Genomic DNA, 230,686 nt, shown 5'->3' with positions numbered 1-230,686 from the left:
CTGGGGGAGAGGCGTTCTCGCCACATCCCCGATCGTCGTCATGCCGAGCTTGGCAAAATGGGCCGTCATGCGCGAGCCCACTCCAAACATTTTATGGACCGGCTGCGGCCACAGATTCTTCTCGATGTCGGCTTTGGGCAGTATAAAAATGCCCTCCTTGTTCTTCTTCGCCCAAATGTCGGTGGCGATTTTAGCCAAAATTTTGTTCGAGCTGATGCCGACCCGCACCCAGACTCCCGTCTCCTCCATCACCTTCTGCTGGATCGACTTCGCAATGCTCACGGGGTCGCCGAAGAGAGCCAGGCTGCCGGTCACGTCCAGAAACTGCTCGTCGATGCTGAATATTTCGACCAGATCGGTATATTCCTCGTAAATCCGGGTAATCTGAAGCGAGACATCGATATAATGCTGCATTCTTGGACGCATAATGACGAGATCCGGGCACTTCTTGAGCGCCTCCCCCAGCCGTTCGGCGGTGGATACCCCGTAGCTCTTGGCGATCGGGCAGGCGGCCAGAATGATGCCCGATCTGCGCATCGGGTCTCCGGCAACGGCGAGCGGCCTGTCTTTATACTCCGGATGATCCGCTTTCTCTACGCTTGCATAAAAGCTCTGACAATCGGCCAAAAATATAATTCTCTCCTTTGATCTGCTCAAGCGCATACACCCTCCACATCCACTTTGGCATTTCGTTAAACCGGTTTGGGCCGGGCAGCTCCGAGAAGCTCTAGCTCCCTAAAGACCGCTCGTCGAAAAAAACGATCCGGGCCGCTTCCCTCTCCACGAAGCATGCTCACTCGGTAAGCGAACGTATAATCGTATTATATACCAAACACATGTTCTCTATGCAAATGTATTTTTTGACAGCCTTCCCTTGCTGCTGGCAGACAGGCTGGCGTAAACCGGCATCCCGCGGTACACTGTTTACAACGATCATTCCACAAAAGGGGGAGTGCCTGATGTGCGGCCGTTATACACTGACCGTGTCGATGGAAGAATTGATGCTGCGCTATGAGCTTGAGCTTGCGCTGAACTTTCATCCCCGTTATAATATCGCTCCGGCGCAGAACGTACTGGCGGTCATTCATGATGGAAGCAGCTTTCGCGCCGGTCAGCTTAAATGGGGGCTGGTCCCGTCCTGGGCCAAGGACAGCAGCATGGGGAGCAGGATGATCAACGCCAGAAGCGAAACGCTGGCGGACAAGCCGGCCTATAAGCTGCCTTTTGCGAGGAAGCGGTGCCTGATCCCAGCCGACGGATTTTATGAATGGATGAAAACCGACAGCGGCAAAGTCCCTTACCGGATTACCCTCCGGGGTGGGGGAATCTTCAGCATGGCCGGCCTTTACGACACCTGGCTGCAGGAGGACGGCAGCAAGCTGAGCACCTGCACAGTCATCACTTCCGGGCCCAATGCGCTGATGGCGCCGATCCATGACCGGATGCCCGTCATTTTGCGCCCGGAGGACGAAATGGCCTGGCTGGACCGCGGGCAAACAGACGTGAACGCCCTGCAGAAGCTGCTCGTGCCCTATCCTGCCGAGGAAATGGAAGCTTATCCGGTCGCAAGGACGGTCAATTCGGTTAAAAACGATACGCCCGATTGCATCGAACGGGTGCCGGAAGGCGCGTAACCGTATATATGCAAAAAAAAGCGCCGCCTTGCGCGAACCTTTACGGTCCGGCTGGGCGGCGCTTTCTCGATTCTGCCTCCTGTTTCGTCAGAAGGCAGTCCGGTGCTCTATCATCTGCTAAGCCAATTTATTCAACAATCAGGGTCCCCTTCATATCGCTGTGGCCGGCACCGCACATGACGGAGCAGTGGAACTCATGTTCACCTGCTTGATCGGCGGTAAATTCTGCCGAGCTTGGCTTCTGCAGGTCCACGTTGAAATCGGGAATGGCCAGACCGTGGTTTCCATCTTTGTTCTCCAGCGTAATTTTGACTTTTTCGCCCTTTTTGACCTTGATCTCGGATGGCTCAAACTTAAAGTTTGACGCCGTCACCTTAATTTCTTTCACGCCGTCCGAGCCGCCGGAAGACGAAGACTCGTCCGACGAGCCGCTCCCGCTTCCGCCGCTGCTTCCGCAGGCGCTAAGCACAAAAACCAGCAGCAGTGTAAGTCCCATCAGCATCCATTTTTTCATGTTAAATCCCTCCATTTGAAATAAATAAGTATGTTGTTCTGTTATCCTTCCTGGCGGCGCCCCGCATCTTGCTTCTCCTCATCCTCTTCCGTCAGTTGCCGCGCAGAGCTGCGGAATTCGTGAAGTGTCGTTCCCACCGCCTTGCCGAGCTGCGGCAGCTTGGACGGCCCGAACAGCAGCAGGACGAGCAGCAGCAACAGCAGCAGCCCCGGTATTCCGATCGTCGAAAGCATGGCCGATCCCTCCTTTTCCATTTTGAAGTTGCATGACCGTCACACAGTAGCCCGAAACCCGACAGCACTGCCAGTTCAGACAAGCATGCCTCCCTGTTTCAAATACTTCTGAATCCCTTCCGCCGCCCGGTAGGCAAGCGCGCCGACGGTATCGGTCGGATTGTAGCCGCTGTTATGCGGAAATGCCGAAGCACCTACCACAAACACGTTTTCCGCTTCCCACATCTGCAGGTAACTGTTCACCGCCGACGTTTCCGGGTCCGCGCCCATAATGACCCCGCCGGTATTGTGGGTGGATTGGTAAGGAACGATATTGTAAGGATCCAGCTTGTCCTTGACCTCCACATGGGAAGGACCCATCTCCTTCATGACCTCACCGGCCTTGTCTGCCAGAAACTTCGTCAGCTCACGGTCCTGATCTTCGAAATCAAACGTAATCCGCAGCAGCGGTTTGCCGTAAATGTCCTTATAGGTCGGATCGAGATCCAAATAGTGGTGCTTCCAGGGCAAGCTTGCCCCCTGCGTCGCTACGGTCAGCACGCGGTTAGCATATTTCAGTGTGGTCTTCTTCCACTCCTTGCCCCAGGTCGGCGTGCCCTTCGGCGCCGGATTGTTTTCGATCGGGCGCAGGCCGTTCTGGCTGATCCGGATGCCCGCCCCGTGCAAAAACTTCAAATCGGAATGGTCAAAGTTGTCCCCGTTGAAGTCGTCGAACTCCATCCCGAGCGCCCCGGCGCCCATGAACGTGCTGAATTCCTCATCATCGTAAAAGCCGACCGCGTGCCCGGAGTTGACCTGATACGCATAATTCCGGCCGATCGTTCCCCGGCCGGTTTTCCGGTCATAGGGCGTTCCGAGCTTGGAGCTCAGCAGCAGGCGCACGTTATTCAGCACGAAGCTGCCGAGAATGACCACGTCCGCCGGCTGGGTCACCTCTTCCCCGGTTACCGTGTTGATGTACACGACCCCGGTCGCCTTTTTGCCGTCATGGAGAATTTCGGTCACGTTCGAGAACGTGCGCACCTCCAGCTTGCCGGTGGCCATCGCCGTCGGGATCACCGTCACGACCGGATCCGCCTTGGCGCCGTACTCACAGCCAAACCGCTCGCAAAATCCGCAGTACTGGCAGGCCGCACGGGAGACGCCGTCCGGGTTTTTGTAGTTCTCGCTCAGGTTGGCCGAAGGGATCATGTACGGATGGTACCCGAGCTTTTTCGAAGCCTCCTCGAACCTTTGCAGGATCGGCGTTTTTTTCATCGGCGGCGTCGGAAACGGATGGGACCGTTTGCCAAGCATCGGGTTCGCTTCCGATTCCCCGGAAATGCCGGCCATCTGCTCGAACTTGTCGTAATACGGCTCGATTTCATCATACGTGATTCCCCAGTCCTGCAGCTGCATGCCGGCGGGAATTTTGCCTTTTCCGTACCGATCGACCGTCTGGCTGTAAATCTCAAAGTCATACGGCAGGAAGCGGTGCGTCTGCCCGTTCCAATGCGATCCGGCGCCGCCGAGCCCGTCCCCCAGCAGGAAGGAGCCATAGCTGCGCATCGGCAGCGCCCTCATCGATTCCGTATTGCGGAACGTGATCGTTTCCTTGGACAAGTCCTGCATCAGTTCAAAACGCCGCGCATACCGCAGCTCATCATGATCCATGAAATAATCTTCCGTACTCCGGCTTTTTCCGCGCTCCAGTCCGACGACCTGGACGCCCGCTTTGGTCAGCTCGGCCGCAATGATGCCGCCGACCCAGCCCATTCCAACAATAACCACTGGTACTTTAGGTAATTTGGCCACGTCTGATTCCCCTTATATCTATGAAATTTATTCGCTCATGTGAGCCTGCAGGCTTTTCGGCTGGATCTGGACCAGCCCTTCCTTCGTAATCTGCTGGGCGTAGCTCATCTGGTTGCCCGGAAAAGTCCGCATCTTCCATCCGTTCATATTCCGGTTGCCGCCATAGAGCGGATCGGCGTATACGCCCTCGATCGTCAAATTTTTCAGCATGTTGAAGAAGCTGCTGCTCGTCACCCCGCGCATGGGAAATTTGTCCCCTTTCTCCATGGCGGTCAGCACTTCGTCCTGCTGCTGGCCCTCAAGCTCCGTAAAAGCCTTTTGGTGCTTTTGCTGGCAGTAACTCTTCAGTCCCTCCAGGCCCAGCGTGAACATCTCGTTGCGCTTCAGCCGCGACTGCTCCCCCTGCGTTGCCTGGGCCTGGACAAAAGGACCCATCATATAGTCCCGCGCGTTATACCCCCATGGGCCTGCGAGCTGATGATCAATAAAAAAGGCGACGCCCAGCGCCTTGGCACCGGGACCGTTCTCATCTTCGGGATAAATCCTTTCGGCCGCCGCTTCGGTCATTTTAAACTGCTCCTGGTTAAAGAACATCAGCGCATCCTGCAGTGAAGCCTCAGGCTTGCTGTCGGCAGGCGCCGTCTTGGGGGCCTGATCTTTCTCCAGACTGTCCGTCAGGACGCCCCCGAACACACCGCCGACGACCAGACCGCCAAGCGTCATTCCCGAGGCTTTCAAAAATTTCCGCCGGGATTCATCCGGTTCTTTCGACCGGGCCGGCTTGCTGCTCTTCCCCAATTTCAGTCCTGGCAACATGATCCCTCCAATTATGAATATTGTGGATGCAATAAAGAAGACCACTTCGAATCAGTTACCCAAAATTTCTCTGTTTCAAACGCAATATCTGACATCAGACGTCATATTGTGACCAAATGACTAGGACGAACCTCGCGGTTTCTATCACCACCGCCGGCTTGATCTTCAAAAGAAGAGAGTCCGCAAATCGCCTGACAGCCTAATACGTCAAGAAGTTCGGGCAGGTCTCGCTGCTGCCTGCTTTGAATACAAAAAAAGCCCCCCGGGTTTCTCCCGGAGGGCTGCATTCTAAGCGCTTGTATGCTTTTTTAGCGAAACATTCCCCACAACTTGATCAGGTGGAACGTATTATTGGGATCGATTTTTTGGGCGATCACAAACCGGACGATTTGTCCTTCCTCGGCGCCGGTCAGCTTCTCGTTCAGGATGGACGATGCCGACTTGACCAGCCGCTGTACCCTGGCCGGATCCTGCAGGTCCTGTTTGTTTACGCCTTCGATCAATTTTTTAATGCGCTCCTTGGTGGCCGGATTTTTCATCTTCAGCTTGATCCGTGCGACCAATTGGGGGCTGATTCCGTACTGCTGATAACCCATATTGGCACCTCCCGTCTAATGCAGTCCAACTAAGTATATGACGGGAGGGGTTGTCCACTGACCTAATCGACCAAATCTCCTTGAAAAATCTGTTCCTGCTGCAAATAATCCCGCAGAGGCCCGTATGCCGGGGAGGTCCAAAACGCCGGATCCGCCACCAGCCGGGCAGCGTCATCCCTCGCCTGCTCCAGCACGGCAAAGTCGCTGACCATGTCCGCCAGGCGGAACTCGGGCAGACCGCTCTGCTTCGTGCCGAAGAAATCTCCCGGTCCGCGAAGATCCAGGTCGCGCCGGGATACTTCAAAGCCGTCATCGGTCTCGGTCATAACGTTCATGCGCTCCTGACCGACCTCCGACTTCGGATCGGCGATCAGCACGCAGTAGGAAGCGTGCTCACCGCGTCCAACACGGCCCCGAAGCTGATGCAGCTGCGACAGGCCGAAACGGTCCGCGTCCATAATGACCATCAGCGTCGCATTCGGCACGTCCACCCCGACCTCGACGACAGTGGTCGAGACGAGCAGCTGCACCTCGTTTTCGTAGAAGGCCCGCATCACTTCCTCCTTCTCCGCCGGCGTCATACGGCCGTGCAGCAGGCCCACCTTGTAGGAAGGGAACGCCTGCTGCATCTGGACATGCAGATCGATCGCGTTCTGCACGTCCAGCTTGTCCGACTCCTCGATCAGCGGACAGATCAGGTACGCCTGGCGCCCCTGGTCCACCTCGCGGGCGATGAAGCCCAGCACCCGGTCGAGCATATTGTGCTTGACCCAGTACGTCGTGATCGGGATCCGTCCTTTCGGGCGCTCCGACAGCGTGGACACGTCCATGTCGCCGAACGCTGTAATCGCCAGCGTCCGCGGGATCGGCGTCGCGGTCATCGTCAGCACGTCCGGATTATACCCCTTGCGCCGCAGAATGCCGCGCTGGTTGACACCGAACCGGTGCTGCTCGTCGGTAACCACCACGCCCAGCTTGCGGAAAAACACGTCCTCCTGGATCAGGGCGTGCGTTCCGACGACGATGTCGGTCAAGCCCATCTGCAGCGAGGCGAGCAGGTCCTTGCGCTTGCGCCCCGTAACGCTGCCGGTCAGCAGGCCGACGGTGATGCCGAACGGCTCAAACAGCTTCTGCAGCGAGCGCGTATGCTGCTCGGCCAAAATTTCGGTCGGCACCATCAGCGCGCCCTGATAGCCCGAACGCACCGACGCGTACAAGGCGATCGCCGCCAGCACCGTTTTGCCGGAGCCGACGTCTCCCTGCAGCAGCCGGTTCATGCAGTGCGGCGAGCGCATGTCCTGCAAAATTTCGAGCTCGACCTTCTTCTGCGCATCGGTGAGCTCGAACGGCAGGCTGCGCACGAACTCGCGCATCGTTTTGTTGTCCACCGTATGGACGACGCCGTCCATACGCTCCCGGTTCAGGGCGCGGAACGCCTGCATTTTCAGCTGAAACAGAAACAGCTCCTCATAGACCATCCGCTCGCGCCCCTGCTGCCCTTCCCCGGTATCCTGGGGCTGGTGGATCGTGGCGATCGCCTTTTTCCGCGGCATCAGATGGTACTTCCGCAGCAGTTCCTCCGGCAAAATTTCCGGGATCATTTCCCCGTACTGCTCGAGCGCCTGGGTCATCGTTTTGCGCATCCAGGTCTGCGTAATTTTGCCCCCGACCGAATAGACCGGCTGCACCGTACCGCTGCGCCATGCCCCCTGGTCCGGAAACTCCGATTCCGACACGGTCAGCTGCATACGGCGCTGGTCCCATTTGCCGACGAGCACGATTTCGCGCCCGGAGGTCAGCTGATCCTTCAGAAAATGCCGATTGAACCAGGTGGCGGTGAACATCCATTCCTCAGCCATCATTTTACAGCTGAGGCGGGACTTTCGCCCATACCGCTGCAGTACGGGAACGCCCATCACCTTCGCCTGGATCGTAATTTTGTCCCCGTCCTTCACGTCCTGCAGCGAACGGAGCCGGTAATCCTCGTACCGGAACGGATAATATTCCAGCAAATCCTTCACCGTAAAGATGCCAAAGGCGTGAAGCTCCCCTTCCTTGAGGGCGCTCACGCCGCGGACCTGCCGTACCGATATTTGTTCAAGACTCAGACTCATGGTTATCCCTCATTTAAGCGGGCCATATAAACACGGCCAGCGTCCCGGGCCCGACATGGGTTCCGACGACCGGTCCGATGTTTGTCAGAACGACCTCCTGCAGCCGGAAATCCCGCGACAGATCCTCAAGCACGGGCTCGGCTGAAGCCGGGTCGGCCGTATGGCCCACTGCCACATTGATGTTTTGAACGCCGCCCAAATCCTCCCGAAAACGCTCCAGGATCCGGGCCAGCGCCTTCTTGCGGCCTCTGACCTTCTCCACCGCATAAATAATGCCTTCTTCGTCAATGGACAGAATCGGCTTGATGTTCAGCAGGTTGCCGATCATAGCCGCCGCCTTGCCGATTCGTCCTCCCTTTTGCAAATATTCCAGCGTGTCCACGAGAAAATACAGCTTGCGCTGCCTGCGCACCTCTTCAACGGAACGCACGATCTCCTCTGCGGTTTTGCCTTCGGCAGCCAGTCTGGCTGCATGCACGACCAGCAGGCCGAATCCGTAGGACGCCGATTTGGAATCGACGATCGTAATATCCGGGTCGCCCTCCAGCATGGACTTGGCAATCGTGGCCGATTGATACGTGCCGCTCAGCCCGGAGGAAATATGAAAGGAAATAATCGGCGAGCCCGGATATTCATTCATAATTTCTTGATAAACCTGCATATAATCTGCTGGAGAAGCCTGCGACGTAGTCGGAAGCTGCTCGGACTGGACAAGCCGTTTGTAGAACACCTCGGCGGAAATATCCACGCCGTCTTCAAAGGTATCCTCGCCGAACATCAGCCGGAGCGGAACGACGTGAATGTCATGCTGCTTCGCGATATCCTCGGGTATGTCGGCCGTACTGTCCGTTACAATTACCGGTTGGGTCATCGAATGGGGCCTCCTTCATTTTCATTCAAACTTCGATTTTCGGTCCCAAGGCTGCTCTTCAAGATTCCACTGAAAAAATGTAATAGTACAGCGGCTGTCCGCCCTGATGCACTTCAATTTCCGCATCCGGGTACTGCTCTGCCAGCCACGCGGCCAACTCGCCCGTCATTTCCGGGTTCGCCTCTTCCCCGGCCAGAATGGTCACAATTTCGTCCCCGTTCTCCAGCATCTTGGTCAGAAGCTCCTGGCATGCAGGCAGAAGACCTTCGGCAGCCGTCACGATCTTCGAATTTTCGATACCGATAAACTGGCCGGCTTTAATATCCAGCTGATCGATTTGCGAGTCGCGCACGGCGTAGGTCACTTGACCCGACTTGATCCGGCCGATCGCTTCCAGCATGCTGCTCGTATTCGTCTCCTCGGAATCTTCCTCCGAAAAGGCGAATGCCGCAGCAATGCCCTGAGGCACCGTCTTGCTCGGAATGACCTTCACGCTGCGTTCGCCCTCAAGCAGTTCTCCCGCCTGCTGGGCAGCCAGCACGATATTGGAATTGTTCGGCAAAATGTAAATATGGTGCGCGGAAATGGACGCGATCGCGTTCACAAAGTCCTCCGTGCTCGGGTTCATCGTCTGGCCGCCCGAGAGGACGACATCGACGCCCAGGCTCTTGAAAATGTCCGCAATGCCCTGTCCGGAGGCCACAGCGATAAACCCGTAAGGTGCCAGTTCATCGGCCGGCGGCTCGGCGGGCGCCTCTTCCGGCGTATGGTCCATCGATTCGACCGGAATATCGGCAAAAACCTCCGGCATCGGCGCGATGTCCATCCCGGCCGACAGCAGATCCCGGTGCTGCTCGCGCATATTCAGAATATGAATCTGGGTAATTTCGCCGTAACGCAACGCCAAATTCAGCACCTCGCCCGGTGCTTTGGAATGCACGTGAACCTTGATGATCTCGTCATCGGCAATGACGATAATCGAATCCCCGTTCATTGACAACGCTTTCCTGAATTGATCCTCGTCGAAATGCGTACCTGCCGCATCCCCTAACTTCCGGTTAATGAAAAATTCCATATCATATAAAAATTCGATGTCTTCCGTTTCCAGGCGGGACTGCGCAATATCCGGTACTTCTGTCGCCACGGGCGCTGGCTTTACCTGGGTTCTTGCTGCCGCCGGTTGATCCTGGGCCGGCTGTACCGCACTCGGTGCCGCAAAGGACTGGTAGTCATAGCCGCCTTCGCTGACGCTGTGCAAATATTGCAAAAATCCCTCGTAAATATAAACCAGACCTTGTCCCCCCGAATCGACAACCCCCACCTGCTTCAGGACAGGGAGCATCTCCGGAGTCTGGGCTAACGTTTCTTTTGCTTTGGCGAGCACCTGTTCCATGAGCTCCGTAATATCCGGTGTGCGCCGAGCCAAAAATACCGCATGCTTCGCGGCTTCCTTCGCAACCGTCAGGATCGTGCCCTCCACCGGCTTGACCACCGCCTTGTAAGCTGCGTCAACTCCGGTCTGCAGCGCCTGCGCGAACTGAACCGCATTCAGTTCATCATAGGTTGCGGCGTAGCGTCCAAAACCCCGGAACAATTGGGAGGTAATCACGCCGGAGTTCCCCCGCGCGCCCATGAGCAGTCCCTTGGACAGCACGCCTGCGCTGTGCCCGATCGAATTCGAATTGTTTCTCTTCAGTTCAGCGACACCGGCACCCATCGTCAGATTCATGTTCGTGCCCGTATCACCATCAGGTACCGGAAACACATTCAATGAATTGACATGCTCGGCATGCTGCTGCAATTGTTCCGCCCCAGCCAGAACCATAGCGGTAAAATCAGTTCCATTCAAAGAACGCTTACTCAATGATAAATCCCCTTCCTAGCTTGATCCCTAAGCCATTGGCGTCCTTATAAATACGAATCAATGCACGTTTTCGTTTCGCCATTCGTCCAATTTTCGGATAATCCTATTCAAAAAAATAAATGTTAATTGATCCCATCTCAAAATAGTATGGGCTAATCAACATTGTACTATAAGACACCCCAGAAATAAATGTTTTTGCAGGCGGTTGACGAAGCATTTTTTGCTATGATAAAATATACAAGTATTGTTTTATGCAGGTGTTTGGAGCTAAGGAGGTGTAATCTATGTCTCGCAAATGTTATGTGACTGGCAAAAAACCAGGCAGCGGTAACCACGTATCCCACGCTAACAACCGTAACCGTCGTTCTTGGGGTGTAAACGTTCAAAAGGTTCGTATCCTCGTTGACGGCAAACCGAAGCGCGTTTATGTAAGCACTCGCGCGTTGAAAGCAGGTAAAGTTACCCGCGTTTAGTAATGACATATAAGCAAAAAGCACCTAGTTTCCAGCAGGTGCTTTTTTAATGCCTTTGGCCGGTATCAGTTGGCAGCCATGCCGCTGGCATCTGTCAGAGGTTTTTTTTGAAATATAAGGGTCAATCCGCCTGTGTTCTTATACCGGCCTTATATTTCATCCGCGAAACGTGAGCTCCGCCTGTAAGAAAAACGTCTATTGATGCGCTCTCATGGGAAGACAGACCGCGTGAAGCAGAAGTTTTTCTTGCGATCATAGAATCGTTCAGCTCCGCTGAACCTTGTATGTTCTATGATCTTCAATAAGGCGAAGCCGTTTACGGTTGTGCAAGCGGCATACCAAAGGGTATCAAGATCAGCTTTTGTGAAACGTGTTTAAAAGAGCCTTCACGAATCCTCCCAAAAACTTTGGCAGCTTAAACGTATAAAATTTCATATCTCACCCTCCCCATCATTCTCATGTCATCACGGTATGGTATGCCCTGAACCAGATCAATGTTAAGACGGAACAAAAAAAAGGTTACATGAGAACCTTGACTCATGTAACCATATGTATGCTCAAAGAGCACGCCCTATGCCTTAAGCCTCAAGCTGAAGCCGGAGACAATTGATAAAATTGGTAGACCGACAGCATAAAGATAAACAGCAGGTAGTACAGGATCGAAAAGATGACGTAGCCGATCCTTAATCCCTTGCGTTCGTTTTTCCGGAAATAATAAATGGCCAGCACCACCGCGATCAGCGAGGCGATGGCATTAAACGGCGATTTCAGAATGGAAAATATACCGAGTAACAGGCCTGTTCCGATACTGGCCAAAGTCAGATACAGCGCGTCTTTGAATTTCATGAAATTATTTTCCCCCGACGCTGCGGCGAATGGCCGAAATGGCAGCGGCTCTGTCGGGCTGTGCGTACACGGCGCTTCCCGCCACCAGCACGTCGGCACCCGCCTCGGTGACCAGCGGCGCCGTCTCGGACGTAATGCCGCCGTCCACTTCGATATGGACGTTAAACAGCGACAGTTCGTTGAGACGCTGGCGGATTTGGCGGATTTTGTGAACGGTGCGCGGAATGAACGCCTGTCCGCCGAAGCCCGGGTTAACGGTCATGACCAGCACCAGGTCCAGATCCTCCAGCACTTCGCTGATCGCAGACGCCGGTGTGCCCGGATTCAGGGCAACCCCCGCCTTTACGCCCAGCTCTTTAATCATATGCACAACGCGGTGCAAATGCGTGCAGGCTTCCGCATGCACCGTAATGAAAGCCGCTCCCGCCTTGGCGAAATCCGGGATGTACCGCTCCGGATTCTCGATCATCAGATGCACATCCAGCGGCAGGGTCGTGTGGGGGGCAATGGCGCTGACGATCGGCGCCCCCAGCGTAATATTCGGCACAAAGTGCCCGTCCATGACATCCACATGAATCCAGTCGGCTCCGGACTTCTCCGCTTCGGCAACCTCCTGACCCAGTTTGGCGAAGTCCGCCGACAATATCGATGGTGCGATTTTAATCATCGTGTTAATACCTCCGCTTCTTTTCTTTCATTTCCGTATAAAACTGCACATAATGCTCGTAGCGGCTTGATGCGATATCCCCGCTCTCCTTCGCCTCAATGACTTTGCAGCCCGGTTCGTGCGTATGGCTGCAGCCGCGGAATTTGCATAGCTCCGCATAAGGCCCAAATTCCCGGAAGCAGGTGGACAATTCCTCGACGCCCAGCTCAAGGAAATCGAGCTGGCTGAACCCCGGTGTATCGGCGACAAACCCGCCGTTATCGAGCTCGATCAGCTCCACGTGGCGCGTCGTATGCTTCCCGCGCCCTAGTCTCATGCTGATGGCGCTCGTCTCGAGGGAAAGTCCGGGAACGAGCCGGTTCAGAAGCGAGGACTTGCCGACGCCCGATTGGCCCGAAAACACGCTGATGACGCCCGTAAGGCGTTCCTTCAGCTCGCTGCTTCCCAGGCCGGAACGTGAACTCGTAACCAGAACCTCATAGCCGATCCGCTCATAGAGCTCCTTGACGGCCATTACCGGGTCCTGGGCATCCGTATCCGCGGCAAGCAGATCCTGTTTGGTGAGACAAATGATCGTCTCCAGGCCGGAATGCTCAATATGGACCAGAAATTTGTCAAGCAGGGACAGGTTGAGATCCGGTTCACGAACAGAAAACAGCAGGACCGCAAGCTCCGCATTGGCAACGGGCGGGCGGATCAGTTCGGATCGGCGGGGCTTGATCTCATCCACCATCCCCTCACCGTTCTCGGTAAGGGAGTACACCACATGATCCCCGACAAGCGGAGAGGTGCCTCTCTTCTTGAAGATCCCCCGCGCGCGGCACTGTACGGCTTCGGCGCTTCCTACGGCTTTTCCGTTCTCCAGCGGTTTGACATAGTAGTATCCGCTCAGAGCTTTCACGATTACTCCATCAGGCATACATTGCAAGGCCTCTCTTTCTTTCCGGCTTCTGCCGGTGAGGCAGGAGCCGGAGATAATATGATTGTTAAAAGTTAACTAACTTTGACATCTATTCAATATGTCCGAATGACACGTTGGTTATCTGTAAATGACGTTTTCGGTGTCGGGCCCCTTACCCTTGTCCTTGCCTTTGCCCTTCCCCGGGTGGTCGTTCAGAAATCCGGTCTCGTCTGCTCCTTGACCATCCCCGTTGCCGGAATCTCCCTGATCACCGGGATCACCCTCATGGCCCGGATCACCGGGATCCTCGCCCCCCATGGCCGGGAGCTCGATCTGCGGCACGGTACCGTTCTGTACATCGGTGTACCGCACCGAGTACGTATCGAACACCTGTCCGTCGCGAAGTACCGTGACGACAGCGTCCCTGTTCGGATCGACCACCAGATCGATCGGCAGCACCTGCGTCGTTTGGACGGTCTTCGTTCCCCAATCGACCGTTTTGCCTTCGGTATGGGCGTCGGAGTATTTGATCTGGATTTTCGTATTTTTGCCTTCCTCGACCGGAGCCACAGGCAGGTTCAGCGTATAGTTCAGGGCATCCACCGGGTAGCCTTTGCTTATCGTGAGCGTTATTTCGGCGTTCGGCGTGGCCTGGGTATTCGGGTCAAACGGGAACTGCTTGATGACCTTCCCTTTTTCCACCGTATAGCTGTCTTCTTCGACGACCCGCAGCAGCTTCAGCTTCTTCTGCGTTAGAAGATCCTGTGCCTCCTGCAGTGTCTTGCCGATCAAATCGGGCATTTTTACGGTTTCTGGGCCTTGGCTGACCGTCAGTGTAATCTCCTGGTTATCCACATCGATTTCATCGTTAGCTCCAGGGTCAGAACTGATAATCAGTCCCTTTTCAACATTGTCGCTGAATTCCTCTTTCTTCTTGATGTTATCGTCTTTAATGCCCTTGGCATTCAGTGCTTTTCTCGCATCGTCAAACGTATAACCCTTGACGTCAGGCATCGGTACCTTCGGCTTCTCCGTGCTCACCGTCAGCTGAATCGCCGCGCCTTCTTTGACGACCGTGCCCTCCGGCCTGCTCTGTTTATAGACGATGCCATCGCCAAAGTCCTTGTTGTACTTCCGGATGACCGGATCTTCCACCATCAGCCCCTTGTCGCTGAGCGCTTTGCGCGCCTGATCCTCGGTCATGTTAATGACGCTCGGCACGGTGACATTCGGCACGACCAGCTTCTGGTTGACGTACCACACCACACCGCCCAAAGCCAATAGAACGACCAGGGTCAAGCTGATCCACAGCGCCGCCCTGCCCGACTTTTTCTTCTTTGGCTTGCCTTTGCCGACCGCCGGCTCGTCCGCCTCGTCATCATCCTCCACGGCCTGCGCTTTCGCTCTCGAAATGGAGCGCGGCTGGGGCTTGATGGCCGGAATGACGCGGGTCCGATCCTCATCGTCCATATCGTCAAACTCGATCTTCGGCTCATTCCGGCGCTCCGGCAGCAGGCACGTCTCCAGGTCCTGAAGCATTTCCTTGGCCGACTGGTAACGCTCCTGCGGATTTTTGCGCATCGATTTCAGAATAATGTTCTCGACGCTCTGCGGAATGAGAGGATTCACCTCACGCGGCTCCTCAAACTCCTCTTGAAGATGCTTAAGCGCCACGCTGATCGGGCTCTCCCCCAAAAACGGCAGACGTGCGGTCAGCATCTGGTACAGTACGATACCAAGAGAATATAAATCCGACTTTTCCCCGGTCACCACGCCTTTGGCATGCTCCGGAGAAAAATAATGTACCGATCCGACCACCGAACCCGTCTGCGTAATTGTCGTCGACGTAACGGCACGGGCGATTCCGAAATCCGTTACCTTTACCCGGCCGTTGCGGCCGATCATAATGTTATGCGGCTTGATATCCCGGTGGATGATTTGATTCTGATGCGCATGATCCAGCGCGTCGCAAATCTGCGAGGCGATTCGCACCGCTTCGTCCACCTGCAGGGGAGCCCGCTCCTTGATGATCTCGTCGAGATTATGTCCCTCGACGTATTCCATAACGATATAATGAATGTCGTCTTCCTGGCCCACATCATAAATGCTGACCACGTTCGAATGCGATAGCGAAGCCGCTGACTGTGCCTCCCGGCGGAAACGGCGAATAAATTCCTCATCGTGCACAAACTGTTGGCGCAGCACCTTAATGGCTACGTTCCTGCCCAATAAAATATCATGAGCTTTGTAAACGAGTGCCATTCCGCCGCCACCGATCCGCTCGATCACCTCATAACGACCGCCCAATTCGTGTCCGATCATGAATCCCACTCCTTTATGCTTTGCCCGGCGACTTCGTCTTGAAGTTCGAACAGGGCGACGGTAATGTTGTCATCGCCTCCGGCGAGAAGTGCCAGTTGAAGTAAACGGTCCGCTCTTTCTTCCAGCGGCAGCTCGCGGTTTCCGGATATTTGCCCGATGTGCTCGGAGCTGACCAGATCGCTTAAGCCGTCGCTGCACAAGAGCAGCACCTCTCCGGGGGAGAGGCTGATGGGATACAGGTCCACGGACACGTCGGCGTCCGTTCCAAGCGCGCGCGTAATCGCATTGCGCATCGGATGGACTTTCATATTCTCCAGGCTGATTTGTCCGCGTTTGTACAATTCATACACCAGTTTATGGTCTTCCGTTAATTGGACGACCTCGCCGCCGGCAACCTTGTAGGCCCGGCTGTCTCCGATATGTCCAATGTAGCCGGATTCCCCGCTCAGGAGCAGGGCCACGACCGTCGTTCCCATATTGTAAAATTCCTCGTGTTTGGAGGCCTCGGTATAAATCACATCATTGGCGTGCAGGATGGCGTCGCTAAGCGCGGCCTTCAGGCCTTCCGGCGAAATGCCGGATTCTAGCGAGGACAGGTCGCCCGTCATGGTTTCGACGGCCAGCCGGCTGGCCGTATCGCCTGCCTGATGCCCTCCCATGCCGTCAGCGACGATTCCGAGGGTATAGCCCTGCGGCAGCTGGCCGACCCATACCGAGTCTTCATTGACCGAGCGAACCCGGCCAACGTTACTGACATGAACAGTTTTGATCAAATTCCTCTCACCTCAACTCCATGTGCTTGGCCCGCAGCTGTCCGCAGGCAGCCGCGATATCGTGGCCCTGCTCGCGGCGGATCGTCACGTTCACGCCGCTATCGGCGAGAACCCGTTGAAACTGGAATATATCGTTACGGGACGTTCTGACATACTTCCGCTCCGGTACGTGATTGACCGGAATCAGGTTGACGTGGCACAGCATATCCTTGAGCACGTTCGCCAGCTCCTGGGCATGCTCCGGACGGTCGTTAACGCCGCCGATCAGCGCGTACTCAAACGTAATCCGCCGGCCTGTTTTGGCCAGGTAATAGCGAAGGGATTCCATCACATCCTCGAACGGATAACGGCGGTTCACGGGCATCAGCTTCGAGCGGAGCACATCGTTTGGCGCATGAATGGAAATCGCCAGATTGATCTGGGTGTCCTCGTTCGCAAATTTATAAATGTTCGGCACGATGCCGCTCGTGGAGACGGTAATATGCCGCTGCCCGATGTTCAGTCCTTTTTCATGAATCATAATACGCAGGAACTTCATCGTCGCTTCATAGTTTTCAAAAGGCTCGCCCGAGCCCATGATGACGATGCTGCTGACGCGCTCCCCTTTCTCGTCCAGAATCTTCTGGGCCTGCACCACCTGGGCCACGATCTCCCCGGCCGTCAGGTTCCGCTTCAGACCGCCCAGTGTCGAGGCGCAAAAGGTGCAGCCGATACGGCAGCCGACCTGGGTCGTGACACAGATGCTGTTGCCGTAGCTATGCTTCATGATGACCGTTTCAATCGCATGGTCGTCATGCAGGCCGAACAGAAACTTGACGGTTCCGTCCTTGGATTCCAGCTTCGTAATTTCCTGCAGCGTCACAAACTGGAACTGGTCGTCCAGCTTTTTGCGGAGCTCCTTGGAGAGGTTCGTCATTTCGTCAAAGCTGTTGACCCGTTTGACGTAGAGCCAGTCAAAAATCTGGCCGGCGCGGAACGCGGGCTCGCCGTTTTCCTTCGCCCAATCTTGCAGGTCTTCCAAATTCAAATCATATATAAAAGGTTTCATCTTCACCACACCTGTCTTTTCATTCATATGCTTATTGTTTCTCATTCTTCCTATTTTAACACAAATAAAAGTAGCGGTAAAAGAGAAAACCCGCCAAGCTCGCGCCCGGCGGGTTACAGGAAGCAGCGGCTGCCCGTGCGGGCGGTCCGCTAGTTTAGGAGAGTCTCTGAATCCGTGCAATGTAAAATCCGTCGCTATGAAAATGCTGGGGCAAAATCTGTACGCCGCCGCCCCGCGGCAGCGCCGTCCCCAGCAGCCGTTCCCAGGCAGGGGGCACATCCGGTGCTATGGCGAACTCCGGGTGGTTCCGCAGGAACCGCTCGACGTTCTCTTCGTTCTCCCGCGGCTCGATCGTACACGTGCTGTATACGAGAATGCCGCCGGGCCGGAGCAGAGCCGACACCGATTCCAGCAGCCGGTACTGCAGGGCCGCGATCTCCTCGATGTCCCCCGGGGTCTTGGCCCATTTCAGGTCCGGCTTGCGCCGGATAACGCCAAGGCCGGAGCATGGGGCATCCAGCAGAATGCGGTCGAAGGACGCCGCCGGATACCGTCCGGCCAGTTCCAGCGCATCGCCGGTTACCGGCTCGATGGCGTCCAGCCCGAGCCGCTCGGCCTGCTCGCGGATCAGCTTCTGCTTATGCTCGTGCAGATCGTTGGCGATGATCTTCCCCTCGTCCCGCATGAGCTCGGCCATATGCGCCGACTTGCCTCCGGGGGCGGCACAGCAGTCGAGCACCCTCATGCCGGGCTCGGGACCTACCGCATCCCCGACCAGCATCGAGCTCTCGTCCTGCACGGACAGCTGGCCGTCCCGGTACCAGCCGGTCAGGGCCATGTTGCCCCCGCTGCGGACGAGAATGCCTTCCGGCGTAAGCGGAGAAGGCACGGCGTCCATGCCTTTCTCCTCCATCTCGCCAAGCAGGCCGTCGCGGCTGATCATCGTCGTGTTCACCCGGACGCTGACGGCCGGAGGCTCGTTGTTCGCCCGGCAGATCGCCTCGGCCGCCTCTTCCCCGTACTGCCCGATCCAGCGCTGAACCAGCCATTCGGGATGGGAATGCTCGAGCGCGATCCGTTCGGTCGGTCCGAGACTTTCCGGCAGAACCAGCTTGTCGGGACTGCGCAGCACGTTCCGGAGCACGCCGTTTACCATGCCGGAAATACCCTGGTGGCCGCGGCGCTTGGCCAAGTTCACAGCCTCATTAACTACGGCATGGGAAGGAATGCGGTCCAGGTACATGATCTGGTACAGACTGAGCCGCAGCAGGCTTCGCACCCAGGGCTGCAGCTTGTTCACGCCTTTGCTGACAAAGCGGTTCAGGAAATAATCCAGCGTGTTCATCCGGGAGATCGGACCGTACACGAGCTCGGTCGCAAGGCCGGCATCCTCGCGGGACAGGTTCGCGCGCTGCAGCGCGGCGTTCAGCTGCAGGTTGCTGTAGGCGCCTTCCTGCTCGACGCGCGTCAGGATATCCATCGCCAGCTCGCGCGCCGAGGGCTGGCGGCCCTTCCGTTCTTGGGTTCCGCGTCCGCTCACTTCAGCACCGTCCCGGGCGTCATGCTGGTTCCCCGGATAAACTGCCCGGCATCTATCGCCTTCTTGCCGCTCGGCTGAATATCGGTCAGCCACAGGGCCCCGTCGCCGGTTTTTACTTCAATACCTTCCGGCGTAAGCTGAAGCACCGTTCCCGGAGCCGCCTCCTTGGAGGCCTTCTCTCCTTTGCGGGAGCCCCAGACCTTGAACACGTCGTCGTTCCAGAACGTAAACGCCCCGGAAAAAGGCACCAGGCCGCGAATTTGATTGTAAATATCACGCGTGGACTTGCTCCAGTCGATTTTCTCGTCTTCACGCTTCAGGTTCGGGGCGTATGTAGCCTGCGAGTCATCCTGCACCGTCACCGGGACGCCGCCTTCCAGCAGCCGCGGCATCTGCTCCTTGAGCAGCGCCGCCCCGGCGGTGCTCAGCTTCTCGAACAGCGTTCCCGAGGTATCCTCGTCGGTGATGGGTACCTCCACTTGGGCGATCATGTCGCCCGTGTCCAGCCCTTCGGCCATGTACATAAGCGTAATGCCCGTCACCGTCTCGCCATTGATGATGCAGCGCTGAATCGGCGCGCCGCCTCTGTATTTCGGCAAAAGCGAGCCGTGAACGTTGACGCAGCCCTTGGCCGGCAGATCCAGCACCGCTTTCGGCAAAATTTGCCCGTAAGCGGCCGTAACGATCAAATCGGGCTTGTAAGCCGCGAGCTCGTTTACCGCTTCGGGATTGCGCATGCGCTGCGGCTGCAGCACCGGCAGACCGTGCTCAAGCGCCACTTCCTTGACGGGCGTCGGCATCAGCACCTTCTTCCGTCCCTGCGGACGGTCCGGCTGCGTGACGACGGCCACGACGTTGTAGCCCTCCGCAAGCAGCATGCGGAGACTGGGAACGGCAAACGCGGGCGTCCCCATAAAAACGATATTCATCAGGCATTACTCCTTTCCGGCGCGTTCCGGCGTATACTCATACACTCTTTCTGCAATGTCGGTAAACAGCACGCCGTCCAAATGATCGATTTCGTGCTGGAAGCAGCGGGCCAGCAGGCCGGTTCCCGTAATCGTCACTTCCTTGCCGTTCTCATCCAGCCCTTTCACCGTAACCTGCTCGGCACGGCGCACGTCTCCGTTTAATCCGGGAATGCTCAGGCAGCCCTCCGGGCCGAACTGCTCGCCGTCCTTGGCTACGATTTCCGGGTTGACCATCTTGATCAGGCCGTGCTCATCGCCGACATCGACGACGATCAGTCTCTTCAAAATGCCGACCTGCGGCGCGGCCAGACCAACGCCCTCCGCATCGTACATCGTGTCCGCCATGTCGTTCAGCAGCTTTTTGACATTAGGGGTAACTTCTTTCACTTCTTTAGCGGTTTTATGCAAAACCTCATCCGGTTCTTTCACAATAATTCGGATCGCCATGCTGACACCTTCCTTATCGGGTTCAAATATTCATTGTTGGTTATTCATCCATGATTCCATATGATGACGGTACGCCGCTTAGGGCTGCTACATCAGCATTTGCGGGTCTACATCGATACTGATTTGAAGCTTCGGATTCTGCGCGGTATCCTCGAGCTGCTCGGCGGCTTCTCTGACCAGGCCGACAGCATCGATGGTCCCACGCCATTTTATCATACATTGAAATCTGTATCTATTTTTTATCCGGGGCACAGGAGATGCCACCGGCCCCAGCACGTCAAAAGCGTCCGAGGTCAGCCGGTCCAGGCTGCCGTACCAGCCCTTCTGCCGGGCTTTGCCCTGGAGGACGGACACCATGTTCTCCGCCATCCGGACGAGAAACGGCAGCTGCTCATGCGACAGCGTGACCAGAATCAGCCGGCAGTACGGCGGATAGTGCAGGTTCCGCCGATGCTTCAGCTCCTCCCGGACAAACGAATCGTAATCGTGCCCGCTGGCGTGAATAATCGAATAATGATCCGGCGTATAGGACTGGATCATGACTTCCCCTGGCAGCTGGTGGCGGCCGGCGCGGCCGGCGACCTGGGTCAGCAGCTGGAACGTCTTCTCCGCAGCGCGGAAATCCGGCAGGTTGAGCGCCGAATCGGCCGTAATGACGCCGACCAGCGTTACGTCCGGAAAGTCGAGCCCTTTGGCCACCATCTGGGTGCCCAGCAGCACGTCCGCTTTTTTGTCCCGGAACTGCTTCAGCAGCTTCTCGTGCGATCCCTTCTCCGTCGTGGTATCCACGTCCATCCGGATCACCCGGATCCCCGGAAACAGCTTCGCAAGCTCTTCCTCAACGCGCTGTGTACCGGTGCCGAAATAGCGGATATGCTCGCTTCCGCATTCCGGGCACACGGACGGCGCCGGCTCGGCATAGCCGCAGTAATGGCAGCGGAGGTTGTTCGATTTCTGATGATACGTCAGCGAAATGTCGCATTCGGGGCAGCCGGCAACGTAGCCGCAGCTGCGGCACATGACGAACGTGGAGTAGCCGCGCCGGTTGAGCAGCAGCACGGTCTGCTCCTTGCGTTCCAGCCGGGCCGCAACCGCCTGATGCAGCGAACGGCTGAACATGGAGCGGTTGCCTTCTTTCAATTCTTCCCGCATGTCGATGATTTGTACTCCCGGCAGCTCATTGCCGAGCGCCCGGGCTTTCATCTCGAGCAGCATTGGCGCAAACTCGTCATTTGCCTGCGATCTGGCGGCATGGTAGCTCTCAAGCGAAGGCGTCGCCGAGCCCAGAATGACCGCCGCGCCGTGCTGCATCGCCCGCTGGACGGCCACGTCCCGGGCATGGTATTTCGGGCTTTCTTCCTGCTTGTACGACGTTTCATGTTCCTCGTCCATAATGATGAGCCCGATCTTGGCAAACGGCGCGAACACCGCCGATCTGGCGCCGATGGCGACGGCCGCCCGGCCTTCGCGGATTTTACGCCATTCGTCGTAGCGCTCCCCGCCCGACAGGCGGCTGTGCATGACGGCGACCTGATCGCCGAAGCGCCCTTTGAACCGTTCCACCATCTGCGGCGTCAGCGAAATTTCTGGCACGAGCACGATAGCCTGCCGGCCCTGCTCAATGCAGCGCTGGATGCTCTGAAGGTAGATTTCGGTCTTCCCGCTGCCTGTAACCCCATGCAGCAGAAACACCCCGTGCCGCTGCGCATCGAGCACCGAGACAATACGGTCATAAGCATTCTGCTGCTCCGCGGTCAGCGGCAGCGGATCGCTTGGCTTAAACCAGCGACCCCGGTAAGGATCCCTGAACGCTTCTTTGTCCTCAATCGTAATGTAACCTTTATCCGCCAACCCTTTCACGGTCGCGGCCGATACCTGCAGCGTCGCCAGGACATCCTTCAGCGCAAGCGGAAGCATCTCTTTCATTTCCACAATAAACTGCAGCACCTCACGCTGACGCTGCGCTTTCGGCGCGAACGACGCCAGCGCGGCCTCCGCTTCGTCCGGCGTTACCGCCAGATCGACGGCTTTCAGCGTCTTGATCTGCAGCTTGTCCTTGATGGATTGGTTTTCCTGCAGTACGCCCCGGCGCAGCAGCGATTTGATCACCGGTGCGCTGTCCGGAAACTGCCGGCTCAGCTGCTTGGAGGTGACCTCACCCTTTTTTTCGACGAAATCAAGAATCGCCCGCTCGCCACCGGAAGGCTCCAGTTCCAATTCGAACAAGCCGCCGGAATACAAATCCTCAGGCTCCTTCGGCTGCGGGGGTCCGAGCGAGATAAACCGCTCGGCCTTGCCCTTGAGGGCCGTAGGCACCATGACCTGAAGCGCCGTAATCATCCGGCAGGCATACCTGCGGCTCATCCACCCGGCCAGTTCAACCAGCTCTTCAGACAGTGGCGGAATGACGTCAAGCACTTCCTGGATGGCCTTAAGCTTCATGCCGGCAGCCGCCGGCTCCGGTTCAAGGCCGACCACAAATCCCTGGACCGTGCGGTGGCCGAACGGCACACCGACCCGGCTTCCCACCTCGATCCATGCCCGCATGGATTCGGGAATGAGATAGTCAAAGGGACGGTCGGTATCACGCACCGGGACGTCGACGATCACCTTTGCCACACGCATCTCCATCAGGACAAAGCCCCGTTCATCCGGGCCGCAGCGATCGTCAGCAGGCGCCGGGCCACTTCGTCCTTGGTCATTACGGGCATTTGTTCGACCAGTCCGCCGGCATCGTACACCTGAACGATGTTGGTATCGGATCTGAAGCCGGCTCCCTCCGCCGTTACGTCATTGGCCACGATCAGATCGGCGTTTTTCCGTTTCAGCTTATCCTGGGCATATTTCTCCACATCATTCGTCTCAGCTGCGAATCCGATCAAAAACTGCTTTGTCTTCGTCTTGCCGAGCTCCTCCAGAATATCCACCGTTTTGACGAGCTCGAGCGTCATCGTATCCCCCGACTTTTTCATTTTGCTTGCGGCCGTCACCTTCGGACGGTAATCCGCGACAGCCGCCGCCTTGATGACCAGGTCGCTGTCCTCCCAATGTTCCAGCACCGCCCGGTACATATCCTCGGCGGACTGGACTTTCACCGCGTCCACGTCCGGAGGGGGCTCAACGTCCGTATGGCCGTAAACGACATGCACCTCCGCGCCCATATCTTTGGCAGCCTTGGCAATGGCAAACCCCATTTTCCCGGAAGAATCATTGGTGATGTAACGCACCGGGTCGATCCGTTCAACCGTTCCGCCCGAGGTGACGATGACCTTTTTCCCGCGGAGCAGACCCTGCCCTTGTACGGATTCATTGCGAGACGCAAAAAAGCGCTCCACCACCTGGACGATCGTTTCCGGCTCCTCCAGCCGTCCCTTGCCCACATAGCCGCAGGCAAGCAGTCCTTCGCCGGGTTCGATCATCATCACGCCCCGGGACTCGAGCAGCCGCATGTTGGCCTGAACGGCCGGATGGGCATACATATGCACGTTCATGGCCGGTGCGATCATGACCGGCGCCTCGGTGGCGAGCAGCGTCGTCGACAGCATGTCGTCCGCCAGACCATGGGCCATTTTTGCGATCATATTGGCTGTAGCCGGTGCGATGAGAACGAGGTCGGCCTCATCGGCCAAATGGATATGGGAGACAACGGATGGATCGCGCTCATCGAACGTGTCGCTGTATACCGGATTTTTGGACAGACTCTGAAAGGTCAGCTCCGTAATAAACTGCTTCGCCGATTCCGTCATGATCACGTGGACATCTGCGCCTTTTTGCACCAGCTTGCTGCACAGACTGGCCGCCTTGAACGCCGCGATTCCACCCGTCACGCCGAGCACGATGGTTTTGCCGGTTAACATACGATTTCCCCGCTTTCCGTTTCATTTAGATAGAGAAAAAAATACAACCTTGCGGTTGTATCTGGAAGACGTCTATACGCTCTTGCTGCAAACTTAATATGAGTTCTTGTTAAGACCTGCCGCATAACAGCAGAAAAAGCCCCGTCCCGGGAAGAACAGGCTTACGCCTTATTCTCATCCCGTTCGGCGACCGGTTCCGGAATCACCCGAATCATATCCCCATAAATTTCCTCAAGCGCCACGCCCACGTATTTGTGGGATCTTGGATGCTTCAGGTCGGTCTTTGCGCCCTCGCGCAGCTGTCTCGCACGGCGGGAGGCCGCGACGACCAGCGAGTATTTACTGTCGACTTTATTCATCATTTCATCAATCGATGGGTACAACACTTGGCGACACCTCTTTTATTATTCTCAAATGGCTGCTGTCTTCGTTTATTTCTTGATTTTACAATGTTCGGCGATAATAATCGATTCTATTCGTTTGCAGGCGCAATCAATCTGATCGTTAACCACCGCATAGTCATAATGCTGCATCAAATTGATTTCGTCAACCGCCACCGTCATGCGGTGGTCGATCGTCGCCTGGTTCTCCGTACCGCGCCCGATGATCCGGTCCTTGAGTTCGTCCAAAGAAGGCGGCAGCAGGAAAATGAATACCCCCTCGGGAAACTTCTGTTTGACTTGAAGGGCACCCTGTACCTCAATTTCCAGAATAATATCGTTTCCGCTCTCCAGCGTCTTCTCTACGAAATCGCGCGGCGTTCCGTAATAGTTCCCCACGTACTCGGCATACTCCAGGAGCTGGTCATTCTGCATCATATCCAGAAACTCGTCACGGGTTTTGAAAAAATAATTGACCCCGTTCACTTCTCCCTGGCGCGGACTCCGTGTCGTCGCCGATACCGAATAGACCAAATCCGGCAGCTTCCCGCGCAGCGCGCTGCACACGGTTCCTTTACCGACCCCGGAAGGCCCTGACAATACAAACAATATTCCTTTTGACATATTACTCCCCATCTTGTTATTCGTCATTATCGTCATCTTTGCTGGACAGGCGATGAGCCACCGTCTCCGGCTGCACCGCCGACAGGATGACATGGTCGCTGTCCGTAATGATTACGGCGCGCGTCCTGCGCCCATAGGTCGCATCGATCAGCATGTGGCGATCTCTTGCTTCCTGAATAATCCGCTTAATAGGCGCTGATTCGGGGCTTACAATCGAAATGATACGGTTAGCCGATACAATATTCCCGAAGCCGATGTTAATGAGTTTGATTGCCATATTCAGGTTCTTCCCCCTATTCATTTGACTCTCTCCTGTTTTCTGTCGAAATTGTGCCTTACTCTATATTGGCCAGTTGCTCTCTAATTTTTTCCAGCTCCGCTTTCATTTCGACAACACGGTTTACCAGAGTCAGATGATTGGCCTTGGATCCAATCGTATTGACTTCCCTGTTCATTTCCTGAATCAGAAAATCGAGTTTTCTTCCGACCGGTTCATCCGCACGAAGTAATCCTTTGCATTGCTCAAAATGGCTGTGCAGACGTATCAATTCCTCATCGATATTGCAGCGGTCTGCAAAAATAGCAATTTCCATGCCAAATTTATGTTCATCAAAAGCAAACGAACCGTCATTCAGTTCAGCCAGCCTTTGTCTGAGCTTATTGCGGTATTCTTCGACTACGCTGGGTGCGAGCTGTACCATTTCTCCGTGAAGCTTCTCCAGCCGGTTCAGGCGCTGCTCCACATCACGGGCAAGGAAGCTTCCTTCGGAAGTCCTCATCGCGACGAGTCCTTCCATGGCCTTTACAAGACCTTCTTCAAGCACGCGTCCCCACTCTTCAGGCTCCGAATCCTGGTTTGTCCCGACTTCCTCGGGTGTGAGAAAGACGCCCGGCAGGGACAGCAGGTCTCTTACCGTCAGTTCGCCGTTCAGGCCATGCCTCTCGGATACCTCACGCGCCGCCTCCATATAAGTATTGACGGCTTTATGATTTAACAAAACAGGCGGAGCGGTATTCTCTTCCGCCTCCTTGTTAATAAAGACATCGATCCGGCCGCGCTTGACAAACCGCTGTACCGTTCTTCTCAAAGGGTCCTCAAAGCGTGTCCATTCACGCGGCAGGCGTATGACCACTTCGCAGTATCGGTGGTTCACGGATTTCACTTCAATTTCCACTTTATACCCTCCGAAATGAAGGGCGGATTGACCGTAACCGGTCATGCTGAAAGACATCGGCACCACATCCATTACACTATTGTAATTGATAACTATCTGTGAAACAAGGGGGACTGCCGGCGTCCGGATTTCTCCCACACATGGCTGATGAGCTGGGCGCTCATCTCATACAGCATAAACGGCGTCATTAAGTAAATTCCGTTAAAATGCTCCATCGCCACGTCGAGCAGCTCTTTGGCAATGGCAACCCCCATGGCTCTTCCTTCTTCGCCTTCCAGGCCGCTCATCCGGCGGCGCACATCGTCCGAGAGCTGAATTCCCGGCACCTCGTTGTGCAGGTATTCCGCGTTGCGCCCGCTCGCCAGCGGCATGATGCCGAGGAAGATCGGAATGTCGAGATGGCTCGTCGCTTCCTTCAGCGCGCGGATCAGCTCCGGATCGTACACCGGCTGGGTCATAATATAATCGGCGCCGGCAGCGATTTTGCGTTCCAATCGCAGCACGGCTTTATCGAGATGCTTCCCGTGAGGGTTAAACGCCGCGCCGACGACGAAGTTCGCCTTTTGCTTGAGCGGCTTGCCGGAGAAGGCGATTCCCTCATTTAACTGCTTGATCATTCGTATAATCTCAAAAGAAGTCAAATCGTATACGGAACTCGATCCCGGCAAATCCCCGAAGCGTGCGGGGTCGCCCGTGACAGCCAGCACGTGATCGATGCCAAGGGCGTCAAAGCCCATAAGGTGCGACTGCGTTCCGATCAGGTTGCGGTCCCGGCAGGCGATGTGCACCAGCGGGCGCAAACCGGTCTGCGCCTGCACCAGATGGCCGAGAGCCATATTGCTCATCCGCGTAACCGCAAGCGAGTTGTCGGCGAGGGTCAGCGCGTCCGCCCCGGCATCCTTCAGCACCTGCGCCCCCTTCATAAATTTGGCGATATCCAAATCGCGCGGAGGGTCCAGCTCCACGATGACGGTGTGACGCTCTTTGACGAGGTCGACCAGGTTCGGGCTGCCGCCTTTGCCTTCACCGCCGCCGTCTGGGGCGAGATGTTCATGAATTTCGATCGGGGCAGGGGCGATGTCAATCGGCCCGTACGTAATCGGCTGCGGCTCGTAGCCCTGAAGCGCGGACGAAATCGCCGCGATATGCGCGGGCGTCGTCCCGCAGCAGCCGCCGATGATCCGAGAGCCGAGATCGGCGAATTTCACCGCCATCTGGCCGAAATAATCCGGCTTGGCCCCGTACTGATATTCCCCATCCACATAATCGGCGACCCCGGCATTCGGATACACCGACATCGGCACGGACAAGTGGCCGCCGAGGGTCTTCATCGCGCTCATGATGCCGTTAGGGCCCGTGCGGCAGTTGAAGCCGATCACGTCCGCGCCCTGCTGCTGCATCATCCGGAACGCTTCCGGCATCGTATAGCCGTCCAAGGTCCGGGCTACGTCCTCAACCGCGAACTGGCAGATGACCGGCAGCGGGCTGAGCTTGCGCACGATAGACAAGGCCAGATACAGTTCTTCCACATCGTAGAAGGTTTCGAGCAGGATGCCGTCCACTCCTTCTTGCAGAAGGGCCTGAATCTGCTGCTCGAAATATTTCTTAAGCTCGGCCGTCGAGACGTTGGTCCGTTTGCCGCCGCGGATGGAACCGATGGCTCCGACCACATAGCCGGCGGTTCCCGCTACTTCCCGTGCAATCCGGACACCCGCCCGGTTGATATCCTCCACCTTCGACTCCAGCCCGTATTTGGACAGCTTGTCGAAGTTGGCCGAAAACGTATTGGTCTCAATGATTTGAGCCCCGGCTTCCACATAACGCCGGTGAACATCTTTGATGACCTCCGGTGAGGTCAGGTTCAGTTCTTCATAGGAAATTCCCACAGGAAAGCCCATTTGATATAGAAAAGTGCCCATCGCTCCGTCGCCGATCAGCACCTGTTGATCCCACGCTTGACGCAAATCCGGTTTCATGTTGGCTCCTCCACCCCGAAAAAGTAGTTTCACATTAATGTATCATAAATCGGCGCCCAAGATAAGTCATAGAATCCTCCAGTTATTTTACTAGAGTCGGATTTGGACGATCTGCACCCCCGAGAAGCAGGAAAGCCCGGCGGATCGTATCCGCCGATACGCTCCCCGGGCTATTAAGGTGTTAACGCAGGTTTTTCAAAAGTCCGGGCGATTAAACGTCCTGGACGCTTCCCGTATACACGACAGCCGCAGGGCCTGTCATATAGACGTGGTTGTCTTTCTCGCTCCACTCGATGAACAGGTCTCCGCCTTTCAGCCGGATCGATGCCGACCGGTCGGTCAAACCGTTCAGCACGGAGGATACGAGGGTTGCACACGCCCCGGTTCCGCAGGCCAGCGTCGGACCGGCGCCGCGCTCCCAGACGCGCATGTCCACGGTACCGCGGTCCTTCACGGTCGCGAACTCGACGTTCACCTTTTTCGGGAATACCGGGTGCACTTCCAGCTTTGGTCCCCAGGTGGCGAGGTCGAAGTTCACCGCGTCGTCCACGTAAATGACGCAGTGCGGATTGCCCATCGACACGGCCGTAAACCGGAACTGCCGGCCGTCAGCCTCGATCGGCGCATCCACGACCGGGTTCGCGTCAATCGTCGTCGGTACGCTCAATCCGTCGAGCACGGGCTCGCCCATATCCACCGTGACGGTGGCGGCCAGGCCGTTGTCCACGTGGATCGTTACCGGCTGCACGCCGGCTCCAAGCGTTTCGATCGTAATTTGCTCACTGCTGACATAGCCGTGGTCGTACACGTATTTTGCCACGCAGCGGATGGCGTTGCCGCACTGCTCCGCTTCCGAGCCGTCCGAGTTGATAATGCGCATGCGGAAATCCGCCTTCTCCGACGGCAAAATATATACCAGTCCGTCCGCTCCGATGCCGAAATAGCGGTCGCACCATTTCAAGGCGAGCTCTGCCGCGTTGTCCGGCAGAGCCTTCTCGCCGTAGATAACGATAAAGTCGTTCCCGAGTCCGTGCATTTTTGTAAATTCCATGGATGGTGCCACTCCTTTGTTATGCTAGCTTTTACTGTCCACTAGCATACCTCAAAGGAACGGGCCGTGCTATTGACTTTATGCAGAAATGTTTGTACTTTTCGCCACGAGGCGGCCGCTTCCCCGCCGCTTGTTGCGTCTTCCGCCCCATACGCTGCCGATGCCCATCAGGAAGGTCGGCACGCCGGCGCCGACGATCGTAATGCACCATTCGCGGAAGCCGAGCGGCACGGTTTTAAAGATCGGCTGCAGCGGCTCGATGTACATGACGCCGAGCATGAGCAGGACCGAGGACAGCACCGCCAGCACCAGGTACTTGTTTTGCAGCGGGTTGCGGTGGAAGATCGATCTGGAGCTCCGGCAGTCGAACACGTGGATGAGCTGGGCCATAACGAGCGTGGCGAAAGCTACCGATTGGGCTTTGGTGACCTGAGCGGCGTTGTGCGGATCCACGCGGAGAGTGAGCCAGAACGCGCCGAGCGTGCACAGACCGATCAGGAAGCCGCGGCTGATGATCTTCCATCCCAGCCGGCGGGCGAATATATTTTCTTTGGCCCCGCGCGGCTTGTGCTCCATGAGGTCCTTCTCCGGCTGATCCACGCCCAGAGCCATCGCCGGCAGGCCGTCGGTCACGAGGTTGACCCACAAAATCTGGATCGGCAGCAGCGGCAGCGGCAGGGCGAGCATCATCGCAAAGAACATCGTCAAGATTTCGCCGACGTTCGATGCAAGCAAATACCGGATGAATTTGCGGATATTCTCATAGATGCTCCGGCCTTCCTCGATTGCCGCCACGATCGTCGAGAAGTTGTCGTCGCTCAGGATGAGCGCCGATGCTTCCTTGGTGACGTCGGTACCGGTAATACCCATGGCAATGCCGATGTCGGCCGCCTTGATGGCTGGCGCATCGTTGACGCCGTCGCCGGTCATGGCGACGACATGGCCTTTGCGCTGCAGCGATTTGACGATGCGCAGCTTATGCTCAGGTGATACGCGCGAGTACACGTACACGTTGTCGACCTTCGCATCGAGCTCCTGGTCGTCGATCTGCGACAGCTCCTGGCCGGACATGGCTTCGCCTCCGCGCGGCATAATGCCGAGCTGCTGGGCGATCGCCTCAGCGGTCGTTCCGTGGTCGCCGGTGATCATCACCGTCTTGATGCCAGCGCGGCGGCAGGTGCTGATCGCATCGCGCACTTCGCGGCGCGGCGGATCGATCATGCCGGCGAGGCCGACGAAGACGAGCTGGCTCTCGGCGTCCGCTTCGCTGTCCAGAGAATCATGCGGGCGCAGGTCGCGGTATGCCGTCCCCAGCACGCGAAGCGCGGAGGAAGCCATCTCTTCGTTGGCGGCAAGCACCTTCTGCCGGAGCGTGCCGGTAAACGGCACGACGTTGCCTTCCCACAATATATAAGTGCACTGGTTCAACAGCACGTCAGGCGCGCCCTTAGTGCATAAAATTTTACCGCCCTGGTGGCTCACCACGACCGACATCAGCTTCCGTTCGGAATCAAACGGAAATTCCTTATCCCGCTGATACAGTGCCGACAAGGACTGCGTCGTCATCCCCATTTTGGAAGCGAGGGTAATGAGCGCCCCTTCGGTCGGATCCCCTTTCAGCTCCCATACCGGGCCTTGAGGCTCCTCCCTGCCTTTGCGCTTGCCGTGCGACTCCGGAGCCGCCGTTTCGTAAATTTCCGCGTTGTTGCACAGCGCGCTGATCTGGAGCAGCCTGCGCAGCCCCTGGTCGTTCTTCACGTCGACCGGCTTCTTCTCTTCGAGGATTTGTCCGGTTGGCGCATAACCGTCGCCGGTGACCTCCAGGCTTCTTCCCCCGACCCATACGCGAGTAACGGTCATTTTGTTCTGCGTCAGCGTTCCGGTTTTATCGGAGCAGATAACCGATGCGCAGCCCAGCGTTTCGACCGACGGCAGCTTGCGCACGATCGCTTTCCGCTTGATCATCCGCTGCACGCCGAGCGCCAGCGCCACGGTCACGATGGCAGGCAGTCCTTCGGGAATCGCCGCTACGGCCAGGCTGACGCCGGCCAGGAACATGCCGACGGCAGGCTGTCCATGCAAAATTCCGGCAACGACGACCATGACCGTAAGCCCCAGCGACAGGATGATGAGCATTTTGCCGAGCTGCTCCAAGCGGTGCTGAAGCGGCGTTTCCTGCGAGTCTGTATTCTGGATCAGATCGGCGATTTTCCCCATTTCCGTATCCATGCCGGTGCGTACGACAACGCCTTTGGCGGTCCCCCGCGTCATCATGGTTCCCATGAAGCCGGTGTTCTTCTGATCGCCAAGGGGCACGTCCGCTTCTTGAATAGGCTTGGCATGCTTGCCTACCGGCACCGATTCCCCGGTCAGCGCGGATTCTTCAATATAACAGCTGCTCGTTTCCAGCCAGCGGACATCGGCGGGCACACGGTCTCCGCTTTCCAGCAGAACGACGTCCCCGGGAACGAGCATTTTAGCCGGCACCTGAACTACCTTGCCTCCCCGAAGCACCTTCGCTCCCGGAGCGGACAGCTGCTTCAGCGCGCGCAGGGAGCGCTCCGCCTTGAACTCCTGGATGAAGCCGAGGACCCCGTTCAGCAAAATGATGGCGATAATGGTGATGGCGTCCAGGTATTCGCCGAGGAGGCCCGAAACCAGCGTTGCCCCCATCAGCACCAGCACCATGAAATCTTTAAATTGGTTCAAAAATAAGGCCAACGGAGAAATACGCTTTCCTTCCGAAAGCTCGTTCCATCCGTTTTTCTTCCGTCTTTCCTCCGCCTCTTCTTCCGAAAGGCCCTGATGCGGGTGAACGCCGAGGACATGCTGCAGTTCTTCCGCGTCCAACTGATGCCATTTTTTTTGTTCCATAGCTTCCCTTTCCCTCCCGGTCTTTGTGCGCTGCGGGTGTTCAACAGCTTTTCCACCTGTTCTATCGTAAATGTATTCGGACAGGGCCTAAAATATCACAAGCCTGGCCTCTTAAGTTTTTGGCCAAACTATGGCATCATAGTATGGAGGCAATCGTAACCAAGTACAGCGTAAAGATGGGAGATACACTATGGCATTAGATGGAATCGTAACGCGGGCCCTTGTCCATGAGCTGCAAGGCATTCAGGGCGCCCGGATCAGTAAAATATACCAGCCCAACGATCACGACCTGCTCTTTCACCTCCGGACCCGGGAGGGCAACGCCAAGCTGCTGCTGTCGGCCAACCCGACGTATCCACGGGTGCACTTCACCGAGCGAAGCTTTCTGAATCCGCAGGAGGCGCCGATGTTCTGCATGCTGCTGCGCAAGCACTGCGAAGGAGGCATCATCGAAGACATCCGGCAGGTTGGAATGGAGCGGATCATTCATATTACGGTCAGACAGCGGGATGAGCTGGGGGACATCTCTTCAAAGCAGCTCATCATCGAATTGATGGGCCGGCACAGCAACATTATTTTGTCAGACCCTTCGAGCGGGACGATCCTGGACGGCATCCACCATGTCACCCCGAGCATCAGCAGCTACCGGGTCGTCATGCCGGGCTTTTCCTATACGGAGCCTCCGCAGCAGCATAAGCTGAATCCGCTTGAGGTTACAGGAGAACTATTTGCACAAAAATATACCGAGGAAGCGGATGCCGAACCGATTTCGTGGATCGTGAATACGTTCAGCGGCGTAAGCCCGCTGGTTGCGCAGGAGATCGTGCACCGCGCCGGCCTTCAGTCCTATTCGGAAGAAGGGCCCGAAGCTGGCGAAGCACGCCGAAGCGCCCTATGGAACGCCTTTACCGGGCTGATGGACAGCGTCAGACAGCAGGCGTACCAGCCGATGTCAGGGGCGAACGCCAAGGGGAAAATGGTTTTTTCCGCCGTCGAGCTGACGATGATCCAGGAAGAGGTCAAACGCTATGAATCCATCAGCACATGCATGGAGGATTATTACGGTGAAAAAGCCGAGCGCGACACCGTCAAGCAAAAAACGAGCGATCTGCTGCGTTTCCTGCACAATGAGCGCGCCAAAAACATTAAAAAGCTGGACCACCTGCACGCCGATCTGGAGGAAGCCGCCGATGCGGACCAGTACCGGATTTACGGCGAGCTGCTGTTTGCCTCCCTGCACACGATTGCAAAGGGGGACAAGGAGGCGGTGCTGACCAATTTCTATGACGAGGACCAGAAGGACGTGACGATTCCGCTGGACCCGCTGCTCAGCCCTTCCGATAACGCCCAGCGGTATTTCAAGAAATATAATAAGTACAAAAACAGTCTGGCCGTCATCGACGAGCAGCTTGCTATAACAAAGGAAGAGATCCGCTACATGGACGACCTGCTCCAGCAGCTGGCCCATGCATCCATGAACGATATCGACGAAATCCGCGAGGAGCTCGTTCAGCAGGGATATCTCCGCGACCGCAGCAAAAAAACGCGCAAAAAGAAGAAAAACGACCGCCCTACGCTGCATGTGTTCACATCATCCGAGGGCATCGAAATTTACGTAGGCAAAAACAACCTGCAGAACGAATACGTGACCAACAAGCTGGCCAGCGGCAATGATACGTGGCTGCATACCAAGGATATCCCCGGGTCCCACGTCGTCATCCGCAGCAGCCAGTTCGGGGACCAGACCCTGGAGGAAGCCGCCCAACTGGCCGCCTACTTCAGCCAGGCCAAGGAATCCAGCAGCGTGCCGGTCGACTGCACCCTGATCCGCCATGTGCATAAGCCGAGCGGCTCCAAACCGGGCTTTGTCATTTATGATCACCAGCGGACACTGATCGTCACGCCTGACGAGGAATTGATCAAGTCGCTTCCGAGCGTCATTAAATAATCATACAAAGCTTTAGATTACTAAATATAGAAAGAAGACGGTTGAGCCGTGCTCAATGAACGTCCGTAAGCTTCAGCACCCATAATAGAAAAGGCTATATCCTCCGTTCCTAAGAGCGGGTGGGATACAGCCTTTTTTGATGTCTTCCTGATTTATTGTCCCGTTTATTTCTCCCGGATTTCCCGGTTTAAGCGCTCGATGATGTCCGGCAGCTGCTGCATGCCAAGATCCCCTTCGCCCCGTTTGCGGACCGCCGCTGCACCCGCCTCCTGCTCGCTCTTGCCGACGACGAGCACGTACGGCACTTTTTCCAGCTCGGCTTCGCGGATTTTATAGCCCAGCTTCTCGTTTTTGGCACTGACCTCAACCCGGAAGCCCTCTTTCGCAAGCGACTGCTTAACCTGATAAGCATAATCCAGATCGTGCTCGGATACCGGGACGACCTTGGCCTGGACCGGTGCCAGCCACAGCGGAAAAGCTCCCGAGTAATGCTCCGTCAGAATGCCGATGAAACGGTCGATGGAGCCGTAGACGGCGCGGTGAATGATGACCGGGCGATGCTTCTGGTTGTATTCACCGACATAGCTGAGACCAAACTTCTCCGGCATTTGAAAATCGAGCTGGATCGTCCCGCACTGCCAGCTGCGCTTCAGGGCATCGAGAATATGAAAATCGATTTTCGGACCGTAGAAAGCTCCGTCCCCCTCGTTCAGGCGGTAATCGATCCCCCGCCGCTCCAGCACGCTGCGCAGCGACTGCTCGGCCTGCTCCCACAGCTCATCCGAGCCCATGGAATCCTCCGGCCGAGTCGATAGTTCGATCCGGTATGAGAAGCCGAATATGGCGTACATGTGGTCGATCAGGTCGATGACGCCGGCGATTTCCTCCTCGATTTGGTCAGGTCTGACAAAGAGGTGTGCGTCATCCTGGCAAAACGTCCGCACACGCATCATGCCGCTCAGCGCGCCCGAATACTCGTGGCGGTGAACCTGTCCGAACTCGGCCAGCCGGATCGGCAGCTCGCGGTAGGAGCGAAGGCCGCTTTTGAAAATCAGCATATGCCCCGGGCAGTTCATCGGCTTCAGCGCATATTCCGTCTCGTCCACCTGGGTAAAATACATGTTGTCTTTGTAGTGATCCCAATGCCCGGATTCCTCCCACATCCGCTTGTTCATCATAAGCGGGGTGCGGACCTCTTCATATCCTCTAGCGGCGTTCAGCTCCCGCTCCAGCTTCTCCAGCTCGTTGCGGATGGTCATGCCTTTAGGGAGGTAAAACGGCATGCCCGGCGCTTCCTCCGAAAACAGGAACAATCCCTGCTCCTTGCCCAGCTTGCGATGGTCGCGCTTCTTCGCTTCCTCGAGCATGTGAAGATGCTCGTCAAGCTGCGCCTTCTTAGGGAAGGCGGTACCGTAAATCCGCTGCAGCATCTTGTTGTCCGAGCTCCCGCGCCAATAGGCTCCGGCTACGCTCAGCAGCTTGAACGCTTTGATTTTACCCGTGGAAGGAAGGTGCGGTCCTCGGCACAGGTCCACGAACTCTCCCTGCTCGTAAATCGAAATTTCGGCGTCCTCGGGCAGGTCCCGAATAAGCTCAAGCTTCAGCGGCTCCTGCAGCTGCTCGAACAGGTCCAGTGCTTCCTTCCGGCTCACCGCCTTCCGCCGGATCGGCAGATCCTCTTCCGCGATCCGCTTCATTTCCCGTTCGATCCGGGATAAATCATCGCTCGTCAGCGGGCTTGGAAGATCCATGTCGTAATAAAATCCGTCCTCGATGACCGGCCCGATCCCCAGCTTGACGGAAGATGCTCCGAATAAACGCTTCACAGCCTGCGCCAATAAATGCGCTGTGCTGTGCCGGTACACCTCGATCCCTTCCGGACTGTCCACCGTCACGATTTCAATGCTGCTGTCCTGCTCAACCGGCGTACTGAGATCCACCAGGATCCCGTCAATTTTGCCTGCTGCGGCATTTTTCACGAGGCTGCTGCTGATCGATTCAGCGATGCTCTCCAGCCGGACACCTTGCTCGAATGCTCTTACCGAGCCGTCCGGCAGCTTGACTTGTATTTCCTTGTTCATGTTCTTCCCTCCGTCAAATTCGGTCTATTTGGTGAACGCAAAAAAACGCATCTCATCCCAAGGGACGAGTGCGTTCAGCTCGTGGTTCCACCCTAATTCGACCTGCATCCGACGGTTCATCCGAACACGTACATATGCAAAGCCCTTATTAAGCATCCGATATCGGGGACTAACCGGTTCCTTCTACTGCCGCCGCTTGGACAGCGGGTTCAAAGGGACAGCTGCAAAGGGGTAATTTCTGAACCGGTGTCAGGAGAAGCTTGCACCACTCACTTCTCTCTCTGGGCAGTCCTGGATCGAAATCATGTCTTTGGTCATCGCCTTACTGTTTGTGCTTGTTGCTTGGTTCAACATTATAGTACGGCCGGCAAGCCCGGCGCAAGCCCCATTTTCCAATTTTGCAAAAAAAGGTTACGACTCGCCCGGGCCCCCATAACTATTTTGTTCCCCGCTGAAGCTGTTCCAATACGGTCACCGGGATCGTACGGCTGCCGATATCGCCATGGAAGACGACGCCCTGCCGTTCCCCGTGAAAATCGGAGCCCGCCGTGACGATCAGCCCATGCTCATCAGCCATTCTCAGGTACCGCTTCTCATCGGCCGGGCCGTGGTCGGAATGGTAGACTTCGATTCCGGCAGGTTTCGCTTCCCTAACAATCCGCTCCACCAGCGCGTCGTCGCCGTAGATCCCCGGATGGGCCAGCACAGGCGTTCCGCCAGCTTCCCGGATCCAGGCGCAGGCATCCGCGGGTGTGATCCGCGGAACGGATACGTAGGCAGGCGCATCCTCGCCCAAAAAGCGGTTAAAGGCGTCACGCATGTCAGAGGCATAGCCCTTCTTGACCAATACATCGGCCATATGCGGCCGCCCGACGCTTTCATCCGGCTTCAGCTCGCGCCCAAGCCCGGCAATGACCTCCTCGAGCGTGATGGAAATTCCAAGCTGCTGCAGCTTGGCGATCATTTGATCGTTACGCCGTTCCCGGGTCTGTCTCAGCTCGGCGAGACGGTTCAAAAACGGCTCATGTGTTATGTCGATGTAATAGCCCAGGACGTGTATATCCTTGCCGCCGGCACGGGTGCTGATTTCGACGCCGGGAACGACGGTGATGCCGAGCCGCTGCCCGGCTTCCAGTGCTTCCGGAATGCCTCCCACGGTGTCATGGTCGGTAATCGCCACGGCTGCTAGCCCTTTCTCATGAGCTATCCGAACGTTCTCTGCGGGTGGCTGCATACCGTCGGAAGCCGTCGTATGCGTATGCAGGTCACCGCATTTCTGATCTGTGGACATGTCCATTCCTCCTTCACTCAATCAGCGTCTTACGCTGCGAAATATTCCTTTAACTGTCGGCTTGGCCCTATTCCCCCTGCTGCTCCTGCTGCTGTTTGAGAAAATTCAGAAAGGTCACGGCAGACAGCGGAAGCAGGGTGGATTTCAAATGAATGGCATAAAACTGCCGCTTAAATTCGGCGTCCCGGATCGGAATGATGGTCACCAGGTTCAGTGCGGTTTCATGCTTAACCGAGGCCGGCGACAGCATCGTAATGCCGAAACCGGCCTCGACGGCGGATTTCACCGCTCCCGTGCTGCCAAGCTCCATCGCGGTCTGCAGGCTTTGCGGATCGATCCCCTTGTGGATCAGCACACTTTCCATCACCTGGCGCGTGCCCGACCCTTTTTCCCGCAGCACAAACGGATAGGCAAGCACTTCCTCCAGCTCAACCGATTCCCGTTCCGCCAAGGGATGGCCGATGGGGACGATCAGCTTCAGCTCGTCCTGCATGACGGGATCGATGACCATATCCGGATGGTGGATCGTCGCCTCGATCAGGCCGAAATTCAGCTGATGCTTCGTAATCTCTTCGATGATCTGTGTGGTGTTCATCACTTTCATCATAATGCTGATGTGCGGATACTGCTGTCCAAACGGACCGAGCAGCCGCGGCAGGAAGTATTCGCCGATCGTGAGGCTGGAGCCGAGCTGAAGCCGGTCCTGCAGCATATGGGTATGCGATGCCATCGCATTGTCCGTTTCCTTGACCAGGGCGATGCTCTTTGCCGCATACGGCAAAAGGGTGATCCCCGCTTCGGTCAGCTCGATCTTCTTGGTGGAGCGGATCAGCAGGCGCGTCCCGAAATATTCCTCCAGGGACTGAATCTGCATCGTAACGGCCGGCTGGGTCATGTGCAGCGCGCTCGCCGCCGCCGAGAAGCTCCCACGTTCCGCCACGGTATAAAAAATGTGGAGCTGGTGAAAATTCATGGCATGCTCTCCCCCTCGTCGTTCTTATATTGTATCCGATTCGGCCGTGAACCACCAACGCCGTTTAACATTTCAGCGGCAGATAAAGACGGCGAAACCCGGCACATGAATCAACAAAAATGAGCATGGCTTCCCGGAGGGGAATCCATGCTCACGCTTACAAAACGCGGTTATTTCCGCTTGCGAGTATTTTTAATCAACGTCATTCTCCGCGAATGGCGCAGCCAGGAATAATAAGACTTCAGGTCCCTCAGCTCGATCGTCTCCGACATTTTGCCAAGGAACGTCACGATAATCATTTTGTGCAGCGGATTTCCGCTGATGTCGGTTTCCCCTTCGATCTCCGCAAATTCCGCGACGACGACAAGATCCTCGTCAATCAGGTAAACGTCCTTCTCATTCCGGTAGTAGGGAGCGATCCGGCCCTGCTTCAGGCACTCCCACATCCATGCGGCTATATCATCTATACTATGGATATCACTATGAATCCGGTCGTTGTACCTTGTCTTCGCATGATGGGTAATGACGATGTCGGCCACCCGCTTATCCCCTAAGGTCACAAAAAAAGGTTCATAGGTGCTCCATCTTTCCATTCCTTTGTCGCGCATGGACTATCACTCTCCACTACATAGGACTTTGTATCTATGTATTTATGCCTATTATATTACATCATTACCACGTTCTTCACAAGCTCCAAACTACGTATCCCGGCATATTTTCATATACATAAAAGAGGACCGGCACATCTAGGCAGTCTGTATCCGTGCAAATCGGATATTTACTTGATGGATGCACAGGCTTTGCCGGCGCTGAAGCCGGAAGCCATGATCTAAAAAAAGAAGCAGCCGAATTCGGCTGCTTCCTGACCATACGATTACTTTCCAGGTGGGATTGAAACTGATGACAGGCAGATGAACCTCCTACTATAAGCCATAAAATCTGGTCTTATCCGTTACGTCGCTCGAATATTCCGTTTTGATCTCGTTGCGGTAGGAGCGTTCGATTTTACGCACATAGGAAAGGCGCCGGATATTTTTGGCTACTTCCTCAGCCCGGTCCGCATTCACGTACATGACGACATAGTGCATCCGGCGAGATATATAGTGAACGGTCCCGTACTTCTCCAAATTCCGCGCTGCCTTGATATCGCTAACCCAAATGATATACCCCGTCCGTTCTGCAAACATGATTTCCCACCTCACTTATACTGGCTCTCTATATTTTACCCGCCGCAGGAGCATTTGCCCCCGCCGCCGCATCCTTTCAGATGCGAATCGTTGCCCGGCACCTTGATCGTATCCGATACGGAATAAGCGATCATTTCGGACATTTGGTGCAGCATGTCATCCAAGTTCTGCTCGGCCAGCTTGAAGCGTCTCACTTCCTCGAACTGCTCCAGCTGCTGCTCTACTGCCTTGACCTCATCCTTGGCACTGTGGTAATTCGGATGGAAATGGCCGAAACGCTGGGTCTCTTCGAAAAGCTCCTTCTTCTTCGCCAGAAGCCGGACCAGCTCCTGTACGGCCGGATTGCTGCCAACCTGCTGCTTCCAATATAAATAATCGGACACCTCAACCGACTGATTGATCATATCGCCTAATTCATAGGCGTTCATCAGCACGGCTGCCATGTCGACCGTGTTGATCTCCGATACGCTCATGAACTTCATCCCAATTCTATAAGAATGTTCTCCTCCGTCTGGAGTAGACTCTTTTATCATATCATAACCTTTGGCCCATAAGAAGAGGTTTGAACGCACTTCCTGCTGATACCCTCAGGTGAAAGAAGGCACAATCAGCCGGATTTGCTCCCAATCCCCCGGCGAGAGCAGAGTCCCGTCCTCATACCCGTCCCGTTCCGGATCAAAGAGAGTTCCTTCCACCGCCCATGGGTGGCTCCGAATCGCCCGGGGGATGAATTCCAAACGGCTGCCTCCGCGGGATATGAGCACCCTGGTCTGCCATTCCAAGGCCTGTTCCATAATGTGCTGGGCCGTCGTTCCGTGATAATTCCGGAAATCCTGGGTCCACATTTTCGGAACCTGCCCGTAACCCGGGAACAGGGACTCCGGCTTCGGAATGTCGGAATCCGGCTCGAAATACTGGATATTCCGGCCGCTGTACACGAGACCGCCGGCGGCGGAAAGCCCGGTTTGGCGGAACTTTTCTTCATCGATCCGCTGCCCTGCCAGGTCCGGTGTGGAGTCATGGATCAGCGGATATGCGGAAACGGTCCGGCCGGGTTCAGCGATCGCCTTTAAAGGAGAGAGTCCAGACGAATCCAGAATTTTCCTCACTTCCGGCACCGCGCCAGGGTTCACGAGAAAATGCTTCGGACCGATCCGCTGCAAATGCCCCTTCAGCTTCGGATGCGCTTCGATCCGATCGCCGTCTTCTTCAGCCGAACACGACAGCAGCATAGCTTCCTCAAAGCGGGTCCGGCCGATTTCCCGGCCCCACTGCTCCAAAGCCAGCCTTACGTTCTCCGGAACGCCGCCGCTCGAGAAATTGTCCAGCAGCTGCGTCATTTCGGCCGCGCTCATGCCGTTCTCCACCGCCCGGGCCGTGCTGCTATGGGTCAAACGGTATATGGACATCCGTTCACTCTGTACCCGCTCCGAGCAGGCAAGCAGCTTCCATCGGATCCGGTACGGCACATCCGGTGGAACGATGACGTCAAAATCCGGCTGAACATAGAAGCGACCCTCTTCCGCCATCTCTCGATCTTCGTCGCCCGAAACCAGAACGAAGGCCGGATCCATGGCCCACCGGAAACAGTAGCGTCCGCTGCCGTCCTCACCGGTATCGCTCCAGCCAAACCCCGCCATCGCCGTCATCCATGCCCGGGCTCCCGCTTCCGAAACGGACCGGGTGAGCAGAACCTCCCGCTCCATCCAATCCAGCATTTTCGTCATATCGTACCAGACGCCGGGTTGGAAAGAAGGATGGCAAAGAAGGTAACGGAAATGCTGCAGCGCCGGGCTGCTCATGCCATATCGGTCCAACACCGCCGGGAGCAGCACCCGGTTCATCTCCTGTTCAGACAGCCCCAGCCACTCAGCGAGCTGCACCTCTTCCAGCAGAATCCCCTGGCTATCTTTCACCGCAAGGCCGAGACACAGCATCATATCGAGCAGCACCGCAGCCACCATCGGATAGGTTTCAGCATGCGCGTATTGGAGCTGCAGCGCTTCAAGGTCGGAATCTTTCAGGTGCACGGCTTCCAGCAGCTTCTGGATATTTTTCTTATGTACCGTTCCTTTCGCCGTTAAGGGAAGCCCGTGCTCGGCCGCAGCCGCAAGCGCATGCAGCAGATCCAAGGCGAGGCCCGGCTTGGCTTCGCTGATCCGATGCACATTTGAATCCGGGACAGCTTCTGCTTTGGGGGTGAAAAACTGCCGATACAATAGACCCAGGCTTTCCAAAGGAATGTAGTAGAGCTTTTCTCCCCAAGCCTTTTTCACCGCCTGGATCAGGCCGGCTCGTCTCAAGCGGATAAAGGACAGCTCGAGCTCCGCACCGCTCCGGCCGCTGCTCTTCACCGTGATCCGGGCATCGTCGCTGAACGGCTGCCCGGCAAAACGGACGATCAGCCGTTTAAGCAGCTCGGCATCCTCCGGAGCCAGCGTACGCAGGATGGACCGGATCGCGGATTCCTGCGGCCGGTCTTCGTTCATTTCAGTGCTCATGGTCGGAATGATGCCTCCTTTAGGTCTGGAATGGGACGGTCCTTCGCAGGACGGGAAGAAGCCCGCTCATGACTGGACCCCGAACGAAACGGCTCGGGATCCGAATCATATCGGACGGAATACTCGTACCCCTGTTCGACAAGGAACAGCTGACGGCGGATGGCAAAGTCCTCTTCTTTGCTTTCTTGGGACACCAGTGCGTAAAAATATGCCCGGTTGTTTCCGGTTTTCGGACGCAAAATCCGCCCCAGGCGCTGGGCTTCCTCCTGCCTGGAGCCGAAGCTGCCCGATATTTCAATCGCCACGGAAGCGTCCGGCAGGTCGACGGCGAAATTGGCTACCTTGGAAACGGCCAGCACTCTGATCTCTCCCCGTTTAAAAGACTCGTAGAGCCTTCCGCGTTCCTTGTGCGCCATTCGCCCTGAAATCAGCGGAATGCCCAGCGATTCGGACAGCTGCTTCAGCTGATCGATATACTGGCCGATAATAAGGATGCTCTCGTCAGGGTGCTTAGCGAGCAGCCTGCGGACGACCTCGAGCTTGCCGGGATTTTCGGCGGCGATGCGGAACTTCTCCTTGCCCTCTGCATACGCGTATGCTTCACGCAGCTCCGGCTCCATCGCCACCCGGACTTCCGTGCATTCGACCTTCGCAATCCAGCCCATGGACTCCAGCTCCTTCCATGGCATCTCGTAGCGTTTCGGCCCGATTAGCGAAAATACATCCTGCTCGCAGCCGTCCTCCCGTACGAGCGTAGCGGTCAGTCCCAGCCGGCGGGTCGCCTGGATATCGGCCGTCGCCCGGAACACCGGAGCCGGCAGCAGATGCACCTCATCGTAAATGATGAGCCCCCAATTCCGTTCGTTAAACAGACGCATATGCTCAAACTCGTCTTCTTTGGAACGGCGGTGCGTCAAAATTTGATAGGTGGCCACGGTGACCGGGCGCACCTCCTTTTTCTGCCCTGTATACTCCCCGATCTGGGAAGGATCGAGCGTCGTCTTGTCGGTCAGCTCCGCGATCCACTGTCCGACGGAGGTCGCGTTCGACGTCAGGATCAGGCACTCGCACTGCTGCTTCTGCAGCACGCCAAGGCCGATGACCGTTTTCCCGGCTCCGCAAGGGAGCACCAGCACCCCGCTGCCTCCGCTCCCGGCCACCCCCTCAAAAGCGTCGGCCGCCGCCTGCTGGTAGTCCCTCAGCGCAAATGAGCCGCCCTGCGCTTTCCAGCCCAACTGCAGCGGCTGTCCCTCATGATATCCGGCCAAGTCCAGGACCGGATATCCGAGCCGCGTCAGCTCCTGCTTGATCCGTCCGCGGCGGACCGCATCAAGCTCGGCCTGCTCCGGCGCGGCGCGCCGCAGCCCGCTGGCCTGCACGGCGGGGATCGCCAGCACTTCATCCAGCAGCTGCGGGTCGGATGCCGTCAGCCGGAGCTTCCCGGCTTCCGCCTTCCCCGCCTCGATCCGGAGCTTCCCGTATCTGCCCACCAGGCTGCGGATGTCCTGAATTAACGCGGATGGAACCTCCCATCTGGAAATCGAAGCCAGGGCGTCGACGATTTCCTCCGCGGTCCATCCCAGCGAAGCGGCATTCCACAGCGATAACGGAGTGATCCGGTACGTATGAAACGCAGAAGGACTCTTGACCAGCTCTGCAAAATGGGCCAGCTTCCCGCGGGCTTCCTCAAACCCCGGATGTCCGCATTCCAGCAGGACGGTCCGGTCCCGCTGCACGATGCACGCTTTTGTATCGCTCATCAAATCCCCTTCTTTCAATCCGAATGGTTCTTTCAGCCTTCAAACATATGAAAAAGTTCATCTCCTAGAGCGGAAATGAACTTTTCCTCTTCCATTTCAAGTTTTCCCATCGTCCGCCAAAACATTCGTGCCTTCAGGAACCCACTCCTGCAAGACCGGGGAGACTCGGCGGCCCGAGCCTGCCTATTCCCATCCCTGATAGGATTGGGTCATCGTCACCAGCAGCTTGGCGGCGCTCAGCATGGCCGATTCGTCAAAGTCAAACCTTGGATGATGGTGCGGGTAGACGGCCTGAAGCTCTTCGTTGCCTGCGCCCACAAACATAAAGCACCCGGGGATTTCCTGCAAATAATATGCGAAGTCCTCCGCAGGCATAATCTTCTCGCAGCGCTCCACCTTCGACTCCCCGAACACCTTCGGCGCTTCGCGGAAAAACCTTTCCGTCTCCGCTTCATCATTCACAAGCGGCGGGTAACCCATCAAATATTGAATTTTCGACTCCGCTCCATAAGTCTGCGCCGTAAGTCGGGTTATTTCTTCGATCCGTTCGCGGATAAATTGGCGCGTCTCCTCATCAAAAGTCCGTACGGTCCCGGTAATCCGGCACGATTCGGCGATGACGTTCTGTGCGCTTCCGCCCTGGATCGTTCCGATCGTAACGACCGCCGGCCGAAGCGGGTTGACCGAACGGCTGACGATGCTCTGCAGCTGCATGACCAGCGCCGATCCGGCCACCACGCTGTCCACCGTCACGTGCGGCATGCCACCGTGGCCGCCTTTACCGATGATATCGATAAAGAACTCATCCGCTGCCGCCATCATCGGCCCCGGCGTGCTGGCCGCGGTTCCTGCCGGGAACGGCGTCCATAAGTGCACGCCGTACACCGCGTCGGCCCCCTCCAGAACGCCGGCCTCGATCATCCCCTTGGCTCCGCCCGGACATACCTCCTCCGCCGGTTGAAATACGAAACGGATCTCTCCGGGAAGATCTTCCTTCCGGGCGCTGAAGTATGTCGCCACCGCCAGCAGGATCGACGTATGCCCGTCGTGACCGCAAGCATGCATGACGCCCGGAACTTCGGACGAATAATCGCACGACTTTTCATCCTGGATCGGAAGCGCGTCCATGTCCGCCCGCAGCACGACCGTTTTCCCCGGCTTGCTTCCTTTTAATACGCCGACTACCCCGTATCCGCCGCCAAACCGCGTCCGGACGTCGATCCCCAGCTCCCGCAGCCTGTCCGCCACGAACGCCGACGTCTTCTCCTCGTGGTAAGACAGCTCCGGATGCCGGTGCAGATACCGCCTCCACTCCACCATTTGCGGCTGCAGCTTGCTCAGCAATACTTCTTCTTTCATATGTATCCGTCCTCTCGCCATAGAATGGATGTTAAGTTGCCGATATGTCATCCCACATCGCGGTTGTGAACCCTTTTTTCTATTGTAGCAGAAACGCTTAAGATGGGGTATCGCCCCAATACTGCCAAGGCTTGCACAAGTGTTTAAAACATAATATCATGAGTAAAGAACTTTACAGGCAACCAATAGAGGAGGATTTAGTAACCATGATTTTTGAAAATACGGGACTGGACGGCATCAAAGCCGACCTGGCGTTTATGGACGAAGTAGCCGAGAAAGTAGGCTTTGTCCGCTGGCAGTGGGAATACTACCGCGCTACATATGACTATAAGATCGAAGATAAAAACACCAATTCGGAGTATTTCGTACGGATCAACACCCGTGCGGTGGAGGGCAAGCTGGAACACCCAAGCGCTGTGCTGCAAATTGAAGCTGTGTATATGGGCAAAGCGACCTTCCCTCACGGGCTGGAATACGAATCTCCGATTCCGTCGTCCATCATGGGGATTGCAACCAAGAAGCTTCAGCAGTTTAAAGCCGCTCTGGAAGCCTAAGCAGGTCTCTTATGAGAGAAGAAAAACCCCAACAAACCAAGAGAGGGACGCCGGATTTCCAACTGCTCATCCTCACCTTGCTGTTGGTTGGTTTTGGGCTGGTCATGGTATTCAGCGCCAGTTCGAGCTTGGCCATTGCTAGCAAGGATTTTCACTATGACTCGCTATACTTTACGAAAAGACAGTTCATGTGGGCCGCACTGGGAACCATCGCCATGTTCGTCGCGATGAACATCCCTTACACCAGGTACAAGAAGCTGTTTGCCCCGCTGTTTATCGTGACAGTCATCATGCTAGTGCTGGTTCTCCTGGTGGGCACCGTCAGAAACGGCGCCCGGAGCTGGTTCGGTGTCGGATCTCTTGGCATCCAGCCGACGGAAATCGCGAAGATCGCGATCATCCTGTACCTTTCCGCTTTGATCAGCAAAAAAGGGGAGCGCTTCCGTGACCTGCGGACAGGCTATATCCCGGTCATGGTTATTGTCGGCTTCGTCGCCGGGCTCATCATGATGCAGCCGGACCTCGGCTCCTGCCTCATTCTGGTAGCCACGAGCGCCCTGATCATCTATGCCGGCGGCGCGAGCCTCAAGCATATGATAGGGTCAGCCCTGCTGCTGATCCTCGGTGCAAGCCTCGTGCTCGGAGCTAACGCCCTGATCAAGTCGGTGTCCCATAGCGGGGAGCAGGCGGTGCAATCGAGCAACTATAAGCTCGGCCGGATCAACGCCTTCTTGGACCCGTTTAAGGATCCACAGGGAGAGGGCTACAACCTGCTGCAGTCGCTGACCGCTATCGGTGAAGGGCAGTTGACCGGAGCCGGATTCGGCAAAAGCGTCCAGAAGCTTCATTATTTACCTAACCCCTATAACGACTTTATCTTCTCCGTCATCGGCGAAGAGTTCGGGTTTATCGGAACGTCGATCTTCCTGATCGTCTATATTTACTTCATCTGGCGCGGAATCATCATCGCGCTGAGGTGCCCCGATCCGTTCGGAACGCTTGTCGGTATCGGGATTATGGGCTTGATTGCCATCCAGGCGTTCATCAACATCGGAGGCGTCACCCAAACGATCCCGCTGACCGGGGTAACCCTGCCGTTCATCAGTTACGGCGGAACTTCCCTGCTGATCATGATGGCGAGCATGGGGATCATGCTCAGCATCTCGCGGATCAGTACGCTGCCGTCGAAGCAGGAACAGGTGAAGTCGGTGACCGTCAAGAAACCGTCGGTCGCCGTCTCCGCCCGCAATCAGACGCGCCGCTTTAACTGAACCTTCAGGGGATACCCTGAAGCGACTCATACCAAAAAGACTAGAGGACGCCTAAGTCCCCTAGTCTTTTTTTCGTCTTATTCGTGTGTTCGTGTGCTTATTTGGTGCGCGTAGGTACCTCTTCAATCATGTCATCTTTAAAAGCGACGCCTTCCACTTTCACGTTCACTTCGACCACACGCAGACCGGTCATGCTTTCGACAGCTTCACGCACGTTTTGCTGAAGCATGCGGGATACTTCGTGAATCGGGGTTTCGTACAGCACGATGATTCGCAGGTCAATGGCCGCTTCCAGCTGGCCTACCTCCACCGTGACACCCTTCTGCACGTTTTTTCCGCTCAGGCGCTTGGCCCATCCTTCCGACAAACCACCCGACATAGCTGCGATCCCTGGTGTTTCGAGTGCGGCCAGTCCGGCGATTTTCGCTACGACATCATCTGCAATCCGTATGGTTCCATTCTCTAGTTGGAGTTGTTCCGACATGCTCCATCCTCCTTTACATCCATTATCCGTTATTGTAAATCCTAACAGGCCCAAAAAGCAAATCCCAAGCCCTGCCGATTTGTTTACAACCTTATGCAATTTGGGTATATTGAATAAGAATCGAACTTACATAAGGCAAGAGGTGTCAAAAATTGAAAAAATGGATCAGCCCCACCCTGCTCATCGCCTTCTTTATCCTTAGTGCTGTGGGACATTTCGCAGGCTGGGACGCAACGCTGCAGTTTATTCTGTCCGCGATTTCTGTCATTTTTGTGGCCGGATTTTTGGGCAAAGCGACGGAGAACGTATCGCATTATGCCGGACAGCGGCTCGGTGGATTCCTGAACGCCACCTTCGGTAACGCAGCGGAGCTGATTATCGCCATCTTCCTCGTGAAGGAAGGCTTGTTCGACATGGTCAAAGCCAGTCTGACCGGCTCGGTAATCGGAAACTTGCTGCTGGTACTGGGACTCAGCATTTTTGCCGGGGGACTGAAGTTTAAAGTTCAGAGCTTCAACGTATCATTGGCGGGTATGAACGGCTCGCTGATGCTCGTCGCCGTGATCGCTCTGATCGTGCCTGCGGTCTTCCTGCGCAGCCATTCCATTACCGGAAGCGATACCCAGCTGCTGAGCCTTATCGTAGCTTGTATCTTAATCGTGGCTTACCTTGCCTGGCTGGTCTTCTCGATGATTACGCACAAGAAATACTTGGCGGATGTCACCGACGAAGAAGATGAAGAGCTGCCTCATGAACGCGAGCCGGAATGGTCCAAGGGCAAATCGATCCTGTATCTCCTTCTGGCGACCGTTATGGTCGCTTTCGTGAGTGAATGGCTGGTAGATACGCTGGAGACCTTTACGACGCGATTTGGGCTTAGTGAGCTGTTCGTAGGTGCGTTCCTCGTGGCCATCATCGGCAATGCGGCAGAGCACAGTGCGGCCGTCATGCTGGCTATGAAGAACAAAATCGGCGCAGCGGTCGAAATCGCCGTAGGCAGCAGCCTGCAGATCGCTTTGTTCGTCGCCCCCGTGCTGGTGCTGGTCAGCTACTTCTTCGGGCCTACCACGATGGACCTGGTGTTTACAACTATTGAGCTGCTTGCGATTGGCGTGTCGGTATTTATCGCCAAGTCTATTATCCAGGATGGCAAAACGAACTGGTATGAAGGTCTGCTGCTGCTGGTCGTATACGTTATTTTGGGCGTATCGTTTTTCTTGGTGTAGCAAGGCAGCTTAAGCTCTTAACCCTGCATAGCAGGGGAACGCAAAAAAGGCATGCACTCCGCTGGAGCGCATGCCTTTTTATACGTATAAATTTATAAATCTCGGGACCTCCAATGTGAAGGCCAAGCTGCAACTACTCATCATCGTGTGATACAGAAACACAGGTGGTCTGTACTCTGCATCTTATGTAAGCCTGCTTGCGACAGGCTGATGATTTAGGCTTCCCTGTTGTTCAGGGCTTCATAGAGGTTGGCCAGATTCTTCTCCAGCTCACTGACCAGCTGTTTGCCTGTAAGTTCGGGCACAAGACCGGCACGTACGGCAAAATCAACCTCACGTGAAAATCCGTACATCTGGGTGTCCAGCACTTCCTCATAGAGAGGGCAATAGCGTGTGGCCAGATTCTCCATTTGTACTTCAATAAGCTTCTCTATTTTCTCTGCATCATCTTTCAGCAGATTAATCGCCTTAATATTCAACTGCTCCTGCAGCTCAGATGAAGTCATGCATCTTCCCCCCTATGTCCAAAATCCTACAATTACACCCTTGTATTCTATTCTTAATATTAGACGAAATTGAACACCAATACAAGAACCTGGCCCAGAAAAACGTCCCCGGGAAGCCGAAGGAACAGGAAAATCTGGCCCATCGTCCGCAAAGACCCCGGGTTTCAATGCCAAGCGCGGCGCAAAGGGACTCTAAGGGGAAGGCTGGCGGCGGTGCAAGGTTCTAGAATAACCCCGGTACATATCAAGGTTATGACTTTAAAAAAAGCGCCCTTACTGTTGCCAGCAGGTGCGCTCTTCTTCATCGCTTACTCAGAGACCACGTTGACGTTCAGGCCGTGTTTGGCAAACACTTCCTTCATCGCCGTTTTAGCCTCGTCCGCATCCGGTCCATGAACATGAAGCTCATAGCTTTGGCTGCTTACGAGTGTCGTAAACAGACCGAGGATACTTTTGACATCGATGTACTTGTTTTCCGCTTGAAGTACGATCGAAGAGGTAAATTGGCTTGCCGTTTGAGCGATTTCTACAACAGCTGCGTTGTTACTGGACATAGGATCCCTCCGTAGCTTTTGATATCAAGTATACTATGATTTTACCACTTTTATGATACATTGAATCCGCTTTCTCGCGCAAGGAATTTCTGAAAAGCGCTGAACCGTGGGCCTCACGGGCCGGGTTCCCTTCTTCAGCTATTCTTATTTCAAGTTTTCAGGATTCAGCCCCTGCAGTTCCGGAATGACGAAGATGCCGTCTTTGCGGATCAGCACGTCGTCGAAGTAGATCTCCCCGCCGCCGTAGTCTTCACGCTGAATCAGCACGATATCCCAGTGGATGGAGGAGCGGTTGCCGTTATCCGTTACTTCATAGGCTTGACCCGGGGTGAAGTGGATGCTGCCGGCAATTTTTTCGTCGAACAGAATGTCCTTCATCGGGTGCAAAATGTACGGATTAAACCCGATCGCGAATTCGCCGATATAACGTGCCCCTTCATCCGAGTCCAAAATGTTGTTCAGGCGCTCGGTATCGTTGCTGGTCGCTTCCACGATCTTTCCGTCCTTGAAAGTAAACTTGATATTTTCGAACGAAATGCCGTTGTATACCGTGCTGGTGTTGTAGCTGATCGTGCCGTTGACCGAATCACGTACCGGTGCGCTGTATACCTCGCCGTCCGGAATGTTCTTCTCGCCTGCGCATTTTTCGGCGCCGATTCCCTTAATGGAAAAGCTGAGATCGGTGCCCGGGCCGACGATACGGACCTTGTCCGTCTTTCTCATCAGCTCGGCAAGCGGATCCTGCGCTTTGTCCATCTTGGCGTAATCGAGGTTGCATACGTCAAAATAGAAGTCCTCAAAGGCTTCCGTGCTCATATTGGCCAACTGCGCCATGCTTGGGTTCGGATAACGCAGCACCACCCATTTGGTGTGGTTGACGCGCTGCCCGCTATGTACCGGATGATTATAGAGCGAATTGAACAGTTTTACCTTTTCGTCAGGAACGTCGGCCAGATCGTTGACGTTCTCTCCGGCGCGGATGCCGATATAGCAGTCCATCTGCTTCATCCGGTTCAGGTCGATGTCCGCCCATGTCTTGAGCATCTCTTCGCTCGCGTTCATCAGCATCGTACGCTGCACCGATTTGTCGGTAATTTGTACGAACGGACGTCCTCCCCGTTTGCCAACTTCATCAATGACGGCCTTCAGCAGGTCGCGCTCCGAGCCGATCATCTCGACAAGGACGTTCTCCCCCGGCTGTACGTTCACGGAATAACCGACGAGGTTTTCCGCCAGTTTTTGAATTCTAGGATCACGCATTACTTATTTCCTCCCCTTGACATAACCTGTAAGCTATTTATTTGAACAAAGGTTAATTCATTCAGACTTATTGTAGCACGCATGGCAAGTCCCGTCAGCATGAGCCCTCCGGATGCAGGCGGAAAGCCCCAAGTCTGCCTGTCGGATGATGACCAAATGAGCAGCCGCCCGATCGTCCGGTATGGAACTTGTCGTCACCGGGCGAGCCTAAGGCTGGAATGATACATCATTGACCATCGTCTCCCGCGTCTGCGCACCGTCCAGATTGATATAGTCGATCGCGCTCTCGGAGGTCAGACGAACCGGAAATCCGGACTTGCGGTTAATCGTCAAATGATAGACCGTGCTGACCTGAGCGTCGTTCAGCATCTGCCGCAGCTGCTTGTCCCCCTGATTCCAGAGCGTCTGCAGCTTTTGCTTTTGCCCGGACTGTGCATGGGTGTATCCCGGCTGCTTGCGGAGACCCTCCATTTCCGATTCAAGCTGCTTCGCCAAAAAGTCCTTTGCGCTGGAGCCTTCCAGTTCGATCCGCAGCACTTTGGTGCCGCGGCCCGCGCTGGACTCCACTTTGATGCTTTTGGGAAGCCCATGAATGCCGTCGAGCTGCTGCAGAGGGTTTAACCGGGTTAATGAAGGAGAGTTATCCTCAGGGTTCGCTTCGCTCGACAGCCTCACCCATCCCCCGTCCTGCCTGCGGAAATTCGTCACCTTCACGGTCTTCCCGGTGATTCCCCGTGCCTGGAGTCCCGTGGTCTGAACCGCCTCCCCAGTAGGGATCACGCTCTCCATGGTCAGCTGGTCGTGCCCCGTGAGCCTGCCGGTGTAAGCAAAGTTCTGCACCTGCCCCTGATCCTGGGCACGAACCGAAGCCAGGCCGCTAAATGAAAACGAATCGATGCCGGCAAGTCCGGTAATCGTCTGGGAAAACCACTCCTCCGGCGATTTCGAGTCCTGAAACATGCCGCAGCCTGTCAAACCGCCGCAAAGGCCGAGCAGCAGCAAGGCGGGAAGTACCATTTTTTTCATCATGGGAAAACTGCCTTTCCGGACAAAATGAACCAAGGTTCATTTTTCGATCATAGGTCCTTTTTGCTTTATAGGCTGTCCCCCGCCCGGCCAGTTCATGCAAAAATAAGGCGCCCCCACCCGAGAGTGAGGCCGCCTGCTACATATCGTTCATGTTTTCCATTTGGATTTGGTTGCGTCCGCTGTTCTTTGCCCTGTAGAGGGCCATATCCGCTCTGTAGAACAAGCTGTCTACACTCACCTGCGGGTCCGTCCAGCACCATTCCGCGATTCCGCTTGAAATCGTTACGGACGGGCTTGTCTCCCGGGCGACACGGCTTCGGATCACTTCAGCGACTTTGACCGCCTGGTGCACCCCTAGCTGCGGCATATACACAGCCAGCTCTTCCCCGCCCCAGCGTGCAGGCACGTCTTCCTCTCGGATGGAGGATTTCACGATATCGCTGACCTGCCTGAGGATGTCGTCCCCTTTCTGGTGGCCGTATGTATCGTTAACCTGTTTGAATTCATCAATGTCTACCACGATCAGAGACCCGCAAAAATCGCTCACTTGATACTGCTGGATCATCTTATCAAGGTAATGGCGGGCGTACATGTCGGTCAGCATGTCCCGGTTGGCCATCCGTCTCAGCTCGGCGTGGAGCAGCGCGTTGCTCACCGACAGGCCGATATGGCTGGACAAGGTCTGCAGAAGCCGGTAGTTGTCATAGGAAAAATAATGAGGGCTGCGATGCGTCAGCAGAATCGCCCCCATCACCTTGCCGTTTACGGTCAGCGGTGAAGCGATGAGGGATTGCGAATGCGTGATTTCCATCAGCTTTGAGGGGACTTTGCCGTTCAGCGAATAGTCTGACAGAATTACAGGTTCCTTTTTATGAAAGACAAGTCCGCCGAAGCCGTACTCTGCGTCAAAAGACGGGGCAAGACCGGGAACGTTGGATGCCATGACCTCCAGAACGTCCCGCTCCTCATTGTACTGCAGGAAGCAGCAGTAATCCGCCTGAAAAATATCCAGCATCTCCTCGCTGGCAAACTTGTAGATATCACCGAGCTTGAGGCTCTGATTCAGCCGCTGGGTCAATTCGTTAATGAGGCGCAGCTCATGAATCAGCAGGTTCGACTGCTCGTAGAGCTTCGCATTCTCGAACGCGTTCCCCGCCGTGTCGACCACCATGCTGATCAGCTGCAGATCTAAATCTTCCCTGAGCTCCCGGGACATCACCAGATGCAGCACCCCGTAGACGCCCTGCTTGCCGCCGAGCGGTATGGCGATTTCGGTCTGGCCTTCCATTCCTTCGCCGCTGCCATCCTGCATCATGAGCCTTCCATCCATAAAAGACCTGACGCAGATATCCTCGCCCCAGGGGTGAAACACGAGCGGTTCTACCCGCGGATTGCGGCTTTGATGGTCCTGGGACATGAGCAGCCTCGCCCGGATGGTGGGGTACAGTACTTCAAGGCTGTCCAGAACTTCCGTCAGCACGGTTTCGACGTCGATCTGATCATGCATCCGCTGCATGATTTGGAACAGGATGGACCGGCGGTTGGCTTCCCGTTCCGTGCTTTCCTGTACCTTCAGAATGTCCGATACGAGGGCGAACTTAAAGCTTTTGTACAGGCAGGAACGATAGTGAAGCGCCATCGCGGCAACGGTGTCCCGGATTCCTTCATCATATAAGCGTGCGGGGATTCCGCAGACCAGAAGGCACACCAGCGCATGGTCCCGGCGCGTAAAGACCGGAATAACCGTCGTGACCCAGGAGCTTCCGCGATCCGCCGGGTCATCAGGATGGACCCAGACTTGTTCCCCGGACTCCAGGCAGCGCCCGATCTCTCCCGTCAAACCGCAGAAAGGTTCCGCAAGGAGAGCTTCATCGCCTTCGATCCACCGCCCCTCGTAATCCGTCACGGCCCACAGGGCTTGTCCGCTTAACGTAAGCGCCTGCCCTTCGGTGCGCCATTGGAGAAAGGCTTCCTGAATCACGTGATCCACATAGGGCAAATCATGAATGGACAAGTCGATCTCCTGCAGCCAGGAAGTAGCCGACTCTGAGGGAAACGCCAGCTCGGTATTCGTCTGGAACAGGCTTTGATGCTTGGTTGTTTCTCGTTGGTGTTCTGACATAGACAGGCGCTCCTTTACACCGTGCCCAGAGGGTGTCTTTCAAGGCACCATAGAATCACAATCAATCATTGTCATCCTTGCAATATGAAAATCCCCTGACAAAGTCGGGTTATGTCGGATGTGTTATAATAATCATATTCTACTCTGTTCCAAGCAATTTTGCACTCATATTTCAGATATTCGTCCTACTTTTTTAGGACTATAGCCCTATCGACAAAATTAGACTTTTCCAGCACAATGTCAGGCCTTGACTTTTGCCTACTCTATAATATAAAATCTATTGTTGAAAAAGACTGCAATATAGTCTTGATTTGGGCGTAACGTTGTGTCACCCTCACGTCATTTGTTGCTGACAGGACAGCGGCTGAACTTTCCCGTCAGTTGTGCAGTTCGTACTAGGACGCACAGGTAAACAAATACGGCGCAAATAGAGCCCTACTGTAAATTATTCGAAAAATAAAGGAGTCTACTATAACATGGCACGTTACACAGGTCCAAAGTTCAAATTGAGCCGTCGTCTGGGAATTTCCCTGAGCGGTACTGGTAAAGAATTGAAACGCCCTTTTCCTCCGGGACAACACGGTCCTAACCAACGGAGAAAAATGAGCAACTACGGTATGCAGCTTCAAGAAAAACAAAAATTGCGCCACATGTACGGTTTGGGTGAAAAGCAATTCCGCACGCTGTTCGACAGAGCGCAAAAAATGCAAGGTATTGCCGGCGAAAACTTCATGTTCTTGCTGGAAAGCCGTTTGGACAACCTTGTTTACCGTCTTGGTTTCGCTAACTCCCGTGCAGGAGCGCGCCAATTGGTCGCTCACGGTCACGTGACTGTTAACGGCAAGAAAGTAAACGTTGCTTCCTACCAAGTAAGCACAGGCGACGTGATCGGTCTTCGCGAAAGAAGCCGCAGCCTCTCTTCTATTAAAGAAGCGCTGGAAAACCGTACGCATCTGCCAGGCTACCTGGAGTACAACGATGGAGCTTTGGAAGGTAAATACATCCGTTTCCCAGAGCGCGCCGAGCTTTCCCAAGACATCGACGAAAGACAAATCGTCGAATTCTACAACCGTTAATATTTGCTGCAACCAAGCCTGGAACTTTATGTTCCGGGCTTTTTTGTTTGTTCTGGATGAAAAACAGGGCCGACCGGCAGCCCTGTGTATCGTGGTAGTATCCCCCCGGCCTCTCCCAGCCTTCTCACGGCTTCTTACATCTTCTATAGCAGCCGGAGCTTGGCAAATTTGCGTCTTCCCGCTTGAACGATATCGCCGTCCCGGACCCCGATCTCCGCATGGGGATCCTCGATTTTCACTTCATTCAGCTTGACCGATCCTTGCTGAATGCTCCTTCTGGCCTCGCTGTTGGAAGAAGCAAATCCGATAAGGGTCAGCAGCCGGACCAGCCGGATGGCCCCTCCCTGCAGCTCGTTTTCGGGGATATCGCGCAGCTCGATATCCTCAGGAAGCGCACGCTGCTGAAAGACCGTGACGAAATGCTGCCTGGCCGCTTCGGCCGCCTCCTGCCCGTGGTACATCCGGACAAAGGCTGCCGCCAGGCTCATTTTGGCATCCCTTGGGTGGATACGGCCGCCTTCCAATCCTTCTCGCAGAATCTGAAGGTCTTCATTCGTTATATCCGTGGCCAGCTCGAAGTATTTCACCATCAGCCCATCCGGCACCGACATCGTTTTGCCGAACATTTCGTTCGGTGCGTCATCGATTCCGATGTAATTGCCGAGGCTTTTGCTCATCTTCTGCACGCCATCCAGCCCTTCCAGCAGCGGCAGCGTGACCGCCACCTGCGGCTCTGCCCCGTATTCCTTCTGCAAGGTGCGGCCCATCATGAGATTAAACGTCTGATCCGTACCGCCGATCTCGATATCCGTCTCCAGCGCCACCGAATCCATGCCCTGCATCAGCGGGTAGAAAAACTCGTGAATGCTGATCGGGAGACCGCCGGCATACCGTTTGGAAAAATCGTCTCGCTCCAGCATCCGGGCCACCGTCACTTTGGAACCGAGCCCGATCACGTCGGCAAAGGTCATCGGTCCGAGCCATTCGGAGTTGTAGTATACCTTCGCTTTGTCCGGACTTAATATTTTGAACGCCTGAGCCTGATACGTTTCCGCATTCCGCTTCACGTCTTCTTCCGTCAGCTGCCTGCGGGTTTCCGATTTCCCGGTCGGGTCGCCGATCCGGCCCGTGAAATCCCCAATGATCAGCTGCACCTCATGGCCCAGCTCCTGAAACTGCCGCAGCTTGTGCAGCACTACCGTGTGCCCCATATGAATGTCCGGAGCGGATGGATCAAGACCCAGCTTTACCTTGAGCGGCCGTCCTTGCACAACCGACCGGATCACCTTGCGTTCCAGCTCTTCGTTCGGCAGGATTTCGACCGTCCCCCTCCTGATGACAGCCAGTTGGCGTTCAACCTCTTCCTTCTGGGCCGGCATGAGTTGTTCCCAGTTCATCGTCATCAACCTCTCTCTGATCCGTTAGAATGTACAGCAAAAAGGCTCCTTCTCGTCCCAAGGGACGAGAAGGAGCCTGCTCGCGTTACCACCCTAATTAAAGCAGCCGTTTCGGGGACGATCCCCTTCCACCCACTGCTTTCACTTCATTACGATAACGGACTGCCAGGTCCGGTGCCAGACTACTTACGCTCCAGGTGACGCGCGTTCCTCCGGACGGCTCAAGACGGTAATTCAAAGGGAGAGGCTGCCGGTTTGCACCACCCACCGGCTCTCTGATCAGCCCAGGCTCCCTTCTACTGGAGTCTTTCTTTGCCTTTTGACGATATGTTCTTTTTGGATTAACCCTATTTATACCACACACCCGAAAAAAGTCAATGATTGCCATCCATTTGGCCACGATTCGATCTCTGCATTCAAAATACGCAATTTATGCTATAATAGTTCCGTCAAAAGGAGGATAGCCACGAATGGTTGAAGATAACAAACAAAAGCCGGAAGAGCAGACCGCTCCGAAAAAACGGTCCTACGGCCGCATCATCGGCCTTACCGCGATGTGGACGCTGGTCGTTATCGTTATGGGAGCGCTGTTCGCCGGCGGTACGGCAGCCGGGTACCTCACTTCCATCGTGAAGGATGATCCGGTCCGTTCCAGGGCATTGATTGACCAGAAGATGAGCGAGAACTCCATTACGGGATTCGCCTACTTCCGTGACGGCACCCCCATCGGACAGCTTCGGACCGATGAGGACAGACGCCCCGTGGAGTATAAGCAGATACCGCCCATCGTCATCGACGCCGTCGTATCGATTGAAGACAATAACTTTTTTACACATAAGGGTGTTGACATCAAGGGCACGCTCCGTGCCGTCAAACAGAAGCTTCTGCATGAATCCGTGCAGACCGGAGGAAGCACGCTCACCCAGCAGCTGGCCAGACGCGTTTTCCTGAACCTGGACAAAACGGAAGACCGGAAATTCAAGGAAATTTTGCTCGCGCTCCGGCTGGAGCGGTTTATGACGAAAGAAGAAATTTTAACGGCATACTTAAACAAGGTTCCGTTCGGCAACGGATCCAGCGGCTACAATCTGTACGGTATTCAGGCCGCAGCCAAAGGCATTTTTAATATTAGTGATCTCAGTAAATTGAACGTCGCCGAGGCGGCTTATTTGGCCGGTCTTCCTCAGCTGCCTTCAAGATATTCGGCCTTCAACGGCAAAGGCGAGTTTAACGAAGCCAACTTTAAACGCGCCATCGACCGGCAGCATCTGGTGCTCCGGCGGATGCTTGAGGAGAACAAAATCACGGAGGCGCAGTACCAGGAAGCGCTCGCTTTCGACATCCGTAAGCAGCTGGCTCCCCATGTGGAGAAGGCATACGCCACCTTCCCTTATCTGATGATGGAAACGGAGCGCCAAGGCGCCCAAATCATCATGCAGCTGAATGAGCAGGCGGAAGGCAAGGTTCCCGGGGACGATGCGAAGCAGGACGGCGACCTGCTTGAAGAAGCCCGACAGCAGCTCAGCACGGGCGGGTATCGGATCTATACCACCATTGATAAAAAGGTGTACAATACGATGCATAAAATCGCCGAGGATGACAGCAACTTCTCCCCTGACAGCAAAACCAAGGGGGCCGAGCAAACGGCGGCCATGATGATCAACAACAAGACCGGCGCCATTCTAGGCATGATCGAGGGCCGCGATTTTAACAAAGAACAGATGAACTATGCGACCCAGATGATCCGCCAGCCGGGATCGACGATGAAGCCGATTGCCGCTTATCTGCCGGCGATTGAATCAGGGGCCATTCAGCCGGCAAGCGTGGTTGACGATTCGCCGATCATTTTGCCGGACTGGCAAAAAGGGTATCATATTCCCAAAAACTCAACTTCGGGATATAAAGGATTGATGACGGCGCGCTCCGCACTCAACAATTCCGTGAATACGGTCGCGCTTAAACTATACAATAACGTTGTCGGAATCCAGAACGCCTGGAGCTTTGCCAAGAAGCTCGGGATCACGACCCTGCAACCGGATGATTATGGTGCAAAGACCGGCGTGCTGGGCGGCCTCGTTTACGGTGTGACGGTTGAAGAGCTGACCAATGCTTACAGCGCCATTGCGAACAACGGCCAGTTTAACGACGCCTACATGATCGAGAAAATCACCGACTCCAAAGGCAACATCGTGTATCAGCACGAAGCCAAGCCAGTGCAGGCTTTTTCCAAGCAGACGGCCTATCTGATGACCGACATGCTGCGGACCGTCATCACCGAAGGAACCGGCGATGTCGTCCGCAAAAATTACAAGCATTTTAAAACCGTGCCGATCGTCGGCAAAACGGGTACGACCCAGAATTACGGAGACGTCTGGTTTTTGGGCTATTCCCCTGACGTGACGCTCGGGGTCTGGGCTGGCTATAAGGAACAAAAGAACACCTTGACCACCAAGGCGGCGAAGAAACGCGCCCAGTCCATCTGGACCCTCGTGATGAACGAGGTGATCGACAGAGAACCGGAGCTGTTCAAGACTTCGAAGTTCGATAAACCGGACGGCATCGTAACCAAGACGGTGTCCGCCTACAGCGGCAAATTGCCGACATCGCTCACGGACCGGTTCGTGACCGACATTTTCAACAGCAAATACGTTCCGACGGAAAGCGACGACGGCATCGCCAAGGAGAAGTACATTACCTACAACGGCGTAAACTATATCCCGCAGGATGGTACGCCGGATGACATGCTCAAGGAGAAGGTCGTCGTCAAACGGGAAAAACCGATATCCGAGCTGATCAAAGAGCTGGAGAACGCGTTTGCCAAAATGAAGGGCGGCCACAATGCGCTGTCTTACTATATCCCGAGGGATGCCAACAGCGACATGCCGACCAAGATCGATCCGCGCGTAGACGACGGCGCCGCACCGGCTGCCCCATCGAACGCTTCGATCTCGTGGAACGGCAGCAAGGCCGTCATCTCCTTCAGTCCTACCGGACAATCCGATGTCGTCGGCTACCGGCTGTACCGCTCGGATAACAGCGGCTCCTACCGGAGACAGGCCAGCCTCCTCGTCGGAGAAGGGTCATCCTTCACCAGCGCTGCGAGCGGCGGATCCAGCTTCTATGTCACGGCCGTCGACGTGGCCGGCAAGGAGTCCGCACCAAGCATGACCGTCGGCCTGGGCGGCGGATTGACCAACATTATCGGAGGCACGGACAATCCGGACGGGGAACAAGGACAAAACGACGGGCAGGACAATCCGGACGGCGGTGTGGCATCCGGAGAGACACCGGGAACGGAACAGGCGCCTCAGACGGCTCCAGCCGCTCCTAGCGGGCTTCAAATGGCTGCTACGGAGACCGGAATCCAATTCCAGTGGACCGCCGCAGGAGCCCAGGAAATGGTCACAGAGTACGATGTTTATTACAGTACGAATCCGAACGGTCCGTATGTTAAATTAGGCACCAGCACGGAGCCTGGCTTATCGTACACCACATCGACTCCAATCAAAGGTTACTTCTTCGTATCTGCGGTAAATAGCGCAGGCGAATCGCCAAAATCGCCGGGCGCCTACTTTGAGAAAAAGTAATGGACCTGGCAAGCAGATATAGCATCACAAGAGGCAATCCCGGTATGGGATTGCCTCTTGTATTGTATAGAGCGGTTTATCCGAAAAATCGGGATAACGAAAACAGCCGGCTGTCAGGGTATAACCCTGAGCAACCGGCTGTTCTTTATTCTGTTTACGGCGTTATCCCTTACCGTTAGCAAAGGTAACGCTAGATTCAGTGCTTAGTCTTCAATTGTGGACAAATCGCCTGTCGGAAGGTTTAACTCCCACGCCTTCAGCACGCGCCGCATAATTTTACCGGAACGCGTCTTCGGCAGTTTATCCTTGAACTCAATTTCGCGCGGTGCAGCATGGGCCGATAATCCCTCTTTGACGAAGCGGTAGATCTCGTCCTTAAGCTCCTGCGACTCGGTGTAACCTTCGCGAAGCGAGATAAACGCCTTGATGATTTCGCCTCTCGTCGCATCCGGCTTGCCGATGACGCCGGCTTCTGCAACCGCCGGGTGCTCGACAAGCTTGCTCTCGACTTCGAACGGTCCGATCCGCTCGCCGGACGAGTTGATGACATCGTCGATCCGGCCTTGGAACCAGAAATAACCTTCTTCGTCCATGTATGCCGAGTCCCCGGAAATATACCAGCCGGGAATTCTGAAATACTCCTGATACTTGGCCGGGTTTTTCCAAATCTGGTTCATCATCGACGGCCAAGGGGCCTTAATGGCCAGATTGCCCATCGTATATGGCGCCACTTCCTTGCCATTATCGTCCAGGATAGCGGCCTCGATCCCTGGAAGCGGGCGTCCCATCGAGCCAGGCTTGATGGCCATGGAAGGATAGTTACAGATCAGCTGCCCGCCCGTTTCGGTCATCCACCATGTATCGTGAATGCGCTGCCCGTATACCTTCTCGCCCCAGCGGACGACTTCAGGGTTCAGCGGCTCGCCAACGGACAGAACGTGGCGGAGGCTGCTGAGGTCAAACTGGGAGATCACATCGGCCCCGGCCCCCATCAGCATCCGGAAAGCGGTCGGAGCGCTGTACCACACCGTGACTTTGTATTTATCAATCGTGCCGTACCAATCCTGCGGACTGAAGCGTCCGCCGCGGATGACATTGGTTACCCCGTTCAGCCATGGGGCAAAAATGCCGTACGATGTCCCTGTTACCCAGCCCGGGTCAGCCGTACACCAATAGGTATCGTCTTCCCGAAGATCAAGGACGATCCGCCCCGTATAGTAATGCTGAATCATCGCATTCTGAACGTGGTATACGCCCTTCGGCTTGCCGGTGGAACCGGAAGTATAATGAATAATCAATCCGTCGCTGCGGTCCAGCCATTCGATCTGCAGGTCCGCAGGCGCTTCGTTCATTTCCTGCTTATAATCAATAATGCTGTCGTCCGTCTGTACATTGTCGCCAACGACGAAAATATGCTTCAAGTCGGGAAGCTCATCCTTCTTGACGCGCCCAAGCAGCTGTGGCGTCGTAATCAGGGCGACGGCCCCGCTGTCTTCGAGCCGATCCTTGACGGCCGTCTCCATAAACGCTTCGAAGAGCGGTCCAACGACGGCTCCCACTTTCAAAATACCCATGAGGGAGAAATAAAGCTCCGGACTCCGCGGCATAAAAATAAACACCCGGTCTCCCTTACCGATACCGTATTTGCGCAGCACGTTACCAAATTTGTCGGACTGCTCCTTCATCTCCGCAAAGGTATATGACTCGTCACGGGAAGCATCGCTGTACAGGAGCGCCGTCTTCGATCCGCGTCCTTCCGCCACATGGCGGTCAATTGCCTCGTAAGCCATATTTACCTTGCCTGTGTCATACCAGGTGAAATGTTTCTCCACATCTTCCCATTGAAACTCGGAACGAGCCTGTTCATAATCGCCCATATTGGATGATGAAACCACGCTCGGCAAGATTTCATTGTGAATTTGATCCATACTTTCATCCTCCCTCTGTTCTCCCATGCTAGGGCAGCGCTTACAATCTTGTATGAGTTCATGCCAATAGATTGACACCATACACATCATGACTTGATTTACGAGAGTTTTGAATGATTGCTGAAAGGGTATAGCATACAGGTTAAGCACTTACGGAAACAGCAAAAAATGTGACTAATTTATGTCAGAGATATTATAGCACAGGATGTATGCCCCTGCCATTCCCTTTTCATTTATTTGTTTTTTTGCTATAAGTAGGTTAGAAGCAGAAAGGAGCGTCCAGATGGAACACCACAAACTGTATCATGTCCATCCGCTGTCCCGCGAGGACCGCTGCCTGATTGTCGAAGGTCCCGTACCGCCGGGAAGACTCGCGGAGCTTACGATGCATCCGGATCTCGACGCTTTCCGCAGGCCGGCCGAGCAGCACAAGGCGTTGATCGAAATCGCCGGCCTTCCGGAAGGGAGAATCATCATTACCCGGGATGAAAACGTGATCGTCGGCTATGTCACCTTCCATTACCCGGACGAGCAGGAACGCTGGTCGCAGGGCCATATGGCCGACCTGATCGAGCTGGGAGCGATTGAGGTGGCCAACAGCTACCGTTCGCTGGGACTCGGGCAGAAAATGATCACAACCGCTTTTGAAGGCGGCCAAATGGAACCCTATATTGTCTTTACGACCGAGTATTATTGGCATTGGGACCTCAAAACCAGCGGCCTCAGCGTATGGGACTATCGCAAAATGATGGAACGGCTGATGAAAGTCGTGGACATGGTATGGTACGCCACCGACGATCCGGAGATCTGTTCCCATCCGGCCAACTGCCTTATGGTCCGCATCGGTCGGGACGTTCCGCTATCCTCAAAGGAACAGTTTGACCGGATCCGTTTCCAGCAGCGATTTATGTATTAACCATATACACAATGTTTCGGAGATGGCCTTTGCCATATGCCGGACAAGCCGAAAAAATCCCCGGTCTCCCGGAAGAGAGACGAAGCGAGCCGATCATCGTGAGGCTCCATCCTCTCTTCAAGGGACTGGGGATTTTTAGTTAGATTCCAATCGTTTCGATGCTTGTCGAGCCGCCGACTACAACCGCTGCACCATGTAATCCAAAATCGCATGGGAGCGGCGTGACGACGCCACCGTAAATTCAGCAAAATTGGCATGTGCCGAACCGTCGGCCTTGTCGGACATCGACCGGATCACAACAAACGGCACGCCGTTCATATAGCAGACTTGGGCTACGGCAGAGCCTTCCATTTCGACGCAGGCTCCTTCCATATGCTCATAAAACCAGGATACCTGATCGACGTTCGCGATAAACTGGTCCCCCGAGAGAACACGTCCCACCTTGCAGTTGACCTCTCCGAGAGCCTGGCAAGCTTCCTGCGCCAAAGCGATGAGACTTGCGTCCGCCTTGAACTCCGATACTTCCTGGTAAGGGATTACGCCACGTGCATATCCGAGCGGGCTGACATCCATATCATGCTGCACGCAGTCCGACGAAATGACGATATCGCCGATGTTCAGTTCCGGATGAACGGCTCCGGCCACACCGGTAAACAGCACTTTGCCGACGCCAAACTGGTCGATCAAAATTTGCGTCGTTACCGCCGCATTGACTTTGCCCACGCCGGATTTGCAAACGATAACCGGCTTGCCTCTGTATGTACCCCGGGCATATTTGACGCCCGCTTTCGTAACCGTCTCCGCCCCTTCCATCCCGGCAAGGAGCAGTTCCACTTCCTCATCCATGGCTCCGATGATTCCTATCATTTCTGGCATGTCATCTCCAATCCTTTCAAGCGGTCAGTTCTCGATGATGCTATTTTTGTGCAAAAATATGATTTCAGACGATTAGGACTTAAATGGCTATGAAGACAAGCACATGGCCGCATCGTACCTGTTAATAGCCGCACATCCCAAAAAAAGCTCCCTGAAGGAGCTTTTTTCACGAGTATTCAACCTTTTTCATATTTGGATATGTCTATTTATTCCTCGTTCACATGACTTACGGAGAGCCGCAAAATCGTTTCGTGAGGAAGAATGACCCGAGGGTTGTCCACATTTTCTTTCTTCATCAGCTTGGTCAAGAGACGCATCGCTACCGCACCCAAATCGTACATCGGCTGCGCTACAGTCGTCAGTTGCGGACGAACCATCGAAGCCATGCGGATGTTATCCACACTGATGATCGAGAAGTCATCGGGGACCTTCAGACCTTCGTCTTGAATGCTGTGAATGGCGCCGATCGCCATCTCGTCGGTGGCCGCAAAGATCGCCGTAGGCTTCTTCTTCAGCCCGAGGAAATACTTCATCGCTTCCACACCGGACTCGTACCGGTAGTTGCCGATGCGAACCAGGTCTTCCTGATACTCGATGCCGGCAGCTTCCAGCGCTCTCTTGTAGCCTTGGAAACGGGCATAGCCGTTCGCCGGGTCCTGGAGCGTTCCGCTGATCATGGCGATGTCCCGGTGACCGTGACGAATCAGCGTATTTACCGCGTCAAAGGCGGCCGCCTCATGATCGATATCCACGGAAGGATAAATGCCGTTCTCGTCGCGCGTCGCACAGAGCACGATCGGCACAGCCGAAGTCTGGAAGGCCTGAATATGCTCGTCCGTTACGGTTCCGCCCATGAAGAGCAGCCCGTCCACCTGCTTCTCAAGCAGCGTGTTGATGACGCGAATTTCCTTGTCTTTTCTCTTGTCAGCGTTACACAAAATGATATTGTAGTGGTACATATTGGCGATATCTTCGATACCCCGGGCGATCTCCGCAAAAATGGAGTTGGATATGTCCGGAATCACGACACCCACGGTTGTCGTTTTCTTGCTGGCAAGTCCTCTTGCCACCGCGTTCGGACGATATCCTAAACGTTCAATTGCTTCATATACTTTCTTCCGGGTCTGAGGCTTCACGTTCGGATTGTTGTTGACAACCCGCGATACCGTGGCCATCGATACGCCTGCTTCACGCGCCACATCGTAAATGGTTACCGTCAAATTCCTTCTCTCCATTGCAAATAAATTTTCATTCGTCAACCCATTAAACTCAATGATACGACAAAATTTTGCATTGTGCAATGATTACACTTACAGCTGTTGCAAATGCTCTTTAATCACTTCAGAAGTAATATGAGAATGAGACGTATGCCAGATGGGCGCCTGATTTTGAACCAGAATAACCTGAGGCGATTCATGCTGCACCCCAAGACGATCCGCCGCTTCCATCGATACCGGACGGTCTTCGACAACATGGATCAGACCATACTGTACGGCTTCATTCGGCTGATCTTCCAAGTAAGACATCATTTCCCGATACGCACCGGCGCTGATCGGGCAGCGTGTACTGTGCTTAAACAGCAGCAGAGGCTTATCTGTGGAGGCTTCCAATGCGGATTGCAGCTGATCGCTAGTAGTCAGTTTAGTCATTGTCGCCATTTGATATACATCCCCTTTTTTCGATTCAAATCCTGAATCTATCGTATCAAAAAGCTCGTGAAAAATCCAACATACCTAGCGAAAAACCCGAAAAAATGCAGTAAAACGTAAATCAGGCGTAAAATTGGTTCAATTCAGGCAGCATCGCCGACAGCTGGGACAGCCGCTCCCGGATATTTTCCACCCACTCGTGGTCCTCAGTCTGTTCGGCAAAGCTGTATAAGTCCAGAAGCAGGTTGATACGGTCCCTGACCTCGGTTTCAATCTGCAGCTCCAAATCTTCGCGGGACAAGCTGTCGGGACGTAGGAACACCTCGCGAACCATTCCTGCCAGCTCATGGTGGTCTGCCAAAGAAAAGCTTCGACGGGAAGGACGCTCCCCGAGCGTCTCGACGCATTTCTTCAGCACCGGTCTCATGCATGGCAGCAGCTCATAATTCGAACAATCGTCACAAGCAAGCACCGGAACATGCCGTATGATTACATTACGGGTATACATCACCGTGCGGAGGTCAAGTCTAAGGACTTCCCCACATTTACATTTTGATCCCATATTTCCACCCCATATATCTTTTTACATCTTTATATAGTCATTGTAAAAATCATCGTTCCCCTTCGTATTCGCCCTGCCCGCGCTGGATTCCTTCCTCTCCAGCCCACCTGTTTTATTTACCAAACGGCCCATCCCTTTCTTGTAAAGCATGATTGTTCTATTCATTTTTGTTACACTGGAAACATAAGGACATTTACTCAGGAGGGAGCATGCTGAACATGAGATTAGCCGGAAAGAAGGTCATTGCGCTCGTCGATGACCAGTTTGAAGACTTGGAGCTGTGGTATCCCGTATACCGGGTGAGGGAGGAAGGCGCCGAGGTGCACCTGGTCGGGGACAAGAAGGGACATTCCTACATCGGCAAATATGGCGTTCCTGCCGTATCGGACTATTCGTTTGAAGAAGTGGACAGCCGGGATTACGACGGCATTTTGGTGCCCGGGGGCTGGGCGCCGGACAAGCTGCGCCGTTACGGAAAGGTGCTGCAGCTGGTGCAGGAAATGCACGAGGACCGCAAGCCTATTGGGCAAATCTGCCATGCAGGCTGGGTGCTGGTCTCGGCTAAAATTTTGCAGGGCGTTACCGTGACCTCCACTCCGGGCATCCGGGACGACATGGAGAACGCCGGCGCGATCTGGAAGGACGAGGCGGTTGTCACTGACGGACATATCGTGTCCGCTCGCCGTCCGCCGGATCTTCCGCCTTACGGCAAAGCCTTTTGCGATGCGCTTGCGGGGCAATAAGCAGCAGGCCAAAGGCAGTCAGCCGGGTCAAAAAAAAGAGCCTGACCGTCCACTTGGTGGATCGGCGGGCTCTTTTCTGTATTTAGACGGCAGGGGCAGGCAGGCGGTCAGGAAGCGTTGCTGCCCTTTTCGCCCCGAGGCTGATTTACGCTTTCGTTATTTGCGCAGGCAGGCTCGGCAAATTCGGTCAGCAGGCGTTCGATTTCGACGCTGCTCTTCAACTGGTAGCATGTCTGCGCCGTCCGCTTCGCATCGGAAGCCGTCGTGTTAAGTATCCGATGCTTCAGCTTCAGCAGGGACTGGATCGACATGCTCAGATGGTCCACGCCCAGCTCCAGCCAGATCGGTACCGAGCGTTCATCGCCGGCCATTTCGCCGCACACGCTGACGGGAATGCCCGCCCGGTGCGCGGCTTCCACCGTCGTGCGCAGCATCCGCAGAATCGCCGGATGGAACGGATGATACATATGGGCGATCTGCTCGTTCATCCGGTCAACAGCCAATACGTACTGCACCAGATCGTTCGTGCCGATGCTGAAAAAGTCGCATTCTTCCGCGAGCAGATCGGCGATGATGACCGCGGCGGGAATCTCGATCATGATACCGACCGGGATGTCCTTATCGTAAGCGATGCCCCTTGCGTCAAGATCGGCCATGGCCCGATGCAGCACTTCATTGGCTTGTCTGATTTCGTCGACCGATGAAATCATCGGGTACATAATTTTCACCCTGCCGAACGCGCTCGCCCGAAGAATAGCGGTCAGCTGCGTCTGAAAAAGCTCCTGGCGGTCAAGGCTGATCCGGATCGCCCGGTAGCCTAGAACCGGGTTATCCTCATCCGGCAGCGCAAAATAATCCAGCTGCTTATCGCCGCCGATGTCGAGCGTGCGGATCACCGCCCCAAGCTCACCCACTTGCTGGGCTACCTGGCGGTACACCTCAAACTGTTCTTCTTCGCTCGGAAACGTGCTGCGGTCCATGTACAAAAATTCCGTCCGGAACAGCCCTACGCCATTGGCGCCGTATTTCAAGGCCGATTCCACTTCTTTGGCGGAGCTGATGTTCGCGGCCAGGTGAAGCTCGCAGCCGTCCTTCGTGATCGCTTCGACGGCAGCCAGCAGCTCCAGCTGCTCCTTCTTCGCCAGCTGGCGCTCCCGGATCCGCACATATTCTTCCACGAGCGTATCGTCCGGATTGAGATACAGCGCCCCGGTGTCCCCGTCAATGACCAGCAAATCCCCGGTCTGGATCGGATCCTTCAGCTTGTTCTCCAGCCCCGCAACGAGCGGGATACCGAGAGCCCGTGCCATAATGGCCGAATGGGACGTCTTCCCGCCGACCATCGTCACGATGCCGAGTACGTGGGAAGGATTCAAATGCGCCAGCTGGGACGGGGACAGCTCCTTGGCCACGAGGATATACGGCTGGGTATCCGCAGGCAGCGTAATCTCCGGTGCGCCGAGCAGATGCTTGAGCAGGCGGTTGCCGACATCCTTGATGTCCATCGCCCGCTCCTTCATGTATTCGTCATCCAGCAGGTCGAACATCGTGACGAAATGATCGATCGCCTCTTTTACCGCGACCTCGGCCGCTTTATACTGGCGCTCAATAACGCCCTGGATTTCATTCATGAACACCGGATCGTCCAGGATGGCCAAATGGGCGTCAAAAATGCTCGACTCCTCTTCCCCGACCATATCCCTGAACTCGTTTTTAATAAACTCAATCTCATTTTTGGAGGTGCGTATCCCCTCATACAGCCGTTCAAATTCGTTGGCCAGATCTACTGCGTCGATCCCGGTCTCGGGCAGGTCCCATTCCCAGTTCGGCAGTACAAATGCTTTTCCAATCGCTACCCCGGCAGATGCACCGATGCCTTGTATCATGATTCCAAACCTCCAACATTTCTGTCGTGTAATACTACGGACATAACCGACGTCTGCCCCTTCTTGACGGCTTTGAACGGAGCGAAGCTCCATGACTTAACGCGGTCCGGGTTGGTGATCACCATCGGCGTGGCAAGCGATGAAGCATGACTTCGGATATAGTTGATATCAAATTTAACCAGCAGCTGGCCGGGCTCCACCGCGTCTCCTTCTTGTACGACCGCAGTAAAATGCCCGCCCTTGAGCTGGGACGTATCGATGCCGATGTGAAGCAGCACCTCGAGCCCTTCCGGTGTCGAGATCCCGATGGCATGCATCGTCGGGTACAGGTGCATGATCGTCCCGTATACCGGAGACACGAGCTCTCCTTTCTCCGGCATGAACGCCACCCCGTCTCCCACCAGCTTCGCGGCGAAAATATGATCGGGCACTTCTTCGATCGGGATCATTTTCCCTTGGACCGGCGCGCTGAACAGCACCTGCGGCAAATCCCGGTGCAGCAGCTTGTTCACTTCCTCGCGGATCAGCTCCGAATAGGTGCCGAATACGACCTGCACATTGCCGCCGCCGAGCTTGATCAGCCCCGCGGAGCCGAGCAGCTTCAGCGCATTGCTGTCGATCATGCGGTCGTTCTTGACCGTCAGCCGCAGCCGGGTGATGCAGGATTCCACCTGAACGATGTTGTCCTTGCCCCCGAGCGCTTCCAGAATGAGCGGCGCCTGATAAGGGATGTTGCCTGCCCAGTCCTCCAGCGTGGAGCCTTCCTCGCGTCCGGGAGTCGGAATCTGAAACCGCCGAATGGCCCAGCGGAACAGAAAATAGTACATAAGGCCGTATCCGAGCCCGATCGGAATTATCAGAAGCGCGTTATGCGACAGATGGAAGTTCAGCAGATAATCGATCGCCCCTGCGGAATAGGAAAACCCGTGATGAATATCGAGCGCATACGTAATCCACATCGCGATCCCCGACAGGATCGAATGCAGGATGAACAAATAAGGCGCTGCGAACAAGAAGGCAAACTCGATCTGTTCGGACACCCCGGTCAAAAAGCAGACCAAGGCCGCCGTCAAAAACGTCTTCTTGACCTTCGGCTTCAGGTCTTCCCGCGCTTCCTGGATGATCGCCAAGGCGATGCCCGGCAGTGCGAACATCATAATTGGGAAAAGTCCGGCCATGAATGTACCGGCGGTCGGATCCCCCGCAAAATAACGCGGCAAATCCCCCTGCACGATGCTGCCCGACGGGGTTTTGTAAGTTCCCAGCTGGAACCAGAAAACATTGTTGAGCAGATGATGAAGGCCGAACGCCGTCAGGATCCGGTACAAAATGCCGTATAAAAACAGACCGAATCCGCCCATATGCGCCATGAGCATGGTCAGCTCGTTCAGCGCCTTCTGCAGCAGCGGAGCGATGAAGACCATTACCCACGAAAACAAGGCGGAGAACAGCCCCATAAACAAAAGCACGAAGCGCGAGCCGCCAAAAAACTGGACAATCTCAGGCAGCTTGATATGTTTATACCGGTTATAGGCAGAGCCGGCGATCATGCCGAAAATGATGCCGATCAGCGTGGAAGGCTGAATGCCACCATTACCCAGATGCCTCGTAATTTGATCATAGATAAACATCCCGGCCAGAGCCCCAAGGCCAGCCGGTCCCGCCTGGTTCGCCAGTCCCCAGGCCACTCCTACCGCAAACAGATACGGGAGGAAATAAAAAATACCCTGTCCTGCCCAAGTGCACACCTCTGCGACGCCCGGCAGCCCCCAGGCTGCCCATGGCAGACTGCCGACACACAGCAGTATGGCGGCCGACGGCAGAACCATCGTAGGCAGCATCACTGCTCTGCCGAGCTGCTGCAGCGATCCAAGCCAGTTCAAGACATGCACTCTCCTCTCAACACACACACATATTTAAAATGGTACGCGTTGTTCAACTTTTTGTCAAAAAGAAAAAAGGACCTGCAGATTGCTCTGCACGGCCCTGTCTTGCCTCGTATTCAGTGAAGGTATTATCCGTTCTTTTGGCCGGGACGGTTCGGCCGGGTTACGGAGTCCTCCACCTTGATGCAGCGGTCCATAATGACCCGCATGCCGTTTTCTTCGCCGATGCTGGCGGCTTCATCGCTGACAACGCCGAGCTGCAGCCACAGTACCCGCGCGCCGATGTCGGCAGCCTCCCTGGCCACGTCCGCGCAGTATTCGCTGCGCCGGAACACATCGACAATATCAACGGGTTCGGGAATGTCTTTCAGCGAGGCGTAGACCGTTTCGCCAAGGATGGTTCCCTGAACGGTCGGGTTCACGGGAATGATTCGGTAGCCGCGCTGCTGCATCGCTTCCGCAATCATATAAGAAGTGCGGTCCGGCTTGTCGGACAGGCCGACGACCGCAATGTTGCCGGCCTGCTCCAGAATTTCCTTGATTTCTTCCCGGGTCGGATTTTCAAATGACATCGTTCATCCCGCCTTTGCTCTATTTTCTTCAAGAATCGGATTTACCTGAACTTATATAACTTATGAGTTACTTTACCCATTCCACCTGGGCGCCAAGCGCCTTCATATGGTCGAAGAACTGCGGATACGATTTGGCGACGTGGTGCGCGTCCTTGATCCGCAGCGGCTGCTTGGAGCGCAGGCCGACGATGGTCAGCGCCATAATGACCCGGTGGTCGTAATGGGCGTTGATCTCGACGCCCCCCTCGACCCCTTCCGGCCGCCCGTGGACGATGATCTCCGCCTGGCGCTCCTCCACGTTGGCCCCGGCTTTGCGCAGCTCAGCCAGGTAATCGGTGATGCGGTCGCATTCCTTGTAGCGCAAATTTTCCACGTTATAGAAGCGGGAGGTTCCTTCCGCAAACACGGCAGCCGCCACCATGGCCAGCACGGCATCCGTGGCTGCGTCCCCGTCAAACTCGACGGCTTTGAGCTTCCCGTTGCCGCGAACATGAACTTCGTCGTTCTCATGCGTCAGGGGAGTCTGCATCATCTGAAGCACGTCGACAACCGCGCGCTCTCCCTGCTTGCTCTGCACAGGCAGGCGCTTGATCAGCACGTCCGATTCCGTGACCGCTGCCGCGGCCAGCACCGCCGCCGATCCGGGGTAGTCGCCCTGAACGGTATAGGTTTTCGCCTGATAGGACTGGTTGCCGGGAACGCGGAAATGCGTGTAGTCGTCGCTGGCATGAATGACGATCCCTGCCTGCTCCAGCACTTCCAGCGTCTGACCGATGACGACTTTCGATTTCAGGTCGCCCGTCACCTCAATCTCGCTGTCCTCCGCCAGCAGCGGCGTCAGGAACAGCAGAGAGCTCAAGTACTGCGAGCTTACTTCGCCCGATACCGTAATTCGGCCGCCTTTCGCCTGCCCGCCTCGAATCGTGATCGGCAGGCGCCCGTTGTTGTGCTCCACCTGCACGCCGATTTGCTCAAGCGCGGTGATCAGGTCGTCGTGCGGGCGCTTGCCCAGCGAGTCCGGATACGTATTGACGAACGTCACCTCCGGGCAGAGGGCGGCGGTCCCCATCAGGAAGCGCAGCACCGCGCCGGCATTGCCGACGTTCAGCTCCTTGACGTCACGCGGATGCCTACCGAAGCCGGTAATGACGGCCTTCTCGTCGTCTTCGACGAGCCTGGCGCCGAGGTCCTGGATACAGCGGCGCATGGCGTCGCTATCCTCGCTGTGAGCCGGGAAGTATACCGTGCTTGTCCCTTCGGCCAGCGCCGCCACCAGCAGGTAGCGGGTCGTATAGTTTTTGGATGAGAGAGCTCCGATTTCCCCGCTCAGCCGGGGAGTCGGATGTACGATCATGTCCATGTGTAATCTCCTTTGCACTAGTCGGTAGTATGGCTCTTCCCGCGGGTCTGTCCGGATTGACAGCCGATTTACTGCTTGGTTATCATAGGTGATGAACAGTATGATTACAGTCGAAAAGAGGTTTTAACATTGTCAATGTTTCGTGAAATAGAGCCTTCTGAGGTGAGACGCCGCCTGCTTGCCGGCGAGTCCCTGCAGATGATCGACGTCCGTGAGGACGATGAAGTGGCCCAGGGCATGATCAGCGGCGCCAAGCATATCCCGCTGGGTGAAATCCCCGCCCGTCTGGACGAAATCCCGAGAGACGGCGAAGTCATCATGATCTGCCGCAGCGGCGGCCGCAGCATGCGCGCCTGCCAGTACCTGTCGCAGCACGGCATCGACTGCGTCAACATGGTCGGCGGCATGCTTCAATGGAACGAGGAAGAAGAAGAATAATCCCCACAAAGTGAAGCTTTTGCTTCGATGCCTATTCAGGTACTTTGCGGGGAGCACCCGGAAACCTCATCCCCACAAAGGGAAGTTATGGCTTGGATGCCCTTCCGCAACCTAAGCTACTGAAGCAGCAGCTTGACCCCGGTCAGGCTGCTGCTTTTTCACAGAGATAAGCTTAGACGCGGTAATGCGCTAAAATTGCACGCATGACTTCTTCCGCCGCAAGGCCCGATGTGTCCACCGTGCAGTGGGCAAAGCGATATGCGTCTCTCCGCTCCTCAAGCAGCGCTCTCACCCGCTCCTCCGCATTGCCCGCAAGCAGCGGCCGGTTCCGGTCCCCCTGGACCCTGGCAATAATATGCTCCGCATTCGCGGTAAGCGCCACGACAAGACCGCCCTGCAGCATCAGCTCGCAGTTGTCCGGGCGCAGCACCGCGCCGCCTCCCGTCGCGACGATCACTCCTTCTCCGGAGTCGAGCACCTGCCGCAGCGTCTCGTTCTCGAGCTCGCGGAAATGCGGCTCGCCATGCCGCTCGAAGATCTCCGGGATCGTCATGCCGGCCTTTTCCACGACGGCGGCATCCAGATCGATCAGCCGGTATCCGAGCTCCATAGCCAGCAGATCGCCGACGGTTGACTTGCCCGTGCCCATCATACCGATCAAGATAATATTTTGTTTAGTCCGGTTCAATAGAACACCCCTTTTTGCACTTGCTGCTGCCCATGCCGTTACTTGCTACATATCATAACACAGGCCAAAAACTTTCGACAATGCCGTCCTTCACCTGCAAGTCTATTTGCAGGAACTCTATCATATACATACATCAACTTGATAACCAGTAGAATATGAGGAGTGGTCGAGAGGAGCCATGCATGATTCCCATAGCCCTTTACTAGGAGGCCCCAAACGGATAGAGCAAATTTTCGATCCCCAGCACATTTTGTGCCGGGACGATCTGCTCTGGGTGCTTCATTACGTCCAAAAAAAAGTGGCCCAGAAAGATCCAGCCCTGCTGGAGCTTCCCAAGCCACGTCTAATGCGCAATTTTCAATATTTCGGCGAGGCCGCCGTCCTCCTGCTCAGCCGGTCATCTGCCCAGGGGCTCGACAACGAAAGAATCCGCGTCTGCCTGCTGGAGGCGATGCACGGTCTTTTCCAGAACGGAGAAAACGAAGCGGCTCCCCCAAGTAACGATTACTCCTGAATCCAGTTGTGATGGAAGACGCCTTCCTTGTCCACGCGCTTGAACGTGTGGGCCCCGAAGTAATCGCGCTGCGCCTGAAGCAGGTTCGCCGGCAGCCGCTCCGTGCGGTAGCTGTCGAAATAGGCCAGGGCGCTGGCAAAGCCGGGAACCGGAACGCCTTGAGCCACGGCCGTCGCTACCGTCGTACGCCATGCTTCCTGGTAGTTCTCGATGATGTCCTTGAAGAACGGATCCAGAAGCAGGTTTTTCAGGCCTGGATCTTTCTCGTAGGCGTCGGTGATGTTCTGCAGGAAGCGGGAGCGGATAATGCAGCCGCCGCGCCAGATTTTCGCCAGGTTGCCGTACTGCAGATCCCAGCCGTACTCGTCGGAAGCGACGCGCAGCTGCGCGAAGCCTTGGGCGTAGGATACGATTTTACTTGCAAACAGCGCCTTGCGGACGTTCTCGATAAACTCGGCTTTGTCTCCTTGGAACGGTGCTTTTTTCGGGCCGTTCAAAATTTTGCTCGCTTCTACGCGTTCTTCCTTCATGGCCGACAGGAAGCGGGAGAATACGGATTCCGTAATCATGGACAGCGGCACGCCCAAATCCAGGGAGCTTTGGCTTGTCCACTTGCCCGTGCCTTTTTGGCCGGCTGAGTCCAAAATAACGTCCACCATCGGTTTGCCCGTCTCCGGATCCTTTTGCGCGAAAATATCGGCCGTAATTTCGATCAGGTAGCTGTCGAGCTCGCCCTTGTTCCAGTCGGAGAAAATTTCATGCAGTTCTTCGGCGCTCAAATCCAGCGTATCCTTCAGAAGCTGGTAAGCTTCACAGATCAGCTGCATGTCGCCGTATTCGATGCCGTTATGCACCATTTTTACGTAATGTCCGGCACCGTCCGGTCCGATATATGTACAGCAAGGCTCCCCGTTCACTTTGGCGGAAATCGCCGTCAGAATCGGTTCCACCAGTTCGTAGGCGCTTCTTTGTCCCCCAGGCATAATGGAAGGTCCCTTCAGAGCTCCCTCTTCCCCGCCGGATACGCCTGTCCCGATAAAGCGCAGTCCTTTTGCTTCCAGCTCCGCGCTGCGGCGCTGTGTATCCGGGAAGTACGCGTTGCCTCCGTCGATGATGATGTCCCCTTCGTCCAAGTGAGGCACCAGCTGCTCGATCGTGGCGTCGGTCGCCTTGCCGGCTTGTACCATAATTAAAATTTTTCGCGGTGTTTCCAGCGAGTTCACAAATTCCTCAATCGAGAAAGTCCCCGTCAGATTTTTTCCTTCGGCTTCCTTCAAAAGATCATGCGTTTTTTCTGGAGAGCGGTTAAACACGGAAACGGTGAAGCCTCTGCTCTCAATGTTGAGTGCCAGATTTTTGCCCATGACAGCAAGGCCGATGACACCAATTTGTTGTTTCGACATATGTTTTTTCTCCATTCTTTGCGATTTTTTGATGAAAATTTTAGAACAAGCCTATTTTAACGTGTTTACGCGTGAAAGTGAAGTCCGGGTTCGGCAGTCAGCTGCCCGTGATAAAACACCCCGCAGCGCATCCGAGGTGTTTATGAACGATCTTCCATTCTATTGTCGTACAAAAGGTAAGTTACCATTCAAGCATCATTAAATCCTTGGACAAGGCGGCGAGCTTCTCCTTGCTTTTCTCCGCTTTTTCGGCATCTCCAGCCTGCATCGCCTCGTACAGGCGCTCCAGCTCGTCATCCAGCTCAAGCCTCAGGAGCTGCAGGCGCAGGTCGCCCTCTTTGGAGAAATACATTTTGGAAATCTCCTGCTCCGTCATAAAAGGACCCTTCTGATACAATACTTTTTGCTGATAGCCTGAAATTTCGACAAGCCGGATCACCTCGCCGAATAGAATGCTCTCGATCAGAATTTGGCGGTCCTTGAAACGTTTGACGATCGCATGACCGCGAGTATCCTCGATCAGCTTCTCCATCCATTCCGCCAGCTTGGCGTCCCGGATCGTGTAATCTCCAACCATCTTATAACCGTTTTTCGTCCGGTTAAACCGCAGCTTGACGAGTTTGCGCCCCGTTCGGACGGAGATGATGAACAGGGTTTCGTTTTCGCTCCAGTACAACGAATAGCCGTCTTGAATCAAATCCTTGATCAGGTCCTGAATATGCCGCCGGTTAAACCGAAGCTCCAAATTGCAGTATTCCACTTCATAGCTCTTATTCACGGCACTCCCTCCTTCAAAATTGGACCGCCTTTGGCTATTTCCTTCTCCCGCTTCTTAAGACCGGCGGGCTGGAATCGGCCGGTGATTCTTCAGCTTCGTTATCAAGCTGATGGCTAAACAGCTTTGCTATATTTTATACTTTATCCTATGTAACGGTAACTTGGTTTATTGACTATTTTTACCCGACAGGGCGCAGCATCAAACGGAAAAGACCGGCCGGAAGCCCTGCCAATTAAAGATCCGCCGCGGATTGTGGTATAATGGGACAAAAATTCAACACGCATTTGGATGGAGGAGGCAGCAAGAATGCCGTTTGCAGGATTTAACGCGCAGGATTTTGAAGTGTTTAATGTGGAGGGACTGGAGCCCCGGATGGAAGTGCTCATTGAGCGGGTTCGCCCCAAACTTGAAATATTAGGCAGCGAAATCGTACCCTTCCTGTCCGCGCTCTGCGGAGTGGAAATGTTCGTTCACGTGGCCAAGCATGCCCGCCGGACGGTAAACCCGCCGAACGATACCTGGGTGGCTTGGGCGGCCAACAAACGCGGCTACAAAGCCCTCCCCCATTTTCAGGTGGGCATGTTCGGCACGCATCTGTTCATCATCTTTGCGATCATTTACGAGAGCACGAACAAGTCGGTATTCGCCGATCATCTGGAAGGGAAGAAAGGAATCGCGGCTGTCAAAAAGCTCCCAAAAACGTTCTATTGGTCAATGGACCATATGGATCCCGGCTTTACCCCGCAGTCTGAAATGACGGCCGCAGACTTCGCCAAAATGGCGGACAAGCTGAAGAACGTCAAAAAATCCGAGGTGCTGTGCGGACTCCGGATTGAAAAAGGGGACCCCGTGTTGGAGGACAGAGACCAATTGATGTCCGTCATTCATTCCACCTTTGAACAGCTGCTGCCGCTGTATAAAATGGCGTTCTAACCGCCGCTTACGGTGCAGCCAAATATTAAAGGATAGAGCAGCCGGTACGCATAAGCGCGCTGGCACCCTATCCTTTTTTTTGTTTGTTACTGCGCCTCTGCCCGCTTCTTGCGCGACAAAACGAGGTGGATCACAAACAGCACGGCCATGACGATGCTGCTGGCGACAAAAGGCACCGAATGCCCGATACGGTCCCAGAGCTGACCTGAAACGATCGGCCCGACAACCATGCCCGAGCCCTGGAGGGTGAGGAAAAATCCCCAGACCGCTCCCCGCTCGCCTTTGGGCACATGTGTCGATACAAAGGTATTCCAGGCAGGCAGGATCATGGCATAGCTGATGCCCACCACGCCTACGGTGGCGAACACAACCGGCAGCGAGCGCACCGCCGAGAACATGATGAGGGAAATAGCCGCCAGCAGAAACCCGGCATTCAGGAAGGGGGCGGTTCCGAACCGGTCGACCAGCTTCCCGCATGGAATGATCGCCAGCACCGTAATGCCTCCGCCCGCGATCAGCAGCAGGCTGTACATATTTGGAGACAGGTGCAGCTCATTTTGAACGTACAGCGTGATCACCGGGCTGAGCAGCCCGATGACGAAGGATTGGAGAAACAGCGCCGGAAATACCAGCCAGCTGACCTTCAGGTTGTGCCTGATTTCGTACAGCGTCTTGCGGATGCTGGCAAAAAGATGATTCACCTTCCCGAGCAGTTGGGGAAGGACCCCCCTCGCAGATTCCGTCCTTCTTTCCATCCCCTGCCCATTGACCTTGACTCTTCCCGGGAGGAGCAATGCAACCAGAACTACGATGATGCAGCAGCCGATAAGGATAAAAAATAGCGTCTGATAGTTTTTGTTCGTACGGTCCATCAAAAAATTCATGACGATGGGTCCTGCGCCTGTTCCGCCCAGCGAAGCGATCTCAAGCATGCCGATCATTTGTCCGCTGTTGCCTCTCGGACCCGAAATGGCCGTCGTCCCGGTCATGGCGCATGGCCACAGCGGCGAAGTGCCTACCCCAAGAATAAAACAGGCAAGCGACAGCCAGCCTGCGCCGGATAAGAAGGCGATCATGCCAACCGCGACGATGGTCAGCACCAGCGCCCCTGTCAGCGTTCTGCGGTATCCCAGCCGCTCGGCGATCCAGCCCGACGGGCTGCGGAACAGGTTGTCTCCGATATATTGAAGGGAAAAGGCGAGACCGATCGTATGGGCGCCGAGACCGAGCGAGTTTTTCATATAAACCGGCAAAATGGCCACCAAAAGCGACCCTTTCATAAATTCCACGAGAAATAGAATCGTCAGCAGCCCGATGAAAAAGGGCGAAATCAGCCGGCGGGCTGCCGCCGCTTCCGTTATTTGCGACACGCGTTTCACCACTTCCCTATTTTGGTTTGTGCGAATCCTCCCGGCAGTATGGTCTATACTAATAGTGTACCCCATATGGGGACGAGATTTTCACAGGGTCAAAAAGCCGCTTGCATTCGCCCCCCGATTTGCTATACTGAGCTTTGTAATTTTAACAGATGAAAGGTTGTGACAGCATACATGGACCATAGCCGTACCCCTTTATTTACAGCACTCACACAGCACGCGGCAAAAAATCCCGTTCAGTTCCATATTCCCGGCCACAAGAAGGGAATGGGGACCGATACCGAATTCAGAGAATTTATCGGCGATAACGCCCTCTCTATAGATCTGATCAATATTGCCCCGCTGGACGACCTTCACCAGCCGACGGGCGTCATCGAGGAAGCCCAGATTCTGGCTGCTGACGCCTTCGGCGCCGATTACACGTATTTCAGCGTACAGGGGACCAGCGGCGCGATCATGACCATGATTCTGACGATGTGCTCTCCCGGCGACAAAATCATCGTTCCCCGGAATGTCCATAAGTCGGTCATGTCCGCGATTATTTTCTCCGGTGCCAAGCCCGTCTTCGTTTCGCCGGCCCGCGACGAAAATTTAGGGATCGACCACGGCATTACCGTCCGCTCCGTGCAGCGGGCCCTGGACCGTCATCCGGACACCAAGGCGGTTCTCGTCATTAATCCGACGTACTTCGGCGTCTCCGCCAATCTGAAGGAGATCGTGGACCTCGCCCACAGCCGGCATGTACCCGTCCTCGTGGACGAAGCCCACGGCGTGCTGACCCATTTCCATCCGGAACTGCCGATGTCCGCTATGGATGCCGGAGCGGATATGGCCGCGACGAGCGTGCATAAGCTGGGCGGCTCCATGACGCAGAGCTCCGTGCTGAATCTGAACACGAAGAACGGCTATGTCAATCCGCAGCGCGTGCAAACGATTATCAGTATGCTGACCACGACGTCGACTTCCTACATTTTGCTCGCTTCGCTGGATACCTCCAGACGGAACCTGGCGCTGAACGGATATGCCATGGCCCAAAGTGCCATCGACATGGCGCAGTCCGCCCGCAAGCAAATCAATGAAATTGAAGGTCTCTACTGCTTCGGCAAGGAAATTCTCGGCGGGGAAGCGACTTACGATTATGATCCGACCAAGCTGACCATCCATGTCCGCCATTTGGGCATCACCGGTTATGAGACCGAAAACTGGCTTCGCGAAAAGTATAATATCGAAGTCGAGCTGAGCGACATGTACAACATCCTGTGCCTGATTACGCCAGGGGATAACGAGGAGACCATCTCCATCCTGGTGAATGCACTCCGCGAGCTGGCACAGACCTACTATAATGTAAACACAGCCAACGAGCTGGTTGTTAAAATTCCGGAAATTCCGCAGCTGTCCCTCATTCCAAGGGATGCCTTCTACGGGGATACGGAAGTCATTCCGTTCAAGGAATCGGCCGGACGCATTATCGCCGAGTTTATTTATGTGTATCCGCCGGGCATTCCGATCCTTCTTCCGGGAGAGGTTATCTCCCAGGACAATATCGACTACATTGTCGACCATGTGGACGTCGGGCTGCCGGTAAAAGGACCGGAAGACCGGTATATCCAAAACGTCAAGGTCATTGTGGAAACCGATCCGATTTTTTAATACGCGCGGCTGTTTACCGCCTGCACCAAAAAAAGAAAACCCCTGTCCCGCTTTCGCTGCGGTTCGGGGGTTTCTTGGTGTAGGGCTTGTGGCGAAAAGGATTACTCCTGGTCCAACTGGGCAACCAGCTCGTTATAAGCGGCTTCCACCTTGTTCCATTCTTCTTCGTCTTCAATATTGTAAAGCATCATTTCCTCGTCCTCTTCCTCGACGCGAAGGATGATGCCGTCCGCTTCAGGATTCTCACGTTCCAGCAGCAGTGCATAAACGTTCTCGCCTACATCGAATGTTTCGACAAGAACCATTTCCACGTCTTTGCCGTTCTCATCTGTCAGCGTCAGAACAAATTCCTCATGCTCGTGATCATGGTCATGATCATGATTGCAGGCTTCGCCGTGTTCATGCTTGTGATCGCTCATTTTAACAAAAACCTCACTTATGGTTGGAATGGATCATACCACCGTATCGTATCACGTCCGCATGATCTGGTCAATTTATCCTCCTCGGGGGTTGTCAGTTCAGCGCAGTGATCACTTTTTGCGATACGAGGACGTAATCGCTGGTCTTGGTGGCTTTAATGTAGAACCCCACTTTATATTTGCCCGCGCTGCTGAAATCATACGTAAAATCGTAAGTCCGGAACCAGAAATTATCCTTCTGGCTGCCGCTCACGTCCTGAGACTGGATATCCTTGACCTTTCCCGAAGGATCTGTAATAGCCACCTTTACGCTCGCCACATCGTCCGATAGGCTGTCCACCTGGCAGAATACGTTAAACTTGAGCTTCCCTTTATTGACGTTACCGAAGACGGTATCTCCATTAAACAGAAATATATGTACGTTAGGCTTAATGAATTCAACCTTGTTCGTATCTGAATTAAACTTTACGACCCCGTCAAACTCCCGAATCGGGACATAGGTTTTGCCGTCGATGATATAACCGCCGTCCTGGATTTCCTTGCCGTTCATCCACACCCTGACTTTTTGGGTAATTGAATCTGCAAACACAGAACCCCCCATCAGGGAAAAGGCGAATACGCATACCATAACTTTCTTCCAATTCATCTTGTTCGTTTCCCTCCATTTCCATCGTGATGTTGTATGTATATACGAAAAGTACAAACGCAAGTTGCGCTGTCCATACGGGCAAAACTCACATTTTTTCTCAAAAGTGAAGGAATTTTGTTCCAGGAATACAAAAAAAGCCCCACCTTGTGGGACTATAGCTCCAAATTTTGGTTCAGTTCCTAATTTCTCTCCTTATTTCTTGGTTAAAATACAGGGCACCCCTTTGCCGATCGCACCCGGAACTCTCATCCGTGCCGCGTACGCCATTCCCCGGGCACAGGGCGTTTTACAGGCCTCGCATACGTCGGAGGTCACGAGCCTCATGCCTCGGATGACCTTTTCCCCTTTGGCTTGTGCCGGTTTTTTGCTTTTTCCCTTCGCCATGACAAAACCCCATTTCGCGCGTTTACAGCATATTATGGGGGTAGATGGAAATTGGGAACTGTGGTGTATAATGAAAGAAAAAAATACGAACGGCATGCTCGGCATGCCGCTCATTCACAGGAGGATCAACCGATGAGCTTGCAGCTTCAGATGCTGGGGACAGGCAGCGCTTTTGCCAAAAAGTATTTCAACAATAATGCCCTGCTCGGGGACGGGTCGTTCACTTTGCTGATCGATTGCGGAATTACGGCCCCCCTCGCCCTTCACCAACTGGGCAAAACGTTTAATGACTTGGATGCCGTGCTGATCACCCATATTCATGGCGATCATGTCGGCGGCCTGGAGGAGCTTGCCTTCCAGATGAAATACGCGTACCATCGCAAAATGAAGCTTTATATCGCGGAAGCTTTGCGTGATGTGCTGTGGGAGCACACGCTGAAGGGCGGTCTGTCCCAACCCGGCCAAATCACCTGCCTCGAGGACGCCTTCGATGTACATACGCTTCAACCGGGAGTTCCCTGCCGCCTGTCGGAGCAAATCGAGCTGGAGCTCATCCCGAACCGCCACATTCCGGGCAAAGACAGCTTCTCCCTCTATATTAACGGCCGGATTTTCTACAGCGCGGACATGACCTTCGACCCCGGGCTGCTGGACAAGCTCGTAGGGGAACGCGGCTGTGATACGATCCTGCACGAGGTCCAGCTGGAAGGACCGGGCGAGGTTCATACGACGCTCAGTGAGCTGCTATCGCTGGCGGAGCCGGTTCAGCGTATGATCCGATTGATGCATTATGCGGATAATAAAGACGAGTTTGTAGGAAAAACCGGAGAAATGACCTTCCTTGAGCAAGGGCACGTATATACGCTGTAACCCTTGCTGGTCGATGTGGATTACGGGTGAAAAAACACAGCCGGCTGCAGAAAGATGAACCTTCTCTGCAGCCGGCTGTTATTTTTGGAAACATGACGCTCGTCTTTTATTCAAAAGTAGGCAAGTTATCGAGATTATTCGACGGATCGCCGTCGGCGTCCCCGCGGATGTACATCTCGCCGTCACGGCCTTTAAAGACGTTTACTCCGGCAATGGCACCCGCTTTTACTTCCTGCAGCGCCTGCTCGTAATCGAGCACCCGGCCCGACGACGTTTGAAAGGCCGTCAAGTCGCCGTCACCGTTCTTCTGTACTGCGATAAATTGTTCTCTTCCCGGGTTTCCCATCGATATCCACTCCTTAAGTTGTCATGATATATCAAGGTGACATATGGATATCGTTCCCTGAGAACATGGATTTATACGAAGAAACGAAGCCTACAGTGTTTTCTTCATACGGACATGCGGAATGCCCGCGTCATCGAACGGCTCCTTGGAAATGACCTCGTAGCCTTGTTTTGCATAGAACTGTTCAGCTTGGCACTGTGCATCCAGGATGGAATAGGCCAGCCCCAGTTCCCTCGCCCGCTCTTCCATCGCCATCAGCAAAATGCGGCCGAACCCGTGGGTGCGGAACTCGCGGCGAACCGCGATTCGCTGCATCTTGGCGGTATCGCTGTTATAATAAATGATCCGGCCGGTGGCCACATACTGATCCTTGTCCTGAAGGAGGATATGATGAACATTGTCGCTGATCACATCGTATTCGTCGATCTCCAGGTCGGCGGGCACGTTTTGTTCCTTGACGAACACCTCCTGGCGGATGTCCAGCGCATGTTCCAGCTGCTCGGGGGTCGTCACGTATACTATTTCTGCAGGCATCGGTTACCCTCTCTTTCATGCAATCAATATAAAAAACACGATTGAATCATTATACAAAAAAATGATTTTCCTGTATAGTTGACTCATGAGAGCTCTATGGAAGGGAGACCATGGATCGTTATGGGCATGACCATTGCGCTGATCGTCATTTTATCAGCCATCTTAATCTATTCTTTCATTTATGTCATCCAAAAAGGGTATTCGCGCAAATGGGATGAGGAATAAGAAAAACGTTTATCGACGAACACTCACGGAAGATAGACCGCGTTTTGCGGAAGTTTTTCTTCAGTTATAAGGAAACCGAATCTCCGATGCAAATACTTTCTTATATCTTAAAAAAAGAGGGCCGGTGCAGTCGGAGCACGGGCCCTTGTCTTGTCCAAAGAATCAGGGCGGCGTAATAGGGCCCTTGGAATACACATCCTCGCTGACCGATTTGCCGTAAACGTCCAGCATAATCGGTGAATCGGCCATGGTTGAACCGGGCTTGATCGGCTCCTGCGCATCCGAAAACTCACCCGCGGGGGAGCATCCGGCAAGCAGCAGGCACATCCCTGCCGCGAGCAGCCCGCCTTTGTTCGGCATACCGTGCCACTCCTTCTGTTTCGAAATATACTTTAGTTTTCGCCCGTTTGGATAGCTTCTAATCATGAGCGGCAAACAAATTGTGCATGCCATTCACCGTGAGCAAAATAAAATGATTGACAGCTAACTATGGCGCTGTTATTATATTAAATGTATCTGACTTATACGATCTGCTAGCTCAGCTGGGAGAGCACCATCTTGACAGGGTGGGGGTCAGTGGTTCGAGCCCACTGCAGATCATCTATAGAAACTCTTGAAGCTTAAGGCTTCAAGAGTTTTTTTGTTCACAATTAGCCGCAGAGTTTTAACCCTGTCCCGTTAAGATAATCATCTATTTTGATCCCATATGGACCTCCGCCGTGTTTGCAAAGGAAAGCGTTACATACGATATCTCAGGTTTCACATTTTCCAACAAAGGTGGGGTAACCAAATGAGTAAATTCTTTTTCCACGAACATGATCACGGCCATCGCTGCCATGTCCGCAAACCAAAACCAGTCGTCCTCAAAAAAGAAATCAAGAAAACGATATTCGTCAAAGTGGACTGGGAACCTGTAATCAAAAAGGTTCACAAAGAAAAGCATGTTTCCTGCCATAAAATTCACAAACAGCACCACCACTTCAAAAAACGCCACCATAAAAGATGCCACTGTCGCGATCACTTCGGTGGAGACATGTATTAATTCCGGATTTTTCGGATGAAATCAGCATGACACCTCCCTGATCGCACGCCCGGGAACTTGGTTCCCGGGCGGCATCTATTTTATAAATCACACCGAAAATCCGATAACATAGATGTTACCCATTTTACATAGAGGAGGCTTATGATGGATATCCCTGCTTTATCGATGGCCATGAGCCAGTCCCGGCTGGCTCAAAATGTGAGCATCCAGGTGCTTAAAATCGCTAAGGATCAAGCCTCGCAGGACGGTCAATCCCTGGTCAAAATGCTGGATAGCAGCGCCGCACCCCATTTGGGAAACCGTCTAGACATCCGGATTTAACTGCTCGGCATTCTTTTCTGCCCCTCCAGACGGAGGGTTTTTTTATTTTTCAGCACAACCGTTCAAATTAAATTCATATTTTAGGTCCATATCCCCACCAATCAAACATTCGTTCTCTATCCAACAGACGAAAATTATCTTATGATAAAGATAGTTATTGATACAAAAGTCTTACCAGTATGTGGATACGGGAGAATAGTCTCATGGAAAAGGAAATTGAAATGGCGATCCGCCGCGGCCATCAATTATTCGTTCAAAATTTGGATGGTGAATCCATTACCGGCATCCCCGAGAAATCCGATGATCCGGGCACTTTAAAGATGCGGACGGTGTACGGCTCCATGTGGATTCCGCTGGATGAAGTCGGCCATCTGTCACGCCTCATTCATATTCGTTAATATTCGCTGCCCTGCCTGGGCGGCTTTATTTTTTTATATAACGATTAACCTTTCGTCTCGGAAGGTGCAGGAAAATGTGGTTCAGCAGCACTTGGAACGGTTTATCCTTACATATAAGGAACACACTATGGAAGTACCAACGATTCTATAGGAAGGACGTGTGGCGATGAATACACCGAATGAAGAGGATCGTTTCCCCGGGGTCGATCCCATTCCGGATCCCGATCATGAAACGCCGTCATCCACGGACATGATTGAAGACGTGCTGGAAGAAGGGGCGCGGGAATTGAAGAAAGGTAAACATCCGTCGAACGGGGATTCACCGGATCATCAAGGGTGACGCGTTCCCTCACTGTTCTGGAGACGTTTACGGGCACAAAATAACCCGATGCCGCCGTGGCATCGGGTTATCGGTGTTTAAGAGCGCACTGAAGCGCTCAGCAGCGCAGCCAGCTTATCCGGGTAGTCGGTGATGATCCCCGCTGCCCCTGCGTCGATAAGACGCCGCATTTCCTCTTCTTCGTTGACCGTCCATGGGTGGTATACCTTACCGGCCGCCTTCGCTCCCGCCACAAATTCAGACAGCACCGCAAAATGGTAGGCGTGCAGGGCGTCGGCTTCAACGCTGCGGGCATATTCCCACGGCTCATACAGTCCCTCCATGTACAAAATGCCGGTGCGGATTTCTGGCGCGAGCTGCTTGCAGAGCCGCAGGGAATAGTGATTGAAGCTTGAGATGACGATTCGCTCACTCAGGTTATAGCTTCTTACCATGTCGATGACCTTCTCCTCAAGCCCTGCATAAGGTACCTTCGTATTTTTCAACTCGATGTTGACGACGGTCCCGGTGTCCTGAACCAGCTCCAGCAGCTCTTCCAGCAGCGGAAGGCGCTCCTCCGCAAAATCGGGATGGAACCAGCTGCCGGCGTCCAGCTTGCGCAGCTCTTCCAGGTCATGGTCTTTGACCCACCCGCTCCCGTTTGTCGTACGGGACAACGTTTCGTCGTGAATCAGGACAAGCCGGCCGTCCCGGGTTAACTGAACATCGGTTTCAATCCCTGTGGCACCAAGCTCCAAACTGCGGGCAAAAGCGGCCATCGTATTTTCCGGACATACGGCAGATGCGCCCCGGTGGGCAAAATTAATAATCGAATCCAATTTCTCTCAACCTCCCGACTGGTATTCTCGCAAACCTTACCAACTTATCGTACCCGTCATATGTAATGCGAGTATAAACCGTAGAGTTTACAAACCGCTCCATCCAAATTGATTCCTCTCTGATGGTTGTATTTTATCATGGATTTATCCCGCATATAAGGAGGTATTCGATCATGATCGTGTTTGACGTCATCGTCCACGGAGAAGTCAAAGAAACCATCCGGCCGGCCACCCAGCGGCTGCAGCATATCCTCGCCTACGTCACCGAAGAGGCCAAGATCCTCAGCAAAAAATACGGAACGGCCGTTAACTTAAGCCGGAGAATCATTTATTGACCGGAAGGGGATCGGTACTCGATCGCCTTTTTTTTATGTCGATACACGCTTTTCTTTTCTCGTCTCTACGCACGGATGGGCCTCAAGAACATGCTGCGCCTCGATGCTTCGCTCCTTACTGCACTCCACTATGACCATAAAATGCCCCTGAATCAGCAGCTTCTCATAGTTTTCTGCATCCCCTTCGGGGACGCCAATCCCCACCAGACTGACAATCAGCCCGTCGTTCTTCCCGCCAACTTCCGCCCCCCCAAGTTTGGCCGCTGCCGGTCCCGATGCCCAGGTGACTTGATCCCGCAGCGTCAGGCTGGAGGTTAAATCCCGGATTTCGCCGAACAACCCGCTGGTACCATGCCTGGACACGGGTTCTTTCAAGCCGGTATCCCGGCATACGATAGATAACTGTCTCTTGTCAAGGGCAAGCAGCGACACGTCCTTTTTGTCAAAATGACGCTCCCAAAGCGCGCTGACCGCCAGCGCCGTATCCTGTCTCGTCCGGAACAATGCGATCACGAGTTGGTTCATCCTCAATCCCTCCCAGGTTAAATGACTGTATGTAATTAGGTAAACTAACGCGGGCATAAAAAAACATCCCGGCCGAATACCGCCAGGATGTGTTGTGTTACGCCTTAACAAAAACAGGAGCTCAAAATAATGACCAAAAGGATGAAAAGGACCAAGATCGCTCCCGTCGATTTGAAAACTCCGCCTGGATAACCAACGCCGCCTACGACTCCGCTCATAGGTTTGAACCTCCTTTTTCATGGGGTCAACCTATATTATGTAGTTCACCTGCGGTTTGACTGTACGAATACCCGGATTGCCTCAAACGGCTACCGCTTCCAGAAGCGATGGCAGGAGCTCCCTGAATCATCCTTATGACATTTGGTTAATGGGTTGTAAAAGAGGAAACAGACCGTTACATAGGCTGGTCCATGAAGGCTGGGGGGATTTGATTGCTGCAGAGCAAATATTTTCGTACATGTCTGGGTATCATCGCGGCACTTTTAATTATTTATTTGGGTGCCAAAGTAAAGTTTATTTTCAATCCGATCGTGCTGCTGTTCAAGCTGCTGCTGGTCCCTGTGATGCTGGCCGGTTTCATGTACTACTTGCTGAGGCCCATCGTAAATTACTTGGAAAAGCACCACTGGAAAAGGTCGCTTTCGATTCTGTCGATCTACCTCGTGTTCGTTGGTCTGATCGCCCTGTTTTCGGTGCTGGTATGGCCAACGCTGCGCGAGCAGGTGATCACTTTTGCCGAAAACGCGCCCTATTTCGTGGAAGATTTGCAGAAGCAGTTTGAGGCGCTTCAGAAAAACAGCTTTTTCGCCAGGGCGCTGCCAAGCGAGTCTGAAATTTATGCCCGCGTGAGTGAATATCTCAACGGTCTGATTATGGCCGTAACGGATTCGATCTCCAATTTTATATCCGTCGTATCCAATGTCGTGGTCATTATTGCTACCGTTCCGATCGTGCTGTATTACATGCTGAAAGAAAGCAGCAAGCTTCCCCCTAAAATTTTGCACATCCTTCCACGGAAATATCGGAAGGAAGGGAAAGAAGCGCTGCGGGAAATCGATACGGCGCTCAGCAACTTTATCGTCGGCAGGGTCGTGCTGAATCTCATTCTAGGCGTGCTGATGTACATCGGCTTCCTCATTATCGGGCTTCCATACTCTCTGCTGCTCGCGCTGATCTCGATCGTCCTGAACCTGATTCCATACGTAGGTGCGATCATCGCTGCCATTCCGGTCGTTATCATAGGTTTTATCGATTCGCCTTCCGTTGCCGTATGGTCGCTCGTCGTGATCATCATCTCCCAGCAGATCCAGGATAATCTGCTGACGCCGATTATTTACGGCAAGCAGCTGGACATTCATCCGATGACGGCGATCGTCCTGCTGCTGATCGGCGGAGACGTATCCGGGATCGTCGGCGTCATTTTGGCCATTCCCGTCTACATGATCGCCAAGATTATTATCGTCCGGGGGTATGGGCTGTTTTTGGCGGAAAAGGTAGATGACATGAAAGAGTGAGAAAAAAAGCATGCCGCAAGACCAATGTCTCACAGCATGCCCCGCAATGACCGGACAACGCAAGTGCACTCCGCTTTCCGAAAAGTCCGGCCGTCCGACAGGGTCACCGTCTCCGCATTATGCGAACTCAGGGTGGCCCTGTATGCTTCCAGACGGTCCTTCCGCCAGATCATGACCTCGGACCCGAACAACACGGCGTTATCGAACTGCCGTTTGTCCTTCATGATATATCCGACCGAATGAGGCGCGGCGTCAGGGGCATTTTTCCCTTCGGGAAGAAGCCGGATCGTACAAACCTCGCCAAACGGCAGCTTCAGGTCGTGCGGCCCGAGCACGAGCCATTCGTTATGTTCATCCCATTTGCGAAGCGTCCCCTTGACCCGGGAATGCAGCTTGTCGTTGCACAGGATGGTTACCCGCCTGCCGATCCAGTTCTTCATGGCCCTTTCGCCTCCTTTCGCATTAAAATGAGTTACCTGTCAGGAATCGCCCAATCGACCGGCTTGATCCCATGGGCTGCTAAAAACGCGTTGGCTTTGGAAAACGGCCTGCTTCCAAAAAAACCGCGGTGCACCGACAGCGGACTCGGGTGAACCGACTGGATCACCAGATGCTTTTTCCGATCGATAAAAGCTCCTTTTTTCAGGGCATGGCTTCCCCATAGAATGAACACGACCGGCTTATCCCGCTCATTCAGCTTCTCAATGACAGCATCGGTAAATCGCTCCCATCCTAATCCTTTATGCGAATTTGCCTCGCCATCCCGGACGGTCAGCACCGTATTGAGCAGCAGCACCCCTTGCTCGGCCCAATGCACCAGCGTTCCATGGTTTGGAATCGGTACGCCCAAATCGCTGTGCAGCTCTTTGTAAATGTTCACGAGGGAAGGTGGAATCCGCACACCGGGTTTGACCGAAAAGCTAAGGCCGTGGGCCTGTCCGGGTCCATGATAAGGATCCTGCCCCAAAATGACCACTTTGGTATCCTCGTATGGGGTCAGCTTGAGCGCTTTAAAGAGGTCCTCTTTCGGCGGGTACACTTTGTGAACCTTGTATTCCTTGGCCAGCTTATAACGGAGTTCCTGAAAATAGTCCTTTTCGGTTTCTTCCTTCAGCTGCTCGTCCCAATCGTTATTAAATATCATGAAGCATTTCTCCTCTCTCGTAAATATATAAACCTATTTTTATAGAAAAACGTCTTCCGACGCACAATCAATGAAAGTCAGACCGCATTGAACGGCAGCTAAAAAAATAAGCCGGCCCCGATCCGGACCAGCTTACCCTGTTCATCTTGTTCCAATCCAATGCCGAGAACCGGGCTCGAACCGGTACGGTAGTCACCTACCGCAGGATTTTAAGTCCTGTGCGTCTGCCAATTCCGCCATCCCGGCTTGTCTATCACTTTTGTGACGACAAAATTTAATATAACATGTTTTGCCTATACCGGCAATCCTTTAATTGCCATTCCTTTTACCGCCCATGAGCACAAAAAAACCGGCTCAGTCAAAGACTGAACCGGCTTCCTTCGAATGGTTTACCTGTATGCCGAGGACCGGGCTCGAACCGGTACGGTAGTCACCTACCGCAGGATTTTAAGTCCTGTGCGTCTGCCAATTCCGCCACCCCGGCATGCTGTTTCTTACATATTGCTATATGGTGGGCCCTGAGGGACTCGAACCCCCGACCAGTCGGTTATGAGCCGACCGCTCTAACCAACTGAGCTAAGGGCCCTGATCAAGTATATACCGTACAGATAATGGCTGTTAAATTGGTTGCGGGGGCAGGATTTGAACCTGCGGCCTTCGGGTTATGAGCCCGACGAGCTACCGGACTGCTCCACCCCGCGTCATTAACCATATCAAATAGCGACAAGAATTAATATACAGCATATGTACCCACTGCGTCAAGTATTTATTTATGGAATTGGTGTTAGGACACTGGAGCCTACCATGTCATGGCAAGAAGCGGACACCGTACCTGCCTCTCCTTGAACGGAAAATTTCAACGAGCCGCGGCTCTTCATAACCGTAAATCCAGCTGTCCTGCTCCAGCCTCTTCGCCAGGCACCCTGCCTGGAATTTCGTCCGGTAGAGCTTGCCGAAATACACCCACCGCATTACTGCTAACCCTCCTTTCATAGATGAGCTGTTTTGATGCCTATTGTTGCCGCAAACGCCATGGTTCATTCATAGCAGCAGAAATCTCGGCTAGTAAAATGTCGAAAACGTTCGAAAAAAAGCGAGATTGCTTTGTGCTGAGCGGAAAAATCGTTTATACTGATAACTAAGTTGTTTAACATTTTAATTTTCAGGAAAGCGGGGAATGTCCATGGCAAAAACACATAAAAAGCTGTCTTTTGCGGATCTGGTCAAAAAATTTGTATTTATTACGGTAGGGGCCGTGCTTATGGCCGTAGCGCTCGAGGTATTTCTGGTTCCCAATGAAATCATCGATGGCGGCATCACCGGGATTTCGATCGTCTTATCCAAAGTAACGACCTTTCCGCTCGGTATTTTTCTGTTTATTATCAACCTCCCCTTTTTATTTCTGGGATACAAGCAGATCGGAAAAACGTTCGCCTTTTCTACCCTTTACGGCATCGCCGTCATGTCTGTAACGACGCAGCTGCTGCATCATGTCAGTCCTTTTACCAATGAGAAAATATTAGCGGTCCTGTTCGGCGGCCTTATTCTCGGCCTTGGCGTCGGACTCGTCATCCGTTTCGGCGGCTCGCTCGACGGAACCGAAATTGTCGCGATTCTGCTGTCTAAAAAGCTCCGCATGCCGGTCGGCCAAATCATCATGATCATGAACGTCTTCATTTTCATTGTTGCCGGATTCGTTTTCGGTTGGGATTCCGCGATGTACTCCATATTTACATACTATATGGCCTCCAAAGTGATGGATATCGTGGTCGAGGGCTTGAACGAGTCCAAGTCGGTCACCATCATCTCGAACGAATACGAGGAAATTTCCCAAACGATTCAGGATCGGCTGGGACGCAGCACGACCTTCATGTACGCCAGAGGCGGCTACTCGAAGGAAGATACACAAGTCATCTATTGCGTCGTCACCCGGCTTGAGCTGGCCAAACTGAAGGCGCTCGTGCAGGAGATCGATCCCAAAGCCTTTATTGCCATTGAGCATGTGTCCGATGTGCTCGGCGGCAATTTTGAGAAAAATGCCATCCACTAAATCATTTGCAACCTCAAGCTTAAGGTAACAGCAAGATCGATCATCCGTGTAAACAACTTAAAAAGGCAGCCCTCAGGGGCTGCCTTTGCTGTATCATTTTATAAATCCATTTGAGGAAATTCACACAAGCGTCGTCCTCTTAGTTTCCGAACGATGACGGATCTTCTCTCCACGCTTTGAGCGCTTTGACGTCCTCCTGCTGAATGGCTCCCTTTTCCAGGGCCACTTCCATCAGCGCCGCATAGTTGGACAACGTCTGCAGCGGAATCCCCGCTTCGGCAAAGGCTTGTACCCCTTTATCGAGCTGATAGCTGAAGATGGCGAGCACGGCAAGCGGCTCGGCACCGGCTTCCTTCACGGCTACCGCCGCTTTGAGCGAGCTGCCGCCGGTCGAGATCAAGTCTTCGATGACGACGACTTTTTGCCCTGGCTTGATGATGCCCTCGATCAGGTTCTCCTTGCCGTGCCCCTTCGCTTTGTCGCGGATATAGGCCATCGGCAGATTCAGCTTCTGGGCAACCCACGCCGCATGAGGGATACCGGCCGTCGCCGTTCCCGCAATGACTTCCGCGTCCGGATACTGCGCCCGGATGATCGCAGCGAACGATTCGGCGATAAGCTCGCGGAGTTCAGGGTAAGACATCGTCAGACGGTTATCGCAGTAGATAGGCGACTTGATGCCCGAGGTCCAAGTGAACGGCTGTTTTGGCCGGAGCGCCACCGCTCCGATCTCAAGCAAATGGGATGCGATACGGGCTGGAATTTCTGCTAGGGTAGTCAAGCTTCGATCATCTCCTTGATAATGTGTTCGGCAGCTTCACGCGGGTTTTCCGCCGCCGTAATCGGACGCCCGACGACGATGTAATGGCTGCCTTGGCGAATGGCTTCGCCCGGCGTCAGGACGCGCGCCTGGTCGCCTGCTGCGGAGCCCGCAGGCCGGATACCCGGCGTGACCGTGATAAATTGCTGGCCGCAAGCCTCGCGGATCAGCGCCGATTCCTGGGCCGAGGCGACGACGCCGTCCAGTCCGGCCGACTGCGTCAGCTTGGCGTAGTGTACCACTGCGTCCTGCACGCTGCCTTGAATGCCGATCTCGCTGTTGAGCGTCTCCTGGCTGGTGCTGGTCAGCTGGGTGACCGCGATAATGACCGGCCTGCTCAGGCCGGGATCGGCCACAAGCGCGGATTCAGCTCCATCAAGCGCGGCTTTCATCATCACCGTACCTCCGGCAGCATGGACGTTAAACATGTCCACACCAAGACGGGTGATGCTCTCTGCGCCACCCCTTACGGTGTTGGGTATGTCATGCATTTTCAGATCAAGAAATACGCTGTAGCCTTTTGACTTCAATTCCCGCACAAAAGCAGGCCCTGCAGCATAGTACAGCTGCATGCCCACCTTCAAGTAGCAGGGAATCCCTTCAAGTTCGCGGACCAGCGCGGATGCCGCTTCGGCATCCGGGTAGTCCAGGGCCACGATCAAGCGGCCCGCCATTTCTGTATACTTATCATTCATACTTCTAGTATTTCCCCCTTCTCAGTTCGCAAAAGCCGGCATGGCCTGCGAAGAGAAGTTGAGGGTATCCAGCATATTCATCAATGCTCTGACCGTGTCCAGCGAGGTCATGCAGACTACGCCGTTCTCTACCGCTTCCCGGCGGATACGGAATCCGTCGCGTTGCGGCGTTTTCCCTTTGGTCAGGGTGTTGAACACGAACTGCGCTTCACCATTGCGGATCAGATCCAGGATGTTCGGTGTGCCGTCGCTGAGCTTCTGCACGGTCGTTACGTTGAGTCCGGCATCGTTCAGAGCTTGAGCCGTACCTTCCGTTGCATAGATCTTGTAACCAAGGCGCTTGTAGCCCTTCATGAGCTCCACAGCTTCTTCCTTATCCTTGTCGGCCACGGTGACGATGATTGCACCCGATGCCGGAATTTTCATGCCTGCGCCGATCAAGCCTTTGTACAGCGCTTTTGCATATTGCAGGTCGCGTCCCATAACTTCGCCGGTCGACTTCATTTCCGGTCCGAGTGTCGGCTCGACTCTGCGCAGCTTCGCGAAGGAGAACACCGGTACTTTGACGGAAACGTAGTCGCTTTCCGGCCAGAGGCCTTCTTTGTAGCCTGCGTCCTTCAGCTTGCGGCCGAGAATGGCCTGCGTGGCCAGGTTCGCCATCGGAATCGTCGTCACTTTGCTCAGGAACGGTACCGTCCGGGAAGAGCGCGGGTTTACCTCGATGACATACACTTCGTCGTTGTAAATGACGAACTGGATGTTGACCAGGCCGATCGTTTTCAGTTCCTTCGCAATCCGTGTCGTGATGGACACGATCTTCTCCTTGAGATGCTCCTCCAGGTGCTGCGGCGGATATACCGCGATCGAGTCGCCGGAGTGCACGCCTGCGCGCTCGATATGCTCCATGATGCCCGGGATGACCACGGTTTCGCCGTCGCAGATCGCGTCGACTTCCACCTCTTTACCCAGCATGTAGCGGTCGATCAAGACCGGATGCTCCGGATTGATCTTAACAGCCTGCTCCATATAGCTCAGCAGCTCGTCATCGGAGTAGACGATTTCCATCGCGCGTCCGCCAAGGACGTAGGATGGACGGACCAGCACCGGATAGCCGAGCGATTGGGCCGTGTCTACGGCTTCGTCGACCGATGTAACCGTGCTGCCTTTCGGCTGGGCGATTTGCAGTCTCGAGAGCAGCGCCTCAAACTTCTTGCGGTCCTCCGCCTCGTCGATACTTTCGAGGCTGGTGCCGAGAATGTTCACGCCCGCTCTGCTCAGCGGTCCGGCCAGGTTGATGGCCGTTTGGCCGCCGAACTGCACGATGACGCCGATCGGCTTCTCCTGCTCGATAACGTTCATGACGTCCTCGAAGAACAGCGGCTCGAAGTACAGGCGGTCTGACGTGTTGAAGTCCGTGGATACCGTTTCCGGGTTATTGTTGATGATAACCGCTTCGTATCCGGCCTTCTGAATTGCCCACACGGCGTGTACGGTCGAGTAGTCGAACTCGATGCCTTGGCCGATCCGGATCGGTCCGGAGCCCAGCACGACCACTTTCTCCTTGTTGGACGGCGTTACTTCGTTCTCCGTCTCGTAGGTCGAGTAGTAGTAAGGCGTTGTCGCTTCGAATTCTGCCGCGCAGGTGTCAACCATTTTGTAGACCGGACGCAGACCGTTCGAGAGGCGGAACTCGCGAACTTCCGTCTCCGTCGTCAGGCTTCCAGCCTGGCTCTGGCTGCGGATCTCGGCAATCGCCCGGTCGGTGAAACCGCGGCGTTTCGCCAGGTACAGCGTTTCATAAGAAAGCGTGTCTTCCTGAAGCTGCTCTTCGAACGCGATCAGCCCCTGGATTTTATCGAGGAACCACCAGTCGATCTTGGTCAGGTCCTGAACTTCCTGCAAGCCATAGCCGCGGCGGAACGCTTCCGCGATCAGGAAGATCCGCTCGTCGTCGGCTTTGATGAGGCGCTCGCGGAGCACTTCCTCGCTCAGCTCTTCCGTACCTTTCAGATAGAAGCGGTGCACTCCGATTTCCAGGGAGCGGATCGCTTTATGGATCGATTCCTCGAACGTGCGGCCGATAGCCATAACTTCGCCGGTCGCTTTCATTTGCGTGCCCAGCTTGCGGTTCGCCTGTACGAATTTATCGAACGGCCAGCGCGGAATTTTGCTGACGATGTAGTCCAGCGTTGGCTCGAAGCAAGCGTAAGTCTGCCCGGTTACCGGGTTGACGATTTCGTCCAGGGTGTAGCCGAGGGCGATCTTTGCCGCCATCTTGGCGATCGGGTACCCGGTCGCTTTGGAAGCGAGCGCCGAAGAGCGGCTGACGCGAGGGTTAACCTCGATGACATAGTATTGGTAGCTGTGCGGATCCAGGGCGAACTGCACGTTACATCCGCCTTCGATGTTCAGCGCGCGGATAATTTTCAGCGACGCCGATCTCAGCATTTGGTATTCACGATCCGAGAGCGTTTGGGACGGGGCTACGACGATACTGTCACCGGTGTGAACGCCAACCGGATCAAAGTTCTCCATGTTACATACGACGATGCAGTTGTCGTTGGCATCGCGCATGACTTCGTATTCGACTTCCTTCATACCCGCGATGCTCTTCTCGATCAGGCACTGGCCGATCGGGCTGTAACGGATACCGGAACTTACCGTCTCACGCAGTTCTTCTTCATTCGCGCAGATGCCGCCGCCGGTTCCGCCGAGCGTGTACGCCGGACGGACGATCAGCGGGTAGCCGATCTCTTCGGCGAAGTCGAGCGCTTCTTCCAGGGTAGTGACGATCGTGCTTTCCGGTACCGGCTGTTCCAGCTCGCGCATCAGTTCGCGGAACAGGTCGCGGTCTTCGGCTTTTTCGATCGAATGCAGCTGGGTGCCCAGCAGTTTAACGTTTTCCTGCTCCAGCACGCCTGCTCTCGCCAGTTCCACCGCCATGTTAAGGCCGGTCTGGCCGCCGAGCGTCGGCAGCAGTCCGTCCGGGCGTTCCTGACGGATGACCTGGGTTACAAAGTCCAGGGTGATCGGCTCGATGTATACTTTATCCGCCGTGTTCGTGTCGGTCATGATGGTCGCCGGGTTGCTGTTGATCAGGACAACCTCGACGCCTTCCTCTTTCAGCGCTTCGCATGCCTGCGTGCCCGCATAGTCGAACTCAGCCGCCTGGCCGATGACGATCGGTCCAGAACCGATAACGAGGATTTTCTTAAGCTGTTTATTGATAGGCATATTATCGTGCTCCTTTCACGGCTGCAGCCAGTTCAGCCTGGCGCGGTTTTGCAGGTTTTTGCTGTTTATGATCGGCAATCATTTTCAAGAACTCGTCAAACAGATAGCTGTTGTCGTAAGGGCCAGGGGCCGCTTCCGGGTGGTATTGCACGGTAAAGGCCGGGTATTTCTTATGTTTGAGCCCTTCCACCGTCTTGTCGTTGTTGTTGATATGCGTAACCTCGAGCTCTGTGCCGGCAATGGAGTCATCCTTAACCGTGTAGCCATGGTTCTGCGATGTGATATAGCAGCGGTTCGTCGCCAAATCCTTCACCGGATGGTTGCCGCCGCGATGGCCGAATTTCAGCTTCTCGGTGTCGGCGCCGCAAGCCAGGGCGAACAGCTGGTGACCCAGGCAGATGCCGAAGATCGGATATTCGCCGAGCAGTTCCTTGATCGTCTGGATCGCATGCGGCACATCTTTAGGATCCCCAGGGCCGTTGGACAGCTGAATGCCATCCGGATTCAGGCGGCGGATTTCCTCGGCCGTCGTATCATGCGGAACAACCACCACGTCGCAGCCGCGGGAAGTCAGTTCGCGCAAAATACCGCTCTTGGCGCCGTAGTCGATAAGTACGATCCGCTCTCTAGCGCCCGGGCTGCTGTAAGTATGCTTCGTGGACACGCGCGACACCTGATCGGTCATCAGGGTGCTCGCAGCAAGACGCTCTCTCAGCTCCTCGACGGACTGAGCGGATGTCGTCAGAATCCCCTTCATCGTGCCGTGGCTGCGGATAAGGCGGGTCAGCATGCGCGTATCAATGTCGCTGATGCCGACGATCCCGTATTCCTTCAGCAGCGTATCCACGCTGTACTCGGCGCGCCAGTTGCTCGGCACCGTTTCATGGCGGCGTACGACAAATCCGTGCACATATGGCGCAACCGACTCAAAATCGTCGCGCGTAATGCCGTAGTTGCCGATCAGCGGGAACGTCATCGTGACGATTTGCCCGCAGTACGACGGGTCTGACAGCACCTCTTGATATCCCGTAATCCCTGTATTAAACACGACTTCGCCCGTCGTTTCACCTTCTGCTCCGAAAGCACTGCCCGTAAACAGTGTTCCGTCCTCCAGCAGCAATCTTGCCTGCATCCCACTCACTCCTCTGTCAAATTACGTTAAGTTAGTATCTAGTAGTATCTATATCTGTTTCTTTTTTATCAACCGATCCGGCCCGGTTATATCCGGTTTTAGGCTTCAAACACGACTTTGCCGTCCATCCAGGTTTTAACCGGCCAGCCCTTCAGCTTCCACCCGGTAAACGGCGTGTTCCGTCCCTTTGAGGCAAACTCTTCCGGATTCACCGCTTTTTCGGTTTCCAGGTCAATCATCGTCAGGTCAGCAGGAGCGCCTTCCTCAAGCCGCCCGGTGTTCAAACCGAACACCCGCGCCGGATCGGAAGTCATCCGCTGAACCAGCATGGCCAGATCCCATTTGCCAGTCGCCACAAACTTGGTGTACAAGAGCGGGAAGGCCGTCTCGAAGCCAACGATGCCAAAAGGCGCCATTTCCATGCCTTTCGCTTTCTCTTCCGCCGCATGCGGCGCATGATCCGTCACGACGATGTCGAGCGTTCCGTCCAGCAGCCCTTCGATGCAGGCTTCCACGTCCCGCGGCGAGCGCAGCGGAGGATTCATTTTCCAGTTGGCGTCCAGCCCCGGAATGTCTTCATCCGACAGCAGCAGATGGTGCGGACACACCTCGGCGGTGACGTGAATGCCGACTTCCTTGGCCTGGCGGATCAGCCGGACTGATTGTTCCGTGCTGACGTGGCATACATGGTAGTGCACGCCCGTCGCTTCTGCCAGCAGGATGTCCCGCCCCACATGAATCGCTTCCGACTCGTTCGGAATACCGATCAGTCCGTGCTGCTCGGCAAACTTGCCTTCCGTCACGCTACCCCCTTCGACCAGGGAGTTCTCTTCACAGTGCGCAATCACCGGCATGTTCAGCTCTTTCGCCCGGCGCATGGCGTCTTTCATCATCTTGGCGTTCTGTACGCCAACGCCGTCGTCGGTGAAGCCGACCGCCCCCGCTGCTTTGAGCGCTTCAAAATCCGTCAGCTCCCGTCCGAGCTCCCGTACCGTTATCGCAGCATAAGGGAGCACCTTCACGATTCCCGCCTCGCGGGCCTTCTCCAGCACCAGCTGGACCGTTTCCGGGTTGTCGGTCACCGGTTTCGTGTTCGGCATGCAGGCGATGGTCGTGAAGCCGCCTTTGGCAGCCGAGCGGCTCCCGGTCTCGATCGTTTCCTTATGTTCAAATCCAGGTTCGCGCAGATGGACATGCATATCGATCAAGCCGGGCGTAACCAGCTTGCCGGCAGCGTCCGTCACTTCGGCCCCTTCGGGAGCACTCCAGCCGGCATCGGGTTCCACCAATGTTTTGATGATGCCGTCCTCGATGACGATATGCTTGCTTACCTGCTCCCCTTGTTCGTTCAGTACGCTGGCGTTCGTTATGATCTGTATCATGAGTACCTCCGGTCGTTGATTGGCACTGTGGCTTCCAATCTATTGTATAATAATAATTCATTTTTGTGTATATTTATTAATAAAATTTGTGTATGCCTATATATCCCTGATTATTTCATCGCCCGTTCCATGACAGCCATACGGATCGGAACGCCGTTGCTCATTTGCGGGAAGATCGCCGACTGTTCACTCTCGACAACCGCATCGTCGATCTCCACGTTCCGGTTCACCGGAGCAGGATGCATAATTAGTGTATGCTTGGACAATTTGGAAGCCCGCTCCTCCGTCAATCCGTACTGCGCTCTGTATTCCTCCGCCGATTTCAGCATGCCGGTCGCATGACGCTCAAGCTGAACCCGCAGCATCATGACCACATCCGAGCGGAGCGCCTCTTCCATCGTTACGTATCTGGCAAACGGCTCCAGCTCCGGTGCCGTCATATTATTCGGCGCGCAGAATTTGACTTCGGCCCCGAACTTGCGCAGCGCCCACAGGTCCGATCGGGCCACCCGGCTGTGCTTAATGTCGCCGATGATCGACACTGTCAGGCCTTGAAGGCTGCCGAACCGTTTCTTCATCGTGTACAGGTCGAGCAGCGCCTGCGTCGGATGCTCATTGTTTCCGTCCCCTGCATTGATGAGCGGAACCGAGATTTTGCTGGACAACTCCTCCAGTACCCCGGCCGGCTTCAGCCGAATGACGCCTGCGTCAATCCCCATCGATTCGAGCGTTCTTACCGTGTCGTAGATCGATTCGCCTTTCTCTACGCTCGAAGCAGCCGCCGTAAAGTTCAGCACCTGGGCGCCAAGGCGTTTCTCTGCCATTTCGAAGGAAAAGCGCGTCCGCGTGCTGTTCTCAAAAAACATGTTGGCTACGAATTTGGAGGCCAGCACCAGCACCAGCTTTTCGTGCTGTGCTTCCCAGTATGCGGCCCGGTTCAGGATCGATTCGATTTCGTCGCGGCCCAGATCCTTCAGTCCGAGCAGGCTCCGGTCCTTCAGCTGCGTCATCGTTAGCATGTTATTTCTCCTCCCGGTTTTGCATAATCGTCACTTCGTCCTTGCCGTCCGTTTCCGTGAGGGCTACTTCAATTTGCTCGGATCTTGCCGTCGGTACGTTCTTGCCGATGTAATCCGGCCGGATCGGCAGCTCCCGGTGTCCCCGGTCCGCCAGCACCGCCAGCTGGATCATCTGCGGCCGGCCGCAGTCCATCAGGGCGTCCATTGCGGCGCGGATCGTCCGTCCCGTGTACAGCACGTCGTCGAACAAAATCACTTTTTTTTCATGAATATCGAGCTTTTCCAGGGCTATGTTTGCTTCAGTCAAGGAAGCTGCGCTGTCTTTCTGGTCGTCCCGGTACCGGGTGACGTCAACAGCGCCCCATGGAACCGGTGTGCCTTCGATTTCGAGAATTTTGCCGGCGATGCGCTGGGCCAGAAATTCTCCCCGGGTTTTGATGCCGATGAACACGCAATTTTCAATCCCCTTGTTCCTCTCCAGTATTTCGTGTGCAATCCTTGTCAGTGCACGGCGGATTGCCGTTTCATCCATAATGACATGCACCTCGTTGCTCATGCTCCACACTCCTTCTTCCGTCTAAAAGGGATTTAAATAGCTGACCCGTGAAGGTTCCCCACAAAGCGAGGCTTTGATGCCTCTTCAGATGCTTGGAGGGGACCCAGATAACAAAAAACTCCCTGCCCGTAGGCAAGGAGTTAGAAGCCATCAGCATGCGCTGATAGACATAGAGATTCGCTGGGCGGCTTAAAGCAGACAGTATGCTGCCGCGAAGTGAACCTCGGTTCACGTTACCTTGCCAGTCTCACGGGACTGATTTAAAGGTGCTATTCAACTAAAGATGATTATGACAGACTGAACGTCTGCTGTCAACCGAGCTTAGCCTTCCCGATCCGTGGAATTTTATTCCGGCAGACGCGGGGATGCGGCGGATTCCGTCCGAGCCGCCTGAGGCTGCTGCCCCTGTTCCGTTACGGGCTCCTGGGCGGAGCTGCGCTTCTGGCGCGGCGAGTCGCCCATAATGTCGCTCATTTCGTTTTTAAATTCCCGCAGCATGCGTCCGGCCGAGCGGCCCAGTCCGGGCAGCTTGTTTGGTCCGAATAATAGCAGCGCAAGCACGGCCAGCAATATGAAACCCGGCAAACCGATATCGCTTAGCATAACGTAAATCGTCCTCCCTTAAAACCCAATTTATAAACCATCTTCTCCACTTGATTTCAGTACACTTTCAATGCCCACGGTCGAACCTGCATTAAGCAGATCCATAATTCATCCGGTCCTTGGTTCCCGCATCCATCTGCATTTGCTTGCGGTATACCAGCTTGGACATCAAAACGCTGATTTCGTACAGCAGAATAAACGGTACCGACACCGAAATATGCGAAAAAAACTCCGGCGGAGAAATCATACACGCGATGAAGACCAGCACCATGTACGAGACTTTACGCATTTTCCCCAGCAGTCCCGGGTTGATGACACGCAGCCTTGTCAGCAGCATTACCAGCACCGGCAGCTCAAAGGCAAGCGACACCGGAACCACGATATTGGTCAGAAACGTAAAGTACTGCGCAATACCGTACGTCTCCACCAATCCCAAGTTTTTGGTCATACTCGTCGTAAAGCGAAACGCCATCGGGAACACGACAAAATAGGCAAAAGCAAACCCGACAAGCAGCAGTACGAACGCAGCTGGCACATACTTTAGCGCCGCTTTCTGCTCGCTCTTGCGCAGTCCCTTTTTGGCAAAAGCCCAAATTTGCAGCATCGTAAAAGGTACCGCTACGACCAGCGACAAGGCTGCGGCAATGTACATATACATGCGAACGCCCTCCCACGGGCTGAACGCGTTCCATTCGACCAGTGAGGCCGGCGGCCTGCCCCTCAAGAAGTGAAGCACGTCGCCCACCACGAACAGCGCCGCGATCATTGACACCAAAAACGCTCCCAAAATCCAGAACAGGCGCTTCCGCAATTCGCCCAAATGTTCGACATACAAATCCCATTTCCAATGTTTAAACAGAGCTGCTCAACTCCCACTTCAGGCCTTGTTCTCAAAAACAAGCGCCCGTATTGCTATGTCCACTTTACCATGTTTGGCCGCAAAAATCATGGGCTTGTTTCCAGTTCCTTCAGCCGCTCCAGCAGGCTGTATAACGCTGCGGCCAAAAAAAAGATCCGCCCTGCATGTCAGGGACGGATCTTGCTGCACATTGAATTAAAACTCGAATTCCACGTCGCTCAGGCGGCGTTTAATTTCGGCAATGACGCGCTTCTCGTCTTCTTGGCCCTTCGCTTCGAAAGTGACGGAGAAACGGACAAAGCTGCCGGCATCATCCCAAGGCACGGTGGAGATCAGCTTCTCGCGGATCAAGAACTGGGAGAAGTCCTCGCCGGAATTGAAGCGGACTCCGCCTTTAATGCCTTTAGGCGCTTCCACATAGAGGAAGAAGGAGCCTTTCGGTTTCTCGGCCTGGAAGCCCAGCTCGTTCAGCACGGCTACCAGCATATCGTGGCGGCGGGAATATTTCTCCGCAATTTTCTCCGTAATTTCCGGATGGGCGAGACCGTAAGCGGCCGCTTTCTGAATGGCAATAAACTGGCCGGAGTCGTTGTTGTCCTTCACGTCGCCGAAGGCTTTCACGACGAGCGGGTTACCGGCGATAAAGCCGATCCGCCAGCCGGTCATGTTGTAGGATTTGGACAGCGAGTGCAGCTCGACACCTACGTCCTTCGCACCTGGAATCGACAGGAAGCTCAGCGGCTTCAGCCCGTCATAAGTCAGGGCTGCGTAAGGAGCGTCATGAACGACGACGATGTCGTACTTCTTCGCCCATTCCACCACTTCGGTGAAGAACTCGACCGTGGCGCTTGCGCCCGTCGGGTTGTTCGGATAGTTCAGGTAGATCAGCTTGGCGCGCTGAGCGATGTCTTCCGGAATGCTCTTCAGATCCGGCAGGAAGTTGTTTTCCTTCTTCAGCTCAACGGTGTATACTTCCCCGCCGAGGTATTTCGTGTGGGTTCCTAGAACCGGATAACCCGGCACGGTGATGATGGTCACGTCACCAGGGTTGATGAACACCGATGGAAGCATCGCCAGGGCCGGCTTGGAGCCGATGGAGTGGAGCACTTCCGTCTGCGGATCGATGCCGTCCACGTTGAAGACTTCCTTCAAGTATGTGGCCGCCGCTTCCTTGAATTCAGGAATTCCGTTATCTGCATAGCCGCGGTTCTCCGGCTTGGCCGCTTCTTCCGCAAGCTTGGCCACGATGCCGGCGTCAGCCATTTCATCCGGTTCGCCTACGCCAAGGTCGATCAGTTCTACGTCCGGGAAGTCCTTTTTAGCCTGGGCTTTGGCCCGCTTGATTTTTTCAAATTTATAGATGGCTGTGTCTTTACCATAATTGGAACCGCCGATCCGGTCCGCAAAGCTGTTCTGAATGTACGTTTGTTGGTACTGTTCGATGCTCATGTATTCTTTCATCTCCTACTTCAATTTCTACACCCCTAAATATGAAGGAATCCATGGCGGAATGCCATGGACTAATTATCGTATGATTTGTACTTTCAACGGCTGCGCAGCGATGTCAGCAGATCCTCCATATCGCCGGGAATCGGCGCTGAGAACTCCATATATTCGCCGCTTGCCGGATGGATGAACCCAAGCACGCCGGCGTGCAGCGCTTGTCCGTTCATTTTGATGCCTTTGCTCCGTCCGTACACCGGATCTCCGACGAGCGGATGGCCGATGAACTTCATGTGCACCCGGATCTGGTGAGTCCGCCCGGTTTCGAGCTGAAGCTCCAGCAGGGTGTAGTCGCCAAAGCGCTCCTTGACCGTAAAATGGGTGACGGCGTGCTTGCTGTTCTTCTCCGTCACGGTATACATTTTGCGGTCGATTGGATCGCGCCCGATCGGAGCGTCTATCGTTCCTTGATCATGGCTGACATTGCCGTGGACCAGGGCATAATAGCGCCGGGTCACGCTGTGGTCTTTGAGCTGGGCGGCCAAAGAGGCGTGGGCCATATCGTTCTTTGCGGCCATGATCAAGCCGGAAGTGTCCTTATCGATCCGGTGAACGATGCCTGGACGCAGCTCCCCGTTAATGCCGGACAAATCCTTACAGTGGTACATCAGCGCATTCACCAGAGTCCCCGAGGCATGCCCGGGCGCAGGATGAACGACCATCCCCCGCGGCTTGTTGACCACGATGACATCCTTGTCCTCGAAAGCGACATTCAGTGGAATGTCCTCCGGTACGATCTCGACGGCGGCCGGCTCCGGGACGGTCACTTCCAAGCGGTCGCCCGCCGCCAGCTTATAATTGGCTTTGACCGGCTGACCGTTCACAAGCACATGGCCTGCGCTGATCCAGAGCTGGACCTGGGACCGGGAAATGTCCTCCTCCCAGGATTCCGTAATATATTTATCGATGCGTTCTTTGGCATGGACAGGGTCAACGACCCACTCCCTGATATCCGCACTCTCCGGGTTTTCCCCCGCTCCGGATGTTTGTTCTTCGATCAAACCGGTTCATTCCCTTCATTGCTCTTGTTGTTCGATTCGGTTCGGTTCATGTCCATCAGCGAATCCAGTATAATGAGCGCCACCCCGATCACGATGCAGGAGTCGGCCACATTAAAAATCGGAAACGTATAGCTGCCGAAATTGAATTGTAAAAAGTCCACCACTTCGCCGTTCAGCGCACGGTCGAGAAAGTTGCCGATCGCCCCTCCCAGGACGAGGCTAAGCGCTACCGGAAGCAGCTTGCGCGAAGACGATTTTCTCACCCGGTTCATATACCAGATAATCGCCACCACCACGACGATGGTAATCACGATAAAAAACCAGCGCTGGTTGGGAAGAATACCGAAGGCTGCACCCGTGTTCCGGTGGGAGGTAATCAGAAAAAAGTTGCCAATCACCGGAATTTCCTCTGCTAATTCCAATCTGGTGGCAATTAAATACTTGGCGCCCTGATCCACCAAAAACACGATTAAAGCGATTAAGTAGTACACCACAGCCATTTGTCACTCCGTTCTTATTCATTAGGCCCGTCCGCTCGGACACAGCCTTTCACGTCATGTAAAGACTTGTTTATTGTAGCATAGGGCGCCGGAAACCGTCCATAAACGGGGAATGGCGAAAACAATTTCCTTCTGTAAAACAGGCTTCATCCGCACATTCTAGATATGAAAAGAAATCGTCTTTATCGTTTTGTTGATCCGAAGCGGAAAGGGGCTTTGTCATGCAGCATCTCACACAATCACAGCTGGATCATTTGCACAGCATGCTTAAGGAACAGCAGGAATCCATCCGCCAAAAGGATGACAGCAACGAGCATTACGGCCTGGAAGACTCCATGCGCGACCAGACCGGCGAGCTGTCGAACATCGACAACCATCCCGGCGATGTGGCTACCGAGCTTTACTCCAGGGAAGTCGATTTAACGCTGCAGGACCATGATGACCATCACATGGACCGCATTGAAATGGCGCTGGACCGATTCCAGCAGGGAACCTATGGCGTCTGCGAGGAATGCGGAAAGCCAATCCCGTACGAGCGGTTGGAAGCCGTTCCGACGACGTCTTTTTGCAAAGAGCATTCGCCTAAAGTGCATGTCGAGAATTACCGCCCGGTTGAAGAGGAATTTCTGATGCCTCCTTTTGGCCGGACGAGCCTGGACGAACGCGATGACCAGAACGGTTTCGACGGCGAAGACGCGTGGCAAATCGTAGAAAACTTCGGCAGCTCCACCAGCCCGGCTTATGCTGAAGACCGTGAGGTCCACAGCTACAACGAGCTCGAAATCGAAGCCTCCGACGAGCTGGAAGGCTGCGTAGAGCCGTATGAAGCTTTTGTCGCCACCGATATTTACGGGAATCAGATCGAATTTGTCCGTAACCAAGAGTACCGAAAATATATGGACCAAGGCGAAGGGGTCAGTATGGACCAGCTCGGCGAAGAGGATGAAGGGTTCATTTAATACGTTTTCAGCTCAAGCTGCCGCTGGACGATCCGGACGATATCGGCAATATAGTCTCCGATAATCGGAAGATTGAGCGCTCCCAGCACCTGCAGCAAATATATAATTGTAGCGGCAAAAAAGGTGAACCCGATGGCGACCCCGACGCCGCGCGCCGCACCGGACAGCAGGTTTAACATAATCAACCGGAAAGGTCTGTGCAAAAGCTGGGTATATTCCGCAATCCGGGCCTGCTCCAATTCTTCGGCAATCCGCACGGTCAAGCGGTACACAACGTTCAACTTCTCCTCTTCCGATTCGGGAATGATGCTCTTCTTATTCGCCATCTCTGCATTCTCCTCTCGGATCAGCGCGGTATCCATCGTTCCGATGAACAACAAACGAGCCGAAGCCGGCGCGAAAATGGTTTTTCATTTCCGCACGGGCCAGAAGGCTCGTTTGTTCGTTTGTTGTGCTATTATGCGCCAAAGCGGCGATTGCCATTCAATGGCGGTGAAAAGGCAGATTATCCGGCAATGCGGATACCCAGCGTTTTGCCGGCGAGATCAACGCGCTCCATTTCGGCTTCTTGCCCGAACGCAAGCTCGTTCACCAGCACGTTTTCCCGGAGCACATGCTCAAATGCCTGGATGGCAGCCGTCAATTCTTCATCCGCATCAAGAACCAGGGTGACACGTTTTTCGATCGGCAGGTCGAGTTTTTTGCGGTAGTCCTGTACGGCACGCACCACTTCGCGGACCCAGCCTTCCTGTTCCAGTTCAGGCGTGATTTCCGTATTGAGGGCAACGGTGATGCCATAGCCCGAGGCCGATGCAAATCCGGCTTTCGCCTGCTTCTCGACGAGCAGCTCGTCGGCTGTAATCTGAAGCTCATCACCATCCGGCGAAGTGACGTTCAGGCTGCCGGTATTGACGACGTTCCGCGTATCCTCCGGACTCATCGCTTTCAGGAAGCCCTGGAGGAACCCGATGTTTTTACCGTATTTCTTGCCGGCCACCTTCAGGTTCATCTTCAGCGTAAAGTCGACGAATCCGCTGTCGCTCGTCTCCACGACGATCTTCTTCACGTTGATTTCTTCCTTGATGATCTCCTCGTATCCGGCCACATCAAAATCGCGGTCCAGCGACACAATCAGCTCGGACAACGGCTGGCGGGTCTTGATTCCCGTTTCGTTCCGCACGTTGCGGGCGAGCTCGACGACCTGGCGGGCGGTTTCCATATCTTCCTCGAGCTCCTTGTCGATCCGAGCCTCATCGGCAACCGGATAATCGGTCAGATGAACGCTTTCCCCGCCGGTCAGGTTCGTGTAGATATCTTCCGACAGCAGCGGTGTGTACGGCGCCATCAGCTGGGCCAGCGTGACCAGCACATGCGTCAGCGTGCCGTATGCGGCCAGTTTGTCTTCTCCGAGTCCGCTGCCCCAGAAGCGGTCGCGCGAACGGCGGATATACCAGTTGCTCAGCTCGTCGACGAATCCTTCGATGGCCTTGGCCGAGTTGAGGAAGTCGTTGCTTTCCAGCGCTTTGTCCACCAACAGGATCAGGCTGTTCAGACGGGACAGGATCCAGCGGTCGAGTTTGTTTTCCGACGGTTGGTACGGATGCTCCGCCGGGTTGTAGCCGTCGATGTTCGCATACAGCGTCAGGAACGCGTGCGTGTTGACCAGCGTGTCGATCACTTTGGATTTGGCTTCACCGACGATGCCTTTGGAGAAGCGTTTGCTGTTCCAAGGCGCACTGTCCGAAAGGAGCGCCCAGCGGAACGCGTCCGTGCCGTATTCGTTGATGATGTCCCAAGGGTCGATGACGTTGCCCTTCGATTTGGACATTTTTTGGCCGTTTTCGTCCAGGATATGCCCCGTAGCGATGACCGATTTGTAAGGCGCAACGCCTTTGAACAGGGTGGAGACGGCCAGCAGGCTGTAGAACCAGCCGCGGGTCTGGTCGATCCCTTCGCAGATCATATCCGCCGGGAACTGCTCCTCGAACGTGTCCACGTTCTCAAACGGATAATGGTGCTGCGCGAACGGCATCGAGCCGCTGTCGAACCAAACGTCGATCACTTCGGACGTCCGCTCCATCACGCCGCCTTCGCAGTGCGGACAGCGCACTTTGACCTCATCGACGTAAGGCTTATGCAGCTCCAGATCGTCGCTGATTTCGCCGACCGCCTGCGCCTTCAGCTCCGCAAAGCTGTGCGGCGAAAATTCGCCTTTACACGATTCGCAGACCCAAACGTTCAGCGGCGTGCCCCAATAGCGGTTACGGCTGATATTCCAATCCACCAGCTCTTCCAGGAACTTGCCGAAGCGTCCTTCACGGACATGGCCCGGATACCAGGTAACGCCATTGTTGTTGGCGATCAGCTGATCCTTGACGGCCGTCGTTTCGATAAACCAGCTCTCCATCGCATAATAGAGAAGCGGAGACTTACAGCGCCAGCAGAACGGATAGCTGTGCTCATATTTTTCCTTGCTGTACAACGTTCCTTTTTCCGACATCATCTTCACGATGTCCAGATCGCAATCTTTTACAAAGCGTCCGGCGAAGTCGGTAACCTCATCGGTATAGCGCCCTTGGGCGTTCACTACGCTCACGAAGCTGATGCCGTTTTCCCGGCAGGTTTTGTAGTCGTCTTCCCCGTGGGCCGGCGCCATATGCACGATCCCCGTACCACTCGAATCCGTAACAAAGGATGCGCCGACGATGATGTTGCCTTTTTCCGGCTTGAAGTAAGTAAACGGCGGAGTATAGCTCTGTCCGACAAATTCGGAGCCTTTGTGTGTGGACAAAACCGTATAGTCGCCTTTCATCACGTCTTCAACCAGGTTTTTGGCGACGATGTAGACGCCGTCTTCCTGCTGGACGCGGGCATATTCCATATCCGGGTTCATGGCCAGCGCCACGTGGGACGGCAGCGTCCAAGGCGTGGTCGTCCAGGCCAGCACATAATCGCCGCTGTCATGCAGCTTGAATTTGGCCGTAGCACTCAAATCCTTGACGTCTTCGTAGCCCTGCGCCACTTCGTGGGAGCTGAGCGTCGTCTGGCAGCAAGGGCAGTACGGGCTGACGCGGTGTCCGCGGTACAGCAGCCCTTTGCCGTGAATCGTGGACAGGATGTTCCATACGCTCTCGATGTAATTGTTCTCCAGCGTGATGTACGGATGGTCGAGATCCGTCCAGTACCCGATCGCTTCGGTCAGCTCTCTCCACTGCTTCTCGTACTCAAACACGCTGTCCTTACATTTCTTCACAAACTCTTCCACGCCGTATTTCTCGATATCCTGCTTACCGGAGATGCCGAGCTGCTTCTCTACGCCGAGCTCCACCGGCAGACCGTGGGTGTCCCAGCCGGCTTTACGCACGACGCGGTAGCCCTTCATCGTTTTGTAACGCGGCACAAAATCCTTGATCACGCGCCCCAGCACGTGCCCGATATGCGGAGCCCCGTTGGCTGTCGGCGGGCCTTCGAAAAATACGAAGTTCGGCTTGCCCGAACGGTTTTCGATGGATTTTTTGAAGGTGCCTTCTTCGTTCCATTTTTTCAGGATGCGCTGATCTCTCGTGCGCGCTTTTTCTTTGACATCGACCTTATGCATGATTATCCAACCTTTCGTAATCTTTAAAAGATTTCCCATCTCCCTAAATCAAAAGCCTTCCCATCTCCCTAAATCCCTCTTCGTAAGAGGGACCCCGAGGGCGCTGCCCTCTGGACACCCGGAAACCTCCGTGGCGCATCATTTAGAGCGGACTTATTTGTCTTTGAGCGTATCCCCGCTTGCCGCCCATCTTCCTTTGCCCCGCAAAGTGAAGATGGGCACGCTTGACGTTGGTGTTACCTTGTTACTAATTAAGAAACGCTCCTCCAATTTCCAGCCTGATCACCACTCAGTACGCCAAATGGTTCTCACAAGCCCGGCACACAGTCTGCGCATGTGCCCCAGGTCGAGCGGGTGCGGAGCCGCGTAAGACCCATCTCGTATGAGAGGTTCCGAAGGCGGTCCCCCAAAGGGGGCGGCCTGAGAAGAACCGGGCACCTCACCAACCGTCGCATCAAAACTCCAAACTAGATCCGTCCTCAGAGGCTTTCGGGTGTCCAGAGGGTAGAACCCTCTGGAGTCCCCCTTAGGATAAGGGGGATTTAGGGGGATCGGAACCGGCATCAATACTCCAAACCAGCTCCGTCCTCGGAGACTTTCGGGTGTCCAGAGGGTAGAACCCTCTGGGGTCCCCCTTAGGATAAGGGGGATTTAGGGGGATCCGAAACAAAACAAATAAGCCTCATCCCCTAAGGGACGAGGCTTCTGCTCGCGTGACCACCCTAATTCCATTCTTTCAACAATCGTCCTTGAACCGCAAGGTCAAGCACATTGATCAAAGAATGACTCCTCAGTCCATGCCAAGCTTCCGGCATGGAGCCGATATAACGTTCGGCGGCCCGGTTCGGCTTACGCACGCAAACCTGCGTTTCAGCTTCACTTCTCAGGGAGGATCTTCGGCTTCGGTTTGAACATTGGCTTTCAGCATACGCCAACTCTCTGGGGAACAAATCCCAAGCTTACTTATCCCGTCATCGAATTCATATTACGTTTCAAGTCTAACCCAATTACTTGCAAAAAAACCGATATGAATATATTTATATTCCTTTTTCCCGCAAAAGTCAACCAAGCAGAAGCCTAGTATACTTCGTTCGCTTCACGCGTCTCCCGGGTTTCCAGCGCTTCCCATCCATCCTGGCTGAGCAGCTCGAGCTGGGCTTCCACCAGCGTCCGGAAACGGGTACGGTAAATCGATGCTTGCTTCTTCAGCTCTTCGACTTCCATCGCGATCTTGCGGGCCTTCGACAAGGATTCGTTAATGATGCGGTCAGCATTCTTCTCCGATTCCTTGATGATGAGCTGCGCTTCCTTCTTCGCGTTGTTCTTCACTTCATCCGCAGCTTCCTGCGCAACGATGATGGTCTTGGACAGCGTCTCCTCGATGTTCACGAAATGGTCAAGTCTTTCCTGCAATGAGGCCAGCTGACCTTGAAGTTCCTTGTTCTCGCGGATCACGCTCTCATAATCCTTAATGACTTGGTCGAGAAACTCGTTCACTTCATCTTCGTCATAACCCCGGATTCGGCGGGCAAACTCCTTGTTATGTATATCCAGTGGTGTTAATGGCATTGATGCGCACCTCCTAAAATGTTCAGGTTTCCCTGTCGACGAGCGGTCCTGATGGGCCTCACCCAAATGTATCGGTCAAAAGTTACGATATCTTTAATATTCTTGGATAATTCATTTCGACAGCAAAAAGACAATTCCTGCTGTAGGTCTACACAAATTTCCCTATTTTTACGCGCTGGCGTCCTTTTTTCGTCATGCCGCCCGCTTCGATCACTTTAAACCGCCCAAACCCCTGCATTGAAACGAGATCCCCTTCTTTCAGCAGATAGGAAGGATCCTCGACGACTTTCCAATTGACGCGGCAGCGGCCGGCGCGGATGGGAACGACCACTTTGGTCCGGCTGATGCGGTAAGCATCAGAAGCAATTCCATCTAAACGCAAAGAAGCGACCGTAATATCCTGCAGCTCCAGCTCAACCTGGCTTGTCCGCAGTTGTTCGATCGGCAAAATTTCGCGCAGCACGTGAATCCGGTGCACCTGTGTTAAGTTCATGTCGAGAAACGTACTGATCTCTTCGCAAACCACGGTGTGGCATCCATCCTCAAGGACATGGATATCCCCGATTTTGCTTCGTTTTACGCCGAGTCCCAGAATGGAGCCCATATAATCGCCGTGCTCCAGCGATAAAAATTTCTGATCCCCGGAGTAGATGCTAAGCACCTTCAGTCCCATATCCTCTTGGCTTAAATCCCGGTAATCGGGAGCCACCAGCGCCCGGCAGCGCTCCGCTCCCTCATATCCGCCGTCCAGGCGCACCTGAACGTCGGGGTGTCGGTTCACCAGCGACTGCAAAATAAAAGCCTGCCGCGGGTCCAAAAAATCGGTAAGCTTGACTTCGTGATATTCCCCGGCGTGAACGACCCATTCCCATGCCCGATCCACAAACTCGCGTTCATCCGGGTGAAAGTGATCATAGATGTCTAATTTCATCTCAGTCACCTAAAACAATAGTGAAAAAATAATGAACCGCAATCCCTGCATAGCGAACTGGAGCACGAACAGAGCGACGATCGGGGAAATATCCAGCATGCCGAAGATTGGCGGGATAATTTTGCGGAAAGGGGACAGGTATGGCTCCACGAGCTTGCCGAGCAGCTCACCGATAAAGCTCTCGCGAATGTTCGGAAGCCATGACATGAGAACATAGATGATGATCATGTAGAAGTAGATATTAAAGAGCAGCGTTAAAATCGTATCAATGTTTTGGGCCAAACTTGGCTCACCTCATTCTGTTGTAATCATGTTCCTCGGATAATAATTCCGAAATGGCACCCTGAATCTCGACCGTATCCGGTGTGCACAAAAAGATGTTATGGCCGATCTTGGAAATACCGCCGTTCAGGGCATAAACCGTCCCACTGAGAAAATCGATAATGCGGAGCGCCTGATCCGAACGGACCCGCTGCAGATTGACAACCACCGTGCGGTGCGCACGCAGATGGTCGGCAATGGCCTGTGCTTCGTCATACGAATGCGGCTCATGCAAAATGACCTTTACATTTTTCTGGGAGTGAATGCTGACCACATTGTTGGTTCTAGTATTTCTACGTGTCTCAATGCTCGGGGTTTCAACTTCTTCTTCCTCCACCGGCAGCTGCTCCCGTTCTACGACTTCCTCCTGCTCTTGTAATCCCAAAAAAGACATAAACTTGTTCATCACGCTCATCATTCCCCTTCCTGTTTACCTACTAGAATCGAGCCCAAACGGATCCAGGTGGCTCCCTCTTCAATGGCCACTTCGAAATCGTTGGACATTCCCATGGAAAGATCGATTAATGGCTCCCGCGTAATTGCCTGCCGGTTTATGTCGTCTCTTAGCTCCCGCAGCCCGCGAAAAACGGGCCGGGTATCCTCCGCCTCCCCTTCAAAGGGGGCCATGGTCATCAAGCCGGCGACCTTGATATGAGGAAATTGATGAAGTTCTTTCAAAAAAGGGACGGCCTGCTCCGGCTCCAAACCGTATTTGGTATCTTCTCCAGAAATGTTAACCTGAACAAAGGTTTTAATTTCCAGATTTCGGGCTGACGCCACCTTCTCCAGCTCTTTGGCTAATGAAAGCCGGTCCAGCGAATGTATATATTCGAATTTGCCTGCCACGTCTTTGACTTTGTTGGTCTGCAGATGTCCAATAAAATGCCAGATCCCGCGGGAACCAAGCGTATTCCATTTCTCCTCGGCGTTCTGCCAGCGATTCTCGCCGATATGCGTCAAACCGCTATCCAGCACTCGTTCTGTCATGGATGTCGACACGTACTTGGTTACAGCGATCACATTGACGTCTTCCCTGGATCTTCCGCTGCGAAGGCAGGCTTCCTCGATGCGCGCGTTGACTTCTCTTATCCGTTCTTCCAATGTCAAGGAAGATTCACCCCTTCTCTAAGCCCGATCCAACTCGCCATACGCCCTGTCGTTCCACCGTCTTTTCTGTAGGAAAAGAACAAATCGTTGCGACAGCTCGTACACCATGATGTACATTCGATATGAGTCGGCAATATTCCTGCTTTCATCATAATCTGTCGATTTAATTCTTTCAAGTTCAGCATGCTTTTGTCGTCGGGTTTGGCAACGTAAAAATCGGCAGGGGAGTACTGTTCATTACCCAGGAAATGACTTGCCAAATCGTGCACATGACTCATCACTTTGTCATCTACCTCGTAACAGCAGGAGCCGATGGACGGACCGATTGCGGCGCGTATCTCCTCAGGCCGGCTCCCATAAGCCTTCCCCAGCTTCTCCACCATAGCCGCAGCGATCCGGGCCACAGTCCCTTTCCAGCCGGCATGGGCCAGTCCGACAGCCTGGTGAACGGGATCGTAAAAATATAGCGGTACGCAGTCCGCATAAAACGACGTCAGCAGCACCCCGGGCACGTTCGTCAGAAGCCCGTCTGTATCCTGAAATCCCGACTCTCTGTTCCGGCTGCCGCGTCCACGGCCTTCATTCGTCACCACCGCGATGTCCGCCCGGTGAACCTGTTCCCCGCACGTCCAGTCATCCAACGTAAAGCCCAGCTCTTCCGCAACCTTCAAGCGGTTGGCTACCACCGTCTCCGGCTGGTCTCCCACATGAAAGGCGGTGTTAAGCGTATCGTAAGGCGCGCTTCCCGCGCCGCCATGCCGTCCGGTAAATCCGGCGCTGATGCCGTTCCATTCATGAACCCACGGCTCCAGCATAAATAACGAAGGGCGCGAATCGCCCTCTTTTAACTTGAACGGTTCCAATTTCAATCACCTCAACCTCCAGTGTACCACATGGACACGGCTTGCATAAAACCAAAATGGTTGGTTTGACAAGGCGGTCCTTTCCTTACACATCCCGGTAGCCGCGGCGGTCCGCCTGCTCCGTTCTCTCTCTGTAGGAGGCGGCTTCCTTCTCGTCCTGGAGCGTCCGCAGTTCCTCCATCTTGACGAGGACGACATCCGATCCGATTTTGACGATATTGCTCCAAGGAATGATCAGGTCGCTGCCGCCTCCGAACAGCCCCCTGAACTTGCTGTAGCTTGGGACAACGATCGCTTCGATCCGCCCCTGGCGGAGGTCGAGCTCCAGATCGCTGATCTGCCCCAGCCTTTTGCCGTCCACGATGTTGATGACATCCTTCGTTTGAAAATCGGATATTTTCATGTTTCTGTCCACCGCCCAACGTTCTGGATTCACATGTTCCTCTCCTTTAGCAGTCTATTCATCAGACTCGTTCAATATATATGATTAATATATGCCGGCGCCGGGCAAAATGCCCATGTTTTGAAGCGAAATGCTCCGCAATACTCAGCCTCTCCGTGTTGGTTTGAAGGGTCTTTGTGTACGGTTTCTCGGAACTTTAAGTTGACGACCCATGATAGAAGCCGAGCAGCAGTCAGCATCTCATCCATAAAAAAAAGACGGCCCGTAGCGCGGACCGCCTTGCTTTACTTCATCTATTCACGATTTCACGTGCTTTTGCATTTGCTGGATGGCCGATTTTTCAAGACGTGATACCTGAGCTTGGGAAATGCCGATTTCGTCGGCGACCTCCATCTGGGTTTTACCTTCGAAGAAGCGCATGGACAAAATCATTTTTTCCCGCTGTCCCAGTCTCTGCATCGCTTCACGCAGCGCGATCTCCTCAATCCAGGAGACGTCCTTGTTTTTGTCGTCGCTGATCTGGTCCATCACGTAGATCGGGTCGCCGCCGTCATGGTAGATCGGTTCGAACAGCGACACCGGGTCCTGGATGGCATCCAGTGCGAAGACGACGTCCTCTTTGGGGACGTTCAGCACTTCCGAAATTTCGAAAATCGTCGGTTCCCTTGAGTTTTGATTCGTTAAGGAATCACGAACCTGCAGCGCTTTGTACGCAATATCCCGCAGCGATCGGGATACCCGGATCGGGTTGTTGTCCCGCAAATACCTGCGAATTTCCCCGATGATCATCGGCACCGCATAGGTTGAGAATTTCACATTTTGAGACAAATCAAAATTATCAATGGCTTTCATTAGTCCGATACAGCCCACCTGAAACAAATCGTCGACAAACTCCCCCCGATTGTTGAACCGCTGGATGACGCTGAGCACCAGTCTCAGGTTGCCGTTCACCAGCTTTTCTCTGGCTGTACGTTCGTTGTTTTGCTGTAAGTCATGGAACAGCTCCCGCATTTCCACATTGGTCAGGACGGGCAGCTTCGAAGTATCCACACCGCAGATCTCGACTTTGTTTCGGGTCATGATGATATACCTCCCAAGGAGAAACTAATGTACATTATCTCCCTGGAGGGTCATTTTATTCCTGATAAAAATTTTGCCTAGACCATTTTGTTGAACTCCTTGCGCAGCCGCTTGATGATGCGTTTTTCAAGTCGGGAAATGTAGGATTGGGAAATGCCGAGCATATCCGCCACGTCCTTTTGCGTCTTCTCCTCCCCGTCCTGAAGGCCAAAACGCAGCTCCATAATGGTTCGCTCCCGGTCGGTCAGCTTGTCGAGCGCCTTGTGCAAAAGCTTACGGTCGACCTGCTCTTCAATGTTCCGGTAAATCGTATCATTTTCGGTTCCGAGCACATCGGAAAGCAGCAGCTCGTTTCCATCCCAGTCGATATTGAGCGGCTCATCGAAGGATACCTCGCTCCGGATTTTGCTGTTCCGCCGCAGATACATCAAAATTTCGTTTTCGATGCAGCGGGAGGCATACGTGGCCAGTTTGATTTTTTTCTCCGGGTCAAACGTGTTGACCGCCTTAATCAGACCGATCGCTCCGATGGACACCAGGTCCTCGATGTTGATGCCCGTATTCTCGAACTTGCGCGCGATGTATACGACGAGCCGCAGGTTGCGCTCGATCAGCATCGCCCGGATGGCCGCATCCCCGGTGGACAGCCGCTGAAGCAAATATTCTTCCTCTTCGCGTGTCAGGGGAGGAGGGAGAGCCTCGCTGCCGCCTATGTAATAGATTTCTTCGCTTTTGAGTCCTAAGAGAAACAGGAATCTGTAGTACTGCAGCTGCGCCACCAATCTCCATTTCACACGCATAATTGATCCTCCTATACGTTTTCCGCAGGAAAACGATCTTCGTAAGCATAGCCATTAGTTTTCCGCAGGAAAACTCTTATCGTTAGCATAAGCATTAGTTTTCCATAGGAAAACGATCTTCGTAAGCGTCTGTTTCGTCTTCCGCAGGCAAACAGGTCTTCGACCTTTCCCTGCGATCACAGGTTACCCGCCGTTTCCAATGGCTCCGCTGCTGGACTCTGGACATCATCCTCAACCAACTTCGGATGGATAATGGCCTGATACGACCGGTCGCCCGACAGCTGCCCGCCGTCCAGGCCGATTAGCACCTTGCTGGAACGATGAACGCCGTCGCCGATCCGAACCTCAACGGTGTCCGGCTTGATAGCCAGCATGAATGAGGCGCTGCGGTTCACCCCCCGATAGGGAACGAGACGAAGCCGGTCCTGCCACGCAAAATCCATATGTTCCAGCTCCATTACCAGTTTGTCCGGCTCTCCGTCGGCCAGCCTTTCGCACCATCCCGAAGGCAGGCGATCCGCCCACAGCGATGCTTCCATGACCATCACCGGCGTTCTCGTCAGCGGATCGCTCAGCTGATTGCCCGTATCCAGCAGCCCTCTGCAGGTCACCCGGTGACCGCCGATCTCGACGGCGACCTCGCCCATAAATACGGAACGGCTTTCCAGCTGCTTCCGGGTCGAGTGAACCATTTTGAACCACAGCAGCATGCCAAACACCCCGATGAAGGTAAACCAGAACCCGATCTTCAGCTCAAACGACATGCCGCCGGAAGCCGTGAACCAAATCCCGTTAAAAATTTCTCCCGAATTTTGCAGCAAATAATGTATCCCGATAATCCCCCCGGCCACCGCAAAATTGATAATATAAAAGGCCCCCATATTCCGGATATAGTTTTGAAGACTTCCAAAACCGAAGGTTATCCATAACATCAGCAGGGATAAACCCAGCTTGACTAAAAAGGTATACATAAACGAGAGCTGCGGCACAAACATCATGACGACATACAGGGCACCCACCACAGCCGCCACAATCAATCTCCACCACGGGGGCTTCAGCTTCCGCATCCAGGCTGTAAGCCAGAGCAGTGCACCGTCGATCAGCAGATTCGTGATGAATATCAAATCAATATACACAACCAGTGCTTATCACCTGCCTGACGCCTTTCATGTTTATGGAATGATTGGATCCATAACGCATACACGGTACCGCCGATATTCTCTTAAGCATTTTTGGGAGATGTGATTAGTATAAAAACAATACGGTTCAAAGTCTGTCTAAAATTGGAAGGGACTCCTGAACTTTTTTTGTCGAGTTCCGTTCTTTTATAGAGGAAGTTTCGGGGAAAAAGAAGCGTAAGCCGCCGTTGTAATGGGATTCGACACTCCCATATCTATCATCAAATTGTTATAAGTATTACATCCGGCTTTAATGACATATGATGAACTCTGTAAAGAGGAACGCCTTCAGGCACTGGCACGGATGACAGAAATGACCGAGCCCGCTCACACAAAAGTTTTTTGAGCAGCGTTGTTTCGTTTCCTACGGATTCCCGTTTCCACAAAAAAACACCCGCATTTCCGAAGAAATGCGGGTGTTTGACGGATGGAATGACATCCTTAGTCGTTATTGTTCTGACGGGAACGATTCCGCAGGAACGTTGGAATGTCCAATTGATCGCTGCTTGTCTGGTTCCCGAACGGACGCAGATTGTTCGTGTTGTTGCTGCGCGATTCCGCAGGTTCCGACGGCGCCGGTGTTCCCTGCTTGCGCACCTGAGGCTGCTGCACAGGACGGTTCTCAAACCCGGTCGCGATGACCGTTACTTTGATTTCATCCTTCATGCTCTCTTCAATAATAGCACCGAAGATCATATTGACCTCCGGATCCGATGCCGAGGTAACGATTTCCGCTGCTTCATTGACTTCATACAGCGACAAATTCGCGCCTCCCGTAATGTTCATGATGACGCCGAGTGCGCCTTCGATCGAAGTTTCGAGCAGCGGGCTCATAATCGCTTTACGTGCAGCTTCGGCTGCACGGTTTTCGCCTGTCGCTATGCCGATCCCCATCAAAGCCGAACCGCGTTCGGTCATGATCGTTTTGACGTCGGCGAAGTCAAGGTTGATCAGGCCGGGCACTTTGATCAAGTCCGAAATGCCCTGTACCGCTTGACGCAGCACGTTGTCCGCCTCGCGGAATGCCTCCATCATCGGTGTTTTTTTATCAACGATTTCTAATAGGCGATCATTCGGAATAACGATAAGTGTATCGACTTTTTCCTTTAAGGCTTCGATACCGAGCACAGCCTGGGTGGAACGCTTGCGTCCTTCAAATGTAAACGGCCGTGTTACCACACCGACCGTCAGTGCGCCGCATTCCTTGGCGATTTCCGCGATGACAGGAGCGGCACCCGTTCCGGTACCTCCGCCCATCCCCGCAGTAACGAAGACCATATCTGCACCCTTCAGCGTATTCATAATCAAATCGCGGGATTCTTCGGCTGCTTTCTTGCCGACCTCCGGATTTGCGCCTGCGCCCAATCCGCGGGTCAGTTTGTCCCCGATTTGCAGTTTGTGTTCCGATTTGGCCATATGCAATGCTTGGGCGTCTGTGTTCACCGTAATGAATTCTACGCCTTGCACGCCATTCTCGATCATCCGGTTTACAGCGTTGCTGCCGCCGCCGCCCACACCGATCACTTTAATTTGAGCCAAGCTCTCCATTTCAAAATCAAATTCCAACATATTTCCCCATCTCCCCCTCATTGTGCATGGATGGCCCGTCCACGTTATATGGAAAACCTGCTTAGATGAATTCGCTGAACATTTTCTTCAACCGTTCGATAATACCCGGATTCTGGGCTGACTCCGAGTTGGTAGCAGGATTCGCTTTCGGTCGGTTCACTGTTTTCTTCACATTGCTGGTATTGGCACTCGCCGTGTTGTTGGTGCTGCGCACGCGAATGTTGCGGATCACGTTGTGCAGGACCCCCACACCGCTCGTATAGCCGGGATCTCTGACCCCGATATAATCAGGCACGGCGATTCGGACCGAAGCCGCCAGCTCGCCCTGTGCCACCTGAAGCACACCAGGCATGGAAACAGTTCCGCCTGTAAGAATATAACCTCCAGGCAGCTCGCTGTAACCAAGCCGCTTCACTTCTTCGCGGATCAGGTGGAAAATTTCCTGTACCCGGGGCTCAACGATAGCCGCCAAGTCCTCCTGGGTAAACTCCTTCTCCACATTGCTTCCGATGCGGACCACCTTGAAGGTGACGTCCGGAGCGGCATCGGCCATTAACGCACAGCCGTATTTCAGTTTCACTTTCTCGGCCTGGTCGGTCAGCGTCCGCAACCCGTAAGCAATATCGTTGGTTACGAATTCCCCGCCGATCGGCAAAGAGGATGTCGCTGCGATCGTTCCCGCTTCAAACACGGCAATCGTCGTTGAGCCCGCTCCGATGTCGACCAGAACGGATCCCATCGTCTTCTCATCCTTGGACAAAGCCAGCTGGCCCGCTCCCAAAGACATCAGGACCAAATCCTTGATCTTGAGTCCTGCCTTCTCCACACAGCGCAAAAGATTATGTATGGCTGTCTTAGCGCCGGTAATAATGATGGCCTCCACTTCCAAGCGGACACCGATCATGCCGCGCGGGTCATGAATTCCCTCCAGCCCGTCTACAACATATTGTTTGGCAACTACATCAATAATTTCCCGGTCCGGCGGTAGAGCGACAACTTCAGCGGCCTTAAGCACGCGTTCGATGTCTTCTTCGCCGATTTCCCGATCCTCATTCGATACCGCCACAACGCCGTGGCTTGATTGAAGTCCGATAGTATTCCCCGAAATGCCGACATAGACCTCCGATATTTGAATACCGACCATACGCTCCGCGTGGTCAACGGCACTGCGGATGGATTGTACAGTCTGGTCAATATCTACGATTGCACCCTTGCGAATTCCTTCCGAGTCGGCAGATCCAACTCCAATAATATTAAAGGTTCCATTATTAACTTCCCCAATAATAGCACGAACTTTGGATGTACCGATGTCCAAACTAACAATGATGTCATTGTTGCTCAACCGTGGCACCTCCTGTTTTTATAAAATAACTGCGTAAAAAGACACTCAACTTTACATATTCAACATACATGATTCTTTCCCTCTTTTTTCTACAAATTTTTCAATTGCCAATCTTTGTTACGAATCTCTTCAAAATCAGAAGAAAAAAGAGGGAGATTTCATACTTGTCCGTAATTTTAATTGTAGCATTTTTTACTATTCATGAGTAGTGGCATTTTGGTCGCCGTTTTCCTCGCCGGAAGGCTCGAAAGGAACGTAGGAATCAGCCTCCAGCATTGTGATGATACCCGGCTCTTCCGTCTCTATGACTTGGTTAAGATATTCAACCTTGTCTTTTAATAGCGAGATGGCCGTAATGACCTCAAACCGCGAGCGGGTGTACAGCTTGATCCGGTCCGGGAAGGACTCCGTCGGCGACGGGATGATCTCCGAGATGTCGGAGGTCAGTTCATTCGGAATTTGCCCCAGCACTTTGCAGAGCGCGGCTTTGTTCGGATCGGAGGCATTCCATTTCGTCAGGATCGGCTTCTCTACCGCGATTCCGGTGTTGTTCACCGACACCGTCGCACCGCTGGAAAGGATCGCCTGCAGATCCCCCTCCGCGGCAAGCTCGTACGCAACGGTAGGATACTCCTCGATCGTGACGTTAATGACGCCCGGAAACTGCTTGTCCACCGTCGCCTTTTGGATCGATTTCACCTTAAGCAGGCTGCTCTCCACCTTGGACGGAGATACGCCGAAGAACTGGCTGCCAACCTGAATACCGCTGGCCTTCAGCAGCTCGTCCCTTGTCGTAAATGTATTGCCTTTGAAATGAACCTCCGTGACCTGGCTCATCGTCGAACGAAAGAACAGAACGGATAGGATCACGATAAATAGCAGCAGCAGGATCCAAATAATACGTTTGCTGGCTTTTCTTTTAGGCTTGTCTTCTTTTAAAACAGGAATTTGGGCGTTAGGCATAGGATACTCTCCATAAAATGCCTCTTATCCCCTTCAACTGACGAAGGGGATAAGCGTGGCGTTAATTAGCTAAATCAAGCGGTTTGGGTACCGGCGTAAACCGATGTATATCCGCTCCGAGTTTTTGGAACAGCATTTCGATATGATCATAACCGCGGTCGATATGATGCACCTGCTCCACAACCGTTTTGCCCTGCGCAGCCAGACCGGCAATGACCAGCGCCGCGCCGGCCCGCAAGTCCGTGGCTTCAACCGTGGCCCCGTATAGGCGCTGCACCCCGCGGATAAAAGCGCTGTTCAGGTCGATTGTAATATCCGCGCCCATACGGGTCAGCTCGTCGACATGCTTGAACCGGCCTTCAAATACCGTCTCCTTCATGACGCTGAAACCGTCGGCTAACGACAGCAGCACCATGACCTGGGACTGCAAGTCGGTGGGAAACGACGGATACGGTGATGTTACGATCCGTTCCACCGCTTTGGGGCGGCTCATGCAGCTTACGCTCATTATATCATTGAGAATACTGATTTGAACACCAGCGCGCTTCAGCACGTGGATAAGCGAAGACAAGTGCGCGGGATTGCAGTGCGTCAAAGTGACGTTCCCCCGCGTCGCCGCCGCGGCAATCATGACGGTTCCGGCTACGATCCGGTCAGGAATAATTTCATAAGTGCACGGGGTCAGCTGCTGAACCCCTTGGATCGTGATCGTATCGGTACCCGCGCCGATAATGCTGGCTCCCATCCTGTTCAAGAAGTTGGCCAAGTCCTGGATTTCCGGTTCGCGCGCAGCGTTCGAAATCGTCGTCGTTCCGCTGGCGGTGGCCGCCGCCATCATAATGTTTTCGGTAGCCCCTACGCTGGGAAAATCCAAATGGATGTCGGCACCGGTTAATTTGCGCGCCCTGCAAATAATTTGCTGATCTCTCTCCTCAATTTCCGCACCAAGCTCCTGAAGCCCCCGCAGATGAAGGTCGATTTTCCGTTCGCCAATCGCACATCCGCCCGGCTGATAAACGGCAACCTCGCCGAACCTGGCCAGAAGGGGACCCATCAGAAATATGGAGGAACGCATTTGCCCCATTAAGTCTTCCGGCACATGAAACGAATTGGCGGACGATGTATCCACGGTGACCGTCTCCTGCTCATGCAGCGTCTTGCAGCCGATCCTTTCGAGAATGCCCAGCATCACATCAATGTCCAGCAGCCGGGGGACATTATTCAGCCGAACTTCGCCTGCGGCCAGCAAGCTTGCTGCCAAAATCGGCAATGCGGCATTTTTTGCTCCATGGATACGTATGGTTCCTGATAGGGCTTTGCCACCCTCAATCACCAATTTGTCCAATGTATCACCTCCGAGTTTACCGCTCACCAACCGCATACACTTCCGGCATCAGTTCGATGCCGTATTCAGTTTGAATCGTCTCCTGAATGTGATGCATTAATGTGAGCACGTCCTCTGCTGTCGCTTGACCGGTGTTTACAATGAAATTGGCGTGCTGCATGGACACTTCTGCCCCTCCGATCCGTTTGCCCTTCAAACCGGCATGCTCCACCAGCCTGGCGGCATGATCGCCTGGAGGATTGCGGAACACGCTCCCCGCGCAGGCCATCTGCAGCGGCTGGGTGCAGCGCCGGTATTCTTTGAAGCGGGCCATCGCATCCGCAATTTGCTTGCGGTCTCCAGGCCGCAGCTCAAACACGGCTCTTGCCACGATCCCTTTGCGCTCATGAAGGATGGAGTGACGATAGGCAAAGGCCATCTCTTCTGCAGTGTAAGTCACCAATTCTCCTGTATCCAGTACAATCTCAGCGGACTTGAATATGCGTGACACATCAGACCCGTGGGCTCCGGCGTTCATATACACAGCACCGCCTGCGCTTCCGGGTATCCCTCCCGCAAACTCGAGGCCTGTTAAACCTTCTTTTCCGGCCAGGACACTAAGCTTTACGAGGGAGAAGCCTCCTCCGGCGGTAACCCGGTTTCCCTGAAAATGGGCATGATCGAGCTCCCCGCCCAGTTTAATCACGACGCCGCGAAAGCCTTTGTCGGCAACGAGCAGGTTGGAGCCGCGGCCGATCTGCAGCCAGGGGATTTGATTCGCATGCAGCAGGGAAATCAGGCTTACCAGCTGCTCCACGCTGCCCGGGATGACAAGCGCGTCGGCAGGACCGCCGATTTTCCAGGTGGTATAGCTCTCCAGAGGTTCATTCCAGCGAATCGTTCCGACATGGGCTTCGGACAGTAGGGACTTCCACTGCTGCATCGCAAAGCATCCTCCTTTATCGTTAAGCGGGAAAGAAGCGGTATGGACCGGTATACTGCGGCCGATCGTAGAACCGTGCCGGTATTCCATGGGTGATTGTCACGATTATAGAGTATCTTATGTAGTACATACCGCGTGTGTGACAATCGCCCACGGCTTTCAGCGGCTCCGCGACAGGCGGCGCATTTCTTCCACGATCACTTTGGCCGAATCCGGTTTGCCCAAGCTCCGGGAGCTTGCGGACATTTCCTGCTGCAGATTGTAATTCATCATGATATCTTCAATGGACTCATAGAGCCGCTTGCCCGTCAGTTCTTTCTCCAGGATGACTTTGGCCGCGCCGGCCTTCTCCAGCTGTCTTGCGTTGGCCACCTGATGGTTGTTGGTCACATTCGGGGAAGGAATGAGAACGGATGGAATCCCGAGCGATGTGATCTCCGCCAGGAATGAAGCCCCTGCACGGTTGACAATCAGGGAAGTCGCCGCAAGCACTTCCGGCATGTTATGAATATACGGCAAAACGTGAAGATGATTAGGAAGGCTTCCAAGCCGGCTCCTGATATCCTCACGCGTTTGGTCAAAATAAGTTTCTCCGGTCACGTAAACGAAATGGATATGCTTCAGCTTCTCAAGCCGCGGCGCCATTTCGATCATGGCGTCGTTAATCGCCTTGGCACCTCTGCTGCCGCCCACAATCAGAACGACGGAGCTGTTCATCGGAATGCCCAGGGTGGCAAAACCTCTTTCCCGGTTCGCCGTCTGAACCGTCGTCGCCCGCGGATTCCCGGTGTAAATCACCCGTTTGGCTTTGGGAAAGGCGCCTTCGGAACCTTCAAAGCTTACGGCGACCGTGCTGACGTACCGGCTCAGAAACTGATTCGTCAGCCCGGGGATGGCGTTCTGTTCATGAATGATGCTCGGAATGCCGAGCTTCGCAGCCGCGTACACCACAGGACCGCAGACATAGCCGCCGGTGCCGATGACAACGTCCGGCTTAAATTCCTTCAGCAGCTTCTTGGATGTTTGGACTCCTTTTAGAAAACGCATAACCGTTTTCACATTGTCCATCGATAGCTTACGGCGAAACCCCGTAATGTCAATGGCTTTGAAAGGGAGATTTTCTTGGGGGACGAGCTTGCTCTCCAGCCCCCGGGTACCGCCAATATATAAAAATTCGGAATCAGGATCTTCCGCTTCACATTGTCTCGCGACAGCGACGGCCGGGTAAATATGTCCTCCCGTTCCGCCGCCGGATAATACGACGCGCAATGTATTCACCTCGCATAACGTGATAGATTAAGTAAAATGCCGAGCGCGGTCAGCATCAGAGTTAACGACGAGCCTCCGTAACTGATCAGCGGGAGCGTAATTCCGGTGACCGGCATCATGCCGATAACCACGCCGATGTTAATGACGACCTGGACGGCAACCATGCCGATGATGCCCACGGCCAACAGGCTTCCGAACCGGTCGGGGATCGTCATGGCCACCCGCATCCCCCGCCATACGAGCACGAGGAACAGCAGCAGTACGATCAGACCGCCGATAAATCCGAGCTCCTCCGCCAGGATGGAGAAAATAAAGTCGGTCTGGGGCTCCGGCACGTAGCTGTATTTCTGCCGGCTCATCCCGAGTCCGAGCCCCCCGAGTCCGCCGGGGCCGATCGCATACAGCGACTGGATGATCTGGTAGCCGGCGCCGAGCGGATCCGACCATGGGTCAAGAAAAGCGGTAATACGCTTCAGCCGGTAGGGTGCGGCAATGATCAGGCCCGCAAAGCCGGCTACCCCGCCGAGCCCGAGAAAGCCCAGATGGCTCAGCTTGGCCCCTGCCGTAAAAACGATCATCATCGCCGCGCCAAGCATCACCGTACCGGTTCCCAAATCCGGCTGCATCATGATCAGCCCGAAGGCCAGTCCAATCAGACCGAGAGGCGGGAGCAGGCCTTTGCCAAACGCCGTAATGTTGAAGTTCTCGCTGCTCAGCCACTTGGACAGGAACAGAATCATCCCGAGCTTCATAAATTCCGAGGGCTGAATGCCGAAGGAGCTGATCCCGAGCCAGCTCCGTGCACCCCCGCGCACAACGCCGATGCCCGGAATCAGGACGATGACGAGCAGCCCGAAGCAGATGATCAGTCCCGCCTTGGCGTATTTTTTCCATACATGGTAGTCCAAATTTGCGGTAAAAAACATCGCGACCAGTCCGAGTCCGGCAAACAGCATCTGTCGCTTGACGAAATAGAATGAGTCGCCGTAATCGTGAAAGCCCAATACGGAGCCTGCACTGTATACCATGATCATGCCGATCGTCAGCAGGCCCAAAATACAAAGAAGGAGCCACAGATCCGGCGCCGGTCGTGTCTTGTTCATGAGGAGGCCACCTTTTGCCAGGAAGTAGGGGCTTATCCACCCCCCTACTTAAAGATTATGCACCGCCTCTTTAAAAATGCGTCCGCGCTCCTCATATGAGGTAAACATGTCCCAGCTCGCGCAGGCCGGCGAGAGCAAAACGACATCCCCGGCTTCGGCGAGAGCTGCGGCCTCTTGTACCGCGGAACGCAGCACAGCGGCGGCGTCCTCACCAGTATCGGCCTTGCGGATATGCTTTAATCCGGCCATTTCGGCAACTTTCGCGATTTTATCCGCCGTTTCGCCGAGCACTACAACCGCCTTGACGTGCTCGCTCAGCAGCGGCATCAGTTCCATGTAATCCGAGCCGCGGTCCAGACCGCCGGCAATCAGCACGACCGGCTGATGGAACGAGGCGAGCGCCATTCCTGTCGCTTTGGCGTTCGTCGCTTTGGAATTGTTGTAATAGGCAGCACCGCCGACGTCTCTGACATACTCCAAGCGGTGCTCCACCCCGTGGAACGAAGCCAGAGGTTCGGCCAACCGGTCAGGTGCGGCGCCGGCTGCAATCGCGATCGCGCAGGCCGCTGCGGCATTTGCGACATTAAACCGGCCGGGAATACCAATTTCCTTCACGGGGATGATTACCTGGGACCGCCCGTCCGAATCGCGGTATACGATGCTGCGCTCTAGGTCGTCTTCCGTGTCCGGAATATAAGGCGGGCTCACATACACGCCGACTTGCAGTTCTTCCGTCACCGAGAACGGAAGCAGCTTGGCCTTTATATAAGGTACCAGGCTGCGGCAGTAAGAATCATCCCAATTGAGGACCGCGGTATCATCCTCTTTCTGGTTGGCAAACATTTTCGCTTTGGAAGAAGCATAGTCTTCCATGCTGCCATGATAATCAAGATGGGTTTCCGTCAGGTTCAGCAGGCAGCCGATACGCGGACGGAAATCCGTCGTCCCTTTCAGCTGGAAGCTGCTGAGCTCGGTCACCATCCAGTTACCCGCATCGGCATGCTGCGCCGCTTCACACAGCGGCGTGCCGATGTTGCCGGCGACGATCGGACGCATACCGGCCGCTTCCAGCATGTTGCCCACCCACGTCGTGGTGGTCGTTTTGCCGTTGGAGCCGGTGATCCCGATAATCGGCGCCTCGCAGATGTGATAGGCGACTTCCACCTCGGTCACCACTTCGATCCCGAGCTTCAGCGCCTCCTGCACCGGCGGAGCTGTGTACGGAATCCCCGGATTTTTGACGAGCAGAGAAATACCGGGATGAACCAGCCCCTCGGGATGACCACCGCAAATAACGGTGATTCCCAAGGGCTCCAGTTCCCCGGCTTCGGGACATTGATCCTTTTCCTTTCGATCATTCACAGTAACAATCGCTCCGGCCTGGTGCAGTACTTTGGCGACCTGCACGCCGCTTCGGGCAAGCCCGAGCACTACGATTTCTTTACCCCTGTACGAATCTGGATGCTTCATCTTCTACAACCCCTTGTTCAAGTAAAGTCCAAGTCCCGCGAGCACGATGCCTACCGCCCAGAAGGTCATGACAACCCGCCATTCGGACCATCCGGTCAGCTCGAAGTGATGGTGAATCGGACTCATTTTAAAGATGCGTTTGCCCCGGGTCTTGAATGATGCGACCTGAAGAACGACGGACAGCATTTCGATGACGAACACGCCGCCGATCACGATAAACAGCAGCTCGGTTTTGGTGACGATGGCGATGCCGCCGATGGCTCCGCCAATGCCGAGCGAACCTGTATCCCCCATGAATACTTTGGCCGGGTGGGCGTTAAATACAAGAAACCCGAGCACCGCCCCGATCATGGCAGCGGCACAAACGGCGGCCGACAGCGAGGTCGCCTGCATGGCGACGATGGCGAATGCGGCAAAAGCGATGGCGCTGACGCCGGACAGCAGTCCGTCGACCCCGTCCGTGAAATTGACCGCGTTGGTCACGGCCATCATCATAATGACGATGAACGGATAATAGAACCATCCGCCCCAGTCAAACGACCACGACGTTCCCGGCACGCTGATCGCCGTACTGTGGCCGTTCTTGATGAGCAGGTAACACATGATCGCGGCGAAGAGCAGCTGCAGGATAAGCTTCTGTTTCGCCGTCAGTCCGAGCGAACGCTTGAACACGATTTTAATATAATCATCAAGAAATCCGATCAGGCCGAAGCCAAGTGTGGCTACGAGCAGCACGTAAAAATCCGTATTAATGACGGAAAATTTCAGAAAAGCAAGCGTAAAAGCCAAAATAATGACGATTCCGCCCATTGTCGGCGTTCCCGCCTTCTTCAAATGGGTTTGCGGCCCGTCGTCGCGGACCTGCTGGCCGAACTTCATACGCCTGAGCAGCGGAATAAGCAGCGGAGCGGCAATCACCGCGAGAATAAAAGATACACCGATCGTTAACAGCAATAGTTGATAGTCCATGGATTCACCCCCTCGTGCGCTATTTCTGCAAGTTTTCCTTAACTAGAGCATCCACAATTTCCTCGAGCTTCATACCCCGCGACGCCTTGACAAGCACCACATCTTTGGCATGAACGCGCTTGATGAGATGAGGGATCAGCTCAGCTTTATCCGTAAAAGAAAATACGCTCAGGTCCGGACGAATCTTCCGGGCCGCTTCAGCGGTCTCCTCCGACAACGGTCCGTATGTGTACAGCACATCCACCCGGTCCGCCGCGGCATACTGCCCGATCTCGGCATGGAACTCCTTCTCCTGCGGCCCAAGCTCCAGCATGTCCCCCAGCACGGCTACCTTGTGATGATAGCCTTTGAGACTATGAAGCGCGTCGATCGCAGCCTTCATGGAGGTCGGGCTGGCGTTGTAGGCGTCGTTCAGAATGGTCAGCCCGCTCGGCGCCACGATTTGCTCGATTCGCATCCCGGTCAAATGCAGTCCGGTCAGTCCCGTGCGGATGTTCTCCTCGGTAATGCCGAAATGGCGGGCCACCGCGAGAGCTGCAAGGCAGTTAATGACGTTATGCTGGCCGAGGAGCGGCAGATCCAGCCCTTCCTCCGGATGCAGCAGTGACGTAAAAATAATCCCCTTGCTGTGGAACATCATCCCTGTGGGGTAATCATCGTTGCTCTGATCCAACCCGAACGTAAAGGTCCGGAGCCCTTCGGGTTTCACCGTCTCGGCTTCGCCGAGCACCGTAGGAATCAGCGGCTCGTCGCCATGGTAGATCAGCAGGCCGCCGGGCTTCATGCCGCTGATAATTTCCACCTTGGCCCGGGCGATTTCATGTCTTGAACCGAGCTGAAGCAGATGCGCTTCCCCGATATTTGTAATGACCGCCACATCAGGACGGGCGATTTGGGAGAGACGCTCGATCTCATGCCGGCCGCTCATTCCCATCTCCAATACGGCGATTTCCGTATCCGCCGGCATCTCTAAAATGGTTAAGGGCAGTCCAATATGATTATTGAAATTGCCCCCGGTTTTATGAACTTTATAGGTCGTAGACAGAAGGGTATACACCATATCCTTCGTCGTCGTTTTGCCGTTGCTGCCCGTAATGCCGACTACGCGGCAGCCTACTTCCGCCAAATAGGCCTCAGCCAGGGTCTGCAGCGCCGCAAGCGTATCATCGACAAGAATGACAGCTCCCGCCGGCGCCTCGCCCCGGTCGCGCTGCCACAGCGTCGCGCCCGCTCCGTCCTTCAGTACGGATTCGGCATAAGCGTGTCCGTCAAAACGTTCCCCGACGAGCGGGACGAACAGGCTTCCTTGCTTTATTTGTCGGGAGTCCGTAAACACGCCTTGAATCGGCAGCTCCCGGTGTTGTTCCTGCGAGAGTGTTCCTCCGCACATGGCGGCCATTTGGCCTAAAGTCGTCGTAATCACTTATCCAATCCCCTTATCGCTTCCTTGGCAACTTCACGGTCGTCGAAGTCATAATTCGTCGTACCAATGGTTTGATAGGTCTCATGACCTTTCCCCGCAATCAATACTACATCCTGAGGGCTTGCCATTTCAATAGCCTTTTGTATAGCCGTCCGCCGGTCCACGATCATCTCGTAGCGCTCCTGCGGAACGCTGTCATCCTTCAGACCCTGCTCGATGTCCTTCAGAATCAGCTCCGGATCTTCCGTTCTCGGGTTGTCGGATGTGACAAAAATGAAGTCGCTGTACTTGGCCGCGATTTTGCCCATGATCGGACGTTTGGTCCGGTCCCGGTCTCCGCCGCAGCCAAACACGGTGATGACCCGGCCTTCAGCGAATTCGTTGACCGTCTTCAGCACGTTCTCCAGACCGTCAGGCGTATGCGCGTAATCGACGATAACGGCAAAAGGCTGTCCGGCATCCACCGATTCGACCCGTCCGTCCACGCCCGGTACCGATTCAAGGCTGCGCTTGATATTGTCCAGTTCAATGCCTTCCAGCAAGCCGGCGGTGATGGCGGCCAGCGCATTGTAGACGTTGAACTTGCCGACCATTCTCAGCTGGATATCGGCACTGCCCCGGAAGGTGTCCACATGGAAGGAAGTTCCCTGCGCCGTTACCTTGACGCCGGTTGCCCGGACGTCCGCGCTGTTCTCAACACCGTATGTAATGACTTCGGCTGCCGTAATTTTGGCGAAGTAGGAGGATGCTTCATCATCCGCATTCAGCACGGCAAACTTGCGCTGCTCCGGCTGATGGGCGAATTTGTTGCCCAGGCGGGCGAAAAACAAGCCTTTGGCCGCGCGGTATTCCTCCATCGTTTTATGATAATCGAGGTGGTCCTGAGTCAGGTTGGTGAAAATGGCGGTACGGAAGTCGGTGCCCTTTACCCGTCCCTGCTCCAGCGCATGGGAGGAAACCTCCATCACGCAGCACTCTACGCCGTTCGCCGTCATGTCATCCAGGGAACGCTGAAGCTCCAGCGCTTCCGGCGTCGTGCCCGACATCGGGAAGGTCCGTCCGCCGTAGCGCATCTGGATCGTGCCGATCAGACCGGTGTTGACCCCTTGGTCGCTCATCAATTTTTCGATGAGGTAGGTTGTGGTCGTCTTGCCGTTGGTTCCCGTCACGCCAATCATTTTCATATGGGAGCTCGGCGACCCGAAAAACGCATCGGCCAGAACGGCCATGGCAAACCGGCAGTCCTTGACCACGATCTGCGGGAGGTCAATGTCCAGCTTCCGCTCGACAACGAGCGCCACCGCCCCTTGTTCCGCAGCCTGGCCGGCATAGTCATGACCGTCGACCGTGTGGCCCGGGAGGCAGATAAACAGGTCTCCCGGCGCCACTTTACGCGAATCCACCTGGATGTTCGTAATCGTAATGTCGCCGTCTCCGATAATTTGTGCCGTCGTTAATGCTGATGCCAGTTCATTTAGTTTCATCTCTTGATCCCTCACTCTAGTTCTATTAGTCTCGAATATCGCCGCAATCAATTATGGGTTGAGGCATCATTCTGCTGTGTGCCGGTTCCGTCCTGAGGCGCTTCCGGATCATCCTGCGCTTCGTCCGCATCGCTATGATCCTTCACGTCCGCGTTCGTTCCCATATAAATCCGGATCGTCGACCCCCGCTCGACCCGGCTGCCCGGTTTGGGCGCCTGGCTGATGACCGTGTTCCCGGTACCGGACTTAGCCAGCGTAAAATTCATGTTCAGATCCTCATATAAATCTTGAACCGTTGCCCCTACCAGGTCAGGAACGGTGTCGATCGGCGTATCCCCGTATTTATAAGTTTTCGGCAGCTGATCCTTGCGCTCCGGCACCTTCAGCACATGCAGCGAATCCTCGAGAATGTGCTGGACAATCGGCGCCGCCACGACGCCGCCGAATTGAATACCGGCCGGATTATCCACCGCGGTGTAAACAACGATTTGCGGGTCGTCCGCAGGTGCAAAGCCGATGAACGAAACGATATGCTCCGTGGAGGAGTAGCGGCCGTTGACGACGATCTGGGCGGTACCCGTCTTGCCGCCGACTCGGTATCCGTCGATAAAAGCGGGTCTGCCCGTCCCTTTGGCCACTACGCTCTCCAGCGCTTCGCGCACCTGCTTGGACGTATCCTCCGATATAACTTGTCTGACCAGCGTCGGCTTCGTTTCGCTCACCGTTTCGCCGGTCTCCGGATTAATCCAGGCTTTGGCAACGTAAGGCTTAAACAGCTTGCCCCCGTTGACGGCAGCCGACACGGCGGCCACCTGCTGGATCGGCGTCACGGACACCCCTTGTCCGAAAGCCGTCGTGGCCAGTTCGACCGGGCCCACCTGGGACGGCTTGAACAGGATGCCGTTTTCTTCCCCGTTCAGATCGATGCCCGTTTTGGAGCCGAATCCGAAATTGCGGATATAGTTAAACAGCGAATCTTTGCCCAACCGCTGGCCCAGAACGACAAAACCCGGGTTACAGGAGTTTTCAACGACCTGCAGGAACGTTTCGCTGCCGTGGCCGCCCCGCTTCCAGCACCTCAGGCTGGCTCCCCCGACCTTGATATATCCCGGATCAAAAAACTGCTCATTCTTGAGGTCCACCTTCTTCTCCTGAAGGGCGGCCGCCAGCGTAATAATCTTGAAGGTCGAACCGGGCTCGTACGTCATCCAGATCGGCAGGTTCCGGTTGTACACTTCGGATGGGTATTCCTGATAGTTCGCCGGCTCAAATCCCGGACGGCTGGCCATTCCCAGAATCTCTCCGGTTTTCGGGTTCATGGCGATCGACCAGGCGCCGCGGGCCTGATACTGAACCATAGCCTGATCTAGCTCCCTCTCCATAATCGACTGAATCGATTTGTCGATCGTCAGCTGGAGGTTAAGGCCGTCTCTGGGCTCCTCGTATTTCTCGGAAGATCCCGGCATGAGCCTGCCCCCCGCATCGGACAAGTAGGAGACGCTGCCGTTAATCCCCTGCAGCTTGGTGTCATATCTCTGCTCGATTCCGGTCAAGCCCTGGTTGTCGATGCCCGTAAAGCCCAGAATGTGCCCGGCCAGGTCGCCGTAGGGGTAAAATCGCTTATTGTCCTCAGCAACGACGATACCCGGCAGCTCTAAATCACGAATTTTCTGAGCAAGCTCCATCGTAATTTTGCGTCCACCGGGTTGCAGTCGTTCAATCCTTGATTTCTTCGTAATAGACTTCATAATCTTGTCTTCGCTCATACCCAGCAGAGGAGCCAGCGTCTTCGCCGTTTTCTCGGGCTCCTTGATCTGAACAGGGATCGCCATGATCGTCGGCGTGCTTATATTATAAGCCAAGGGCGTCCCATTGCGGTCCTGAATCTCGCCCCTCTTGGCCGTTGACGGAATTTCCCGGCGCCAGTTCTCCTCGGCCTTGGCGGATAATTCGCTGCTCTTTCCTAGCTGCACATAGGCTAGCCTAACGATCAGAGCAGCGAACAACAGGCACAGGATCAGCAAGCTCCACAGCAGCCTCCGCCTCATGGTGACGTTTGAAACCTTCATTTGTTATCCCTCCCCGCTTCCCTACAGCTTCATGACTGTTCATATCATGAATATTCGGGACAACCAGGGGATAGAACAAGCTGTTGCCGCTTATCAGTTATCGCTGGCTTCTTCGCCGGACTTGCCGTCGCCCGAATCGCCGGCCGACGTATCCTTCGAACCGGAATCGTCCTCCGTGGAGGAGGATGAGGTATCCTGCGATGCCTCTTCATCCTTGACCGGCTTCAGCGTCAGCTGGACGGAACGCTTGCCGTTCTTGTCCGTGACCAGCTGCTCGCTGACGTATCCTTGGCCTTCGACGGTAACCGAGCATTTCAGCAAGGTCAAAATATCCAGCGCATCACGCAGCGATTCGCCTTTTAGGTCCGGCACGGTCATCTTGTCGGTCTCCTCGGTGAGCAGATAGATACGCTGCCCCGGGCTCATCGGCGTTCCCGCTGCCGGATACTGCCGGATGACCGAGGTACCCTTGCCGATCGTCTCGAAGTCAATGCCTGCGTTCAGCAGCTTTTGCTTCGCGTCCTTCACGGCCAGCTTCGTGAGCGTCGGAGCGGCTGGGCGATCCACTGTCGTTTTGCCGTCCGACGTCTTCTTCGTGGTGGCCTTCGGCACGCCCATGTACGGCAAAGCCTGGGACACGATTTTCTTAAAGATCGGCGCCGCCACCGTTCCCCCGCCGACATCAGGGTCATTCGGCTGGTCCACAATGACAATAAGGGCGATCTTCGGATCGTTCACCGGAGCAAAGCCGATAAAGGAGACGACGGATTTCGAATAATCCGGTTTGCCGTCGGCGCCGTATTTGACCGCGGTTCCGGTTTTACCGGCAACGCGGTACCCGTCGATGTAGGCGTTGCGTCCGGTACCTTTTACCTGGTCCGCGACGACCTGTTCCAGGTAGCTGCTCGTTTCCTTGGCGGCTTCCGGTGAGATAACCTGACGGACGACCTTGCTCGTATCCGGAGCTAATACAACTTTGCCTGTATCCGGATCGGTAATCTCTTTGATGATATGCGGTGTTTTCAATTTGCCGCCGTTCGCCACCGCGCTGATCGCCGCCAGCTGCTGGATCGGCGTCACGGACACACCGTGTCCGTAGGAAGCGGTCGCCACTTCGACCGGACCTGGCAGATTGATCGTCGTGGTAACTTCGCCGGGAAGCTCGATGCCCGTCTTCTTACCGAAACCGAAGTCGTTGATATATTTCAGCAGGCGCTCTTTCCCGAGCATTTCCGAGCCCAGCTTGACGAAGGCAACGTTACTGGAACGCTTGACACCTTCCAGAAACGTGATCGGTCCCCATCCGGAACGGTTGATATCATGAAGGTACGTATGAGTCCCTTTAACCTGGATCTGCCCTGACTGGTAAATCGCATTTGGATTAAACAGCTTTTCCTGCACCGCCCCTGCCAGCGTTACGATTTTGAACGTGGAACCCGGCTCGTACGTAGCTTTTACGGCATAGTTGAAGAAGTCCTTCTGGTCCTTCGTGTTCCAGTACGTATTCGGGTTGAATGTCGGCAGGTTGGCCATCCCGAGTATTTCCATCGTCTTCGGATCGGCCGCAATGACCGTCATGCTGATCGGTTGGTACTTTTCGTACGTCTCTTTCATCGCGTCTTCGATATAATACTGGATCGTGTCGTCGATCGTCAGCTTTAAATTTTTACCATTGACAGCCGGCTTGTACACCATATTCGCTTCGGGAAGCTGGTCCCCTTGCCGGTCGCTTTCGTATTTCATGAGTCCTGAGGTGCCTTTGAGGTAATCATCTAGACTTGCCTCAAGTCCGGCGACAGCCTCACCATCCCGGTTCGTGTAACCCAAAATATGAGCCGCAAGCGTCCCCTTCGGATAATAGCGCTTCTGCTCCTTGATCATGTCCAGCCCGGTTTCAAGCACCTTTTTTTCTTTTTTAAGCTGTGCCTTCAACTCTTTGTTGAGATCTTCGATCTGGGCCTTCTTCGTTTCGTCAATTTTCCACCCTTCGTTCCGGACCTCCCGGTTGGTAAGGTACTCCCCGTCCTTGTCTTTGGCGTTTACAAGTTCCTTAAGCTCGCTTTCATCCTTGCCTAAAATCTTGTGCAGCCCTTCGATGATTTCGTTCTCCAGCCCGTTCTCGTGGATAACGGCCGGATTGACGATAACGGTATAGGCCGGGACGTCGGATGCGAGAATATCGCCATTGCGGTCCGTAATCGTGCCGCGGGATGCCGGAATCGGGACTTTTTTCGTCCACTGGGCGACCGCCCGATCATGCCAGTCATCCCCGTTAACCACCTGCAGTGCAAATACCCGAATTAACAGAACAACAAAAAGGAGGGTGATGAATCCTCCTAGGAGCAGTGTGCGAAGTTTTATTCTTTTTACCATGCTCAACCCTCACAAGCTCTATTTTTTTGCCGTTTCCGACCCTGTTCCGGCGTTATCCGTACTTGTCGTATTGGAACGCGGAACGGTAAGCGCCTCCTTGCCCGGTTCTTGGTAACCAAGCTGGATCGCTTTCTCACGGATTCCGACCTCAAGGCGCTGCTTCTCTGCCTTAAGCTCTTTAATAGTCACGTTCATGTTCTTAATGTTCTTGTCGACCTTCTGCCCCTGCTTGTTCAGGTCGTAAATGTTGGCGTTCTGCCAGATGATCAGGCTCGCCACCATGACGCATATTCCAACCGTCAGCAAATAGAGCAGCTTTTCCTTGATCGGCAGATATGTACGGTGAGTAACGACTTTCGTCTTCTCCCGGTACCCGGGAGAAGTTCGTTCAGCGACCTTCTCCTTAACTGCCAGGTTACCACGCGTATAGGCCATGTCTGATTCCCCTTTGTCTTAGTCTCTACGCCCTGAACATGAGTCCTTGCCTTCAAAAATATGAATCGTGTGTCAGATGCGTTAGGTTATATTTTCTCAGCAACTCTCAGCTTGGCTGAACGCGCACGCGGGTTCTGTGCAAGTTCATCTTCACCCGGCACGATCGGCTTGCGGTTGACCAGTTTCATTTCACCCTTCCCGCCGCACACGCACATCGGAAAGTCCGGCGGGCAGGTGCATTTGCCTACGTAGCTGTTCAAAATTTGCTTGCATATCCGGTCCTCCAGCGAATGGAACGTAATCACCGATACCCTTCCGCCGGGAGCAAGACAGCGCACCGCTTGATGCAGCGCTTCTTCAAAAGCGCCAAGCTCGTCGTTCACCGCGATCCGAAGGGCCTGGAAGCTTCGTTTGGCCGGATGACCGCCTGTTCTCCGCGCTGCCGCCGGAATGCCTTCTTTAATAATATCGACCAACTCGCCCGTTGTTTGAATGGCTTTCTGCGCTCTGCGCTCGCTGATCACTCTGGCAATCCGTCTTGAGAACTTTTCCTCCCCGTATTGGAACAAAATCCGGGCAATTTCCTGCTCAGGCCATTCGTTTACAATTTCGGCAGCCGTCAAGGACGCCGACTGATCCATCCGCATATCGAGCGGCGCATCGTAATTGTAGCTGAATCCCCGGTCCCCTTCGTCAAACTGGGGAGAGGACACGCCCAGATCGAACAAAATGCCGTCCACCTGCGGAATGCCGTCCTTGCTCGGAACAGCCAGCTCCCGGAGGGTTTCCTCCAGATGCCGGAAATTCGTCTTGACCAGGGATACGCGGTCTGCGTACGGGGCCAGCCTTTCCTTTGCGTTATCGAGCGCCCAGTCATCCTGGTCCAACGCGATCAGCCTGCCGTATTCCCCCAGCTTGGACGCGATCAGGGAACTGTGCCCCGCCCCCCCAAGCGTGCAATCGACATATATGCCGTCTCTCTTCACGCGCAGCCCTTCTGTCGCTTCTTCTTTAAGCACCGTGATGTGATGAAACAAGCTGCAGCCCTCCAAACTCTCTACAAATCAAAATTCAAATCAACCAGCTTCTCAGCAATATCGTTAAACGTCTCTTCGGATTGCTGGAAGTATTCCTCCCAAGTATCCTTGCTCCAAATCTCCACCCGGTTCGATACGCCGAGCACCACGCATTCTTTCTCCAGCTTTGCGTATTGGCGGAGATTCCCCGGTAAATTTACCCTTCCCTGTTTATCCCATTCGCATTCCGTTGCACCCGAGAAAAAAAACCGGGTAAACGCACGCGCGTCGGATTTCATCAGGGACAGTGACTTCAGCTTTTGTTCCAAAATTTGCCATTCGTTCATAGGATATACAAATAGGCATTGGTCCAAGCCCCGGGTGACCACAAAGGAGGAGCCAAGCAGCTCGCGGAATTTGGCAGGGATGGTGACGCGGCCTTTATCGTCTAAGCTGTGTTGATATTCCCCCATAAACACCGTTCACTCACCCCTTTAACCCCAAATCCCCACTTTGCACCACTTTCCACCACTTAAGGATACTAGATTCGCCGGATAAAATCAAAATCCTGCCTTATCCACATGTTTTTTTGTGGATAATTCCATTACCGTCCTGCGCGGAAAAACAGCAAAAACCCCCTGATTCGCGAAGAATCAAGGGGGTTTTCCACATGTGGATAACCACAATTTACCGATTATTCGTGGGTGGACCAGCTTTCCAAATACCGGATCTGCTCCTGGCTCAGCCGGTCGATCTGAATCCCCAGGCTTGCCAATTTATGGCGTGCGACCTGCTCGTCGATTTCGAGCGGCACATTCAGCACCTGAGCACCCAGGTTTTGATAGTTGTCATTCACGTATTTCAGAGACATCGCCTGGAGGGCGAACGTCATATCCATAATTTCCGCCGGATGCCCGTCTCCCGCCCCAAGATTGACAAGGCGGCCTTCGGCCAGAAGGTAAATTTTGCGGCCGTCCGTCAGCTTGTATTCTTCGATGTTACGGCGCACGGTGCGTACCGACTCGGCTCGTGCCGCCAGCTCCGGTTTGTTGACTTCGACATCGAAGTGGCCGGCATTCGACAGGATCGCCCCGTCCTTCATCACGTCGTAATGCTCACCGGTGATGACGTCCCGGTTGCCCGTCACGGTCACGAAGAAATCGCCGTGCTTCGCGGCTTCCAGCATCGGCATGACTTCAAAGCCGTCCATATGTGCTTCCACCGCGCGGATTGCATTGACTTCCGTCACGATAACTTTGGCGCCGAGTCCTTTGGCCCGCATCGCTACGCCTTTGCCGCACCATCCGTAGCCTACAACGACAACGGTTTTGCCGGCTACGACGAGGTTTGTCGTACGGTTGATCGCATCGAATACCGATTGTCCCGTACCGTAACGGTTATCGAATAAATACTTGCAGTAAGCGTCATTAACGGCCACCATCGGAAACTTCAGCAGCCCGTCTTTTTCCAAGGCCTTCAAGCGAATAATACCGGTCGTCGTCTCTTCCGCGCCCCCGCGGATCGTCTCCAGCAGGTCCGGCCGTTCCGAGTGAAGGATCGTCACCAGGTCTCCACCGTCATCGATAATGAGGTCGGGTTTGGTCTCCAGCGCCCGGATCAGAAATTCCTTGTACTCCACCGGATCCGGATTGTATTTGGCCAGCACGGTCACACCTTCTTCCACGAGCGCCGCACAAACATCATCCTGTGTGGACAACGGGTTGCTGCCTGTGATCGTTACTTCCGCACCGCCGGCCTTTACCACTTTAGCCAGGTATGCCGTCTTGGCCTCCAAATGCAGCGAAATGGTGACCTTCAGCCCCTTAAACGGCTGCTCCGCTTCAAACTGCTTGCGGATTTCGTTTAACACCGGCATATGGGCCTCCACCCAATCGATTTTCAAATGGCCTTCCGGTGCCAGCGCCATATCCTTGACCACGCTGTTTTGCAGTGAAGATGAACTCATCTCATTGCCTCCCTATCCTCTTATTGATTAACATTCGATAATGCGGTGCTCCGCCGTAAAATGATCCGAGGTGCGGATCAAATCATGAATCCATTCGAGGCCGTAGCGGTTTAAATAGTAGAAAATATTAAACACCCGTTCCTGCGGCTTGCCCAGCGGAAACAGGGAGACACCGATCCGGTCCCACTGCCGCAGCTCGGCTTCATGCTTCTTCTCCACCGCTTCGCGTGTTTTGCGTTCCAGATAAGAAATTTGCTCCAAAATTTTGCCCTTGTTTTTCTCGCTGAGCGGGATCAAACCGGACTGAATCGTACCCAGCTCGCGGATCAGCGGTTCGTACAGCTGCTCAAAAGCCCGGCGCGTCTCGGCGAATTTCGGCTCGATATGGAATTCCTCCTGGCTGGAAAGCCACTGCTGGCGGGCTTCTGCAAACCGGTGCTGAACATCCTGGAAGGTCACGCCGAACTTATCCATGTATTTCTGCAAGGCGCCTTCGATCAAGGTAAAGGACATTCGCGGCAGCAGGATCGGCATCCGGAGCCCAAGGATTTCGAAAGCCTGCTTCGTAATAGCCCAATAGGAAATTTCTCCTTGCCCAAGCACGGTACAGAGTACCGGGAACAGCGATTCCTGCATCATCGGGCGCGTCAGCACATTGTTGCTGAACCGCTCCGGATGAGTGCGAAGCTGCTCCAGCAGCTCACTCTGGCTTAAGCTGACGATCCCTTTGCGATCAGTGAACTTGCCATCCTGTTTATATAGCAGCAGACGGTTTCCTTCATATATATAGAACAAATTGGCCCCGCCGGCCGCAACTTCCGCCTGAAGCGAGTAGCCTTTGCCGGTAATACACGCCGCCGCCTGCTGATAAGCCTGTTCCAGCCCGTCGTTGCGCTCGATCATTTTTTCAAACACCGGAACTTCCAGCTTGCGCAGTTCAGGATCCGCCGAATCGAGCAGAATCAAGCCGTACTCGCCAAACAACCGGCCCAGCAGCTTGGCAAAAGCGTCGCTGAGATTATCCGACTGCTCCGACGCCTCATGGATCCATTTCAAAATCTCCGGCTTGTTTTCACTATCCGGAAGCCATCTGCCCAACTGGTCGAAGGACTGCTTCCATTCGTTTGGACCGATCGGAATCGCACTCACCGACGAGCGGGGTCCCGGCTTCGCTTCCATCTTGATTTTGGCGACCTTCAGCTCCGGTGTCATGACGTACGTATGGTTCACTTCATCGAAGTCATGGTCCTCACCCGCGATCCAGAAGACGGGCACCACCGGCCGGTTGAATTTCTTGGCCGCTTCTTGCGCCGACTGGATTATGGTCATGGCTTTATAGATCACCAGCAGCGAACCGGTAAACAATCCGCTCTGCTGCCCCCCACCACGGCCAGCGTTCCTTCCTTCGCCAGCAAATCCAGTGCATTATGTACCGCCTGATGGTTATTGTGCCGGCTGTTATACCGCCGTAAAACTTCTGCCAATTCGCCCCGGTTTACCCGGACGGACTCCGATTGGTCAAGCCATTCCACACGTTTCAGCCAGCTTGCTTCATCGCGAAAATCTTCACCGTATAAAGGCTGTACTTCGCTAAAACGGTTTATATAATCATCTGCAAGAGCCGAACCGCTCTTGAGTGAGTCGGAAACCACATTCATGGGTATGCCTCCTATTCTGTGCCCAATCACTTCCGTGCTTACTTTATACTACCGCAATCTTTCTTGATTGTAACCAATGTTGTTGTATCCGTCAAAGCAAACAAAAAACCGCCGGGATCACCCGGCGGTAAAGCTGTCATAGCTTAGGCATATGGAGCAGCGACCCAATGGCCTTTGGAAACTTCCACAAGTCTCGTGTCTTCCTGATCCGCTGCATCTCCGCCTTTAGCGGAGTGAATCGGACCCGACTTTTCGTCATTCATCAAGATCCGCTTCTTGTTCTCCTCCACTTCGGGATCCGGGATCGGAATCGCCGAGAGGAGCGTTTTTGTATACGGGTGAATCGGATTGGCGTACAGTTCCTCACTGTCGGCCAGCTCTACCATTTTGCCCAGGTACATCACCGCTACGCGGTCACTGATATGCTTGACCATCGACAGGTCATGGGCAATGAACAGATAGGTCAGCCCAAGCCGGTCCTGCAAATCCTTCAGCAGGTTGACGACCTGTGCCTGAATGGACACGTCCAGCGCCGAGATCGGCTCGTCGCAAATAATGAACTTCGGATTGACGGCAAGCGCACGGGCAATCCCGATCCGCTGCCGCTGACCGCCGGAGAACTCATGTGGATAACGGGTGGCATGGTCCGGATTCAGACCGACCATATCCAGCAATTCCTCCACGCGCTTCTTCCGCTCTTTGCGGCTGCCGGCCAGGTTGTGGATATCCAGCGCTTCGCCGATAATGTCCGACACGGTAAACCGCGGGTTCAAGGAAGCGTATGGATCCTGGAAAATCATCTGCATGTCGCGGCGCATCGCTTTCATCTTGGAAGGCGACAGCTTGTAAATATCCGTTCCGTTAAACTTGACGCTGCCGGCAGTCGGCTCGTACAGGCGGAGAATCGTACGGCCCGCGGTCGACTTGCCGCAGCCCGATTCGCCCACCATGCCGAGCGTTTCGCCTTCGCGGATGAAAAAGTTAATGTTGTCCACGGCTTTGACGATCTTGCCGCCGCCGACGTTAAAGTATTTCTTGAGGCCTTCGACTTCGATCAAATGGTTCTCTTTCATGACGATTGAACCTCCTTGGCCATCGGATGAAGATTCCAGCAGCGCGCCATTTGGGTGTCGCTGAATACCGTCGCTCCCGGATTGATCCGTTCGCATACTTTCATCGCTTCATCGCAGCGGGCGCAGAACGCGCAGCCGACCGGCGGTTTAATCAGGTCCGGCGGCGTACCGATAATCGGAATCAGCGGCTCGCCCTTCTTCTGGTCAAGACGCGGCATCGAACGCAGCAGGCCTTTCGTATACGGGTGCTGCGGGTTTTTGAAAATCTCCCACTTCGTCCCCGTCTCTACCACTTCACCGGCGTACATGACGATAACACGGTCACACATGCCGGCAACGACGCCGAGGTCATGCGTAATCAGGATAATGGAAGTTCCGAGCTTCTGCTGCATTTCCTTCATGACGTCCATGATTTGCGCCTGGATCGTCACATCCAGCGCTGTTGTCGGTTCGTCGGCGATCAGGAGCGCCGGGCGGCACGCCAAAGCGATTGCAATCATGACGCGCTGGCGCATCCCGCCGGAGAATTCGTGAGGGTATTGATTGAAGCGTTCTTCTGGGTTCTTGATGCCGACAAGTCTCAGCATTTCCAAACCGCGCTCTTTCGCTTCCGCGGAGGACAGCTTTTGATGCTTGATCAGAACCTCGGTAATTTGCTTGCCGACCTTAATCGTCGGATTCAGGGAAGTCATCGGATCCTGGAAAATCATGCCGATGTCTTTCCCGCGGATCGCTTCCATTTCTTTATTGGTTTTCTTCAGAATATCTTCGCCCTGGAAAATAATCTGACCGCTCTTGATGTCAGAAGGAGGAGACGGGATCAAGCGCATGATCGTCTGCGCGGTCACACTCTTACCACTGCCGGACTCACCGACGATCGCCACCGTTTCTCCTCTGCCTATTTCAAAATTCATGCCGCGGACGGCTTTGACTTCGCCGCCTTTGACGTGAAAGGATACATGCAGGTCTTTTACTTGTAAAATCGGCTCCATGATCTCACCTCCTGTTATTTCAATTTCGGATCGAGCGCATCGCGGAGGCCATCACCGAAAATGTTAAATGCGAGCATTGTCAAACTGATCAGAATGGCCGGGAACAGCATCCGCCAAGGATAGTACATCCAGCCAGTCAGTGCGTCGTTGACCATCGAACCGAGCGAAGCGATCGGTGCCCGGACACCGAGACCGAGGAAGCTAAGGAAGGCTTCCGAGAAAATCGCGTTCGGTACCGACAGCGTCAAGGTGACGATGATCGGACCAACCGCATTCGGCAGCAGGTGGCGGAACAGCAGCCGGCCGGAGCCTGCTCCCATGGAGCGGGATGCCAGAACGTATTCCCTGTTCTTCAGCTGCATGATTTCACCGCGGACGATCCACGACATGTTAATCCAGCCGGTAATGGTCAGCGCCAGAATAATCGTTCCGATACTCGGCTCAAAGACGACGAGCAGCAGAATCGTAACCAGCATATAAGGAATGGAATACAAAATTTCGGAAAACTTGTTCATGATGGCGTCGACGCGTCCACCAAAATACCCCATGATGCCGCCGTAAATGACACCGATCAAGAGGTCAATGAGTGCGGCAGCCAGGCCGACGACCAAGGAAATACGGGCGCCCATCCACGTCCGGACGAACATATCGCGGCCCAAGTCGTCGGTGCCGAACCAGTGCTCCTTGGAAGGAGGCTGATTCGTGGCCAGCAAATCGTTGGTTGCCGAATCGAATTTTGAAATGATTGGCCCGATAATCGCAGCCAGAATGATCAAGATGAGAACGACCAAGCTCGCCATGGCGAGTTTATTTTTACGTAGACGCTGCCACGCGTCTCTCCACGCCGAAATACTTTCCCGCTGAATAATTTCAGCCTCTTTCTCATCGGTACCGATTTTCCGGAAGTCTTCAGGCGTCAGCTCTACGTTGTTATTCATCAAGGTTGGATCCTGTACAGCCATCGTTAGCCCTCCTTCCCGCCGGTTAATTTAATGCGCGGATCAACCAGCACGTATACGATATCGGTGATGAAACGGGCCAGCATCAGCAGTACGCCGTAGAAAATCGTCACACCCATAATCATCGTGTAATCCCGGTTGGTAATACATTCGACGAACACTTTACCAATCCCGCCGATGCCGAAAATCTGCTCGATAACGACGGAACCCGTAATGACGTTGGCGGTCATCGGTCCGATATAAGTGACCACCGGCAAAATGCCGTTACGGATCACGTGCTTGAACATAATGGTCATCCAGTTGAGGCCTTTGGCCTTGGCTGTCTTGATATAATCCGCATGCAGCACTTCGAGCATGCTCGAGCGCGTCAAGCGGGCGATAAAGGCAATCGGCTGCGCCGACAACGCGGCGACCGGCAGAACGTAGTCAAGCGGGCCGTCAAAGCCCATGACGTTGAACCAGCCCAGCTTCTGCGCAAACAGATACTGGATCAGCGATGCCAGCACGAAGCTCGGAACGGCGATGCCCAGCACCGCCAGCACCATGGCGATATTATCAATTAGCTTTCGGTGGTACAGCGCGGCGAGCATGCCGAGGAGCACACCGACAATTACGGAAATAACGATGGCGAAGATACCCAGTTTCAGGGATGCAGAGAAGGTCTGCAGAATAATGCCCCCTACCTCCTGGTTCTGATGCTTCATGGAAATCCCAAGGTCACCTGTTGCAATATCCCCCAAGTATTTGAAGTATTGCTGATATACCGGCTTGTCCAATCCATACTGTTCCATCAGCCGGGCTTGGATTTCAGGCGGTACATTTTTCTCGGACATAAAAGGGTTACCAGGAATGGCCTTCATCAGAAAAAATGTAGCCGATATCAAAATAAAGAGCGATACCAGCATATAGAAAAACTTGCTCAGTACGTAACGTACCATGTCCGATTTACCCTCCCCGCTAAACTTCATATAACATGGCACCAACCATCGCGGACCATATTTTAATTTTAAAGAATGCCGAATCTATTTGTCCATGCTATATATTTCAAATTGAAGAAATCCTTGGTAAAGATATATACTAAGCAAAAAAAACGGGATATATATGGAAGCTCCACACATATATCCCGAACAGTATTTATCAAGCTAAGCTGCTTTTGTTAGACCATTCGAAATTTATTCGAAATAAGCTCTTGTAAAGTCTACTTGACCGGCATAGTCAATAACAACGCCTTTAAGATTCGGTTTGATCAAGGCAACGTTTGTATAGTAGTAAATTGGCAGCACGACCTGCTGATCTTTAATAATCATCGTTTCAGCCTTTTTAAAATCTTCCATACGTTTTGCTGTGTCAGGTGTAGAGAATGCGTCTTTGATCAAAGCATCATACTCTTTGTTTTTGAAGCCGGAATCGTTGTTGCCGCTGGTCGAAGTCCACAGATCGAAGAAAGTCATCGGATCGTTGTAGTCCGGGCTCCAGCCGGCACGTGCGATTTGGTAGTTCAGGTTTTGACGGTTCTTGAGGAACACGCCCCATTCTTGGTTTTCGGTTTTCACTTCAACGCCAAGATTTTTCTTCCACATATCTGCAATGGCAAGCGCAATTTTCTTATGCTTGTCATCGGAGTTGTAGATCAAAGTGATCGGAGGAAGCGTCGTGTATCCTTCTTCCTGCATGCCTTCAGCAAGCAGCTTCTTGGCTTCTTCCATATCTTCGGTGAAGAAATCGTCCTTGAACTCGGTACGGTATTCACCCTTGTCACCGGAAATGCCTGGCGGCACGAATCCGAACGCAGGGGTTTCTTCACTCATCGTTACTTTATCGACGATATCCTGACGGCTGATGGCCATCGAGAACGCCTTACGGATTTTTACGTTGTCAAACGGTTTCGCTGTTGTGTTGAACACGTAGTAGTAAATGCTGCCGATCGGTTTCAAATCGAGCTCGTCCTTCAGCTCGTTCTTCACTGCAGGCATTTGGTCCGTAGGAATCGTTCCGTTCGGGTTACCTGCGTAGTCAAGCTGGCCTGCCTTATAGCTGGACAGTTCCGTTGCGCTGCTGTTGGACAGCGACATCGTAACCTTGGTCAGCTTGATGTTCTGGTTATCCCAGTAGTTTGCGTTTTTGGTCACTTCGATCTTCTGACCGGTTGTCCAAGTTGTGAGCGTGAATGGTCCGTTCGTTACCATCAGCTTCGGATCGGTTGCCCATTTGGCGTTGTCTTTCACCGATTGATGCACCGGATAGAACGTGTAGAACGAAGTCAGACCCAGGAAATAAGGAGTCGGATTGTTCAGGGTTACTTCCAGTGTGTTGTCATCTGTCGCTTTTACGCCAACTTGGTTAAAGTCGGTAATTTTTTTGCTGTTATAGTCTTCTGCGCCTTTAATGTAATAAAGCTGATATGCATAAGGCGGTGCTGGGCTTGTAGCCGGATTCAAAACCCGCTCCCAAGCGAAGACGAAGTCTTTTGCCGTTACAGGGTCGCCGTTGCTCCACTTCGCGTCTTTACGCAGATGGAACACGTACTTCAGACCGTCGGAGGAAACATCCCACTTCTCGGCAACACCCGGAATCGGGTTGTTATCCTTGTCAATACGCACAAGGCCTTCGTACATCATTTTCAGTACGGTGTTAGCTTGAGTGTCCTGGGCTTGCGCCGGGTCAAACGTTGGCGGCTCAGCGCTCAGGTTAATGTGAAGTACTTGTTCTTTAGCAGCCGACGAACTTCCTTTGTCGCCGCCGCTAGCCGTGCTTCCGCCATTGTCATTCTTGGAACCGCACCCAGCAAGTACAGTGCCAACAACGAGGATCAGCGTCAGAAGCATGAGCAGGCTTTTCCTTTTCATTAACTGTTCCCCCTAAAGGTAAATTAATTATGTGTATGGTAAGAAATTATACAACCAGTGGTCAAAAAAATCTACACAGAAAAACATGAAAATTTTACTTTCTTGTGACAAACGGCCAAAAACAAGGGTTTTTCCAGTCATTTTGTTGATTAAAATTGTAAAATATTAGGCCCCAGTCTGTATTATGTATTTAAAAATACCGATTAATGTAAAGATGATGTAGCTTGCACTCATGAGCATAAAGGACATTCTCCATACGACTTTGGCGATTTTCCTGGCATCAATCCTGCCTTTGAGCCGGTTCTGCGCCCCGCCGATCAACCCCACCGCGATGAGCATGAACAAGAGGATCAAATAAAAGCCGAACCGGGTATGGAACGTATTGTTGAACAGCGCCGCAACGGAAAAGATCAAAAACAATGTAGTGACGTCCATGGCCAGCAGCAGCGCGCGGTTTCTGCTGTTTTTCCGCCAGTAATATCCTCCTAAATACACGAGCAAAAACGGGAAAAACGGAAGGATGCTCAAAAAAATAAATGAATTTCTCAAGAAATCCAAGATTCCTCACTCCTCCTCTGCGATTAATCCTTCGATGAGCCGGGTCACCAGCTCGTTGACAGGAGCCTGAACCCCCGCCTTCAGCGCCATGTCCGCGATGCTTCCATTAATCCAGCCGATTTCCGTCGGCGAACCGGCAAGCACATCCTTCAGCATGGACGAGGTATTCCCGGAAGTCGCTCTGCACACATTCAATATTTGATCCCACATGTCTTCTTCATACCGGATTCCGCATGCGTCGTAAACGGTCAGCGTCTCTTCATACAATTCCTTCATCAGCTTCAACCTCGCCGGACTTTTCAACAGCTCTCCGTTCGGAATCCTCCAGAGTGCGGTCAGCGGATTGATCACCGCGTTGATCAGCAATTTACGAAACATCATGTTATCGATGTCATTCGACAATACCGGGTAAAATCCTGCTTGTTTTAGGGCCTGAACAAGATTTAACCATCGGCCGCCAATCTTGTTGGAGACATGCCCTATACCGCTCTCGCCGATCACCGTATCCCCGGATCCCGCATGAAACACTTCTGTATACGATGTTCTCTTTGCACCTTCAGTCGTCACCGCAGCCAGCATAGTCCATCCGGGCAGTATCGCCTTCAGCCTGTCCATATGCCCGTAGCCGTTTTGAAAACAAACGACGACCGGCCGGCTGGATCCTTGCGGAAGCCTGACTTGTGATAAATAGCGGCATACCGCCTCCGTATCCTTTTGTTTGGTCATCACAAGCACATAATCTCCCGGCTTCGTCTCCCAAGCTTGTCCGAGCTGTTCGACCGTACCGGATTGAAAATGCGCGGGGTCCACCTTTAATCCGCTCTCACCGTCTTTGGCGATATGAATACCGGAATGACGGAGCTCCTCCGCCTGCCCAGCGCTGCGGCTCCAGATCCGCACCCGGCTGCCGGACCCGGCCAATTTTCCCCCAAACAGCAGTCCGAGCGATCCCGCGCCCACAATATCGATCAGCATTAGCCTGCCCTCCGTGTCTAATGGTTACTATCCGTGCCCCTATTATAGCGCATCCGGCATCACATAAGGCTTACACGCACGAAAAAACCCGTTCGGTCTGCGCAAACTTCACGCATCCGCACGGGATCTGTATTGCATCGTTGCGTATGACTTTTACTCAATCCGCTCCAGATTGCCGTTGGCATCCATCTTGAACCGCGACTTCAGTTCCTCGTCCTCTTCGTTCAAAAAGGCAAGCCTCCGTGCCCGGTCCATAATTTGAATAAGCGCTTTGTAGTCGTCATTAACGACCCTGTAATCGGTTTGGACTTCACTGACTTCCCTGGAGAGCCGCTCGTTGATCCTTCTCAAATTGTTCAGCTCTTCTTCCTTTTCACGGAGCTCCTTCTCCAGCATTTTCAGCTGGCGTCCGTTTTCCTGGAGGCTTCCTTTCCACTGCTTCAAAAAGCGGATGACCGCATCGATGGAGAGTGTCTCTTCACTGGCTCCCTCCATTTTGTAATAACCCGCCTCAGCTTCGGACAGACCTAAACCGGCCACCTGGATCCCCGAATTTGCCGGCTGCTTCTTATAGTAGCTCCGTTTCTGGCGCTGCGTCTTGGCCAGGCTGATTGCTTCCTCATACTTTTTACGGACACAGCTGTTCCATCGGAATCCGCAGGCTGCCGCCGTCCTTCCGATTTTTTCGCCTACTTCCTCAAAAGCGGCCAGCTGAGTGCTTCCTTCACGGATATGCCTTAAGGTTACTTCCGCCAAAATAAGGTCATCCTCGCTGCTCCATGCATCTTGTCTAACTGCTGTCATGCAACAAAACCCTCCTAACAACATCCTAAAATAACCCGTCTCCATAACCGGATTGTTCACCGGGTACTGAATAAGGTATAACAGCTGCTTATTTTCATTTCTATGCTTCTCATAGAGTTCATAGAATCTATTTGATACTAAATTGTATTGCCAATTTGCAAAGTGCTCATACCCTCATATTGGAAATTTGCCGATGCATGGCGATGTATACTTTGTCATCATGGGACCACAATAATAAAAAGCAACTTTTTCGTTTACACAATTTTGGGTTAACGATATAATGATACGTAGCTTAGCTATGACCGTACATAAGGAGAGGGGGATATAACGTGGCACGCATGTTTCGAGTACTCGGGTTCTTTACGCTCGCAATCGGGCTTATGGCATATGCCGGCAACATGGTCGAGATGGCTCTGTTGTTCTTCGTACAGACCGCATTTTTCGTCATCTTGGGGTATCTGAAATTTACGGAGAGAACTTACATTCTTCTCTTCTGGGGCTATATGATCGTGACGTTTACCGGTTTCAGCTATTGGACAGTATTCAAAATGGGCTTACCGCTTTAATCCGATCATTAGAGAACCCAAAGGAAAGCGATCCGACATCCAATGCCGGGTCGCTTTTTTCGCTTTTGCCGACTTTTATCGGGGGCACTTGCATAAATCTGTATCTGCCTGCTGGGGTTATTTGGCTTGCCAAATCTGACAGGCTCCAAGAGAGATGATATTTTTTACCGTTGAATCATATATTTACAATGGACAACCATGGGGGAGGGATCAAATCCATTGAAGCCTTACAATCGACGCCTGCGAATCCTCTGCCTGCTTCTGCCGATGCTCTGCCTGTCGCTGCTCCGCCCCATACCTGAACTTCGGGCCGACCCGTCCGCCGGCGCCAGCACAGACGACCGAGAAATATTGCAGAACAGCCTGTCTGTTGTGGAAATCGACCGAGAGATTGAGCGGATTACTGCGCAGCAGGAGACCATCCAGCAGGAGCTGAACAAGCTGTCCGGGCAGCTGGAAGACAAGCTGCTTCAGATCCAGGATCAGCAGAGCCGCGCGGGAGCCGTCATTCGTTCTTATTACATGGGGGAAAGGGAAGGCCTGCTCGTTGCCGTGCTGTCCGCTAAAGATCTGGGCAGCCTCATTCATATGTATGATGTCTACGATATGATTATGGAGCATGACCGCACGGTTCTTGATGCGTATCAATCGGAGTACAAGGAGATTAAAAACACGAAGCTGGCCATGGAGAAAAAGACGGCCGATTTGGAAGAAATGAAGTCCAATCTCATTGAGCAGCGGGCACGGGTATCGGCCCTGCAGCAAAAGGTCGATCAGGGAATCGCCTCCAGCAGCGATCCGGAAGCGCTCAAGAACATGATTGAGGAATTTACGCTTTATTGGGAAAATGTCGGGCTTAACGAGGTAAAAACCTATTTTAACGCGCTCGCCTCAGCCATGAACGACCTCCCGGAGTTTATCCAGAATCAGGACGGAGCGATCCGCACCAACGGAACGACCTATAATATCGACATCAAGGAGGACGATCTGAACGCTTTCCTCCGCTCCAAAAACGATCTGTTCAAACAGTTTGCCTTCCACTTTGGCGAAGACGAGATTACGGCCTCCGGCCAAAGCGGCACGCTGTCCCTCGAAGTTCAGGGCCACTACAGCGTCGAGGAGCAGCCGCAGAACTCCATCATGTTCCATGTGGATAAGCTCGTATTTAACGGCTATGAACTGCCCGATACGACATGCCGCCAAATGGAGGAAGAGTTCGATTTGGGATTTTATCCGCAGCAAATCGTCTCCTTCGTGAAGGCGACCGAGGTGAAAAGTACGGATAAAAACCTCCATGTCACCCTTAAGCTGTCCATGTAACACAAAAAAGCCGGAGACGAACTGCCCGCGAGTATCGGATCAGCTTCCTCCGGCTTCCCCTCTTACAGCCTCAACGTAATCTGCGGCCGCAGATTTGCCTGTAATATAATCGCCTGATGCTTTGACAAACACATCCCATTTCGCCTGCAGCCTGCCTGTGTCCTTATCGGTACCTGCCGTCTGAAGCAGGGAGTTGAGATGGAACGGCAGCCCGGCCGGATTGAATACCGTATCGTCGTACAGGCTCTTCAGCGCCGGAAGTTTACCTGTAGCCTGATACCATTCCTGTTGAACGACTGCCGAGCTCATATACGCGATCCATTCGGCCGCTTCTTTGGCATGCTGCGATCCCGCCGATACGGCGTAGCTTCGGCTGCGCAGGAGCGACGGATAGATGGCGTACAGCTGCTCGGGCATCCGCAGTTCCGTATTTACTGTCTGAGACTTTGCCGCTTCCGAAACGGCGGAAATGGTTAGCGGAAGCTGGGCTCCGTCAGTGCCTTGCTCGGTCTGATCGATTTGCATGAATACGCGGGCCTTGTCGATCCATTCCAGGGATGCCTGGCTCGGGCTTAACGGATCGGTGCCCAGTGCTCCCATCAAAGCTGCAGCATCATAGCCGTCCCCGGACGAAATCTCAAGCAGCTGCTGATGTCCTCGGTTCTTCGCTTTGCTCAGCAGCTCTTTCCAACTGCTTATACCGCCTGGAATATCCGTCACTCCAAGCGAATTCAGCGCTTTCATATTCCATGCCAGCACATAAGGATCCATGTCGGCGGGCGTTCCCCACTGGTAGCCGTTCCATTCCACCTCTTGCAGCAGCGGGTTGATGGTATCACTATCCGCACGATTGCTTGTATAGAATTCGACTGGCAGCAGGTAGCCTCGGGAAGCCATCGGGCGGACCCACGAGCTGTTGATGAGCATGACATCGGGGCCTTCCCCTACGGCCAAAGCGGACGTCAGCTGAAGGTACGCATCGGCATCCGGGATGTTGTTCAATTCCACCGTGGCCCCGGTATCGGTGACATATGTATGATTCAGCTCCTCGAGCTGCTTAAAATCCTCATCGCTCAGGTGCACGGTGACCCGGATGGGGGATTGGGACGTTCGCTCTTGTGTGGAAGGCTGCGGAAACAGAGACGCGTCATCTTCCTCTTCATGACCCGATGGGGTCTGCGATAAATCCTGCCCCTGGGATAAAGCGGTTAAAGAGAGCAGCAAAATGGCAAACAGAAGCCAGTAATTTTTCCGCCTCAAGTCTCTAGGCCTCCCTTCACAATACTTATACAATATTTTAGCAAATTCATAGGGCGCTTGTCCTATTTTTTTCTGGAAATGTTTAACGGACGGGCAAGAAATAAGCCGATGAGCCACACCATGAGGCTAACTACGAATCTACGCCTGCGAATGTCCTTATTGTAATTCGAGTATATTTGATCCGGTGCCTGAAATTGTTAAAACTAAAGAAAGACGTCTATCGACATATCTTCTAAGAAGACTGACCGCTTTAAGTGGAAATTTCCTTGCGAGATCAAGAAGTGGAGGCTCTGAAACTGATACGTTCTGATCCCCTCTAAAAAAGCCCCCAGCCGGTTCCAATGAACCGGACAAGGGGGGTTCTTTTTTATGTGCTGGCAGGTGGTGGCATCATTTCTCGGGAAATAGTACCCGCTTATGAAATCACAGCAGATCGGCTGCGAGCTGGGCCAGCTTGGAGCGCTCGCCCTTTTCCAAGGTAATGTGCCCGCTGATCCCTTCCTGCTTGAATTTCTCCACGATATATGACAGGCCGTTGCTCGATGCATCCAGATACGGGTGATCGATTTGCTCGGGGTCCCCCATCAGAATAATCTTGCTTCCCTCCCCTACCCTGGAGACGATCGTTTTTACTTCGTGGCGGGACAGGTTCTGGGCTTCGTCCACGATGATAAACTGGCCGGGGATGGAGCGTCCGCGGATATACGTAAGCGCCTCGACCTGAATGCTGCCCAGACCCATTAAAATTTTATCGATATCGCCCGACTTTTTCGTATCAAACAAAAACTCCAGGTTGTCGTAAATCGGCTGCATCCACGGACGGAGCTTCTCTTCTTTCTCACCGGGCAGATAACCGATATCCTTGCCCATCGGAACGACCGGCCTTGCGATCAGCAGCTTTTTGTACTTATGCTCATCTTCGACCTTCATCAGCCCGGCTGCCAAGGCAAGCAGCGTTTTGCCCGTACCGGCCTTTCCGGTAATCGTTACGATCGGAATATCGTCGTTCAGCAGCAGCTCCAGCGCCATGCGCTGTTGTGCATTGCGTGCGCTGATTCCCCATACGGACTCATTGCTCAAAAAGAGCGGTTCCAGCCGGAGCGCATCCGTATTCACCTTCAGCAAGGCCGATTTCGTGCTCCCCATCTCGTCCTTTAGGATGACGAATTCATGCGGATACAGCGGATATGGCAGCTGCAGCGGCTTGATGGACAAAAAACGGTACGAATAAAACTCGTCGATGATGGAAGGATGCACCTTAAGCGTAGAATATCCGGTATACAGATCTCCGGGACCTACGGTGCGGTCGGATAAGTAATCCTGGGTCACCAGACCAAGCACGTCCGCCTTGATGCGAACGAGCACGTCCTTGCTTACCAGCACTACCGACGTCGGGTCCTCCTTGCCCTGCTCCTCCAGATGATAATTTAAGGCGACTGCCAAAATGCGGTTATCATTGGACATTTCGCCGAACATTTCTTGTACTTTCACAAAACTGCGGTGATTCAGCTCCACTTTCAGGCTGCCTTTGTTTTCCAGAAGCACCCCGCTGTGCAAATGGCCGCCGTTTTCCCTCAATCCGTCCAGCAGGCGGGACACCGTCCGCGCATTTCTCCCGATTTCGTCGGCATTCCGTTTCTTGGAGTCTATTTCTTCCAGTACGACGGCCGGAATCACGACTTCATGTTCATCAAACGCAAATATTGCCCGGGGATCATGCAGCAGCACATTGGTATCCAGTACAAATATCTTTCTCATACTTTCTCCCTCCACTGAACTCATAATAAACACATAAATTATTTCGTCATGGACATCCTAAGTTACAACCCGTCATGCCAATTTATGACCTGGAAAGGACGATCACATATGAGAATGTTTTTGCTCGTTGTGTTAACTATGGCTCTACTGAGCGGTTGTAATCATCAGAACACTGCATCACCCTCTCCTCAAAGTCAACAGGGGCCGACAGCCGCATCAACCGGCGACCATCACCGCCTTTCACTCCGGTCTGCAGGAAACACAGCCGTGCGTTCCGCAGAAGATACAACGGACCTGGCTTTAAAAGACCATTTGGAAAACATCGCCGAAAAGGTGAACGGTGTGAAAAAAGCGCATGCAGTCGTGTTAGGCAATACTGCCGTAGTGGGCATCGACGTAGACGGCAATTTGACGCGTTCCCGAGTCGGAACCATCAAATATACCGTTGCCGAAGCACTCAAAAAGGATCCTCGGGGCAAAAACGCCCTCGTGACGGCCGATATGGATTTATCCAGCCGGATTGCCGAAATCGGTCAGCATATTCAAAAAGGGGAACCCGTATCGGGATTCGCTTCCGAACTGGCGGATATTGTCGGCCGGATTGTGCCGCAGCTCCCGCGCGATGTCAAATCGCGTCAGAACAGCCCTTCTTCGCCAAGCCCAACCCGCTAAAGTATAGGACAGGCGAAATACCAGCCGAATCAACAAATTTTGCAAAAAAAGAAAAAAGCCCAGTGATCAGATCACTAGGCTTTTTTGCATGGCGCGTCAAAACATACACCGGATTCAGCAGAAGTCGGCACAGAGAGATGAACAGCTGGTTGACGTTGTATTTCATATATTGGAGTCCACTTCGTAACCGTCTCGGACATCGCACTGACCTCCTGTACAGTTTCCATTGTACTCTAGTATATTATATGTCGTCCCAAAACTTGCACCCAACTTTACGGATTCGAGCTTTCATCCGCTGAAGTACCGGCTTCCACGGCAGCCTTGCCGGCAAGCTCGTCCTTCAATGCCTGCTTTGCTTTATCCAGCTCGTCATCGTCTACATACACATAAGGACTTTTCCAGTTGCCGGTAATCGGCATGAATTTGACGTCTTCTTTTTTAATTTTCCAATAGGTTGCAATCATGTTCTTCAATTGATCCTTCTCGATGTCGGTTTCCATGTTGTTATTCATGGCATCCAGCACTCCGCCCAGGCTCGTAACGCCCTTGAACGTCTGCATCTTGTCGATCAGGGAGTGAAGAACTTCGTTCTGTCTGCGGTTGCGGTCAAAATCGTCGGAAGCGTCCGTTCTCGGACGGCAGTTGGACTTCCGGTAGCGCACAAAATCGAGCGCCTGCTTCCCGTTCAGTTCCTGCTCACCCTTCTTCAGGTTGATGTCCGTTCCGTCAGCTTTATCCCGGTAGCACATGTTCTTGTCGACTGTCACGTCAACGCCGCCCAGTGCATCTACCGCATCACGGAAGGCCTGGAAATTCAGCACCGTCACGTAATCGATATCGATGTCCAAATACTTGGAGAACATCGTCTTCATCTCATCGGTCGCCTTGATCCCGGATTGCTTCTCATCGGCCAGGAAATTCGGATAATAGGCATTGGCCTTGTTCTCCCGGTAGCCCTTCAGCTCGATCTTGGTATCGCGCGGAACCGACACTAACGTTGCCGATTTCGTATCCGGATTAAAGGCGGCGATCATGATGACGTCAGACAGGTGTGTCTTCGTCTCCGGACGATAGTCCGTTCCAAGCAGCAGCATTGTGATCGGTTTGACCTTGGCGGATTGGGAAGGAGCGACCGGTGCATCTACACCTGTGTCCAGAACGCCATGATCCGCTTTATAGTACAAATATCCCGCGTATCCCGCTACGGCGAGTACAGCTAATATAATCAGAATCAATACGAATTTCAAAAACGTTTTGAACCCGCTTTTCTTCTTTTTCTTCTTTGGAGGCACTTTCCCTTTCGGGGTGCCGCCATGAGATCTTGGAGGTAGACTCGTATTGCTGGGACTCATCTCAAACACCTTTTTCATTTATTTTGAGGTAATCTCTCTATAAACGATGACGACCTTCGTAATGTTGCAAAGAGCCGGGCCACAGCGGGCGCGTTACACCCGCTTGGCAGCCGCTTCGGCTTTCTTCTTCTGCCGCGCTTCCACGAAATAGCGGATGCGCACCGTGAACATCAGAGCTACCGCGACAAGCAGACATTGGATGATCGGAAGCTTGTCGTGCTGAAAAATCAGCAGCATCCCGGAGCCGATGGCCATCAGAATATACAGCAGAATCTCTTTGAGAAGCGGAAGCTTCTGTTTGACCCGAAACACCTTGTTGTATACATAGGTGATCAGCACAAAGATGATGATGTAGGAGATAATCGGATGCGCTGCTAACCAAGCTTGCACGGACAGTTCACTCCTTCCAGAAATGAGGTGAGGACCTTACCCGGATTACATGTTGGCTTCGGCCATCTTGCGGTGCTTCTCGGCACGTTCGCGCTCACTCTTGTTCAGAATCTTCTTGCGCAGACGGACTGATTTCGGCGTGATTTCACAGTACTCGTCGTCATTCAAATATTCAAGCGCCTGTTCAAGTGAGAATAGACGAGGCGTCTTCATTTTTACTGTATCATCTTTTGTGGCGGAACGCACGTTTGTCAGCTGCTTCTCTTTGCAGATATTTACGACGATGTCGTTATCGCGCGTATGCTCGCCAACGATCATGCCTTCATAAATTTCAGTTCCGGGCTCCAGGAACAGGATACCCCGGTCTTCGACGCCCATCATGCCGTAGAAGGTGCTCGTTCCGGTCTCGCTGGAAACCAGCACGCCCTGATGGCGTCCGCCGACTTGGCCGCTGTGCAGCGGACCGTAGCTGTCAAACGCATGGTTCATGACGCCATAACCACGGGTCAGCGTCAGGAAGTGCGTACGATAACCGATCAGACCACGTGCCGGAATCAGGAACTCCAGACGTACCTGACCGTTGCCGGTGTTGACCATGTTCACCATTTCGGCCTTACGGGAACCGAGGCTTTCCATAACCGCGCCCATACTCTCTTCAGGGACATCGATCAGAAGACGCTCGATCGGCTCCATCTTGGCTCCGTCGATTTCCTTGACGATAACTTCAGGCTTGGAAACCTGCATTTCGTACCCTTCGCGGCGCATGTTCTCGATCAGGATGCCGAGGTGAAGCTCACCGCGTCCCGACACGATAAACGCATCCGGACTGTCCGTCTCTTCAACGCGCAGGCTGACGTCTGTCTCCAGTTCCTTCATCAGACGCTCACGCAGCTTGCGGGACGTAACCCACTTGCCCTCGCGTCCGGCAAACGGACTGTTGTTGACCAGGAAGGTCATTTGCAGGGTCGGCTCGTCAATCTTAAGAACCGGCAGTGCTTCAGGATGGTTCGGATCGGCGATCGTCTCCCCGATATTGATGTCCTTGATCCCGGCGATCGCGATGATGTCGCCTGCTCCGGCTTCTTCCTGCTCCACACGCTTCAGTCCTTGGAAGCCGAACAGCTTCTCGATCCGGGCGGATTTGCTCTTGCCGTCGCGCATGATGACCGTAACGGCTTGGCCTTGCTTGATCACGCCGCGGTTAACCCGTCCGATCGCAATCCGGCCAAGGTACTCATTGTAGTCCATCAGTGTAACGAGGAACTGGAGCGGCTCATCAACCTTCTCTGTCGGAGAAGGAATGTGCTCGGTAATCGTTTCATACAGGGCAAGCATGTTGTCGTCCTGCTTGTCCGGATCCAGGCTCGAGGTTCCGTTCAGCGCCGAAGCGTAAACGACCGGGAAGTTCAGCTGGTCGTCGTTTGCTTCAAGCTCGATAAAGAGGTCGAGCACTTCGTCAATAACTTCGGCCGGACGTGCTGCCGGACGGTCGATCTTGTTGACGACGACGATCGGCGTCAGATTCGCCTCAAGCGCTTTGCGGAGCACGAATTTGGTCTGAGGCATGCAGCCTTCATATGCGTCAACGACGAGCAGTACGCCGTCGACCATCTTCATAATCCGTTCCACCTCGCCGCCGAAGTCGGCGTGTCCCGGGGTGTCCACAATGTTAATCAGAAAATCTTTATACGTAATGGCCGTGTTCTTGGCCAGGATGGTAATGCCGCGTTCGCGCTCCAAATCGTTGGAGTCCATGGCGCGTTCCTGCAGGTGTTCGTGCTTGGCGAATATCCCCGATTGCTGCAGCAACTGGTCAACCAGGGTCGTCTTGCCGTGGTCAACGTGCGCAATAATCGCAATGTTGCGAATTTTATCTCTTGAATGCATGGCTTTTATCCAGATCCTTTCCCTTTCAAATCGTAACGAAGTCTTTCAACAAATGAAGCGTCAGGCGGTAGCGCCGACGCTTCTACATCCCTTATATTATAATGAAGTTTCAGAAAAAAACAAGTGTTTTACAGAAAATAGAAGGCCAGATTTACCAGCCGCTCTTCCACTTCCGGTTTCTGGATTTCCCCCTTCCGGCAATCAGCCAAATGCCCAAGGCAATCAGAAGCACGGCGAGGATATAGATCACCGCGGTATGAAGAAGGCTGATGAAAAACAGTACCAGCGAAGCCAGTCCCAAAATGACAGAGGCAGGAAGCAAGGAGGACGGACGCGGCTTTTCAAACAGGTAGTACTCGTACATCCCGACCGCGATCCCGAGCAGAAGGGCGGGCCACAAGTAGGACATCAGCCCCCAGCTGATCGTGCTGCACAGTAAAAAGAGCAGCCCGTACACCGTCAAAACACCGCCGAGTACAAGCACCGTTGCACGCGCCCGGTTGCCGAAAAACAGCATATGCAGAACCAGTCCGGGAATCAAAAGGACCAGCGGCCACAGCGTGCGGCCCAAAAAACCGAAAACTCCAAGCTTGCCAAGCAAAATGACGATCCCAGCAATGACAATGAACAGGCCCAGCTTCAAGTCGTTCCTTGAGGACATTCTCCCACCCTCTTCTCTATAGCCGTCCCTTACGACATACGCAAAAAACGACATATTTTCATATTTAGTTTATCTGAAACCTGTGAAAAAAACCAGATTGCGCCTGTAATTTTTTAGGCACTGCAGGCCAAAATAACCCCACAAAGGAAAGGTTCTGCCGCAAGCCCGAATGGTTCCAATACTTTGCGATTTTTATGTCCATAACAAGAAAAAAACCGGGTTCAGCCCGGTTTTTAACGAGATTGTCTTGCTTATGAGCGCGGCCGCAGCAGCAGCTGCTTGATACCGCCGGAGACGATCACCAAGCCGGCCAATACGCCGGGAATGAGATGGTGGAGTTCCGGCAGAGATGCGGAGAGGAGAGCCCCAAGCCTGTGGTCCTGGAGGAGCATCTCACCGGCTGTATAAGCTAAAATGCCCGCCCCGATGTACACGAGCACCGGGAAACGGTGAAGCCAGGTGACGATCAAATTGCTGCCCCAGACGACGATCGGTATGCTGATCGCAATGCCGATCACGATCAGTGCGAGATCGCCGTTGGCGAGTCCGGCAATGGCCAGTACGTTGTCGAGGCTCATAATGAAATCCGCCGCAAGAATAGTCCTGACCGCTTTCCAGATGGTGGAGGATTCCTGCAGCCGGAGCTCATCCTTGTTTTCGATCAGCAGATTTAAGGCGATCCAGATGAGCATGAACCCGCCGACCGCCTGAACATAAGGGATTTTCAGCAGAATGACCGCAATAAAAGTCAACAAGCACCTCAGGATAACAGCGCCGAGCGCTCCCCACCATACCGCCTGTTTACGCTGCTTCTCCGGCAGGTCCTTGCTCGCCAGAGCAATCACGACGGCATTGTCGCCGCTTAGGACCAAATTGATCATCAGGATCTGAATGAGCAGCCAAATCGATTCCAAAGGTCAACACCCCCACTCTACGTCTATGTGGGAGTTGGCCAGGCTATGCTTGACTTCACATGAAAAATTAGCCTATAATGAATCGATTTGCTATTGAACTCCGTATACAGTCATAATAAGGAGTGACCTGACTTGGACAGTGTAACAGAATTTTTAGTTAATTTGATCAAAATCGTCTTTTTGGATTTAATATTGGCTGGCGATAACGCCATCGTAATTGGCCTTGCTGCGAGGAATCTTGCCCCCTCGACTCAGAAAAAGGCTATTTTTTATGGAACCGGAGGCGCAGTCCTGCTTCGGATCATTGCGACGATCGTCGTCGTCTGGCTGCTGAAAGTGCCGTGGCTGCTTGCCGCGGGCGGTATCATGCTCGTATGGATCGCCTACAAGCTGCTGGCCGATAACGACGATCATACGGACATCAAGGCAGGCCAAACCTTATGGGGAGCTGTAAGGACTATCATTGTAGCGGATGCCGCGATGGGCCTGGACAATGTGATCGCCGTGGCCGGCGCAGCCGAGCAAAATATCATCCTCGTCATTCTCGGACTGCTTATCAGCGTTCCGATTGTCGTTTGGGGAAGCACCCTGTTTATTAAGCTGATTAACAAGTTTCCATGGATTATTTACCTTGGTTCGGCGGTACTTGGTTACACGGCATCCAACATGATTACGGAAGAAAAGCGGTTTGCTCCGTTTTTTGAACAATATCCGGTTCTCCGGGTGCTGTTTATCGTGATCATCGTCATAGCCATTCTTGCCCTCGGATACCTGAAACGCGCGTCGATGAAGAAACGGAAAGACGAACATTCGTATAGTTAGAACACACATATCCGCCTTGTTGTCATACAAAAGGAGGCTCTTCAATGAAGAGCCTCCTTTTTTTGTTTCCTAATCCTCTGAGTTTTAGAACCAATCCTCGTTAACGCCGCCTGCTTCTTCTTCCTCTCCAATCACATAATCCTTGGTGAGCACCAAAGTTTCGGTCCGCTCAAAGGCGTCTTGGATCAGCTCAGGGAGCTTCTCGATCGACGCCTCTACGTTCTCGACAACCCGCAAATTCGGATTCGTCGTCGGTGACTTGGGCACGAACAGCGTGCAGCAGTCTTCATAAGGAAGAATCGAGGTTTCGTATGTGCCGATCTCTTTGGAAATCCGGATGATCTCGTTTTTGTCCATCATGATCAGCGGCCGCAGAAGCGGCAGCTCGGTCGCCCGGCCGATCACGTTCATGCTTGGCAGGGTTTGGCTGGCGACCTGCCCGAGGCTGTCTCCGGTAACGATCGCAAGTGCCCCTTCACGCTTGGCCAGCAGTTCGGCAATTCTGAGCATCGAACGCCGCATCAGGGTAATGATCAAATTGTCCTGTCCAATGCCCGTAAAGGACGTCTGCACTTCGGTAAACGGCACCAGATGAATCTTGATCTCCCCTGCATATCCTGAGAGTACCTTCGCCAGCTCGATGACCTTCTCTTTGGCGAGCCGGCTTGTAAACGGGTAGCTGTAGAAGTGAACGCACTCCACTTCCAGCCCTCTGCGCATGGAGGACCACCCTGCAACCGGGCTGTCGATTCCGCCGGAGAGGAGCAGCATGGCCTTGCCGTTGCTTCCCCGCGGAAATCCGCCGACGGCGGGAATCGTCTGACAGAATATATAGGTTCCCTGCTCGCGGATCTCCACTTGCAAAGTGAGCTCGGGATCCTTCATGCTCACTTTTAACAGGGGATACTTCTTCAGCAGCGGCGCACCCACCAGATGGTTCATCTCATGGGACGAGTGCGGGAAAGCCTTCCACACTCTGCGGGCATGAACCTTAAAGGTGACCTCTTCATCCATGTCCATCTGCCCGATAAATGCTGATGAAGCTTCCAAAATAGAATCCAGCTCCGTAGAGCTGACAACTACCGGGCTGATCGACGTCAGCCCGAATATTTTTTGGAGCGAGGCGATCAGTGGTTCCGCCTCTTCCCCGTTCAGTTCAACGTACAGTCTTCCGTATTCCTTGCGAATTTTCGCTTTGGGAAAATCCTTAAGAACGGACCGGATATGCGAGATCACCGCATTTTCGAAGCGCCCCCGGTTTTTTCCCTTGAGTGTAATTTCTCCATAACGGAGCAGAAGCATATCATATTTCAATGGATTTCATTCCTTCCTGTCATTAAAGGCGTCAGCCGTTCGACCGCATCCTGAAGCGCGTTCTTCAACCGCTCTACATCATTCTTGGTGTTGGTAAGCCCCATGCTGATCCGGATTGCGCTGGAGGCCTCATCCTCGCTCCGTCCCATGGCAAGCAGGACACGGCTTGGCTCCGCCGTCTTGGAAGAGCAGGCCGATTTGGTGGACACGAGCATGCCGTGCTCCTCAAGCGAATGCAGAAGGACCTCGGCTTTCATTCCGGAAAAGGACACGTTAACGATATGCGGCGCCCCGTCTTCGTCGCTGTTCAGCGCAAGGGCCGGTATCGTTCGGATAAATGCGAGCAATTCGTCCCGCAGCGCCCCGACCTGCTCACTGAAAGTCCCTAACTGCTCTTTAGCCATCCGCATGGCTTTGGCCATGGCGACGATCCCCGGATAATTTTCCGTCCCCGAGCGCATGCCGGACTCCTGCTTGCCTCCCGACAGCAGCGGATGAAGCTGAACGCCTTCCCTGCGAAATAATACGCCGGCTCCTTTGGGTCCGCGGAGTTTGTGTGCGGATAACGTATATAAGTCTGCCTGCCACACCTGCAGGTCGACAGGCAGCTTGCCGAAGCCCTGAACACCGTCCACATGGAACAGCGTCAGCGGGTTGCACTGTTTAATGATACGCCCCGCCGCCTCCAGCGGCTGCACGGCTCCGGTCTCATTGTTGACATGCATGATGCTGACCAGGATGGTGTCCTTTCTAATGAGGCTGCGCAGCTGGTCAGGATTGATCCGGCCTTTCTGGTCCACATCAAGAAAGGTTACCTCGAATCCGTGTTCCCGAAGATATAAACAGCTGTCGTAGACGGACGGATGCTCCGTTGCAGTTGTTATGATGTGCTTGCCCCTGCCGGCATATTGAAAGGCTGTGCCTTTAATGGCCATATTGTTGCCTTCCGTTGCGCCTGAGGTCAAGATGATCTCGGCCGGTTTAACACCAAGGGCGGCGGCGCATACTTCCCGGGAACGCTTGATTAGCTTGGCAGCGTCCTCGCCCATCCGGTGAATGGATGAAGGATTGCCGTAATGCTGTCTCATCACTTCCGCCATCGTCTGGATCACTTCTTCGTAGGGTGGCGTACTTGCCGCATGGTCCCAATAAATCATCACGTTTCCTCCTTTACACGGATCACCCGAAGCAATATAAAGAGATCAAACATCGGAAGAAGCGCTTCATATCGAGCCGCTTCCCGTTCTCCCGAGTTTGATCCCGTAACTTAAAACGCTATGAGATTGGTATTAACCTTCATATTTTGCCCTGGCATCCGCAATTTTACGGATATAGTTCCTTGTTTCTGCAGGAAGCCGGTCCAATTGCTGCATCAATTCGGCATCGGTCGATACTCCGAGTTTGAGCACCCGGTTAGGCCCCGCATTGTATGCCGCCAGCGCCATATTTTCCTGCCCACCGAAACGGCTCAGCTGATACGAAAGGTATTTCGTGCCGGCATCGATGTTCTGCGCCGGGTCGAACGGATCGCTGACCCCGAGTCCCTGAGCCGTGCCGTCCATCAGCTGCATCAGGCCTTTGGCCCCCGCAGAAGATACGACATTCGGATTAAAAGTGGACTCCGTCTCGATGACGGCCTTGATTAGCGATTCGGACACTCCGTACTTACGGCTTGCCTGTTCAATCAAGTCGTTGTAAGCAGTCGATTTGCCGGAGCCGGAATCGGAATGCGCCGGCTTGGACACTTCGTCAACGTGTTCCACCGGCGAGGTATTCGCCTCTCCCAGCTGCTGCCACAGCAGACCGTCACTCCACGATACGCCGGGCACCGTCGGTTGTACGGAAGCATCGATTTCTGCAGCTGCCGCGCAGGAGTCATCCAGCAGCTGGTTCAGAATAACACCAAAATCAGAGGTGCTGCCATTCTCGATAATGTCCTGGAGAAGCTCGTCTCTATTTTGAATACGGCTGTTGTCCTGCATTGCCATCAACTGCTGCGCTGCAGCCGGATCGATTTGCATCATCTCAAACCTCATTTTCCCTCATAATCTCGTCCATGCGGATTGGATTTATTTTACCATGATTCCGCCGTCTTGCGCCAGACCTGTTCCAAAAAACGCTGACATGAAAAAAGCGCCCTCAGCCGCTTCATCAGCGGCCAAAGACGCTTTATGCCCGTTTGATTTACCGTGCGAATGGAACCAGCACAAAGTAGCTGATCGTCGCCAAAATGCCGAGTCCCATCGCCCATCCGCCCCATACCTTGCTGCCTTGGCTGTACGCATAAAAGCCGATGACCGCAGCCAGCGGGCCCAGGATAATGGACCACATAAACAAGGACAGGACGCCGAAGCCTACACCGACATAACCGGCTGTACGTCCATAGTTTTGAACGGCGTTCCGGTTTTCGGCATCATCCGAGGTACGGACCTCGTCCCTGCGGACCGATGGTGCTGGAGCTACTTCTGCCGCGTACTCCTCGCGGTCTTTTTTGTACAAATCCGTTCTCTTCACAGCGGCATCCGCCTTCCGGTCGTCCCGGACCGAATATCCGGCCTCACGGCTTGTGACTTCAGGGGATGTTACCTCTGAGGCATACTCCTCTTTATGGGCGTCCCTGCGCGGGTAATCGGTACGGATCCGTGTGGCGATCGCCTGCCGGAACTCGTTATCCCGGGTTGCAGAGGGAGTAGTACCCGCTTCAGCTGCATATTCTTCTCGGTGATTCGTGCGGGAAACGTTATTCGTTGAAACGGGAGTGATTCCTTGTCCTGCGAATGGGCTGTCCGTCTTGTGTTCCTGCTCTCGTTTGTTGAATTCATCCATGATTAGAAGCCTCCTCACGACAAATGGATAAGTGCATAAATGAAGTCGGGCGCTTGAATTAAGAAGTTTTGGGCTTGAAGGTCAGACAGCAGGTAGCCGAAGAATTTACAGCCCGGTCTTTGTGCTCTCCAAGCTCGCTGCCGTACTCCTCGCTGTACTTGGCGGAGGCGTGCTTGTCGATTTCGATCAGGATTTGCTCGGCTTTGCAGACGTTCTCTTCACCCCAGTAGCTGCAGTTGCTGACGCTGCATTTTACGTAGGTTCTTGGATCCTTCATTATTTATCACCTCAAGCTTCATTGTCCCCTGCTCCATATCGGCGTATCCCTGCTGCATCTTGTCAGTTGATGGTCGTCATGAGGAAAATAAAAAAAGATGCCATCATCAGGCATCTTTGGTGTAATCGTATAAGGTTTAAGCGTGCGAACGCTGGTTGTGCATCCGGCGCTCCGTTAAATAATCGCTTTCGTAATAAGTCAGATCGTCCCGAAGCTCTTCATATACTTTGGTGATATCGAGAATGATGTCTCTTACCGGCCGAACCGGTTTTACCCGGAAACGGATAGCGTCCTGTCCCGTGTATGCATAACGCCCATCTTCGGAATAGCTTTCGCTTTTCGGATAAAAGAAGTTGTTAACGCAATGATGATACACATTATAGAGAGCTTTTTCAGCAAAATCAGTGTCAAAATTGGCACGGCGCAACGCAATTCCCAGTTTCTCGGCTGATACTTCGGAGAAAACCAGAAGATGCCGCAGGTCAGACAAAAATCCTTTGTAAAATTGCAGCGTTTCCTCATTATTGTCTGGCGCAAGCTGCGGAATCGAATTCTCATTGAGGAATTGTTCCAGTTTCTCGATCGCGGATTTCAGCTTCTCTTTCGTGGTCTCACACAATTTTTGAACATTACCTGCTGACATAGCTAATTAGCTCCCCCTTAATTTGTTCCTTTCGGTCCTGGAGAGGATCCGAAATTTCATCACCATCGTTTGAAACAAGGATCAATTTTCATGTACTATCCTAACATAAAACAAACTGGAACGGTATCCCTTTCTGGTCACGATTTGGACGAATTGAGCAGGTTTTTGCCTGAGTCGGCCGCCGGGGTATAAAATAGCTTCCCATTTCTCACGCTAAAGGTACTTATCATTCTCAAGGAGGTACTTTTTATGTCGAAAGGAAAATGGGTGGGCATCGGAACGGCAACCGTTTGCGGCGCGCTCGCGTTATTTTTGCTGCTCCCGCGCTCGGACAGCCGGCAGCAGGCCGCCGAATCCCCTCCGGTTCCGGCTCCGCATCAGGAGCATCGTTTAAAGAACAGCATGATGGCGCAGGATATCGCTTCAACCGACCATTTGACCCGGCTGGATGCGAGACAGCATCTGACGGCGATGATGAACAATCTGGGCAGCGCAAAGCCAAAGCAGATTACCGATTATGTACGGAATTTGCAGAAAACTCATGACCATTTTTCCATGCTGGTGTGGCAGGATCCTAAGCTGAATCAACCGCTTAAATTTGCCAAAAAAGAAGACTCTTGGACCTCCCAGGACAGGAAAAGGCTGGATCATTATTTAAGTATAGCCAAGCAGCAGGTAAAGAATCACCAGTCGTACCAGTCCCCCTCCTTCAAAATGGCGGGCAAGCAGTACTTCGTCATCGCAGAACCGTCGGCCAAAAGCAATCAGAGCGTCATCGCCTTAATGAATCAAAAAATACTGCTCGACGTGGAAAATCATCAGAAGAAAAACCTGCGGCTGATCCCTTACCCGAGAGAGGGCAAATTTAAAGTCGAATCGGTTCACGCCGACACGCTGCGCGATTTGACCGTCAAGACGGGACATGATAACGAAAACGCAAGCCACTTCTACGAGAACGAAATCGTCGTCCGCTTCCGCCAGGACCCGTCTCCGGACGAGATGAACCGGATCAAAGGTGACGTCAAAGCGGAATCCGCCCGAAAACTCGGATATGCTTACGTCTTCCGTTCCAGTACGATGGATTACAGCCAGTTGAAGGTATATTTCTTAAACCACTGGAATCCGCATTATGTAGAACCGCATTATTTATATTTAACCAACGATACCGTGCCGGAAACAGGCAGCCTTCCGAACGTGCCGAATGACCTGCTGTTTGCGAAGTACCAGTGGAACCTCCCAGCGATCGAAACGAACCAGGGCTGGGATTTATCCAAAGGAAGCAACGATGTTATTGTCGGTATCGTGGACACCGGTGCAGACATTAACCATCCGGATCTTCAAGGCCAGCTGCTGTCCGGCTACAACGTCGTGGATCCCGGCAGCGACCCGCTGGACGATGTAGGTCACGGCACGCATGTGGCCGGCATCATCGGGGCCGTCGTCAACAATAATGAAGGCGTGGCCGGCATCAGCTGGTATAACAAAATATTGCCGGTGAAGGCGCTCGATAAATCCGGATCGGGCACGACCTATTCGGTGTCGGAAGGCATCATCTGGGCGGCGGATCATGGAGCCAAAGTCATTAATCTGAGCTTGGGCAACTACGCCGATTCCCAGTTCCTGCACGATGCGGTGAGATACGCCTACGACAAGGACGTCGTGCTCGTTTCCGCGGCAGGGAACGACAACACCGAGCGGCCGGGCTTCCCTGCGGCCTATCCCGAAGTACTCGCCGTTGCTGCGACCGATGCGAACATGAAGAAAGCCTCCTATTCCAATTACGGGGATTATATCGACGTAGCCGCGCCAGGGACGAGCATTGCCAGCACCTATCCGGGTAACCAGTACGCCGCCCTGTCCGGTACGTCGATGGCCAGTCCGCATGTCGCTGCCATGGCCGCGCTGATCCGCTCGCGGAACCCGGACTTGACCAATAAACAAGTGATGGACATTATGTGCCAAAGCACCATTGATCTTGGGCCGAAAGGACATGACAAATATTACGGCAACGGTCAAATTGATATCTATAGAGCGCTGCAGGCAGCAGGTGGCGGCAATTCTCCGCTTCAGTTGTGGCCTCAGCATGTACAGAACCAGATGAATTCGATCATGGGCAGTGAGAGCATGAAAACCAAATAAATTCCGGCAAAAAAAGGTAATCCGCCCCTATCAGGAGCGGGTTGCCTTTTTTAGAGCACGAGTTACCGTGTACGTTTGGCTCTCGACTTGCGGGCTGCGCGTTTCGGACCTCTGTAAGCGGAAACGGTACCTATAATGTTTTCGTCGCGAACGACATAGTTATAGCAGTGTTTAGGGACGGGGACACAGTGATGTCTTTTTACAATTTCAACCGTGTGGACAATCGGAACGACCTGCGGATAGTAATAATCTTGATAAACCACAGTCGGATCGGTATAAACCGGATCTGCAGGAGGACAATTAAAGCAGTGGCTCATTCGATAAGCATCTCCCTTCATAAATTTAATATAGTCTATTATGGAGATCCTAATCGGGATTGTACGTTTGTCCTTAGCTGAAAGGTATCCGTCTAAAACAGGCTTGGCCCGGTGATCGGACGGCAAAAAGGCGGTATCCCGTAAAATTACGGGATACCGCCTTGATTACGTCATCCTAATAAGAACTGTTGGCAGTTAGGAAAGTTTTACGTAAGCCGGGTTCTGTGCTCGTCGTGGTGCATTCGGGAACTACCCTCCCACGGATAAGCGACAATCATCTATCTAGGCCAACCATTACTGATTGGCTCCAGCGACCAACCCGAACGCGCCTCGGGCAAAGGCTGCTTCTCGAAGAAGCTGCGTTCCATTAGGTCTTGCTCCAGGTGGGGTTTACCAGGAACGAAGTCACCAACGCTCCTCGGGGTCTCTTACACCTCGGTTCCATCCTTGCCTGTGCTGCTGCAAGCAGCAGCCATCGGCGGTCCATTTCTGTGGCACTATCCTTCAACTCGCGCTGACTGGACGTTATCCAGCACCCTGCCCTACGGAGCCCGGACTTTCCTCTCGCGGCGCCTTACGCGCCGCCAGCGATTGTCTGTCAAACTTTCCGGACAACAAAAAATATTATACTAGGAATTGCCGTCGGACACAATGGCAAATGCCTATTAATTTAACGAAAATTACCGTTTTTACATAAAGCGGAACGGCTCGGTGTCGATTTGGGACGCGGCAACTTGCGTATCATAGCGGCCGTCCGACAGCTTGGCCTGCAGCCATTCGGCTGTTTTGGCCTTCATGATTTTCTCGGCATTGTGCCCCGGATCGATCAGGGCAATCCCGGCCATCAGCGCATCCTGCGCGGTGTGATAATCGATGTCTCCGGTCACGAGCACGTCAGCCCCCCGGAATATCGCGGAATTCACGTAGCGGCTGCCAGATCCGCCAAGAACGGCGGCCTTGCCGATCTTACGGTTCAAGTCGCCAACGACCCGGACATGCGGCACATCCAGCTTTTCCTTGACCACGTCGACGAATTCGGCCAGCGTCACCGGTTCCCGAAGCTTCCCTACCCGGCCAAGCCCGTAACTGCGCCCTTTCAAGTCAACCGGATACAGATCGTAAGCCACCTCTTCATAAGGATGCGCCTTGATCATCGCCTGAACGATCTTGTTTCGGATCCCCTGGGGGACAATGGTCTCGATCCGAACCTCTTCCACCTGCTCCAGCTTCCCTGGCTTGCCGATATAAGGTTCCGTTCCTTCCTGTGGCAAAAAGGTGCCCGTGCCCTGCACGTTAAAGCTGCAGTGGCTGTAATTACCGATAGCACCCGCTCCTGCGTCCAGCATGGCGGTCCGGACCTTCTCTGCATTGGCGGCCGGAACAAACGCGACGAGCTTGTACAGCTTCTCAGCATGCACCTCATCCAGCGGTACGCCGTCGGCAATGCCAAGCGCTTCAGCCATCCAGTCGTTCATGCCTCCCTCGGCAATATCGAGATTGGTGTGGCTGATATAGACGGCGATGTCATGCTTGATCAGCTTCTCATACATTTTTCCCATCGGGGTGTCGGTCTGAAGCTGTTTGAGCGGACGGAAAATGATGGCGTGATGCGCTACGATCAAATCCGCGCCCATCGCAATAGCCTCCTCGACCACCTCGTCATTGACATCCAGCGCCACCAGCACGCTCCGGATCTCCTTCTGCAGGCTGCCCAGCTGCAGCCCGATCCGGTCGTCCGGCACCGCCAAGTGCTTGGGGGCCAGCTGCTCCATATATTGAATTACCGTTTGTCCTTTTGCAAACATGCAAGCACCTCCCTGATTTGTTTCATTTCCTCGGTCAGTTCTCTGGCCTTGGCTGCAGCAGAAGGTAGCTTGGAGGACGACACGGACTTCAGGATGCCTTCCATCTTTACCAGTTCGCCCTGCCATTTGGCCACAAACACTTCATTTGGCTGCTCCAGCAGCCAAGGACCCATGCGGATCAACAGCTCCCTCGAAAGGATTACGTCCCCGCTGGCTTCCCCGGCTTTCCATGAGCGCTCCCGGTACAACTCCTCATTCGACCGTAGGGGTGATGAATGCTCCGGTACAGCTGTCAAAATCTCATATATTTTGCCGTCTTCCTCGATAATCATCTCGGACACCAGCACCCAGGCATGATCGAGCAGCCACCGGCGCAGCAAATCTTCGCCGACGTTCGGCTGCAGGATGAGCCGCTTCACCCCGGACAGTTTGTCCTGCCCCTCGTTTAAAATGCTCGCGATCAGGCTCCCGCCCATGCCGGCGATCGTAATCACATCCACTTCCCCCGGCGAAATGACCGCCAGACCGTCTCCGAGCCGCACCGAAATGTCCTCGCCCCGTCCAGCTTCGGCTACCTGCTTGGCCGCCGCCTGTAGCGGGCCTTGATTGACTTCTCCCGCCACAGCCTTTATAGCTCGCCCCGCCTCAACGGCTGCTACCGGCAGAAGCGCGTGGTCCGAGCCAATATCCGCGAGGCGGCTTCCATCGGGAATCTGCTCCATAATAAGCTGTAATCTTCTTGATAATTTCATATGTCCACCGTCACCATCAGTTATTTTTATCCCTTCCTTTACCCTACCAAACGGCAGGTCCTTTCTGCAAATCGGCAGCGGCAGAAGCGGAAGCGGCCCCCTGAAAAACACACTTCCAATCTTTGGATAAATGTCCAGATCATTTGCATTGGCTCGTTAAAAGCGCTAAAATAAAAACAAATTAAGGAAATAATTCTAAAAGAAAACAGAACTTACAAGCAGGCTGTCCGGCCGAAGCCTAAGAAATACATAGCCTGCTCGCTGCGATATAAGAAAGCCCAACCTCCAATGCTTATATCCAATCTTATATCTAAAAAAAGGACCTTGCTGGCGGCACGCCGCAGAAGGTCCAAGTTGGTTTCGCTATTCGAGAAAATCCTTAAGCCGTTTGCTGCGGCTTGGATGGCGAAGCTTCCGGAGCGCTTTGGCTTCGATTTGGCGAATCCGTTCACGGGTAACGCCAAACACTTTGCCCACTTCCTCAAGCGTCCGGGTCCGGCCGTCATCCAGACCGAAACGAAGCCGGAGCACATTCTCCTCACGTTCAGTCAGCGTATCGAGCACGTCTTCCAGCTGTTCCTTCAGCAGCTCGTAGGCCGCCGCATCCGCAGGAGCAAGCGCCTCCTGATCCTCGATAAAATCCCCCAGGTGGGAATCATCCTCTTCCCCGATCGGCGTCTCAAGCGACACCGGCTCTTGGGCAATCTTCATGATTTCCCGAACCTTCTCCACACTGAGTTCCATCTCGGCCGCGATTTCCTCCGGCGTTGGTTCGCGCCCCAATTCCTGCAGCAGCTGACGGGATACCCGGATCAGCTTGTTGATCGTTTCCACCATATGAACCGGAATCCGGATCGTTCTCGCTTGGTCCGCGATCGCGCGCGTAATGGCCTGGCGAATCCACCAAGTGGCATACGTACTGAATTTGAACCCTTTATTATGGTCAAATTTCTCAACGGCCTTGATCAGGCCCATGTTGCCTTCCTGAATCAAATCAAGGAAGAGCATCCCGCGGCCGACGTAGCGTTTGGCGATACTGACAACGAGACGCAGGTTCGCTTCAGCCAGCCGGCGCTTCGCTTCCTCGTCCCCGTTCATAATCCGCTTAGCCAGTTCCACCTCATCGTCAGCGGACAAGAGAGGCACCCGGCCGATTTCCTTGAGATACATCCGTACGGGATCGTTGATCTTAATGCCTGGCGGCAAAGACAGGTCATCGTCAAAATTAAAGTCGTCGTTGTCGCTACCTTCATGGTCGTCGCCTTGACGCAAATTGCTGACTTCCTCGTCATTCTCATTGACCACTTCAATACCCAAATCGCCCAGATGCTCATAGAACTCATCCATCTGTTCAGGGTCTTGGTCGAACGGCGATAGTTTTTCCATAATATCTTTGTAATTCAGTGACGATCTCTTTTTACCCTGCTCAATCAGCTGATCCTTTACCTGATCAAGCGTAAATTCTGTCTCTAGTTCAGTATGCTGATCATTCGCCATATTTCGACTCCCTCCTCCCTAGAAACCATCGAAGCCAACGATTACTGTCTCTCTAGGGCTATAATCTCACTTGCAATTTGTGCAGCACGCAAAAAGTCTCCGGACCGTTCGGCAGATATCATTTCTTCTTTCTTCTGCTCTATTTTCCGTTGTTGCGGGACCTTTTGTACCTCCCGAATGCAATCATCCAGCTCTTGCACGCTCCACTCCCGCGGCATATCCATCATGGAGATGGAGCTGACGGTTTTCTCGAGGCGATCGTCGTGGAGCGACGACATAAACCGGCTGATATCCGGTGATTTGCCCTGTGCATAATAGGCATATAGATAAGCAGCAATCGCTGCATGATCATCAATGTTAAACGCGTCCCCAAGCCGTTCTTCCACGTAGCGGGCGGCCTCGGCATCCTGCAGCATCATGGCTAAAAGGCGACGTTCTCCGGTATGATAAGCCGGCAGTAATGTCGGGGCGGGAACATGCCCTTTTTTATGCCTACCATTATTCCACCTTTTGTCGTTATTATCCCCATCCGGCATGTTTTTTTGCATCGACTGGCGGATCTCGTTGCAATCCTGCTTCAAGCTGTCAAAGGAAAGCTGCAATTCTGAAGATAATTCCCTTAAATATACTTCCCGTTCGGTGGAAGAAGGCAGCACCGCGATGATGGGCAGGACTTCCTTCGTGTAGGCGATTTTTCCATCTTCTTCTAGGAGTATATGGTTTTTTTTCAGATATATAAGCTTAAATTTTGTAGTTGAAACGGCGCCCTCGATAATCTGCCGCATGAACCGTTCCGCCCCGTATTTACGGATGAATTCGTCAGGATCCAGCCCATCGCTGAGCACCGCGATCCTGATGTTCAGCCCTACGTTTTCAAGCAGCGGAATCACCTTCATTGCCGCAGCTTGTCCGGCCCGGTCTCCGTCGTAACACACCAGCACTTCGTCCGCCATCGTCTTCATCAGAGAGGCGTGATTCTCCGTTAAGGACGTCCCCATCGTGGCTACGCCGTTCTGAACCCCTGCCTCCCATGCCGAGATCACGTCCCCGTATCCTTCAAAAAGAACGATCTGCCGCGATTTGCGAATGGACGGTCTGGCCTGATGCAGGTTGTACAGCGTCCGGCTTTTGTTAAAGAGCTTGCTTTCAGGCGAATTCAAATACTTCGGCTGCCCTTCGCCGAGAATCCTGCCGGCGAAAGCGATCACCTTGCCGCTGCGGTCATGGATCGGAAACATGATCCGGTCCCGGAAACGGTCCAAGTAATCCCCGCCGTCACTGCGCTTGGTCAGCAATCCGCCCTTCTCCGCCTCTTCGAGATCAAAGGAGCGCCTGGACAGAAACTGGACCAGCGTATTCCACGTATCCGGAGCGTATCCGATCTGGAACAAATCGATCATCTTGTCAGTGAAGCCCCGCTGCCGCAAATAATCCATGGCTGCCTTGCCATGCTCCGTATTTTTCAGTAAATAGTGATAAAACTTCGCTGTCCATTCGTAGGCCTGAAGCAGGCGGTCTCTCTCGGGATTCGGCTGATGCGCCGGTCCCCCCAGCCCTTCCGGTACCGCGATGTGGCTCTCTTCCGCCATGACTTTAACGGCTTCGGGAAAAGATAATCCTTCGATTTCCATCCTGAATTTGATGGCATTTCCACCCTTGCCGCAGCCGTAGCAGTAAAAGATTTGCCGCTCAGGCGTGACCGTGAAAGACGGTGTTTTCTCCGAATGAAACGGGCAGAGGCCTTTCATGTATTTCCCCTGCTTGGTCAGATGAACGTACCTGCTTACCGTATCGACGATATCATGCTGCTCCAGCACCGCGTCGATGACCTTCTCCGGAATGCTTCCATGTCCGGCACTCATCATAACCACCTTCATCTCTTTTTGCACGTAAAATATAATTCGCTATCGTTATACGTTCTCCTGCAAATCCCGCAAAAGTTTTGTCAGTTTCTGTTGAAAAATTCTTTTATCCTCCGCCGTGATCGGTTTCGGACCTTTGGAATGCTTGCCGCTCCTACGCGCTTTGGCCTGATGGTGCCTGCGGTCGAGCATAAACTCGATGTCCTCGTTATGAAACTGCATGCCCCGAAAGGAGAGCACATAGCAATGTTTCGACAAGGCCAAGGCGGCCAGTCCGTAGTCCTGGGTAATCACAACGTCCCCCCGGCGGATATGATTGGCGATGTATAGGTCGGCGCTCTGATCGCTCCGGTCCACCTGAACGGTCCGCACACCCTCCCCGGCCTGGATCAAGTGATCGAACGAAGAGACCATCAGCACGGGAACGCCCAAAGCCTTAGCTGCTGCGGCAATCTCCTGTTTCACCGGACAGGCATCGCCGTCCACAACGATTTGTCTGTCATCCATAGCCGATTCGAGCCCACCTGTCATTCTTGGTATTCCGTACTATTATATACGAGCCTGTCCTATAAAAATCCTTCCGGGACGGACATTACAACTTCTGACAGTGGTGCAGGAAACTTTTGGGTGCATAGAATGAACTAAAGAAAAATAAAACAGGAAGCTGAATGAAAAACTTCAGTTCAATCTATATACATGAAAAAGATACGAAAACGGGACCGATTTGTTTCGTCCCGCTTCCGTATTCTTTTACCCGAAACCTTTACAGGTTTACCATACCAGCTTGTTAAAATCGGCAAACTGCTTCAAATCGCGGTCGATCGATGCCAATAGACCCAGACGGTTAGCCCGGACCCGCTCATCCTCGGCCATGACCATGACGGAATCGAAAAACTTCGTAACGGCTTCCTTAATGTCGGCAAGAAGCGCAAGGGCTTTGGCGCCATCCCGCTCCGACAGCGCTGCATGGTAATCGGCGGTGATGGACTGCCATGCGCGGAACAGATTAGACTCGGCCTCTTCCACGAAGAGCGGCTCCTGAACTTCTGCCTTTTCCGCTTTGGCTGCCAGATTGCTGACCCGGTTGAAGGATTCAACCGTCGTCTTGAAGTCGTCTCCGCTGTTAACCGCCTGCATCAGCGCTTCCCCGCGGGATACAACGGAGATGACATCGTCGAATCCGGCGGAAATGACCGCGTCCACCACGTCGTAGCGGAGCGTCTCGGAGAGCAGTTTCTTCACGCGGAGGCTGAAGAACTCGGCCAGATCCTTGCGGATGTCGTCCGGCTGGCGGTCCAAGCTGCGAAGCTCTGCATGCACGCCGAGCGCGATGTCGAACAGCTGGGACAGCGTGAGCGGCATCTGCTTAGCCAGCAAAATCTGCACGATGCCCTGGGACTGGCGTCTCAGCGCATAAGGGTCCTGGGAGCCGGTCGGGATGATGCCGATCGAGAAGCAGCCGACGATCGTGTCGATTTTGTCCGCAATACTGACGATGGAACCCACCAGGCTGGACGGAACGTCGTCCGATGCCGAACGCGGCTGGTAATGCTCGAATACCGCCTTGGCCACGTCTTCCCTTTCGCCGGCTTTGCGGGCATAGTCTTCGCCCATGACCCCTTGCAGTTCAGGGAATTCATACACCATTTGCGTAACGAGGTCGAACTTGCAGATGTCCGCAGCGCGGCTTACCGATTCGCTGTCCGTGCCGGAAATTTGCAGCGCTTCTCCGATCTGGTCGGCGATACGGCGGATCCGGCGGACCTTATCGCCAACCGTGCCGATTTCCTCGTGGAAGACGATGCTTTCCAGCTTGGAGAGCGCGTCCTTGATCTCCAGCTTTTGGTCTTCCTCATAGAAGAACTTGGCGTCCGACAGGCGGGCGCGAAGCACCTTTTCGTTCCCTTTGGCGATCACGTCAAGCGACCGCTTGTCGCCGTTGCGCACCGTTACGAAGAACGGCAGCAGCTGCCCCTGGCCGTCCAGAACAGGGAAGTAACGCTGATGCTCCCGCATCGACGTGATCAGTACTTCCTGTGGAATGTTCAGGAAGGACGGATCGAATGTTCCGAAGAGCACCGTCGGGGTTTCCACCAGAAACAGCACTTCCTCCAGCAGATCGTCCTTGACCGCAATGGTCCAGTTTTTCTCTGCAGCAAGCGACTCGATCTGCTCCAGAATCATGCCTTCGCGTTCCTTCACGTCTACGATGACGTGCTGGCCGCGCAATACTTCCTGGTAAGCGCCGGCTTCCGGCACGACGGCTTCCGTTCCGAGGAAACGGTGGCCGCGGGTCACGTTGCCCGACTTCACGCCGGTCACTTCCAAATCAATGACGTCTGTGCCGAACAGGGCTGTAATCCAGCGGATCGGACGGATAAATTTATATTCATAGCTGCCCCAGCGCATATGCTTAGGGAATGTCATCGAAGAGAGAATGCCGAGCAGTGCCTCAGACAGCAGCGCAGAAGTTTCAACACCGTTGCTGCTCTTCGTGACGTAAATGTATTCCACGCCGTTCAGCTCTTTGAACGTAAACTGCTCGGGATCTACGCCTTGTCCGCGGGCGAAGCCAAGCGCGGCTTTGCTCCAGTTGCCGTTCTCGTCGAGGGCGATTTTGCGGGACGGGCCCTTCACTTCCTCCTGCACGTCCTCCTGCTTCTCCGCTACCGATTTAACAAGCACGGCCAAGCGGCGGGGGGTTGCGTAGGAGTGAACTTCGCCGTAGGCGATCCGGGACTGCTCCAGCCATTTCACCATGCGTTCTTCCAATTGCTCCATCGCTGCGCGTAAAAACCGTGCCGGCACTTCCTCCAGGCCGATTTCAAACAACAGGTCCTTAGACATTCAGGTCGCCTCCTTTCTTCAGCAGCGGGAAGCCGAGCTTCTCGCGCTCCTCCATGTAGGTTGCCGCCACCTGGCGGGCCAGATTGCGCACCCGCGTAATATAGCCGGTACGCTCCGTAACGCTGATGGCTCCCCTTGCGTCGAGAAGGTTGAACGTGTGCGAGCATTTCAGGACGTAGTCGTATGCCGGAAATACGAGATTCCGCTCCATCGCCTTGCCTGCTTCCTGCTCGTACATGTTGAACAGCGTAAACAGCATTTTCACGTCGGACACTTCAAACGTATACGTGGAATGCTCCACTTCCGCTTGATGGAACACATCACCGTAAGAAATGCCGTCAACCCACTCCAGGTCAAATACGTTTTCCTTCTCCTGAATGTAGGAAGCCAGGCGCTCCATCCCGTAGGTAATTTCCACGGCGACCGGGTTCGTTTCGATACCGCCCACCTGCTGGAAGTATGTGAACTGGGTAATTTCCATACCGTCCAGCCATACTTCCCAGCCGAGACCCGCGCATCCTAGCGAAGGGTTCTCCCAGTTGTCCTCGACAAAACGGATATCGTGGTCGAGCGCATCCACTCCGAGCGCCTTCAGGCTGTCGAGATACAGCTCCTGAATGTTGTCCGGGCTCGGCTTGATGATCACCTGGAACTGGTGGTGCTGATAGAGCCGGTTCGGGTTCTCCCCGTAACGGCCGTCCGATGGCCGGCGGGAAGGTTCTACATAGGCTACCTTCCAGGGTTCCGGTCCGAGAGAACGCAAAAACGTCATCGGGTTCATCGTGCCGGCCCCTTTTTCCGTATCATAGGGATTCACGATAATGCAATTCTGATTGGCCCAGAACTGCTGCAGCGTCAGAATCATCTGCTGAAAGTTCATATACGACTCTCCTTCATTGAAAATTGGGGGGAATGGACGGATACCCGTCAATAATGATCACATTTCTGTACAACAAAAAGCTCCCGCCCTATGCCTGTTGTACAGACATAGGGACGAGAGCTGATCCCGCGGTTCCACCCTACTTGGCTGCCCCTCGCTTGAGCCAGGAACAACCCACTTTTCCGATTTCATTTCACACTCCCGAAGTGCCGGTTCATGGATTCCTTCCGCCAGGCTTGCACCCTCCCCGGCTCGCTAACAGGAATGGAAGACCCACTACTTCTTCGATCATTGCGTGTCAGACAATTTAATTAGAAACTTAATATATACTACAGGAAATGATTCCGATAGTCAAGATCTCCTGCAACAGATCCTACAGCCCGTACTTCTCCATCTGATCGAGGAAACCCCGCGACTTCAAATTCAGCCCCAGCTGCATATCCATAAATGCCCGCATGACGGCTTTCAGCTCCGCCTTGGTCTCTTCCTTCACATCGACGTGGCCGAGGCGCCGCAAATCCAGCTGGGCAAACAGACGCAGCAGCTTCATCGTCCGGGGCGAAATCCCCATGGCCTGAGAATCCAGGTGCTTGCACGCCCGGCACAGTACGCCTCCGAGCCGCGGACTTACCCAATACCGTTCCTCCTGTGGTGAAATATCCCTTCCACAAGAAATGCAGGATGACAGTTCGGGACCGTATCCTGCAGTCTGCAATATTTTCATCTCATACAAGTTGATAATGACGGCGGGGTCTTTGCCATCTTCCAGCGCGTCTAGACACGCCTTAAGCTGCTGGAACCAGAAGCTCCCCGTCTCCTCATCCTGCAGCACGCGGTCAAGCAGCTCGCAGGCGTAGGAGGCATAAGCGGCAAGAACGATGTCCTCGCGCAGCACATGATGGGACTGCATAATTTCCCCTGCATTCAGCGTGCCGAGTCCCGTGCCGTTTCTGAAAAATACGTATTCCGCTGTCGTAAACAGCTGTGTCAGTGCAGCATGGCGGCTTTTCACCTTTTTGGCGCCACGGACAAGTACGCCTACTTTACCCGCGTTTTCGGTGCAAATCGTAATGATTTTGTTCCCTTCGCCGTAGTCCATGCTGCGGATGACGATCCCTTCCACCCTGTATAGCATGCTTCTTCCCCCAGCCATTCCCGGAGCAGCCAAAGATCATTCGTTCTCTTCATAGGTATCCGTCTCATCCAGCAGCTGCGTCGCAGCCGCCGTCTCCGCTTCATCCGCCGTCATGCCGGCGGCCTGTTTATAGAGCAAGTAAGCATCCACATCTCCAGTCATCGCAAAATACTTCCACGAAAAATCTCGCATTCGTATTCATCCTTTCTTCGGAAATGGAGTCTGCATCTTCAAAAAATAGGATGTTACGAAAGCCGTGAAACTATGTGTTGCAATTCCTGCCAAGCCGGGATTCCCCCGCCTGGCATCGGATGCTCACTAGTCGCGGTTAAAGCCCAGATCGCGAAGAATCCGCTCTTGGTTGCGCCAGTCTTTTTTCACTTTTACCCACAGCTCGAGGAAAATTTTCGAGCCAAGCAGGTTTTGGATATCCTGCCGCGCCTGCTTGCCGACTTCCTTCAGCAGCGAGCCCTGCTTACCGATAATGATACCCTTCTGCGAATCCCGTTCCACGAAAATCACCGCCGAAATATACACGACGCCGTTGTCCTGCACGCGCATATCTTCGATCGTGACCGCGATGGAATGCGGAACCTCTTCGCGGGTCATATGCAAAATTTTCTCCCGGATCAGCTCCGCGCAGACGAACTGCTCGGGATGGTCCGTGACCTGATCTTCCGGATAGTACTGCGGCCCTTCGGGCAAATACTTCTCCACCTGCTCGAGCAAGGTGTTCACGTTATTGCCCAGCATGGCCGAAATCGGCACGATTTCGGCGAAATCATGCAGCTTGCGGTACTCCTCGATAATCGGAAGCAGCGCCGGAGGTTCGATTTTGTCAATCTTGTTGAGCACGAGAATGACCGGCGTCTTCACCTTCTTCAGCTGCTCGATGATATAGCGGTCGCCGCCCCCGAATCCTTCGGACGTATCGGCCAGGAACAGTACGGCCTCCACCTCCTGCAGTGTATTCAGTGCGGTATTGTTCATGAAATCGCCAAGCTTGGATTGGCGCTTGTGAATACCCGGCGTATCAAGAAACACGATTTGGGAGTGATCCGTCGTATATACGCCGTGAATTTTGTTGCGCGTCGTTTGCGGTTTATCCGACATGATGGCGATTTTCTGGCCGATGACTTGATTCATCAGCGTCGATTTCCCCACGTTCGGTCTGCCAATAATGGCTACAAAGCCTGATTTGAATGACGGTTTCGCCATGTAAGTCATTACCCTCCTATAATGCTTCCTTAAGCAGGAAGACCATCAGGGCCCGCATTCTTCGTACCGCGGCGAAGCATTGATGCTCACCGGCTGCCAAAGATGGGGCCCCAGGTTTTATATGTGTGTATTCCAATAGATCGTGCAGCTTATTCGTTGTCACTGTGTTTCAAGTCGGAAGGTCCAAACGCACCCGGCAGCAGATCCCGCACCGTGGTTTCCTGGATGTCCCCCTTCAAATTGCCCATGATGACTTTCATGTCGGGAGCACACAGCTCCACCAGGACCTGGCGGCACACGCCGCACGGCGAGATCGGACCTTCGGTATCTCCAACAACGGCAATCGCCTGGAAGCTGCCCGGCTGATGTCCGTCTGCGACAGCGCGAAACAGCGCGGTCCGTTCCGCGCAGTTGGTCGGCCCGTATGCCGCGTTCTCCACGTTGCAGCCGTGATGGATATGGCCCTCGGCGTCAAGCAGGGCCGCTCCTACGCCGAAGTGGGAATAAGGGGTGTAGGCCTTGGTCCGTGCCTTGATCGCTTCTTGCATTAATTGAGCTGTGTCCATAGTATGATTCCTCCTGTAACTTCTAATGTTGACTTCCCAGCCATGCTGCGACAGGCTGATAGAACACAATTATGGCGACGACGACGGCAAAGATGGCCGTCAGTAGCACTGCGCCGGCCGCGGTATCTTTCGCCGCCTTCGCCATAGGATGCGGCTCCGGTGAAACCATATCCACAACGACCTCGACGGCGGTGTTCAGCAGCTCGGCGGCCATCACCAACGTGATCGCGACGAGCAGGAACAGCCACCTCTGCCACGTCAGCTGCAGCAGGGCGGCAGCGGCAATGACCACAACCGCCGCCACGGCATGAAACCGCATGTTCCGCTGGGTTTTCAATGCGTATCCGATTCCTTCCGCGGCATAACTGAATGAAGCAAGGAAGGAGCGCTTGGCCATTACCGGGTCAACCCCACCTGGGCCAGGACAGCCTCCTGTTTGCCCATCATCTCCGCTTCGCTTTCCGCATCCTGATGGTCGTACCCGAGCAAGTGCAGAAATCCGTGAACGAACAGGAAGCCGATTTCACGCTCCACGGAGTGCCCGTATTCTTCACTTTGCGCCTTGGCCCGGTCGAGGGAGATAATGATGTCGCCGAGCACCTCCGGCATATCGTGCAGCTCCTCGTCCTCTTCCAGCTCATACACGATGTCCAGCTCTTCGTCCAGGCTCTCGTTCATTGCGAAGGACAAGACGTCCGTCGGACGGTCGATGCCTCGGTACTCGAGGTTCAGCTCATGAATCTGCTTATCGTCGACGAATGTGAGCGCCACTTCGCCGTCCTCCACGCCTTCCGCTTCTCCCGCCTTCTGCAGGATGACCTCCAGCGTGGCAATCAGCTCATCGCTGACCGGATGCTCATTTTGTTCATTGTTCCAAGCCAGATGCAGACCCATCTTTCAACCGCTCCTTCTATTCTCTTCATCCATCTTCGTTTTCTTAATCTCTTCCGGATACTCGATCCGGGAGTGGAAAATCCCCATGACGCTTTCTTTCAGCGTCTTTGCGATAATATCCAATTCCTTCATCGTCAGATCGCACTCGTTAAACTGGTGATCGTCCAGCCGGCTCTTGATGATTTTCTCGATCACCGATTCCACCTGAGTGACGGTCGGATTACGGAGGGACCGCACGGCAGCTTCGACGCTGTCCGCGATACCGATGACGGCCGACTCTTTGGACTGAGCCTTCGGACCGGGGTAACGGAAATCCTCTTCCGTGAAATCCGGCTCTTTGCCCTGCTCCTCCGCCAGACGAAGCGCCTTGTGGTAGAAGAAATGCAGGAAGGTGGTGCCATGGTGCTGCTCGGCGATATCACGAATCGGCTTCGGCAGCTTATAATCCTTGAGCATTTCGACCCCGTCCCTCGCATGCGCAATAATGATCGACTTGCTCAGCTTCGGATCGATCGAGTCGTGGGGGTTCTCCATATTGTTCTGGTTTTCTATAAAATAGCTTGGCCGTTTCGTCTTCCCAATATCATGGTAATACGATCCGACCCGGCACAGCAGCCCGTTGGCGCCGATCGCTTCGGCCGCCGCCTCCGACAAATTGCCAACCATGACGCTGTGGTGGTACGTTCCCGGCGTTTCGGTAAGCAGCTTACGCAGGAGCGGGTGATTCGGATTCGACAGCTCCACCAACTTCAGGGCTGACAGAATGCCGAACGTGACCTCAAAAAACGGCATGAGGCCGATGACCAGAATCGCAGTCAGCAGTCCGCCTGCAAAGGCAAACCCCAGCGCGTACAGCGTCGACATTTGCTGCCAGTCATCATTGTCGATCAAATTAATCAAAAATACAGTCAACGAGCCGAACAAGCAAACCATGATCCCGCCCTTCAGCAGGGTCGACCGCTGGCTTGCCTTATGGATCGTAAAAATCGCCACGTAGGATACGATCAGCGAGAACAAGCCGAACTTAAAATCAAACATTTGCCCCTGATGCACATTCAGGATGACGCTGGATAGAATACTGAAGATCATGGCGCAGAAAAACGCGAGCGACATGTCCAGCAGCAGCGTGACCAGCATCGAACCGATGGCAACCGGCGCCAAATAGCCCAGATAGGGGCGCTCGCTGCTCTGCAAAATGCCGGCGACATGCATGGAAACGATCGTAATAATAAAAATAAGAACAAGCATCAGCAGCTGGGAATTGTTATACCCAAACTTGCCCCCGTTAAGCTGCCGGATAAACATCATGAGTCCTAAGGCCAGCAGAAGAGACAAAAGCAGCAGCCCAAACTGCGGCCAATAGTTGACGTCATTTTTGAGCAGGCCGTTATCATCCAGCAGGTTGTACAGCTCTTCCGTAATCAGCTCGCCTTTGGCGACAAGCACGCCGCCCTGCTTGATATATACCGTAGGGGTATTTTCCCGGGCCTGAACTTTGGCTTCCTTCGTCGCCTCTTCGTCATAGAACTTGTTGGCCGTAATCGCGATCTTCGACAGCTCCTGCACTACCTCGCGCGCGGTGCGCTGGCTCAGAGAGCTCGTGCTGACCAGCTCGGCCACCTTGGCCCTTGCGGTCTGGGCGTCCACGATCTGGTCGTTGGTCAGCCGCGATACGATTTCACGCGCCACCGGCTTCATCTCGGTAATATCGGCAGAGGTCAGACGCGGGATTTTGATGAAGGTCTCTTCCGGAATTTTATAGACCTGCTGGTTGGTCACCCTCAGCATTTCGTTCAGCAGCGCTTCGGAATAGGTACCCGAACTCCGCGTATTATTAACGTAGTTCTGCACAAAGTCCTGGGCGCGCTGCGGAATCTCCTGACGGTAGATCGCCACCTTGTCCTCCCGGGAAACCTGGTCGTCCTGATTGAGCTTGTCGATCCGGTCAAGCAGCGAGGCGATCAGGCTGTCGTTCCGGATCGGAACGATGGTATAAATCGGCTGCACGCGTTCAGCAGCTTCCTCCTGCGCCTTCAGGGTCGCTTTGTTGTTCGGAATCTGCATCGGCGCCGTAATTTCCTTCTCGCTGTGCGTGCCGACCTGAATATTGTATTTTTCCGGAAGCAGATCCGGCGCCAGGCTCACGTAGAACAGAATGGCCAGACATAAAAAGAGAACATAGCGGGTTGCCGCGCTATGTTTCCATCCGATATTTTTAGTTGAGAAAGATTTGCCTGATGACGCTTCTTTCGAAGTCATAAAGATAATCCCCTCTAATCTTGGTTTTCTGCAGCTTTGTCGTAAGCAACAATGATTTTCTGCACTAGGGAGTGACGCACGACATCCTGCTCGGCGAACTGCACAAACCCGATCTCTTCAATGCCGCTCAAGATCGACTTGGCTTCAACCAGCCCGGACTTCTTGCCTCTCGGCAGGTCAATCTGGGTTACGTCGCCCGTGATGACCATCTTCGAGCCGAACCCAAGACGGGTAAGAAACATTTTCATTTGTTCAGGTGTCGTGTTCTGGGCCTCGTCCAATATGATAAAAGAATCATCCAGCGTCCGTCCCCGCATATAGGCGAGCGGAGCGATCTCAATCAATCCCCGTTCCAGCGACTTTGCAGTCTGTTCAGGTCCCATAACGTCATAGAGCGCATCGTACAGCGGACGCAAATACGGGTCTACCTTCTCCTGAAGGTCACCCGGCAGAAAGCCCAGGCTTTCCCCCGCTTCGACAGCCGGACGCGTCAGCACGATCCGCTTGACGGAGCCCTCCTTCAAGGCCGCAACCGCCAAAACAACCGCTAGATAGGTCTTGCCTGTTCCCGCAGGCCCGATGCCGAATACAATGTCACGCTTGCGGATCGTGGTGACGTAGTGCTTCTGGCCGATCGTCTTGACCCGGATCGGTTTGCCCCGGAACGTGGTCGTGATTTCACCCTTGAACAGGTCGAGCAGCTGATCCGCCCGGAAGTCCTTCGCCAAGTCGATCGCATAGGATACGTCGCGTTCGGTCAGAATGTAACCGTTGCGGACAAGCTGGAGAAGCACCTCAAACAGCTCGGTCAGCACCTGTACGTCGCGGTCGCTGCCGCGGACGGTAATTTCCGCTTCCCTCGACACGATCTGGGCGGGAATCTCCGCTTCGATCATCTTCAGAAAGGTGTCTTGCGGTCCGAAAATGGACATCCCTTCGCTTGCACTTTGAAGTAAGATTTGTGCGCTGTGATTTTTTTCTGACAAATAGCCTCATTCTCCTTGGTTGTGAACTATGGGAAGCTCTTCGGCAATCTTCTCTTCCACCTCGAAAAGCACTTTCATATAAACTTTACCATTCTCTTTCTTCTCATGCAAAATTTTTTGGCTGATGATCTGCGAATCCGTCCCATATTTCGCCAAAATATCCCGCACGGCTCCGTCCAATCCCTGTTTTTTGGCCTCTTCGACGGTCAGTGTTTCTTGGCTTTCCCGCACTTCCATGACTTTTTCCGTCATCCATCCGACGGGGAGCTTGAAGGAGCGCCAGGTTAGAGGATCATGCTCCGTTAGCGTTTCGGAAGCCTTGTACGGATCCTTTCCGTAGCCCCACAGCTGCACCGCGCGGTCACCGATCACAAAATAAGACTTGGTCTTTCGTTCCCCGGTATACACTTTATGCTTCTGGACCAGCGGAACCGTAAGGCTGTATTCGTGCCAAACCAGCCCTTTGACCTCCCCTTTGGCCACGACGACCTCGGTGTTTCCGCCATCAACGCCAAGAATGCCCGATATGAGCACCTGTCCCTTTTTCACACGGGAGTTCTTCTCGACGAGCGGCCGACCCTGCTCCGCATAGATGCTCGTGACGACCGCGTCCGTCCGGCTGACCAGATGGCGCGGGTCGGTCAGCGGCTGCTTCGGCGGTTCGGCCGCCTCCACGATCTGGATCGTAATGGTGGTGCCCTTGCGCTCCACCCCGATCCAGGACGTGCCCGGAAGCCGGATGCTCAGCTCACGCGACAGCTTGTCCGGCGAATCTAAGCGAAAAATCCACTGGAACGGGCGGACCCCCTCCTTCTTCGCCGCTTCGAGCACGTCTTCGGTCGCGATCTTTTCGTTGCCAGTTACCCTGACGTTCCACACCATCGACGACAGCAGAAAGAGCAGAACGAAAAACAGCACGATGCCCACCATAAAAAACTTGCGCTTATACAGCTTGACCAGCGTAAAGGGCAAACCGATCCGGCCCTGTACATGCACCCGGCAGCCTGTCCGTTTCAACAAGGGACGAAGAGCATGAAAATCCCTCAGCAGCACCTTCATCTCTGCCAAATTTCCGTTTTTGGGCTCGATGTCCCATACCGGTACACCGTTCTCCGCCAATGCATTGATGAAATACTCCACATGCTCCCCCCGGACAGCAATCCGCACGCAGCCGCGAACCCGGGTTAACGTCGGGATTTTCATGGACTCTCCTCCGTTCCTGTATATTTAATGTTCGTTACCGATCCTTCGATCATCACTTCTTCCGGCAGAATCGACCGGATCATAAGCCCGGAGCCTTCGATCTCGAGCAGTCCCTGGGACAGGGAAAGGACCATTTTATCGGGTGAAAAATGCCGGACGCCCCGATGATTTTCGATATAGAGTTCTTTGTTTCCCACCATAGTGATGCGCGGCAGATCGAACAAAACGTCCTGCGGAACATCCAGCATTTCGTTCGTCCACTTCCGCAGCCTGCGGCTGATCCCGGCCATACGAAGGTCTTCCCCCTTCCTGTACTCTACACCTTATGCGCGCAAAGCCCGGTTTATGAAGCTTTTCAGGGAAGTTCAAGCCATAAGATCACACGCCTTGCGCAGCACGAAAAAAACGCCTCTCGGCGTTAGATCACAGCGGACAGGCTGTGCGATCCAAAATGAAAAGCCTCTTCCGCTGCCCGAAAAGATATCATGATCTTCCCGGGCCGAAAGAGGCCTCACTTCTAAATTATCGTTATTTTCGCGGATTCAACGGGCGTTTGGAGCGGGGCGGGCCGAGAATTTCAGCCCAGATGATCCCTTGTCTGGCCTGCTCGGCCAAAGGGGATACCGGGACAGCTGCCTCACGGTCAGCCGCCCTGTCAGCCCCCATATCCATTTGCGTCGATATTTTGTCCAGAGAAGCGTTCACCCTGTTGATCTCCTGCTGCATGGTACGGGTTCGATCCTCCAGCGTAGCCTGTACCGGGGACGGCTTCTCCTCCGCCCACATCGAGGATACTCCTTCGCCGGTATCATAGTCCGGAGCCGGACGGTAGTCTTGGGAATATACTGGCGGTTCAGGGGCTGACGAATCATACGATCCGAACGGAGAGCTCCTTCTGCCGGCAGGTTCCTGGGGCCGTGGCCGGGAGCCGTATGCCGGATCTGGACGGCCCTCATCGTATTCCTCATCCTCGTCCTCATCGTAATCGTCCGCTTCGTCCCGTCGCTGATACGGGCGGCCTTCTCCCCCGAACGTGGGCATGCCCCGGGGCTGCTGCCTCTGCTTCGATTTATTTCCTCTTTTGCTCAGCGCAGAGATGACCGCAAATCCAATGATCAGGATCCAGTAAAAGTGTTCAATGATCCACATGGATGCTCATTCCCTACTTGTTATTTTTCGGACTGCCGCCGCCATCTCCGCTATCCCCCATTTTGCCCAGCGAGCCGCGCATTTGGGTATCGGCTTCAATGTTCTTCAGGTTCATGTAATCCATGACGCCAATCTTTCCTGAGCGAAGGGCTTCCGCCATGGCGAGCGGCACTTCGGATTCGGATTCCACAACCCGCGCTCTCATCTCGACGACGCGAGCCTTCATTTCCTGTTCTTGAGCTACAGCCATCGCGCGGCGTTCCTCGGCTTTCGCCTGGGCGATCCGCTTATCGGCTTCGGCCTGCTCGGTCTGCAGGTAAGCCCCGATGTTCTTGCCTACATCCACGTCGGCGATATCGATCGACAGAATTTCAAAAGCGGTTCCCGCATCCAGCCCCTTGGCCAATACGGTCCGGGAAATGGAGTCCGGGTTCTCCAGTACGTCCTTGTGCATGTCACTGGAACCGACGGTCGTTACGATCCCTTCGCCTACGCGGGCAATAATCGTTTCTTCACCCGCACCGCCGACGAGACGGTCGATATTGGCACGGACCGTAACCCGGGCCTTAACCTTCACTTCAATCCCGTTCTTCGCAACGGCGGCTACGACCGGAGTCTCAATGACTCTCGGGTTGACGCTCATCTGAACGGCCTGCAGTACGTCGCGGCCAGCCAGGTCGATGGCGGCGGCGCGCGTAAATTCGAGCGGAATGTTGGCGCGCTGGGCCGCAATGAGGGCGTTAACTACCCGGTCCACGTTACCACCGGCCAAATAGTGACTTTCCAGCTGATTGATGTTAAGACCCAGCCCCGCCTTCGTCGCCTTGATGAGCGGATTGACGATCCGGCTCGGCGTGACGCGCCGCAGTCTCATGGCCACCAGCGTAATAATTCCGATCCGGACGCCGGACGCCAAAGCCGAGATCCAGAGCATGACCGGGAAAAAGCTGAAAAATACGCTGAGCACAATAATGATGACAACCGCAATCAGTAATACCGTGATAAGAGAAGTTCCATCCATACTGCCTATCAACCTCCAGGTAATCAATTGGTTTCATGTGACATTCTTTCCAGGTTCTTTACAACATGTTACACGAATCTCGCTAAAAAGCCAGTATTATTCCGGCTTTACGACAATTCTCGCACCTTCGACGCGAACGACCTTGACCGGTGTGCCTGCCGCGACAAACTCTCCGTCCGTTACGACGTCGATCCGCTCGCCTTCCACGTCCACGGTACCGGCCGGACGGAGCGGAGTCACGCTAACGCCTGATTTTCCAAGCAAATCCTCCTTCGCATCAGTCGGAACGAAGCCCTGCTCCTTGGTCAGCGATTCTTTCAGGATGAAGCGGTTCCAGATGCCCTTCTCCTTAAATATGATCGCGACGATCACCACGACCACGACGGCCGCCGCAAATGCGATCCCGAGCGAGAACAAGGCGTGCGTCGTATCGTAAGCTGCCCGGACAACGCCCGCAATCAGGCTGACTGCACCCAGAATACCTAGGATGCCGAAGCTCGGGACAAACATTTCTAGAATCATAAGAATGAGCCCGATAATAAAGAGCAGCCACGTCTCGGATCCTGCGAAGCCCGCCACATAGTTACCGAAGAAATACAGTACAAAGGCCACTACGCCCACGATCCCCGGAACGCCAAAGCCAGGAATCATCAGCTCGATGACGACACCGGCTATCCCCAGGAACAGCAAAATGATCATTACGGTTGGATGTGTCAGAAAGGCTGCCACCTTCTCCGCACCGGTATGCTCGACCCGGAAAACGTCATCCGCCGAGTACCCCATCCATTGAATCGCTTCTTCAGGCGTTGATGCGATATGATCGGCATATCCGACTTTCAAAGCCTGTTCGCTCGACAAGGCGATAATATCGCCTTTCTCTTTCTTCTCACCGATCGCCGGCATGTCGACGACCATGTTGATATCCGCCATACCCTCGGCGATTTTGCTGTCCCGTCCGCTGGACTCAGCCGCTGCGCTCATTTTCGACTTCCAGTACGCGACCAGCTTGGCATCATCCACGCGTTTTCCCGTACGGTCCACCATGGCGGCGGCACCGATCATGCTGCCTGGCTTCATGGCGATTTTATCCGCATTCAGCGCGATATAGCTGCCGGCCGAAGCGGCATTGCCTTGAATGTAAGCAAGCGTAGGGATCTTGCTGTCACGGATCATCTGCCCGATTTTGTCGGCGGTATCGACAAGCCCGCCCGGCGTGTTGATCTCGAGCACAACGAGCCCGGCATTCATCTTGGCCGCTTCGTTAAAACCGCGGCGCATGAACTTCTCAAGCCCCGTCTCAATTTCCTGGTCTACCGGTATAATATAGACCGGGCCGCTCTTCTCACCGGTTTCGGCGGATGCCCGCCCGGGAAGCCAGCTGCCGGCAACCAAAAATATGAGCATCAGCATCATTACGAGAGACTTAAGCCCCTTTTTGGCCAAATTCACCTTACCCCTCCTTTCCACATTCCCGTTATATTGTCCATCATATGGTAGTTATTACGCATCATAGAAGGGAATCGTTTCAGAAAATGAAAAAACACCCCTGAAATCAGGGGTGTTTCACTTATGTTTATTGCAGAAATTGTTGAACCACTTGGTTCACAAGTTTGCCGTCTGAGCGTCCCTTTACCTTCGGCATGAGCGCGCTCATCACTTTCCCCATGTCGGCTTTCGAAGAAGCACCGGTTTCCTGGATGGTCTGCTGTACAATAACTTTAATTTCTTCTTCGGAAAGCTGTGCGGGAAGATACTGACCGATAATCTCGATTTCTGCTTTTGCATGTTCCGCAAGGTCCTCGCGGTCTGCTTTTTGAAATTCTTGGAGGGCATCTTTGCGCTGTTTGATTTCACGACTGAGGATATCAAGCACTTCGTTGTCATCCAAAGTTCTTTTCAAATCTATTTCAAGATTCTTGATCGTCGAACGAACCATTCGAATCGTGGAGAGTTTGAACTTGTCTTTACTCTTCATCGCCTGCTTCATATCTTCGTTCAATCGTTCGCTAAGATTCATGCTAGTTCAAATCCTCCTAAAACTTTCTCTTACGAGCAGCCTCGGACTTTTTCTTGCGCTTTACGCTTGGCTTTTCATAATGCTTACGTTTCTTCACCTCAGCCAATACGCCATCCTTAGCGATGGAGCGCTTAAAGCGGCGAAGTGCAGCATCAATAGTCTCGTTTTTGCGAACTTTAGTTTCAGACACCAGTTTTCCCTCCCTCCGACCAGACCGTCCAAGAGCAATAACACGGTTCATCAAACTTAATTATAGGTGAAAGAGAAATAGGGTGTCAACCTCAGGGCCTATTTTTTCACCAAAGGCCGGATTTGCCGGGGTACAAGCTTATGCGTGAGAGTCGGAAATTCCGGTCAGGGCGCCCAGTTTGGCCCCTCCGAGCAGGTGATAGTGGATATGATGGACCGCTTGTCCGCTATCCGGTCCGCAATTGTTGATGAGCCGGTATCCCGACTCATTGACGCCCAGATCCTTGGCGACCTGCTGGGCCACCTGATGCATTTCGGCGATCAGCGGGAGATCCTCCTCCTGAACCTCGTTCATTGAGGCGATATGTTTTTTCGGGATGATCAGCACGTGAACCGGCGCGGCCGGCTGAATGTCACGAAATACCAGGATCCGTTCGTTTTCAAAGACTTTCTGGGAAGGGATGCTCCCTTCAACGATTTTGCAAAACAGGCAATCCATCGGATTGTTGCCTCCTTTAATATGTAAGAGATTTTCTTTTCTTATCATACCGGATATAAAATGACCCGTCCAATGTCCCCGATGTATCCGGCTAAGAAATAGTTCAGCTGGCGCGCAACGAAACCAAAAGAAGAGGGACACCGGTTCTCCCGGTATCCCTCTTCAGATTCGTACGTTATATCAGATATTAAAAAAATGGCAGCAGCGACAGCGCCGTCAATCCGGCCAGAGGCAGAATCAAACGGTTAAAGCGGCGTCCGTAGAACGGGTACCCAAAGCCGTAGCCGTATCCAAACGGAGGATAGAAGCCTGGGAAAAATGCTCGGTAGTCATATCCCGGGAAACCTCCGCAAGGGTGGTAGCAGCCATGATGGACCGGCATCACCGCTGGCGCCACGTTGGCCGGAGCTACATGAGCCGGAGCCACGTTTGGTGACACGTTAGCAGGCGACACATACGTCGGAGCTACGTTTGCGTTCGGTGACACGTTTGCAGGCGACACATACGTCGGAGCTACGTTCGCGTTCGGCGACACATGTGCAGGTGACACATACGTCGGAGCTACGTTCGCGTTCGGCGACACATGTGCAGGTGACACATACGTCGGAGCTACGTTCGCATTCGGCGACACATGTGCAGGCGACACGTTTTCATGGCCGACCGGTACTGCCAGATACAGCTTCTCCTCATCAACACTTTCCACAAATCCGTCATGTACGCTTCCGTCCGCCATTGTCGCGCGGACATAGCGGTACATATGTTTTTTGCATAACTCTATGGCCTCAAACTTTTCCATTGCCCTTCACAGCCTCCCAATTTCAGAAGATTTACATCAACATCGTATTCAAGGCTGGGCGAATGGCTACTGTCTTTTTCAAAAAATTATGGATGATGGCCTACAGCGTTTCAGGAACGATCCGCGAGCCGCCTCCGGCCTGCTCGGCAGGCATCACGATCAGCTTGCGCGGAAGACGGGCCCGCAGCTCGGGCACATGGCTGATGATGCCGACCGACAAATGATCGTTATGCAGCTTCTCCAAAGAAGTGATTACCGTATCGAGCAGCTCGGGATCCAGCGTCCCGAAACCTTCGTCAAGGAAGAAAAACTGCAAAGGATATTGGCCCCGGAGCTGAATTTGCGCAGACAGGGCCAGCGCAAGGGACAGGGAGGTCAAGAAGGTCTCGCCTCCGGACAGGGTAGACACCGGACGGCGCACCCCGCCGTTGGCGTCATCCCGAATCAGGAAGCCTCCCCCGGAATCGACCTCCAGCGCATAGCGCTGCTTGGTCAAGAAGCGCAGACGCTGCGAAGCAGCCTGGCTGACCTGCATCAGCTGCTCCTCGGCAATGTATTCGACGAAGGCATTGCCCCGGAGACAGGACTGCAGCTTGGAGAGCTTCTCGGCTTCCTGCTGCCGCTGCTTGCGTACTAGCTCCAGCTGCGACCAGCGGACATGACGCTTCTCCACGTCGTCCAGGTCTCGCTCCGCCCTTGCCCGCTGCTGAAGCGCCGTCTCATCGCGCTCCCGGCAGGCAGCCAGCTCCGCGGAGATCCGCTGCCACTCTTCTTCGGTCACGCCGCGGCCGTCCAGCTGCTCTGCCAAATGGCGGAGCTGCACCTTAATCTCCTGCTCCCGTTCGCGGTGCAGCCGGACCCGCTCCGCGCTGTGCACTTCTTCGTCAGGCGGCATGCAGGCGTCTGCCACTTCCTCCGACGTGGCGAACGGAGAAGCCGCCAACTGCTCGTCCCAGCGGGCCTGCGCTTTTCGGCAGTGCTCCTCCGCGGATTCCGCCGCCTGGGCTGCCATCGCCGCCGCTTTGGCTGCTTCATGCTTAAGCTGCTCGGCTGCCTGACGCTTCTCTTTGGAGCGCGCCGCAGCTTCCCGAAGGGAGAGCAGGCGCTGCTTGCAGCCTTCCAGCAGCCGGTCGGCGGACTCGCTGCCGACCCAGGCCTGAAGGCGCCGCTCCTTCTCGGCCAGCAAATCCTGCTTGCCCTGCAGCTGGGCATCCCATTGAATGAGCGACTTGTCGAGATCGTTGATCTGCCGCTCCAGCGATTGGACCGAGGCCGTTTTCTCCTCGATAAAAGGGATGCTGATCTGCAGCCGCTCGCGGATCTCTTCGGCCTGCGCATCCTTCTGCTGGATTTCCGCGGACAAACGGTCCGCCTGCTCCGGCTGAAGGTCCGGAAGCTCCCGGCGCCACTCCTCCTGAAGCCTTAGGTATTCCCGCTTCTCCGTTTCAAATCGGTCGCCCAGCTTGGTGAACGTTTCCCGAAGCGACTCGATTTCAGCCGTCCGCTTCACCTGCAGCGCGCTCAGCGCTTCCCCCCGCTCCTTCAGCGCGGCATGCTCGCGCTGAAGCTGTCTCGTGGAGGATGCCAACGCTTCGGCGTCCTCCTCCATTTTCCGGATCCGGGATTCCCACGCGGGCCTGGAAAATGACTCCACTTGCTCCGGATCCGAGACCAGTTCGAGAGCAGCGGCCGCTTCGCCTGCGCCTTCCAGCGGGCCAGAACCGGCCTTGAAGGGAGCCCCTGCCCCCACCTGGACCCCGGGCTCGTACGATTCCAGCAAGCTCCGGGTCTCATGTACAAGCTGGCGCCCGCTCAGCCGCAGCTCCTGCAGCTGCTGGCGGAGAAGCCGCAGCAGTTCCAGCAGACCGTCATCCGCAACAGGCGCATCCTGATCCGGAGATACCGGTGCCGGATGATGGGATGAACCGCATACCGGACACGGTTCTCCCGGGCGCAGCTCGGCGGCCAGCGCCAGCGAAAGCGCGTGGAGCTCCCGCTCTTTGGAGGAAGAACGGACCAGCGCCTCTTCCTGGTCGAGGCGGGACAACGCCGCCTCCATCCGGCTGTCATGGCCCAGAACCTGCTCCATATGGGCCGAAACCGCGAGCGCGAACCGCTTCTGCTCCTGCAGATGCTGCTCCCGCTCCTGCGCAGCCTGCTGCAACAGCGCTTCGGCTCTGCTTTGCTTCTCGCCATGCTCTTTAAATTCAGCCTCAGCGCTCCGCAGCCGCTGCTCGCTTGCTCCCAGCTGCTGAACGTGCCGCATCGCCTTATGCAGCCGTTCACGGTCTTTCGCTTTCACTTCCAGCCCCTTCAGGCTTTCCTGCAGCTCAGACTGCCGCTTGAGCCCTTTGGCGAGCAGCTCCTGCTCCTTGGCCAGAGCTTCAGTCCGTTCCTTGCTTTCATGGGCCGTCTTTGACCGCTGCTCAGCCAGCTGCTGCAGCACAGTCTTCAGCTCGTCCCGCTCCCGCTGCAGCAGTACCGCCTGCTCCAGCTGCTCCTGGCGCTGCAGCAGCTTCGGCTCCTCAGCGGCAAGCTCCCGGTGCGACGCATCGTCGGCGGCAGCGGCCTCCCGGGCCGCCGTATCCGCGGCCTCAGCCTTCGTCTGAAGCTGCTCCGCCTCCCGGGTGCGTTTGTCCCATTCCTGCCTGCTGTCCGTCCACTGCGTATACAAAGGCATGATTGCCCGGGCCGCAGCGGACTGTCCCAGCCGGCGCTCCAGCCGGACAATCGCTTCTTCTTCGGCGGAAAGCCGGTGGAGCTCCTGTTCACGCCGCTCCTTCTCCAGCTGCATCTCCCTGAATTTGCCGGCCTTCTCGGCCTCCTCGGTCATTTTCCGCAGCTTCAGCCGCGAAGCCTCCGCCTCCAAGGCGGCTTCCTTGAGTCTGTTCCTCGCTTCGTCCACCGCTTCCGCGCCTGCGCTGCCGAGGCCTTGCTGCTCCGCCTCCACTTCCTTCAGCGCAGCATCGTTGTCCTTCACCCGCCGGCTGAGCTTCTGCGCGAGCAGGTCGCCGTATTTTTCCAAATGGAACAGGCGCTGCAGCATCTGCCTGCGCTCACTGCCCTTCAGCGACAGAAACTCGGCGAACTTCCCCTGGGGAAGGACGACGGCCCGCGTAAAGTCTTCCATTTTCAGACCGATTTTGTCTTCCACGCAGCGGGTGACTTCAGCCAGCTTGTCTGCCATAACCGTTTCACCTTCCGCGGTGACCTCGATAAACCGGCTAACCGTATTGCTGACTGACAGCTCGTTGGTTCTTTTAAAACGGCGCTCCACTCTGTACCGCTTCGGTCCGTCCGCGGAACTGAGTTCAAAGGTAAAGGAGACGTACAGTGCATCTTCCGAATGGTTCATGATGCCCTGCGTGCCGTTCACCGCACGTTCGACTTTGCCGTACAGAGCCAGGGTCATTGCGTCCAGAAGCGTCGATTTGCCGCTGCCTGTCGGTCCAAAAATACCGAACAGCCCCATCTGGCACAGCTCGTCAAAATCGATCTGCTGCATTTCGCGATAGCTCTGCAGACCCGACAACTTCAGTGTGATCGGCTTCATGTTACGCTTCCTCCTTTACCTCTGCGTCTTCCGAAGTGAGCGCAAGGAACAATTCAACGAGCGCATCATCCGGCTCGGCTCCTCCGGTCTGGCGCTGGTAGAACTTCCGGAAGAGCTCCGGCACCGGCAGGCTCGACCGGCTGTACTCCACCTCGACCTGTTCCATCTCGGGATACACGGGACGGATATGTACGAACCCTTCGTGACTTTTGCGCAGCCTGTGAATATCCCCAAGAGACATCGCTTCGGTCAGCGAAATCTCCAGATCGATAAAACCGTTCGCATCCCTGCCTTCATCCAGCCAGCGATGAACTTCCTCCAGTCCACCCTTTGCTTTCCACCGGATTAACGGCCGGCCGCAGGACAAATAAACCTCCTCCATTACGGGCTGCTGCCCCGGGGCCACATCGATGATGGAAACGGACTTCGCTTGACCGGCCTCGGAAAAGCTGTAGGCGAGCGGGGACCCGCTGTAGCGGATCATTCCATCACCCTTGACCGCCTGAGGCCGGTGCAGGTGGCCAAGCGCCGTATACTGGGCTCCAACCGCAAGCGCCGATGGGTCCACCGTATACGCGCCTCCGACCTGTATCGGCCGTTCCGAGTCGCTTTCCACGCCGCCAAGCACGTAAATGTGGCTCATGGCCAAATTGACGGTCTCGGGCGTAAAGCTTGACGCCAATTTCCGCATCAGCATGCCTACGCGGGCGCTGTATGCCCGGCGGAGCTCCTCTTCGTCGCCTTCGGCGGCGAGCAGCTCATTTAAGCGGGCTTCGGACGGATAAGGGAGCGCCGCAATCTTGGCGATCTCCCCGGTCCGGACCGCTTGAACCGTGACGGCTTCGGTCACGGGAAGCCCGACCAACGTGATTCCCTGCCGGGCGACCAGCGGCGTTACCGACGAAACCCGCTCGGGCTGATCATGATTGCCCGCAATGACCACGAGCGGCGTCCCTCCTTCCGTCAGCCGGGCCGCCGCCTCATAAAACAGCTGTTCCGCTGCCGCCGGCGGATTGACCGAATCATAGACATCCCCGGCCATCATGACCACATCAATCTTCTGATCGTGTACGATCCGGACCAGTTCCTCAACGAAATCTTCCTGCTCTTTCATCCGGCTCCGGCCCTCGAGCGTCCGTCCAAAGTGCCAGTCACCCGTGTGAAGTATGCGCATCCTGCTTCTCCCTCCTGAACTTGCTTTCGCGCAAGCCGTGAACCCAGACGGATTCATGCCGTGTATGGGTCACACCTAAAAATGAAAACACTCAGCCAACGATCCATTCCTAAACCCGATCGCGTCTAAGAATACATTCAAATTCTACTAAACAATCGATTCTATTAAACTATCGACTCTATAAATTATCGATTCAAAAAACGATCAAACTGCCATTTAAAAAACAATCAGATCAAGAAATCTATCAACCGAAGAACCTGTCCAATCGAAAATACTACCAAATCAAAAAGCACTGAACACCCCACTACAGCAACACGGACTGCTTGGCATCCACAAAGTACAGCCATTTCTCCTGGACCGCCTCACCTAATATATCTTCCAGCGCCCGGGCATACAGTTCCAGCTGGAACCGATAGCTCTCCGCCAGAGCGGCTATTCCGCCGCGGTGTTCCAGCACCCGGTCGGTTTTATAGTCGACGATGACATATTTACCGTCCTGACGGAACAGGCAGTCGACGATCCCTTGAATGAGCACCACTTCGTCCGAAGTCCGGGTTCCTGCATCCGATGCCTTCATCGGTATGATGTTCCCTTCGTTAAAACGCTCGGTCGCAAGCAGCGCTTGATGCGCCTCATGAGCCGGAAGACCGTAGCTGAAAGGCATTTCCCTCGACACCCACTCCGCCGACTGCAGTCTCTTTCCGATGTCGCTGTCAAAAAAGGAGGCGATTTGCTCCGGCTCCACGATCTCCGCCTGCGAGCTTGTAAGGATCGCCAGTTCGACCAATCGCTGCAGCGTCGCTTCCACGACCCGCAAATCTACCAATCCCGCATCCAGAGGGATGTGCTGCATGACGGTATGGTACACCGTTCCCCGTTCCGTAGGACTCATCCGGCTCTGCTCCATAAATTTGGGCCGGCGCAGGGCAAGCGTACCCGTCTGCTGGGAGGCAGGCAAACTGTGCTCCCGCCGGACCCGGGTCTCCTCGACCCAGTCCAGGGTGGGCCCGTCCTGCAGGGCAAGCAGCTTTTTCATTTCGGTCACGGACGTTTTGGCCGAGAGCCGGCTGGCGGCAGCATGCGGATACTGCCAGTTCAGCCGGGCGGATATTTGGTCAGGTGACAAAAAAGAACCTCCATCCGGCGCATCGCTGCCCGGGAGTACCGTCTCTCTGCGAAGAAGCGAATTCAGCTTGCGCCGGCGCTCCGGCGTCGATTCTTCCGCTTCCTCCCAGCCCCCAAGCGCCGCCAGCGTGAGATCCTCTGTGGAGAGGATCGAAATGCGCCAATCCGCCGGATCGCTCTCCAGCGCGGAGGCCGTCTCGCCTTCCAAACCGCCGAGCTCGCGCAGCTTGGCGGCCGCCGGGTGGCGGATCAGCGCAGGCCCGACCCAGTCGAGGTAGCTTCTGCCCCTGGCCAAGAGGTAATCGGGGAGCATCAGCTCCGGCCGGCTCTGCACCTGGGCCCAGGAGGACACCTTTTTCTCCAGATCCTTCACCGTCCCGATCAAGATCATCTTTTCTTTCGGCCGGGTCAGGCCGACGTAGAGCACACGCATTTCCTCGGCAAGCAGCTCAAGCTGGGATCGGCGGCGGATGGCCAGGTTCGGGAGTGTCGGATAGCTGACCCTCTTCTCGGTATCCACAAATTTCGGTCCGAAGCCAAGCTCTTTATGCATCAGGAACGATGCGTTCAAATCCTGCTGGTTGAACATTTTGGACATGCCTGCCAAAAACACGACCGGAAATTCGAGGCCCTTACTCTTATGGATTGTCATAATCCGCACTGCGTTGTCCCGGCTTTCAGCCGTGCCTGGTCCGCCCAAATCTGATCCGTTGTCACGCAGTCTGGAAATAAACGTCAAAAAGCGGAACAGTCCGCGGGAAGATGTCGTCTGTTCAAACTGGACCGCCCGGTCGTGCAGCGCCTTCAGATTGTCCTGCCGCTGCATTCCTCCGGGAAGGCCGCCTACCCAATCCAAATATCCCGTTTCCCGGTACAGCAGCCAGATCAGATCCCCCAGGCCGCCTTGACGGGCAATATTTCGCCAGCGTTCCAGCGAAGCCAGGAACCCTGCCAGCTTCCGCTGCAGTTCTGGAGAGAGGCTGAATTCCTCATCCACTGCTTCCGTTTGTTCCGCCCACTCCAGGGCGGCGGCACTTTCAGCGTATGCAGGGAGCATCCCTTCCTCGTCCGGAATCGAAATTGAATCTCCAGGCTCCGCAGACGCGGGAACCGTCCCTCCTGCAGCCGCCATGACGGCCTCATAGAACGTCCCCTTCCCGCATAACCGGACCTGTGCCAGATCTTCTTCGGTCAGGCCGACGATCGGCGAGCGCAGCACGCCTGCAAGCGGAATGTCCTGCCGGGGGTTATCGATAATCTGGAGCAGGGACAGCATAATTTCCACTTCGGTCGCCTGGAAATACCCCTGATTCTGCTCCCCGTCGGCAGGGATGCCGAGCTGGCGCAGCTCCTCCATGATCAGCGGCCCCCAAATATAGGCGGACCGAAGCAGGATGACCATGTCGCCGTAACGGACAGGCCGCATCGCTTTGGTCTCCTTGTCGAACACCTGCATCGGCCTAGGCGATGTGTCACCCAAGATAGCGCGTATTTTTTTGGCAATCGCTCTGGCCTCAAGCTGAGCCGTCTCCATTTCGGCGGCCTCGCTCTCCTGGATCAGACCTCCGTTGTCGCTGTCCTGAGGCTCTTCCTCAGACGCCTCCCCGCCTCTGGCCTTGTCAATCAGCACCAGCTCCGGCACGTACGGAGACGGCCCTGAAGCCCCTTCAGGCTGGGCTTCCGGATAAGAAGCTCCGTAAACGAGCTCCGCCCGCTCATCGTAGCTGATCTCCGCCACCGTCTCATTCATCAGCTGGCGGAACACCATGTTCACGGCATGCACCACTTCCAGCCGGCTGCGGAAGTTACGGGCAAGGTCGATACGGATGCCGCCGCCCTCGGCGGAAGCATACCTGCGGTACTTGTCCAAGAACAGGCTAGGCTCCGCCAGGCGGAAGCGGTAGATGCTCTGCTTGACGTCGCCGACCATGAACCGGTTCCCCGGCAGCTCGCGCGAAATCAGCTTGACGATATCTTCCTGCACACTGTTGGTGTCCTGATACTCGTCCAGCAGCACCTCGTCGAACTGTTCCTGATATTCCATGGCTGCGTCCGAAGGGAGCGGCTGACCCGGCACCGAATCCGGGTGGCGCAAAATTTGCAGGCAGTAGTGCTCCAGATCGCTGAAATCCACCGCGTTTCTTCTCTGCTTTTCATGAAGATAGCGGTCACCGAACTCAATGACGAGCTCCGCCAGCTCCTTCATGAGCGGCGCCGCCCGGTGCAGCTCGGCCAGAAAGGCATCGGCCGGCCGGCCAAACAGCGCCCCCTTCAGATCCTGCACCGTTTTCTTGACCGCTTCCCGCAGCTCCTTGACCCTTTCCTGCAGTGCCGGGTCGGTCTCCTCCTTGCGGCAGCTCTTCAGCTTGCTGAACGAAACCGTCTGAAAGCGTTCGAACAGCTCGTCCCACGGACGGTTGTCCAGCGCATCCCTGAGCGACTGAACTACCTCCAGATCGGCGTTCAGGTTATCCAGATAGGGCCCCGGTCCTCCGGGCAGCAATGTCAGACGCCGTGCCTGATCCAGCAGTCCTTCGGCCCCGGCAAGCGCCAGCCTCGCATCCTGAAGGATGCTCTTGACCCACTGGCTTTCGCCCAGACTAGCCGTATCCGGCAGCAAAAAGGACTCGGCCATATCCCGCAGCCACTGATCGGGCCAGGAGTGGCTGCGTGAGAAATCATAGAGCCTCTGCACCAAATGGTGGACGGCATCGTCCGTACGCTCACCGCTGAACCAATCCACCAGCGCGATAAAATCGCTGTCCTCCGGCTGCTCCCCGTATTTCTCCTCGAACAGCTCCTCCAGGATTTCCTGGCGCATCAGCTCGGCTTCATTCTCGTTCAGGATCCGGAACCCCGGATCAATCGGAATCATCTGATAGTACCTGCGAATCACTTCAAGACAGAAGGAGTGAAGCGTCGTGATGGAAGCACGCCCGAGCAGGGACAGCTGCCGCCGGAGGTGGGTATTCTCCGGATCCTTCTCCAGCTGCCGGTCCAGCGCGTCGCGGATGCGCTCACGCATCTCGGCCGCAGCCGCCTTAGTGAACGTAGCGACAAGCAGCCGGTCCACGCTGAAGCCCTGCTCCTCATTCAAAATTTTCCGGATGATCCGTTCGACCAGAACGGCCGTTTTCCCTGAGCCTGCCGCCGCCGCGACCAGAATGTGATCGCCGTGAAGCGAAATCGCCTTCCACTGATCGTCGCTCCACATGCTGCCTGCCGGCTTTTCAATTTCGATCATGCGCATCTCCTCCTTGGCGGCTGGACATCATTTCCCATACCTGCGATTTATTTGGCTTGCCGAGCATATGGTAATGGTTGCCCTCGACATTTTCGTCAAACTGGCACACTGGCTTGAACGGACAGAACGTGCATGCCGTCTCCTGCTGGATGCGGTAAGGCTCGATGTCCACGTCCCCTTCAGTAATTCTCGTTCCAATCCGGGTGATATTGTCCCTGACGGAAGACAGCAGCGTATCCCACTGATCCGGCGTAGCGACCGATGCGGAGCTGTAGAAGCTTCCGTCCGATTTAACGGCAACCGGAAGGATGGATGAATGGCCTTTGTCCAGAGATGCGTCCATTTTGGATATGACGTCGCGGTCGGCCAGCAGCAGCCCCTTCATTTTAAACCGTTTGAGCAGCTCTTCCGCCGCCTGCTCCATCGTCAGCCCGTTGCTCGACTGCAGGATCGGATCATGCACGTGAAAATACAGCGTTCCCGCCGGCAGCGCCTTGCTGCCCAGCCAGTGCTCCGCATAGGTCAACAGCACGTCCAGATAGGTCAGCATCTGCAGGGACAAGCCGTAGTACACCTCATGAAGCCGCAGGTCCTTCTGTCCGGACTTATAATCGATTACGCGCAGCAGCAGTCCGTTTTCGCCTTGGGCCATATCCACCCGGTCGATTCGCCCGATGACCTCCATCACCGTTCCGTTCTCAAGGGAGAAGGTCAGCGGAGGCAGCGGTTTACCGGGGCCAAAATCCAGCTCCAGGCCGACCGGCTCAAAGCTACCCCGCCGTGCCTGCTCGCCCAGAATGACAGAGGCGCGGCTGACGATGTTTTTGAGCTTGCGTGAAATGTAGCCGTAGCGCTTGCTGCTCATCAAAATTTCTCCCTGCAGCATCGGAGCGAGGCGCTCTACCGTTGTTTCCGCTTCGCGCCGGCACTCTTCGGCCGTCAGGCTTCCCCAGCTCCGTTTCTGTTCCTGCAGCCGCAGCGCCATTTGGGTCAGCGCCGCGTGGAACAGCTGGCCGATATCCGGCGCCTGCAGGCGGTACAGCTGCCGTTCGCGCAGCTTCAGCCCGTGTGAAGCGAAGTGCGAAAACGGGCAGGCCACGAACCGCTCCATGCGGGATACGCTCGTCCGGATTTTGGCACCGTACAGCCTGCGGCTGGTCTGCGGCTCCAGCTGGCGGGTATCGTTGCGGTAAAACAGCGACCACAGCAGCATATCCAGCGGCCCCTTCCATTCCCGTTCCCGGATATACCAGTTGTACACATCCCACCACAGCTGCGGAATTTCCGCGCCCTGCTTCCATTTGCGCAGCTGAATGATCAAATGGCTGAGGCTCTGGCGGGGGTGGGACAAATACGCAAGCAGCTCTTCTTCCCGCTGCTCTGCCGATGGCTGCGCCGACAGGCGGCGAACCGGCAGACCCGGGAACATTTTACGGACATGCCTCACTACTTCAGACGGCAGCAGCTCCTTGCCCTCATCGTCTGCGGCCGGATAGCTGACCCATACATGCCGGCTGGCCGAGGTCAAGGCGTTGTAAATCAGGAACCGTTCGTCGAGCAGCTTGCGCGAAATGCCAGGCGCCAGCTCCATTCCGGTTTGCGACAGAAGGGAGCGCTCCTGTTCGGTCAGCACCCCGTCATCCTGAAACACGGCCGGGATGACTCCGTCGTTGACACCGAGCAGAAACGCGTACTTTACGCCACCCGTCCGCGTCCGGTCCATATTGCCGACCAGCACCTGATCAAGCGCAGGCGGAACGAGACCCAGCTTCAGTTCGCTCAGTCCCGTTTCCAGAATGCCGGCAAACAGCTCGAAGGCCATCTTCTCCGTACCCATCATTTCCACAATCTGATCCAGCAGCTCCAGGACCACATCCCACAGCTGGCGGTGTTCCCTCGCCGCCTCCGGACGCCCGGACTCCAGCGCTTCGCGGCTCCACAGGTCCAGCTTCTCGGGAATGTCGGCTTCCTCAAGCAGACGGAAGACCGCTGTACTGAGCTCCTCGGCGCTGCCCGCCTTCTTCACCCGCTTGCCAAATGCCAATAGCGGCTCGCTGACCACCCTCCGGCAGTGCTCCATCAGGCTGAGAAGCTGCTCTCCGGATCTGCGTCGCTCTCCGCCGTTTTCCTCCAGGGACAGGCTCGGAACGGCTTTCCATGGGCGGCCGTCCGTCCAGCGGTATCCCTGAATTCCGCAGGCGAGGGCGTAGTTCTCGAGCACGTCCATATCCTCCCGCCCCAGCGACCCGTCCAGCGGAAGCAGCAGGTCGCTCTTGATGCAGCGGAATACGTCCTCATGCCGCCAGTTCCGGCGCACGACATCCAGTGCGGAACGAATAAACTCCACCAGCGGATGGTGCAGCTCGCTTCGCTTCTGGTCGAGAAAGAACGGAATGCCGTAGTCCCGGAACAGGGGCTCCACCAAATGCTCGTAATCGCCCAAATTACGGACGAACACGGCCATTTCGCGGTATCTCGCCCCTTCCTCCCTAGCCAGGCGCAGCATCTCCCTCAAAGCCCCTTCCACTTCGGTGCGCCGATTCTCGGCGGCATAGAGGGAAATCCCTTCGGTTTCCTGAACCTGCTCTTTCTCCTGCCCCTTCCAGGGAATCCGCCGGTCATAACCGCGCTCTAAATGAGCAAGCCGCGGGCTGAGGCGGAATTTGGGCAGGTCCGATGCCGGCAGTATCGAATCGTTCGTTTCGATGCCCAGCTCATCGGCCATTCCTCTCAGCTTGATGTAAGTCGTGGCGGTCGGGTGAAACAGGTCCAGCTCATGCGGCTGCATGCTGCCGTGGTACGGCTTGTCCAGCGTGAGCGCAATGGTAACCGATGACGCATGGGCCATCAGCTCGCGAATAACCCCGTATTCCTGCGGAGTCATCCCGTGGAAGCCGTCGATCCATACGTCCGCACCTTTGACATACGACGAGCTGCGAATCCCTTCGGCCAAAGTGACGAGCGTATCTTCATCATCTATATAAAGCGGTGATATTTCCTGTTCAAAGTCGCGGTACACCGTCCATAAATCCTCCAGCTTATAGCGCAGGATCGGCGCGGCCGCCTTCTGCTCCGTCAGCTGGGTCAAATGCTCTTCCAGCACGGCGGAATCTACGCAGTACCGCTTGAGCTCGGTATACAGCTCGTTCAGCTTGCCTATGAAACCCAGCTGGTCACCGGAGGCACCGAACAGCTTCAGCTCCTCTTTGCGGCGCTGAATGATTTTGTACAGCAGCATTTTTTTGCCTTCTTCGCTGATGCCGACTCTCGCCGACCCGCCGGTCTCCTGCATCACCCGGTACGCCAGGCGCCGGAAGCTGAGAACCTGCGCACGGACGCTGCCTTTGACAGCGCCCGACGATACCAGGCTGTGCTCCGCCTGGAATGAGCCCTGCTCGGGAACGAGCAGGATCAGCGGGCTGCCCTTAGGCTCTGTTTGCAGCCGGGACGTAATCTCGCTTAGGATCGCCGTCGTCTTGCCGCTACCGGATCGTCCGATCAGAAAATGAACCGACATGGTGTTGCCTCCTTCGTATGTAAACCTCGAAAACTATTAAATATAAGTATAACACAACCTTTTTTGAAAAGAACGTATGTTTGCGGAACTGTAAAAAGGAGGCACTTACCGTTTTATGCAATTATCCGATACGCTCAACCCGAAGGAACGCCGTGTCCCGGCATGCCAAACAGCGGTACAGGAGGAGGTGATCCTCTTGTACCGCTGTCTCTTGTTTCGCTTGATTTTTACGAATGCTAGTTTCCAGCCTTCCGGCCATCATGCGGGATCATGATTCAGTATAAAGCGATTGAATCACCGGCTAATCTTGTTCCTTCTCCTTATCCACAAGGGTCAGCGGGGCAGGGAAGCGTTCGGAACCATCCGACTCCACGAAGTGCTGCAGGGCTGCCATCTTGTTCTCCCAGAAGCGTTCAAAATAGGAGTACCAATCCTTGAGCTCCTGCAAAGGCCCCGGGTCCAGCCGGTACCTCGTCTCGCGGCCGACCTTTCTTTCCTTCACCAGCCCTGCCTCCGACAGAATCCGCAGATGCTTGGAAACCGCCGTCCGGCTCATCGGAAAATGGCTGCTGAGCACCGTTACGGGCATCTCCTGATCGGACAGCAGCTTGAGCAGCTGGCGCCGGGTCGGATCGGCCACGGCCTGAAACACGTCGTGCTTGGACGCAGTCCCCGTCATGCTTACGCCTCGACGTATCTGCCCAGCTTCTGGTGGAGTCCGGCCCAGCCTTGGTCCATCGTCTCGCGCACAATCGTATGCGGCTGGTTGAACTCGGTCACTTGGTCCGCGCTCCAGCCGGAGTGGATGAGCGTCACTTCCGTTTTGCCGTCCAGCTCCTTCAGCTCGAAAACAAGCGTCCAGTCCTTGCCCCAGCGGAACGCCAGCCGGTGCGGCGGATCCACTTCGGTCACCTTGCACGGCGACATGCCGTACGGACCGGCATTAATGTGAAATTCGTGGCCTACGACGGGCTGCATGTCATTGGGCATGAACCAGGCGGACAGCCCTTCGGGAGTCGCCACCGCTTCCCACACTTTCTGGATCGGAGCCTGGAATACGCCGGTGTGGCGGATATCAGGCAAAGCATTGTTTGTTGAGTTTTCCATGTATAAGTACCTCCATATGCAGTCAATCAACCCGGTTTACATTCGAATGCGAAACCATTTGGTTTCATATGAATTATACGAAACCTTTTGGTTTCATGTCAACCCCTTGTCCTTCTGCGGCCCGTAAGCCGGAATCCAACGAAAAAAGGAGCCTTTCGGCTCCTTATATTGCTATTATAGCTCATATTTCCAAAAACAAACAGTCTACCATTTTTCACCTGACATTCTATAATGAGGACGTTCTCACTTTAAGGCAAAGGGAGGAAATACGGTGGATATCAAGGATTCTTCAAGCTCGTCTGAAAATCAGCCCGGGACGGTCGGTTCAGCAAGAGCCGCTGCAGCGGACTGGGTGATGCACCAAGCCTCAAAGGAAAAAGGATTTATGGGCGCTTATTTCACGGGTTCCACGATCGGAATGCCGGAAGATGCCCCGATGTCTCCAAGCTCCGATATCGACGTGATGGTCGTGTCCGAACTGGCGGAGCCGCCGTTAAAACCGGGTAAGTTCATATATCAGAATACCCTGATCGAAGGCTCTTACATCTCCCTATCCGAGCTGTCCTCGGTGCAAAAGGTGCTCGTCTCACACCATCTGGCAGGCCCGTTCCGGGTGAATACGATCATCTCCGATCCCCATGGCCATTTGCATCGCGTGTATTCAGAAGTATCCCGGCATTTTGCCGATGAGGTCTGGGTGCGGCAGCGGTGCGAAAACGTCCTGCAGCAAATCAAGCGGTCTCTGCTCGGTCTCGACTTGTCCTTGCCGCTGCATGACTTGTTCACATCCTGGCTCTTCCCTACGGGCATCACCACGCATGTGCTGCTGCTCGCCGCCCTGAAAAACCCGACGGTGCGGCTCCGTTATGCAGCCGTCCGCGGCGTATTGGAAGATTACGGCCTAAACTCGCTGTACCCCGAGCTGCTTCGCCACCTCGGCTGTGCCGATTTGGAGCCGGAGCGTGCGATGCAGCATGTCAGGTCGCTCGAGCGGACCTTCGACACCGCGGCCGCGGCCGCCAAAACGCCCTTTTTCTTCAGCAGCGATATTTCCCCGGTTTCCCGCCCGATCGCCATCGACGGGAGCATAACGTTAATTGAACAAGGACTCCACCGCGAGGCGGTGTTTTGGATGGGCGCCACCTTCGCGCGCTGCCATAAAATTCTCGCCGCAGACAGCGATCCGAAAGTGCAAAAGGAGCTTGCCCCCGGTCTGGAAGCATTTCTGGCCGATCTCGGCTTTCACTCCGTCCAGGACTTCAGCACGCGTGCCGCTGCGGTCATCGACTTTTTGCCGGAGGTATGGCGCGCGGCGGAAACGATCATGGCGTCCAACCCTGAAATTACCGGCCGTTCCACGTGATCTCCTAGCAGCCTATTCGGATTTCCCTTCCTTTCAATGATTTTTCAGTCTAATTAATGTGTACCAAAATGTAAATAATGGTTTTTGCCCTCAAAAATCCAGCCTTTGAATAACGCACCAACCTCTTGCCTCCATCCCTTATACTTATAGAAGTGCCTATCACTAGAACATGAATTGCACGAGGAGGCGGAAACTGTGGATGTGAACGCATTTCAGCAGTGGGTCAAGGAGTATTACGAACAGCGGGGCTGGTCGGAGCTCGATATCTTTATCCGGATCGGCTTTTTGGCGGAGGAGACCGGCGAAGTGGCCCGGGCGATTCGGGCGCTTGAAATCGGCCGGGACCGGCCGGATGAGGCCGCGGGTACGTATGACGAGCATAAGCAGGAGCTTGTGGAAGAACTTGGCGACGTGCTGGGGAATCTGATTGTGATCGCGAACAAATACGACATCGGACTGGAGGACATTTTTGCTTCCCACCGGGACAAGCTGGTCCATCGATATAAGCAGGAATGATGGTAACCCGGACAAAGCGAGAGCTTTAGCCTTGGAATTGAAAAAGCACGCTGTTTATATAGCCTGGGTAAAAAATTCAAAATCCCTTTTCGCATCCGGCGAGAAGGGATTTTTGCTTTAGTCTGCGGCGGTTGCCCAAATCATACGTGAGATATCGAATGCATCATCATTTTGCCTCGCATGGCATATTACATACCGCTGTAATAGGCCGGCAGCTCCGAGCGGTTGGCCGCCAGCCACAGCCGGTTATCCTTCGTCCAGCGCAGCGGATAGCCGACGCCGGCTTTGAGCGCCTTCCCTTTCAGAATATCGACAATCCATACGTCACTATTGGCCAGTTGGACCGCATACAAACCGGAGGGATTCCCGGATGCGGCGGTAAAGCTGGTGATGTCCGTTTCCTTTGCAACCCTTGCGTGCTGAGCTAATATTCGCCTGGCCGCGGCCGGCAGCTTAGGATCGGCTTCGTAGGACGCCCCCTCCCGGTTCAGACGGATATGAAGAACGCCACGGGTTCGGCCCTCCTTATATCCGTCAACAGGGACCGTAACGGTCTCGTTATCGTTCCAGGCTAAAGGATAAATAAATAGGAATCCGTCGCTGTGTGACAAATAGCTCACTCTCGGCCGGTGGAGCAGCTTGTTCCCGTCCCGGTCCAGCACAATCAAGTCGGCATCCGGGCCAAACGTGTCGTCCGAAGCAACCAGCAGCGCCACACGGTCGTTGTCAGGTGATGCGGCTATACCGTAGACCGGGCGGGCGGACTCGTACAGCTCCTGGGACACTCCGGATCGGGTATTTACCCGGTACAGCTTCAAATGGCCATTGACGGCATAGATCTCATGCTCACCAAGCCGGTCCGCATATTGAACATTCAGCCCAAAATCGTTCGTAAACTCCACCTGAGGCGGCGCCCATTTCGGCTGGGATAGCACGCTTATCGAACCGTTCTGCTGCAAAATCGAAGGCAGCCTGCCATTCAAGCTGTACACCAGCATCCCGGGCCCATGCTCCTCCTCATCGTCCCAAACGGGTTGATACGATGTTAAGGAATCTAGCGGCCACTCCTGAACGGTCGTTCCGTCCCCGTTCAGAAGGCGCACGCCATAGAACGGCTCCCGCACCCCGATCGGACCGATGGCTTTCTGTTCTAAATTCGAAAAGCCTGCAGCGTAACGATATTGCCCCGGCGCCGTTTGGCTAACCGGGTTTGTACAGCACCCTTCCGAATGGTTGGCAGCTGGTGAGGTGCAGCCTGAGGCTGTTATTGTTAACATCATCAGTAAGGTTAATGCGATGATTGCTTTTTTCATTGCGTCACCCCGTCGTATGCTGAATCCCTTTTTTTGGAACGTCTTACTTCCTAGACGCTAACAATCCCCCGAAGGTTACGCTTGCTTCTTTTTCAGATGAGCTTGCCGCTGCGAACACAAAAAACCTTTCCGTCCATCACGGAAAGGTTTGGTTTTTCAAGATCAAAGTTAAGCCCTGCTGCGAACTTCAAATACAGCAAACTTGAGGTAATGGCCTTCATCGACGCCGAGAATTTGCGGGTGATCCTTGCCGGCCGCACGCCATTCGATCAGGCGCAAAATTTTGCCGGCATCGGCCGCCGCTTCCTGGATCGTGGCCAGGAACAGGTCCGGGCGCATATGGTACGAGCAGCTGGCCGTGACGAGATATCCTCCCTCGTTCACCAGCTTCATGCCGTGCAGGTTGATATCCTTATAGCCGCGGCAGGCGCCCTTCACGGCGCTTTTCGTCTTGGCAAAAGCCGGCGGGTCCAAAATAACGACGTCCCACGTCCGGCCGCCCCCTGCGGTCATTTTCTTCGAGGTATCGACCTTCTCCTCGTTCCCTGCGGCCCGCTGCCGCCGTTCTTCCACACCTTTGACCTGATCACGCAAATATTGGAAGGCGTCGGCCACAACAAATTCCACCCGGTCCTCAAAGCCGTTCAGCACGACGTTTTCCCTGGCGCTCTCAATCGCGTGCTGGGAAATATCGAGGCAGGTGACCTTTTTGGCTCCATATTTGCAGGCGTTCAGCGTGAAGCTGCCCGTATGCGAAAAGCATTCCAGCACTGTGGCCCCGTCCCAATAAGGGAAGGTGACGACTTTGCCGCTTTTGTTCACCGGAAGGCTGACGCGCTCTCCGTCCTGTTCTACTTCCTGCAGCGTAATCCCGCTGCGACCTCCCCAGCCGGTCATCAGCGGAGCGATCGAAGCCCGGTTTTCCCGCTGGTCGAAGAAATAGCCCGTTTTCTGGCCTTCTTCTATGTCGACCTTCACGAACAGACCGTTCTCCGTCACGGTCACGTGGCGCGGGCATTCCCCGTACAGCGGTCCCTTGGTCTGCTCAAGCCCTTCCAGCTCGCGCACGGGAACGTCGCTGCGTTCATAGATTCCCTGCGGGCTCAGCACCTCGACCAGCGCGTCGACGATGTCCGTACGATGCACGTCCATGCCCAGCGTCAGCAGCTGTACGACCAGCACATCGCCGAAGCGGTCCACGATCAGCCCGGGAAGAAAATCCGCTTCCCCATACACGAGGCGGTAAGCATTGTCTCCTTTCAGAAATCGCTCACGGTGCTCCAGGCAGCCGCGGAAGCGTTCGGCAAAGAAGGCATGATCCATCGTCTCGACGGGATGGTACGAGATGACCCTGACCGTAATTTGCGAGGCCGGATTGTAATAGCCTGTGGCCAGGTACCGCCCTTGATGATTGACCACATTCACGAGGTCGCCCGGCTCCGGGCTGCCCTCCACCGAGGCAATTTCATTGTTGTAAATCCAGGGATGCCCCTGTTCCAGCCGCTTCTTCCGGCTGCGCTCCAATACGACGGATGCCAATCGATTCACTCCTTCAACGTTTCAAAAATGATATATGGATTCCGGCAAGTCCCCGGCTGAAGCCCCTCTTGGAGTCATGGTTGTCCAGGGCTGGACATATACGTAACTATGGTTGACTCCATAAACAACCCCAAGGAGGACTTGCAGCGTGTTTCAAACTGTTGTGTTTCCCGTCGTGTACGGGTTTGTTATTTTTATGGCCGGCATGAAGGTGATGGAGGCGGCCCTCGGCAAATGGGCAGGGCCCCTCCTGTCCGCCTTCCTGCAAAAGGCTACCGCTTCGCCGCTGAAGGGGCTCCTCTTCAGCACCGGCATCACGGCCGTCCTGCAGAGCAGCACCGCCGTCACCGTCATTACGATGGGCCTGGTCAACGCCGGGCTGCTGACGTACGAACGCACCCTCGGCATTATACTCGGCAGCAACATCGGCACCTGCCTGACCACCGAGCTGATCGGCCTGCAGATCGGACGGATCGCCCTGCCTCTCTTGACCGTCTCCCTGGTCGTGTGGGCGGCCGCCGTCATTTTCAGCGAGAGCTCCCCACCGGGAATCCGCCGCATTCAGCACCTGATGATGCCCGTCCAGTTTCTGTCGCTGGCCATCGCCGGCTTTGCCCTGGTCATGCTGGGCATCCGCGTCATGCAGAAAATCGGTCCGGCCCTGGAGCAGTCCGGTCTGTTCGGCTGGTTCCTGGACCGCGCAGCCGACAGCGTATGGTGGGGCATTGCCGCCGGCGCGGTACTAACCGCCCTGATGCACAGCAGCGCCGCCGTCATCGGCCTGGCGATCGCGCTGGCCTCCTCGGGAACGCTGCCAGTCGACGTCGGCATCGCCATCGTGCTCGGCGCGAACGTCGGCACCTGCGTGACCGCAGTTCTCGCCTCCATCGGCAGCTCTGCCTCTGGCCGATTCGTCGCCTGGACCCATGTGGTTCTGAACGTCGGCGGAGCCCTCGTCTTCATGCCCTTGATTCCGCAGCTGCACTGGGCTGTAGCGGCCATCACCGGCAGTGAAGGCGCGCAAATCGCCCACGCGCAGACGCTGTTTAATGTGATCAGCTCCCTGGCTGCTCTGCCTCTATGCTACCTGCCCATCTGGAAAAAAGCCGCACACGCCTGAGTGTATAGCTCACCCTTAAGCGCTTCGTAGGAGGACAGTTCCTCAGGCCGACCTAAGATAAGTCTTAAACCTCGATGCCGAGCAGGGACAGCCCTTTCCGCACGATCCGGTCATTATTATCATACCCGTTCTGATCCTGCCGGAGCCATGCCTCCCGCGGCTCATACCAGGCCACACCGCTGATCTCCTCCACCTGAGGCCGATGCGATCCGCCGACCGCCTCCACCAGGTAATAATGAACTTCTTTTTGAACCTGGCCATGAATCGGATGGTTGTACATATATTTAATGATGTCCACGGGGGAAATGATGCTGCCGATAATGCCCGTCTCTTCCTCGATTTCGCGCAGCGCGGTCTGCTCAACGGTTTCGCCCGGCTCCATTTTGCCTTTGGCCATCGAAATTTTGCCGTAGCGGTCCAGAATCAGCTGAATCTCCAGCCGGCCGCCGACGCGGCGGAACACGACGCCTCCTGCCGATATTTCCTTCCTCATCACCCGCTCCTCCTCCTCATGCCCTAGTACAAACAAGGATTTCACCTCCGGTGCTGCCGGAAATGAAATCCTTGCCATTCGCCCAAGATCCCGCAATGCACAGGGACCTTGCTATATACAAATTAAACCGCTTGTCCCGGTCTTTCGTCCAGCACACGCACCAGCTGGCCTTCGCACTCGTGAACGCCGGCTTTGGTCAGCTTGACGCGGCACAGCTTGCCTTGCAGGTCTTCCGGACCGTCAAAGATCAACTGAAGATAGTTATCGCTGAAGCCGTGCATTTTGCCCGGACCATGGGTTCCTTTGGAAGTGCCTTCCGGAATGACGTCCAGCACCTGGCCGACGAATTTTTGGGCATACGCCAGCTGCATCTGCTCGGACAGCGCGATTAATTCGCGCACCCGCGCATGCTTCACTTCCTCGCTCACCTGGTCGGTCATCCGCGCGGCCGGCGTGCCGTTCCGCTGGGAATACGGGAAGACGTGCATTTCCGAGAACCCGATCGCCTTCATCAGCTCATAGCCGTTCCGGTACATTTCGTCCGTTTCGCCCGGGAACCCGACGATAACGTCCGTCGTAATGCCGACATCCGGCATCGCCTGGCGGATCAGCTGCATTTTGTTGTAAAACTCTTCTGTCGTATACTTGCGGCGCATCCGCTTGAGCACCGTGTCATCCCCCGCTTGCAGCGGAATGTGCAGGTGGCGGCACATTTTCGAGGAACGGTTCAGCACGTCGAGCATCCGCTCGTCGATTTGGCTAGCCTCGATGGAGCTGATGCGTACGCGTTCCAGCCCGTCCACCTTGTCGAGATCCCACAGCAGGTCCGACAGGCGGTAGCTGTCCAGGTCGTCGCCGTAGCCGCCGGTATGGATGCCGGTCAGGACGATTTCCTTGTATCCCGCTTCCACCAGCTGATGCGCCTGAGTCACGATGCTCTTCGGATCCCGGCTGCGTGAAAGCCCGCGCGACCATGGAATGATGCAGAACGTGCAGAAGTTGTTGCAGCCGTCCTGGATTTTCAGAAACGCCCGGGTTCTGTCAGCAAAATCAGGAACGTCCATTTCTTCAAATACGCGCGTCTTCATAATGTTGCGTACCGCATTGATCGGCTCGCGGGACTGGCGGATTTGATTCACGTACGGAATGATTTTATCCCGATCCTGGTTCCCGATGACGAGGTCAACCCCGGGAATGTCCAAAATTTCGGCCGGTGAGGTCTGCGCATAACAGCCCGTCACGGCGACGATCGCTTCCGGATTTTGGCGCACGGCGCGGCGGATGATCTGCCGGCTCTTCTTATCGCCTGTATTGGTTACGGTACAGGTATTAATTAAATAAACGTCTGCGTTTTGTTCGAAATCCACCTGCTCGTAGCCTTCATTTTTAAACAGCTGCCAAATGGCCTCTGTATCGTAAAAATTCACTTTACAGCCCAACGTATAAAATGCAACGGATGGCATGTTCAAGCTCCCCCCATTTCTCCGGATTCATAAAGTATGCAGGCCAGGGCAACCATACCCGCCGTCTCGCAGCGCAGGATTCTCCGTCCCAGGCCGATGCTGACCGCGCCGGCTTCCTCCGCCGCCCGGCACTCCTCTTCGCTGAAGCCGCCTTCCGGCCCCACGATCAGAAGCACCTGCAGGCCTGCGGCAGCGCCGGTCTTCTCTATCCAAGGCTTCACTGCATCCCGCAGCTGAAGACCGTGTTCTTTCTCATAGCAGAAATATACCGCATCATACGCCGAAAACGAAGCCAGCAGGTTTTTCCAATGGATCGGATAACCGACCTCGGGCACCCTGTTGCGGTGGCTCTGTTCAGCCGCCTCTTTGGCGATTTTACTCCAGCGGACGATGCGCTTCTCTTCCTTCTTGGCATCGTACTGCACGATGGTTCGCTCCGACAAAAAAGGAACAAATGCCGCCGCACCGATCTCGGTGCATTTCTGGATCACCGTCTCCATCTTGTCTCCTTTAGGGAGGCTCTGGGCAATAGTGACTTTAACCCGCGGCTCCTGGGTCATCGCCAGCATCTCGACGACAGCGGTGGTGACAACCCCCTGGTCGATCGACCGGATTTCCACCAGCGCTTCCCGCTCGCGGCCGTCACTGACGATAAAGGTGTCCCCTTCTTTGCTGCGCATAACCTTGGCGATATGCCGTGCATCCTCACCGGTAATCTCGACGGTATCGCCTTTAAACTGCTCCTGTGATACAAAATATCTCTGCACCTTTATCAACATCCTATTTCCAAAATCACAAACTTCATCATACAACTTTTAGGTTCGCATGACCAGACCCTATTCAACAAGCGAATACGGCCTCGAACGTTCGCGTTCCCGCTCCGATTATATCGACACGCCGAACAATTTCAGGAAGGAGAACACGAACTGGTAGTTGATGCTGTTAGCCCACATATACAGCGGACTGATTGTATACATCTGCAGCACCGGAATGAACAGAATCAGCAGGAAAATAAAGATGGACCACTGCTCAAACTGCTGCAGCTTCATCCGTACCCGCGGCGGAACGATATCTTCGACGATGCGGTATCCGTCCAGCGGCGGAAGCGGGATAAGGTTGAATAAGAACAGGAAAAAGTTCATGAAGCAGAAATAGCGCAAAAACGTCGTGATCGCGAACAGCAGCCTTTCGTTCGTAATCCCGTCCAGCACCCCCGTGGCGATCAGGAGGGCGTAAATGAATGCCCCGATGATACCCAGAACAAAGTTGCTCAGCGGCCCCGCCGCAGACACGACCACGCCCATGAGGCGGGGGTTTTTGAAGTTGTCGCGGTTGACCGGGACCGGTCTGGCCCAGCCAAACCCTGCGATCACCAGCAGCAGGACACCGAGAAAATCGAAGTGAACCGCCGGATTCAGCGTCACCCTGCCCAGCAGTTTGGCTGTAGGATCTCCAAATTTATAGGCAAAATACGCATGCGAAAATTCATGCACCGTAAAGGCAATCACCAGCACGATCAGGACGAACGGAAGCTCTTCCAGCGGAAACCTGAGAATATTGTTCAGAAAATCCATTACGACCTCTTTCTCGCGACAAAGGCTACCCAGTCTTCGTCACGGCAAACGTCCTCGATCTCAAACCCGGAGTCCTTCAGCGCCTGCTGAACGACGTCTTCCTTATTTTTGTAAATGCCTGAGGCGATGTAGACGCCTCCCGGCTCGAGTGCACGGTACACGTCGTCGATAAAGAGCAGAATGATTTCGGCCAAAATGTTGGCGACGATCACTTGGACCGGCAGGGTAACGCCCAGATCTTCGCGCTGATCACCGCTTAACAGGGACAGCAGATCGCTTTCCTTGACCGTAATCTGATGATCCAGCATGCCGTTCAATTGGCTGTTTTCCTTGGCGCTCGACACCGCCACCGGATCCAGGTCCAGTGCAAGCACATGCTTCGCGCCGAGCAGGACGGCCCCAATGGCCAAAATGCCGGAGCCCGTTCCGACGTCGATGACTTCCTCCCCGCCCCGGATGACCTTCTCCAGCGTGCGCAGGCAGAGCGCCGTCGTCGGATGGGTTCCTGTGCCGAACGCCATTCCGGGATCGAGCTCGATGATTTTCTCCGCCTCGCTCACCGGCGTGTAGTCCTCCCAGGTCGGCTTGATCGTCAGCCGCTCCGATACCTTCAGCGGTTTAAAGTAAGCTTTCCAGGCGGTAGCCCAGTCGTCCTCATTCACTGTCTTGAGCTCGTAGCGCAGCTCTCCCGTGTCGATTCCGTACTCATGCAGCTGCCCGATCCGTTCCTTAACCTCGGCAATGATCTGCTCCACAGGGGACTCCTCGGAAAAATACCCTTTGATTTCCGCCTCTCCTTCCGGAATATCGTTGAGAGGCATCTCGTACCATTGCCCGAACGACGTATCCCGTTTCTTGTTCAGGGTTCCCGACTCTTCGATGGATACACCTCCGGCGCCGGCCTCATGCAAAAAATTTGAAATCATTTCCACGGCTTCTTCCGTGGTATGTATTGTAAATTCATGCCATAACATAATTCGTTAAATTCCTCCTCGACCTATGCATAAGTACCATTGTACTATACATCGGCGGCCGAGTACAAAATTTAGGGCTCCCCGCTAACAAAAAAACCGCAGGTCCGCATCGCGCTTCCCCACGGTTTTATGCATTCTTAATCTTCATCCGTCCAGCCGGTATCCATTTTGCGGAGCTGACGCTCGTCAGCCTCCTCGCTGCGGCGGAGCGCTTCCACATCGTCCGCATCGGCCAGAACGCCTGAGAACTCGACATCCTCGTTTTTCATCGACATCAGTTCCTTGATTTTTTCCGTCTTGGTCATGATTTTGCCTTTTTTATCGCGGCTAGCCATCAAGCTCCCATCCTTTCCTTGAACGAACTATTCACCTTTAGAAAATGTTACGGTCCCACTTTCGCGCCTAGACGAAGCCGCCGGCTTCCTCGACGATTCTCCTTGCCTTCTCGAACGATTCTTCCTCGACCACAACGCTCAGAATGATATCCCGGCCGGTCGGCCCTCCCTGTCCGCCGTCGCTCATCCCGCTTGCGGACGGATCGGCTGCGGCCAGAATGGAGACATCCTTATCGCTGTATGTTGTGCCATAAGTCACAGACGTCAGGCTGGGCATCCCACCCGTAAATGGGCCGGTGCTGTACATCGAAGCCCCCGGAAACCGGCTAAAGCGGTCGATGGACAGGTCTACCACCCGCAGGGCGCGCAGCTTTTTGGCTACACCCTCGGCTTCTTCCGGACTTTTAAAATAGGCCAGAATGCTCTTTTCAGACACTTGCATCACCTGCTTTTTATATGGATTAAGCGTTTACGGCTTATCACGTGCGGTTTTAGGCTGTGCAAGCGCGGTCCCTTTTATGCGCAGGAAACAACCGGGCCGGGAACTGGAAACGTCTAGGAGTTTGCATGCAAAAAAGCCCGGCCGCCACGGCCGGACTTTCTAAAAACGATCCATCTTCCAGAAGGTTGTCGGAAGACGTCTTACCTATATATTGCAATTGCGCGGTTACTCCCCGCGGAACGCTTTTTTCATGCGGTCAAAAAAAGACTGCTCCTGCTCATGCGTCTGCTCGCCGTCCAGGGAGGCAAACTGGCGCAGCAGGTCCTTCTGCTCGTCACTGAGCTTGCTAGGCGTAACGACGACGACCTTCACGTGCTGGTCGCCCTGTCCGATGCCGCGCAAACGCGGAACGCCTTTGCCTTTGAGCCGGAAGAACGTACCCGTTTGTGTACCGGCCGGAATTTTCAGCTTGACCTTCTCGGTCAGCGTCGGGATCTCGATCTCGTCGCCAAGCGCCGCCTGGGCAAACGTGAGCGGAACCTCGCAGTAAATATCGTCACCTTCCCGCTCAAAGAAGTCGTGAGGCTTCACGCGGATGACGATGTACAAGTCGCCCGACGGGCCGCCCCGCAGACCGCCTTCCCCTTCGCCGGTCATGCGCAGCTGGGCGCCGTCGTCCACGCCCGCAGGAATGCGCACGTGAATTTTGCGCTGCTTTTTCACTTTGCCGCTGCCGTGGCAGGTCGTACATTTGTCCTTGATGATTTGACCCGTACCGTTACAGTTGGAGCAAGTACGACGGTTGACCATCCGGCCGAACGGGGTGTTCTGAACGACTTCCTGCTGCCCGCTGCCGTGGCAGACGGAACAGGTTTGCGGTTTCGTTCCCGGTTTGGCTCCCGAGCCGTGGCAAGTGTCACAGTTTTCGGTTCTAGGAATGGTAATATCCGATTCCTTGCCGAATACCGCTTCCTTGAACTCGATCGTCATCGTATACTGCAGGTCGTTCCCCCGCTGCGGCGCATTCGGGTCACGGCGTCCCCCGCCTCCGAAGAACATGTCGAAAATATCGCCGATGCCGCCGAAGTCCGCACCCGAGAATCCTCCGCCCATGCCCTGGTTCGGATCGATATGGCCGTACTGGTCGTAGGTCGCGCGCTTCTGCCCGTCGCTGAGCACATCATAGGCTTCCTTGACCTCTTTGAACTTGGCCTCGGCGTCATCCGCCTTGTTCACGTCCGGGTGATACTGCCTGGCCAGCTTCCGGTAAGCTTTTTTGATATCATCATCCGAAGCGTCCTTGCCGACGCCCAGGACTTCATAATAGTCACGCTTTTCAGCCACTCTTCCACCCCCAATATTTCAGTCATGCTCCGGTTCATGGACAAAAGGAAAGCCAAAGCAGCGGGATGCCCCGGCTTTGACTTCCCTATTCCTGAACATAACTTTCTATAGGTTAACCTTGATTTTTGTCCTCGTCAACAACCTCGTAGTCCGCGTCAACGACATTGTCCTTCTTCGCGGAGCCTGCTGCGCCGTCGGCATTGCCTTCGCCGCCTTGAGCCTGCTGTGCTTGAGCAGCCTGCTCATACAGCTTCACGGACAGCTGCTGCACGATTTCGGTCAGCTCTTCGGTAGCGGATTTGATCTGCTCCAGGTCGTCGGAGTCGATGGCCGCTTTGACTTTGTCCTTCGCAGCATTGGCTTTTTCGACTTCGGAAGCGTCGACTTTGTCGCCAAGGTCCTTAATCGTTTTTTCGGTGGAGTACACGAGCTGGTCGGCGTTGTTCTTCGCTTCGATCAGTTCTTTACGCTGACGGTCTTCCTCGGCATGCGCCTCGGCGTCCTTCATCATGCGTTCCACTTCGTCGTCGCTGAGACCGCTCGAAGACGTAATCGTAATCTTCTGCGTTTTGTTCGTTCCTTTATCGGTAGCCGATACGTTCACGATACCGTTGGCGTCGATGTCGAATGTAACTTCGATTTGCGGTACGCCGCGAGGTGCTGGCGGAATGTCGCCCAGGATAAAGCGTCCGAGCGTTTTGTTGCCCGCCGCCATTTGGCGTTCGCCCTGCAGTACGTGGATTTCAACGCTTGGCTGGTTATCCGCATACGTCGAGAAAATTTGCGATTTGCTGGTTGGAATCGTCGTGTTGCGCTCGATCATTTTCGTAAATACGCCGCCTGCGGTTTCGATACCGAGGGAGAGCGGAGTGACGTCGAGAAGCACGACGTCTTTCACGTCGCCTGTCAGCACGCCGGCTTGCACCGCAGCACCGAGGGCAACCACTTCGTCCGGGTTAACGCCTTTATGAGGCTCTTTGCCAGTCAGACGCTTGATCGCTTCCTGTACGGCCGGAATCCGCGTGGAACCGCCGACAAGGACGATCTTGTCGATGTCGCTGGAGCTCATGCCCGCATCGCTGAGCGCTTGACGGGTTGGTCCAAGAGTACGTTCCACCAGGTCGGCAGACAGCTCTTCGAATTTGGCACGGGTCAGGTTAACCTCCAAGTGCTGAGGTACGCCGTCCGCCACCGTAATAAACGGCAGGGAGATCGTCGTCGTCAGAACGCCGGACAATTCCTTTTTCGCTTTTTCCGCAGCGTCTTTCAGACGTTGAACTGCCGCTTTGTCCTTGCTCAGGTCGATGCCTTGGTCTTTCTTAAATTCGCTTACGAGGTAATCGATGATCACTTGGTCGAAGTCGTCGCCGCCGAGGTGGTTGTCCCCGCTCGTCGCTTTAACTTCGAAGAAGCCGTCGCCCAGCTCCAGGATCGAAACGTCAAACGTACCGCCGCCAAGGTCGTATACGAGGATCGTTTGATCTTCCGCTTTTTCCAGACCGTAAGCGAGTGCGGCAGCCGTCGGCTCGTTGACGATCCGCAGCACTTCCAGACCGGCGATTTTACCGGCGTCTTTGGTCGCTTGGCGCTGGCTGTCATTAAAGTATGCCGGAACCGTAATAACCGCTTGGGTTACCGGTTGGCCCAAATAAGCCTCGGCATCGGATTTCAGCTTTTGCAGAATCATTGCGGAAATTTCTTGAGGCGTAAACTCTTTGCCGTCAATCGTTTCCTTATGGTTTGTACCCATGTGGCGTTTGATCGAAATAATTGTACGGTCAGGGTTCGTAATGGACTGGCGCTTTGCCGTTTCGCCGACGATGCGCTCGCCGTCTTTCTTGAAGCCGACAACCGAAGGGGTCGTACGCGCACCTTCCGGATTCGGGATAACGACAGCCTCGCCGCCTTCCATGACGGCTACGCAGGAGTTAGTCGTACCAAGGTCAATACCGATAACTTTACTCATGTATGGTTTCCTCCTCTGGGATATAAGAAATGGTGGATCAATACTTATATGTTAAACAGCAGGGATTTACATGCTGACTTTAACCATGGCTGGACGAAGCACTTTGTCTTTCAGCATATAGCCTTTTTGCACTTCCTCAACGACGATGCCTTCCTCGTATTCATCGCTTTCCACCTGCATGATGGCTTGATGATATTCCGGATTAAACGGCTCGCCGACGGTAACCATAGCCTGCAGCCCTTCCGCTTGAAGCACGCCTTCCAATTGGCGGAAAATCATGCTTACGCCTTTCGTAAAGGACTCTATTTCGCTGCCTTCGCCGGCAGCGGCGAGAGCCCGTTCGAAATTATCCACGACAGGCAGCAGCTCGGTCACGAGTTTAGTGGATGCATACTTGGCCAGGTCCTCTTTTTCCTTCTGGGTCCGTTTGCGGAAATTGTCGAAGTCGGCCTGCGTACGGATGGCACGCTGCTGATAATCGTCAGCCAGCCCCTGCAGACGCTCCACTTCGCTCTTCAGAGCAGCAGCGTCCAATGCTTCATTCTCCGCAGCCGTCCCTTCAGAAGCATCCTCCGAAGCTGTCTCACCAGCTTGGCTAGTCTCCGCCTCGGCTGTATGTTCATTCACTTCTTCATTGGTTTGTTGGTTCAATTCGTTTTCACTGTCTTGAAATGGTTGATTTTCGTTCAAGATGTCTTCACCTCCTTGGTAAACTGATCATGCTTTTGTTCATCGGTTCATGCGGTCCGAAGAACTCAATCTTCATCCTGACCGCCATAGCCTCTCATTTTGATGACATTATGAATGCGGAGCACGGCAGCCGCCACCTCACCCGCGGCCTCCAGCCCATGAATCTTCACCAGGGCCGGATCGACGATCCCCCGCTCCTCATAGCGAATGACGAGCCCGGTATCGCAGTCGATGCCCATGGAGTCGGAGTCTTCCGCAAGCTGGGCGGCACGCGCCTCTTCCATCTTCTCCAGCGGGTTGTAGCCGGCGTTCAGCAAAATCTGTGCCATGGGCTTGCGCAGTGCCGCTGCCACGGCGGCAATGCCGAAGGCTTCCATGCCCTTCACCGCCTCCCGCTGATGCTCCAGCTCGTAGGAGACGGCCAGCTCGGCCGTACCTCCGCCCGGAAGCACCCCGCCGGAAACGGCGGCTTGTACAGCCGAGGCCGCATCCGCGGCAATCCGGGCGGATTCCCCGACGACTTCCGCGGTGCTCGCCCCGACGATCAGCGTGACAAACGGCTCGCGCCCCTGCCCCCCGCTGCTGACCCGCACGCGTTCCAGCCTTTCGTCATAAGCCACATAGGGGGAATTCCCCAGAAGCTTGGCAAGCGAATCGCGCTCCTTATGTAAGGCGGTGCGCCGCATGGGCACCGCCCCTGTCATCTCGCTGACGCGCAGCAGGTCGCTGCGGCTCACGCGCGGCACCACCATGATGCCGTGGTCCATGCAGAACTGCTCGGCATCGGGATGGATTCCCCGTTCCAGCAGAACAAGCCCCACCCCGAGGTCGGCCAGCACGTGAAGCTCGCTGCTGAAGCGGTCGCGCAGCTCCATGTACCGGGCAAAGCCGGCTTCCGTCGTCAAAACCTCTTCATCCAGCGTCTCCGGCTCGAGCGCGTCGTGCAGGACGAGAATCTTCGTGCTCTTCAGCACGGGTCTATCATGCGAATGAAGCGGCTTCTGCTTCAAAAGAATGCCTTCATATACTTCATTATCGCCTTTCTCATGGGCGGTAACCGCATCGGCTAGCAAATAGCCGGGTTCCCTCAGCTTCCGGGTCCCCACCTTCGAAGCGGCTTCCATGACAAGGCGGACGATATCCTCGCGCTCGCGTCCGGCGACATAAGCCGCCTTGGCAAGCAGCGGATCGTCCAGCCCTTCGATAACGCGGGTCCGGCGCCGCAGCGCTTCCACCGCCATGCGAATGCCCTGCTGCATGCCGGCGACCACTTTGGAAGCAGGGACACCTCTGACGATTTGCGCAACGCCTTCCTGCACCAGCGCTCCCGCGAGCACCGTTGCCGTCGTCGTTCCGTCGCCGACCTGCTTCTGCTGGCTGCGGGCCACCTGGATCAGCAATCTGGCGGCGGGATGCGTTACGTCCATTTTGTCGAGGATCGTCACGCCGTCATTGGTAATAATGACTTCCCCGCGGGAGCCGACCAGCATGACGTCCAGCCCCTTGGGGCCGAGCGTCCCTTCCACCGCAGAGGTGATGGCACGGACCGCATTGCTGTTGTTAAGCAGGGCTGCGTAGCGTTCTTCACCCTCGCGAACCGGCTGCTGGCCTTGACTCATCCGTCCTCTCCCCCTTATTTATACCAGTGTGACAGCATGGCCGTCAGATCCTTGGACAATATGTTCAAAATGCTCATGACCCTTGCGTATTCCATCCGCGTCGGGCCCAAAATGCCGATGGTGCCAAGCGCTTCCCCTTCAAGCGAGTAAGTCGCCGTGATCAGGCTGCAGTTGGCAAACGCCTCATGGTCGTTCTCCGTGCCGATCCGCACCTGAATGCCGCCCCCATCCTGGGGCGCCATCATCTTCGTAAGCGTCGGCGTCTCTTCGAGCAGGTCCAGGATCGTCTTCACTTTATCGACATCCTTGAACTCCGGCTGGGTCAGCATGTTTGTCGTTCCGCTCAAATACAGGCGCTGATGGTCGGCCTCACCGTCCAGGAATATGTTGTCCAGCACCTTCATGATTTCTTCATAGTTGGAAATATGGCGCTCCATCTCCTGGCCGAGTTCTGTATATAATCTTGTCTTCAGCTTATATATAGGTACATTCATCAGCTTGCTGTTCAGCAGGTTGACGACTTTCTCGATCTCGGAGACCGGCACATCCAGCGGAAGCTGAACCGTCTTGTTCTCCACCTGTCCCGTGCTCGTCACGATAATCGCGACGGCGGTTTCCTCGTTAAGCGGAAGCAGCTGAAAATGCCGCAGTGAAGTATGAAAAACTTCCGGTCCAAGCAGGATGGAAGTGTAATTCGTCATATGGGATAGTATCATGGCTGCATGCTGGATCACCTGCTCCATCGCGCTGAGCTTCTCGGCAAAAAACTTGCGGAGCAGCCGGATTTCCCCCGGAGGCGCCGAATAGGCCGGATCCAGATGATCGACATAATACCGGTAACCTTTATGAGATGGAATGCGGCCGGCCGAAGTATGGGGCTGTTCCAAAAAGCCCAGCTCTTCCAGATCAGCCATTTCGTTGCGGATTGTCGCCGGACTGTAGCCGACATCGCCTCGTTTCGAAATGCTGCGGGAGCCTACGGGTTCAGCGGAGCGAATATAGTCGTCCACAATGGCATTCAGTATCATTCTTTGACGTTCGGTAAGCATACCATTCCCCCCTTTGGTGACCTTTATTTCGAGCATCGTTAGCACTCTAAAGAGATGAGTGCTAACCGTTAATACAAAAATACCAAACTGACATGAGCATTGTCAAGTCAGTTCAGCATCTTAAGAACAGCTATTTCATCGCATGCATGCTGCTTGGCGCAGTTCACGCAATCGGTCCAAACCTTCTCGGGAAAAATCTCTTTTTCCACAACCGAAAATCCGTTTTTCAGAAAAAACGATACTTCGTACGTCAGGGCCATAATTTTAGGAATGCCTTGTCTTCTCGCCTCTTCCGTGAGCTTGCTCACCAGTTTGGAGCCGATTCCCATCCCCTTGTGCCCTTCCGCAATTCCCAGGGAGCGGATCTCCACCAGGTCTGCGCCCAGCTGGCAGAGTGAGCCGCAGCCGATCACTTTCCCGTCCGCCTCGGCCACGACAAACTGGTCCAGCTGCTTCTCAAGCACTTTGCGAGAGCGCGGCAGCATGATCCCCTTCTGTGCATAACCATCGATCATTTCGAAAAGCGGCTCTACGTCCTCTGGCACCGCTTTACGGCAAATAACTACCGCCGGCATCGCCATTCCCCCTCACACGTGCTGTCAATGATATGAATAAATATACAACAACACGCATAGAAGTTCAAGCGGTTATTTTGCGGTGAGCGAGCCTATAAATTCGCCGAAAACGTCGTTGCCGAACAGGATTCCCCGTTCGCTGAGGCGGTACCCGTCGCCCGTCTCCTCGAGCAGCCCCGCATTCAGCATTTTATGCAGCGGTTTGGCAAACATGTCTTCCATCGATACGCCGAACTGCTCTTCGAAATGCGTCCGGGACACTCCTTTCAAGACACGCAGGCCGACCATGAGGAAATCCTCCATCGCCTCTTCCCGGGGCACCTCGAAGCTCTCCATTCTCGGCAGTCCCTCTTTGGTCGCTTCCGTATACGGATTAACCCCTTTGATATTCATATGGCGCATGCCGCCGACATACCCGTGGGCACCCGCGCCAAGGCCGTAATAATCTTCGTTCAGCCAGTAGGCCATATTGTGGCGGCTGTGGAATCCGGGCTTCGCAAAGTTGCTGATTTCGTACTGCTCGTAACCCGCTTCCTTCATTTTCTCCATCAGCAGCAAATACATCTTCAGCTCGTCGTCCTCATTGGGCAGCGGCAGTTGATTCTTCTGGTACATCGTATGGAAGAGGGTGTTCTCCTCAACCTTCAGGCTGTAGATCGAATAGTGCGGCAGATTCAGCGCAAGCGCCTTGCTCACGCTCTCTGCCAGCATGTCCACCGTCTGGTTCGGCAGGCCGAACATCAGGTCGATCGACATATTGTCAAAGCCGGCTTTGCGCGCATTCTCCAGGCTCTGGTACACATCATCCGTATCATGGATACGCCCGATGCCGCTCAGCAGCTCGTTCTGAAACGCCTGTACGCCGAAGCTTACGCGGTTAACGCCGCCCGCTCTCATCACAGCCAGCTTCTCGAGGTCAGTTGTCCCCGGATTGGCCTCCATCGAAAATTCAATATCTTCCGACCAGTCCGGAAAATACGTCTTGACCGTCTTCAGGAAATACTCCATTTCGTCCGGCTTCAGCACGGTCGGGGTTCCCCCGCCGACGAAAATGCTCGTTATTTTACCGGGAGGAACCTCTTTGACGGTTCGTTCCATTTCCCGCTCCAGCCCCTGCAAATATTCCATCACCGGCTGGTTCTTCAGCACATAGGAATTGAAATCGCAGTAAAAGCATTTATTCGTGCAAAAGGGAATGTGCAGATAAACCGCTTGGGGTTTACGGTTCCCCTGATACTTAACTCTTGGCGTCCCTTGCGGATTCAACATCGCCATCGCAAATTCCCTCCTTATATTTAGAAAGGGAAAGCCGCAGCGGCTCTCCCGTGGAATGGTCCAATGTACTCTATAAGCTTGGTAAAAACTGACTAGTTGTCGTCGATTTTCAGGACAGCCATAAAGGCTTCCTGCGGCACTTCGACGCTGCCGACCTGCTTCATGCGCTTCTTGCCTTCCTTCTGCTTCTCGAGAAGCTTCCGCTTCCGCGAAATATCGCCGCCGTAACACTTGGCGAGGACGTTCTTGCGCATCGCCTTGACCGTCTCGCGGGCGACGACCTTCGTCCCGACCGAAGCCTGGATCGGCACCTCGAACATTTGCCGCGGAATGAGCTCGCGCAGCTTCTCGCAGATGCCGCGTCCACGGTGGTATGCGCGGTCGCGGTGCACGATGAAGGAGAGTGCGTCGACCTGCTCCCCGTTCAGCAGGATGTCCATCTTCACGAGGTTGGAGCGGCGGTAGCCGGACAGCTCGTAATCAAAGGAAGCATAGCCCTTCGTGCCGGACTTCAGCTGATCGAAGAAGTCGTACACGATTTCGGACAGCGGGATTTCGTACGTGATCGTAACCCGGGTCGTATCCAGGTATTCCATATTGACGAATTCGCCGCGTTTGCTCTGGCACAGCTCCATGATGGTGCCCACATAATCGTTAGGCACGATGATCGCCGCCTTGACGTACGGCTCCTCGACGTATTCGATTTTCCCGATTTCCGGATAGTTGGACGGGTTGTCGATTTCGATCGTGTCGCCGTTCGTCAGCGTAATGCGGTAAATAACGCTCGGCGCCGTCGTAATGAGCGGGATATTGAATTCGCGTTCGATCCGCTCCTGGATAATCTCCATATGAAGCAGCCCGAGGAAGCCGCAGCGGAAGCCGAAGCCGAGCGCGCTCGACGTCTCCGGCTCGAAGCTCAGCGAAGCGTCGTTCAGCTGCAGCTTCTCCAGCGCCTCGCGCAGGTCATTGTAATCGGACGTCTCGATCGGGTACAAACCGCAGTATACCATCGGGTTGATTTTGCGGTAGCCGGGCAGCGCCTCGGGTGTCGGATTTTTGGCATCAGTGACCGTATCGCCGACCCGGGTATCTCCCACGTGCTTAATGCCCGCTACGATAAAGCCGACATCGCCGACCCTAAGCTCGTCCACGATCGTCATCCGCGGTTTAAACGCGCCGACTTCGATGACCTCGAACGTCTTGTTCGTAGCCATCATCTTGATTTTCGAGCCCGCTTTGATGCTGCCGTCAATGACGCGCACATACACGATAACGCCTTTGTAAGGATCATAATGCGAGTCAAAAATGAGCGCCTTCAGCGGCTGATCCGGATCACCGTTTGGCGGCGGTACCTGCTGGACGATCTGCTCCAAAATTTCCTTGATACCGATGCCGGCCTTCGCCGAGGCGAGAACGGCATCGCTTGCGTCCAGACCGATAACATCTTCAATTTCCTGCTTCACGCGGTCCGGATCGGCGCTCGGCAGGTCGATTTTGTTAATGACCGGAAGAATCTCCAGGTTGTTATCCAGTGCCAAATAGACGTTGGCCAGCGTCTGCGCTTCGATTCCCTGGGCGGCGTCCACCACCAGCAGCGCGCCTTCGCAGGCGGCCAGGCTTCGGGAAACTTCATACGTAAAGTCGACGTGTCCGGGAGTATCGATCAGGTTCAGCAAATATTCCTCGCCGTCATCGGCGCGATAAGTCAGGTGAACGGCCTGAAGCTTGATGGTAATCCCGCGCTCGCGTTCGAGATCCATCTGGTCCAGCACCTGATCCTGCATCTCGCGCGAGGTGAGGGCGCCCGTATATTCAAGAATACGGTCCGCAAGCGTCGACTTGCCATGGTCTATATGGGCGATAATGGAGAAATTTCGAATGTTCTTTTGCCTTGCTTGTACGTCTGTCATGCCTTACCCCCAAAAACAGCCTGATGTGTAATCAATTCATTATAACAGTTGGAGGAAAGGCCAGCAATCCCACCTGCCGCATTATTCCGTCACGTTGCTGAAGAGGGAGACGACGAGGCGGATTCCCTTTTGGGACAGCTCCTGCAGCAGGCCTGCCGTCTTATCCGCCAGCACGTCGACCGTCGGCGTGCCGCCCTGGTCCACCAGCAGCTGCTCGGGAGTCTTCTCATGCCAGTCCTGGACCTCGACCTGTTCCTGCTGCGGCTGCTCGTCCGCCGCCTTGAACCGGTTCGAGCTTTGGCGCGGCTGGGACGGATGTTGTTGCTGCTGCGAAGAAGCTCCCTGCTGCGGCCCGGCCTGCACGGCGGCAGCCGCCGTCTGCGCCTGCGGCGCGGGCGCCGGAGCATCCGGACTGGCCAGCTGCATGCCGACCAGTACGCCGATGCCTGCCCAAATTCCAAGCACGCACACTTTTTTAGCCCATTTTGACATGATCATACCTCCCTTGGCTCACTGCTTTCTCAGCTTTTATTATCTTTCTTGGCGGGAACCGTTTGATCGGTGCTTGCCTTTTCCGCCTTTTGATCCGCGTAATAGACGTCCGCGATCGTCTGTGCCAATACTTCCGACGTCCGCTTCAGCTCCGCATCGGTGCTGTCGATCCCGCCGACCTCGATCAAAATGCTGTTCTCCGACAGCGATTGGTTATATTCCCCGTTGCCCATGGAGGAATCTTTCCCCCAAATGCCGCGGGACAATCCGGGATAGGCTTTTTCCAGCCGTTCATGGATGGAATTGGCGAAGGCTTCGTTTTTGCGCCAGTTTTTGTTGCCGTGCCCGATGATGAAGAAGACCTGTGCGTAGCTTTTGCCGTTAATGTCTTTCGTCGTCCGGCTGTGCCCTTGAGAATCCCGGTGAATGTCGATCAGGTATTTCATGCCGCTGTTCTGGCTCATCGCAGCCTTCACCGTCTCACGGGAATATTTATAGGAAAAGTTATAGTTATAGTCGGCCACCGTCGTCATGTAATCCTGCTCCGAATGGGCGGTGCCGATGCCGAGCTGCTCCAGCTTCTTCGCCACATAGCTTCCGACCAGCATAACGTTTTGCGACGGAGACGTAGAGCTGGGGTTGTCGCTGGTTTTACCCAGCAGCGGGTTGTATGCTTCTCTCGGATGAGAGTGATAGATCAGGATCGATTTGTTTTTGGAGTTCACCGCCGAAGATTGTCCCGTACCTCCATTGTCCTTGGAAGGCGTTCCTTCTCCGGCACCTTTCTTGCCGCCGGCGTCCGGTACCTGACCGGACGGCGCATCCTGCTGCTTGTCTGTGCCCTTGCCGGAGTCGGTGATCTTTCCGGGATCGGTTCCGGCCTGACCCGCACCGTTCTTCTGAGGATCGGCTGAAGCGTTATCGCTTTGTCCGGCCGTATCCGTTTGTCCCGCCGTTTCCGCAGGCGGATTATAATCTTCGGGAGGAACGACGTTGTCATTGCCTGCCGAATGCCTCAGCAGCACCGGATCGTTCGCCCCCATGCCCGGCATTTCCCGGGCCAGCAGGCTTTTCGGATCCTTAGGGTTGACGCTGGTCAGCATCTGGAATACGAATGTCGTCATGTTTTCCCCGGAGAAAGTCGAGTTCCCTTTTTCTTTATTCAGGTGGGGCAGTTCCATGCCTAACATATCAATGAAGAAATTGCTTGATACGGAGCCGGCGAATCCTTTCATAGAAGAAACCGGAGAATCGTTGATTTTCTGCTCGGCCATCCCTCCCAATCCCAGAAGTAAGAAAAACAGCAGCGATCCGACCACCAGCAGCACAAAGGTACGTCCCATAGACAGAAAATACAGCAGTCTGGCTCTCCATTTGCCGATATTCCAAAGCTGAAAACCATTCCTCTTCATTCTGTTGTCCTCCTGAAATCTCTTATACTTCAACTCTATGAGCCGGAGAGATTCGATAGAACCAAAAAAAGAAAGCCCGATAGATTCGGGCTCCCTCATTTATGATAGAAGAGAGAGAGGAGGAGCTGCACCTCCTAGTGCGTGTAGGCTCCCGTGTTTCCGGGGTCTACCGCGTCATGCAGGGCGGCGTTCAAACCGCTCGCGACAATATTGGCGATATCTTCGATAAATTCGTCAATCTCTTTCGGCGTGACGATCAGATCGTGGCCGAGCGGTTCGAGCACTTCCTTGACCAGAGCGAGGCGCTCCTGCTCGTTGATATCGTCCAGCATCCCCATAATTTGCCGGGTCTGGTTCGTCTCCTGGCCGAAATGATTCTTCATCATTTCCATGACATTGTTCACAATCGTCGAAGCGTAGCATACAGTCGGCACGCCGATGGCAACGACCGGAACGCCAAGCACTTCCTTGGTGAGGCCGCGGCGCTTGTTGCCGATGCCAGAGCCGGGATGGA

At 54.6% G+C, this 230,686-nt stretch carries 212 protein-coding genes, 5 tRNA genes, 1 other RNA gene, 1 pseudogene and 1 other annotated feature (2 of these 220 only partly in view); of the genes and pseudogenes, 31 read left to right on the top strand and 188 right to left on the bottom strand.

All coding sequences use genetic code 11. The features are described from left to right. Positions 1-657 carry the 5' portion of a DNA polymerase IV gene (locus K2F33_RS17635; protein WP_263878158.1) on the bottom strand. 624 nt of this gene lie to the left of the window's left edge, so the window shows 657 of its 1,281 coding nt (coding positions 1-657); it begins with the start codon at positions 655-657; its stop codon lies beyond the left edge, outside the window. 302 nt (positions 658-959) lie between these two features. Between K2F33_RS17635 and K2F33_RS17630 the strand changes: the two genes are divergently transcribed. After that, on the top strand, positions 960-1,634 hold the full coding sequence (locus tag K2F33_RS17630) for an SOS response-associated peptidase (protein ID WP_263878156.1): 675 nt from the start codon (positions 960-962) through the stop codon (positions 1,632-1,634). Between the two features lie 127 nt (positions 1,635-1,761). Here K2F33_RS17630 and K2F33_RS17625 read toward each other — a convergent pair whose 3' ends face one another. The 8 genes from K2F33_RS17625 to K2F33_RS17590 form a co-directional block, all read right to left on the bottom strand. Beyond that, entirely contained in the window at positions 1,762-2,148 is a 387-nt protein-coding gene (locus K2F33_RS17625; protein WP_076169951.1) for a cupredoxin domain-containing protein, read from the bottom strand. 41 nt (positions 2,149-2,189) lie between these two features. Then, entirely contained in the window at positions 2,190-2,381 is a 192-nt protein-coding gene (gene tatA / locus K2F33_RS17620) for a twin-arginine translocase TatA/TatE family subunit (RefSeq protein ID WP_076169950.1), read from the bottom strand. 75 nt (positions 2,382-2,456) lie between these two features. Next, complete coding sequence (locus tag K2F33_RS17615) at positions 2,457-4,136, bottom strand: GMC family oxidoreductase (RefSeq protein WP_076169949.1); 1,680 nt, start codon at positions 4,134-4,136, stop codon at positions 2,457-2,459. Positions 4,137-4,202: 66 nt separating this feature from the next. Then, positions 4,203-4,991: a gluconate 2-dehydrogenase subunit 3 family protein gene (locus K2F33_RS17610; protein ID WP_263878154.1), complete on the bottom strand. Its 789-nt coding sequence runs from the start codon at positions 4,989-4,991 to the stop codon at positions 4,203-4,205. A gap of 308 nt (positions 4,992-5,299) precedes the next feature. Then, positions 5,300-5,587, bottom strand: coding sequence for a stage VI sporulation protein F (locus K2F33_RS17605; RefSeq protein ID WP_076169947.1), 288 nt, complete (start codon positions 5,585-5,587; stop codon positions 5,300-5,302). Positions 5,588-5,649: 62 nt separating this feature from the next. Further along, positions 5,650-7,701, bottom strand: a complete 2,052-nt coding sequence (gene recG, locus K2F33_RS17600; RefSeq protein ID WP_089548132.1) for an ATP-dependent DNA helicase RecG — start codon at positions 7,699-7,701, stop codon at positions 5,650-5,652. Between the two features lie 13 nt (positions 7,702-7,714). After that, entirely contained in the window at positions 7,715-8,572 is an 858-nt protein-coding gene (locus K2F33_RS17595; protein WP_145131841.1) for a DegV family protein, read from the bottom strand. Positions 8,573-8,630: 58 nt separating this feature from the next. Next, positions 8,631-10,436: a DAK2 domain-containing protein gene (locus tag K2F33_RS17590; protein WP_116229600.1), complete on the bottom strand. Its 1,806-nt coding sequence runs from the start codon at positions 10,434-10,436 to the stop codon at positions 8,631-8,633. Between the two features lie 284 nt (positions 10,437-10,720). On the opposite strand from K2F33_RS17590, the gene rpmB reads away from it, so the two are divergent. Further along, positions 10,721-10,909 (top strand): 50S ribosomal protein L28, encoded by a 189-nt coding sequence (gene rpmB, locus K2F33_RS17585; RefSeq protein WP_047910965.1) that lies wholly within the window; start codon positions 10,721-10,723, stop codon positions 10,907-10,909. A 354-nt stretch (positions 10,910-11,263) separates the two neighbouring features. Here the strand turns inward: rpmB and spoVM are convergent, their stop codons facing one another. The 19 genes from spoVM to K2F33_RS17490 all read right to left on the bottom strand — a co-directional run bounded on the left by spoVM (position 11,264) and on the right by K2F33_RS17490 (position 32,361). Continuing rightward, entirely contained in the window at positions 11,264-11,344 is an 81-nt protein-coding gene (gene spoVM / locus K2F33_RS17580; protein WP_036707696.1) for a stage V sporulation protein SpoVM, read from the bottom strand. A gap of 150 nt (positions 11,345-11,494) precedes the next feature. Then, positions 11,495-11,755: a hypothetical protein gene (locus K2F33_RS17575; protein ID WP_076169943.1), complete on the bottom strand. Its 261-nt coding sequence runs from the start codon at positions 11,753-11,755 to the stop codon at positions 11,495-11,497. A gap of 4 nt (positions 11,756-11,759) precedes the next feature. Next, positions 11,760-12,422, bottom strand: coding sequence for a ribulose-phosphate 3-epimerase (gene rpe / locus K2F33_RS17570; protein WP_089548135.1), 663 nt, complete (start codon positions 12,420-12,422; stop codon positions 11,760-11,762). 4 nt (positions 12,423-12,426) lie between these two features. Then, entirely contained in the window at positions 12,427-13,341 is a 915-nt protein-coding gene (gene rsgA / locus K2F33_RS17565; RefSeq protein ID WP_263878145.1) for a ribosome small subunit-dependent GTPase A, read from the bottom strand. Between the two features lie 120 nt (positions 13,342-13,461). Continuing rightward, positions 13,462-15,645 carry a Stk1 family PASTA domain-containing Ser/Thr kinase gene (gene pknB, locus K2F33_RS17560; RefSeq protein WP_263878143.1) on the bottom strand — a complete coding sequence of 728 codons (2,184 nt, stop codon included), beginning with the start codon at positions 15,643-15,645 and terminating at the stop codon, positions 13,462-13,464. Beyond that, complete coding sequence (locus K2F33_RS17555) at positions 15,642-16,418, bottom strand: Stp1/IreP family PP2C-type Ser/Thr phosphatase (protein WP_076169939.1); 777 nt, start codon at positions 16,416-16,418, stop codon at positions 15,642-15,644. The genes pknB and K2F33_RS17555 overlap by 4 nt, the downstream gene beginning before the upstream one ends. 7 nt (positions 16,419-16,425) lie before the next feature. Then, a complete protein-coding gene (gene rlmN / locus K2F33_RS17550; RefSeq protein ID WP_076170163.1) occupies positions 16,426-17,466 on the bottom strand; it encodes a dual-specificity RNA methyltransferase RlmN in 1,041 nt (346 codons plus the stop codon). Positions 17,467-17,620: 154 nt separating this feature from the next. Beyond that, positions 17,621-19,006, bottom strand: coding sequence for a 16S rRNA (cytosine(967)-C(5))-methyltransferase RsmB (gene rsmB, locus K2F33_RS17545; protein ID WP_263878139.1), 1,386 nt, complete (start codon positions 19,004-19,006; stop codon positions 17,621-17,623). Continuing rightward, complete coding sequence (fmt, locus tag K2F33_RS17540) at positions 19,003-19,935, bottom strand: methionyl-tRNA formyltransferase (protein WP_263878137.1); 933 nt, start codon at positions 19,933-19,935, stop codon at positions 19,003-19,005. The genes rsmB and fmt overlap by 4 nt, the downstream gene beginning before the upstream one ends. Before the next feature lie 6 nt (positions 19,936-19,941). Beyond that, positions 19,942-20,424: a peptide deformylase gene (def, locus tag K2F33_RS17535; protein WP_076169936.1), complete on the bottom strand. Its 483-nt coding sequence runs from the start codon at positions 20,422-20,424 to the stop codon at positions 19,942-19,944. 87 nt (positions 20,425-20,511) lie between these two features. After that, complete coding sequence (priA, locus tag K2F33_RS17530; RefSeq protein WP_263882384.1) at positions 20,512-23,049, bottom strand: primosomal protein N'; 2,538 nt, start codon at positions 23,047-23,049, stop codon at positions 20,512-20,514. Between the two features lie 5 nt (positions 23,050-23,054). Next, positions 23,055-24,281 (bottom strand): bifunctional phosphopantothenoylcysteine decarboxylase/phosphopantothenate--cysteine ligase CoaBC, encoded by a 1,227-nt coding sequence (gene coaBC, locus K2F33_RS17525; RefSeq protein ID WP_163879448.1) that lies wholly within the window; start codon positions 24,279-24,281, stop codon positions 23,055-23,057. Positions 24,282-24,442: 161 nt separating this feature from the next. After that, entirely contained in the window at positions 24,443-24,667 is a 225-nt protein-coding gene (rpoZ, locus tag K2F33_RS17520) for a DNA-directed RNA polymerase subunit omega (RefSeq protein WP_076169934.1), read from the bottom strand. Positions 24,668-24,712: 45 nt separating this feature from the next. After that, complete coding sequence (gmk, locus tag K2F33_RS17515; protein ID WP_076169933.1) at positions 24,713-25,285, bottom strand: guanylate kinase; 573 nt, start codon at positions 25,283-25,285, stop codon at positions 24,713-24,715. Positions 25,286-25,301: 16 nt separating this feature from the next. After that, complete coding sequence (gene remA, locus K2F33_RS17510) at positions 25,302-25,562, bottom strand: extracellular matrix/biofilm regulator RemA (protein WP_006209218.1); 261 nt, start codon at positions 25,560-25,562, stop codon at positions 25,302-25,304. A 58-nt stretch (positions 25,563-25,620) separates the two neighbouring features. Beyond that, the gene (locus K2F33_RS17505) at positions 25,621-26,517 is read right to left on the bottom strand and encodes a YicC/YloC family endoribonuclease (protein ID WP_145131825.1); all 897 of its coding nucleotides are present in this window, start codon (positions 26,515-26,517) and stop codon (positions 25,621-25,623) included. 35 nt (positions 26,518-26,552) lie between these two features. After that, positions 26,553-28,436 carry a bifunctional homocysteine S-methyltransferase/methylenetetrahydrofolate reductase gene (locus tag K2F33_RS17500; RefSeq protein ID WP_076169931.1) on the bottom strand — a complete coding sequence of 628 codons (1,884 nt, stop codon included), beginning with the start codon at positions 28,434-28,436 and terminating at the stop codon, positions 26,553-26,555. A 211-nt stretch (positions 28,437-28,647) separates the two neighbouring features. After that, positions 28,648-29,487, bottom strand: a complete 840-nt coding sequence (gene dapF, locus K2F33_RS17495; RefSeq protein ID WP_145023716.1) for a diaminopimelate epimerase — start codon at positions 29,485-29,487, stop codon at positions 28,648-28,650. 78 nt (positions 29,488-29,565) lie between these two features. Continuing rightward, a complete protein-coding gene (locus K2F33_RS17490; RefSeq protein ID WP_263878099.1) occupies positions 29,566-32,361 on the bottom strand; it encodes a calcium-translocating P-type ATPase, SERCA-type in 2,796 nt (931 codons plus the stop codon). 190 nt (positions 32,362-32,551) lie between these two features. Here K2F33_RS17490 and K2F33_RS17485 point away from each other — a divergent pair, with 190 nt between their 5' ends. Then, positions 32,552-34,309 (top strand): Rqc2 family fibronectin-binding protein, encoded by a 1,758-nt coding sequence (locus tag K2F33_RS17485; protein ID WP_263878097.1) that lies wholly within the window; start codon positions 32,552-32,554, stop codon positions 34,307-34,309. 164 nt (positions 34,310-34,473) lie between these two features. Here K2F33_RS17485 and thrS read toward each other — a convergent pair whose 3' ends face one another. From thrS to K2F33_RS17440, 9 genes are all read right to left on the bottom strand, one after another. Next, the gene (thrS, locus tag K2F33_RS17480; protein WP_263878095.1) at positions 34,474-36,390 is read right to left on the bottom strand and encodes a threonine--tRNA ligase; all 1,917 of its coding nucleotides are present in this window, start codon (positions 36,388-36,390) and stop codon (positions 34,474-34,476) included. 436 nt (positions 36,391-36,826) lie between these two features. Further along, positions 36,827-37,687, bottom strand: a complete 861-nt coding sequence (locus K2F33_RS17475) for a PHP domain-containing protein (RefSeq protein WP_263878093.1) — start codon at positions 37,685-37,687, stop codon at positions 36,827-36,829. 61 nt (positions 37,688-37,748) lie between these two features. Next, positions 37,749-38,654 (bottom strand): selenium metabolism-associated LysR family transcriptional regulator, encoded by a 906-nt coding sequence (locus K2F33_RS17470; protein ID WP_145023706.1) that lies wholly within the window; start codon positions 38,652-38,654, stop codon positions 37,749-37,751. A gap of 170 nt (positions 38,655-38,824) precedes the next feature. Next, positions 38,825-39,262 (bottom strand): hypothetical protein, encoded by a 438-nt coding sequence (locus K2F33_RS17465; RefSeq protein WP_076169925.1) that lies wholly within the window; start codon positions 39,260-39,262, stop codon positions 38,825-38,827. A gap of 315 nt (positions 39,263-39,577) precedes the next feature. Next, entirely contained in the window at positions 39,578-39,841 is a 264-nt protein-coding gene (locus tag K2F33_RS17460; RefSeq protein ID WP_076169924.1) for a YlbG family protein, read from the bottom strand. Between the two features lie 35 nt (positions 39,842-39,876). Next, positions 39,877-40,314: a YlbF/YmcA family competence regulator gene (locus K2F33_RS17455; protein ID WP_076170160.1), complete on the bottom strand. Its 438-nt coding sequence runs from the start codon at positions 40,312-40,314 to the stop codon at positions 39,877-39,879. Positions 40,315-40,428: 114 nt separating this feature from the next. Beyond that, positions 40,429-42,342, bottom strand: a complete 1,914-nt coding sequence (locus K2F33_RS17450; protein WP_263878079.1) for a helicase-associated domain-containing protein — start codon at positions 42,340-42,342, stop codon at positions 40,429-40,431. After that, positions 42,339-44,102 (bottom strand): DNA repair helicase XPB, encoded by a 1,764-nt coding sequence (locus K2F33_RS17445; RefSeq protein ID WP_263878077.1) that lies wholly within the window; start codon positions 44,100-44,102, stop codon positions 42,339-42,341. The genes K2F33_RS17450 and K2F33_RS17445 overlap by 4 nt, the downstream gene beginning before the upstream one ends. Positions 44,103-44,285: 183 nt before the next feature. After that, complete coding sequence (locus K2F33_RS17440) at positions 44,286-45,461, bottom strand: M20 family metallopeptidase (protein ID WP_263878074.1); 1,176 nt, start codon at positions 45,459-45,461, stop codon at positions 44,286-44,288. Between the two features lie 206 nt (positions 45,462-45,667). Here K2F33_RS17440 and K2F33_RS17435 point away from each other — a divergent pair, with 206 nt between their 5' ends. Together K2F33_RS17435 and ftsW are read left to right on the top strand one after the other, a co-directional pair. Next, complete coding sequence (locus K2F33_RS17435) at positions 45,668-46,015, top strand: YugN family protein (RefSeq protein WP_076169921.1); 348 nt, start codon at positions 45,668-45,670, stop codon at positions 46,013-46,015. A gap of 11 nt (positions 46,016-46,026) precedes the next feature. Further along, positions 46,027-47,286 (top strand): putative lipid II flippase FtsW, encoded by a 1,260-nt coding sequence (gene ftsW / locus K2F33_RS17430; RefSeq protein ID WP_263878072.1) that lies wholly within the window; start codon positions 46,027-46,029, stop codon positions 47,284-47,286. A gap of 97 nt (positions 47,287-47,383) precedes the next feature. On the opposite strand, the gene K2F33_RS17425 is transcribed toward ftsW, so the two are convergent. After that, positions 47,384-47,770 (bottom strand): Asp23/Gls24 family envelope stress response protein, encoded by a 387-nt coding sequence (locus tag K2F33_RS17425; protein ID WP_076169919.1) that lies wholly within the window; start codon positions 47,768-47,770, stop codon positions 47,384-47,386. 152 nt (positions 47,771-47,922) lie between these two features. On the opposite strand from K2F33_RS17425, the gene cax reads away from it, so the two are divergent. Next, positions 47,923-48,996, top strand: coding sequence for a calcium/proton exchanger (gene cax, locus K2F33_RS17420; RefSeq protein ID WP_076169918.1), 1,074 nt, complete (start codon positions 47,923-47,925; stop codon positions 48,994-48,996). 215 nt (positions 48,997-49,211) lie between these two features. Here cax and K2F33_RS17415 read toward each other — a convergent pair whose 3' ends face one another. The 5 genes from K2F33_RS17415 to K2F33_RS17395 all read right to left on the bottom strand — a co-directional run bounded on the left by K2F33_RS17415 (position 49,212) and on the right by K2F33_RS17395 (position 54,467). Next, a complete protein-coding gene (locus K2F33_RS17415) occupies positions 49,212-49,502 on the bottom strand; it encodes an Fpa/YlaN family protein (RefSeq protein ID WP_076169917.1) in 291 nt (96 codons plus the stop codon). A 308-nt stretch (positions 49,503-49,810) separates the two neighbouring features. Then, positions 49,811-50,056 (bottom strand): HPr family phosphocarrier protein, encoded by a 246-nt coding sequence (locus K2F33_RS17410; RefSeq protein ID WP_076169916.1) that lies wholly within the window; start codon positions 50,054-50,056, stop codon positions 49,811-49,813. 144 nt (positions 50,057-50,200) lie between these two features. Continuing rightward, a complete protein-coding gene (locus K2F33_RS17405) occupies positions 50,201-51,316 on the bottom strand; it encodes an aminopeptidase (protein ID WP_076169915.1) in 1,116 nt (371 codons plus the stop codon). Positions 51,317-51,523: 207 nt separating this feature from the next. Further along, positions 51,524-52,345, bottom strand: a complete 822-nt coding sequence (locus K2F33_RS17400; protein WP_076169914.1) for a hypothetical protein — start codon at positions 52,343-52,345, stop codon at positions 51,524-51,526. 136 nt (positions 52,346-52,481) lie between these two features. Beyond that, complete coding sequence (locus K2F33_RS17395) at positions 52,482-54,467, bottom strand: sensor domain-containing diguanylate cyclase (RefSeq protein WP_263878065.1); 1,986 nt, start codon at positions 54,465-54,467, stop codon at positions 52,482-52,484. Between the two features lie 476 nt (positions 54,468-54,943). On the opposite strand from K2F33_RS17395, the gene rpsD reads away from it, so the two are divergent. Beyond that, positions 54,944-55,543 (top strand): 30S ribosomal protein S4, encoded by a 600-nt coding sequence (gene rpsD, locus K2F33_RS17390; RefSeq protein ID WP_076169912.1) that lies wholly within the window; start codon positions 54,944-54,946, stop codon positions 55,541-55,543. Positions 55,544-55,686: 143 nt separating this feature from the next. Here the strand turns inward: rpsD and tyrS are convergent, their stop codons facing one another. Continuing rightward, the gene (gene tyrS / locus K2F33_RS17385; protein ID WP_263878061.1) at positions 55,687-56,940 is read right to left on the bottom strand and encodes a tyrosine--tRNA ligase; all 1,254 of its coding nucleotides are present in this window, start codon (positions 56,938-56,940) and stop codon (positions 55,687-55,689) included. Between the two features lie 57 nt (positions 56,941-56,997). After that, positions 56,998-57,262 (bottom strand) — a binding site (T-box leader). 148 nt (positions 57,263-57,410) lie between these two features. Here tyrS and K2F33_RS17380 point away from each other — a divergent pair. Further along, positions 57,411-60,527, top strand: coding sequence for a transglycosylase domain-containing protein (locus tag K2F33_RS17380; protein ID WP_263878059.1), 3,117 nt, complete (start codon positions 57,411-57,413; stop codon positions 60,525-60,527). Between the two features lie 203 nt (positions 60,528-60,730). Here the strand turns inward: K2F33_RS17380 and acsA are convergent, their stop codons facing one another. Further along, complete coding sequence (gene acsA / locus K2F33_RS17375; protein WP_105444570.1) at positions 60,731-62,455, bottom strand: acetate--CoA ligase; 1,725 nt, start codon at positions 62,453-62,455, stop codon at positions 60,731-60,733. 283 nt (positions 62,456-62,738) lie between these two features. Between acsA and K2F33_RS17370 the strand changes: the two genes are divergently transcribed. After that, the gene (locus tag K2F33_RS17370) at positions 62,739-63,371 is read left to right on the top strand and encodes a GNAT family N-acetyltransferase (RefSeq protein ID WP_263878056.1); all 633 of its coding nucleotides are present in this window, start codon (positions 62,739-62,741) and stop codon (positions 63,369-63,371) included. Between the two features lie 177 nt (positions 63,372-63,548). On the opposite strand, the gene K2F33_RS17365 is transcribed toward K2F33_RS17370, so the two are convergent. The 4 genes from K2F33_RS17365 to K2F33_RS17350 form a co-directional block, all read right to left on the bottom strand. Then, a complete protein-coding gene (locus tag K2F33_RS17365) occupies positions 63,549-64,247 on the bottom strand; it encodes a 5'-methylthioadenosine/adenosylhomocysteine nucleosidase (RefSeq protein WP_089548157.1) in 699 nt (232 codons plus the stop codon). Positions 64,248-64,453: 206 nt separating this feature from the next. Next, positions 64,454-65,467 (bottom strand): catabolite control protein A, encoded by a 1,014-nt coding sequence (ccpA, locus tag K2F33_RS17360; RefSeq protein WP_076169906.1) that lies wholly within the window; start codon positions 65,465-65,467, stop codon positions 64,454-64,456. Positions 65,468-65,557: 90 nt separating this feature from the next. Then, positions 65,558-65,905, bottom strand: a complete 348-nt coding sequence (gene ytxJ / locus K2F33_RS17355; RefSeq protein ID WP_076169905.1) for a bacillithiol system redox-active protein YtxJ — start codon at positions 65,903-65,905, stop codon at positions 65,558-65,560. Between the two features lie 112 nt (positions 65,906-66,017). Continuing rightward, complete coding sequence (locus K2F33_RS17350; protein WP_144025411.1) at positions 66,018-66,323, bottom strand: hypothetical protein; 306 nt, start codon at positions 66,321-66,323, stop codon at positions 66,018-66,020. 353 nt (positions 66,324-66,676) lie between these two features. On the opposite strand from K2F33_RS17350, the gene K2F33_RS17345 reads away from it, so the two are divergent. Next, on the top strand, positions 66,677-67,201 hold the full coding sequence (locus K2F33_RS17345; RefSeq protein WP_212984422.1) for a type 1 glutamine amidotransferase domain-containing protein: 525 nt from the start codon (positions 66,677-66,679) through the stop codon (positions 67,199-67,201). A gap of 107 nt (positions 67,202-67,308) precedes the next feature. Here K2F33_RS17345 and ptsP read toward each other — a convergent pair whose 3' ends face one another. The 4 genes from ptsP to aroA all read right to left on the bottom strand — a co-directional run bounded on the left by ptsP (position 67,309) and on the right by aroA (position 72,905). Next, positions 67,309-69,087, bottom strand: coding sequence for a phosphoenolpyruvate--protein phosphotransferase (gene ptsP, locus K2F33_RS17340; RefSeq protein WP_145158242.1), 1,779 nt, complete (start codon positions 69,085-69,087; stop codon positions 67,309-67,311). Further along, positions 69,084-70,970, bottom strand: a complete 1,887-nt coding sequence (locus K2F33_RS17335) for a glucose PTS transporter subunit IIA (protein WP_076169902.1) — start codon at positions 70,968-70,970, stop codon at positions 69,084-69,086. The genes ptsP and K2F33_RS17335 overlap by 4 nt, the downstream gene beginning before the upstream one ends. Positions 70,971-71,101: 131 nt before the next feature. Continuing rightward, the gene (locus tag K2F33_RS17330) at positions 71,102-71,545 is read right to left on the bottom strand and encodes a CoA-binding protein (RefSeq protein ID WP_089548160.1); all 444 of its coding nucleotides are present in this window, start codon (positions 71,543-71,545) and stop codon (positions 71,102-71,104) included. Positions 71,546-71,612: 67 nt separating this feature from the next. Beyond that, complete coding sequence (gene aroA / locus K2F33_RS17325) at positions 71,613-72,905, bottom strand: 3-phosphoshikimate 1-carboxyvinyltransferase (RefSeq protein ID WP_263878044.1); 1,293 nt, start codon at positions 72,903-72,905, stop codon at positions 71,613-71,615. Between the two features lie 135 nt (positions 72,906-73,040). On the opposite strand from aroA, the gene K2F33_RS17320 reads away from it, so the two are divergent. Next, positions 73,041-73,343, top strand: coding sequence for a rhodanese-like domain-containing protein (locus K2F33_RS17320; RefSeq protein ID WP_076169899.1), 303 nt, complete (start codon positions 73,041-73,043; stop codon positions 73,341-73,343). A 172-nt stretch (positions 73,344-73,515) separates the two neighbouring features. Here K2F33_RS17320 and K2F33_RS17315 read toward each other — a convergent pair whose 3' ends face one another. Continuing rightward, positions 73,516-74,031, bottom strand: a complete 516-nt coding sequence (locus K2F33_RS17315) for a shikimate kinase (RefSeq protein ID WP_263878043.1) — start codon at positions 74,029-74,031, stop codon at positions 73,516-73,518. A 178-nt stretch (positions 74,032-74,209) separates the two neighbouring features. On the opposite strand from K2F33_RS17315, the gene K2F33_RS17310 reads away from it, so the two are divergent. After that, entirely contained in the window at positions 74,210-74,545 is a 336-nt protein-coding gene (locus K2F33_RS17310) for a hypothetical protein (protein WP_163879480.1), read from the top strand. Here the strand turns inward: K2F33_RS17310 and gndA are convergent. Continuing rightward, positions 74,536-75,948, bottom strand: a complete 1,413-nt coding sequence (gene gndA / locus K2F33_RS17305) for an NADP-dependent phosphogluconate dehydrogenase (protein WP_076169897.1) — start codon at positions 75,946-75,948, stop codon at positions 74,536-74,538. The two genes, K2F33_RS17310 and gndA, sit on opposite strands and share 10 nt — an antisense overlap. A 181-nt stretch (positions 75,949-76,129) precedes the next feature. Beyond that, positions 76,130-76,726 carry a hypothetical protein gene (locus K2F33_RS17300; RefSeq protein ID WP_076169896.1) on the bottom strand — a complete coding sequence of 199 codons (597 nt, stop codon included), beginning with the start codon at positions 76,724-76,726 and terminating at the stop codon, positions 76,130-76,132. A gap of 306 nt (positions 76,727-77,032) precedes the next feature. Between K2F33_RS17300 and K2F33_RS17295 the strand changes: the two genes are divergently transcribed. After that, positions 77,033-77,659, top strand: coding sequence for a DUF1054 domain-containing protein (locus tag K2F33_RS17295; protein WP_263878038.1), 627 nt, complete (start codon positions 77,033-77,035; stop codon positions 77,657-77,659). 86 nt (positions 77,660-77,745) lie between these two features. Here the strand turns inward: K2F33_RS17295 and K2F33_RS17290 are convergent, their stop codons facing one another. Next, on the bottom strand, positions 77,746-79,029 hold the full coding sequence (locus K2F33_RS17290; RefSeq protein ID WP_263878036.1) for an MFS transporter: 1,284 nt from the start codon (positions 79,027-79,029) through the stop codon (positions 77,746-77,748). A 180-nt stretch (positions 79,030-79,209) separates the two neighbouring features. Here K2F33_RS17290 and K2F33_RS17285 point away from each other — a divergent pair, with 180 nt between their 5' ends. Beyond that, on the top strand, positions 79,210-80,685 hold the full coding sequence (locus K2F33_RS17285; protein ID WP_076169894.1) for an aminotransferase class I/II-fold pyridoxal phosphate-dependent enzyme: 1,476 nt from the start codon (positions 79,210-79,212) through the stop codon (positions 80,683-80,685). Positions 80,686-80,786: 101 nt separating this feature from the next. Here the strand turns inward: K2F33_RS17285 and K2F33_RS17280 are convergent, their stop codons facing one another. The 3 genes from K2F33_RS17280 to K2F33_RS17270 form a co-directional block, all read right to left on the bottom strand. After that, complete coding sequence (locus tag K2F33_RS17280) at positions 80,787-81,104, bottom strand: DUF1292 domain-containing protein (protein ID WP_076169893.1); 318 nt, start codon at positions 81,102-81,104, stop codon at positions 80,787-80,789. Positions 81,105-81,198: 94 nt separating this feature from the next. After that, positions 81,199-81,750, bottom strand: a complete 552-nt coding sequence (locus K2F33_RS17275; protein WP_089548164.1) for a copper amine oxidase — start codon at positions 81,748-81,750, stop codon at positions 81,199-81,201. A gap of 195 nt (positions 81,751-81,945) precedes the next feature. Further along, the gene (locus K2F33_RS17270; protein ID WP_076169891.1) at positions 81,946-82,137 is read right to left on the bottom strand and encodes a hypothetical protein; all 192 of its coding nucleotides are present in this window, start codon (positions 82,135-82,137) and stop codon (positions 81,946-81,948) included. 132 nt (positions 82,138-82,269) lie between these two features. On the opposite strand from K2F33_RS17270, the gene K2F33_RS17265 reads away from it, so the two are divergent. Then, on the top strand, positions 82,270-83,007 hold the full coding sequence (locus K2F33_RS17265) for an MBL fold metallo-hydrolase (protein ID WP_263878030.1): 738 nt from the start codon (positions 82,270-82,272) through the stop codon (positions 83,005-83,007). A gap of 106 nt (positions 83,008-83,113) precedes the next feature. On the opposite strand, the gene K2F33_RS17260 is transcribed toward K2F33_RS17265, so the two are convergent. The 3 genes from K2F33_RS17260 to K2F33_RS17250 form a co-directional block, all read right to left on the bottom strand. Beyond that, entirely contained in the window at positions 83,114-83,353 is a 240-nt protein-coding gene (locus tag K2F33_RS17260; RefSeq protein WP_076169889.1) for a DUF3892 domain-containing protein, read from the bottom strand. Positions 83,354-83,443: 90 nt separating this feature from the next. Next, positions 83,444-83,887: a GNAT family N-acetyltransferase gene (locus K2F33_RS17255; RefSeq protein ID WP_076169888.1), complete on the bottom strand. Its 444-nt coding sequence runs from the start codon at positions 83,885-83,887 to the stop codon at positions 83,444-83,446. A 387-nt stretch (positions 83,888-84,274) separates the two neighbouring features. After that, positions 84,275-84,472, bottom strand: coding sequence for a hypothetical protein (locus K2F33_RS17250; RefSeq protein WP_076169887.1), 198 nt, complete (start codon positions 84,470-84,472; stop codon positions 84,275-84,277). Positions 84,473-84,639: 167 nt separating this feature from the next. On the opposite strand from K2F33_RS17250, the gene K2F33_RS17245 reads away from it, so the two are divergent. After that, a tRNA-Val gene (locus K2F33_RS17245) sits at positions 84,640-84,712 on the top strand. Positions 84,713-84,803: 91 nt separating this feature from the next. On the opposite strand, the gene K2F33_RS17240 is transcribed toward K2F33_RS17245, so the two are convergent. Next, positions 84,804-85,121: a hypothetical protein gene (locus K2F33_RS17240; RefSeq protein WP_263878028.1), complete on the bottom strand. Its 318-nt coding sequence runs from the start codon at positions 85,119-85,121 to the stop codon at positions 84,804-84,806. 174 nt (positions 85,122-85,295) lie between these two features. Between K2F33_RS17240 and K2F33_RS17235 the strand changes: the two genes are divergently transcribed. The 3 genes from K2F33_RS17235 to K2F33_RS17225 all read left to right on the top strand — a co-directional run bounded on the left by K2F33_RS17235 (position 85,296) and on the right by K2F33_RS17225 (position 86,213). After that, entirely contained in the window at positions 85,296-85,475 is a 180-nt protein-coding gene (locus tag K2F33_RS17235) for a YjfB family protein (protein ID WP_412973929.1), read from the top strand. A 203-nt stretch (positions 85,476-85,678) separates the two neighbouring features. Then, positions 85,679-85,873 carry a hypothetical protein gene (locus tag K2F33_RS17230; protein WP_089548166.1) on the top strand — a complete coding sequence of 65 codons (195 nt, stop codon included), beginning with the start codon at positions 85,679-85,681 and terminating at the stop codon, positions 85,871-85,873. 166 nt (positions 85,874-86,039) lie between these two features. Next, positions 86,040-86,213: a hypothetical protein gene (locus K2F33_RS17225; RefSeq protein ID WP_179232029.1), complete on the top strand. Its 174-nt coding sequence runs from the start codon at positions 86,040-86,042 to the stop codon at positions 86,211-86,213. 77 nt (positions 86,214-86,290) lie between these two features. On the opposite strand, the gene K2F33_RS17220 is transcribed toward K2F33_RS17225, so the two are convergent. Continuing rightward, the gene (locus tag K2F33_RS17220) at positions 86,291-87,031 is read right to left on the bottom strand and encodes a glycerophosphodiester phosphodiesterase (protein ID WP_263878023.1); all 741 of its coding nucleotides are present in this window, start codon (positions 87,029-87,031) and stop codon (positions 86,291-86,293) included. A 173-nt stretch (positions 87,032-87,204) separates the two neighbouring features. Here K2F33_RS17220 and K2F33_RS17215 point away from each other — a divergent pair, with 173 nt between their 5' ends. Next, the gene (locus K2F33_RS17215; RefSeq protein ID WP_076169882.1) at positions 87,205-87,366 is read left to right on the top strand and encodes a mechanosensitive ion channel protein MscL; all 162 of its coding nucleotides are present in this window, start codon (positions 87,205-87,207) and stop codon (positions 87,364-87,366) included. A 33-nt stretch (positions 87,367-87,399) separates the two neighbouring features. On the opposite strand, the gene K2F33_RS17210 is transcribed toward K2F33_RS17215, so the two are convergent. After that, on the bottom strand, positions 87,400-87,891 hold the full coding sequence (locus K2F33_RS17210; protein ID WP_076169881.1) for a hypothetical protein: 492 nt from the start codon (positions 87,889-87,891) through the stop codon (positions 87,400-87,402). A gap of 104 nt (positions 87,892-87,995) precedes the next feature. After that, complete coding sequence (locus K2F33_RS17205; RefSeq protein WP_084203873.1) at positions 87,996-88,109, bottom strand: sporulation protein YjcZ; 114 nt, start codon at positions 88,107-88,109, stop codon at positions 87,996-87,998. 213 nt (positions 88,110-88,322) lie between these two features. Between K2F33_RS17205 and K2F33_RS17200 the strand changes: the two genes are divergently transcribed. After that, positions 88,323-89,405: an AI-2E family transporter gene (locus K2F33_RS17200; RefSeq protein ID WP_212984429.1), complete on the top strand. Its 1,083-nt coding sequence runs from the start codon at positions 88,323-88,325 to the stop codon at positions 89,403-89,405. Between the two features lie 29 nt (positions 89,406-89,434). Here K2F33_RS17200 and K2F33_RS17195 read toward each other — a convergent pair whose 3' ends face one another. The 7 genes from K2F33_RS17195 to K2F33_RS17165 form a co-directional block, all read right to left on the bottom strand. Beyond that, positions 89,435-89,845, bottom strand: a complete 411-nt coding sequence (locus K2F33_RS17195) for a hypothetical protein (protein WP_076169879.1) — start codon at positions 89,843-89,845, stop codon at positions 89,435-89,437. 32 nt (positions 89,846-89,877) lie between these two features. Further along, the gene (locus K2F33_RS17190; protein ID WP_263882383.1) at positions 89,878-90,546 is read right to left on the bottom strand and encodes a uracil-DNA glycosylase; all 669 of its coding nucleotides are present in this window, start codon (positions 90,544-90,546) and stop codon (positions 89,878-89,880) included. Between the two features lie 163 nt (positions 90,547-90,709). After that, positions 90,710-90,795 (bottom strand) — tRNA-Leu (locus K2F33_RS17185). Between the two features lie 152 nt (positions 90,796-90,947). After that, positions 90,948-91,033 (bottom strand) — tRNA-Leu (locus K2F33_RS17180). Between the two features lie 25 nt (positions 91,034-91,058). Further along, positions 91,059-91,135: transfer RNA gene (locus K2F33_RS17175), tRNA-Ile, on the bottom strand. Positions 91,136-91,173: 38 nt separating this feature from the next. Continuing rightward, positions 91,174-91,250 (bottom strand) — tRNA-Met (locus tag K2F33_RS17170). A 106-nt stretch (positions 91,251-91,356) separates the two neighbouring features. Beyond that, positions 91,357-91,521 (bottom strand): hypothetical protein, encoded by a 165-nt coding sequence (locus tag K2F33_RS17165; RefSeq protein ID WP_163879495.1) that lies wholly within the window; start codon positions 91,519-91,521, stop codon positions 91,357-91,359. Between the two features lie 211 nt (positions 91,522-91,732). Between K2F33_RS17165 and K2F33_RS17160 the strand changes: the two genes are divergently transcribed. Then, on the top strand, positions 91,733-92,599 hold the full coding sequence (locus K2F33_RS17160) for a YitT family protein (protein WP_076170154.1): 867 nt from the start codon (positions 91,733-91,735) through the stop codon (positions 92,597-92,599). 139 nt (positions 92,600-92,738) lie between these two features. Here K2F33_RS17160 and pyrE read toward each other — a convergent pair whose 3' ends face one another. The 12 genes from pyrE to lspA all read right to left on the bottom strand — a co-directional run bounded on the left by pyrE (position 92,739) and on the right by lspA (position 105,897). Then, entirely contained in the window at positions 92,739-93,380 is a 642-nt protein-coding gene (gene pyrE, locus K2F33_RS17155; RefSeq protein WP_263878014.1) for an orotate phosphoribosyltransferase, read from the bottom strand. Further along, positions 93,377-94,114, bottom strand: coding sequence for an orotidine-5'-phosphate decarboxylase (gene pyrF / locus K2F33_RS17150; protein WP_318670944.1), 738 nt, complete (start codon positions 94,112-94,114; stop codon positions 93,377-93,379). Before pyrF ends, pyrE begins: the two co-directional genes overlap by 4 nt. A 21-nt stretch (positions 94,115-94,135) precedes the next feature. Further along, positions 94,136-97,348 carry a carbamoyl-phosphate synthase large subunit gene (gene carB, locus K2F33_RS17145; protein ID WP_263878012.1) on the bottom strand — a complete coding sequence of 1,071 codons (3,213 nt, stop codon included), beginning with the start codon at positions 97,346-97,348 and terminating at the stop codon, positions 94,136-94,138. A gap of 1 nt (position 97,349) precedes the next feature. Next, positions 97,350-98,480 carry a carbamoyl phosphate synthase small subunit gene (locus tag K2F33_RS17140; protein WP_076169875.1) on the bottom strand — a complete coding sequence of 377 codons (1,131 nt, stop codon included), beginning with the start codon at positions 98,478-98,480 and terminating at the stop codon, positions 97,350-97,352. A gap of 98 nt (positions 98,481-98,578) precedes the next feature. After that, positions 98,579-99,862, bottom strand: a complete 1,284-nt coding sequence (locus K2F33_RS17135) for a dihydroorotase (RefSeq protein WP_263878009.1) — start codon at positions 99,860-99,862, stop codon at positions 98,579-98,581. Positions 99,863-99,972: 110 nt separating this feature from the next. After that, positions 99,973-100,881: an aspartate carbamoyltransferase catalytic subunit gene (locus tag K2F33_RS17130; RefSeq protein ID WP_263878007.1), complete on the bottom strand. Its 909-nt coding sequence runs from the start codon at positions 100,879-100,881 to the stop codon at positions 99,973-99,975. 1 nt (position 100,882) lies between these two features. Continuing rightward, positions 100,883-101,437: a bifunctional pyr operon transcriptional regulator/uracil phosphoribosyltransferase PyrR gene (gene pyrR, locus K2F33_RS17125; protein WP_263878005.1), complete on the bottom strand. Its 555-nt coding sequence runs from the start codon at positions 101,435-101,437 to the stop codon at positions 100,883-100,885. Positions 101,438-101,782: 345 nt separating this feature from the next. Beyond that, positions 101,783-102,040, bottom strand: coding sequence for a twin-arginine translocase TatA/TatE family subunit (locus tag K2F33_RS17120; RefSeq protein WP_212967771.1), 258 nt, complete (start codon positions 102,038-102,040; stop codon positions 101,783-101,785). 91 nt (positions 102,041-102,131) lie between these two features. Next, positions 102,132-102,860 (bottom strand): twin-arginine translocase subunit TatC, encoded by a 729-nt coding sequence (gene tatC, locus K2F33_RS17115; protein ID WP_258875093.1) that lies wholly within the window; start codon positions 102,858-102,860, stop codon positions 102,132-102,134. Between the two features lie 234 nt (positions 102,861-103,094). Continuing rightward, positions 103,095-104,348: an LL-diaminopimelate aminotransferase gene (locus K2F33_RS17110; RefSeq protein ID WP_263878001.1), complete on the bottom strand. Its 1,254-nt coding sequence runs from the start codon at positions 104,346-104,348 to the stop codon at positions 103,095-103,097. Between the two features lie 95 nt (positions 104,349-104,443). Continuing rightward, positions 104,444-105,352, bottom strand: coding sequence for an RluA family pseudouridine synthase (locus K2F33_RS17105; protein WP_240913311.1), 909 nt, complete (start codon positions 105,350-105,352; stop codon positions 104,444-104,446). Positions 105,353-105,399: 47 nt separating this feature from the next. Continuing rightward, entirely contained in the window at positions 105,400-105,897 is a 498-nt protein-coding gene (gene lspA / locus K2F33_RS17100) for a signal peptidase II (RefSeq protein ID WP_076170153.1), read from the bottom strand. 227 nt (positions 105,898-106,124) lie between these two features. Here lspA and K2F33_RS17095 point away from each other — a divergent pair, with 227 nt between their 5' ends. Continuing rightward, positions 106,125-106,862 carry a TraR/DksA C4-type zinc finger protein gene (locus K2F33_RS17095; RefSeq protein WP_089548179.1) on the top strand — a complete coding sequence of 246 codons (738 nt, stop codon included), beginning with the start codon at positions 106,125-106,127 and terminating at the stop codon, positions 106,860-106,862. Here K2F33_RS17095 and K2F33_RS17090 read toward each other — a convergent pair. The 38 genes and pseudogenes from K2F33_RS17090 to K2F33_RS16905 all read right to left on the bottom strand — a co-directional run bounded on the left by K2F33_RS17090 (position 106,859) and on the right by K2F33_RS16905 (position 150,295). Continuing rightward, positions 106,859-107,188: a DUF5665 domain-containing protein gene (locus tag K2F33_RS17090; protein ID WP_263877998.1), complete on the bottom strand. Its 330-nt coding sequence runs from the start codon at positions 107,186-107,188 to the stop codon at positions 106,859-106,861. The genes K2F33_RS17095 and K2F33_RS17090 overlap by 4 nt on opposite strands. Before the next feature lie 179 nt (positions 107,189-107,367). Further along, positions 107,368-110,460, bottom strand: a complete 3,093-nt coding sequence (gene ileS, locus K2F33_RS17085; protein ID WP_263877995.1) for an isoleucine--tRNA ligase — start codon at positions 110,458-110,460, stop codon at positions 107,368-107,370. Between the two features lie 1,077 nt (positions 110,461-111,537). Beyond that, complete coding sequence (locus K2F33_RS17080) at positions 111,538-112,029, bottom strand: DivIVA domain-containing protein (protein ID WP_076169866.1); 492 nt, start codon at positions 112,027-112,029, stop codon at positions 111,538-111,540. Positions 112,030-112,177: 148 nt separating this feature from the next. Further along, entirely contained in the window at positions 112,178-112,960 is a 783-nt protein-coding gene (locus K2F33_RS17075) for a YlmH family RNA-binding protein (RefSeq protein WP_116229546.1), read from the bottom strand. A 9-nt stretch (positions 112,961-112,969) separates the two neighbouring features. Beyond that, on the bottom strand, positions 112,970-113,242 hold the full coding sequence (locus K2F33_RS17070) for a YggT family protein (RefSeq protein ID WP_076169864.1): 273 nt from the start codon (positions 113,240-113,242) through the stop codon (positions 112,970-112,972). Positions 113,243-113,249: 7 nt separating this feature from the next. After that, positions 113,250-113,696, bottom strand: coding sequence for a cell division protein SepF (locus K2F33_RS17065; RefSeq protein WP_076169863.1), 447 nt, complete (start codon positions 113,694-113,696; stop codon positions 113,250-113,252). Next, positions 113,696-114,388, bottom strand: a complete 693-nt coding sequence (locus tag K2F33_RS17060; RefSeq protein WP_263877989.1) for a YggS family pyridoxal phosphate-dependent enzyme — start codon at positions 114,386-114,388, stop codon at positions 113,696-113,698. Before K2F33_RS17060 ends, K2F33_RS17065 begins: the two co-directional genes overlap by 1 nt. Beyond that, positions 114,385-115,251 carry a peptidoglycan editing factor PgeF gene (gene pgeF, locus K2F33_RS17055; protein WP_412974003.1) on the bottom strand — a complete coding sequence of 289 codons (867 nt, stop codon included), beginning with the start codon at positions 115,249-115,251 and terminating at the stop codon, positions 114,385-114,387. Before pgeF ends, K2F33_RS17060 begins: the two co-directional genes overlap by 4 nt. Positions 115,252-115,336: 85 nt before the next feature. Then, on the bottom strand, positions 115,337-115,654 hold the full coding sequence (locus K2F33_RS17050) for a YlmC/YmxH family sporulation protein (RefSeq protein WP_076170149.1): 318 nt from the start codon (positions 115,652-115,654) through the stop codon (positions 115,337-115,339). 297 nt (positions 115,655-115,951) lie between these two features. Next, positions 115,952-116,734 carry an RNA polymerase sporulation sigma factor SigG gene (gene sigG, locus K2F33_RS17045; protein ID WP_076169861.1) on the bottom strand — a complete coding sequence of 261 codons (783 nt, stop codon included), beginning with the start codon at positions 116,732-116,734 and terminating at the stop codon, positions 115,952-115,954. 77 nt (positions 116,735-116,811) lie between these two features. Next, positions 116,812-117,534: an RNA polymerase sporulation sigma factor SigE gene (sigE, locus tag K2F33_RS17040; RefSeq protein ID WP_076169860.1), complete on the bottom strand. Its 723-nt coding sequence runs from the start codon at positions 117,532-117,534 to the stop codon at positions 116,812-116,814. Between the two features lie 176 nt (positions 117,535-117,710). Further along, positions 117,711-118,676 (bottom strand): sigma-E processing peptidase SpoIIGA, encoded by a 966-nt coding sequence (gene spoIIGA / locus K2F33_RS17035; protein WP_263882380.1) that lies wholly within the window; start codon positions 118,674-118,676, stop codon positions 117,711-117,713. Positions 118,677-119,153: 477 nt separating this feature from the next. Next, positions 119,154-120,281: a cell division protein FtsZ gene (gene ftsZ / locus K2F33_RS17030; RefSeq protein ID WP_076169858.1), complete on the bottom strand. Its 1,128-nt coding sequence runs from the start codon at positions 120,279-120,281 to the stop codon at positions 119,154-119,156. Between the two features lie 61 nt (positions 120,282-120,342). Continuing rightward, positions 120,343-121,623 carry a cell division protein FtsA gene (gene ftsA, locus K2F33_RS17025; protein ID WP_076169857.1) on the bottom strand — a complete coding sequence of 427 codons (1,281 nt, stop codon included), beginning with the start codon at positions 121,621-121,623 and terminating at the stop codon, positions 120,343-120,345. Positions 121,624-121,818: 195 nt separating this feature from the next. After that, entirely contained in the window at positions 121,819-122,586 is a 768-nt protein-coding gene (locus K2F33_RS17020) for a cell division protein FtsQ/DivIB (RefSeq protein WP_212984438.1), read from the bottom strand. Positions 122,587-122,647: 61 nt separating this feature from the next. After that, the gene (gene murA, locus K2F33_RS17015) at positions 122,648-123,931 is read right to left on the bottom strand and encodes a UDP-N-acetylglucosamine 1-carboxyvinyltransferase (RefSeq protein ID WP_076169855.1); all 1,284 of its coding nucleotides are present in this window, start codon (positions 123,929-123,931) and stop codon (positions 122,648-122,650) included. Positions 123,932-123,947: 16 nt separating this feature from the next. Beyond that, positions 123,948-124,853, bottom strand: coding sequence for a UDP-N-acetylmuramate dehydrogenase (gene murB / locus K2F33_RS17010; protein ID WP_263877981.1), 906 nt, complete (start codon positions 124,851-124,853; stop codon positions 123,948-123,950). Positions 124,854-125,012: 159 nt separating this feature from the next. Further along, positions 125,013-126,122 carry an undecaprenyldiphospho-muramoylpentapeptide beta-N-acetylglucosaminyltransferase gene (murG, locus tag K2F33_RS17005; protein ID WP_263877978.1) on the bottom strand — a complete coding sequence of 370 codons (1,110 nt, stop codon included), beginning with the start codon at positions 126,120-126,122 and terminating at the stop codon, positions 125,013-125,015. Between the two features lie 5 nt (positions 126,123-126,127). Next, positions 126,128-127,225, bottom strand: a complete 1,098-nt coding sequence (gene spoVE / locus K2F33_RS17000) for a stage V sporulation protein E (RefSeq protein ID WP_076169852.1) — start codon at positions 127,223-127,225, stop codon at positions 126,128-126,130. A 48-nt stretch (positions 127,226-127,273) separates the two neighbouring features. Then, positions 127,274-128,695, bottom strand: a complete 1,422-nt coding sequence (gene murD / locus K2F33_RS16995) for a UDP-N-acetylmuramoyl-L-alanine--D-glutamate ligase (RefSeq protein ID WP_263877976.1) — start codon at positions 128,693-128,695, stop codon at positions 127,274-127,276. A 3-nt stretch (positions 128,696-128,698) separates the two neighbouring features. Continuing rightward, positions 128,699-129,664: a phospho-N-acetylmuramoyl-pentapeptide-transferase gene (mraY, locus tag K2F33_RS16990; protein ID WP_076169850.1), complete on the bottom strand. Its 966-nt coding sequence runs from the start codon at positions 129,662-129,664 to the stop codon at positions 128,699-128,701. Positions 129,665-129,683: 19 nt separating this feature from the next. Next, on the bottom strand, positions 129,684-131,084 hold the full coding sequence (locus tag K2F33_RS16985; RefSeq protein WP_318672623.1) for a UDP-N-acetylmuramoyl-tripeptide--D-alanyl-D-alanine ligase: 1,401 nt from the start codon (positions 131,082-131,084) through the stop codon (positions 129,684-129,686). Further along, positions 131,084-132,571, bottom strand: a complete 1,488-nt coding sequence (locus K2F33_RS16980) for a UDP-N-acetylmuramoyl-L-alanyl-D-glutamate--2,6-diaminopimelate ligase (RefSeq protein WP_076169848.1) — start codon at positions 132,569-132,571, stop codon at positions 131,084-131,086. The genes K2F33_RS16985 and K2F33_RS16980 overlap by 1 nt, the downstream gene beginning before the upstream one ends. Before the next feature lie 47 nt (positions 132,572-132,618). Beyond that, positions 132,619-134,640 (bottom strand): stage V sporulation protein D, encoded by a 2,022-nt coding sequence (locus K2F33_RS16975; RefSeq protein ID WP_084203872.1) that lies wholly within the window; start codon positions 134,638-134,640, stop codon positions 132,619-132,621. A 93-nt stretch (positions 134,641-134,733) separates the two neighbouring features. Continuing rightward, positions 134,734-137,013: a penicillin-binding transpeptidase domain-containing protein gene (locus tag K2F33_RS16970; RefSeq protein WP_263877972.1), complete on the bottom strand. Its 2,280-nt coding sequence runs from the start codon at positions 137,011-137,013 to the stop codon at positions 134,734-134,736. A gap of 18 nt (positions 137,014-137,031) precedes the next feature. Beyond that, on the bottom strand, positions 137,032-137,448 hold the full coding sequence (locus tag K2F33_RS16965) for a hypothetical protein (protein ID WP_076169846.1): 417 nt from the start codon (positions 137,446-137,448) through the stop codon (positions 137,032-137,034). 86 nt (positions 137,449-137,534) lie between these two features. After that, positions 137,535-138,485 (bottom strand): 16S rRNA (cytosine(1402)-N(4))-methyltransferase RsmH, encoded by a 951-nt coding sequence (gene rsmH, locus K2F33_RS16960; RefSeq protein ID WP_076169845.1) that lies wholly within the window; start codon positions 138,483-138,485, stop codon positions 137,535-137,537. 20 nt (positions 138,486-138,505) lie between these two features. Beyond that, positions 138,506-138,943: a division/cell wall cluster transcriptional repressor MraZ gene (gene mraZ / locus K2F33_RS16955; protein ID WP_076169844.1), complete on the bottom strand. Its 438-nt coding sequence runs from the start codon at positions 138,941-138,943 to the stop codon at positions 138,506-138,508. Between the two features lie 215 nt (positions 138,944-139,158). Continuing rightward, on the bottom strand, positions 139,159-140,430 hold the full coding sequence (locus tag K2F33_RS16950; RefSeq protein ID WP_263877968.1) for an adenosylhomocysteinase: 1,272 nt from the start codon (positions 140,428-140,430) through the stop codon (positions 139,159-139,161). 27 nt (positions 140,431-140,457) lie between these two features. Beyond that, a pseudogene (bshC, locus tag K2F33_RS16945) lies at positions 140,458-142,088 on the bottom strand (bacillithiol biosynthesis cysteine-adding enzyme BshC). Between the two features lie 143 nt (positions 142,089-142,231). After that, the gene (locus tag K2F33_RS16940; RefSeq protein ID WP_076169841.1) at positions 142,232-143,161 is read right to left on the bottom strand and encodes an ABC transporter ATP-binding protein; all 930 of its coding nucleotides are present in this window, start codon (positions 143,159-143,161) and stop codon (positions 142,232-142,234) included. Then, positions 143,158-144,153: an ABC transporter ATP-binding protein gene (locus tag K2F33_RS16935; RefSeq protein WP_076169840.1), complete on the bottom strand. Its 996-nt coding sequence runs from the start codon at positions 144,151-144,153 to the stop codon at positions 143,158-143,160. The genes K2F33_RS16940 and K2F33_RS16935 overlap by 4 nt, the downstream gene beginning before the upstream one ends. A gap of 14 nt (positions 144,154-144,167) precedes the next feature. Further along, on the bottom strand, positions 144,168-145,115 hold the full coding sequence (locus K2F33_RS16930) for an ABC transporter permease (protein ID WP_089548194.1): 948 nt from the start codon (positions 145,113-145,115) through the stop codon (positions 144,168-144,170). A gap of 2 nt (positions 145,116-145,117) precedes the next feature. Continuing rightward, on the bottom strand, positions 145,118-146,050 hold the full coding sequence (locus K2F33_RS16925; RefSeq protein WP_076169838.1) for an ABC transporter permease: 933 nt from the start codon (positions 146,048-146,050) through the stop codon (positions 145,118-145,120). A 234-nt stretch (positions 146,051-146,284) separates the two neighbouring features. Next, complete coding sequence (locus K2F33_RS16920; RefSeq protein WP_076169837.1) at positions 146,285-147,958, bottom strand: peptide ABC transporter substrate-binding protein; 1,674 nt, start codon at positions 147,956-147,958, stop codon at positions 146,285-146,287. Between the two features lie 165 nt (positions 147,959-148,123). After that, positions 148,124-148,516 (bottom strand): DUF3397 domain-containing protein, encoded by a 393-nt coding sequence (locus K2F33_RS16915; RefSeq protein WP_076169836.1) that lies wholly within the window; start codon positions 148,514-148,516, stop codon positions 148,124-148,126. Between the two features lie 6 nt (positions 148,517-148,522). Beyond that, complete coding sequence (locus K2F33_RS16910; RefSeq protein WP_263877966.1) at positions 148,523-149,491, bottom strand: ketopantoate reductase family protein; 969 nt, start codon at positions 149,489-149,491, stop codon at positions 148,523-148,525. Between the two features lie 153 nt (positions 149,492-149,644). Beyond that, a complete protein-coding gene (locus tag K2F33_RS16905) occupies positions 149,645-150,295 on the bottom strand; it encodes an RsfA family transcriptional regulator (RefSeq protein WP_212984446.1) in 651 nt (216 codons plus the stop codon). A 329-nt stretch (positions 150,296-150,624) separates the two neighbouring features. On the opposite strand from K2F33_RS16905, the gene K2F33_RS16900 reads away from it, so the two are divergent. Then, a complete protein-coding gene (locus K2F33_RS16900; RefSeq protein ID WP_076169833.1) occupies positions 150,625-150,861 on the top strand; it encodes a DUF2626 domain-containing protein in 237 nt (78 codons plus the stop codon). 219 nt (positions 150,862-151,080) lie between these two features. Beyond that, complete coding sequence (locus tag K2F33_RS16895; protein WP_263877963.1) at positions 151,081-152,181, top strand: coiled-coil domain-containing protein; 1,101 nt, start codon at positions 151,081-151,083, stop codon at positions 152,179-152,181. Positions 152,182-152,220: 39 nt separating this feature from the next. Here K2F33_RS16895 and K2F33_RS16890 read toward each other — a convergent pair whose 3' ends face one another. Both K2F33_RS16890 and K2F33_RS16885 read right to left on the bottom strand, forming a co-directional pair. Then, positions 152,221-153,441, bottom strand: a complete 1,221-nt coding sequence (locus K2F33_RS16890) for an extracellular solute-binding protein (RefSeq protein ID WP_263877961.1) — start codon at positions 153,439-153,441, stop codon at positions 152,221-152,223. Positions 153,442-153,864: 423 nt separating this feature from the next. Then, a complete protein-coding gene (locus K2F33_RS16885) occupies positions 153,865-155,199 on the bottom strand; it encodes a PhoH family protein (protein WP_076169830.1) in 1,335 nt (444 codons plus the stop codon). 48 nt (positions 155,200-155,247) lie between these two features. Here K2F33_RS16885 and K2F33_RS16880 point away from each other — a divergent pair, with 48 nt between their 5' ends. Then, on the top strand, positions 155,248-155,871 hold the full coding sequence (locus K2F33_RS16880) for a YhcN/YlaJ family sporulation lipoprotein (protein ID WP_306434088.1): 624 nt from the start codon (positions 155,248-155,250) through the stop codon (positions 155,869-155,871). 272 nt (positions 155,872-156,143) lie between these two features. Here the strand turns inward: K2F33_RS16880 and K2F33_RS16875 are convergent, their stop codons facing one another. From K2F33_RS16875 to K2F33_RS16855, 5 genes are all read right to left on the bottom strand, one after another. Beyond that, positions 156,144-157,223: an LCP family protein gene (locus K2F33_RS16875; RefSeq protein WP_076170148.1), complete on the bottom strand. Its 1,080-nt coding sequence runs from the start codon at positions 157,221-157,223 to the stop codon at positions 156,144-156,146. Between the two features lie 93 nt (positions 157,224-157,316). Then, positions 157,317-157,613 carry a YlaH-like family protein gene (locus tag K2F33_RS16870; RefSeq protein WP_076169828.1) on the bottom strand — a complete coding sequence of 99 codons (297 nt, stop codon included), beginning with the start codon at positions 157,611-157,613 and terminating at the stop codon, positions 157,317-157,319. A 45-nt stretch (positions 157,614-157,658) separates the two neighbouring features. Then, positions 157,659-159,500 carry a translational GTPase TypA gene (gene typA, locus K2F33_RS16865; RefSeq protein WP_076169827.1) on the bottom strand — a complete coding sequence of 614 codons (1,842 nt, stop codon included), beginning with the start codon at positions 159,498-159,500 and terminating at the stop codon, positions 157,659-157,661. 151 nt (positions 159,501-159,651) lie between these two features. Continuing rightward, on the bottom strand, positions 159,652-160,161 hold the full coding sequence (locus K2F33_RS16860; protein WP_263877955.1) for a hypothetical protein: 510 nt from the start codon (positions 160,159-160,161) through the stop codon (positions 159,652-159,654). 251 nt (positions 160,162-160,412) lie between these two features. After that, complete coding sequence (locus K2F33_RS16855; protein WP_076169825.1) at positions 160,413-161,075, bottom strand: TerC family protein; 663 nt, start codon at positions 161,073-161,075, stop codon at positions 160,413-160,415. A 132-nt stretch (positions 161,076-161,207) separates the two neighbouring features. Here K2F33_RS16855 and K2F33_RS16850 point away from each other — a divergent pair, with 132 nt between their 5' ends. Then, complete coding sequence (locus K2F33_RS16850; protein WP_263877951.1) at positions 161,208-161,897, top strand: TerC family protein; 690 nt, start codon at positions 161,208-161,210, stop codon at positions 161,895-161,897. Positions 161,898-161,981: 84 nt separating this feature from the next. Here the strand turns inward: K2F33_RS16850 and thiI are convergent, their stop codons facing one another. The 6 genes from thiI to K2F33_RS16820 form a co-directional block, all read right to left on the bottom strand. Further along, positions 161,982-163,211: a tRNA uracil 4-sulfurtransferase ThiI gene (thiI, locus tag K2F33_RS16845; RefSeq protein ID WP_089548201.1), complete on the bottom strand. Its 1,230-nt coding sequence runs from the start codon at positions 163,209-163,211 to the stop codon at positions 161,982-161,984. After that, positions 163,208-164,368: a cysteine desulfurase family protein gene (locus K2F33_RS16840; RefSeq protein WP_263882255.1), complete on the bottom strand. Its 1,161-nt coding sequence runs from the start codon at positions 164,366-164,368 to the stop codon at positions 163,208-163,210. The genes thiI and K2F33_RS16840 overlap by 4 nt, the downstream gene beginning before the upstream one ends. Before the next feature lie 132 nt (positions 164,369-164,500). Then, positions 164,501-165,232, bottom strand: a complete 732-nt coding sequence (locus tag K2F33_RS16835; protein ID WP_263882379.1) for a lytic transglycosylase domain-containing protein — start codon at positions 165,230-165,232, stop codon at positions 164,501-164,503. Between the two features lie 163 nt (positions 165,233-165,395). Next, positions 165,396-166,037, bottom strand: coding sequence for a hypothetical protein (locus K2F33_RS33640; RefSeq protein WP_318672617.1), 642 nt, complete (start codon positions 166,035-166,037; stop codon positions 165,396-165,398). Between the two features lie 58 nt (positions 166,038-166,095). Then, the gene (locus tag K2F33_RS16825; RefSeq protein ID WP_076169821.1) at positions 166,096-166,314 is read right to left on the bottom strand and encodes a DUF1540 domain-containing protein; all 219 of its coding nucleotides are present in this window, start codon (positions 166,312-166,314) and stop codon (positions 166,096-166,098) included. 136 nt (positions 166,315-166,450) lie between these two features. Beyond that, positions 166,451-166,957 (bottom strand): YpuI family protein, encoded by a 507-nt coding sequence (locus K2F33_RS16820; protein ID WP_076169820.1) that lies wholly within the window; start codon positions 166,955-166,957, stop codon positions 166,451-166,453. Positions 166,958-167,206: 249 nt separating this feature from the next. Between K2F33_RS16820 and K2F33_RS16815 the strand changes: the two genes are divergently transcribed. Further along, on the top strand, positions 167,207-169,096 hold the full coding sequence (locus K2F33_RS16815; protein WP_089548203.1) for a S8 family peptidase: 1,890 nt from the start codon (positions 167,207-167,209) through the stop codon (positions 169,094-169,096). Positions 169,097-169,609: 513 nt separating this feature from the next. On the opposite strand, the gene rnpB is transcribed toward K2F33_RS16815, so the two are convergent. From rnpB to K2F33_RS16660, 31 genes are all read right to left on the bottom strand, one after another. After that, positions 169,610-170,020, bottom strand: an RNA gene (rnpB, locus tag K2F33_RS16810) — RNase P RNA component class A. An 82-nt stretch (positions 170,021-170,102) separates the two neighbouring features. Beyond that, positions 170,103-171,218: a Nif3-like dinuclear metal center hexameric protein gene (locus K2F33_RS16805; protein ID WP_263882254.1), complete on the bottom strand. Its 1,116-nt coding sequence runs from the start codon at positions 171,216-171,218 to the stop codon at positions 170,103-170,105. Beyond that, entirely contained in the window at positions 171,194-171,970 is a 777-nt protein-coding gene (locus K2F33_RS16800; protein ID WP_263882253.1) for a tRNA (adenine(22)-N(1))-methyltransferase, read from the bottom strand. Before K2F33_RS16800 ends, K2F33_RS16805 begins: the two co-directional genes overlap by 25 nt. A 363-nt stretch (positions 171,971-172,333) precedes the next feature. Then, the gene (gene rpoD / locus K2F33_RS16795; RefSeq protein ID WP_076169815.1) at positions 172,334-173,467 is read right to left on the bottom strand and encodes an RNA polymerase sigma factor RpoD; all 1,134 of its coding nucleotides are present in this window, start codon (positions 173,465-173,467) and stop codon (positions 172,334-172,336) included. A gap of 41 nt (positions 173,468-173,508) precedes the next feature. Continuing rightward, positions 173,509-175,329, bottom strand: a complete 1,821-nt coding sequence (gene dnaG, locus K2F33_RS16790; RefSeq protein WP_076170145.1) for a DNA primase — start codon at positions 175,327-175,329, stop codon at positions 173,509-173,511. 48 nt (positions 175,330-175,377) lie between these two features. After that, the gene (locus tag K2F33_RS16785; protein ID WP_263882252.1) at positions 175,378-175,836 is read right to left on the bottom strand and encodes a YaiI/YqxD family protein; all 459 of its coding nucleotides are present in this window, start codon (positions 175,834-175,836) and stop codon (positions 175,378-175,380) included. Positions 175,837-176,100: 264 nt separating this feature from the next. Then, a complete protein-coding gene (gene glyS, locus K2F33_RS16780) occupies positions 176,101-178,176 on the bottom strand; it encodes a glycine--tRNA ligase subunit beta (RefSeq protein WP_263882251.1) in 2,076 nt (691 codons plus the stop codon). Next, complete coding sequence (glyQ, locus tag K2F33_RS16775) at positions 178,169-179,056, bottom strand: glycine--tRNA ligase subunit alpha (RefSeq protein ID WP_076169812.1); 888 nt, start codon at positions 179,054-179,056, stop codon at positions 178,169-178,171. Before glyQ ends, glyS begins: the two co-directional genes overlap by 8 nt. A gap of 373 nt (positions 179,057-179,429) precedes the next feature. Continuing rightward, the gene (recO, locus tag K2F33_RS16770; RefSeq protein WP_116229508.1) at positions 179,430-180,191 is read right to left on the bottom strand and encodes a DNA repair protein RecO; all 762 of its coding nucleotides are present in this window, start codon (positions 180,189-180,191) and stop codon (positions 179,430-179,432) included. A gap of 36 nt (positions 180,192-180,227) precedes the next feature. Further along, a complete protein-coding gene (locus K2F33_RS16765) occupies positions 180,228-180,383 on the bottom strand; it encodes a YqzL family protein (RefSeq protein ID WP_076169810.1) in 156 nt (51 codons plus the stop codon). A gap of 126 nt (positions 180,384-180,509) precedes the next feature. Continuing rightward, positions 180,510-181,409: a GTPase Era gene (gene era, locus K2F33_RS16760; protein WP_145023573.1), complete on the bottom strand. Its 900-nt coding sequence runs from the start codon at positions 181,407-181,409 to the stop codon at positions 180,510-180,512. Positions 181,410-181,558: 149 nt separating this feature from the next. Continuing rightward, on the bottom strand, positions 181,559-181,975 hold the full coding sequence (locus K2F33_RS16755) for a cytidine deaminase (protein WP_076169808.1): 417 nt from the start codon (positions 181,973-181,975) through the stop codon (positions 181,559-181,561). A 22-nt stretch (positions 181,976-181,997) separates the two neighbouring features. Then, positions 181,998-182,372 carry a diacylglycerol kinase family protein gene (locus K2F33_RS16750; RefSeq protein ID WP_263882250.1) on the bottom strand — a complete coding sequence of 125 codons (375 nt, stop codon included), beginning with the start codon at positions 182,370-182,372 and terminating at the stop codon, positions 181,998-182,000. Beyond that, positions 182,372-182,869 carry an rRNA maturation RNase YbeY gene (ybeY, locus tag K2F33_RS16745; protein ID WP_163879560.1) on the bottom strand — a complete coding sequence of 166 codons (498 nt, stop codon included), beginning with the start codon at positions 182,867-182,869 and terminating at the stop codon, positions 182,372-182,374. The genes K2F33_RS16750 and ybeY overlap by 1 nt, the downstream gene beginning before the upstream one ends. A gap of 3 nt (positions 182,870-182,872) precedes the next feature. Further along, positions 182,873-185,128 (bottom strand): HD family phosphohydrolase, encoded by a 2,256-nt coding sequence (locus K2F33_RS16740; RefSeq protein ID WP_076169805.1) that lies wholly within the window; start codon positions 185,126-185,128, stop codon positions 182,873-182,875. A gap of 14 nt (positions 185,129-185,142) precedes the next feature. Further along, entirely contained in the window at positions 185,143-186,060 is a 918-nt protein-coding gene (locus K2F33_RS16735) for a PhoH family protein (protein WP_373309598.1), read from the bottom strand. 60 nt (positions 186,061-186,120) lie between these two features. Next, entirely contained in the window at positions 186,121-187,317 is a 1,197-nt protein-coding gene (gene yqfD / locus K2F33_RS16730) for a sporulation protein YqfD (RefSeq protein ID WP_076169803.1), read from the bottom strand. Beyond that, complete coding sequence (yqfC, locus tag K2F33_RS16725) at positions 187,314-187,607, bottom strand: sporulation protein YqfC (RefSeq protein WP_076169802.1); 294 nt, start codon at positions 187,605-187,607, stop codon at positions 187,314-187,316. Before yqfC ends, yqfD begins: the two co-directional genes overlap by 4 nt. Positions 187,608-187,845: 238 nt before the next feature. Then, complete coding sequence (locus K2F33_RS16720) at positions 187,846-188,466, bottom strand: hypothetical protein (protein WP_076169801.1); 621 nt, start codon at positions 188,464-188,466, stop codon at positions 187,846-187,848. 13 nt (positions 188,467-188,479) lie between these two features. After that, positions 188,480-189,487: a flotillin-like protein FloA gene (gene floA / locus K2F33_RS16715; RefSeq protein ID WP_076169800.1), complete on the bottom strand. Its 1,008-nt coding sequence runs from the start codon at positions 189,485-189,487 to the stop codon at positions 188,480-188,482. Positions 189,488-189,583: 96 nt separating this feature from the next. Beyond that, positions 189,584-190,900 (bottom strand): NfeD family protein, encoded by a 1,317-nt coding sequence (locus K2F33_RS16710; RefSeq protein WP_412974002.1) that lies wholly within the window; start codon positions 190,898-190,900, stop codon positions 189,584-189,586. 160 nt (positions 190,901-191,060) lie between these two features. Continuing rightward, positions 191,061-191,504, bottom strand: a complete 444-nt coding sequence (locus K2F33_RS16705; RefSeq protein WP_076169799.1) for a GatB/YqeY domain-containing protein — start codon at positions 191,502-191,504, stop codon at positions 191,061-191,063. Between the two features lie 16 nt (positions 191,505-191,520). Continuing rightward, on the bottom strand, positions 191,521-191,694 hold the full coding sequence (rpsU, locus tag K2F33_RS16700; protein WP_005547957.1) for a 30S ribosomal protein S21: 174 nt from the start codon (positions 191,692-191,694) through the stop codon (positions 191,521-191,523). Positions 191,695-191,832: 138 nt separating this feature from the next. Continuing rightward, positions 191,833-192,192 (bottom strand): histidine triad nucleotide-binding protein, encoded by a 360-nt coding sequence (locus tag K2F33_RS16695; protein WP_076169798.1) that lies wholly within the window; start codon positions 192,190-192,192, stop codon positions 191,833-191,835. Between the two features lie 187 nt (positions 192,193-192,379). Beyond that, the gene (locus K2F33_RS16690) at positions 192,380-192,988 is read right to left on the bottom strand and encodes a RodZ family helix-turn-helix domain-containing protein (protein ID WP_263882498.1); all 609 of its coding nucleotides are present in this window, start codon (positions 192,986-192,988) and stop codon (positions 192,380-192,382) included. Between the two features lie 100 nt (positions 192,989-193,088). Further along, positions 193,089-196,541, bottom strand: coding sequence for an AAA family ATPase (locus tag K2F33_RS16685; protein ID WP_263882249.1), 3,453 nt, complete (start codon positions 196,539-196,541; stop codon positions 193,089-193,091). 1 nt (position 196,542) lies between these two features. Then, on the bottom strand, positions 196,543-197,715 hold the full coding sequence (locus K2F33_RS16680; protein WP_263882248.1) for an exonuclease SbcCD subunit D: 1,173 nt from the start codon (positions 197,713-197,715) through the stop codon (positions 196,543-196,545). 304 nt (positions 197,716-198,019) lie between these two features. Further along, entirely contained in the window at positions 198,020-202,090 is a 4,071-nt protein-coding gene (gene addA, locus K2F33_RS16675; protein WP_263882247.1) for a helicase-exonuclease AddAB subunit AddA, read from the bottom strand. Continuing rightward, positions 202,071-205,601: a helicase-exonuclease AddAB subunit AddB gene (gene addB, locus K2F33_RS16670; protein ID WP_263882246.1), complete on the bottom strand. Its 3,531-nt coding sequence runs from the start codon at positions 205,599-205,601 to the stop codon at positions 202,071-202,073. Before addB ends, addA begins: the two co-directional genes overlap by 20 nt. 301 nt (positions 205,602-205,902) lie before the next feature. Further along, positions 205,903-206,280, bottom strand: a complete 378-nt coding sequence (locus tag K2F33_RS16665) for an ArsR/SmtB family transcription factor (RefSeq protein ID WP_263882245.1) — start codon at positions 206,278-206,280, stop codon at positions 205,903-205,905. Positions 206,281-206,282: 2 nt separating this feature from the next. Continuing rightward, positions 206,283-206,708: an SRPBCC family protein gene (locus K2F33_RS16660; protein WP_145131668.1), complete on the bottom strand. Its 426-nt coding sequence runs from the start codon at positions 206,706-206,708 to the stop codon at positions 206,283-206,285. Positions 206,709-206,979: 271 nt separating this feature from the next. On the opposite strand from K2F33_RS16660, the gene K2F33_RS16655 reads away from it, so the two are divergent. Next, a complete protein-coding gene (locus K2F33_RS16655; protein WP_318672616.1) occupies positions 206,980-208,071 on the top strand; it encodes a hypothetical protein in 1,092 nt (363 codons plus the stop codon). Positions 208,072-208,266: 195 nt separating this feature from the next. Beyond that, on the top strand, positions 208,267-208,587 hold the full coding sequence (locus K2F33_RS16650) for a MazG-like family protein (protein WP_263882244.1): 321 nt from the start codon (positions 208,267-208,269) through the stop codon (positions 208,585-208,587). Between the two features lie 188 nt (positions 208,588-208,775). Here K2F33_RS16650 and K2F33_RS16645 read toward each other — a convergent pair whose 3' ends face one another. Both K2F33_RS16645 and K2F33_RS16640 read right to left on the bottom strand, forming a co-directional pair. Then, positions 208,776-209,900, bottom strand: a complete 1,125-nt coding sequence (locus tag K2F33_RS16645) for a hypothetical protein (protein ID WP_263882243.1) — start codon at positions 209,898-209,900, stop codon at positions 208,776-208,778. Positions 209,901-210,068: 168 nt separating this feature from the next. Next, positions 210,069-211,439 carry a class I SAM-dependent rRNA methyltransferase gene (locus K2F33_RS16640; RefSeq protein ID WP_263882242.1) on the bottom strand — a complete coding sequence of 457 codons (1,371 nt, stop codon included), beginning with the start codon at positions 211,437-211,439 and terminating at the stop codon, positions 210,069-210,071. A gap of 148 nt (positions 211,440-211,587) precedes the next feature. Between K2F33_RS16640 and K2F33_RS16635 the strand changes: the two genes are divergently transcribed. Then, on the top strand, positions 211,588-212,559 hold the full coding sequence (locus tag K2F33_RS16635) for a Na/Pi cotransporter family protein (RefSeq protein ID WP_212984462.1): 972 nt from the start codon (positions 211,588-211,590) through the stop codon (positions 212,557-212,559). Between the two features lie 64 nt (positions 212,560-212,623). Here K2F33_RS16635 and K2F33_RS16630 read toward each other — a convergent pair whose 3' ends face one another. The 18 genes from K2F33_RS16630 to gpr form a co-directional block, all read right to left on the bottom strand. Further along, the gene (locus tag K2F33_RS16630; protein ID WP_263882241.1) at positions 212,624-213,052 is read right to left on the bottom strand and encodes an NUDIX hydrolase; all 429 of its coding nucleotides are present in this window, start codon (positions 213,050-213,052) and stop codon (positions 212,624-212,626) included. Positions 213,053-213,174: 122 nt separating this feature from the next. Then, the gene (mtaB, locus tag K2F33_RS16625) at positions 213,175-214,515 is read right to left on the bottom strand and encodes a tRNA (N(6)-L-threonylcarbamoyladenosine(37)-C(2))-methylthiotransferase MtaB (RefSeq protein WP_076169785.1); all 1,341 of its coding nucleotides are present in this window, start codon (positions 214,513-214,515) and stop codon (positions 213,175-213,177) included. Between the two features lie 2 nt (positions 214,516-214,517). Further along, positions 214,518-215,282, bottom strand: a complete 765-nt coding sequence (locus K2F33_RS16620; protein ID WP_089548225.1) for a 16S rRNA (uracil(1498)-N(3))-methyltransferase — start codon at positions 215,280-215,282, stop codon at positions 214,518-214,520. A gap of 117 nt (positions 215,283-215,399) precedes the next feature. Beyond that, positions 215,400-216,089, bottom strand: coding sequence for a site-2 protease family protein (locus K2F33_RS16615; protein WP_076169783.1), 690 nt, complete (start codon positions 216,087-216,089; stop codon positions 215,400-215,402). Next, on the bottom strand, positions 216,089-217,063 hold the full coding sequence (gene prmA / locus K2F33_RS16610; protein ID WP_263882240.1) for a 50S ribosomal protein L11 methyltransferase: 975 nt from the start codon (positions 217,061-217,063) through the stop codon (positions 216,089-216,091). Before prmA ends, K2F33_RS16615 begins: the two co-directional genes overlap by 1 nt. A 137-nt stretch (positions 217,064-217,200) precedes the next feature. After that, entirely contained in the window at positions 217,201-217,398 is a 198-nt protein-coding gene (locus K2F33_RS16605) for a YfhD family protein (protein ID WP_076169781.1), read from the bottom strand. A gap of 67 nt (positions 217,399-217,465) precedes the next feature. After that, complete coding sequence (locus tag K2F33_RS16600) at positions 217,466-217,834, bottom strand: hypothetical protein (RefSeq protein ID WP_089548226.1); 369 nt, start codon at positions 217,832-217,834, stop codon at positions 217,466-217,468. 231 nt (positions 217,835-218,065) lie between these two features. After that, a complete protein-coding gene (gene dnaJ / locus K2F33_RS16595; RefSeq protein ID WP_076169779.1) occupies positions 218,066-219,184 on the bottom strand; it encodes a molecular chaperone DnaJ in 1,119 nt (372 codons plus the stop codon). A gap of 112 nt (positions 219,185-219,296) precedes the next feature. Continuing rightward, positions 219,297-221,150, bottom strand: a complete 1,854-nt coding sequence (gene dnaK, locus K2F33_RS16590) for a molecular chaperone DnaK (RefSeq protein WP_076169778.1) — start codon at positions 221,148-221,150, stop codon at positions 219,297-219,299. A 66-nt stretch (positions 221,151-221,216) separates the two neighbouring features. Then, positions 221,217-221,840, bottom strand: a complete 624-nt coding sequence (gene grpE / locus K2F33_RS16585) for a nucleotide exchange factor GrpE (RefSeq protein WP_212984465.1) — start codon at positions 221,838-221,840, stop codon at positions 221,217-221,219. Positions 221,841-221,905: 65 nt separating this feature from the next. Continuing rightward, positions 221,906-223,459 (bottom strand): TCP-1/cpn60 chaperonin family protein, encoded by a 1,554-nt coding sequence (locus K2F33_RS16580; RefSeq protein WP_212984466.1) that lies wholly within the window; start codon positions 223,457-223,459, stop codon positions 221,906-221,908. 14 nt (positions 223,460-223,473) lie between these two features. Then, complete coding sequence (hrcA, locus tag K2F33_RS16575; RefSeq protein ID WP_263882239.1) at positions 223,474-224,508, bottom strand: heat-inducible transcriptional repressor HrcA; 1,035 nt, start codon at positions 224,506-224,508, stop codon at positions 223,474-223,476. 107 nt (positions 224,509-224,615) lie between these two features. Next, on the bottom strand, positions 224,616-225,083 hold the full coding sequence (locus K2F33_RS16570; protein ID WP_089548229.1) for an N-acetyltransferase: 468 nt from the start codon (positions 225,081-225,083) through the stop codon (positions 224,616-224,618). Positions 225,084-225,155: 72 nt separating this feature from the next. Next, positions 225,156-226,352 carry a radical SAM family heme chaperone HemW gene (gene hemW / locus K2F33_RS16565; protein WP_163879879.1) on the bottom strand — a complete coding sequence of 399 codons (1,197 nt, stop codon included), beginning with the start codon at positions 226,350-226,352 and terminating at the stop codon, positions 225,156-225,158. 98 nt (positions 226,353-226,450) lie between these two features. After that, the gene (lepA, locus tag K2F33_RS16560; RefSeq protein ID WP_076169773.1) at positions 226,451-228,268 is read right to left on the bottom strand and encodes a translation elongation factor 4; all 1,818 of its coding nucleotides are present in this window, start codon (positions 228,266-228,268) and stop codon (positions 226,451-226,453) included. A gap of 81 nt (positions 228,269-228,349) precedes the next feature. Beyond that, on the bottom strand, positions 228,350-228,760 hold the full coding sequence (locus tag K2F33_RS16555) for a hypothetical protein (protein WP_263882238.1): 411 nt from the start codon (positions 228,758-228,760) through the stop codon (positions 228,350-228,352). A 29-nt stretch (positions 228,761-228,789) separates the two neighbouring features. Beyond that, a complete protein-coding gene (locus K2F33_RS16550; RefSeq protein WP_263882237.1) occupies positions 228,790-230,172 on the bottom strand; it encodes a stage II sporulation protein P in 1,383 nt (460 codons plus the stop codon). Between the two features lie 134 nt (positions 230,173-230,306). Then, on the bottom strand, positions 230,307-230,686 hold the 3' portion of the coding sequence (gpr, locus tag K2F33_RS16545; RefSeq protein ID WP_076169771.1) for a GPR endopeptidase. 616 nt of this gene lie beyond the right edge of the window; only the last 380 of its 996 coding nucleotides appear in the window; its start codon lies beyond the right edge, outside the window; it ends in the stop codon at positions 230,307-230,309.

The sequence above is a fragment of the Paenibacillus sp. PSB04 genome, assembly GCF_025809195.1.
In the GTDB taxonomy this organism is placed as follows: domain Bacteria; phylum Bacillota; class Bacilli; order Paenibacillales; family Paenibacillaceae; genus Paenibacillus_AQ; species Paenibacillus_AQ favisporus.
Note: the sequence above shows the minus strand (reverse complement) of the source record. Positions and strands in the feature narration are given on the sequence as shown.

Bases quoted from the DNA above. Each gene is read 5' to 3' on its own strand.
- K2F33_RS17630 (WP_263878156.1), top strand. From the start codon at position 960: ATGTGCGGCCGTTATACACTGACCGTGTCGATGGAAGAATTGATGCTG.
- K2F33_RS17625 (WP_076169951.1), bottom strand. From the start codon at position 2,148: ATGAAAAAATGGATGCTGATGGGACTTACACTGCTGCTGGTTTTTGTG.
- tatA (WP_076169950.1), bottom strand. From the start codon at position 2,381: ATGCTTTCGACGATCGGAATACCGGGGCTGCTGCTGTTGCTGCTGCTC.
- K2F33_RS17615 (WP_076169949.1), bottom strand. From the start codon at position 4,136: ATGGGCTGGGTCGGCGGCATCATTGCGGCCGAGCTGACCAAAGCGGGC.
- K2F33_RS17610 (WP_263878154.1), bottom strand. From the start codon at position 4,991: ATGTTGCCAGGACTGAAATTGGGGAAGAGCAGCAAGCCGGCCCGGTCG.
- K2F33_RS17605 (WP_076169947.1), bottom strand. From the start codon at position 5,587: ATGGGTTATCAGCAGTACGGAATCAGCCCCCAATTGGTCGCACGGATC.
- recG (WP_089548132.1), bottom strand. From the start codon at position 7,701: ATGAGTCTGAGTCTTGAACAAATATCGGTACGGCAGGTCCGCGGCGTG.
- K2F33_RS17595 (WP_145131841.1), bottom strand. From the start codon at position 8,572: ATGACCCAACCGGTAATTGTAACGGACAGTACGGCCGACATACCCGAG.
- rpmB (WP_047910965.1), top strand. From the start codon at position 10,721: ATGTCTCGCAAATGTTATGTGACTGGCAAAAAACCAGGCAGCGGTAAC.
- spoVM (WP_036707696.1), bottom strand. From the start codon at position 11,344: ATGAAATTTTATACGTTTAAGCTGCCAAAGTTTTTGGGAGGATTCGTG.
- K2F33_RS17575 (WP_076169943.1), bottom strand. From the start codon at position 11,755: ATGAAATTCAAAGACGCGCTGTATCTGACTTTGGCCAGTATCGGAACA.
- rpe (WP_089548135.1), bottom strand. From the start codon at position 12,422: ATGATTAAAATCGCACCATCGATATTGTCGGCGGACTTCGCCAAACTG.
- rsgA (WP_263878145.1), bottom strand. From the start codon at position 13,341: ATGCCTGATGGAGTAATCGTGAAAGCTCTGAGCGGATACTACTATGTC.
- pknB (WP_263878143.1), bottom strand. From the start codon at position 15,645: ATGATCGGACACGAATTGGGCGGTCGTTATGAGGTGATCGAGCGGATC.
- rlmN (WP_076170163.1), bottom strand. From the start codon at position 17,466: ATGAAACCTTTTATATATGATTTGAATTTGGAAGACCTGCAAGATTGG.
- fmt (WP_263878137.1), bottom strand. From the start codon at position 19,935: ATGAATATCGTTTTTATGGGGACGCCCGCGTTTGCCGTTCCCAGTCTC.
- def (WP_076169936.1), bottom strand. From the start codon at position 20,424: ATGGCGATCCGAATTATTGTGAAAGAACCGGATGAGGTTTTGCATAAA.
- priA (WP_263882384.1), bottom strand. From the start codon at position 23,049: ATGCGTGTGGCAAAGGTGATCGTCGACGTCCCGGTGCGTGATACCGAC.
- coaBC (WP_163879448.1), bottom strand. From the start codon at position 24,281: ATGTTAACCGGCAAAACCATCGTGCTCGGCGTGACGGGTGGAATCGCG.
- gmk (WP_076169933.1), bottom strand. From the start codon at position 25,285: ATGTCAAAAGGAATATTGTTTGTATTGTCAGGGCCTTCCGGGGTCGGT.
- remA (WP_006209218.1), bottom strand. From the start codon at position 25,562: ATGGCAATCAAACTCATTAACATCGGCTTCGGGAATATTGTATCGGCT.
- K2F33_RS17505 (WP_145131825.1), bottom strand. From the start codon at position 26,517: ATGTCTTTCAGCATGACCGGTTACGGTCAATCCGCCCTTCATTTCGGA.
- K2F33_RS17500 (WP_076169931.1), bottom strand. From the start codon at position 28,436: ATGAAACCGGATTTGCGTCAAGCGTGGGATCAACAGGTGCTGATCGGC.
- dapF (WP_145023716.1), bottom strand. From the start codon at position 29,487: ATGGAATTTACAAAAATGCACGGACTCGGGAACGACTTTATCGTTATC.
- K2F33_RS17490 (WP_263878099.1), bottom strand. From the start codon at position 32,361: ATGGAACAAAAAAAATGGCATCAGTTGGACGCGGAAGAACTGCAGCAT.
- K2F33_RS17485 (WP_263878097.1), top strand. From the start codon at position 32,552: ATGGCATTAGATGGAATCGTAACGCGGGCCCTTGTCCATGAGCTGCAA.
- thrS (WP_263878095.1), bottom strand. From the start codon at position 36,390: ATGAACAAGGAAATACAAGTCAAGCTGCCGGACGGCTCGGTAAGAGCA.
- K2F33_RS17475 (WP_263878093.1), bottom strand. From the start codon at position 37,687: ATGGACATGTCCACAGATCAGAAATGCGGTGACCTGCATACGCATACG.
- K2F33_RS17470 (WP_145023706.1), bottom strand. From the start codon at position 38,654: ATGAATTTTCACCAGCTCCACATTTTTTATACCGTGGCGGAACGTGGG.
- K2F33_RS17465 (WP_076169925.1), bottom strand. From the start codon at position 39,262: ATGCGCGACAAAGGAATGGAAAGATGGAGCACCTATGAACCTTTTTTT.
- K2F33_RS17460 (WP_076169924.1), bottom strand. From the start codon at position 39,841: ATGTTTGCAGAACGGACGGGGTATATCATTTGGGTTAGCGATATCAAG.
- K2F33_RS17455 (WP_076170160.1), bottom strand. From the start codon at position 40,314: ATGAGCGTATCGGAGATCAACACGGTCGACATGGCAGCCGTGCTGATG.
- K2F33_RS17450 (WP_263878079.1), bottom strand. From the start codon at position 42,342: ATGAGCACTGAAATGAACGAAGACCGGCCGCAGGAATCCGCGATCCGG.
- K2F33_RS17445 (WP_263878077.1), bottom strand. From the start codon at position 44,102: ATGAGCGATACAAAAGCGTGCATCGTGCAGCGGGACCGGACCGTCCTG.
- K2F33_RS17440 (WP_263878074.1), bottom strand. From the start codon at position 45,461: ATGAAAGAAGAAGTATTGCTGAGCAAGCTGCAGCCGCAAATGGTGGAG.
- K2F33_RS17435 (WP_076169921.1), top strand. From the start codon at position 45,668: ATGATTTTTGAAAATACGGGACTGGACGGCATCAAAGCCGACCTGGCG.
- ftsW (WP_263878072.1), top strand. From the start codon at position 46,027: ATGAGAGAAGAAAAACCCCAACAAACCAAGAGAGGGACGCCGGATTTC.
- K2F33_RS17425 (WP_076169919.1), bottom strand. From the start codon at position 47,770: ATGTCGGAACAACTCCAACTAGAGAATGGAACCATACGGATTGCAGAT.
- K2F33_RS17415 (WP_076169917.1), bottom strand. From the start codon at position 49,502: ATGACTTCATCTGAGCTGCAGGAGCAGTTGAATATTAAGGCGATTAAT.
- K2F33_RS17410 (WP_076169916.1), bottom strand. From the start codon at position 50,056: ATGTCCAGTAACAACGCAGCTGTTGTAGAAATCGCTCAAACGGCAAGC.
- K2F33_RS17405 (WP_076169915.1), bottom strand. From the start codon at position 51,316: ATGCGTGATCCTAGAATTCAAAAACTGGCGGAAAACCTCGTCGGTTAT.
- K2F33_RS17400 (WP_076169914.1), bottom strand. From the start codon at position 52,345: ATGATGAAAAAAATGGTACTTCCCGCCTTGCTGCTGCTCGGCCTTTGC.
- K2F33_RS17395 (WP_263878065.1), bottom strand. From the start codon at position 54,467: ATGTCAGAACACCAACGAGAAACAACCAAGCATCAAAGCCTGTTCCAG.
- rpsD (WP_076169912.1), top strand. From the start codon at position 54,944: ATGGCACGTTACACAGGTCCAAAGTTCAAATTGAGCCGTCGTCTGGGA.
- tyrS (WP_263878061.1), bottom strand. From the start codon at position 56,940: ATGAACTGGGAACAACTCATGCCGGCCCAGAAGGAAGAGGTTGAACGC.
- K2F33_RS17380 (WP_263878059.1), top strand. From the start codon at position 57,411: ATGGTTGAAGATAACAAACAAAAGCCGGAAGAGCAGACCGCTCCGAAA.
- acsA (WP_105444570.1), bottom strand. From the start codon at position 62,455: ATGGATCAAATTCACAATGAAATCTTGCCGAGCGTGGTTTCATCATCC.
- K2F33_RS17370 (WP_263878056.1), top strand. From the start codon at position 62,739: ATGGAACACCACAAACTGTATCATGTCCATCCGCTGTCCCGCGAGGAC.
- K2F33_RS17365 (WP_089548157.1), bottom strand. From the start codon at position 64,247: ATGCCAGAAATGATAGGAATCATCGGAGCCATGGATGAGGAAGTGGAA.
- ytxJ (WP_076169905.1), bottom strand. From the start codon at position 65,905: ATGGCGACAATGACTAAACTGACTACTAGCGATCAGCTGCAATCCGCA.
- K2F33_RS17350 (WP_144025411.1), bottom strand. From the start codon at position 66,323: ATGAGACCGGTGCTGAAGAAATGCGTCGAGACGCTCGGGGAGCGTCCT.
- K2F33_RS17345 (WP_212984422.1), top strand. From the start codon at position 66,677: ATGAGATTAGCCGGAAAGAAGGTCATTGCGCTCGTCGATGACCAGTTT.
- ptsP (WP_145158242.1), bottom strand. From the start codon at position 69,087: ATGATACAAGGCATCGGTGCATCTGCCGGGGTAGCGATTGGAAAAGCA.
- K2F33_RS17330 (WP_089548160.1), bottom strand. From the start codon at position 71,545: ATGTCATTTGAAAATCCGACCCGGGAAGAAATCAAGGAAATTCTGGAG.
- aroA (WP_263878044.1), bottom strand. From the start codon at position 72,905: ATGGACATGATCGTACATCCGACTCCCCGGCTGAGCGGGGAAATCGGA.
- K2F33_RS17320 (WP_076169899.1), top strand. From the start codon at position 73,041: ATGTTTCGTGAAATAGAGCCTTCTGAGGTGAGACGCCGCCTGCTTGCC.
- K2F33_RS17310 (WP_163879480.1), top strand. From the start codon at position 74,210: ATGCATGATTCCCATAGCCCTTTACTAGGAGGCCCCAAACGGATAGAG.
- gndA (WP_076169897.1), bottom strand. From the start codon at position 75,948: ATGTCGAAACAACAAATTGGTGTCATCGGCCTTGCTGTCATGGGCAAA.
- K2F33_RS17295 (WP_263878038.1), top strand. From the start codon at position 77,033: ATGCCGTTTGCAGGATTTAACGCGCAGGATTTTGAAGTGTTTAATGTG.
- K2F33_RS17285 (WP_076169894.1), top strand. From the start codon at position 79,210: ATGGACCATAGCCGTACCCCTTTATTTACAGCACTCACACAGCACGCG.
- K2F33_RS17280 (WP_076169893.1), bottom strand. From the start codon at position 81,104: ATGAGCGATCACAAGCATGAACACGGCGAAGCCTGCAATCATGATCAT.
- K2F33_RS17275 (WP_089548164.1), bottom strand. From the start codon at position 81,750: ATGAATTGGAAGAAAGTTATGGTATGCGTATTCGCCTTTTCCCTGATG.
- K2F33_RS17270 (WP_076169891.1), bottom strand. From the start codon at position 82,137: ATGGCGAAGGGAAAAAGCAAAAAACCGGCACAAGCCAAAGGGGAAAAG.
- K2F33_RS17265 (WP_263878030.1), top strand. From the start codon at position 82,270: ATGAGCTTGCAGCTTCAGATGCTGGGGACAGGCAGCGCTTTTGCCAAA.
- K2F33_RS17260 (WP_076169889.1), bottom strand. From the start codon at position 83,353: ATGGGAAACCCGGGAAGAGAACAATTTATCGCAGTACAGAAGAACGGT.
- K2F33_RS17255 (WP_076169888.1), bottom strand. From the start codon at position 83,887: ATGCCTGCAGAAATAGTATACGTGACGACCCCCGAGCAGCTGGAACAT.
- K2F33_RS17250 (WP_076169887.1), bottom strand. From the start codon at position 84,472: ATGCCGAACAAAGGCGGGCTGCTCGCGGCAGGGATGTGCCTGCTGCTT.
- K2F33_RS17235 (WP_412973929.1), top strand. From the start codon at position 85,296: ATGATGGATATCCCTGCTTTATCGATGGCCATGAGCCAGTCCCGGCTG.
- K2F33_RS17230 (WP_089548166.1), top strand. From the start codon at position 85,679: ATGGAAAAGGAAATTGAAATGGCGATCCGCCGCGGCCATCAATTATTC.
- K2F33_RS17225 (WP_179232029.1), top strand. From the start codon at position 86,040: ATGAATACACCGAATGAAGAGGATCGTTTCCCCGGGGTCGATCCCATT.
- K2F33_RS17215 (WP_076169882.1), top strand. From the start codon at position 87,205: ATGATCGTGTTTGACGTCATCGTCCACGGAGAAGTCAAAGAAACCATC.
- K2F33_RS17210 (WP_076169881.1), bottom strand. From the start codon at position 87,891: ATGAACCAACTCGTGATCGCATTGTTCCGGACGAGACAGGATACGGCG.
- K2F33_RS17205 (WP_084203873.1), bottom strand. From the start codon at position 88,109: ATGAGCGGAGTCGTAGGCGGCGTTGGTTATCCAGGCGGAGTTTTCAAA.
- K2F33_RS17195 (WP_076169879.1), bottom strand. From the start codon at position 89,845: ATGAAGAACTGGATCGGCAGGCGGGTAACCATCCTGTGCAACGACAAG.
- K2F33_RS17165 (WP_163879495.1), bottom strand. From the start codon at position 91,521: ATGCGGTGGGTGTATTTCGGCAAGCTCTACCGGACGAAATTCCAGGCA.
- K2F33_RS17160 (WP_076170154.1), top strand. From the start codon at position 91,733: ATGGCAAAAACACATAAAAAGCTGTCTTTTGCGGATCTGGTCAAAAAA.
- pyrF (WP_318670944.1), bottom strand. From the start codon at position 94,114: ATGAATGATAAGTATACAGAAATGGCGGGCCGCTTGATCGTGGCCCTG.
- carB (WP_263878012.1), bottom strand. From the start codon at position 97,348: ATGCCTATCAATAAACAGCTTAAGAAAATCCTCGTTATCGGTTCTGGA.
- K2F33_RS17140 (WP_076169875.1), bottom strand. From the start codon at position 98,480: ATGCAGGCAAGATTGCTGCTGGAGGACGGAACACTGTTTACGGGCAGT.
- K2F33_RS17135 (WP_263878009.1), bottom strand. From the start codon at position 99,862: ATGATACAGATCATAACGAACGCCAGCGTACTGAACGAACAAGGGGAG.
- K2F33_RS17130 (WP_263878007.1), bottom strand. From the start codon at position 100,881: ATGCTAACGATGACGCAGCTGAAGGACCGGAGCCTGCTCGGACTGAAG.
- pyrR (WP_263878005.1), bottom strand. From the start codon at position 101,437: ATGAGCAACGAGGTGCATGTCATTATGGATGAAACGGCAATCCGCCGT.
- K2F33_RS17120 (WP_212967771.1), bottom strand. From the start codon at position 102,040: ATGCTAAGCGATATCGGTTTGCCGGGTTTCATATTGCTGGCCGTGCTT.
- K2F33_RS17110 (WP_263878001.1), bottom strand. From the start codon at position 104,348: ATGAGCATCGAACAGTACCAACAAACGTACATTCAGAACAGCTTTGCG.
- K2F33_RS17095 (WP_089548179.1), top strand. From the start codon at position 106,125: ATGCAGCATCTCACACAATCACAGCTGGATCATTTGCACAGCATGCTT.
- K2F33_RS17090 (WP_263877998.1), bottom strand. From the start codon at position 107,188: ATGGCGAATAAGAAGAGCATCATTCCCGAATCGGAAGAGGAGAAGTTG.
- ileS (WP_263877995.1), bottom strand. From the start codon at position 110,460: ATGCATAAGGTCGATGTCAAAGAAAAAGCGCGCACGAGAGATCAGCGC.
- K2F33_RS17080 (WP_076169866.1), bottom strand. From the start codon at position 112,029: ATGCCATTAACACCACTGGATATACATAACAAGGAGTTTGCCCGCCGA.
- K2F33_RS17075 (WP_116229546.1), bottom strand. From the start codon at position 112,960: ATGAAATTAGACATCTATGATCACTTTCACCCGGATGAACGCGAGTTT.
- K2F33_RS17065 (WP_076169863.1), bottom strand. From the start codon at position 113,696: ATGAGCGTGATGAACAAGTTTATGTCTTTTTTGGGATTACAAGAGCAG.
- K2F33_RS17050 (WP_076170149.1), bottom strand. From the start codon at position 115,654: ATGAAAATATCCGATTTTCAAACGAAGGATGTCATCAACATCGTGGAC.
- sigG (WP_076169861.1), bottom strand. From the start codon at position 116,734: ATGACCCGAAACAAAGTCGAGATCTGCGGTGTGGATACTTCGAAGCTG.
- sigE (WP_076169860.1), bottom strand. From the start codon at position 117,534: ATGCGTGTGAAATGGAGATTGGTGGCGCAGCTGCAGTACTACAGATTC.
- ftsZ (WP_076169858.1), bottom strand. From the start codon at position 120,281: ATGTTGGAATTTGATTTTGAAATGGAGAGCTTGGCTCAAATTAAAGTG.
- K2F33_RS17020 (WP_212984438.1), bottom strand. From the start codon at position 122,586: ATGCCTAACGCCCAAATTCCTGTTTTAAAAGAAGACAAGCCTAAAAGA.
- murB (WP_263877981.1), bottom strand. From the start codon at position 124,853: ATGCAGCAGTGGAAGTCCCTACTGTCCGAAGCCCATGTCGGAACGATT.
- spoVE (WP_076169852.1), bottom strand. From the start codon at position 127,225: ATGAACAAGACACGACCGGCGCCGGATCTGTGGCTCCTTCTTTGTATT.
- murD (WP_263877976.1), bottom strand. From the start codon at position 128,695: ATGAAGCATCCAGATTCGTACAGGGGTAAAGAAATCGTAGTGCTCGGG.
- mraY (WP_076169850.1), bottom strand. From the start codon at position 129,664: ATGGACTATCAACTATTGCTGTTAACGATCGGTGTATCTTTTATTCTC.
- K2F33_RS16980 (WP_076169848.1), bottom strand. From the start codon at position 132,571: ATGAAACTAAATGAACTGGCATCAGCATTAACGACGGCACAAATTATC.
- K2F33_RS16975 (WP_084203872.1), bottom strand. From the start codon at position 134,640: ATGAAGGTTTCAAACGTCACCATGAGGCGGAGGCTGCTGTGGAGCTTG.
- K2F33_RS16970 (WP_263877972.1), bottom strand. From the start codon at position 137,013: ATGGTAAAAAGAATAAAACTTCGCACACTGCTCCTAGGAGGATTCATC.
- K2F33_RS16965 (WP_076169846.1), bottom strand. From the start codon at position 137,448: ATGGCCTATACGCGTGGTAACCTGGCAGTTAAGGAGAAGGTCGCTGAA.
- K2F33_RS16950 (WP_263877968.1), bottom strand. From the start codon at position 140,430: ATGAGTTCATCTTCACTGCAAAACAGCGTGGTCAAGGATATGGCGCTG.
- K2F33_RS16940 (WP_076169841.1), bottom strand. From the start codon at position 143,161: ATGAAAGAGAACCATTTGATCGAAGTCGAAGGCCTCAAGAAATACTTT.
- K2F33_RS16935 (WP_076169840.1), bottom strand. From the start codon at position 144,153: ATGGAGCCGATTTTACAAGTAAAAGACCTGCATGTATCCTTTCACGTC.
- K2F33_RS16930 (WP_089548194.1), bottom strand. From the start codon at position 145,115: ATGGCTGTACAGGATCCAACCTTGATGAATAACAACGTAGAGCTGACG.
- K2F33_RS16925 (WP_076169838.1), bottom strand. From the start codon at position 146,050: ATGGTACGTTACGTACTGAGCAAGTTTTTCTATATGCTGGTATCGCTC.
- K2F33_RS16920 (WP_076169837.1), bottom strand. From the start codon at position 147,958: ATGAAAAGGAAAAGCCTGCTCATGCTTCTGACGCTGATCCTCGTTGTT.
- K2F33_RS16910 (WP_263877966.1), bottom strand. From the start codon at position 149,491: ATGCTGATCGATATTGTGGGCGCGGGATCGCTCGGACTGCTGTTTGGG.
- K2F33_RS16905 (WP_212984446.1), bottom strand. From the start codon at position 150,295: ATGACAGCAGTTAGACAAGATGCATGGAGCAGCGAGGATGACCTTATT.
- K2F33_RS16885 (WP_076169830.1), bottom strand. From the start codon at position 155,199: ATGAGAAAGATATTTGTACTGGATACCAATGTGCTGCTGCATGATCCC.
- K2F33_RS16880 (WP_306434088.1), top strand. From the start codon at position 155,248: ATGGACATCCTAAGTTACAACCCGTCATGCCAATTTATGACCTGGAAA.
- K2F33_RS16875 (WP_076170148.1), bottom strand. From the start codon at position 157,223: ATGAGTCCCAGCAATACGAGTCTACCTCCAAGATCTCATGGCGGCACC.
- typA (WP_076169827.1), bottom strand. From the start codon at position 159,500: ATGCATTCAAGAGATAAAATTCGCAACATTGCGATTATTGCGCACGTT.
- K2F33_RS16860 (WP_263877955.1), bottom strand. From the start codon at position 160,161: ATGTCCTCAAGGAACGACTTGAAGCTGGGCCTGTTCATTGTCATTGCT.
- K2F33_RS16840 (WP_263882255.1), bottom strand. From the start codon at position 164,368: ATGATTTATTGGGACCATGCGGCAAGTACGCCACCCTACGAAGAAGTG.
- K2F33_RS16835 (WP_263882379.1), bottom strand. From the start codon at position 165,232: ATGCAAATCGATCCGGCTGCAGCGCAGCAGTTGATGGCAATGCAGGAC.
- K2F33_RS33640 (WP_318672617.1), bottom strand. From the start codon at position 166,037: ATGGATGAATTCAACAAACGAGAGCAGGAACACAAGACGGACAGCCCA.
- K2F33_RS16825 (WP_076169821.1), bottom strand. From the start codon at position 166,314: ATGAAGGATCCAAGAACCTACGTAAAATGCAGCGTCAGCAACTGCAGC.
- K2F33_RS16820 (WP_076169820.1), bottom strand. From the start codon at position 166,957: ATGTCAGCAGGTAATGTTCAAAAATTGTGTGAGACCACGAAAGAGAAG.
- K2F33_RS16815 (WP_089548203.1), top strand. From the start codon at position 167,207: ATGTCGAAAGGAAAATGGGTGGGCATCGGAACGGCAACCGTTTGCGGC.
- K2F33_RS16805 (WP_263882254.1), bottom strand. From the start codon at position 171,218: ATGTTTGCAAAAGGACAAACGGTAATTCAATATATGGAGCAGCTGGCC.
- K2F33_RS16800 (WP_263882253.1), bottom strand. From the start codon at position 171,970: ATGAAATTATCAAGAAGATTACAGCTTATTATGGAGCAGATTCCCGAT.
- rpoD (WP_076169815.1), bottom strand. From the start codon at position 173,467: ATGGCGAATGATCAGCATACTGAACTAGAGACAGAATTTACGCTTGAT.
- dnaG (WP_076170145.1), bottom strand. From the start codon at position 175,329: ATGAGTGCCGGACATGGAAGCATTCCGGAGAAGGTCATCGACGCGGTG.
- K2F33_RS16785 (WP_263882252.1), bottom strand. From the start codon at position 175,836: ATGGATGACAGACAAATCGTTGTGGACGGCGATGCCTGTCCGGTGAAA.
- glyS (WP_263882251.1), bottom strand. From the start codon at position 178,176: ATGTCTAAGGACCTGTTGTTTGAAATCGGCCTGGAGGAAGTGCCGGCA.
- glyQ (WP_076169812.1), bottom strand. From the start codon at position 179,056: ATGAACTTTCAGCAGATGATTCTGACGCTGCAGCAGTTCTGGGCCAAT.
- recO (WP_116229508.1), bottom strand. From the start codon at position 180,191: ATGCTATACAGGGTGGAAGGGATCGTCATCCGCAGCATGGACTACGGC.
- K2F33_RS16765 (WP_076169810.1), bottom strand. From the start codon at position 180,383: ATGCGAGATTTTTCGTGGAAGTATTTTGCGATGACTGGAGATGTGGAT.
- era (WP_145023573.1), bottom strand. From the start codon at position 181,409: ATGGCGAAACCGTCATTCAAATCAGGCTTTGTAGCCATTATTGGCAGA.
- K2F33_RS16755 (WP_076169808.1), bottom strand. From the start codon at position 181,975: ATGGACACAGCTCAATTAATGCAAGAAGCGATCAAGGCACGGACCAAG.
- K2F33_RS16750 (WP_263882250.1), bottom strand. From the start codon at position 182,372: ATGGCCAAGCGCTCCTTCCTTGCTTCATTCAGTTATGCCGCGGAAGGA.
- ybeY (WP_163879560.1), bottom strand. From the start codon at position 182,869: ATGGGTCTGCATCTGGCTTGGAACAATGAACAAAATGAGCATCCGGTC.
- K2F33_RS16740 (WP_076169805.1), bottom strand. From the start codon at position 185,128: ATGACTTCGAAAGAAGCGTCATCAGGCAAATCTTTCTCAACTAAAAAT.
- K2F33_RS16735 (WP_373309598.1), bottom strand. From the start codon at position 186,060: ATGTCCATTTTCGGACCGCAAGACACCTTTCTGAAGATGATCGAAGCG.
- yqfD (WP_076169803.1), bottom strand. From the start codon at position 187,317: ATGAAAATCCCGACGTTAACCCGGGTTCGCGGCTGCGTGCGGATTGCT.
- yqfC (WP_076169802.1), bottom strand. From the start codon at position 187,607: ATGGCCGGGATCAGCCGCAGGCTGCGGAAGTGGACGAACGAAATGCTG.
- K2F33_RS16720 (WP_076169801.1), bottom strand. From the start codon at position 188,466: ATGTGGATCATTGAACACTTTTACTGGATCCTGATCATTGGATTTGCG.
- floA (WP_076169800.1), bottom strand. From the start codon at position 189,487: ATGGATGGAACTTCTCTTATCACGGTATTACTGATTGCGGTTGTCATC.
- K2F33_RS16710 (WP_412974002.1), bottom strand. From the start codon at position 190,900: ATGATGCTGATGCTCATATTTTTGGTTGCCGGCAGCTGGCTTCCCGGG.
- K2F33_RS16705 (WP_076169799.1), bottom strand. From the start codon at position 191,504: ATGAATCTTAGCGAACGATTGAACGAAGATATGAAGCAGGCGATGAAG.
- K2F33_RS16695 (WP_076169798.1), bottom strand. From the start codon at position 192,192: ATGGATTGCCTGTTTTGCAAAATCGTTGAAGGGAGCATCCCTTCCCAG.
- K2F33_RS16690 (WP_263882498.1), bottom strand. From the start codon at position 192,988: ATGGAAAAGTTTGAGGCCATAGAGTTATGCAAAAAACATATGTACCGC.
- K2F33_RS16685 (WP_263882249.1), bottom strand. From the start codon at position 196,541: ATGAAGCCGATCACACTGAAGTTGTCGGGTCTGCAGAGCTATCGCGAA.
- K2F33_RS16680 (WP_263882248.1), bottom strand. From the start codon at position 197,715: ATGCGCATACTTCACACGGGTGACTGGCACTTTGGACGGACGCTCGAG.
- addA (WP_263882247.1), bottom strand. From the start codon at position 202,090: ATGCGCATGATCGAAATTGAAAAGCCGGCAGGCAGCATGTGGAGCGAC.
- addB (WP_263882246.1), bottom strand. From the start codon at position 205,601: ATGTCGGTTCATTTTCTGATCGGACGATCCGGTAGCGGCAAGACGACG.
- K2F33_RS16665 (WP_263882245.1), bottom strand. From the start codon at position 206,280: ATGACGGGGACTGCGTCCAAGCACGACGTGTTTCAGGCCGTGGCCGAT.
- K2F33_RS16660 (WP_145131668.1), bottom strand. From the start codon at position 206,708: ATGGAAAACTCAACAAACAATGCTTTGCCTGATATCCGCCACACCGGC.
- K2F33_RS16645 (WP_263882243.1), bottom strand. From the start codon at position 209,900: ATGAAAAAAGCAATCATCGCATTAACCTTACTGATGATGTTAACAATA.
- K2F33_RS16630 (WP_263882241.1), bottom strand. From the start codon at position 213,052: ATGAGGAAGGAAATATCGGCAGGAGGCGTCGTGTTCCGCCGCGTCGGC.
- mtaB (WP_076169785.1), bottom strand. From the start codon at position 214,515: ATGCCATCCGTTGCATTTTATACGTTGGGCTGTAAAGTGAATTTTTAC.
- K2F33_RS16615 (WP_076169783.1), bottom strand. From the start codon at position 216,089: ATGGATTTTCTGAACAATATTCTCAGGTTTCCGCTGGAAGAGCTTCCG.
- prmA (WP_263882240.1), bottom strand. From the start codon at position 217,063: ATGTTATGGCATGAATTTACAATACATACCACGGAAGAAGCCGTGGAA.
- K2F33_RS16605 (WP_076169781.1), bottom strand. From the start codon at position 217,398: ATGGCTAGCCGCGATAAAAAAGGCAAAATCATGACCAAGACGGAAAAA.
- dnaK (WP_076169778.1), bottom strand. From the start codon at position 221,150: ATGAGTAAAGTTATCGGTATTGACCTTGGTACGACTAACTCCTGCGTA.
- K2F33_RS16580 (WP_212984466.1), bottom strand. From the start codon at position 223,459: ATGAGTCAAGGCCAGCAGCCGGTTCGCGAGGGTGAAGAACGCTACGCA.
- hrcA (WP_263882239.1), bottom strand. From the start codon at position 224,508: ATGCTTACCGAACGTCAAAGAATGATACTGAATGCCATTGTGGACGAC.
- K2F33_RS16570 (WP_089548229.1), bottom strand. From the start codon at position 225,083: ATGCCGGCGGTAGTTATTTGCCGTAAAGCGGTGCCAGAGGACGTAGAG.
- hemW (WP_163879879.1), bottom strand. From the start codon at position 226,352: ATGTTGAATCCGCAAGGGACGCCAAGAGTTAAGTATCAGGGGAACCGT.
- lepA (WP_076169773.1), bottom strand. From the start codon at position 228,268: ATGACAGACGTACAAGCAAGGCAAAAGAACATTCGAAATTTCTCCATT.
- K2F33_RS16555 (WP_263882238.1), bottom strand. From the start codon at position 228,760: ATGTCAAAATGGGCTAAAAAAGTGTGCGTGCTTGGAATTTGGGCAGGC.
- K2F33_RS16550 (WP_263882237.1), bottom strand. From the start codon at position 230,172: ATGAAGAGGAATGGTTTTCAGCTTTGGAATATCGGCAAATGGAGAGCC.